The organism is Mesorhizobium sp. AR02, from assembly GCF_024746835.1.
GTDB lineage: Bacteria > Pseudomonadota > Alphaproteobacteria > Rhizobiales > Rhizobiaceae > Mesorhizobium.
In genome coordinates, this window is the sequence record NZ_CP080531.1 from 2342236 (window position 1) to 2566734 (window position 224499).

Consider the following 224499-nt stretch of genomic DNA (forward strand, 5'->3'; position numbering starts at 1 on the left):
TAACCATGCCTCAAGCCGCCTTGGTTTCAAGCATGGCGGCGCGCAAAATCTGCTCCTCCGCGATATGATCCCCCTCCAGCGTCGCGGCGATACGGCCGTTGCGCATGACCAGCACACGGTCGGCGACATGGACGAGTTCCGGCATGTCGCTGGAATGGAACAAGATCGCGTAGCCCTTGGCCGCGAGATCCCGCATCAGCTGGAAGATCTCGCCCTTGGTGCCGACATCGACGCCGCGCGTCGGATCGTAGAGCAACAGCACGCGCGCCTCGGTAAGCAGCATCTTGCCGAAGATCACCTTCTGCTGATTGCCGCCGGACAGAGTGCCGGCAAGCTGTTCCGGCGTGCCGGCCTTGATGCGCAGGAAGTCGACCATCTCCTTGACCAGGGCGGCCTCCTTTTGCCGGCTGAGCAAGCCGTTTTCAGTAAAGCGCTTGATGACCGACAGCGTCAAATTCTCGCGCACGCTCTTGGTCAGCAGCAAGCCCTGCCCGCGCCTGTCTTCCGGCACCAGCGCAATGCCGTCCTTGCCGGTCAACGCCTGGCGCGGATTGCCGATCGAGGTGGGCTTGCCCCAGAGTTCGATGGTGCCGCTCGCTTTAGTGGCGCCAAACAGCGACTGGAACAATTCGCGCTGACCGTGGCCTTGCAGGCCGCCGACGCCGAGAACTTCGCCCTCGCGCAGTGCGAAGTCGACGCCGGAAAGGCGACTGCCGCTCGAAAACCCTTTTACCCTTAGCGCGATGCGATCGGTCGCTGTCGACACGCGCTCGGGATAGAGCCGATCGAGATGGCGGCCGATCATCTGGGTGACGATCTCGTTGTCGGAGACGGCATTGGCCTCATGCGCCGCGATGGTGCTGCCATTGCGGAATATGGTCAGCCGGTCGGCGATGGCGCGCACTTCGGCCATGCGGTGCGAGATGAAGATGACCAGCCTGCCTTCGGCGGCCAGTTGCCGGGTGAGCTTGAGCAGCCATTCGGCCTCCCGCGCCGGCAGCGCCGAGGTCGCCTCGTCGAGGATCAGGATGCGCGGGTCCTTGGCCAGGCCCTTGGCGATCTCGACGATCTGCCGTTCGGCCAGCGTCAGCCGTCGGAGTTCCTGGTCGGGGCGCAGTGCCGGGAAATTGTACTTTTCGAGCAGCGCCAGCGTCTTGCGGCGCATTTCGCCACGATTGACGGTGCGCAGCAGGGTTCGCGGCTCGTGGCGGAACCAGATGTTTTGTTCGACGCTGAGATCGGGGATCAGCGACAGTTCCTGGAAGACGGCGGCGATGCCGCGTGCCTGGGCGGCATCCGGATTGGCCGGGCGATAGTCCTGGCCATCGACCGTGATCGAGCCGCCATCATGCCGAACCGCGCCCGACAGGATCTGGATGAAGGTGCTTTTGCCCGCGCCGTTCTCGCCGAGCAGGGCGTGCACTTCGCCGGCGCGGGCGCTGAATGTCGCCTCGCTCAGCGCGACAATGCCGCCATAGCGTTTGGACAGGCCGTTGACGGTGACGAGGTCCATGAATGCGCCTTCGAAAAGCTCTCCCGACATCTTGCGATGCCGGGAGACAGGGTCGTGGTTTAAGATGTTACTTGCTGCCGGCCGCTTCCGCAGCGGTGATCTCGACCCAGTCGGGCGTGATCGGTAGCGTCAGGCCGGGGGCCTGGTCGGGGAAGGCATTTTCGCCAATCGCGATCTTGATCATCTTGGTGCCGGGATAAAGCTTGGACTCGAAGGGATCGGTGGTGACGAAATCACCCTTGACGGAGACCGAACGCTCGGCCGGCTTCTTGCCGGTGTCGAGGATGTCGACCGCCAGCTTGATCGCTTCCGAGGAGAGATAGGCCGGATTGGAGCCAAGGATGCACTTGGCGCCTTGCGTCTGCGCGCAGGTGACGGCGGCGACATTGTAGGAGAAGCCGACGACCGGAACGATCGGCCGGCCGGCATCCTTCAGCGCCTGGATGGCGCCGGAGCCGTAGCCTTGCGTCATGATGCCGTCGATCTTCGGATTGGCGGCAAGCAGTGCCGCGACACCCGACTGTTCCGGACCGAGTGCGTAGTTGCCGTTGTAGTAGCCGACGACCTTTATGTCGGGATATTTGGCCAGCACCTTCTCATAGCCCCCCTGCAGCTGCGACGAGATCGGCGCGCCGGCAAGGCCGCGGTCGAGGATGATGTTGCCCTTGCCGCCGAGCTGCGTTGCCATCCATTCGGCCATGACGGAGGGGATGCGGTCCCAGTCGGAAGCGACGGCGTAGGCGCAAGGTTCGGTCACCACCTGGTCGAAGCTGATGACGACGATGCCGGCGTCACAGGCCTTCTTGATGGTCGGGTTGAGTGCTGAATCCGAACCGGCATCGACGAGGATGGCGTCCGGCTTCTGGCGGATGATGTTGTTCAGCGAGTTGATCTGCGCCTGAACGGTGTTCTCGACATTCTCGATCTTGAGGTCGACGCGGCCTTTCAGCGGCCCTTTGTTCACCGACACGGTGGCGACACGCTCCATCTGCTGACGCCAGTCATTGCCGACGAAATTGTTCGAGAGATAGATGGTGTAGGGCTTCTTGTCCTCGGTTTGGCCGGCCTGCATGCCGATTGCCATCATGGTGGCGGCAAGTGCGGCAAGGCCGATGTTACGGCTCAACGTTTTCATGATTTTCTCCTCCCATTTTTCGTTTCGAAATAGCGGCGCCCAAACGGCGCCTTGCATCTATCAAATCAGGTTCCCGAAGCCTCCTTGGGCGTGATCTCGACCCAGCTCGGCGATACCGGTAAGGAAAGGCCTGGCGCCAGGTCGGGGAATACGGTCTTGCCCAATTCGATCTTCACCGCCGAGGAATTCGGGGCGTATTTGGCATCGACCATATCCGTGGTCAGGCCCGGTGAATTGAACAGCACGGTGGTGTCGGCCGGCTTCTTGCCGGTGTCCAATATGTCGACGGCGAGCTTGATCGCCTCGGCCGACAGCGAGGGCGGATTGGCGCCCAGCCAGCATTTGGCGCCCTTGGTCTCAGCGCAGGTAACGCCGGTGCCGTTGAAGGCAGCGGCGACGACCGGCACCATCGGCCGGTCGGCATTCTGCAGCGCCTTGATGGCGCCGGTGCCATAGCCCTGCGAGAAGATGCCGTCGACCTCAGGATGGGCGGCAAGCAGGCTGGCGACGCCTTCCTGTTCCGGGCCGGCAGCGTAATTGCCGTTGAAGTAGCCGACGACCTCGATGCCGGGATATTTCTTCAGTACGGCGCCGAAATTCTTCTCGAACTGCTCGGAAATGGGAGCGCCGGCGAGGCCGCGATCCATGAAGACCTTGCCCTTGCCGCCGAGGATGGAGGCCATCCATTCCGCCTGGTTGTTGGCCATGATGTCGAAATCGGAATGCATCTTGTAAGCGCATTCGGCTGAGACGGTCTGGTCGAAACTGACGACGATGATGCCGGCATCGCAGGCCTTCTTGATGGTCGGATTGAGCGCTTCCGCCGACGAGGCATCGATGAGGATCGCGGCCGGCTTCTGGCGGATGATGTTGTTCAGCGAATTGATCTGCGCCTGGACGGTGTTCTCGGCATTTTCGATCTTGAGGTCGACACGGCCCTTCAGCGGCCCCTTGTTGACCGCGACATTGGCGACGCGCTCCATCTGCTGGCGCCAGTCATTGCCGACGAAATTGTTCGAGAGATAGATGACGTAGGGTTTTTGGGTCGCGGTATGGCCAGGCATCGCAGCCATCGAGACTGCGAACCCGGCCAGCGCCACGAAGCCGGCGCACACGCTCCTCAATTTCATGGTCTTCCTCCCTAGTGTTTCCTGCCCAGCCGGTGATGGACTGCGCCATCTTGATCGGATGAAGACGACAAATTGATACCGGTACCAATTGCAAATGTCAATTTGACGTGACCCTCCCAAGGCTGCGTCCGCGAGCAGGATTCGCCGGATTTCCTCCCTTGCGACGTCTCTCGTGGCCGGCACTTCAGCCTAACTATCATGCTATTATAATTTTATGAGCCTGTCTATGCGACCGCGGCAGAAAATGCCGACTCCGGCGCGCTTCAGGACAGGTCGTTGGGCGCGTCGTAGGTGATGCTGAAAATATCGGCGGGGTGGCGGGCAACGGAGAATTCGATGCTGCGCTGGTCCGCCGACTGATAGAGCATTTCAACTGTCAGCACCGGACTGCCGAGTGTGATGCCGAGGTCGGCGGCAACAGCCTCGTCGGCGATCTCGGCGCGCACTGTGACATGCGCCACGTCGAGCCGCAGGCCGAGATGTTTCTGCACCGAGCGAAAGATCAGCACGTCGGAAAAGTCTTCCCGCTTCAGGCGCGCGCCGATGTCGGGCGGGAAATAGGTGGTGATCTGCGCCTTCCTCTGCTCGCCGATCGACAGCACGCTGCGCAGGCAATAGCCGGCCTCGTCCTTGCCCATGCCGAAATGGCGCTGGAGCACGGGCGAAACCTCCTTGCGATAGGATTTCACCGTCAGTTCAGCGTCCTTGGTGAAGGCCGCCATGTCGGCGAAATTCTTGAACTTCCAGCTCAGATTGACCGACGGGCTGCGCGCCGCGACCACGGCCGGCTTGGCCGAGCGCTTCCGGATCAGGCCATCGGCCTCGAGGTCGCGCAGCGCCTGGCGAACCGTGATCAGGCTGACGCCGAAATGCTCGGCAATGGTCGCTTCCTTCGGCAGCTCGCCGCCGACGGGGAAGGTGCCGTTGCCGATCGGCTCGCGCAATATATCGGCGAGCTGGCGATAGAGCGGGCCGTTGGCGCGGCCAAGTGTACGCCTGGGAAGACTGTCGATGGTGGGATGGTCCATGTGCCTCTTCGCGCCTGTGTCGAAGCTTTTATAATAGCTTCCTGCGCCCGAGGCTAGGCAAGGCCGTTGACGATCAACCGTCTCAGATAAAGAGCCGAAGCGGGTGCTCGATCGCCGATTTCAGGGCGGCGAGCCACGCGGCAGCGGTGGCCTCATCAACGCTTGCCGCATCCACCGTCAGCAGGCATTCGGCATGGTCGCCCGGCATATTGAGCGAGACGGTGAGGCGCATGGCGCGGCCGGCAAGGAGCGGCATCATCACCGGCCGGACGTCGCTCGCCGACAGCAGCCGCAGGGACAGGTCCGCCGGGGTTTCCGTCTCATCACGGCTGTCGACCAATGCCGCAAGCCGCATTGCGCGCAGCGATGTCAGGGACATTTCCGGGATCATGGCGAACACGGTTTGCCGGCTCGCCAGCTCCAGCGCCACGGAAGCGCCACCAACCTTGGCGGCGTCCGGTATCTCGGCAAATGCTCGACCGGCAGCGCGCAGCAGCACGTCGTCGATGGCGAACACATTTCCCGAACTCTGAAGCGCCGCCAGCAGGTCTTGCAGCGCGCCGAGAGCAACGGACGTCGTAAAGGCGGCGATCCGGAACGCAACGATGGAAGGCGCCGCCGCATGGGCGACGACATCAGACGCAAGGACCAGCGCGACGACTGGAATGAAGGCATGCACATCGGCGGCCAGGATGCGCCCACCAGGGCCGCTGCCGCGAAGCGCCTCGAGCGGCAGCGAACGCTCGCGCGCCAGGCGGCGGGCATAAGGGGAAACCGCAAGACGCCTTGTCTGTGCAATGGCTGCATTCATTTCAGGAACTCTGAATTCACGCAGTTGGTGAGCCTGCCCTCGGCGAGGTAGGCGTGCACGACCTCGATCGATTTCAACCGGAGGTCGCGCATCGATGCCGGGCTGTAGAAGGCGGCGTGCGGGGTAACGATCAGGCGATTGGCGATCCACGGCTCCCGAGCGCGCCATGCCGCCAGCAGCGGATGGTCGAGATCGTTGGGCTCGTTCGGCAGCACATCCAGTCCGGCGCCGGCGACCGTGCCCCTGCGCATAGCCGCCTCCAGTGCGTCGAGATCGACGATCGGACCACGCGCGGTGTTGACCAGCACAATACCAGGTTTGGCGGCGGCGAAGGCGGCCGCGCCGAGCAAGTTGCGGGTTTCTTCGCTCAGCGGCGTGTGGACGCTGACCACGTCAGCCCGCCCCATCAACTCGGCCAGCGAATGGACACGCTCGTAGCCGGTCGACAAATCGACGCCGGTCAGAAGATGTGGGTCGTAAAACACCACCTTCATGTCGAAGGCAGCGGCACGACGCGCGGTGGCCAGCCCAATGCGGCCGAGGCCGACAATGCCGAAGGTGGCGCCCTTGTGCCTGCGCACCAACGGCGCTTTCGAAAAATGCCAGCCTTCGGCGCCGTGGCCGGAAAGTTCCGCGCCATAGGCCGAGGTGCCGCGCGTCAGCGCCAGCATCAGGCCGATGGCGTGGTCGGCGACCTCGGTGGTGCCGTAGTCCGGCACATTGCAGGCCGGAATTTTCCGCGCGCCCCAGCCTGCCGTGTCGATATTGTCGAAGCCGACGCCGGAGCGCACGGCGATCCTGGCCTTTGGAAAGGCCGATGGAGCCGCCGCGACATTGTGGGTCGGCGAATAATTGATGACGGCATCGACCGTCTCACAGATGGTCGGATCGAGTGCTGCGGCCTTATCATTGGTCGAGCGGGCGAGGATGAACTCGATGTCAGGATAATGCTGCCGCTCGAGTTCGGCCTCGTCGGCGGCTTGCCAGTTGGCGCACAGGATCTTCATGCTGGCCCTTCGAATTTCATGGGTACGGATGGTTACTTCCTGATGCCGCCGATGCGGCCGCCCATCGGCACCACTGCACCGACCGGCTGATCGATGGCGCTGAGTGTGCCGCTGATGGGCGCCTCGATCTCGACCACGGCCTTGTCGGTCTCGATCTCGGCAATCAGTTCACCTTCCTTCACCACATCGCCAACCGCCTTCAGCCATTTGATGACGGTGCCTTCGCTCACGGTGAGATCGCCAAACGGCATCGTTATCGGCTCGTCGTCGCCGGCAGTAGCCGGTGCGGCAACTGCTGGCACGGCGGGCTGCGGCTTCACCGGAGCAGGTACAGACTTAGCCGGCGCAGCACTTTTCAGACCGACCGTGTACCAGTGATCCGGCACCGGCGGCTTGCCGGCAATGACATCGCGAGCGCCTTGGACAATGCGGGCGGTGTCGACCAGCATGGCGCGCTCCAGCACTGGTGCGAAGGGATGCGAGGTCGGCGCGGTATGCAGCCTTCCGGGTGGGGCATCGAGCTCGTCAAAGGCGAGTTCGTTGATGGCTTGCGCGATCTCACCGCCAAGGCCGCACATCGCCCAGGCCTCGTCGACGATGAGCAGGCGATGGGTCTTCCGTACGCTGGCGACGATGGTGTCGATGTCGAGCGGCATGATCGTGCGTGGGTCGATCACCTCGGCTTCGACACCTTCGGCCGCCAGCGTCTCTGCAGCTTCCAGCACGCGTTGCACCATCTGGCCGGCGGCAACGACGGTGATGTCGGTGCCGGCCCGCGCAATACGGGCGACGCCGAACGGCACATAGTGCTCACCCACCGGCACCTCGCCCTTGGAGGCGAACAGCGCTTTGGGTTCCAGCATGATGACCGGATCGCCGGCCCTCAGCGCCGTCTTCATCAAGCCCTTGGCATCGGCCGGGGTCGAAGGCACGCAGACGATGAGGCCCGGCATGTGGGCAAAGACCGGGTGATAGATGCCGCTATGATGCGGGCCGGAGCTGCGCAGCGCGCCGGCGCCGACGCGCACCACCATCGGCGCGCTCATCAGGCCGCTGGTCATGTAGCGCAGCTTGGCCGCCTGTAAAAAGATCTGCCCGGCGGTTTCGAAAGCGAAGTCGGCGAACATCAAGTCCGAAACGGTGCGGGCGCCGGTGGCCGAGGCGCCAACGGCGGCAGCGGTAAAGCCTTGTTCGGAGATCGGCGTATCGACCATGCGTTCGGCACCGAATTCCTGCCAGAGATTTCTGGTGTGAGCAAAACTGCCGCCGCGTTCGCCGGTGCCCTCGCCGAAATAAAGGATCGCCGGATTGGCGCGCATCTCCTCGGCGATGCCATCGCGCACCGCTTCGAGCCAGCCTTGCGTGCGCGTCTCGCCGACGGCGCGCGGCTGCAAAGCGGCAGGCGGATTGATCGGATCGGCAAAGACATGCAGGCGCACCGTGGCCGGATCGGGCTCGGGCGAGTTGCGGGCGAAGGCCAGCGCGTCCTCGACCACCTTCTCGATGCGCGCCTCTATTGCCGCGAGCGCTTCGGCATCGGCGATGCCGTAGTCCTCGATCAGCTTCTTGCGGAACATGTCGATTGGATCGCGCTTGACCCAGGCGTCGAGTTCCTCTTGCGTCCGATACGTGCCGATGACCGGATCGCCTTCGTGGTGGCCGACCGTGCGATAGGTCTTGGCCTCGATCAGCGTCGGTCCCTTGCCGGAACGAGCGCGCTCGGTCGCTTCCTTCATGGCCAGCCACACGGCGAAGACGTCGTTGCCGTCGACCGCGACCCCAGGCATGCCGTAGGACGCGGCCTTGGTGGCGATCTCGGGGTTGAGCGTGATCGATTTGAGCGGTGTCGCGGTAGCGTAGAGGTTGTTCTCGCAGATGAACACCGCAGGCGCCCGCTGCACGGCGGCGAAGTTGAGCGCCTCGTGGAAGCCGCCATGGTTGGCAGCGCCATCGCCGAAGAAGGCGACGCCGATATCGTCGCGGCCCTGCTGGCGGGCGCTCATGCCGATGCCGACGGCATGGCCGATACCGGCGGCGACAATACCGTTGGTGCCGAACAGGCCGACCGAGCGGTCGTAGAGATGCATGGTGCCGCCGCGGCCGCCGCAAATGCCGTCAACTTTGCCGAACAGTTCAGCCATCACCCGGCCCGGATTGGCCCCCTTGGCCAGCGCATGGCCGTGGCCGCGATGGGTTGATGTCACCCAGTCGGTTGGCCTCAGATGCGCGCAGACGCCGACGCCGGTCGCCTCCTCGCCGATATAGAGATGCAGGAAGCCGGGCGTTTCGCCCTTGCGGCAGGCGATCTGGGCGATGCTTTCAAAGCGGCGCAACAGCACCATGCGCTCGAACAGATCGAGCAGGATCTTCCGGTCGGGGAGGTTTGGCGCACCCCTGGACTCCTCGCGTGTGCGCGCCGCAGACATTGCCACCAAAGCCTCCCTGAATGCGTCTGACGCCGGGCGGCAGAGCGCCGGCGGCGAGCTTGTTGGTCACTCGCTTCGGCGCATCATAGATTATAATAGCATAATGTCTACTGGCTCTGAACGGAGCCGTGCGAGAGGCTAGATTTTGGTGATCCGCACGGTCGCGTCGGGCCGCTGGAACAGCTCCGGCCGCAGGCTGAGACCGAGCCCCGGCCCGTCGAGCGGTGCGACTCGGCCGTCCTTGACTGGCGGAATGTCGGCGACGATCTCGGTGTACCAGCCGGTGAAATAGGCGCGCACCGCTTCCTGGTAATTGACGTTCGGCAAGGTGGCCGACAGCGCGCAGCTGGCGGCATAGACGATCGGCCCGGTGCAATCGTGCAAGGTGACCGGCAGTTCGCTGGCCTCGGCCATGTTGGCGATCTTGCGTGCTTCGGAGAGCCCGCCGCACCAGGCGAGATCGATCATGATCACCGAAGCGGCCCGCTTGTCGATCAGCTGCTTGAACATCTGCCGCGAGGCCAGCCGCTCGCTGGCGGCGATCGGGATGGAGGAGTGGCGGGCAAGCTCGGCCATGGCGTCGAGTTCGTTGTAGCGGATCGGCTCCTCCAGCCAGGCAACGTCGTAGGCTTTCAACGCTTCGGCGATGCGCAGCACCGGCGGCAAGGTCCACAGCCCATGCAGCTCGACCATGATTTCCATGTCGCGGCCGACGGCATCGCGGATTTTCTGAAACGGCTCCAGCGCCTTGTCGAGATCGGCCAGCGAAATGCGTGTGCCGTTCGATGCTTCGGCGGCGATGTCGAACGGCCAGATCTTCATGGCGCCGATGCCTTCCGATTTCAGGCTTCTGGCGAGGTCGCCAGCGTTGTAGCGCCAGGCGAGCAGGTCTTCGTAAGGGCCTTCGTTGGAATCGCCTGCTTTCAGCGACCAGTCCTCGCCGCGCTCGAACAGCGCGTTCTTCTTGGTGGCGCGGACATGTTTGTAGCCGGCGCAGGTGTTGTAGATCGGCACGGTCTTGTGGGTGCGGCCACCGAGCAGCCGCCAGACCGGCTCGCCAACCGCCTGGCCATAGATATCCCACAGAGCGATGTTGACGGCGGAGTTGCCGCGCACCTCTGCGCCGGAATCACGGGCGCCGACATAGACGCTGCCCAGCGTGCGGTCGTGCAGCTCGATGTCGCGCGGATCCTTGCCCAGGAGGTAGGACGCGACATTGTCGTGGATGTAGGCGGCGACAGGCCCCGGCGCCCAAAAGGTCTCGCCGGTGCCGATGAAGCCCGCATCGGTGTGAACGCGCAGCCAGAACAGGAACGGGAATTCCGCCAGCTGCAACGTTTCGAGCGCAACGACTTTCATCTTTTTTCTCCCATCCCAACCGACCGCACGGTCGATGGGACAATAGCACATCGCCGTTGACAGCCATTTATGGTACCGGTATCAATCCCGTCAAGATGGTCACCGGGAGGGTGCTCGCTTGCCTGCTGACAATCAAAACACGACGCCAAGGAGAGCCCTGGTCACCGGCGCCGCGGGCGGCCTCGGCCGCGAGGTGGCGATCCAGCTGGCCCGGCGTGGCTGTGTTGTCGCGGTGACCGACATCAATGGCGAGGGACTGGCCGGGACCATCCGGCAGATCGGCGAAACCGGTGCCGAAAGCGAAGGCATCGTCAGCGACTTCACCGGGGAAGGCGCCCCGGAAGCGGCGGTGGAAAAAGTGGTCGTGCGCTGGGGCGGTATCGACATCCTCGTCAACAATGCCGGCTACGGCGTGATCGAGCCGTTCCTCGACGCGACTTACAAAGCCTGGATGCGGACACTGGCGCTCAACGTCACCGCGCTTGCCATGGCCTGCAAGGCGGCTGGCCGGGTGATGCGCGAGCAGCGTTCGGGGCGCATCATCAACATCACCTCGCCCGGCTCGCGCATGGCGCTGCCCGACTACACCGCCTACACGGCGAGCAAGGCCGGCGTCGATTCCATCACCCGCGCCGCCGCCGTTGCGCTGGCGCCTTATGGCGTGCTGGTCAACAGCCTGGCGCCAGGCATGATGGACACCGAAATGCAGCGCTCGACCGAGGTCGACCTCGCCCGCGCCAATGGCCGCAACGATTTGCAAGCCTTCCTCGACGAACGCACGCGACGGATCCCGCTCGGCCGCCGCGCCGAGGTCTCCGAAGTCGCCGAGGCGGTCGTCTGGCTCTGCCTCGATGCGCCTGATTACATGACCGCCGAGCGGCTCAACATGTCGGGCGGTCTCGACAAGGACTGATCCCATGCTGCGAAATTCCCCTCCCGGTACCGCCGATATCGGTGTGCTCGAACACAAGGCGACACAGCTGCGCCGTCACATGCTGACCATGGCGCGCGGCCAGGGCCAGGGCTATATCGGCCAGGGTCTCGGCATCGCCGACACGCTGGCAGCATTGTACTTCCACGAACTGCGCTACGACCCGCACAATCTGGATTGGCCCGACCGCGACCGTTTCCTGCTGTCGACCGGGCATTATTCCATCGCGCTGTGGGCAGCACTTGCCGAGGCCGGCATCATCCCGGTCGAGGAACTCACCTCCTATGGCGCCGACAACAGCCGGCTGGAGATGTCGACGCTCGACACCACGCCCGGCGTTGAAATGATCGGCGGTTCGCTCGGCCATGGTCTCGGGCAAGGCGTTGGCCAGGCGCTCGGCCTGCGCCTCGACAAATCCGACGCGCGCGTCTTTGTCGAGCAGTCGGATGGCGAGATGCAGGAAGGATCGACCTGGGAAGCGGCGATGTCGGCCAGTCACTTCAAGCTCGACGGACTGGTGGCATTGATCGACTGCAACGGCATCCAGGCCGACGGACCCGTGGTGCTCGACATGGAACCTGTAGCCGACAAATGGCGCGCCTTCGGCTGGCAGACATCGGAGATCGACGGCAACGACATGAAGGCGATCGTCGGCGCGCTGGCCGATGCCCGCGAACGCAACGGCAAGCCGAAGGCGATCGTGCTGCGAACGCTGCCCGGCAAGGGTGTGCCGCGCATCGAAACCTCTGAGAAATCGCACTTTTTCCGCATCGACGTGGCGCAATGGGACGGCATCATCGCCGAGTTCGAAAAAACCGTGGGAGCAGCCCGATGAGCGGCGCGGCGACGGAGGCCGGACGCACGCTGGCCATGGGCCAAGACGAAGCGGTGGGGGGCGGCCGGCAAAGTGTGGAGGCGCCCTTCGGCAAGGCGCTGGCGCGGCTCGGCCAGAGCCGGCCCGACATTGTCGGGCTGACCGCCGACCTCGGCAAATACACCGACATCTTGCCGTTCTGCGATGCTTTCCCGGAGCGTTTCTTCAATGTCGGCATGGCCGAGCAGAACCTGATCGCCGTCGCCGCCGGGCTGGCGCGCACCGGCAAGGTGCCGTTCGCCACCACGTACGGCGTGTTCGCGACAAGGCGCGCCTATGATTTCGTCGCCATCGCGCTCGCCCACTCCAACCTCGACGTCAAGATAGTCGCCGGTCTGCCGGGATTGACGACCGGCTATGGCGGCACGCACCAGGCGATCGAGGATCTGGCGCTGATGCGCATGATCCCCGGCCTGACCATCATCGACCCCTGCGATGCGACCGAGATTGAAGCCGCGACCGCAGCGATCGCCGAACATCGGGGACCGGTCTACATGCGGCTGCTGCGCGGCAGCGTGCCTGTCGTGTTCGAACCCGGCTACATCTTCGAGATCGGCAAGGCGCGTCACCTTCGCGACGGTTCGGATGTCGGCATCATCTCGACCGGCTTCATGACCGAGCGGGCGCTGGACGCGGCGGACGCCTTACGCAAACAGGGGATCTCCGTCGGCGTGTTGCATGTTCCGACCATAAAGCCGTTCGATGCCGGAGCGGTGGCCGAGTTTGCCGGCTCAGTTGGCCGTATTGTCACGGCAGAAAACCATGTCGTGGTTGGTGGATTGGCGAGCCTTGTCGTCGAGACCTTGTTCGATGCCGGCATTGCGAAGACAGTGACGCGCATCGGCCTGCCGGACCGCTATATCGAATGCGGTGCGGTGCCGACCTTGCAGGCGAAATACGGCCTGACGACCGAGGCCGTCATCGCGACGATTGCTGCGCTGAGTTAGGGTTCCACATGAAGATCACCGAGATCGAGACCTTTGCCGTCGGCGCCGGCTGGAAGAACTGGCTGTTCGTCAAAGTCCATACCGACAAGGGCATCCATGGGATCGGCGAAGGCACGCTGAACGGCTTCATCAAGACCACGGAAGCCGGCGTGCATGAGCTCAAGCATCTCGCCATCGGCCAGGACCCGCGCCGCATCAATTCGCTGGCCAAGCGCATGCTAGACAGTGTTTCGCTCGACGGCGGCCATATCCACCGCACGGTGATCGCGGCGATCGAGGTCGCCTGCTGGGACATTCTCGGCAAAAGCCTGGGCGTGCCGATCCACCAACTGCTCGGCGGCCAGGTGCGCGACAGCGTGCTTGGCTACGCCAATGGCTGGTACCGCACCGAGCGTACGCCCGAAGCCTTTCTCGAAGCCGCCAGGGCGGTGCTGGCCAAAGGCTTCAAGGCATTCAAGCTCGACCCGTTCGGCACCGCGCAAGGCTTTATCTCACGTGAGGAACTGGAGCTTTCCTACGCCATCTGCCGGACACTGCGTGACGAACTGCCTGGGGATACTCTGATCCTGATCGACGTGCATGCGCGCTTCACTGAGATCGCCGCCCTGCAGGCGGCGCAAAAATTCGCCGACCTCGACATCTACTGGTGGGAGGAGCCGACCTCGCGCGATCGCCAGGAGACCGTGCACGAAGTGGCGCATCGTTCGCCGATCCCGGTGGCGACCGGCGAGATGTATGACACGGTCGGGCAGTTCTACACGCTGGCCGTCGGCGGCGGTGTCAACATCTTCCAGCCTGAGCCGATGTCGCTCGGCGGCATTGCGCCGTCGATGCAGGTGGCCAATCTGGCGCTCGCGCATGGCAGCCACATCGCGCCACACCAGAGCGGCGGACCGGTGGCGACGGCGGTGTGCCTGCAACTGGCGGCGGCGGTGCCGAACTTCCTCATCCAGGAGCATTTCGATGCCTTCAACTACCCGTGGACACGCGAGCTGGTGAGCTGGCATCCAACCGTCAATCCCGACAATGGCCATCTGTCGCTGCCGGACGCGCCGGGGCTCGGCATCGATCTCAACATCGATGCGATCAAGGACCACCCTTACGATCCCAACGCCTATCTCAACGTCCATGCGGAGGGTTGGGAGAAGCGCCTCGGCCGGCGGGAAGAAACCGGGAAGCCGAAGCGAAAAAGCTGATCACGCACTTTCGCGGTCGACGATCTCGAAGCCGAGGCTGGTGATGGTCGGCACCTTGGTGTCGCCGCCGAGCCTTGCCAGCAGCTGCCGCACCGCACGGCGACCCATCTCGTAGCGATTGACCTTGACCGTGGTCAGCGGCGGATAGAGCTGGGCTGCCAGATCCATGTCGCCATAGCCGGCAATCGCAATCTTGCCCGGCACCGCCCAGCGGCGCCGATGGCACTCCTGCACGGCGCCAACGGCCAGCGTGTCGCTGGAAAAGAAGATGGCGTCGATGTCCCTGTGGCGGGAGGTCAGCGTCACCAGCGCCTCGGCGCCGCCTTGGGCGGTGATCGGCACCTCGACCTCCATGTCGGCATGGTTCTTGATGCCGAGTTCGGTAAGCGCCGCATGGTAGCCGGTGCGGCGCTGCTGCAAGCGGTCATTGCCGTGGATTGGCGTCGAGACGAAGCCGATGCGCTTGTAGCCTTTGGCCGCCAGATGCATGGTCATGGCATAGGCGGTCTCGAAATTGGAGACGCCGACCACCATGTCGATCGGCTTGCGGCCCTTGATTTCGGAGATTTCGACCACCGGTGCGCCGCTGCTCTTCAGCAGCGCCCGCGCCGTTTCGCTTTGCACGAAGCTCTGCAGGATCATGCCGACCGGGCGCCAGCCGAGCAGGTTGCGAATCGATTTCTCCTCGGCTTCCTGCGTGAATTCGCCTTGCACCAGAAGCATCGAATAGCCGCTCTCATGGCATTCGTCGGACATGCCTTGCACCTGTTCGGCGATGCCCGAATTGATCAGCGGCGGCACCACCGTACCGATCATGCGGCCATTGCCACGCATGCTGGAAGCCAGCCGATTGGGCACGAAGCCGGCTTGCTCGATGGCGTCGAGCACCTTGGCGCGCGTTTCCGGCGAGACCATGTCGGGATTGGACAGCGCGCGCGACACCGTCATCGGCGCCACGCCGACACGCTTGGCGATCTCGCGGACGCCAAGGCGTTGCGGCTTCTTCTCGCCCGCCGGCGGCTTGTCGACCATCACCCTGCTCCAAGAGAGCGCGATCCAGCAAAGCAATATCCTGCCGATCGCGTCGCCACTTCATAGCGGTTGTGGCGGACAGTTTCCAGCAACCGGCCCAGCCATTGCCGGGTCGGGAAATTTCGCCGTTGACAAGTTATAATATTATAATCTTAATGGCCGAGAGGAGCGCGCCGGGATCGGCGCGGGTGAATGGAGCCGGTCGCAAGAGCCGGCAACAGGCGCCGCAAGGGAGGTCAGGATGAACAGCGTGGCTGAGGTGAGCTCGCCGCTGCGGGACGCACACTCGTTCCGGCGGCGACTGATCGGCTTCATTGCCGTCGGCGAAGTCGGCGTGCTGGCAGCGATGGCCCTGCTGATCGCCTTCTTCTGGCTGCTCGAACCGGCGTTCCTGTCAGAGCGCAACATCCGCGCCATTCTCAACGTCGTCTCCTTTGTCGGCATCATCGCCATCGGCCAGACCATCCTGCTGGTCGCCGGCGAGTTCGACCTGTCGGTCGGCTCGGTGGCTGGTCTCTCGGCCGTGGTCGCGGCCAAGCTGATGACCGCCGCCGCCTTGCCGGTGACGGTCGGCATTCTCGGCGGCATCGGCGTCGGAGCCCTGATCGGGCTGTTGAACGGCCTGATCGTCGTCAGGCTCGGCATTCCCGCCTTCATCCAGACGCTCGGCATGCTGTTCATCGGCCAGGGCCTGATCCAGGTGGTGACGGGCGGCTATCCGGTCTATCCGCTGCCGGAGGCGATCAATACCATCGGCGGCACCGATCTCGCCTTCGGGCTGGGCTGGAGCTTTGCCTTCTTCATCATCGCGGCCGTCGTCGCCGACTTCGTCCTGCGCCGCACCGTGCTCGGGCGCAACATGTATGCCACCGGCGGCAACCAGGAAGTGGCGCACCTCGTCGGCATCAACACCAATGCCTACAAGATCGGCGCCTTCGTCACCGTCGGCGCGCTGTCGGCGATCGCCGGCATGTTCGTCATGGCCGATCTCGGCAGCGGCGGCACCTCGATCGGCAGCGGCTGGGAGTTGACCGTCATCGCCGGTGTCGTGGTCGGCGGCGTCAGCCTCTTCGGCGGCGCCGGCACAGTGGCCGGCGGCGTTGTCGGCATTCTTTTGCTGAAAATTGTGCAGAGCGGCCTCGTCGTCATCGGCGTCAACTCCAACTGGCAGCAGATCGCGGTCGGCGTGATCATGGTCATGGCCGTCGGCCTCGACATCGTGCGCCGCCGCTACTTCATCGCCGGAGCCTGAGCAAACCGCGGGGAATGTGGATATTGCGCCGGCAAAATGCCGGCGAACCAAGGGAGGTACGACATGAAAATCCATTTGAAAAGAAGGCTGATCCGCGCCGCATTGGTGGCGGCGGCAGTCGCCACCTCGCTGGGCTCGGTGAACCTTGCGCGCGCAGCGGACATCCATCTGCTCTGGGTGCAGGCGATGAAGGATCACCCAGTGCACCGGCTGATGCAGGCGGGCTTCCTCAACAAATGCAAGGAGCTCGGCTACACCTGCGAGGTCGTCGGCGACCCGAGCGCCACCAACTGGGACATCCCCGCAACGCTGCCGCTCGCCGAGGCCGCCCTTGCCCGCACCAAATACGACGCCATCGGCGTCTATGGAGTCGATCCGGCGATCTATTCCTACATCACCAAGCTTGCCAAGGAAGGCTTCCCGATCGTCACCTGGCATGTCCTGCCGCCGGAAGGCACCGTCAATGGCCTCAAGGCGGCGACCGGCGAAGACATAGCCGAGGTCGGCGCCAATGCCGCGATCGCGATTGGCGACAAGCTCGGCGGCAAGGGCACGGTGGCGCTGACGCAAGGCGCCTCCAACGACACCGAAAACGCCATGTCGGATGCCTTCCGCAAGACCATCGCGGCGAAATATCCCGGCATCAAGGTGCTCGACACGCAGATGGAAGGCTTTGAGCCGTCGGCGGCCGAGGCAAAAGCGGTGGCGATCCTGCAGGGCAATCCTGATGTGACCGCCGCCTTCGGCACCACCGGCAACAGCATCCAGACCTGGTCGGGCGCCGCTCGCAAGGCCGGACGCGACGTCGTCATTGTCGGCATGGACTATATCAGGCAGAACCTCGACCTGGTGAAATCGGGGGCCGCCTACGGCATCGTCGCGCAGCCGCTCTATGAAGAGAGCGCCAAGGTTGCCGAGCTGCTCGGCGACCTCGCCCAGGGCAAGACCGTGCCCTACAGCAATCCGTTGCCGGCCAAGGTGATCACCGCTGCCGACCTCGATCCCTATTACAAGATGCTGGACAGCGCCGGCCAGTAACACCTTGCTGCCGGGTCCGCATCTGGCGGGCCCGGCAACATCCTGAGAGGATCGCCGTGTCGACCACCCAAGAGCCGCTGTTTTCGGCCACCGCCATCACCAAGAATTTTGGCGGCGTGCAGGCACTGCGCGGCGTCGATTTCGATGTCGTTGCCGGCGAGATCCACGCCCTTCTCGGCCAGAACGGCGCCGGCAAGTCGACGCTGGTCAAGATCCTCAACGGCGTGCATCCGGCGGGTTCCTACACCGGCACGATCCAGCTCGACGGCCGGTCCGTCAGTTTCGCCTCGCCGGCCGATGCGCGATCGAATGGTGTTGGCTACGTGCCGCAGGAAATCGAGGTGCTCGAACAGCTTTCGGTCGCCGAGAACGTCTTTGCCGGCCGCACCGGCCTTGGTGACGGCTTGCTGGTCCACCAGCGCAAGCTGGAGCAGCGTGCCGGCGAGATCTTTGCCGACCTCGGCATCGACATCAACCCCAGGGCCTATGTCGCTTCGCTGACCTCGGCGCAGCGCCATCTGGTGATGATTGCCCGCGCCATCGTCATGAAACCGCGCGTGCTGATGCTGGACGAGCCGACGGCCTCGCTCTCGGGCACGGAGGTCGATGCGCTGTTCAGCGTGTTGCGCCGCCTGAAGGCGCAAGGCGTGGCGATGATCTACATCACCCACCGCCTGCCCGAAGTGCTCGCCATTTGCGACCGCGCCACTGTCTTGCGCGACGGGCAGGTGGCGGTGCGGATCGCAAGAGAGGACTTTGACGCCGAGACCTTCATCTTCTCGATGTCAGGTCAAAGGCTGCAGCGGCTGTTTCCCGAACACGCAGCCCCCATCGGCGCACCAACCGCGCTGGAGGTTCGCCGGCTGACTGTCGCCGGCCATAGCGGCGCGGTCCATGGCGCCAGGGATATCAACCTCTCCGTAGCATCAGGCGAGATCGTTGGGCTGGCCGGACTGCTGGGCTCCGGCCGTAGCGAAATCCTGCACGGGATCTATGGCCGCGTTCCTGCCGATGGCGAAATCCGGGTCACAGGCCGGACCGTATCGATCAAATCGCCCAGGGATGCTCGCGCGGCCGGCATTGCGCTGCTGACCGAGGACCGCAAGCGTGATGGCCTGCTGTTCAACCTGCCGGTTGGCGCCAACATCACCATCGGCAATCTCGCGCCCTTGTCGCGTCACGGCATGGTGCGCGGCGGGCTGGAGCGCAGTTCCATCCTCGCCGCCATGAGCGCGCTCAACGTCAAGGCGTCGTCGCCGCAGGCTTCGGTAACCCATCTGTCGGGCGGCAACCAGCAGAAGCTGCTGTTTGCCCGCGTGCTGATGCGGGCGCCGAAAGTGCTGCTGCTCGACGAGCCGACCAAGGGCGTCGACGCGGCAACCCGGCACGAAATCTACCGGCTTGTGGTCGAACTCGCCGAGAAAGGCGTGGGCTTGCTCATCGTGGCTTCCGAGATCGAGGAACTGATCGGCCTTTGCGACCGCTGCCTCGTCGTCGCCGACGGCCGCATCGTCGACGAATTCGGCCGTGGCCAGGGTGGCGAGGATCGTGTCTTGCGGTCGGTGACGGCGGCGCAGGCCGAGCGCCATGCCATGGCTGCGCAGGTTTCGTCATGATGTTCGCCGGCAAACGTATTTTTGTCACGGGAGCTGCTACCGGCATCGGACAGGCGACAGCCGAGTACCTCGCCGCCGAGGGCGCCAGGGTCTTCGGCGCCGGGCTGGATGGCGAGGAAGGAAAAGCGCTCGCCAGCCGCTACGCCGAAAGCCAATTGATCTTCCGTGAGAGCGACCTCACCCGTGAGGCCGACGTCCAGGCCGCCGTTGCGTCGGCGACGGCGGCCCTCGGCGGGCTCGACGCGGTCGTCAACTGCGCCGGCATCTATCCCACCGGCAAGCGGCTTGAGGACGTTTCCGACACGGAGTGGGACAGGACCATCGCCGTCAATTTGACGGCCATCTTCCGCGTCTGCCGCGCGACCTTGCCGTTGCTGCGCGCGGCCGGCGGCGGCTCGGTCGTCAACATCGCCTCCGTGCATGCCGACGCAACGGTACCCGGCGTGCCCGCCTATGCCGCGACCAAGGCGGCGATTGTCGGCCTGTCGCGCCAGATGGCGCTCGACTATGCCGTCGACTGTATCCGCGTCAACGCCGTGCTGGTCGGCTCGGTCGCCACGAGAATGACGCTGGATGGGCTGGAGGCTGCCGGCGGCGCGGAAGCACTGGGCCTGTCCTTCGAGCCCAACCGGATCGCGCGCATCGCCAACCCGTCGGAGATCGCTAGCGCCATCGGCTTCCTGATCTCCGACGCCTCGTCCTTCGTCACCGGCAGCGCCATGCAAGTGGACGGCGGCCTGCTGTCGCGGCTGCTTTAAAGTCCAAGCGCGAAGGGCATAAAGGAGACTGTGCCGGCGGCACTTTCGCCTGGAGTCAGTACGATCACGCCCTCTTGTGGATCGTCCCATCCGCCCCGGTTGAACGCGCCAGACGCGTTGGTCTGCGGCTCGACACAGAAAAATGGTTTGGTGGGATCGGCATAGAGCATCAGGTGCTTGAAGATTGGATCGGCCTTGATGCGCAGTCCCGCGCCGCGTGTCGGAAAGCGGAGCGTCGCTTCACCGCCCCAGCCGCCATAGTCATTGTTGCGCCAGCCGCCCGGCAGGGGCCGCTGCTCGGCGAAATCCAGTTCGGGCGGCAAGGTGATCGGATCGCCGGCAATGCCATCGGGCTCTTCGAGATAGAAACACCTGGCACCGAACTGCAATGTCACATCGGGGTCGCGATCGAACCAGGGATGCAGGCCGAAGCCGAACGGCATGGCGACCGGCCCGGTGTTGGTCAGTGTCATGGTAACGCTGAGACCGTCGTCCGAGGCCCCGAAAGCCTGGATCGCGCGATAGGAATAGGGCTCGGCTCCGGCCGCGATGTCCAGCGACAGCGTGGCGTTGGCGGTTCCGGCCTCGGTGACGGTCCAGGCGTGTTGCCAGCCGCTGCCGTGGACGTTGAATTTTTCGGGCGGATTGTTGGGTTCCACCAGCCAGCATTTTCCTCCGAAGTCGAAGGCGTTTCCGGCGATGCGGTTGGCATAGGGAGTCATCGGGAACATGGCGACGCCAAGCACATTGCCGGCCTCGCGATCACCATCCGAGAGCCGGCGCATGAGATCGATGCCGCGCCAGCGCAGCGAACTCAGGGAGCCACCGATTTGCGGCACCAGCTCGACTTCGAGTGCTCCCGATCGGATGTTCACCAATTCAGAAATTGCGCCCATAGCCTGCCATCCATCCACCGTCGACGCCCAGCATCTGGCCCGTCGTATAGGTGTTGAGTGGATCGCAGAAGAACAGCACGGCCGCAACCGCTTCCTCGATGCTGCCGGCGCGGCCGACTGGTGTGTGGCTGAGCATCGCCTTGTCGCCGGAAACCATCGTTTCATCCTCGACCGCACCGACGCCAACGGCATTGACCAGCACCTTGGGTCCGAATTCCATGGCCAGCGTCCGCATGCCGGCCAAAATCGAGGCGTTTTCCATGGAAAAGCGGGGATGGCGGCGCATCGGCATGCCGGCGGTGGCCGACAGCAGGAAGACGATGCGGCCGCTGCCGCGCTCGGTCATGGCAACGGCAGCCTTGCGTGCATCGGCATACAGAGTGGGGGGATCTTCGGCCGTCATTCCCGGCCGCAACGGACAGGACATCAGCAGGACGTCGGCTTCCCGCGCGTGGGAGCCATCGACGAGCTTGCCGCCATTGGCAAGCAATGCAGCAATCGCGGCCTCGGCGACCGGGTTGCTGTCGCCATCCAGCGCCACGGCGGCGTCATTGAGATCGATTTCCATCGCGTCACTCACATCATGTATCCCGCCGTCCAGCCGCCATCGACGGCCAGGACCTGGCCGTTGATGTAGCTGGCGGCCGGCGAGGCAAGGAACAGCACCGCCTCGGCGATCTCTTGCGGCTCAGCCGGGCGGCCGAGCGGCACATGGGCCAAAAATTCCTGCGTGCGGCCGGCGAACTTGCCGTCCTCGCCGTAGAACAGCTTGGCGGTCAGCGCCGTCATCACCGAGCCCGGCGCGATGGCATTGGTCAGAACGCCCTTGGCGCCAAGTTCGATCGCCATCGACCGCGTCAGATGGATGATGCCGGCCTTGGCGGCGACGAACGGGCTTTGCAGGCGCATGGCGGCGAGGCCGACCACCGAGGCGATGTTGACGATGCGCCCGCCTCTGCCGGCGGCGAGCATAGGCCCGAGCGCGGCCCGGCTCATGATGTAGAGGCCGTCGAGATCGATGCCGGTAATGCGGTCCCATTCCTCGGGCGGGAATTCATCTAACGTCACGCGGTGCGCCAGTGTGTTGACGCCGGCATTGTTGATGAGGATGTCGAGGCGGCCGTGCCGTTCCATGATCGCGGCGATCGCGCTATCGACCGATGCGGGATCACGGATGTCGGTGGCGCAGGCCATGGCATCGGTCAGGCCGGCCGCGACCTGGCTTGCGCCCTCGCCGTTGATATCGGCGACGACGACCGCGGCACCATTGTCGGACAGGCGCTTGGCGATGGAACTGCCGATGGCGCCCGCGGCCCCCGTGACCAGCGCTACCTTGCCTCGCAAATCGCAGCGCATGTCCCGTCCGCCCTCGAACCAATTCGGGTTATGCTATTATAATATTCTCAAGGCGCGGACAAGCTATTGCGCCGCAGCAAGGCGTTATTCCGCCGGCGCACCAGCCACGTTTTTGCGGGCCGCATCGATCATCAGACGCCGTGCGCGGAACACGCCCCATTGCTGGTCGACGAGCACGCCGATGAGGATGACGCCGCCCATCACCGCGAAGTTGAGGGAGGACGGGATGCCGAGCAGATTGACGAGGTTCTGCAGCTCCTGCAGCAGCACCGTGCCCAGCACGACGCCTATCAGCGACCCCTCGCCGCCGCGCAACGAGAAGCCGCCAAGCACGGCGGCGGCGATGGCATAGAGTTCGTAGAACTGGCCGTGGCTGGCCGGTGAGATCGAGCGCGTGTACATGGCGAAATAGATCGCCGACAGCGCCGTCAGCACGCCGCAGATGACATAGGCGGCCATGACGATGCGGCCGGTGCGAATGCCGGAATATTTCGCCGCCTCCTCGTTCTTGCCGATGGCATAGAGATAGCGGCCGAACACCGAGCGGTGCAGCACCACCCACATGATGATGGCGATGACGATCAGCGCGATGAAGCTGTTCGGCACACCGTAAGACCGGCCGGCGGTGAGGAATTCCAGGTCCGGAAAATTCTGACCGAAGGCAAAGCCGGCGGTGCCGTCACCGGTGTAGAAGCGCGCCACGCCGCGATAGATCAAAAGGCCGCACAACGTCACCACGAAAGGCTGCAGCTTGAGCCGCGTGATCAGCCAGCCGTGCACCAGGCCGATGATGGCACCGAGCGCGATGATCAGCACGAAGGCCAGCGGCCAGTCCAGGCCGCGCACGGCGATGAAGTCGATGAACAGCGTTCCGAGCAGCGCGACGACCGAGCCGACCGACAGTTCGATGCCGCCGGTGATGATGACGAAGGCCTGGCCGATCGACAGGATGCCGAACAGGCCGATCAGGTTCGAGGTGTTGGCGAGGTTGATCGGCAACAGGAAGCGGTGATTGATGGCCGTCACGACGGCGCCGACCACCAGGATCAGGATCAGCAGGCCGAGATCTTTCTTGCTCATCGTCTTCTCCCCAATGTCTGCCTGAGCGGGTTGCGCCGTCTTGCGAAACCCGCGGCAAAACTATTTCGGCTGCTTGCCCACCGCCAGCAGCAGCACGTTTTCCTGGCTGAACTGGTCCTTGTCGAGAATGCCCGAAATCTGGCCCTCATGCATGACGGCGATGCGGTCGGACACGCCGATCACCTCTTCCATGTCGCTGGAGATCATCAGCACGGCGACGCCGGCATCGGCCAGCGCCCGCATCAGCCCGTAGATTTCCGCCTTGGCGCCGATATCGATGCCGCGCGTCGGCTCGTCGAGGATCATCACCTTGGGGTTCATGGCCAGCCACTTGCCGAGCACGACCTTCTGCTGGTTGCCGCCCGACAGCGTGCCGGTGCGCGTCTGCACCGAAGGCGCCTTGATGCCGAGATCCTTCTTCTGCTTTTCGGCGGTTACCGTTTCGGCGCTCGCGGAGACCAATGAGCGCTTCGCATGCGCCGGCAAATTGGGCAGCGAAATGTTCTGCGCGATCGACAGGTCGAGCAGGATGCCGGTCAGCTTGCGGTCTTCCGGCACCAGGAAGATGCCATGCGCGACGGCATCGGCGGCTGAGCCCAGCACGAGCGGCTTGCCGTCGAGCTCGAGCGTGCCGCCCAGGCTGCCGTCAATGCCGAAGAAGACGCGTGCCAGTTCGGTGCGGCCGGAGCCGACAAGGCCGGCAAGGCCGAGAATCTCGCCGCGCCGGACGTCGAGATCGACCGGGCGGCTGGGATAGGCGGGGGTGCGGATGGCCTTGGCCGCAAGCGCCGTGGCGCCCGGCGCCCGCGCGGCCTCGGAGGCCTTCTCGCGCTCCTTCAGCATGCGGCCGATCATCAGCTTGACCATCTGGTCGTGGTTGATGTCGCGCTTTTGCAGCGTGCCGGCCAGCATGCCGTCGCGCAGCACGACGACGCGGTCGGCGACACGCTCGACCTCGTGCAGCCGGTGCGAGATGAAGATGACGCTGATGCCGTCGGCCTTCAACGCCTTGATGACATCGAGCAACTTGTCGGTTTCGGCGATCGGCAGGCTCGATGTCGGCTCGTCGAGGATGACCAGCCTTGCCTTGATCGACAGCGCCTTGGCGATCTCGACCATCTGCTGCTGGGCAAGCGATAGGGCGGCGACCTGCGTGTCGGCGGAGAAATTGGCACCGACGCGCTTCAAGAGCGGCGCCACCATTTCCCGCAGCTTGGTGCGGTCGACAAGCTTGAGCGGCCCGGCGCGCAGCGGCTCGCGGCCAAAGAAGATGTTGGCGGCGACGTCGAGATTTTCGAACAGATTGAGTTCCTGGTGGACGAAGGCTATGCCTGAGCCCAGGCTGCCCTCGACGCTCAGGCCCTTATGGGCGGTGCCGTCGACCGTGATGGTGCCGGTATCCGGCGTGGTGACGCCGCCGAGGATCTTCATCAAGGTCGACTTGCCGGCGCCGTTCTCGCCGACGAGGCCGATGACCTCGCCCGGCCTCACCTCCATCGAAAAACCATCCAGCGCGACAACACCCGGATAGGTCTTGCGCACGTTCTGGAGGCTGAGGAACGGTGTCGTCGCCGCGATGGATGTATCGGAATAGTTCATCATGCCTGACAGCAGTTAGCGGGCCGGCCTTCCGGCAGACTGACGCCCCTCGCGGTGTTCGTCAATGCGAGCAGCCGGCTCAAGCGGAGTTGAGCCGGCTGAACTGCCTGTGGTCTTACTTTCCAGCCATCGCCTTCAGATTGGCGGCATAGGCGTCGACATCATCCTTGCCGATGATCTTGGTCGGGATGATGATGAGGTTGCCGGCCGGGATGCCCGACTTGTCGCCCTTGAGATAGGCGGCCATCAGCTTCATGCCCTGATAGGCCCATTCGAAGGGCTGCTGCACGACGGTGGCGGCAATGGTGCCTTCCTTGACACCGCCCAGCGTGATCGGATCGTCATCGAAACCAACGACGGTGATCGAGCCAAGCTTGCCGGCGTCGCGCAGCGCTTCATAGATGCGCGGCGTGTTGTAGGAATAGAAGCCGACCATGCAGGTGACGTCGGGGCTGGCGACCAGCGCGTCCTCGACATTCTTCTTGGCGCGCGCCTGGTCGATGTCGTCGCCGCGCACGTCGACGAGTTCGATCTTGGTGCCGGCCAGCCCATCCTTCATGCCCTGAATGCGCTCCTTGGCGTTGTCGGCGCCGAGCAGGCCGACGAAGCCGAGGCACTTGCCGCCATTGGGCATCGCCTTCTTGGCGATTTCGGCCGCCTGCTTGCCGGCGTCGACATTGGACGAACCGATATAGGCGACGCGCTTGGTCTGCGGGGCGTCGCTGTCGGTGGTGAATAGCGCCGTTTCCGAGGCGATCTTGTTCAGGCCGTCTGTCGAGGTCTTGGGGTCAACGGCCGAGACCATGATGCCCTTGACGCCGGCCGTCACCAGATCGTCCATCAGACGCTGCTGAATGGCGACCGAGGACTGCTCGGGATATTTGAGCTCCAGCGTGTAGCCGGGCAGTTCGCCCTGCGCCTTCTTGACGCCGGCTTCGGCCGCTTTCCAGAAATCGGAAGCGCCATTGACGACGAAGGCCAGCGTCGGCTTGTCGTCGGCGCGCGCGATTGCCGTGGCCGACAGGCCAAGCAGCAGCGCCGTGGCGGCTACGGATGCACTACGTATCAAGGATTTCATGTTCAACCTCCCGTTTTGGTCCAGCCATCAGGCTGACCCGTCTTGCTCACTAGAATTGTCTTGCTCACTTGAATTTGTGGTTTGCAGCTTGGACGCCCTCCTCCTCAGGGGTTCCCGGCACTCAAAAGAATGGCGTCGTTCCAGCCACGGTCACGGACTTTAGAGACTCATCCCTCGTTCGTAAATAGTCCGATTTGTCTGACATATCACATATCTGCTATAAGGTTCGCGGAGGCAATATCCGCTCACCATCGGACGATTCACGAGCACTCCCGCCGCCCCGGAACCCCAATGGGCCGGACACGACGGATTGACGTTACAGCGCATCTTTGTATTAGTAAACAGTATTAGTTTTAAGCTGACATTCAGGCACATCTCGGCGACACCGCTGACGCTGTGCCGACGAGCCTATGCCTTGGCTGCACGGCAGCGAAAGCCTTGGCATGCCTGCTTTCCCTGGACATCCGGAGCTTGATGATCGATGGACCATGCGGCGACTAATAGATATAAACAAAGCGACGGTTTCTATAAATCGATGCCACCGCGCCATCTTGTCGAGCCGGCAGGCTGCCGCTAGACAGGTTGGGGTTTGGGGATACGACTGCAATGAGTGAGACGACGGATCCGGCCATCGAAACGGCGAGGCGCCGCAAGGCGCCGGCAAAGCCCAAGGGGCGGGTCACCATGACCGACATCGCCAGGGCCGCCGGCTGTTCGCAGGCGACGGTTTCCTTCGTGCTCAACAATTCGCCGGGGATCAAGCTGTCGCAGCAGACCCGCGAGCGGGTGATCGAGGCCGCAAGGGCGCTGGGCTACAGCGCGCCCGCCTTCTCGGCGCTGCGCAAGCCGGTTGCCGCCTTCGATGGGCTGGACGGGGTGATCGGCTTTGCCGTCGACCAGCTGGCGACCAGCCCGGAGGCGGTGGTGGCGATCGAAGGGGCGCGCCAGGCCTCGTGGAATGCCGGCAACGTGCTTCTGGTGGCGCAGACCATGGGCGACGCCGTGATGGAGCCACGCGCCATACAGGCGCTGACAAGGCGGGGCATTTCGGCGCTGATCTACATGACCATCTTCACCCGCGAGATCACGGCGCCCGACTTCCTCTACAGCCTCGACATTCCGGTGATCCTGCTCAATTGCTATACGGCCGACTACGCCTTTCCCGCCGTGGTGCCGTCCGAGATCGCCGGCGGCCAGAGCTCGACAAGGCATCTGATCAGCCACGGCCACCGCCGCATCGCCACCATCACCGGCGAGCCGTGGATGCAGGCGGCACAGGACCGGCTGAAGGGCTATCGCCGCGCGCTCGCCACCGCCGACATCCCGTTCGACGCAGAGCTGGTGGTCGAGGGCGACTGGTCGGCGAGCGCCGGCTATGCCGCGACCGTGAAGCTGTTGGCCCTAAAAGACAGGCCGACCGCCATCTTCTGCCAGAACGACCGCACCGCGATCGGCTGCTACGAGGCGCTGAAGGAAGCCGGCCTGCACATTCCGCAGGACATTTCCGTGGTCGGCTACGACGACGAGGAAATCGCCCGCCACCTCTTCCCGCCGCTTACGACCTCGATCCTGCCGCATATGGCGATGGGCCAATGGGCGATCGAACAGCTCGAAGCGCCGACGGCGCCCGGACAGGGGCGCTATCCCATCACCAAGCTGGAGTGCCCATTGGTCGAACGGGAGAGCGTGCAGGCCGTGGCCGGAGGCTGAGGCTAAGCCGGCTGGACCATCCCGTCGCGCGGGAGCAGCGGCATTCTTTCGCTGGCCGCCAAAGTCATCGTCATTCCACTATGTCGCCGACCAGTATGCGGCCGGGCAATTGTCGTCCATAATCGGGCCATGACGCGTCCGGGCTTGCGCTGTGTGCAGCTATTCGCGGCTTTGCTGGCCGCGAGCTGCCCGCGCGCCGAAGCTGGCGGGATCTTCGAAGCCGGCGCCTACTCCTTCTCCGACGAACGCGGCGGCTTCAGGATCCTTTCGGCCACGGGCGCCGGGACCCGCGCCGACCCGATCGTGGTCACCGAGGAACTGGACACCGCCGACCCGGTGACGCTGACCATACGGGCGGCGCGGCCGATCCAGCCCTTCGGATCGTCGGGCAACTACGCGACCGGCTTTCTGCCGCTGAAGATCGTCGCCCGCAACAACAGCGGCGACGCCTGGATCGAATTCGGCTTCGAGCTACAGTCGATCCTGAACGTGCCGAGCGACTATGGCGACGGGCTGTCCTTCGACCAGGCACAGCGTGTGGACAACATGATCAAGTCCGACAGCTTCGCCGAATTCAAACGCGACTTCGAACCCTATGACCGGCTGCTGTTCAGCAAAGGCAAGGTCGACCCGCTGGAGAGTGCGTCGTTTTCCTTCCTGGTGACGGATTTTTCGCCGAAGGACCGGTTTTATCTGGTGGAGGAGCCGAGGGTGCCTTCGTCTTGATGGGGGGATGGCTGCGGGCCAATAGGTGATTGAACAACTGAAAGCGCCGGCCGCCTGGAAGGCGCGGTAGCCCTTGGCGCTGGTCTGCTGAAGGCTATTGTTGAAATCATTGCCACCAGCAGAAAGTACTCCTGAGGACTAAAAACAGAAAGTGCTAGCCGCCAGACCTCGATACCTCGGTGATCTCAAGGGAAAGTAAATCGTTGTCTGACCGCAGGAAGCAAACCAGTGTATCCAACACCGACTCTGCAGGCTGCCGGTTCGGCCCTCGGAGAGCGCATTCCCAGACGGTTGCCACTCGCCAACCAAACGAGACCAAGGTGTCTGTTGCCTGTCGATCGCGCTGCTGATTGTGCCCAATCTTAGCCTGCCAGAATGCGGCATTGGTACGGGGCCGGACGCCAAGGCCGCAATCGTGGCCATGCCAGAAGCAGCCATGTACAAAAATTACAACTTGGCCCGCAGAGAAAACCAAATCCGGCGTACCAGGCAAGCTACGGTCATGCAAGCGATAGCGCAGTCCCCTAGCATGTAGGCCACGTCGAATTGTCATCTCAGGCTTGGTGTCACGTCCGCGGATCCTGGACATGTTCAACCGTCGCTGGTCCGGTGTGAGTGGGTCGTCGCGGATAGCTTGGCGCCGGATCATACAACCTCACGCGGCGCGGCAGCCGGCGCTTGGTCTATCATGACCTAAAGCCTCGGCGAACACCCTACCTATCTCTTCAGCCAATGCTCGTGATAGCAGCGGCGGTACAGCATTTCCGATTTGACGGAAGGCTGCATTCATGGCCCCACGAAAAATGAAACCATCCGGAAAGGACTGTAGCCGCGCAGCCTCGCGTACGGAGATCGTGCGTGACTGGTCGCTGTCGTAGTGGATATGGCTATAACTATCTTTGCCTAGATGTGCCATCAGGGTCCGGGCGGGCAAATCCGGCTCCATTTTGCGCCACTTGTTGGGAAATTTGCCCGTGTCATAAGGAGGCACTATAGAGGCACGGAGTTCGTGCCACGCTTGGCTGCCGGCCGGTGGTGCTGCTCCCGTGCGCGCCTTTTCCTGCGCCAGCGCTTCGCCGAACATGCGCTCGGCAACTGCATGGGCCTCAGGATACTGGTCGCCATGACTGAGGCGGCCAAACAACTTCCAGTCCCGCGGCAAATAGCGGATAACGTGATCGTAGATGCCTTCGTCATTTTCGAAGCCCGGCCACCTCCGCATAAGCTTGGCGTAGTCCGTATCCGGCTCGCCGGGATAAGGTTCCAAACGGTCGAACCGGCGCACACTTCGGCCGATCTCGCCACGCAGATGACCGGTGATCGAAGGCAGATCTCTGAGAGCCTGGACCGCTGTCACGGCCGGCGTCAATTCCTTGTGAGATGGCTTGGCCGGGACATAACCAAGTGCCCCATCGATAAGCGCGCCCCTCAGCAATTTGAGTGCCACTTGACGGCTTCCCGCATACCCCGGCGGGAGCATCATGTAGTGAGTAGGTTCAGGGAAACAGATCTTAGCGTTCAGTTCCCGCCGGACGGCAATAAGGACCATCCGCTCACGCATTTGAGGCACGCCGTAAAACGCAGCGTTCAGAAGAGTGTATCTTACCTCGTAGCCGATCTCCTCAAGGAAGTCCCGTGTTTCCTCAGCAACGTTTTGGCCGCCGTGGTTCAGTACATCCGGTACGTTCTCCATCATCAACGCCAGCGGGAGGAAGGCCTGGACGTAGCGAAGATACTCCAAATAGAGCCGTGCGCGAGGGTCCAGCCGGAACGCCTCAGGATGTTCGGCCACTTCGCGAAGCTTAGGCCGCCCAACTCGCGCGAAAGCTTGGCACGGTGGCCCCCCAACCAGCACATCGATTGCTTGGCCAATTGGGCCGAGCTCTAGCTCGTTTGCTAGCGCCTGGGGAGTAAGTTTTGTGATATCACGAGGGCATGCATGGCGCGGATCGCCGGGATGAAAGTTGGCGCCATGGGATGCAGCAGCATCCTTGTCGAACTCAACTGCAGCAACGATCTCGAAGCCGCTGGTATGAAAGCCGAGCGACAGCCCGCCGCACCCTGAGAAAAGATCTAGCACGCGGGGACGACCACCTTGGTGAAGACGCGCTAGTCGAGCCAGGACGGTCGGATCAGGACTGATCATCGGCGCCTTCAACTGGAATTCCCATCCGTATAGTCTGGTTCATTGATTCGAACTCCAACTGAGAGTTGAGGGGTGGCGGCTTAAACGTCAACAGACTTGTCCACCTTGGCCGCCATCGGATCTAACCCATCATCTGGGCAAAGATGGCTGGGCACAAGACAGAGTCTTCGCGTATTCATCCCGATGTCCTAGTTGCATAGCTATCGGCGCGAGCCATCAAGGATTGTGGCCCTCGGCCAATTTCGCCTATGGTCCAAGCGAAACAAAGCTGGACAAGGCACTGAGGGGGCCGATGAAATTCCTAATCCTGAGGCAGCTGCAGCACAGTGAATTGGGTATGTTCCATGCCTATCGCCGCAGTGGCCGTGAGGGATCGCGTCAGCGCGCCATCAACTTCGACGGCGAGGTCGTCGATCGAGTGTTCCCTGTTGCGGAGGATACTGACCGGATCGCCTTAAATCTGCGGTACGACACCGATGAAGGTCCGCTGGCCCTGAACTATTTCCTGAAACGACAGGGAAAAAACTGGCGGCTTGAGGGCAACTGCCCTGAGGACCAGCTTTACCACTTCGTCGAGCCGGACTGCTTGTTCGCCATGGAGGTGGACGCCGGCGTCCAACCAGCTGTGGGAGCGTGGGTGGTCTTTCCCCGAGACGATCCTACGGCTTTAGCCATTCTTGCGGATGGCGCTACGTCCGGCTTGGCACGCGCCAGCATGATCGCCCTCGAAGTGTACGAGGCGCCGCGCATCCACAAGTTTTTGACCCAGGCCCGGCCGGACTTATTTAACGCCCCAAGTTTGCAGGATCTCGATATGACCAACACTACTTTCCCACCTGAACCCGTCGAAAGCCCCAAGCCTGCAGGGCGTCGCCTGCCGCCTGGTCCAACACGACTGCCGACTATGCTCAGTGCCTCTGGCCACAACTTTGTCAGCGCCGTCGCAGACATCATCGACAACGCCATCTCAGCCGACGCGACCGAGATCCAGATCACCTTCGATCCGCCCAACAGTGGCAACGGCCGCTGGATGACTATCCGCGATAACGGCCGTGGCATGTCGTCGGAGCAACTGGAAGAGGCGATACGGATTGGCGGAGAAGCTGACTATGACGGCCGGAGCCTCGGCAAATACGGCTTCGGTCTGAAGGGCGCCTCCTGGTCTCAGGCCCGCAATTTCAAGGTAGTGACGCGCCAGAAGGGTGGGGAAGTCCATCACCTCGGCTGGGATCAGGATACCATGGTGGACTGGCAGGTCGACGAGAGACCCCTGGAAGACTGGGAAGTCAGAGCTACTGATCCGGGTGAACATGGCACGGTGGTACTTTGGAAGAATATGAAGGCGCCGACAACGGCGCCGTCGATCAAGGGGGTGTCGCCTCATGTCGCTGAGATCCAGGAACTTAACCGGCATCTGGGCTTAGTCTTCCACCGCTTCCTGGATGGCGACGCCAAGGGGCGGGCGCCGCTCAAGATATGGATCAACAACATCCCAGTCGAAAGCAACGGGCCGGCCGGCCATCCGCTCAGTGAGCGTCATGACCTCAAAACGCTGAAAGTTGAGCATGAAGGCGGCTCGGCGGAGGTGAAGGTTCAGCCAATCGTGCTGCCGTCAGAGGACGAACTCCGTAAGCACCATGGGGGTGGATGGCAGGCGGCCACCGACCGCATTGGCTATTGGGGTAGACGCAACGACACTCAGGGATTGTTCCTGTATCGCAATGACCGCCTGATCCGCTGGGGCGGTTGGCATGACCTTTGGGCCACTAATGACGAGAAGACCAAGCTAGCGCGGGTTCTCGTCGATTTTGATCCGGCATTGGACGAAGCCTTTCAGATCAACATTTCCAAGCAGACCGTCCGCCTGCCGGGCTACCTTCAGAGCCGGATCAAGCCGCTGGCGGATACGGTACGCAAGGCCAGCCAGGCCAAGTACCGCAAGTCTCGACCGACGCCGCCGCCGCGCGCCTTGCCGCTCCAGGTCGGACCGGCGTCCGAACCTGGAGCATTTAGCGAACCAAGCGGACCAGCGGTACCAGGTGCCTCAACGCCGCCGCCCCAACCTCCAGCGCCCACGCCGCCCATCACGGTGCGCAAAGTAACGACCGGCAAGTTCGCCTGGAGGATCGCGACAGATCTGAGGGGCAGCCGCAGTCTCCAGATTGGCGACGTAAGTCCGGCCCTCGTCGAATTGGCCAGCGCGCTCGGCACCAGCGATGTGGGCACAGAGGCGCTAGCAGCGTTCCTGGAGGAGCTTGATCGTCTCGACTTGCAGCAGATGCTAATCGACGACGCAGCTGACGCATGAGCTCGCCGCGCACGCAGGAATTGCGCGCAGCGCGCGTCAACTGGACAGATAGTCTTTCCGAGGTTGAGGAAGGGAACTGGACGCGGCTTGAGCACCGGCTCCTCGCCAGCGCACGGTGGAGGGCGCCGCAGGTAGCGAGCTTGGCATCGGAGTCGGCACGAGTCCTGAGACATCTGCCAGATCCGCGGCAGGAAGCGCCGTTCCAAGGGCGTGGGCTGGTGGTAGGATATGTCCAGAGCGGCAAGACCGCGAACTATACAGCTTTGGCGGCGCGCGCCGTCGACGCTGGCTATAGACTGGTAATCGTGCTGTCAGGCATCCACGACGCCCTACGCAGCCAGACGCAGCTCCGGCTCGAGGACGAGCTCGTCGGGCGCGGCGACCCCGGTGGCCCGGCCTGGACCGTGCTCACGGGAGAGACGCAGGATTTTAAGGATCCGGGCGCGGAAGTCCTCGACCGAGCCGGCGCGTTCCTGATCGTGGCTAAGAAGAACGTCTCCATACTCCGCCGGATAGACGCTTGGCTTGAGGCGGCGGCCGAGAGGCTTGACCGTATGCCGGTCCTGGTTATCGACGATGAGGCCGATCAGGCCTCTATCAATACTCGTGGCAACCGCGCGCCCGACCCGTCGCTGGATTCCGATGCTGTTGCCGCCGCCACGGGCTTAGGCCCGACAGCCACTAATTCAATGATTCGCTCAATCCTCGGGCGTGCATCCCAGGCAGCTTATGTAGCTTATACTGCAACCCCATTCGCCAATATCTTCATTGACCCCGATGCGGTCGACCGGGAGGTCGGCGAGGACCTCTTTCCCCGGGACTTCGCTCTCCAGCTGCCCAGACCCGAGGGCTACACAGGAACCGAAGAGCTGTTCGGCGTCTCCGCCCAGAGACGCGATGTCTTTCGGCAAGTCCGCGACGAGGACGTGGGCGAACTTCGCCAGGCGATGACGCGGCGAACGTCCGCGCCAGTGATCGTCGGTCCACAGAACCAACTACTGCCCGATTCCCTGGCCGAGGCCCTCGTCGCCTTCTGTATCGCCGCAGCCATCCGCGAGGGTCGGCCAAGCCTTCAGGGCAAGCCCCACACCATGCTCGTTCATGTCAGCGTGCGGGTCGAAGACCAAGCGCGAGTCCGAGCAGCGATTGAGTATCAGTTGAGTTACTGGCTGGAAGCACGCCGCCAGGGCCATAACTTGGCAGACCTGTTCGGAGAGGTGCTAAAGCAGCACTTCAGTGGCGTCGAGCTACCAGCCGGGCCTTTGGTGACTGTGGAGGCCGCGATAGCGGTAATTGAACGACTGGCAGTCGTCGAACTGAACAGCGTCACGGGCGAGAATCTCGAATACACCGAAAGGCCTGGTCGTCACATCGTCGCGGTTGGAGGTAACCGCCTGTCGCGCGGCCTGACGCTGGAGGGTCTGACCATCTCCTACTTCCTGCGAACGGCTTCCATGGCCGACACCCTACTGCAGATGGCGCGCTGGTATGGCTTCCGCTCTGGATATGAGGATCTTATCCGAATCTGGACTACAGACGGGATCGCCCAATGGTTCACCGAGTTGGCGCTGGTTGAGGAGTCCTTGCGTGACAGCCTCCATGCCCTCTACAGGGCCGGTCGCCGGCCATCCGAGATGGCGATTCGCCTGCGCGCTCACAGCGCGCTGCTGCTCACCGCACGCAACAAGTCGGGCATGGCGGACGCGCTGCGTCAGTCATGGTCGGGTGAACATCCGCAGACGGTGATCTTGCCGCTACACGACCAAGCGCGGCTGAAGGCGAATCGAATCCTGGCGGATCGGCTAATAGCGCTGTGTGGTCCGGCCCAAGAAATGGCTGGCAGCCGGCTGTTCCGTGACCTGCCTCCAGAGATCGTCTGCGACTTCTTGCGCGCCTATCAGCCGCATCCGGACGCTTTCGCGATGCGCGGCGACGAAATCGCCGACTGGATCATGCAGCGGGTGGCCGAAGGAGAACTGGTTGACTGGTCCGTACTCCTGGCCGGCGCCCGCAGCGCGACTATCAAGGTGGGGGGCGTCGAGACCGGTTTGGTGACCCGACGGCGCACGAGTAGCGAGAGCATTGGCATTCTGATCGATCCAAGACACGAGGGGGCGGATCTGCCAGGTGGCGCCGATGCCTATCGCCGAGCATCGGGCAACTACGACGCCGATGCCATGCGTTCCGCCAGGCCTTCCACCCAAGGGCTGCTTATGATTTACCCGCTGGACCCGTCGATCCTCGACGTCGAAGGCGTGGACGCAGTGATCGCAACCGCGCTGAGTCTTCCCTACACCTCGGATGGGCGCTCTAGCACCCTCGTTAACCGGGGCGTCGGTGAATGACGGCGACATTCGTCGAAACCTGGCGGGCTCTCAGGACTACGCGTCCCGTCGGGGAAGATCAGATCCAGTCCGCCGCTATCGTTCACGACAATGCGGAGACACCACTGCGGCTCGCCATAGACGCCTCCGGCGACCTGCACCTGCTAGCTCCCACCTTGGGACCGCCGCGACGCCCGGTTCCACCAGACTACAACGGCCTTCGCCTGCGTGAGAGCCGCTTGGACGAGCAAGCCTGCCTCGATCTCTGCTCGCCCGCCGCTAATGAGAAAATGTTCGCCGCTCTCTGCGACGAACTAGTGGAAGCCATTGTGATTGAGAGGCGTGACCCCTGGGCTGCGGCCATAGCCATAGTGCGCGCCTGGCAGTCCGCATGGCGACCGCTGCGTCAGCCGATGTCGCGTCCAGTCCAGATAGGTCTGGCTGGTGAACTGCTAGTGCTGCAATCACTCTGGCTGCCCGCTTTGGGATCGGAAGCTGTCCACTTGTGGAGCGGACCCGATCGCGAGCGACATGATTTCGTGAGCTTTCGCCTGCACATGGAGGTCAAGGCCACAACGAGGAGTCGGCATGAGCACGACATTTCCCGAGTTGACCAGCTAAGGGCGCCCGAAAATCGCCGTCTGCTGTTTGCCTCGATCCAATTGGAGGAGTCGGTGATGGGTGCTCAATCTGTTTGTTCCTTGATTGATGGGGTAATGGACGCAATCCGGCATGATCCAGCGGCCGTCGACGGTTTTCTGACTAAGCTCGACAGCCTGGACTGGTCCGATGAGATGAGACGCTCGCCAGATTTGGTTCGCTTTCATATCAGGGATGCGCAGATCTTCGAGGTAGACGAGGAATTTCCGCAACTGCCGCCTGATTTCACCATGCCAAATGGCGTGCTGGCGATCCGTTACACGATCAGCTTGGCCAACCTGCCTTACCTAGACGTGGGAACGGTCCGAGAGGATATAGCCCAAGCGGTCGCACCCTAACGTTGGAACCGCACCTGATCGCGGAAGATCGCCATCCAAACGGGACCTGCCACTTGATTCAAAGTGGGCAATCCCCTGATGCTGAAGGGCGAAAGTTGAGGGCTAAAGCGCTAAACAGATCGGTTTCGAACCAAAGCAGAATGCCAATTGCCAGTGGGGCCACCGCGCTAAGAGTCGCTTGGCATCAGTGATGATCAGCCCAGGTAGTTTTGTTGGAACTCAATTTGGCGCACCCGACAGGATTCGAACCTGTGACCTCTGCCTTCGGAGGGCAGCGCTCTATCCAGCTGAGCTACGGGTGCTTTCCGACAATCCGGAAAACGAACCAGCCGGTGAACCGGCAAGTCACGGCTTCTTAGCGGAAGCTGGGGCGGGCTTCAACGGGCAATTGGCGATTGTGCAGCGTCCAGTGGGACGGTTGGTCCTCTGACGGGTGCGCTTGTTGGATATGGCGCTCCCCCTCTCCGTCTCGGCTTCGCCGAGCCACCTCTCCCCCACTCCGTGGGGGCGAGGAACCCAAGCTCGCCGGCCCCTCATTCCCCCGCCTCCCCCTTCACCGTCCGCCTTCTCGCGCCGCGCACGGCCCGCTTCACCTTCTTCGTACCCGCAAGCTCGTTCATCGCATCCAGCTGCATCTGCTGCATCTCGGCCAGGCGCGTCCATTGGCGGGAGATGAGGTAGTCGAGTTTTTCGTGCAGGTGGCGCACTTCGAGCTCGGCCTTGAGGTTGACGCGGTATTCGTTGAAGGAGCGCAGGCGGTCTTTCACCTCCTGGCGCTTCTGGCTCATCATGATGACCGGCGCCTGGATGGCGGCGATGCAGGAGAGCAGGAGGTTGAGCAGGATGAAGGGATAGGGGTCGAAGGCGCCGCCCATGCCCTCGAACAGATTGATGCCGATCCAGACCAGCAGCACGCTGGCAAACGAGATCAGGAACCACCAGCTGCCGCCGAAGGCGGCCATGTTGTCGGAGACGCGGTCGGGGAACGTCCGGTGCTCCTCGAATTCCTCTTCCGAGTTTTCGGAAATCGTGTCCTGCCTGGCGATCGATTCCACCACCTGGCGGTCGAGCTCGGAGAATTCGCCGTGCTCCTGCTGCAGCAGCTCCTCCATATAGCGCATGCGGTAGCGGCCGAGCTCCTCGCGGCTGATGCGGGCACCCCTGGGCAGGTCCGGGTGGTCTGCGTGAATGCGGTCGGCCAGGCTCGGGCGCAGCGTGTCGATGCGCACGAGATCGCGCTTGCGGAATTTGCGGCCCGAGATCGCCGACGGTTTTTTCCTGGGCTTTATCCGCGATGCGCCGGGGCCTGATGGTTCGGAGTCCGGCACTTCGGGCATGTCGAAATGCTCGTCGGAAACCTCGTGCAGGTCTTCTTGCGTGATCGGCGCCTCGAAATATTCGCCGCCGCTGTCGTTCTCATTGGCCGCCGCCTTCTGCTCGGACGTTTTGGGGACAGTGCTCATGGTGCGGGCTCCTGCTGTGGCGCTGTATATGAGGATACGCCGAGGTGGCGGGGCATATCCACCGTCGGTTTTCGCAGCCTATGCCATGGCTTCCGGACGATTGCGTGACAGTCTGACAACAATAGCCGGCTGCGGAGCTTTCGTGGGTTGGCCGAGGCCTCCCTGCTTCGTCATCCTCGGGTCTGCGCTGCGTGGCTGCGCTCCTTGCTCCGCCCGTGGATGACGAAGAGAAGGATGGCTCCGCTCCTCGCTGTTCACTCCTCACTGCTGTTCGGCGAACATCAGCCTGGTCTTGGTGGCATCCATGGTTGGCGACAGGCTGCGCTGGATCAGCGCCTCGACGTGGTCGTTGCGCTGGCGGGCTGAGTCGGCGCCCATCACCACCACGATCAGCTGGCGGCCGTCAGCATTGTAGGAGGTGACGATGTTGAAGCCGGAGGCCCTGATGTAGCCGGTCTTGATGCCGTCGACGCCGCGCACGCGGCCGAGCATGTCGTTGTGGCCGCGCACCAGCCTGCCGCGGAACATGAAATCGCTTTCGGAGAAATAGTGGAAGTGCTGGGGAAAGCGCTGGCGCAGCGCCATGCCGAGCACCGCCATGTCGCGCGCCGTGGTCATCTGGCTGTCGTCGGGCAAGCCGGATGCGTTGCGGAAGGTGGTGCTGGACATGCCGAGCGAGCGCGCCTTGGAGGTCATCATGGCGGCGAACTGGTCCTCCGAGCCGCCGAGATATTCGCCGACCGCCACCGCAACGTCATTGGCGGATTTGACGACGATGGCGCGGATGGCGGAATCGACATCGATCGTTTCGCCGCGCCGGAAGCGCATCTTGGTCGGCGGCTGCGAGGCGGCATGGTCGGAGACCGGGATCTGCGTTTCCTTGGTCACGCGGCCGGACTCCATTGCCTCGAACAGGAGGTAGAGCGTCATCATCTTGGTCAGCGAGGCCGGATAGCGCTGCGCCGTCGAATTGACTTCGAACATCTGCTTGCCGGTCCTGACGTCGACGACGATGGCCGCGTATTTCTGCGGCGGCGCGGGCACGGCGAGCACGGAGTCCGGCGGAGTCGTGGTCGAGCAGCCGGCGACTAGCAGCAACAAGCCGAGGGCGACGAAAACTCTCTGGAGGAGCGGAAAGGGACGCAGGTTGGACAAGGGCAGGACTGTTCTGGCGATGCTGTTGCTGAGATGAGGCGAAGCTAACGTAACGCGGTTGATGCGTCCATTTGGTTAATGGCGGTCATACAAAGGATTGTCGAGCCTTCGCAAGCTTGGGTTCCTCGCCCCACGAAAGTGGGGAGGGTCGATCCGCATAGCGGATCGGGGTGGGGGACGCCGGCGCCAGACCCCCACCCCGTCGAACGATCTCCGCTTCGCTTCGACCGCTCGCCGACCCTCCCCACAAGGGGGAGGTTGAGGCAAGCTGATGCGAAATGCGCGACATCACGCTTGCGCAAGCCGCGCCGAAAGGCTTCTGTTTGCGCCGTCAGATTCGGTGAGCACGCAATGACCACCAGCACGATCAAGGCCAGAGGTATTTCGGTTTCGCTCGACCTCATCGTCGGCCATATCGCCGACATGGTCGTCGAGAGTGGCGGGCGCCAGCTGAAGCCGTTGCACCGCGCGCCCTGGGTCGACGCAAGCGAGACGCTGCCGCAGGACCTGCCGCAAGGCACGGTCCGGCTCTCCGGCGATTTCCTTTGCGCGCCGTTTTCGCGCAGCGATGTCGAGGAGGCGCCGCTGCATGGCTGGACCGCCAACAGCGCCTGGGATGTCACCGAGAGCGGCGCGACGGAGAGCGGATGGCGCGCGGTCTTCCGGCTGCGGCACGAAGTCATGGGCGCCAGCGTCGACAAGATCTTCACGCTGATCGACGACCATCCCTTCCTCTACCAGGAACATGTGTTTTCCGGTGGGTCCGGCGCGATTTCCGTTGCCCACCACCCGATGACGGTGATGAAAGGCGGCGGCAGACTGGCTTTTTCGCCGAAGCGGTTCGCTGCCACACTGTCCGATCCGCTGGAGCCGGACCCCGCGCGCGGGCGCTTCATGCTGGCCTATCCGGCGCGCTCGGCGGACCTCAGGGATTTTCCCGCCGCCGGCGGTGGTACGCTCGACCTGATGCAATACCGCATGAACGACCGGCGCGAGGATTTCATCACCCTGGTCGAGGCCGACCATGGCGGACCGGGCTGGACGGCGCTGGCGCGCCAGGCCGAGGACGATCTCGTGCTGGTGCTGAAAAACCCGGCCGAGCTGCCGATCACCATGCTGTGGTTCAGCAACAGCGGGCGCGACTACGCGCCGTGGAGCGGCCGGCACCTCGGCGTGCTCGGCATCGAGGACGGCCGCGCCGCTGTCGGCCATGCCGCCTCGATCGGCGACAACTGGCTGAAGCGCGAAGGGGTGGCGACCGCCTTTGCGCTCGGCGAAGGCCACAGCTTTTCGTTCCGACACATCATCGGCGCCCTGCCTCTGTCAGGCGGCCAACCACCACGGGAGATCACCACGGCCAACGGCCAGATGCGGCTCTCGGCCGGCGGCTCCACCAGGGAAGTGCCGTTCGACAGCGCGTTCCTGCGCATTGGTCAGCCTGTTGCCGCCTGAGCGGGGATTGCGCGACCGCGGGGTTTGAAATTTCCGCCAACTGCCGCCAAGATATGGCGGAAACATCACGCCGACCATCAGGGCAAGTGAGGTTCCCATGTCCGAAATCGCCCACCTAGCCGCCACCATCTTCAAGCGCGCCGGCAAGGCAAAACGCTTCATCGTCGCCATCGCCGGGCCGCCGGGGGCGGGAAAGTCGACATTGTCGGCCGGCCTGCACGACCTTTTGCCGGAAGGAGCGGTGGAAGTCGTGCCGATGGACGGCTTCCACTATGACGACATCGTGCTCAACGCGCGTGGCCTGCGGGCGCGGAAGGGCGCACCGGAAACCTTCGACTTCGCCGGTTTCGAAACCCTGATCAAGCGCATCCGGGCCGGCGAACCCGACATCGCGATTCCCGTCTTCGACCGCAGCATGGAACTGTCGCGCGCCGCCGCGGCAATCGTCGGCACCGAGACCAAATTCATTCTGGTCGAAGGCAATTACCTGCTGCTCGACGAGGAGCCGTGGTCGCGGCTGGCGCCGCTGTTCGATTTCTCGATCTTCGTCGATGTGCCGCGCAATGAACTCGAGCGCCGCCTGATGGAGCGCTGGCACGGCCATGGCCGTTCCGATGCGGAGGCGCGCGCCTGGATCGCGTCCAACGACATGCCCAACATCGAACGTGTGCTGGCACGGCGCCGGGCCGCCGACCTGGTCATTGGTTAACACGCTTAATTTTCGGTATTTTTTGACGGGAACCTTAAGAGTTTCACGCCGTTATGCCTGAGAAACCGTTTGTCCGGCGTAAGGGATTTTCCAATGGCAACCAAGGCAAGAAAACCCGCGAAGACGAGGCCTGCGAAGGCAACTCAAGCGAAGGCCGGTGCTGGCCCAGCGATTGCCGAACGCTCGAAAGACGCCAAGGGCGCTTTCGGCAAGGCCGCACCCAGGAAGGTCGTGCCGGCCGCGAAGACCGCCAGCCCGCGCAAACCGGCGCCCGCCAAGCCCGGTGCCGTTCGGACGGCGGCGAACATTGCCGCCGGCGCTGTGGTCGCAACCGCGCGTGGTGCCGTCTCGCTGGCCGCCTCCGTGATCGGCAGGGGCGGCTCGAAAGCCAAGGCGAAGTAGCAGGCCCGCATCGTCCGGCCTGACATCTTCTACCAAGGCAATGGCCCTAATGCGATAGGCCCGTTTCAGCCCCTTGCAGGAATGGTCAGGCCCTTCTGCACCGCCGGCCGGGCCAGGCCGCGCTCCAGCCATGCAGCGACATTGGCGAAATCATCGAAACCGACGAGGTCGCGCGCTTCATAGAAGCCTATCAGGTTGCGCACCCAGCCGAGCAGCGAGATGTCGGCGATGGTGTAGTCATTGTCCATAATCCATTTGCGGCCCTTGAGCCTGCGGTCAAGCACGCCGAGCAGCCGCCGCGATTCGTCGCGATAGCGCTCCAGCGGCCGTTTATCGGCGATCTCGCGGCCGGCGAATTTGTGAAAGAAGCCGACCTGGCCGAACATCGGCCCGACCGACGCCATCTGGAAGAACACCCACTGGATCGTCTCGTAGCGCCGCGCCGCGTCCGCCGGGATGAGCAGGCCGGTCTTTTCGGCGAGGTAGAGCAGGATGGCGCCGGATTCGAACAGGCCGATCGGCTTGCCGTCCGGGCCGTTGGGATCGATGATCGCCGGGATCTTGCCATTGGGATTGAGCGACAGGAACTCCGGCGTCCAGCTCTCGTCCTTGCCGATGTTGATCAGATGCGGCTCATAGGGCAGGCCGATCTCCTCCAGGGCGATCGATACCTTCACACCATTCGGCGTCGTTGCCGAGTAGAGCTGGATCTGGTCGGGATGTTTGGCCGGCCAACGGGTGGTGATCGGAAAGGCGGACAGGTCGGCCATTGAAAACTCCTGAGCGGGGGATTTTGCGCCGAGCGGCGCGGTGTTGGCGGGTCGGCCAAGAATTAGGCGCTCGGCCAAGCAGGATCAATATGGCGGCGCCAGTTTGACCGCCCGGGATCAGATGGCCTTGAATGCCAGCACCGCGTTGGTGCCGCCGAAAGCGAAACCGTTGCTGATCGCGGCGCGCACCTTGCGCTCACGCGCGACATTGGGTGTCACATCGAGATCGCAATCGGGATCGGGCTCGCGGTAATTCGCGGTCGGCGGCACGACGCCTTCGCGGATGGCCATGACGCAGGCGATCATCTCCAGTCCGCCCGACGCGCCCAGGCAATGGGCATGCATCGATTTGGTCGAGGAGACCGACAGCGAGCGCGCATGCTCGCCAAAGACGCGCTTGATCGCGATGGTCTCGATCTGGTCGTTGGCCTTGGTGCCGGTGCCGTGGGCGTTGAGATAATCGATGTCCTCGGGATTGAGCCCGGCATCGGCGAGACAGAAACGCATCGCCGCTTCCGGCCCCTCGACGGTCGGAGCGACGATGTCGGAGGCATCGGCCGAAAGGCCGGCGCCAGCGATTTCGGCGAGGATGGTGGCGCCACGCGCCATGGCGTGATCATAGCTTTCCAGAACCGCCATGCCGGCGCCTTCGCCGAGCACCAGGCCCTGGCGGTCGGCCGAGAACGGCCGGCAGGTGTCGGGCGACAGCACGCGCAATGCCTCCCAGCCCTTGAGCACGCCCCAGACCAGCGGCGCATCGGTGCCGCCGGCCACCATGACATCGGCGCGGCCGAGCCTGATCTGGTCGACCGCCGAGGCGATGGCATGGTTGGCCGACGAGCAGGCCGAAGTGACGCCGAACACCGGCCCACGCAGGCCAAGGTGCATGCTGACCTGGCCGGCGGCGGCGCCCGGCATGACCCTGGGCACGGTGAAGATGCCGGCGCGATTCTTGCCCTCTACCAGGATGGCGCGATAATTCTCTTCGACCGTCTCAAAGCCGCAGACGCCGACGCCGACAATGGTCCCCATGCGATAGGTGTTGTCGGCATGCGCAGCCAATCCGGACTGTTGCATGGCTTCGCGGGCGGCAATCGTGGCCAGCAGGCTGAAGCGGTCCATCGACACCAACTGCTTGCGCTCGATGCCGTGATCGGGCAGCGCCTTGATCTCGCAGCCGGTCCTGACCTTCAGATCGTGCAGGGAATGATTCTCGATCGGGCCTATCGCCGAACGGCCGGCGCGCATCTCGCCCCAGATGGCCGGCACATCGGTGCCGAGCCCGCATATCCCGCCAAGGCCGGTGATGACGACGCGTTTCAGCATTCGGTCAGGCTTTTTTCGCGATCAGCGCGCGAACGGCCTCGACCATGTCGCCAACATTCTTCAGATTGCTCCAGGCATCGACCGTGTTCATCTCGATCTCGATGCCATACTGCTCCTCGAGATCGAAGATGATCTCCGTCAACTCGAGCGAATGGATGCCGAGCGACGTCAATTCGGTGCTGGTGGTGATTTCCTCACCGCCCGGCTCGGCATGGGCCTTGATCTTCTCGATGATATCCGTTGCCAGTTGGTCAGCCATTCGGTCTCTTCCCCACTTTGTCGTTTCCCGACGCCAACTGAACAGCGCCTTCTTATCCTCGATATCAGGCCGCGATCGTCGCCTTCTACCCCCGCCAAGCATCGCCTGACCGTATCGAGGTGGCTCCCTCTATAGAAACGGAAACGCCATCAAGCAACAAGCTATATATCGACAAAACCGCCGCAGTGCTTAACCTGACGGCGTGGATACGATCGAATATACCAAGTTTTCGGCTCCCTTGGCCCAGCGCGCCGCGGGTCTGGCGCAGCTGGGCTGCGCCAGCGCGAACGGCCGCACGCGGCTGCGGCGCCTCTATCAGGACGGCTCCGCCAAGATAAGGCTGCCGGCCGTTTCGGCCGATCCGCTGGAGGCGGTGCTGATCAACACCGCCGGTGGATTGACCGGCGGCGACCGCATCGGCTGGGATGTGGATGTCGGCACAGAAGCCTCGGCGTCGATAACGACGCAGGCCTGCGAGAAGGTCTATCGCGCCGCATCCGACCAGGCCGAAGTGCGGGTCAAGCTGAGCGTCGGCGAAAACGGCCGTATCGCCTGGCTGCCGCAGGAAACCATCGTCTTCGACCGGGCGGCCTTTGCCCGCACATTGGATGTCGAGCTTGCCGCAGGGGCCGAGGCGCTGGTGCTGGAGGCCACCGTCTTCGGTCGCCTGGCCATGGGCGAACGCGCCGCGCAAGGTATCTTTCGTGACCGCTGGCGTGTTCGCCAGGATGGCTTCCTCATCCATGCCGAGGATTTCCGCATCGGGCCTGATATCGCCGCTGCACTCGCCCGTCCGGGGGCCGCCGGCGGCGCGATCGCGGTGGCCACGCTGCTGCTGGTGTCGGCGCAGGCCGAGGCTCTGCTCGACCCGGTCCGGGAGATCATCGGCGACCAGGGCGGCGCCAGCGCCTGGAGCGTGAGGGCATCTGGCAAGCTTCTTGCGAGGCTTTACGCCGAGGACGGCTACCAACTGCGCCAGCGGCTGGTTCCGCTCGTCGGATTGCTCAACGGAAAGGCGGGGCTGCCCAAATTATGGTCACTGTGATTCTGTCTGCCTCATCTTTGGAAACCGCATGAACCTGACGCCGAGGGAAAAAGACAAGCTGCTGATCGCCATGGCGGCGATCGTGGCACGCAAGCGGCTGGAGCGCGGCGTCAAGCTCAACCATCCGGAAGCGATCGCGCTGATCACCGATTTCGTCGTCGAAGGTGCCCGCGACGGCCGCCCGGTGGCCGAACTGATGGAAGCCGGCGCCCATGTCGTCACCCGCGCGCAGGTGATGGAGGGCATCGCCGAAATGATCCATGACGTGCAGGTGGAAGCGACCTTCCCCGACGGCACCAAGCTGGTGACCGTGCACGAACCCATCCGGTGAGGAGGCCGAGGATGCTCGAGCTGCGCCCAAACTGCGAATGCTGCGACAAGGACCTGCCGCCCGAGGCGGCGGATGCGCTGATCTGCACCTTCGAGTGCACTTTTTGCGCCGATTGTGTGGAACATGTGCTGGACGGCGTCTGCCCCAATTGCGGCGGCAATTTTTCCGCCCGGCCGATCCGTCCCGCCGCGATGCTGAAGAAATATCCGGCTTCGACCAAGCGCGTCCTCAAGGCCGAGGGCTGCGGCCCGCGCAAAGCCGCGTGAATACCGTGACACTGGAAATGGAAGGCAAATGGAAATGATCCCTGCCAAACGACTGTCCCTCTCGGCGATCCTGTTTCTGGCCGCGGCCATGCCCGCCTACGCCCATGTCGGCATCGGTATGACGTCGTCCTTCACGGCCGGCTTCATGCATCCTCTGTCCGGCCTTGATCATATGACCGTGATGGTCACCGTCGGGTTGTGGGCTGCGCTCAAGGGCGGCAGGGCGATCTGGGCGTGGCCGGCCGCCTTTGTCGGTGTCATGCTGGGTGGCGCGGCCCTTGGCATGGCGCATGTGCCGGTGCCCTTCGTCGAGCCTGGCATACTGGCCTCCGTCGTGGCGCTTGGCCTGCTGGTGGCGCTGGCCATCGATCTGCCCGTCGCGGCCGGTGTCGCCATTATCGGCCTGTTCGCGCTGTTCCACGGTCACGCCCATGGCACCGAAGTGCCGGAAAATGCCGGCGGCCTTGAATACATGGCCGGCTTTACCGTCGCCACCGCGCTGCTTCATGCCACCGGCATCGCCGCCGGGCTTGGCCTTGGCATGAGGTTCCGTGGTCTGGCCCGCGCCGCGGGTGCGGCCTGCGCGGCGATCGGTGTCGGCCTCGCCTTCGGCGTTGTGTGATCTCAGATGATCCCAGGCGAAATCATTCCCGTCCAAGGCGACATCGAGCTCAACAAGGGCTTACCGACCATCACCCTGAAAGTCGCCAACAGCGGCGACCGGCCGATCCAGGTCGGCAGCCACTACCATTTCTTCGAAACCAATGAGGGGCTGAAATTCGACCGGGAACGGGCGCGCGGCATGCGCCTCGACATCGCCGCCGGCACCGCCATGCGCTTCGAGCCGGGCCAGGAACGCGACGTCACGCTGGTGCCGCTCGGCGGCAAGCGCGAGGTCTATGGGTTCCAGCAGAAGGTGATGGGCAAGCTGTGATACCGGTGGCGTCGAGCGCTCGCGGACGCACGATGCGGCGGACGGACCGGATACCGGCCCGCCGCGCTGGCTTATCAGCTGGCCTTTTTGGTGATCAGGGTCAGCGCGCCATTGGGCTGCATGCTGGCAGCGACCACCTGCGCCGAGGTCATTCCCTTGGCCTCGAGCGCGGACTTCACCTTGGGGGTGGCGTCGATCGAGCTGCGCAGTTTCTGCAGGCCGGCGTTGCCACGCTGGGCGATCACCTGATTGACCTGCGTCTGGGTATCCTTCGGCAGTTCGGTGATGTCGACGATGTTGACACTCTGGATCGCCGGCGCGGCCTGCTGACCGCCGGGGGCGGGCGTCGTCGCCTTGGGGGCAGGCGTGGCCGGAGCGGGCTGTTGGGCGGGTTGCTGCTGGGCACTGGCGGCACCGGCCAGCATCAGGCTGGCAGCGGCTGCAAGAATTATCGTTTTGCGCATGGATTTTCCTTCCGTCGATTTGGCAAATGGTCGTTTTGGGGTGACCCCGTAACCTCAACCGCCAAATCGGATCAGAAGGTGTCGCCCAGCGGGTCATTGCGTGACCATTGGATGGCGGCAATGTGCAGCCCAACCACATCGCATTTCGGGAGCAATCGCTGATGGCCAGAATCACCCGCGCCACCTACGCCCAGATGTACGGCCCGACCGTCGGCGACAAGGTCAGGCTGGCAGACACCGAACTCTTCATCGAGGTTGAAAAGGACCTCACCATTCACGGTGAAGAAGTGAAATTCGGCGGCGGCAAGGTCATCCGCGACGGCATGGGCCAGAGCCAGGTGTCCCGTGCCCAGGGCGCGGTCGACACCGTCATCACCAACGCCCTGGTGATCGACGCATCCGCAGGCATCTTCAAGGCCGATATCGGCCTCAAGGACGGCCGCATCGCGGCAATCGGCAAGGCCGGCAATCCAGACACGCAAGACGGTGTCACCATCATCATCGGTCCCGGTACCGAAATCATCGCCGGCGAGGGCAAGATCCTGACATCAGGCGGTTTCGACGCGCATATCCACTTCATCTGCCCGCAGCAGATCGAGGAAGCGCTGATGAGCGGCATCACCACCATGCTCGGCGGCGGCACTGGCCCGGCGCATGGCACGCTGGCCACAACCTGCACGCCGGGGCCCTGGCATATGGCCCGGATGATCCAGTCCTTCGATGCCTTTCCGATGAACATCGGCCTGTCGGGCAAGGGCAATGCGTCGCTGCCGGCGGCACTCGAGGAAATGGTGCTGGGCGGCGCCTGCTCGCTGAAGCTGCATGAGGATTGGGGCACGACGCCGGCTGCCATCGACTGCTGCCTGTCGGTCGCCGACGACTACGACGTGCAGGTGATGATCCACACCGACACGCTGAATGAATCCGGCTTCGTCGAAAACACGGTGGCGGCGATCAAGGGCCGTACCATCCACGCCTTCCACACCGAGGGTGCGGGCGGCGGCCATGCGCCCGACATTATCAAGATCTGCGGCCTGCCCAACGTCATCCCGTCGTCGACCAATCCGACAAGGCCCTACACCGTCAACACGCTGGCCGAGCATCTCGACATGCTGATGGTCTGCCACCATCTGTCGCCGTCGATCCCCGAGGACATCGCCTTTGCCGAGAGCCGCATCCGCAAGGAGACGATCGCGGCGGAGGATATCTTGCACGACATCGGCGCCTTCTCGATCATCTCGTCGGACAGCCAGGCCATGGGCCGTGTCGGTGAAGTGGCGATCCGCACCTGGCAGACCGCCGACAAGATGAAGCGCCAGCGCGGCTCGCTGCCGCAGGAAACCGGCAACAACGACAATTTCCGCGTCCGCCGCTACATCGCCAAATACACCATCAACCCGGCCATCGCGCATGGGCTATCGAAAGACATCGGCTCGATCGCCGTCGGCAAACGCGCTGACCTGGTGCTGTGGAACCCGGCCTTCTTCGGTGTGAAACCGGACATGGTGCTGGTCGGCGGCATGATTGCCGCCGCTCCGATGGGCGACCCCAACGCCTCGATCCCGACCCCGCAGCCAATGCATTACCGGCCGATGTTCGGCGCCTACGGCAAGGCCAGGACCAACTCGTCGGTGACCTTTGTTTCAAAGGCAGCACTCGAGTCCGGCCTGCATGGCCGGCTCGGCGTCGACAAGCAATTCGTCGCCGTCGAAAACACCCGTGGCGGCATCGGCAAGCATTCGATGGTGCTCAACGACGCCACGCCGCATGTCGAGGTCGATCCCGAGACCTATGAGGTGCGCGCCGATGGCGAGTTGCTGACCTGCGAGCCGGCGACGGTGCTGCCGATGGCGCAGCGGTATTTTCTGTTTTAAGGCCGCTTCCCAGGTTAAGATTCATGAATTCGGTCAAATGCCTCCGACCGAAAAATGCGTGCATTTCGTCAACTGTTGGCGCAAAACCGTACGCGGCTTGTCAACTTCGGCACCGACACTGTTCCGCTGGATCGCCTGATCGACCACGTCGTTTGCATCCAACTTGGAAATCCGGGGCCTTTGGAGCAATATAAGCTGCATGAACAAGATTTTTCGAAAACAGCAATTGACGCCCTTCGAGGTCGATTATGCTCAGTGGTGCGCCGAGCAGGGCGCGCTGTTGCGCGAAGGTCGTCTGTCCGACCTCGACCGCGAGAATCTTGCCGAGGAGATCGAGAGCTTGGGGCGGAGCGACAAGAGAGAAATCGCGAACAGGCTTGGCACGCTGCTTTTGCATTTGCTGAAGTGGCAGTTCCAGGAAGAGCAGCGCAAGGCGGGCTGGCTGCTTACAATCCGAGAGCAGCGGCATCGAATCAGGAAGCTGGTCGACGAAAGCCCTAGTTTGAAGACCTATCCGCAAACTCAGATTGCCGACGAATTCGCGTTCGCACGGCTCAAGGCGATTGACGAAACAGGCTTGCTTGAAAAGCATTTTCCGATCGATTGTCCATATCCAATCGCCGACATTCTCAATCAGGATTTTCTCCCAGGCGAGCCATCGATGCCGAACCAAACTGTTCGAGATTAGCGGGAAGCTGACCCGCCAGAGTACCGAAGCACCGCAATATGCGGGCATGAAAAGCGCATTGTGATCAGGCATGGCCAGCGAAATAGCCTCCCCCCACGACATCTTCCCACATATCCGCATCGTCATGGGCATGGTGATCGGGCTTGGCGTCGCCCGCCTGCTGTCGGGGGTGGCGCGCATCGTCCAGCATCCCGGCCAGTACCGCCTCTATCCCGTCCACCTGGCCTGGGTCGCCTCGGTGCTGCTGATGCTGGTGCATTTCTGGTGGTGGGAGTTCGGGCTTTACGCCATCGAGACATGGACCTTCGGCAAATACCTGTTCATCATCTTCTACGCGATCACGCTGTTCCTGCTCTGTGCGCTGCTGTTTCCCGATTCGATGCTGGACTACACCAGCTATGAGGATTTCTTCTATTCACGCCGCGCCTGGTTCTTCGGCCTGCTGGCCGCCACCTATCTGCTCGATGTGGTCGATACGCTGCTGAAAGGGCCGGAGCATTTCGCCCGCTTCGGCAACGAATATCTGTTCCGCACGCCGGTCTTCGTCGCGCTCTGCATTGCCGCGATCGCGGTGCGCGACCGCCGCTTCCACATTGCCTTCGTCGCGGCGGCGCTGATCTACCAGATATCGTTCATCCTGCGGCTCTTCGACACGATCGTATGACGGCTGCGGATCGGCTAGGCTTCCCGGGAAAGTAGGTTTCGCATGTACAAAGCCATCGGATCGCGGGGATCCCGGGTCAGCCGCGTTCTCTGGATGCTCGAGGAACTCGGGCAGCCCTATGAATTCGTCGAGGTTCATCTGCGCTCGCCGGAGGCCTATGCGCTCAACCCGTCGGGCAAGGTGCCAATCCTCATCGACGGCGAGCTGACGGTGACGGATTCGGCGGCGATCTGCGTCTACCTGGCCGATAAGCACGCCGACAAGGGGATGGGCGCCGATCCGGGTGTCGCCGGCCGTGCCGAGATGGATTCCTGGATGCATTTTGCCCAGAGCGAGTTCGAGGCACCGCTGTGGAACAAGCTGCGCCACCGCTTCCTGCTGCCGAAGGGAGTGCGGGTCGATGTCGGCCCCGCGGCGGCCTACGATTTCGCCTCGGAGACCAAGGCGCTGGACCGCCGGCTTGGCGACAAAACGTTTGCGCTCGGCGAGCGGTTTTCCGCCGTCGACGTGCTGCTGGGCGACATGGGCGGCTGGGCCCGTGCCGGAAAATTTCCGATCGAGTCCGACCGCGTCAACGCCTATCTCGACCGCGTGCTTTCGCGGCCCGCCCGCGCACGGGCGCAGGCCAACGGAGGTTCCATGAAATGAAGCTCAACCTGAACACCGACTTCACCAAATTCCCCCGCGCCGTCTCCGTATTGCTCGCCGGCGATGCCGGGACCGAGGCACCATCCGGTCGTGCGATCCTGCCTCATGACGAGCGGCATCTGCGCCGCCGCGCCATCGAACTTGCCGACGGGAGCAAGGTGCTGGTCGACCTGCCCGAACCGGTTGCCTTGAACGATGGCGACCGGCTGGTGCTGGAGGATGGCCGCCATATCGAGATCCTTGCCGCGCCGGAAGAGGTCTATGACATCCGCGCCCGCGACGGCGTGCATCTGACCGAACTTGCCTGGCATATCGGCAACCGTCATCTCGCCGCGGGCATCGAAGCGGATCGCATCGTCATCCTGCGCGACCATGTCATCAAGGCGATGCTTGAAGGGCTCGGCGCCACGGTGCGCGAGGTTTTCGAACCGTTCAAGCCGGTGCGCGGCGCCTATTCCGGCCATGGCGGCGGACATGGTCATGATCACAGCCATGCCGAGGCGCATGCGCATAGCCATGGTGAGGCACACTCCCACTCGCACAGCGAATCGCATTCCCATTCGCACGGTCATGCTGGCCACCACCACGATCATGACTGACCAGCCCTCGAACATCGCTGTGCTGCGGCTGATGGCGTGGCTGTCGCCGGCCTTTCCGGTCGGCGGTTTTGCCTATAGCCATGGTCTTGAGCGCGCGGTGCATGACGGGCTGGTGGCCGATGCCGGGAGCCTGGCCAACTGGCTGGAAACGCTGATCGAAATGGGCTCGGGCTGGAACGATGCCGTGCTGTTTGCCGAGAGCTGGCGCCGCGCCCGCAACGCTGGCGATCTCGACGAAGTGGCCGCCCTGGCCGAGGCGCTCGCCGGCTCACGCGAGCGCCACACCGAGACCATGCTGCAAGGTGCGGCCTTCCTGAAGGCCGCCGCCGCCTGGCCCAATCCTGTGCTGGAGCGCTTGCCGTCGGATTGCGCCTATTGCGTCGTCGTCGGCGCTGTCGCCGGCGGCAATAGCATTGCGCTGCAGGACGCGCTGTCCGCCTTCCTGCAAGCCTTCTTCTCCAATCTCGTCCAGGCGGCGATCAGGCTCAGTGTCGTCGGGCAAAGCGAGGCCACCACACTTCTGGCCGGCTTCGAGCCGTTGGCGCTCTCGACTGCCGCCCGCGCGGCCCGTTCGACATTGGACGATCTCGGCGGCTGCGCCTTCGTCTCCGACGTCATGGCGATGAAGCACGAAACCCAGTATTCGCGGCTGTTCCGCTCATGAGCGTCCTCGCCTTTGTTCTCTCCTTGGTCCTGCTGCTGATCACCGCGCTGCATGTCTATTGGGGCATTGGCGGCATCTGGCCGGGCCGAGATGCAGCCTCTTGCGCCCGCGCCGTCGTCGGCTTTCGCGGCGTTGACGAAATGCCGACGCCGTTCGCCAGTTTCGCCGTTGCCGCCTGTCTCGGCCTGGCGACGCTCTGGCCGCTGGCGCTCATCGGCTTCTTTGCCTCGCCCTTCCCCAGGGAAGGCCTTGCCGCCACCGCGCTGCTCATCGGGCTGGTGTTCCTGGGGCGCGGCATTGCCGGCTTCACGCCGTGGTGGCGGCGGCTGGCGCCCGAGCAGCCTTTCGCCCGGCTCGATACCAGCTATTATTCGCCGCTCTGCCTGCTGATCGGGCTCGGCTTCGCCATCCTTGCCATCATGGAGTTCCCGACATGACCCAAGCTAACGGTCCTCTTCGCATCGGCATTGGCGGTCCCGTCGGCTCCGGCAAGACGACGCTCACCGAGAAGCTCTGCAAGGCGCTGCGCGACGAGTTCTCCATCGCCGTCGTCACCAACGACATCTACACCAGGGAAGACGCCATGATGCTGGCCCGGCTGCAGGCGCTGCCCGAGGAGCGCATCGTCGGCGTCGAGACCGGCGGCTGCCCGCATACCGCCATTCGCGAGGACGCTTCGATCAATTTGCAGGCGATCGCCGAACTCAACCGGAAATTTCCCGATCTCGACATCATCTTCATCGAATCCGGCGGCGACAATCTTGCCGCCACCTTCTCGCCGGACCTTGCGGATCTGACGCTCTATGTCATCTCGGTCTGCCAGGGCGAAGAAATCCCGAGGAAGGGCGGGCCGGCGATCACCCGCTCCGATTTCCTGATCATCAACAAGAGCGATCTGGCGCCCTATGTGAACGTCAACCTCGACGTCATGGAGAGCGATGCCGCCCGCATGCGCGGCAAGCGGCCGTTCGGCTTCACCGATCTGTCGCGCGGCAAGGGGCTGCAGGAGGTCATCGACTTCATCGTCGAGCATGGTGGGCTGCGGGCCGGCACGGCCACCAGCACGGCGGCCTGAATATGAAGACGCCCGGGTGCTTTGTTCGCACGGATCGTTGCCTGTCTTGGAGGTTGATACCGCGATCGCGTGTTAGGCTAATGGTCGAGCCTTCACGCGCACTTCTTGCGTTCGGCTACCTCGACGCCAAGCCGGAATGCCTGGCCATCCGCATAGGAACGGGCGTAACTTTCAGCCTCGAACGGGAAGGTCAGCGTGTAAAAGCAGGCGGCGACGACGCATCTCTTATTTACAGTCGATAAATTATTCAGCGTCTGAACAACGGAATATTCGCGTTTCTGACGTATCTCCTATCGGTAATGCGTGGACGAGAATGGATGGCGAACTGGTTCAGATCCGACCCCTTTATGAAGGGTGCGCTGGTGATGATAGCACTGGCGCTTTGCTGTATTTGGATGGCCATCGCCTCGCTTGATCCTGACTGGAACGTTCATTCTTGGCCAGCGCATCTTGTGGCGCTAATGCCGCCGATGGCCCGATTTGCTTTTCACGCAGCTTTGGCCCTTTTCTGCGGGCTTGTTGGAATTGGGCTTGCCCGGATCAGGCTTAATGTCGATCAAGTCCAAATCAGAATGGACGGGATACGCGCAAAGAGCGTGCTAGGTTGGCAAGATGCACGTTGGGCTGACATTGATCACATTCTCTATCGCGCCACGACCGCGTTTCCGGCAATCGCGGTAGTTCGGAAGAACCCCACGGTCATGGACCACCTATTGCTGAGGAGCAGGTTCGGGGTGTTACTTAGCCCAGATGCCTACGACCGCACCCTCCGGCAAGTCCCTCCCCAATATACGAAGCTCCTGCGCGCCTATCAGTGACGTGGAAAGCCGATAGGTCATTGAAGCCGTCAAATTCGGATGTGGAGACGGACAGCCTGCACCAATCGAAACCGGTTGCGGGCAGGAGTTGGTCGCGGCATTCTTGCCAAAATTGGAGATTTCGAGATGAGCATTGCCCGCCTGCAGAAAGAGCCGCTGACCAATCTGCCCTTCTACGAGGAGCGCGTCGATCTCGCCTGTGCTTTTCGCTGGACGGCGCGGCTCAACATGCATGAGGCGGTGGCCAACCATTTCTCGCTGGCGGTCAACGAGGACGGCACGCAGTTCCTGATGAACCCCAACCAGGTGCATTTCTCGCGCATCAGGGCGAGCGACCTTTTGCTCATCGACGCCAACGATCCGAACACGCTATCCGGCCCCAATGCGCCGGACCCGACGGCCTGGGGCCTGCACGGCGCCATCCATCGCAATGTGCCGCATGCGCGCTGTGTCATGCATGTCCATTCGATCCATGCCACCGTGCTGGCCTCGCTCGCCGACTCGACATTGCCGCCGATCGACCAGAATTCGGCGATGTTCTTCAACCGCCATGTCGTCGACGCCCATTATGGCGGGCTGGCCTTCGAGGAAGAGGGCGAGCGCTGCTCGCAGCTTCTCGTCGATCCCAAGGTCAAGGTGATGGTGATGGGCAATCACGGCGTGCTGGTGATCGGTGACACTGTCGCCGATGCCTTCAACCGCATGTTCTATTTCGAGCGCGCAGCCGAGACCTACATCAAGGCGCTGTGGACCGGCCGCCCGCTGCGCACGCTGTCCGACGCGATCGCCGAGAAAGCGGCAAGCGAGATGGATGATTATCCCGGCCAGGCCGAGCGTCATCTCGCCGAGTTGAAGGCGATCCTCGACGAGCAGGAACCGGTTTACCGGAACTGAAGGGTTGGAACTTATTAGTTCGTCGCAATTCCGGACGGAAAACCGTTTCACACCTTTCCTGGAATTGCTTAAAGCCCGACTTCTCGGCGCAGTTCCTCGGCGCTGTTGATGACGATGGCGCCGGGCGGTCCTTCCATCGGCTTTTCCGGCCAGAAGATCGTCTTCATGCCCGCCGCCAGCCCCGCCATGGCGCCCGGCCAGCTGTCGTCGACCGCCACGGCGTGTGCGGGATCGACACCGGCCAGATAGGCGGCGCGCAGGAAGGGTTCGGCGTGCGGCTTGCCTTCGCGCACGTCGTTGCGGCTGATCGTCTTCATGCCGGGATAAATGAGGCCGACCATGCGCAGATTGGCGTCGACGATCATCCGGTCCGAATTGGAGACCACCGCCTGCTGCACGCCAAGCGCTCGTAATTCATTGAAGACCTCGATTGCGCCCAGGCGCGGCTTCAAGCCCTCGACCAGCGGCAGATAGTGCTCGTATTTGCGCATGATCCAATCGTCGAAGGGAAGGTCCAGGCCGAACTCGTCGCGCATCATTTCATAGACCGGCCAGGCGGCGACGCCGAGCACGCGCTCATGCAGGTCGGCAGGCGGCTTGAGACCGACATTGCGCATCGCCGCCACCAGGGCCGCCTCGTGCAGCGGCTCGCTGTCGACCAGCGTGCCGTCCATGTCCCAGAAAACCGCCTTCGGTGTCATGCAGCGCTCCTTTTGCGATCCCCTTAAAGGGTTTGCGCCGGGAGATAAACCGTCGGGATCGCAGAAGGTGGCTGCGACCGGAACCAAAGCCGCCCTGTTCTGTGCGATCAGAGATTGCCCGCAGGAAAATCCCAGTCGCGCAGATGCAAACAATTGCCCTCGAGATTGACAATTGCGCAGACCGCCGTTCCCTGCGAAACTAGGAGCGGACCGCCTTGATGACCGGCGGCCCTGGGAGGCAGGACGTGAATACCCGGCAGGATGGCGGCAGCAACAGGCTGGACGACGCGGCGCGCGCCGGCTGGCTCTATTATGTTGCCGGCAACACACAGGACCAGATCGCCACCACGCTCGGCATCTCGCGGCAGACGGCGCAGCGGCTGGTGTCGCTGGCGGTATCGGAAGGCCTGATCAAGGTCCGTGTCGACCATCCGATCGCCAACTGCCTTGACCTCGCGGCCCGGCTGAGATCGCGCTTCGCGCTCGATCTGGTCGAGGTGGTGCCGAGCGATCCGAATTCATCCTCCACCACCATCGGTATCGCCGAGGCGGCGGCAGCCGAGATCGAGCGGCGGCTGCGCTCGCCGACGCCGATCGTCATGGGCATTGGCACCGGGCGCACGCTGAAAGCGGCGATCGAACAATTGCCGCCGATGGAATGCCCGCAGCACAAGGTAGTGTCCTTGACCGGCAACATTTCGCCTGATGGTTCGGCCGCCTTCTACAACGTCATCTTCACCATGGCCGACCGGGTCAAGGCGCGCTCCTTCCCGATGCCACTGCCGGTCATCGCCTCCTCGCCGCAGGAGCGCGAGATGCTGCTCAACCAGCCGATGATCCAGCCGACGCTGGCGCTTGCGGCGGAAGCCGACGTCACCTTCATCGGCATCGGCGATCTCGGTCCGAAGGCGCCGCTCTATGAGGATGGTTTCATTTCCGAAAGCGAGTTGAAGGCGCTGCAGAAGGCAGGCGGCATCGCCGAGATCGTCGGCTGGGTGTTCGACAGGGAAGGCCGCATGATCGAAGGCATCACCAATGACCGGGTGTCGTCGGCATCGCTGCCGTCGCGAGAGAAGTCACTGGTCATTGCGCTGGCCATGGGCGAGCGCAAGCTGCCGGGAATCCTGGCGGCCGTGAATCGCCGGCTGGTCAATGGGCTCATCACCGATGAGCGGACGGCGACCGCCCTGCTGGCCAGCATCTGATCCGAAATCGCGGCCGCTCGCCGCTGCGGCCGCTGCTTTGCGATAAAGCCCACAATTCTATCTGTGCCTGCCAAAGGGGTCGTTGCCATCAAGGAAACCGACGTCACGCTGCAGATGCGGCGACAGGTCCCTGATGTCGAGATGCGCCCTTTTTCTGATCGCGAACCAGCCGAATCCATCCGTAAGCCACGAAATCCAGCGGTGATCCGGAGCGGGAGTGCATTTTTGCTGCGCCATGGTCATGATCGTGAACCTTCGCTATCCTGAACCCGAGAGACGGGTTGACACTGAATGTCGGTCTTGCCGGCCAGCTTTGCCAATCGAACGTCGATAAGGACCCATAAGGAGGCCTTATGCCGGATCTGAGCTCACCACAGCTTTCGCAACTCCCGCCGCTGCAGGCGATCCGGGTGTTCGAAGCGGTGGCGCGGCATCTTTCCTTCACCAAGGCCGCCGTGGAACTCGGCATGACACAGGCTGCCGTCAGCTATCAGATCAAGGTGCTGGAAGAGCGCGTCGGTTCACCCCTGTTCCTGCGCCGGCCGCGGCAGATCGAGCTGACCGAAGCCGGCCAACGGCTGGCGCCGGCTGTCAGCGAGGCCTTTGCCATTCTTGGCCAGGCCTATGCCGCGGCGCGCGGCGGCGCGGACGGGCTGTTGTGCGTCACCACGGTGCTGACCTTTGCCTCGAACTGGCTGGCGCATCATCTGGGCTCGTTCCAAATGGCTCATCCCGCGCTTGCCGTTCGGCTCGAAACGTCGAGCCGGCTGACGGATTTCGCCCGCGAGGATATCGATCTCGCCATCCGCTCTGGCGGCGGCAAATGGCCGGGGCTGGAAGCCCACAAGCTGCTCGATGCCGATTTCACGCCGATGCTGAGCCCGAAGCTCGCGGCGAGCATCGGCGGCGTCAAGGAGCCGGCCGACCTGTTGCGGCTGCCGATCCTCGATCCGGGCGACGTCTGGTGGACGCAATGGTTCGAGACGGCAGGCGTGCATGCGCACGACCTCGCCACGCGGCCCGGCAGCAGCATGGGCGCGCAGGCCTACGAGGCCAATGCGGCTATATCAGGCCACGGCGTGGCGATCCTGACCAGGGCGCTGTTCAAGGCCGAACTCGCCGAAGGTCGCCTGATCCAACCCTTCGACCTTGTCGGCGACGATGGCCATGCCTATTGGTTGGTCTATCCCGAGGCGCGCCGCAACGTGCCGAAGATCCGCGCTTTCCGCGACTGGCTGCTGGCCGAGATCGCCTGCTGACAGGCGCAGCGCACCCGCTTCAGGCCTCCACGCCTTCCTGTCCCGTCGTCTGATATCCGGCACGGGCGCGGCTTGCCGCCCCAGATTTCCATGCGTCTGTCGTGCGCCGCGAAGGCCGAGTGCTGCGCTGCAGCATCGAATCCGGCTTGACATAATTCACATCAAGTGAGTAATTGCTCAAAGCCAAGGCAAATGCTCATCTTGGTTCATGGGAGGAATTTGATGAAACTGCGCACGCTCACCCTGGGCTTGTTGTCGGCCAGCGCTCTCGCTTTTGCCGCACATGCCGAATCCATCACAATCGCCACCGTCAACAATGCAGATATGGTCCGCATGCAGACGCTGACGGACGACTTCACCAAGGCGAACCCCGACATCACGCTCAACTGGGTCACGCTCGAAGAGAACGTGCTGCGCGAGCGTGTCACCACCGACATCGCCACCAAGGGCGGCCAGTATGACGTGATGACCATCGGCACCTATGAAGTTCCGATCTGGGCCAAGCAGAGCTGGCTGCTGCCGCTCGACAAGCTCGGCGACGACTACGACGCCAAGGACATTCTGCCGGCCATTGCCGGCGGTCTTTCGGTCGACGGCAAGCTCTATGCCGCGCCCTTCTACGGCGAGAGCTCGTTCGTCATGTACCGCAAGGATTTGATGGACAAGGCCGGGCTGAAGATGCCCGACGCGCCGACCTGGGACTTCATCAAGCAGGCTGCCGACAAGATGACCGACCGCGCCAATGGCGTGAACGGCGTGTGCCTGCGCGGCAAGGCCGGCTGGGGCGAGAACATGGCCTTCCTCACCGCCATGTCGAACTCCTTCGGCGCACGCTGGTTCGATGAGAACTGGAAGCCGCAGTTCGATCAGCCTGAATGGAAGAAGACGCTGCAATTCTATGTCGACCTGATGAAGGCCGACGGCCCCGAGGGCGCGTCCTCCAACGGCTTCAACGAAAACCTGGCGCTGTTCCAGCAGGGCAAGTGCGGCATGTGGATCGATGCCACGGTCGCCGCATCCATGGTCTCCGACCCGAAGAGCTCGAAGGTCGCCGACAAGGTTGCCTATGCGCTGGCGCCTGACAACGGTCTCGGCAAGCGCGGCAACTGGCTGTGGGCATGGTCGCTGGCCGTTCCGGCCGGTACGCAGAAGACCGACGCGGCCGAGAAGTTTGTCTCCTGGGCAACCAGCAAGCATTACTCCGAGCTCGTCGCATCCAAGCTAGGCTGGGCCAGCGCCCCTCCCGGCACGCGCACCTCGCTCTACGCCAATGCCGAGTACCAGAAGGCGGCTCCGTTCGCCAAGATGACGCTGGACTCCATCAACGCCGCCGACCCGACACATCCGACCGTCAAGCCGGTGCCCTATGTCGGCGTGCAGTTCGTCGCCATCCCTGAGTTCCAGGGCCTTGGTACCACCGTCGGCCAGCTCTTCTCGGCGGCTCTTGCCGGCCAGTCGAGCGTCGACGATGCACTGAAGCAGGCCCAGGACGCTGCCACCGCGGCAATGACCGAAGGCGGGTATATCAAGTAAGGCTCCTCCCGGTGCCGAATGCCGGTCGCCTCCTTGACCGGCAACGGCCGCCCGATCTCCCAGTTCGGGCGGCCGCCTTTACTGCCTCTGAAAATTCAGTCTGACCATTGAAGGGTGACCGTCATGGCTACTCAGCAGACCCGTTCGCTTGCCCGTTTCATGATGGCGCCATCCGTTGTGCTGTTGTTCGTCTGGATGATCGTGCCGCTGGTCATCACCATCTGGTTCTCGTTCCAGCAGTACAATCCGCTCAACCCGATCCGCGACGGGTTTGTCGGCTTCTCCAACTACGCGCTGTTCTATTCCAACCCGGCCTTCCTGCAATCGATCCTCAACACCCTGATCCTGGTGATCAGCGTGCTGTTGATCACGGTGATCGGTGGCATCCTGCTGGCGCTTTTGATCGACCAGCCGATGTGGGGACAAGGGATCGTGCGCATCCTCGTCATCTCGCCGTTCTTCGTCATGCCGCCGGTGGCCGCATTGGTCTGGAAGAACATGATCATGCATCCGCAATACGGGGTGTTCGCCGACATAGCGCGCTTCTTCGGGGCGCAACCGATCGACTGGTTCGGGCAGCATCCGATGACGGCGATCATCATCATCGTCGCCTGGCAGTGGCTGCCTTTCGCGACACTGATCCTTTTGACCGCGCTGCAATCGCTCGACGGCGAACAGAAGGAAGCCGCCGAAATGGACGGCGCCGGCTTCATCAGCCGCTTCATCTATCTGACGCTGCCGCACATGTCGCGCGCCATCACCGTCGTCATCCTGATCCAGACGATCTTCCTGCTCTCGGTCTATGCCGAGATCCTGGTCACCACCAATGGCGGCCCCGGCTACGCCTCCACCAACCTGCCCTTCCTCGTCTACCAGAAGGCGTTGCTGGAGTTCAAAATCGGCCAGGCATCCGCGGGCGGCGTGATCGCCGTCATTCTCGCCAACATCGTCGCCTTCTTCGCCATGCGCGCGGTCGGCAAGAACCTCGACAAGTAAGGGAGGACAAGATGGCCCGTGCAGTCACCACCCAGCACAAGACGATCGCGACGGCTGCGGCCTGGATCGTCGCGCTGCTGATCTTCTTCCCGATCCTCTACACGATCATCACCTCGTTCAAGTCGGAACAGGAGGCGATCCAGGGCTTTGCCCTGATCCCGTCGGGAACATTCGAGAGTTATACCGAGGTTCAGGCGCAGAGCGGCTATTTCAAGTTCTTCTTCAATTCGGTGCTGCTCTCGGTCGGTTCGACCATCCTGGCCCTGCTTGTCGCCATACCGGCGGCATGGTCGATGGCATTCTCGCCGACCAAGCGGACCAAGGACATTCTGATGTGGATGCTGTCCACCAAGATGATGCCGGCGGTCGCGGTGCTGTTCCCGATCTACCTGATCTTCCGCGACACCGGCCTGCTCGACAGCCGCATCGGCCTGATGGTCATGCTGATGCTGATCAACCTGCCGATCGTGGTGTGGATGCTCTACACTTACTTCCGCGAGATCCCCGGCGAGATCCTGGAAGCGGCGCGCATGGACGGCGCCTCGCTATCGAACGAGATCATCTATGTGCTGACGCCGATGGCGGTGCCCGGCATTGCCTCGACCATGCTCTTGAACATCATCCTGGCCTGGAACGAAGCGTTCTGGACGATCCGCCTGACCACCACGGAAGCAGCGCCGCTGACCGCCTTCATCAGTTCGTTCTCCAGCCCGCAAGGCCTGTTCTGGGCCAAGCTTTCGGCAGCCTCGACGCTGGCGATCGCGCCGATCCTAATCATGGGCTGGTTCAGCCAGAAGCAGCTGGTGCGCGGCCTGACATTTGGCGCCGTGAAATAATACCGCCGCACACAACGGACGACGGACAATAACCCCTCGGGGAGGAAACCATGGGAAACATCACGCTCAAGAACGTCTCCAAGTCCTTCGGGGCGACGTCTATCATCCCCGGCCTCGACCTGGTGATCGAGAATGGCGAGTTCGTCGTCTTCGTCGGCCCGTCGGGTTGCGGCAAGTCCACCCTGCTGCGGTTGATCGCCGGGCTGGAGGACACCAGCGGCGGCACCATCAACATCGACGGCCGTGACGTCACCGGCGAGGCGCCGGCCAAGCGCAAGCTCGCCATGGTGTTCCAGTCCTACGCGCTCTATCCGCATATGACGGTGGCCAAGAACATCGCCTTCCCGCTGAAGATGGCGGGCGAGGATCAGGCGACCATCGACAAGAAGGTGAAGGATGCCGCGCGCGTCCTCAACCTCACCAACTATCTCGAACGCCGGCCCGGCCAGCTCTCCGGCGGCCAGCGCCAGCGCGTCGCCATCGGCCGCGCCATCGTGCGCCAACCCTCGGCCTTCCTGTTCGACGAGCCGCTGTCCAACCTCGACGCCGCACTGCGCGGCACCATGCGGCTGGAGATCAGCGAGCTGCACCACCAGCTCAAGACCACCATGATCTACGTCACCCACGACCAGGTCGAAGCCATGACCATGGCCGACAAGATCGTGGTGCTGAATGCCGGCAATATCGAGCAGGTCGGCTCGCCGATGGAGCTCTACAAGACGCCCCGCAACCTGTTCGTCGCCGGCTTCATCGGCTCGCCGAAGATGAACCTGATCGAGGGCGCGCCGGCCGCCAAATATGGCGCCAAGACCGTCGGCATCCGCCCCGAGCATATGGAAATCTCGACCACGGCGGGCGAATGGAAGGCCATCGTCGGCGTTGCCGAACATCTGGGCTCCGACACGTTCTTGCACGTTCAAGCTGACGGCGTTGGGCCGCTGACGGTACGCGCCGACGGCGAGCTCGCCGTCCATCACGGCGACACCATCTACCTCACACCCGACAAGGCCAAGCTGCATCGCTTCGGTGCCGACGGAAAGGCAATGTGAGCATGCGCCTGGCCGGCAAATCGGCGCTGATCACGGGTTCGGCCCGTGGCATCGGCAGGGCTTTCGCCGAAGCCTATGTCGTCGAAGGCGCGACGGTTGCGATTGCCGACATCAATCTTGAGGCCGCGCAAAAGACGGCCGCCGAGATCGGCGCCAACGCCTATGCCGTCAAACTCGATGTCACCGACCAGGCATCCATCGATGCCGCGGTGAAGGCGGTGGAGAGCAAGGCCGGCGGCCTCGACGTACTGATCAACAACGCCGCCTTGTTCGACCTGGCGCCGATAGTCGAGATATCTCGTGCGAGCTACGAAAAACTGTTCTCCGTCAATGTCGCCGGCACGCTGTTCATGCTGCAGGCGGCCGCCGGCTCGATGATCGCGCGGGGCAAGGGCGGCAGGATCATCAACATGGCAAGCCAGGCAGGGCGGCGCGGCGAAGCGCTGGTCGGCGTGTACTGTGCCACCAAGGCCGCCGTCATCTCGCTGACCCAGTCGGCGGGGCTCGACCTGATCAAGCACCGCATCAACGTCAACGCCATCGCGCCCGGCGTCGTCGACGGCGAGCATTGGGATCACGTCGATTCGCTGTTCGCCAAATACGAGAACCGGCCAAAGGGCGAGAAGAAGAAACTGGTCGGCGAGGCGGTGCCTTACGGTCGGATGGGCACGGCCCAGGACCTTGCCGGCATGGCGGTTTTCCTCGCCAGCAGCGACGCCGAATACATCGTCGCCCAGACCTACAATGTCGATGGCGGCCAGTGGATGAGTTGAGGGGGGCGGCCTCTGCTTCTCGTCCCTCCGCGAGGAGCAGAGGCCAACATCAGAGGCCGCATCGGCCTCATAAGGCATGTGCCGTCCCTTACCCTCTCCCACCAGGACGGGGAGAGGCGGAGTAACGAGGCCGAAGCCCGGCCAAAGGGTAAACAGATGACCGTGAAACTCTCTTCCGCCAATCTCGCGAACCTCCCCGCCAAGGTCGCGGGTCCGAAATATGACCGTGCCAAGCTGAAGGCCGGCATCGTGCATTTCGGCGTCGGCAATTTCCATCGGTCGCATCAGGCCGTCTATCTCGACGATCTGTTCAATTCAGGTGTCGGCCATGACTGGGCGCTGGTCGGTGCCGGCGTATTCGCCGGCGAGAAGATCGGGCGCGGCAAGCTGGAAGAGCAGGACTGGCTGACTACGGTGGTCGAGCAGGATGACGGCCATATGAGCGCCCGTGTCACCGGCGCGATGATCGACTTCCTGATGCCGGGCGATGCGGCCGGCATCATCGAACGGCTTGCCGATCCGGCGATCAAGATCGTCTCGCTGACCATCACAGAGGGTGGCTATTTCATCGACCCGGCGTCAGGCGTCTTCAACCCCGCCCATCCCGACATTGTCGCCGACGCCCGACCGGGCGCCACGCCGAAAACGGTCTTCGGCCTCATCCTGGCCGGGCTGGTGCGCCGGCGCGACGAGGGCATCGTGCCGTTCACCGTGATGTCCTGCGACAACATCCCTCACAATGGCCATGTCACATCGGATGGTGTCATCGGCCTCGCCCGGTTGATCGACGAGGATCTGGCGAACTGGGTCAGCGACCACGTCGCCTTCCCCAACGGCATGGTGGATCGCATTACGCCTGCCACCACGGATCGCGAACGCGGCATCCTGGCCAAGGACTTTGGCGTCGAGGACAATTGGCCGGTGTTCTGCGAGCCGTTCCGGCAATGGGTGCTGGAAGACCATTTCACCGATGGCCGTCCGCCGCTGGAGAATGTCGGCGTGCAGTTCGTCAAGGACGTCGCGCCCTACGAGTTGATGAAGATCCGCATCCTCAATGGCGGCCACGCCACCATTGCCTATCCGGCCGGGCTGATGGACATCCATTTCGTCCATGAAGCGATGCAGGAGCCGCTGGTGCGCGGCTTTCTCGACAAGCTCGAGCATGACGAGATCATTCCGACCGTGCCGCCGGTGCCGGACACGGTGCTGGAGGATTATTATCAGCTCATCGAGAAGCGCTTCTCCAATCCCAAGATCGGTGACACCATCCGTCGGCTCTGCCTCGATGGCTCCAACCGCCAGCCGAAATTCATCATCCCGACCATCGCCGACCGTCTGAAGGCCGGCAAAGGCGTTGCCGGCCTGGCGCTGGAATCGGCGCTTTGGTGCCGATACTGCTTCGGTACCACGGACAGCGGCGCCGTCATCGAACCCAACGACCCGAGCTGGGACCGGCTGCAGGCAACGGCAAAGGCAGCAAAGGACGCGCCTGCCGCGTGGCTGGCGATGGAGGACATCTATGGCGATGTCGGCCGTGCCAAGGCCTTTGTCGAAGCCTTCGGCCATGCGCTCAACGTGTTGTGGGCCAATGGCGCGCGCGCCACGCTGACACGCTACATCGCCGGCAAGCTCTGAGAGCTATCAGCCATCATGACGCCTGAACTGGTCATCTTCGACTGCGATGGCGTGCTGGTCGACAGCGAGGCGCTCTCCGTCTCGGCGCTGCTTGGCATGATCGAACTTGCCGGCGGCAGCGTCAGTGAGGACGCCGCCTACGAGCATTTCCTCGGCAAGAGCATGAAGAGCGTGCGCGAGATCCTTGGCCGCGACTTCGGCCTGGAAATCACCGATCAGCATCTGACCGCCATGCGTGTCGACCTGATGCGCAAGTTCCGTGAGGAGTTGAAGCCCATTCCCGGCATCAAGGAGATGTTGCCGAAACTCGGCCTGCCGTTCTGCGTCGCCTCCTCCGGCACGCTGGAACGCATCCGTTATGCGCTCGACGTCACCGGCCTGCTCGGGCTGATGGAGCCGCATCTGTTCAGCGCCGCCATGGTCGCCAAGGGAAAGCCGGCGCCGGATCTTTTCCTCCACGCCGCCGCCAGCATGCGGGCGCATCCGCGCAAATGCCTCGTCATCGAGGACAGTCCGGCCGGCGTCGCGGCGGCGCGCGCGGCAGGCATGTGCGTCTTTGCCTTCACCGGCGGCGCGCATGCCGGCAACCCCGCACTGAAAGCGCGGCTTGCGTCGACCGAACCGGACTTTATATTCGCTGACATGCTGCAATTGCCCGATCTGATTGCAGGCCTGGGAGCGAGAGTTAGAGCATCTTGACGAAACAGTTTGTTTGCGCGGTCGATGTCGGCACCGGGAGCGCTCGCGCGGGCATTCTCGACGCCAGTGGTAGCTTGCTCGGCCGTGCCGATCGGCCGATCGCCATGAACCAGCCAAAGCCCGATCATGCGGAGCATGATTCGCGCGATATCTGGTCGGCGGTCTGCATCGCAGTACGTGCCGCCCGCGAAAAAGCCGGCGTTGCGGCGCAAGATATTGTCGGCATCTCCTTCGATGCCACCTGTTCGCTGGTGGTGCGCGACCGGCGAGGCGAACAGCTCAGCGTTTCGACCACCGGCGACAAGCGCTGGGACACCATCGTCTGGCTCGACCATCGCGCCATTGCCGAAGCCGACGAATGCACGGCGAGCAGCCACGAGGTGCTCAACTATATTGGCGGCGTCATGTCGCCGGAGATGGCGACGCCGAAGTTGATGTGGCTGAAGCGCAACCTGCCGCAGACATGGAATGAAGCCGGCTACCTATTCGACCTGACCGACTTCCTGACCTGGCAGGCGACCGGTTCGCTGGCCCGTTCGCAATGCACGCTGACGGCGAAGTGGACCTATCTGGCGCATGAAGACAACGCCTGGCAGCGCGATTTCTTTGAAATTGTCGGCCTTGATGACCTTTTTGAGCACGGCAATTTGCCGGAGCGCGCCAGTCCAGTCGGCGCCGACATTGGTCCGCTGACGGCGCAAGCGGCGGCCGAGCTCGGCTTGACGGAAAACTGCCGCGTCGGCGCCGGGGTCATCGATGCCTATGCCGGCGCGCTGGGCGTGCTCGGCGGCTTTGCCGGCGACGAGCAGGATATCGGCCGCCATCTGGCGCTGATTGCCGGCACGTCGAGCTGCGTCATGGCGATGTCGCCCGACCCGCAGCCTTTTGCCGGGGTCTGGGGACCTTACTACGGCGCGGCGCTGCCGAAGCTGTGGCTGTCGGAAGGCGGCCAGTCGGCCACCGGCGCCCTGCTCGACCACATCATCCGCTGGCACGGCGCCGGCGGCGAGCCGGACGCCGCGATGCATGCCAAGATCGCCAGGCGTGTCGCCGAACTGCGCGCCACCGAAGGCGAGAACCTCGCCGCGCGCCTGCATGTGCTGCCTGACTTTCACGGCAACCGCTCGCCGCTTGCCGACCCGCATGCTGTCGGCGTCGTCAGCGGGCTGACGCTGGATTCCTCCTTCGACAGCCTGTGCAAGCTCTACTGGCGCACCGCCGTCGGCATCGCGCTCGGCGTGCGCCATGTGCTGGAAGCGCTGAACGAGAACGGCTATTTGATCGACACGCTGCATGTCACCGGCGGCCACACCAAGAATCCCCTGCTGATGGAGCTCTATGCCGACGCCACCGGCTGCACGGTGGTCGAGCCGTTGGCCGACGAGGCGGTGCTGCTCGGCACCGGCATGGTGGCGGCCACCGCTGCCGGGCTCTTCCCCGACCTCAACGCCGCCTGTCTTGCCATGCAGCAGGGCGGCAAGAGGCGCGCCGCCAACCCGGCCGCCGGCGCCCGCTTCGACCGCGACTACCGGATTTTCCTGGAAATGCACCGCCAGCGCCAAGCACTCGACGCGATCCGGTAAGGTTGCGCTATTGCTTGCGCAGCGACGCGCCCGACGTCGCGTCGAACAAATGGATGCTTTCCTCCTCGAATGTGTAGCGGACGGGGGCATGCAGCACCGGGCATTCGCGTGCTGGAACCAGCGCGCTGACCTCCTTCCCGCCGCAGCCGAATGTCACCAGCGCATCATTGCCGTGGAATTCGATGAGATCTGCCGTGCCTTGCAATATGCCGGCGGTCCCGGCATTGGCCGTCTTCAGGTCCGGTGGCCGGATGCCCAGCACGGCGCGGTCGCCGTGCTGGAGATGGAAGGCCGAGCCGCCCATCGAAAGCACCGTTCCGGCGCCAGTTAGTGTCCAGCCATTGCCGGCCCGGCTGATCGTGACCTCGACAAAGTTCATGTTCGGCGTGCCGATGAAGCCGGCGACGAACATATTGCCGGGCCGCCGATAGATTTCCGCCGGCGAGCCTATCTGCTCGATGACGCCGTCCTTGAGCAGCACGATGCGGTCGGCGAGCGTCATCGCCTCCAGCTGATCATGGGTGACGTAGACGGTGGTGGTCTTCAGCGACTGGTGCAATCGCGCGATCTCGACGCGCATATGGTTGCGCAGCTTGGCGTCGAGATTGGAAAGCGGCTCGTCGAACAGGAACACTTTTGGCGTCTTGATCATCGCCCGCGCGATCGCCACGCGCTGCTGCTGGCCACCGGAAAGCTCCGCCGGCTTGCGGCCAAGATAGGGATCCAGCCCGAGCGTCCTCGACACCGCGTCGACCCGTTTCTGGATCTCGGCCGCCGGCACCTTCTGGCGCCGCAGCCCGAAGGCGATGTTGTCGAAGATCGTCATGTGCGGATAGAGCGCGTAGTTCTGAAACACCATGGCGATGCCGCGGTCGCCAGGTTCGAGATCGTTGACCACCTTGCCGCCGATCGAAACCTCGCCCCCGCTGATATCCTCCAGCCCCGCCAGCATGCGCAGCAAGGTCGACTTGCCGCAGCCGGACGGGCCGAGGAACACGACGAATTCGTGCTCCTCTATCGAGAGGTTGAGGTCACGGATGACAGAGGTGGCGCCATAGGCCTTGTCGACATGGGAACAAACGATCGCGGACATGATCAGCCTTTCTCGCCGCTGAGCAGGATCTGCAGCTTGACGTCTTCCGGATTGCCTGCGGCAGCCCGCTCGAATGCCTTGATGCTGTCGGCGAAGGCATAGGTGCCGGTGATCAGCGGCTTGAGGTCGACCTTGCCGGAGGCGATGAGCTGCAAGGCGCGGTCGAAGATGTTGGCGTAGCGGAACACGGTCTCGATGCGCACCTCCTTCGAGATCGCCGCCGGCACGTTGAGGGCCACCGGCTCCACCGGCAGGCCGACAAGGACCACCGCACCGCCCGGCCGCACGACATCGAACAGGTTGGCGAAGGCCTTCGGGCTGCCGCTGGCCTCGAAGACGATATCGGCACCCCAATTGTCGGTCGCTGCCGCAACCGCATCGACCAGCGACTGCTCGCCGATATTGACCGGCACGATGCCGGCATATTGTGCGGCGATCGCCAGCTTGGGCGCGGAAAAATCGGAGATCAGCACTTTCGAACAGCCGCCGGCAAGGGCGGCGAGCGCGATCATGATGCCGATCGGGCCGCAGCCGACGACGACGGCGACATCACCCGGAACGATGCGGGCGCGGCTTGCCGCCTGCATGCCGATGGCGAAGGGCTCGACCATGGCGCCCTCGGCGAAGGAGACATTGTCCGGCAGTTTGTAGGTGAAGGCGGCGGGATGCACGGCGTAGGGCGCGAGCACGCCATGCACCGGCGGCGTCGCCCAGAAACTGACGTCAGGGTCAACATTGTAGATGCCGAGCTTTGTCGCGCGCGACGACAGGTTCGGCACGCCCGGCTCCATGCAGACGCGGTCGCCGACCTTGAACGTCTCGACATTGGCGCCGGTCTCGACGACTGTTCCCGCAGCTTCGTGGCCGAGCACCATGGGTGCCCGCACGACATAGCTGCCGATGGCGCCATGGGTGTAATAGTGCACATCGCTGCCGCAGACGCCGACCGTGTGGATGGCGATTTTGACATCGTCCGGCCCGACATCGAGCGGCAACGCGATCTCGCGCAGCGACAGTTCGCCTTTTTTCTCAAGCACCAGTGCCCGCATCGGGAAATCCTCGCATCAAGTCTTTTTTTGCCGGAAAACGGAATTCAGGAAGCCGCTGAGCACGCCAAGGAACAGCAGCGGCGGCAGCGACAGGAGCACGACCGAGGCGTTGAGGATGCCCCAGGGCACATTCATGCCTTGCTGGGAGAGTTCCGAGGCGACGATCGGCAAGGTCTTGGCGTTGGAGCTCGACAGCATCAGCGCGATCAGGAACTCGTTCCAGACAAGCACGAAGCTGAAGGCGACCGCCCCTGCCAGGGAGCGGGCAGCCACGGGCAGCGCGATGCGCCAGAACACCGAATAGGCGCCGTAGCCATCGACGAAGGCTGCTTCCTCGATTTCCTTCGGCACGCTTTGGAAGGCGGGGATGGCAAGCCACATGATCACCGAGATGGTGAGCAGCGAATAGGTGATGATCAGCGCCGGCAAAGTGTCGTAGAGGCCGACCTGCAGCCAGATCACCATCAGCGGGATGGCCACCGCTACCGGCGGCAGGAAGCGCAGCGACAGGACGAAAAACTGGATGTCGCCGGCCCAGCGGTTGGGATAGCGCGCCACGGCATAGGCTGCGGGCAGGCCGAGCACGACGCCAATCAGCACCGCCGAGCCGCAGGCGACGACCGAATTGTAGAGCCCCGTCAGCACGCTGTCGCGGCCGATAATATAGCTGATGTTGGCCAATGTCGGCGTGAACACCAGGCGCGGCACGCGGGTGATGATGTCGACGTTGTTCTTCAGCGCATTGAGCGCCGTCCACAGCAGCGGAAACACGGCCATGAAGCCGGCAAATGCCAGCACGATCCTGCCGATCAGGCGGCCCGGCTTCATGCCTGCACCCGCTTCCACAGCATGGTGAAGGTGATGACGGTGGCGATCATCATCAGCACGGCCATGGCCGAGGCGTAGGAGACCTTGCCGGATTCGATGAAGCCTTGCGAGAAGGCGTACATGTCGAGCGTTTCGGTCGCCACGCCCGGTCCGCCGCGGGTCATGACATAGATCAGGTCGAAGGAGCGCAGCGATTCGATCATCTTGACGAACATCAGGCTGATCAGCGGCGCCTTCAGCATCGGCAAGGTCACATAGGCGTGGATCTGCCAGCGTTTGGCATGATCGAGCCGCGCCGCCTCGATCGGCTGCGGCGGCAGGGTTTCGAGCAGCTTCAGCACGATGACGGCGAAGAACAGCCCCCATTGCCAGACATCGACCGACGCGACCGCGAACAAGGCCGTCGCCGGCTTCGACAGCGGGTCGAAGATCAGCCCGCCGGTCAGTAGCCGGTACGGGTAGGTGGCGATGCCGTAGAGCGGATGGTAGGCGAACTTCCAGACGAAGGCCGCCGATACGCGCGGCAACAGCACCGGGATGATGAAGAGCAGGCAGTAGACATTGCGCGGGCGTGGGCTGGCGACCTCGAACATCAGCACACCGAGCCCGATCGCCACCACCATGGTCGCCACCACGGTGACAATTTCCCATTTCACCGACACCCAGACCGCGTTGAGGAAGCGGCGGTCGAGGAACAGGTCGACGAAGTTCGAAAGCCAGACCCAGGAATAATCAGGCGTGCTCAACTCGCGATTCTGCAAGGCGATGACAATGGCGTAGAGCGTCGGCACCATCGACAGCACCAGAAGGATGGCGATGGTTGGAACGACGAAGGTGACCGGCAAGGATGAGCGTCGAGGCATCTGTCTGATCTCGCTTGCGTCTCAGAAGAGACCTGCGGCGCACAAGTCGCGACATCTCATCGAATGCCGTGGACCGCGCGCCGCAGGGGGAGGATGGCTTATTTCTTCACCAGCTGATTGGCATAGGCATCAAGCTCGTTGAGACTGCCCTTGATGTCGGTGCGTGTGCCGGCAACCAGTTCTTCAAGGATGATGCCCCAGCGGTCGCCGAGATCGGGCCAGCGCGGATCCTGCCAGAAGTTCACTGCCGTGACCTTCCCGGTTTCGGCCAGCGCCTGGCCGAGATCGGCGCCATAGATATCGGCGAATTCCTTGCTGGACAGGATGCTGGTGCGGTTCAGCTCGCCGAACTGGTGGGCGTCGAGCCGGCGCTTTTCGTTTTCCTTCGACGTCGCCCAGGCGATGAACAGGCCGGCGCATTTCTTCGAAGCATCGTCGGCATTGGCTTTCGCGGCAATGGCGAGGCCATGGCCGTAGCCGCCGCCGGGCAGCGGCGAGGGCGGTGGCAGGAAGCCGATCTTGCCGACCACCTGCGAGGTCTTCGGGTCGACCGCCATGCCCGACAGCGGCGTCGATTCGACGAGGATCGCGACCTGGCCCGACAGGAAGGCGCCGGTCGATTCATCCCAGCTGCCGGTCTGCGTGCCGGGAGCCGAATCCTTGAACAGCTTCAGATAGGTCTCGGTCGCCTTGACCGCGGCATCCGAATTGAAGACCGGCTTGTCGCCGTCGAACCACTGGCCGCCATAGGCCTTGAAGAAGGGCATCCAGCGCCAGACATTGGCGCCCGAACCGCGTGCGCCACGCAGTGCGATGCCATACATGCCCTTGTCGGCATTGGTCAGCTTCGGCACGTCGGCGATCAGCTCGTCAAGCGTCTTGGGAGGCTGGATGCCGGCGGCCTCGAGCACGTCCTTGCGGTAGACCATCAGGTCGCCGCCGCCGGTCAGCGGCGCGAACCAGACCTTGCCGTCATAGGTGGCGACCTTCTGGCGGCCGGGATCGAAGTCGGCATAGTCATAGTCAGCCGGATAATAATCGGTCAGCGGCACGATCCATTTCGACGACGCAAACAGAGCGACATTGGCCTCGTCGACATAATAGACGTTGTAATTGCCGACGGTGGACGCATCGGCGCGCGATTTTGCCCGGCGGTCGTTCTCGTTGAGATAGTCGATCTGGAAGCCGGCGCCGGCGAGCTTCTCGAACTCGGCCTTGGAGTCCTCCAGAAGCGTCAGGCCGTCGCGCGGCTGCGCCAGCACCTTGACCGGCGCCGAGCAGACCGGGGCCTGTGCCAAAGCGATGGTGGATACGGTAGCGGAAAGCATGAAAGCTGCGCCCAAGCCCGCAGCGAGCCGAATTGGTTTCATTGATTTTCTCCTCCAGGAACACTCGCAGGAAGCGGAAGCCCTCGGGGTCTGCGATCCTCACCATCGCCCCAACGACTTGCCACCCATCGCCAAAATGCGGAGTTCAATCAGGGCAAGCTAGAAGCCTCGTTGCAGCAAACCTGTACTTTTATGCATTGTGCAGCGCAAAATACGGCACCTCGTGGCAAAGTCTTTCACACGAGTATCGATCTTGCCTAAGCCGTTGATTTTAGGGCGCGCTTAAGCGCGCATCGTCAGTCGCTGCCGCGACAGTTTGCGATAGGAGGACGGCGTCATCTTGTGCTTGCGCAGGAAGGCGCGGTTGAAGTTGGAGATGTTCATGTAGCCGACCTGGAAACAGATGTCGGTGATCGCAACATCGGTGTCGGCCAGCAACTTGCAGGCCTGCCAGAGCCTGAGCTTGGCGAGGTGGTCGCTGAAGGCGTTGCCGGTGTTCTTCTGGAAGAAGCGCGAGAATGTGCTCTCGGTCATTCCGGCGCGTTCGGCCACATCGGGCAGTTTCAGATCTTCGGCGAAATGCTGGAACAGATAGGTCAGCGTGCGCTGGATGATGTCGAGCGAAGCGGCGTCGAGGACCGGTGAGAAATCCGGCGACGACAAGAGCTCGTATTCGTCGGTTCTGGCCAGGAGGTCGACCAGTTCGAGGAACAGACAGAGGCGGGCGAGGCCATGCACCGTTCCCATCCGCTCCATCAGTTCGGCGCCTTCCAGCGCCGTGCGGCCGTGAAAAACCATGCCGCGCAGCGACCGCTCGAGGAACGGCTCCAGTTCGCGCAGTTCCGGCAACAGGCCCGCCGAGCCGCGCAGCCTCTGCGCATCGAATTGCAGGACGATGTCGCGGCCTTCGATCAGTTCGCCCGGCTGCACCGCCGTTACCCAATCATGCGGCAGCCCGCCGCCGACGATGGTCAGGTAGCCCGGCCCGAACTCGCCGATGTGGTCGCCGACCAGCACCACGCCGGAGGATTTTCGCAGCAAATGGATTTCGTATTCCGGATGGAAGTTCCAGACATTGCGTTCCCAGGGATAGTCGTCGAGCCGCCACAGAAAACTGTCGCTGGCCTCGGTGACGATATGCTCGAAAGCCGGCGCCGTGCGTGGGATCGCGGCCGGGTTTTTTCGCTGTCTGAACGCCATCCACTCCTCCCGGCGGGTTCGCTGGCTGCCGATCTCCAAGGCAATCCGTAACAGCCCACGGCCGGCAAGGGAACGAGGCAACGGCATCCCTGGAAGGGCGCTGGCTCAATCGGTGCCCGCTCCTCCTCCCTTGCCTTCATGTCGCATTTCGTCCAAAAGCTGACGCAAACGCAGCGAAACCGAAGGTTTTGCCGTTTGACATGCGGCTTCCGGCGCTTTGCCGACGTGCCGTATCTGGAAAGAGCGGAACAATGTCTGCGATCGAAGCCGGCGCTCGCGCGCCGGAAAATCTTTGGCGTCAGGAAATCAGGGCGACGCTGGCGCTCGCCTGGCCGATGGTGCTGACCAATCTCGGCCAGACCGCGATGACGGCCACCGACGTCATGATGATGGGACGTCTCGGAGCGGATACGCTGGCCAGCGGCGCGCTGGGCGCCAACCTCTATTTCATGCCGCTGATCTTCGGCCTTGGGTTGATGCTGGCGACCTCGCCGATGATCGCCACAGAGCTTGGCCGTCGCCGCTATTCCGTGCGCGACCTGCGCCGCACCGTGCGCCAGGGTCTGTGGCTGGCGATCCTGATCTCAATCCCGATCTGGATCGTGCTTTGGCACGGTGAGGCTATTCTGCTGGCGATGGGCCAGGAGCCGGCACTGGCGCGTCAGGCCGGCATCTATCTGCGCTGGCTCGAGTGGGCGGTGCTGCCGTTCTACGGCTACATCGTGCTGCGCTCGTTCATCTCGGCGCTGGAGCGCCCGGGCTGGGCGCTGATCATCGTCTTCGTCGCCGTCGCCTGCAACGCGCTGTTCAACTGGGTGTTCATGTTCGGCAATCTCGGTGTGCCGGCAATGGGCATCGCAGGCTCCGGTCTGGCGACCTCGCTGTCCAGCACGCTGATGTTCGTCGGCATGGCCGTCGTGGTGATGCTGGAGAAGAAGTTCCGGCGCTACCGCCTGTTCGGCCGCTTCTGGCGGTCCGACTGGCCACGCTTCAAGGGGTTGCTGCGACTTGGCCTGCCGATTGCCGGCATCCTCGCTTTCGAGGTGACGATCTTCAACGCGGCCGCACTGCTGATGGGCCTGATCGACGCGGATTCGCTGGCCGCGCATGCGATCGCCATCCAGATCGCCTCGATCTCCTTCATGGTGCCACTCGGCCTCAACCAGGCGGTGACGGTGCGCGTCGGTCTTGCACATGGCGCCGGCAATCCGGAAGGCGTGTCGCGCGCCGGCTGGACCGCCTTTGTTATCGGCGTCTCGTTCATGGCGCTGATGGGACTGGTGATGGTCCTGTGGCCGCATCTCCTGATCAGCGCCTTCATCGATCTCGCCAACCCGGCCAATGCGCGGGTGATCGCGCTTGCCGTGTCGTTCCTGGTGTTTGCAGCCCTTTTCCAGGTCTTCGACGGCGCGCAAGCGGTTGCCGCCGGCATGCTGCGCGGCCTGCACGACACCAAGGTGCCGATGATCTACGCAGCGATCGGTTATTGGGGCGTCGGCCTGCCGCTCGGCGTGCTGCTCGCCTTCCATTTCGGCTTCCACGGCGTCGGCATCTGGATGGGCCTGTCGACAGGGTTGGCCGTGGTGGCGGCGCTGCTGCTGGCGCGCTGGCTGCGACGCGACCGGATCGCGCCGCCGCTGGCATTTGGGCATTGAACCAGACGGCCGCCGGTTCGGCGGCCGTCATGTCCCAACATTGTGGCTCATTAAACGGAGCCTTTTCGGAGACTGATCAATAGCTAGCCGGGTGCGCCCGGAGCCGCAATCTTGACGTCAGGTCCATGCAGCCGGTCGGCCATACCGCATGGACCGGGGCGTGGACCGCATTGATGATTGGGGAACCCGGTTCATGCGAAGCCGTTGTGGGCTATAGATTGAGGTCTTGCGCTTGAACGAGCCAGTCCCAGATACCGGGCGCCTAGGGAGTTACCGGCCTCGCCCGCCGTGTCGAATTAGCGGTGCGTCCGCGCAAGGCAAAAACAGGCTTGTTGCAGGGATGCTCGTAGCATGCCTCGTTGTCGGCTTCGGGGTGCTCGCCGAAGAAGTCCTGGAGGGCGACACGACCAAATTTGACCTTGCCATTATGTCGGCTCTTCGCGCAGCCGATCCGGCCTATCCGATCGGTCCGCCATGGCTTCAGGAAGCGGCCAGGGATGTGACTTCAGTCGGCAGCGTGGTGTTTCTTGGCTTCGTGTTGCTGGCAGGAGCTGTCTATCTTCTTCTGATCCACAAGCGGGCTCTCGCCATCTGGATGGCGGTGGCGGTGATTGGCGGCGAACTGCTCGGCACAATCCTCAAGCTGAGCTTCAACCGGCCCAGGCCGGAGATCCCTCATGTCACGCGAGTATTCACGGCAAGCTTCCCGAGTGGACATGCAATGCTTTCAGCGATCGCGTTCCTGACCGTGGGCGCACTCCTTTCACACGCAAATCAGGAGTTGCGTCTCAAAGCGTATTTCATGTCGATCGCCGTGTTTCTGACGGTGGCCGTTGGCATAAGCCGGGTCTATCTCGCGGTCCACTATCCAACGGATGTCTTGGCCGGATGGTGCATTGGTTCTGGCTGGGCGATCCTGTGTTGGACAGTCGCGTTATGGTTCCAGGAAAGGCCGAAACGGGGGCTGGAAACTTGAAGGTTCTGGCTCTCATCAACAAAAATGCCGGCGCTGCGGCGCGCAAGGGCGACATAGAGAGAGCCGTACGGGATGGGTTCGCCGAACGTGGCATTGAGGCGGATGTGCGATTGGTGGACGGACGAGAGGTTGGAGAGCTCGCTCGGCGCTTCGTTGGCGAAAACAAGTCTAGGTCCGGCCGTGGATCAATATTGGTCGTGGGCGGTGGCGACGGCACGCTCGGCAGCGCGGCCTCGGCGCTGGTGGGGACTGATCTGTTGCTCGGTGTCCTTCCGCTCGGCACATTAAACCACTTTGCCAAGGATTTGGCTGTGCCGCTCGACCTCACAGCGGCGATCGATACAATCGCGACAGGTAAGCCTCTGGCAGTCGATGTCGCCGAGGTCAACGGCCGCGTCTTTCTTAACAACTCATCGATTGGGATCTATCCCTTCTTTGTTGCAAAGCGTTCAGCCGAGCAGCGGCGCCGCGGGTTCGGCAAGCTTGCCGCCATCGGACCCGCTCTCATGAGAACGTTGAGATCCGCCTCGTGGCAGGCTGTCCACGTCGCTGCTCAGGGCACCCGCGAAAGACTGCGGACGCCCTGTGTGTTTGTTGGCAACAATTTCTATGACATCGCCGATCTTGGCCACCGCCGCAGCCTCTCGTCAAAAGAACTGTGCGTTTATGTCGTCAAACAGCAATCCTGGTTTGGACTGGCATTGCTTCCGTTCAAAATCGCGTTCGGCATGATCGACGCCACCCGAGATCTGGAAATCTATCGCGCTAAGTCGCTGCAAATCACATCGCATCGACGCGCCATGCTGGTTTCTCTGGACGGCGAAGCCGTCAGCATGGAAACGCCCCTGAATTTTCAGATTCGGCCAGCGGCCCTGAAGGTCCTCGCACCTGCCAAAAAGAGCAAGACCGGTGGCCGTGGCTGAAAGCGGAGAAATTCAGTGAAGACCCTAGTCCACCTGTCGGATTTGCACTTCGGAAGAACAGAGAGCAAGCTTGTGGAAGCGATCGCGAGCGAGGTTCGTGCCGTCGACTCTGATTTGCTCGTCGTGTCGGGGGATCTGACGCAGCGCGCCCGGAAAGACGAATTCATGCAGGCGCGGGCCTTCCTTGATTCCCTTCCCGGCCCCCGCATCGTAGTTCCCGGCAATCACGACGTGCCGCTCTGGAATGTCTTCGCGCGTGCCATGACGCCTCTGTCGCGTTACAGGCGCTACATTGAGGCGGACACGGACCCGTTCTACGCCGATAGCGAAATAGCTGTGGTCGGGATCAACACGGCACGATCCCTGACAATCAAGGACGGCCGGATCAACGTCCGCCAGCTCGAGTCGGCGACGGAAAAATTCGCGCATATGTCCGATGACATTACCCGGATAGTGGTCACGCATCATCCTTTCGAAGGGCTGAATCTGGAAAGCGATGACGGCGTCGTGGGCCGCGCGGATCTGGCAATGGATGCCTTCTCGCGCAGCGGCGTAGACATCATATTGTCTGGCCACCAGCATCTTCACCGCACCGGCTCGAGCGCAAGGCGTTACCTTATCGACGGCTATGCGGCGCTGCTCATTCAAGCGGGAACGGCGGTTTCATCGCGGCTTCGCCACGCTGCAAATTCGTTTAACATCATTCGCATCGAGCACCCAAGGATCTCCGTCGAATGTCGAGCCTGGCAGCCTTCGCGGGCCGGGTTCGAAATCTCAGCCAGTTATTCCTTTCGGCACGGTCCAGGCGGGTGGGAAGCTGCTTGAATGGCGATCAGGAACAGCGTCTTACTCATCAGCAAGGGAGACACCGCGTTATGTCGCTGCCCCAGCGCCGTCCTTGTGACGCTCAATACGACTTCGACTGCGGCTGAACGTGCATGGCGTCCGCGATGCGAGATGGCTAGTCGGTTCAGTTTTCGCGCTCGCAATTATTGCGGCGGGGATGAAGGACTTGCAGCAGTCGGTTAGACCCTCTCGGACTACGTGTCGCGAGTTCAAGTCGCGACAGAACGGCCGCTGACCGAGGAGAGGCTCATAGAGTCAATCCGGGGGGCGCGGAAGGAACTCCGCGATGTCGTGACTGGTCGCCATGTCTCCGCCACTTGTCTGGCGCAAATCATACGCCGGTAATTCGCCGCAGTGACGCGATCCCCGACAAGATTCGCGCCATAATTCTTTCCGCTCCAACGGCAGCTATCGGGATTGCCGTAAGCCACTCTGGACGGCTGACCTGAGGCGCGAAGCTGCTGTTGGGTGAGGGCCTCAGGAAGTTCGCCTATGGATCAGGACCTGCCATTCGCCAATGCCGCGGAAACAGCTACCTGATTAGTTGTCGCCGTCGATGCCCGGTCAACACAACATGCCTTCGGCTCAGTGGGCCGCCGCGCGCTTCTCGAGCGAACGGGCATATTGCGTCAGGGGAAAGCACATGGCGAAGAAGATCAACGCCACCAGCCCGTAGACCTTGAACGGTTCGAAGGTGGCGTTGTTGATGGCGTTGGAGGTCCGCACCAGCTCCTCGAAGCCGATGATCGAGGTCAGCGCCGTCGACTTGATCAGCTGCACCAGGAAGCCGACCGTCGGCGCGCGGGTGATCGAGAACGCCTGCGGCAGGATGATCAGCCTGAGCTCCTGCAGGTAATGCAGGCCGAGACTGGCGCCGGCATCCCACTGGCCACGCGGCAGCGCGTCGACGCCGGAGCGCCAGATCTCGGCGAGATAGGCACTGGCGAAGAAGGTGAGGCCGAGCACCGCCGCGGTCCACGGCTCGATGCGCAGGCCGAGCATCGGCAAGCCGAAGAACATCAGGAACAGCTGCATCAGCAGCGGCGTTCCCTGGAACAGGGCGATATAGCCGGAGGCGATGCGCCGGCTCCATGTGTTCTTGGAGATGCGGAAGAACAGAACGACCATGCCAACGATGCCACCGCCAATGAAGGCTGCCAGGGACAAAAGCACGGTCCAGCGGGCGGCGAGCAGAAGGTTGCGAACGATGTCCCAGAAGGTGAATTCGATCATGACACGCCAGCTCCGAGCGCGCGGCGCCCGCCGGTGACCAGGAGCCGGCGCAAGGCCATCGACAGAGCGAGATAGACCAGCGTCACGACGAAGTACGTTTCGAAGGAGCGGAAGGTGCGCGCCTGCAGCATGTCGGCCTCATAGGTCAGCTCGCGCACCGCGATCTGCGAGACCACGGCCGACTCCAGCATCATGATGACGATCTGGCTGGTCAGTGCCGGATAGATGATCTTGAGCGCCTGCGGCAGCACGATCTTGACGAACACCTGGCGGGGCCTCAAGCCCAGCGCCAGGGCGGCTTCCGTCTGCCCGCCCGGCACGGCGTCAAGGCCGGCGCCGACGATCTCGATCGTATAGGCCGCCATGTTGAGCGTCATCGCCAGCATGGCGGCCAGGATCGGGTCGAGCCTGATGCCGAGGCTGGGCAGGCCGAAGAAGATGAAGAACAACTGCACCAGGAACGGCGTGTTGCGCATCACCTCGACATACCAGGCGATGGCCCGCTTGAGCAGCACGGGGCCGTTTCGCCGTCCGGCGGCGCCCAGGATGCTGAGCAGCGTGCCGGCCAGCGTGGTCACGGCGATCAGCAGGATCGTCGTGGCCGCGCCGTGCGCGATGTCGCCTAAAGCACCCGGGAGCCAGGCAAAGGCCACGGAAACTCAATCCTTGAGGTTGTCGGGGTTGAGCGGCGTCTTCAGCCAGGCTTTCGAGCTTTCGTCCAGCTTGCCGTCGGCCAGCATCTTGGCGACTGCATCGTTGACCGCTTTCTTGAGAGCGTCCTCATTCTTGTTGAGGCCGATATGCGAGGGCGAGGTCAGCAGCTGGAATTTCTGCTCCGGCTTCAGCACATCCTGCTTGGCCAGCACCTGGGCGCCGACATCGTTGCCGACGACCATCAGCTGGGTCTGACCAGAGATGAAGGCCTGGATGACCGAATTGTAGTTGTCGAAGCGCTTGATGTCGGCCGAGGCGGGTGCAGCCGCGGTGAGCGAGGTGTCCTCGAGCGTGCCGCGATTGACGGCGATCGACTTGTCGGCAAGGTCTTCCTTGCTTTTGACCGACATCGCGGCGGGACCGATCACCGCGATGTAGTAAGGCGCGTAGGCGGCGGCGAAGTCGATGACCTGCTCACGCTCCTTCGAGTAGCCGACGCTCATCAGGATGTCGACGCGATGGTCGTTCAGATAGGGGATGCGGTTCTGGCCGGTGACGGCGACCGGATTGAGCTTCACCTTGAGCGTGTCGGCGATGTATTGCGCGACGTCCATGTCATAGCCCTTGAGGCTCATATCGGCGCTGGCCGAGGAGAAGGGCGGGAAGTCGGCAAAGACGCCGACATTGATGGTGCCGGCCTTGGTGATGTCAGCCAGCGCGTCGGCATTGGCCGCCTGCGTGGCGATGCCGAGACCGGCGGCGCCCAGCACCAGGATGGCGGCGATGGATGATTTGAGTGTCGAGTGGATTGTCATTGTTATTCCCCTTCTGGAAGCTTTTGATTGTCTGGGTCGGCCGCCGGCTCCAGCGCGACGGCCGCCTTTGCTTTTCTGAACGTCAAGCGCCCTTGCTGGTGATTGCCGGGCTGAACACCATCAGGCTCAGGATATCGAACAGCACCTGGGCGCCGGCATGCGCGGTGTTGGTGGTGGCGTCATATTGCGGCGCCACCTCGACGACGTCGCCGCCGACGATGTTGAGGCCCTTGAGGCCGCGCAGCAGTTCGAGCACTTCGCGCGTCGTCAGGCCACCGACTTCCGGCGTGCCGGTGCCCGGGGCGAAGGCTGGATCGACGCTGTCGATGTCGAAGGAAACATAGGTCGGGCCGTCGCCGACGATCTTGCGCGCCTTTTCGATGATGGCGGGGATACCCAGCCCGGTCACCTCTTCGGCATGAACCACGGTCATCCCGGACTCGTAGGTGAACTCCCACAGATATTCGGCCGAGCCGCGAATGCCGATCTGGATGGTGCGCGTCGGATCGAGCACGCCATCGAGCACCGCGTTGCGGAACGGGCCGCCATGGTGGAACTTGGTCATGTCGAACAGGCCGCTGGTGTCGCAATGGGCGTCGATATGGATCAGGCCGACCGGGGCTTTCTTGCCGACCGCCTTCAGGATCGGATGGCTGATCGAGTGGTCGCCGCCGACCGACAATGGAATGACGCCGGCATCGACGATCTGGTTGGTGCGGCGCTCGATATCCTCATGGCTGATCTCCAGCCGGTAGCGGCTGCGGAACGGCGTGTCGCCGATGTCGGCCACCCTGAGTTCATGCGTCGGCGCGCATTCCAGCACGTGATTGTAGGGGCCGATGCGCTCGATGGCGCGCAGCGCCCTCGGCCCGAAGCGCGAACCCGGCCGGTTGGTGACGCCGAGATCCATCGGCACGCCGATGATGGCCACCTGCAGATCACCGAAATCCGGATTCTCCGCGGCGATTTCGCGATAGGGCGCGGCGAGGAAGGTCGGGATGCCGGAATAGGGCGCGAGCCTGGTGCCACTCTTGGAAAAGATCTTGTCGGCGACCTTGCGGAACTTCGGGTCGAACATCTCGCCGCCATGGCTCTCGCCATACTTGCGGCGCAAGGCGTCGAGCTTGCCGCGATCGTAACCCATATCCGTTCCTCCTGGCTGATGCAGTGCGGCCGTCGGCGACCTCGAACGAACTGACCGTCATCCGGCCGGGTCGCTTGTCCCGCTGGCTGCCCGCAGATTTCACGTCTTGATGCTGTTCTGAACTGAAGTGTCCGGCAGCCGCATTGAAAAATCAATTGATATTGTTAAGGCGTCTTCTGTGAGAAAATCTCACAAAGAAGTCGAGCTTCAATGGCCAACCGCCTGCCACCTCTCAACCCGCTGCGCGCCTTCGAGGCAACGGCACGCCATGGCTCGCTGACCAAGGCGGCGGGTGAACTGAATGTCACACATGGCGCCGTCAGCCACCAGATCAAGGCGCTGGAGCAGTCGCTCGGCGTCAAGCTGTTCGAGCGCGTCGGCCAGCGGGTCAAACTGACACCGCATGGTGCGGAGCTGTTGCCGGCGGTATCGACAGCCTTCGACGGTATCGCCGCCGCCACCCAGCGGCTGACGCGGCCGGCAAGCAGCGGCGCGCTGTCGGTGTCCTGTGTGCCGGCGCTGCTGTTGCTTTGGATGACGCCGAGGCTGGGCAGCTTCACCGCGCAATATCCCGACATCCAGCTGACGCTCATCCCCTCCAACGATCCCAGGGATATCCGCGCGCCGCATATCGATGTCTGCGTCCACTACGGCAATGGCAGCTGGGCCGATTGCTGGATGCGAAAATGGTCGGGGCTGGAACTGTTTCCCGTCGTCAGCCCGACCTTGATCAACAACCGGCCGATCCGCAGCGTTCGCGATCTCGCCGATCATGTCTTCCTGCATGGCGATGACGGCCGCGAATGGCACACATGGCTGGCCGCCGCCGATGCACTGGATCTCGAGCGCGGCCGCCGCCATCATCTGGGTGACGCGCGCATGGCGACCGAGGCCGCGGTGCACGGCCATGGCGTGGCGCTGGGCGATTCGGTGACGGCAAGCGCGCTGCTGGCCAGGGGCATGCTGGTCGCGCCGTTCAGCCTCTCCGTGCCGGCGGTCGATGAGTTCTATATCGTCTGCCGCAACGAAATGCGGACGACGCCGATCGTGCAGGTGTTCATCGACTGGCTGTTCGCCGAGAAGGCCGGGGATGACGGCCGCGCCGACGCTCCCGTCGCGGGCCGTATCATCAGCCGTCGCAAGCGTCCGCAACTGAAGGTCATTGGCGCGAAGACCGCGGGCTGAGACCGGCATGCTCATGGTCTTATGCAGGCCGTTCTTTTTGTCGGGCCAGCCTGAAAGCGGGCAGCGTTTTGGCCAATTCGATGCTATGAGGCCTGTCGCGATTGTGGGTGGCAGGCAGCGAAGGCGGTAACCAGACATGGCAAGAACCGATATTGCGCGGCGCGTCTACAACCATACCTGGAAGCTCGATCCGATCGTGCGCAGCCTGCTCGACACCGACTTCTACAAGCTTTTGATGCTGCAGATGATCTGGGGCATGTACCCCAAGGTCGAGGCCACCTTCTCGCTGATCAACCGCACCACTTCGGTGCGCCTGGCCGACGAGATCGACGAGGGCGAACTGCGCGAACAGCTCGACCATGCCCGCACCTTGCGCTTCTCCAAGAAGGAAATGATCTGGCTCGGCGGCAACAATTTCTATGGCCGCAAGCAGATCTTCGAGCCGGAATTCCTCGCCTGGCTGGAAGGTTTTAGGCTGCCGGACTACGAGCTGGCGAAGCGCGACGGCCAGTATGAACTGACCTTCAGCGGGCCGTGGATGTACACCACGCTGTGGGAGATCCCGGCGCTCGCCATCATCAACGAACTCAGATCCCGCGCGGCCATGCGGGCCTTCGGCCCCTTCGCGCTCGATGTGCTCTATGCCCGCGCCAAGGCCAAGATGTGGGCCAAGACCGAGCGGCTGAAGGCATTGCCCGGCATCCGCATATCGGATTTCGGCACGCGCCGACGCCATTCCTTCCTGTGGCAGCGCTGGTGCGTCGAGGCGCTGAAGGAAGGCATCGGCGAGGCCTTCACCGGCACCTCCAACGTGCTGCTTGCGATGGACAACGACCTCGAAGCGCTCGGCACCAACGCGCATGAGCTGCCGATGGTGTTCGCGGCACTGGCCAATTCCGAAAAGGAGCTGAAACAGTCGCCCTACAAGGTGCTGCAGGATTGGCAGCGCTACTATGGCGGCAATCTCTTGATCGTGCTGCCCGATGCTTTCGGCACCGCTTCCTTCCTGCGCGACGCGCCGGACTGGGTGGCCGACTGGACCGGCTTCCGCCCCGACAGCGCGCCGCCGATCGAGGGCGGCGAAAAAATCCTGTCCTGGTGGCGCGAGAAGGGCAAGGACCCCAAGCAGAAGCTGCTGATCTTCTCCGACGGGCTCGAGGTGGAAACCATCGAGGAGACCTACCGCCACTTCAAGGGTAAGGTTCGCATGTCCTTCGGCTGGGGCACCAACCTCACCAACGACTTCGAAGGCTGCGCGCCGACGGAAACCAACAGCCTCGATGCCATATCCCTGGTCTGCAAGGTCACCGAAGCCAATGGCAGGCCGGCGGTGAAGCTCTCCGACAATCCCGCCAAGGCGACGGGGGATGAGAAAGAGATCGAGCGGTATCTCAGGATTTTTGGCCAGAAGGACCGCGTGGAGCAATTGGTCAAGGTGTGAGAAGCGGCGGGCTCTCGGATAGGTCGAGTTCCTTCGTGCCCCCCTGTCCTGCCGGACACGTCCCACGCAAGGGGGCTACGGGTACGCAAACATTTTCAAAAACCGTTGTATCAACCGCTTGACGAGATTGTTCGATGACCCGGCTCCTTTCCTCTCCCTCCGGAGGGGGGAGAGGTGGCGCCGCGAAGCGGCGACGGAGTGGGGGAACCACTTGGCAACCACCGCAACAGGCATAGGAAAGAGGACCGCGCGCAAGCATCGTCTCGACCCGCGCCAGGGTCGACCCCCACTCCGTCGAGCTGCGCTCGACACCTCTCCCCCGATCGACGGGGGAGAGGAAGAGTGCCAAGCTATCCGAGCAGGCGCCTGTCTTCAAAAGCAAAGGCTCCCTTCCGAAGACAACAGCCTGATCTCCCCCCTCGTGGGGGAGATGTCCGGCAGGACAGAGGGGGGCACCGTAGAGCACCGCCGTCTATCGTTGGCCTTATTGCTCACCGCCGTATCGCTCATATCCCCCACCCCCGCCTTCGCCCACGCCTCCGACCGTGGTCACGTCCTGCTCCTGCCGACCGGCTACTATCTCGTCGGCGGCGCTTTCGCCGTAGCGATCAGCTTCTTGGTGCTGGCGCTGCTGCCGCCGGCGGCGCTCGACAACTTCTGGCGCCGGCGCCTGCCGCTTTTCACCTTCAGCGACAGCCCCCGCACCGCCATCAGCCTGATATCCTTTGCCGGCTTTGTAATCCTCATTGCCGCCGGGTTTTTCGGCAGCCGCGACCCGCTCTCCAACCCGCTGCCTCTGGTGATCTGGACGCTGCTGTGGGCCGGCCTCACGCTGCTGCAAGGCGTCTTCGGTGACCTCTGGTCGTGGCTCAACCCCTGGTATGGGCCGTGGCGCCTCGTCTCACGCCCGTTTGGCGCAAGCGATGAGGGATCATGGCGCCTCCCCCGATGGCTCGGCTGCTGGCCTTCCGTGATCCTGTTTTTCGCCTTTGCCTGGTTCGAACTCATCGATCCGGCGCCCGACGATCCGGCACGGCTAGCCTTTACCGCCGGCCTCTACTGGCTGTTCTCTTTCCTCGCCATGCTGGTGTTCGGCTATCGCGGCTGGAGCAGGAGCGGCGAGTTCCTGACCATCTTCTTCGCGATGGTGGCGCGTTTCGCACCGGTCGAGCGCGACGAGAAAGGCCGGCTCGCGCTGTGCTGGCCAGGCGCCAAGCTGCTGGCAGCGGAGCCTTTGCCGCCCAGCGGCGTCGCCTTCCTGCTGCTGGCCCTGTCGTCGGTCTCCTTCGACGGCCTGTCGAAAACCTTCTTCTGGCTCGGCCTGTTCGGCGTCAACCCGCTCGAATTCCCGGGCCGCACCGCCGTGATCGGCAGCGGCACTTTCGGGCTCGTCCTGACGTTGGTGCTGCTGACGGCGGTGTTCCTTCTCGCGGTCTGGCTCGGCCAGCGTCTGGCCCGCAGCGATCAGTCATTCGCCCAGGCAGCCGGACTGCTGGTGTGGTCGATCGTGCCGATAGCGCTCGCCTATCATGTCGCGCACTACCTGACGGCGCTGCTGGTCGACGGCCAATATGCGCTTGCCTCCCTGTCCGACCCGTTCGCGCTGGGCTGGAACCTGTTCGGCACCGCCGACATCCAGGTCGAGGCTGGCATCGTCGCCGGCGCGGAGTCGGCCTGGTGGCTGTGGAACATCCAGGCCGGCGCCATCATCCTGGGGCATGTGCTCGCCGTCCTCGTCGCCCACGGCTTTGCCTGGCGCCTGCATCCGCAGCCTGCCCGCGCCGCACTCAGCCAGTTTCCGCTCACGCTGCTGATGATCGCCTATACGGCCTTCGGCCTCTGGTTGCTTGCCACGCCGACCGCCGGATGAGAAAAGGGCGGCCCCGATGTCGTTGGGGAAAGCTCGCTTGCCACATCAAGGCTTTGGTGATTTAGTTTGTACACATGCAATTTTTTGCACCCTCTGAGCGAGGATGCCGAAGCCGCCTTATCGTTGGTCAAGACTGAAAAACAGGGGAACGAACATGGCTGACAAGAACGGATTTTTCGACCTCTCCAAGACTAGTCTCACCTCCAAGACTGCCCTTACCCGCCGCACCGCGCTGAAAGGTCTGGCCGCCGGCGCCGGCCTTGCCGTCGCGCCAGGTTTCGTCCGCTATTCCCAGGCGCAGAGCTCGGCGCCGATCAAGATTGGCTTCCAGTCACACCGCACCGGCATCGGTGCTGCCTATGGCCGCTGGTACGAGAAGACCACCGCAGCGGCGGTCAAGGCGATCAACGCCGCCGGCGGCATCAATGGCCGTCAGGTCGAGGTCATCATCGAGGATGACGGCACCGATCCCGGCCGCGGCGCCGAGGTGGTCGGCAAGTTCGCCACCCAGCACAAAACCGACATCGTCTTCGGCACGCTGTTCTCGCATGTCGTCATCGGCTCGGCGCCCGCCGCCGGCGAAAACAAGATGCCCTATTTCGTCGTCAGCGAAGGCCACCACGTCGCCTCGACCAAGCTCAACCGCTATGTCTTCCAGCCCGGCATCACCGATGTGAAAAGCCAGATCCAGTCGATGGCACCGTGGATTGCGGCTAATGCCGGCAAGAAGGTGACGCAGATCTTCCCCGATTTTGCCTTCGGCTACGACCATCGCGACTACCTGCCGCCGGCGCTGAAGGCGCAAGGGGCCGAGGTCATCGCCCAGATCGCGATCCCGCCGACGGAATCGTCCTTCACCAAATATTTCCCGCAGATCCCGCCCGAGACCGAGGTGATCTACCACGTCATGGTCGGCCCGGCGGTGCTCACCTTCGTCAAGGAGCTCGGCGAGTTCTACGGCTCCAACCGGCCGCAGCTGTTCGGCTTCATCGATTCGCTCGAAGCCACCGACATCAACAGCCCCGGGCTGGAATTCCTCGACGGCAGCCATTTCTGGGAAGGCTCGCCGCGCTATGCGCAGGCCGATGACAGCGAGGCGCAAAAGGCCTATCGCGCCGCTGTCGGCATCGACGACAATGGCGCCGCCGTCGGCGACCCCAAGGACGTCTCCACCGCCGCGCACATGTTCGGCTGCTGGGAGACACTCTATGTCGTCAAGAAGGCGATGGAAGACGCCGGCTACAAGGGCCCGGAAGACCGCGCCAAGCTGGTCGAGGCGACCGAGGCACTGACCGCCTTCGCCGAAGGCCCGGAGCATCCGCAGGGCGCAAAAACCTTCAACGGCAAGATCCACCAGTGCTTTGGCATCCAGAACATCTCGAAGGTCGAAGGCGGCAAGCTGAAGGTCGTGCACAAGACCAAGATCGAGGACGGGCTTTACGAGGCTGAGGGGGATTATACGACGCAGGCGCTTTAGACCCGGCTTGCCTGTAAGCGTGAGCGCCAAGGCACCCCCCTCTGTCCTGCCGGACATCTCCCCCGCAAGGGGGGAGATCGGCAGTTCATGCGGCAGTGCCCATCTGCCGGCGTTGATGATTGGCGAAACCAGAGACAGCATCCAATCTCCCCCCTTGCGGGGGAGATGCCCGGCAGGGCAGAGGGGGGTGCCTGGCGCATCCGCTGGTGCCTAGCCGATGCACTTCGGACCCCACCTCCTCCTCGCCGCCCTCGAAGGCCTCGTCACCTCAGCGGTGCTGGCGCTGACGGCGCTTGGGCTTTCGCTGGTGTTCGGCGTCATGCGGGTCGTCAACGTCGCGCATGGCGAGTTCTTCATGTTGGGCGCCGTGCTCGCCTGGGCGATCACCACGGCGATCGGCGGCCATCCGGCGCTCGGCTTCCTGGCGGCGCTGGTGATCGCGCCGCTGATTGTCGGCGCCATTGCGCTGGTCGCCGAACGGTTGGTGCTGCGCCGGCTCAATTACAATCCGGAGGCCACCATCGTTGCCACCATCGGCATGCTCTACATCATCCAGCAACTGGCGCTGACCTTCTATGGTCCCGAGGCGCGGCCCGTCGAGCCGCCGTTCAGCTACCGCATCCTTTTGCCGTGGTTCGGCTATTCCGGCTATAAGCTATCGATCATAGCCGCATCCGCGCTTCTCTTGATCGCAACATGGCTGGTGCTGACGGGCACGAAGATCGGCCTCGTCATGCGCGCCACGCAGTATGACAGCGAGACGGCGCAGGCCTTCGGCATTCCGGTCGGCCGCGTCTATGGCGGCGTCTTCGCGCTCGGTGCCATGCTGGCGGCGATCGCCGCGGTGCTGATCGTGCCGATCAGCCAGGCGCATTATCTGATGGGGCAGGACCCGCTGCTGCTCTCCTTCATCGTCGTCATCATTGGCGGCCTCGGCTCGCTGCGCGGCACCGTTGTCGCCGCCGTGCTGATCGGCATGTCGGACGGTATCATCTCGATGTTCTTCTCGCCGACGCTGGCCAAGATCATCGCCACGCTGCTGGTCGCCATGGTGCTGGTGTTCCGGCCGCAAGGCCTGTTCGGGACACAAGCTCGATGAGCGAAGCTTCGCCGGCAAAGGCCTATGCGCTGCATCTCGGCGTCATCGCGCTGCTCTTCGTGCTGAGCTTCCTGCTGCCGGAGTATTATCACGGCCTGCTCGCCCGCATCATGGTGCTGGCGGTGTTTGCCATGGGCTACAACATGCTGTTTGGCTATATCGGCCTGCTCAGCCTCGGCCATGCCATGTTCTTCGGCGCCGGGCTTTACGGCGCCGGCCTTTCCATCATCCAGCTCGGCTGGAGCGTGCCACTGGCCTTCCTCAGCGGCGTTGCCTGCGGCGCAGTGCTGGCACTGGCGATCGGCCTCCTGGCGCTGCGCACCACGGGCGTGGCCTTCATGATCGTCACCATGATGTTTGCCCAGGTGTTTTATCTCCTCATCCTCTACTTCGCGTCGTGGACCGGCGGCGATCAGGGTCAGGTCGTGCCACAGCCGGCGCGCGTCCTCACTTTCGGGGCGACCTCGCTCGATCTCACCAATCCGACCGTGCGCTACATGAGCGCGCTGGCGCTGTTCTCGCTCGTGCTGCTGATCACGCTGGCGATCGTCCGCTCAAGGTATGGCCGCGTGCTCATCGCCATCCGCGAGAATGAGGAGCGAACGAAGATGCTGGGCTACGACACCTTCTCCAACAAGCTGATAGCTGTCGTCGTCTCCGGCACAATCTGCGCCGCCTCGGGTGCGGCCTATGCGCTGCTGTTCGGCTATGTCGGCTCGAGCTTCGCCTCGGTGCAATATTCGATCCTGCCGCTGCTGTGGGTTTTGCTCGGCGGTGCCGCCACAACGCTCGGGCCACTGATCGGCACGGTCTTCATGTACTATGTCATCGACGTCACCAGCGGCTACACTTCGGCCTACCTGCTGATCGTCGGCGTGGCGCTCATCCTTTTGGTGCTGTTTTTCCAGAAAGGCATTTTGGGCACCATTCGCCAGCGCTGGCTTGGGTGGCTGCCATGACGCCGCTTTTGACGACGAAAGGCCTGTCACGCAATTTCGGCGGCTTGCGCGCCGTCGACAGTGTCGACTTCACCTTGATGCCGGGCGAAATCCGCGCCGTCATCGGCCCCAACGGGGCGGGGAAGACCACCTTCGTCAGCCTGGTCAGCGGCCGCATCCAGCCGTCTTCGGGCGCCATCGTCTTCGACGGCGCCGACATCACCAGCCTGCCGGCCTATGTCAGGGTGCGCCAGGGCATCGCCTACACCTTCCAGATCACCAGCGTCTTCGCCAATCTCAGCGCCTACGACAATGTCGCCCTGCCGGTGCAGCGCACGCTAAGCGATGGCCGCTCGAAGGGTGCGGTGCGTGCCGGCGTCATGATGGCGCTCGAACGCACCGGCCTTGCCGACCGCGCCCATATGCCAGCCGGGCAATTGTCCTATGGTCACCAGCGCCTGCTCGAGGTGGCGATGGGCCTGGCGCTGAAGCCACGCCTGCTGATCCTCGACGAGCCGACGCAAGGGCTGGCCGACAGCGAGATCGACAATTTCATCACGCTGGTGCGCGACATCGCCAAGGGCGCGACCGTGCTTTTGATCGAACACAACATGCCCGTCGTCATGCAATTGGCCGACCGCATCACAGTCTTCAATGCCGGCAGGATCCTGGCTGAAGGTACGCCCGAGGCGATCCGCGACAACGCGGCGGTGCAGGAAGCCTATCTGGGGACCGCCCCATGATTGAAACGAACAAGGCGGAGACGAGCAGGACGGAAGCGTTGCGGATCGCGGGGCTGGACTGCTTCTATGGCGAGGTCCAGGTGCTCTACGGCCTCGACCTCGTGCTGAACAAGGGCGAGGTGCTGTGCCTGTTCGGCCGCAACGGCGCCGGCAAGACGACGACGCTGAAGGCGATCATGGGACTGGTTCCTTCAAGTGCCGGCTCGATCAAGCTCGCCGGCCAGGAATTGACCGGCCTGCCGGCGCATGAGGTGCCGAAGGCCGGCGTCGCCTACGTACCGCAAGGAAGGCGGCTGTTCGCCGAGATGACGGTGGCGGAGAACATCGAGATCGGGCTGATGGCACGCGGCAAGGGTAAGGCCGTGCGGGAAAACGTCCTCGACCTTTTTCCATTGCTGCGCCAGCGGCTCAGGCAACGCTCGGGCACACTGTCCGGCGGCGAGCAGCAGATGCTGGCCATGGCGCGTGCGCTCTGCCTCGAACCGCAGGTGCTTTTGCTCGACGAGCCGACCGAAGGGCTGATGCCGTCGATGATCGCAAAAATCCGCGAGACGGTGGCGAAGCTGCGCGATATGGGCGTCTCGACCATTTTGGTGGAACAGCGCGTCGACGCGGTGCTGTCGGTCGCCGACCGCGTCTCGTTCATCGAGAACGGCCGTAACCGCGAGACGGTGGATGTCGAGGAATTGCGCGCCGATCCGTCGGCGGTCAGGCGCTATGTCGGCGTCGGCTGATCAGCCGAAGAACAGAAAGCCCGCGATCAAGAAGGTCGGGATCAGCACCAGCCCGGACCACAGCGTGTAGCCGAAGAAGCCGGGCATCTCGACGCCGCGCTGCCGGGCGATGGCATAGACCATGAAATTGGGCGCATTGCCGATATAGGTGTTGGCGCCCATGAACACGGCGCCCGCCGAAATCGCGGCAAGCGTCGAGGCAAACTCCGTCATCAGGTGGTGTGGATCGCCGCCGGCCAGTTCGAAGAACACCAGATAGGTCGGCGCGTTGTCGAGGAAGGACGACAGCGCACCGGTCAGCCAGAAATAGGCGAGGTCATTGGGTGTGCCTTGCGCCGAGGTGACGAGCGCGACCAGCGGCGCCAGCGCGCCCTCATGACCGGCCCTCAGGATGGCGATGACCGGCACGATGCAGATGAAGATGCCGGCAAACAATTTTGCCACTTCCGCGATCGGTCCCCAGTTGAAGCCGTTCGCCTCGCGGTATTCCTTGCGCGAAACCGCCAGTGAAACGAAGGCCAGCCCCAGGATGATGGCGTCGCGCACCAGGTTCTGCAGTTCCAGCGTCACGCCTTGAATGGAGATGCTGACCTCAGGCTCCCATGTCGCCGACAGCAGGATGGCGCCGATGACGCCCGCCAGCAGCGGAATGTTGGGCAGGCCGCGGATGCGTATCTTCGAATCCGGTGTCGGATCCTTGACCTTCGGCGCCCCGCCCTCGCGCCGGTGCAGGATGATGTCGATCGCCAGGAACACCGCCAGAACCAAGCCGCCAACGAACAGCGTCTCGCGATAGAGGTTCGCGGTTGTCCAAAAGAAGTCGACGCCGCGCAGGAAGCCGACGAACAGCGGCGGGTCGCCGAGCGGCGTCAGCGAGCCGCCGATGTTGGACACCAGGAAGATGAAGAAGACGACGACATGGGCGTTGAACGGCCTGTTATCATTGGCGCGGATGACCGGCCGGATCAGGATCATCGAGGCGCCGGTCGTGCCGATGACCGAGGCGAGCAGCGCCCCGACCAGCAGCAGCCCGGCATTGACCGGCGGCGTGCCGTGGATGTTGCCGGCGACCAGAATGCCGCCCGAAATGGTGAACAGCGCAAACAGCAGGATGATGAACGACATGTATTCAGTGAGAAGCGCATGCAGCACCGCCTCGGTCGCCGTGAGGACACCGAAGGCGAGCGCCAACGGCACCACCACGAGTGCGGCCCAAAGGGCCGCGATCTTGCCGTAGTGATGCTCCCAGACATGGTGGAACAGCAGCGGTCCGGTGGCGATCGACAGCAGCAGGCCGGCAAAAGGCAGCACCCACCATAGCGACATCGAGGCGCCGGGCAGCGCGTGCTCCTCGGCCGCGAAGGCTGCTCCCGGGACCAGCATCGCGACGGCCACGACGCATGCCGTGCGCAGGGGGAGCGAATATGAAAAAGGCCCCCTCATCCGGCCGCTACGCGGCCACCTTCTCCCCGAGGGGAGAAGAGACTGGCGTCAACGCTGGCGACCTCCTCTCCCCTCGGGGAGAGGTCGGATTGCCCCGAATTGCCCTTCGCAATTCGGTTGGCAATCCGGGTGAGGGGGACTTTGCCGGAGGGCGATAATCCCACCCCAAAACCGGGGAGCTCTGCCTGATGCTCCACCGTCGGTTCAGTCCGACAACTGGTCTTCAAGCGTCACGCCGGCATCGCGCATACGCTGCAGCATGGCATCGAGCGAGCCGTTGAGATCGATGCCACGGCAGGCATCGAGCCGGACGGTGGTTTTAAAACCCTGGCTGACGGCGTCCAGCGCGGAAAAGCCGACACAGAAATCGGTCGCCAGGCCGACCAGGGTGATGGTGTCGATGCCGCGCTCCCTGAGGTAGCCACCGAGGCCGGTCGGCGTCGTGTGGTCGTTCTCGAAAAAGGCCGAATAGCTGTCGATGGCGGGGCGAAATCCCTTGCGGATGACGAGTTCCGCCTTGGTCCAGGCAAGGCCGGAATGAAAATCCGAACCGAGGCTGCCCTGGATGCAATGGTCCGGCCACAAAGTCTGTTGGCCATAGGGCATTTCGATCATCGTGAAGGGCTGCGCGCCCGGATGGCTGGAGGCAAAGCTCGAATGGCCGGCGGGGTGCCAGTCCTGCGTCAGCACGACATGGTCGGTTCGCCGGATCATATCGTTGACCAGCGGCACGATCTCGTCGCCGCCGGTCACGGCCAACGCACCGCCCGGGCAAAAGTCATTCTGCAGGTCGATGACAACAAGCGCTTGGTCGGCCATTGGGCCTCCTTCTTCTCTGCGTTGGGCTCAGGCTCCAGTAGAAAGATGCCGCGAACGCGACCGGAGGCAGAAACTTGACCAGATGGCCGGCCGCGTCAACCTCCGAAGGCGTAACAATCTCGTTGCATGCGCCCCGGCCAGGACGACAGCCCAAACTCTGGCTTTGACAATTTCCACGGGCTTGATATCATTTGCATACGAATGAATTTCCGGTCAGAAACCGGCAAGACGATCCCGGGGTAAACGCCTTGGGAGGGCCAATTTCGGGGAAGGCCCCATCTCTGGGAAGGCAAAGCGTGATCCGTTACGCGAAACCCACCACGGTCGACGAGGCGCTCGCGCTGCTTGGCGAGGGCGCCTGGCGCGTTCTTGCCGGCGGCACGGATTTCTATCCGGCGCAGGGCGCGAAACCGTTCCGCGACAATGTCCTCGACATCAACGGCCTCGCGGCGCTGCGTGGCATCGCCGAGACGGATGACCATTTTGTCATCGGCGCGCGCACGACATGGACTGACATCATCCACTATCCCTTGCCGCCAGCCTTCGACGCGCTGAAACAGGCCGCGCGCGAGGTCGGCTCGCCGCAGATCCAGAACGTCGCTTCCGTCGCCGGCAATCTCTGCAATGCCTCGCCTGCCGCCGATGGTGTACCGGGCCTGCTCGTGCTCGATGCCGAGGTCGAGCTGCGTTCGGCAACGACGACGCGCCATCTACCCTTGCCGGATTTCATTCTCGGCAACCGCCGCACGGCCATGCAGCCTGGCGAAATGGTGACGGCCATCCGCGTGCCGAAACCTGCCGCGAGCGGCACGTCCGCCTTCGTCAAGCTCGGTGCTCGGCGCTACCTCGTCATTTCCATTGCCATGGTGGCGGCGCGTCTGGTCGTTGAGAACGACACTGTCGTTGAAGCGGCGATTGCCGTGGGATCATGTTCGGCTGTCGCCAAGCGCCTTGCCGGCGTCGAAGCCGCGATACGCGGGTTGCCTGCGGATGGCGGGCTTGCTGCCGCGATCCAGTCCACACCGATGACGGAACTGTCGCCGATCGCCGATGTGCGCGGCAGCGCCGAATACCGGCTGGATGCGGTGCGCGAGATCGTTGGCCGGACCGTGCTGATGGCCGCCGGGCCAACAAACGACCACATGGTGGCAGCATGAGCCAGGTTCTGCCTGAGGTGGATGAAGCTCTGCTCGATCTGGGCGGCATTCCACCTGGCCTCGGCCCTGAACGCGCCGACATTGCCTTCGCGGTCAATGGCGCGGCCGTTTCGGTCAATGTGCCACCGCTGCGCCGGCTGTCCCAGGTGCTGCGCGATGAATTGCAGTTGACCGGCACCAAGGTTGGCTGCGACGCCGGCGATTGCGGCGCCTGTACGGTGCTGGTCGATGGCGATCCCGTCTGCGCCTGCCTGATGTCGGCGGCCTCAGCCGCTGGCGCATCGGTGACGACAGTCGAAGGGCTCGCCAATGGCCGGCTGTCGGCATTGCAGGCCTCTTTCCTGGCGCATGGCGCGGCGCAGTGCGGCATCTGCACGCCGGCGCTGCTGGTCGCGGCGACAGCACTGCTGGATACGAAGCCCAAGCCGACCGAGACCGAGGTGCAGGATGCGCTGGGCGGTATTTTGTGCCGCTGCACCGGCTACCGGAAGATCATCGCGGCGGTGATGGAGGCTTCTCAGCAGGCAGCAAGCCTCGATTTCTGCCTGCCCCAGTCCGGCCACGCCGTTGGCGCGTCACCAGTCAGGCTCGACGGCCTGCCGAAGGTCACAGGCGGCGAAAAATTCGGCGGCGATTCCTTCCCGGCCAATGCGCTGGCGGTGCTGGTGGTCCGCTCGCCGCATTATCACGCCGGCTTCGCCTTCGGCGATCTCGACGGCTGGACCAAGGCGCATCCCGGCATCGCCGGTGTCTTCACCGCGGCCGACATTCCGGGCAAAAACTGTTTTGGCGTGATCGGCCCTTTCGCCGACCAGCCGGCGCTGGCCGAAGGGTTTGCGCGCCTGCGCGGCGAGGCGGTGGCACTCGTCGCCGGCGAGCGCGAGGCGATGCTCGATCTCGACCTGTCGGATTTCCCGGTGCGCTGGACCGAGTTGCCGCATTTGCTGCAGCCTTGCGAAGCACAGGCCGAAGGGGCGGCACTGATCCATGACAACCGACCAGCCAACCTGTTGACCTCCGGCTTTGTCGAACGCGGCGATCCCGAGGCGGCCCTTGCCGCCGCCGCCGTCACGGTTTCCGGCGCGATCGACACCTCCTATGTCGAGCATGCCTATATCGAGCCCGAGGCCGGCCATGCCTATATGGATGGCGACACGCTGGTCGTCGTTGCCTGTACCCAGGCGCCCTATATGGACCGCGACGATACGGCGAAGGTGCTCGGCCTTGCCGTCGACAAGGTGCGCATCGTGCCGACCGCGACCGGTGGCGGCTTCGGCTCCAAGCTCGATGTCTCGCTGCAGCCGCTGATCGGCCTCGTGGCGCTGAAGACCGGTAGACCGGCGGCGCTCGCCTACACGCGCAACGAATCGATGATGTCGACGACCAAGCGACACCCGGCCGAGATGAAGGCGACCATCGGCGCCGATGCCGACGGCCATGTCACCGGCATGATCTTTGCCGGCGATTTCAACACCGGCGCCTATGCCAGTTGGGGACCGACCGTGGCCAACCGCGTGCCGGTGCATGCATCCGGCCCCTATGCGACGCCAAACTACCGCGCCGAGGGCCGCGCCATCCACACCCACGGTCCGATCTCCGGCGCCTTCCGTGGCTTTGGCGTGCCGCAGGCGACGATCATGCAGGAGACGCTGTATGATGAGCTGGCTGGCAAGCTCGGCATCGATCGGCTCGATTTTCGCTTAAAAAACTGCCTTCGGAACGGCTCCGAAACGGTTACCGGACAGCGACTGGACTCCGGCGTCGGCATTGCCGAGTGTCTTGAATCCCTGCGGCCGCATTGGGCGCGCGCGACGGCCGATGCGGATGCTTTCAACGTTGCCAACAAAGACAGAAAGCGTGGCGTCGGCGTGGCGTCCTGCTGGTATGGCTGCGGCAACACCTCACTGCCCAACCCGTCGACCATCCGCGTCGGCATCGTGGCTTCGGGTGACGTCATCCTGCACCAGGGTGCCGTCGATATCGGCCAAGGCTCGAACACCGTCATCACCCAGATCTGCGCCGATGCACTTGGCCTGCCGCTGGAAAGATTCCGGCTGAAGAGCGCCGATACGGCGATCAGCCCGGACGCCGGCAAGACCTCGGCCTCGCGCCAGACTTTTGTCACCGGCAAGGCGGCCGAAAAGGCTGGCCGCGCCTTGCGCGAAAAAATCCTGCGGTTCGCCAATGTCTCGGATAAGGCCTCCCTGCAGCTGGATGGCTCCGCGATCGTCATCCGCGAGGGTGACGCCGCGCGCCGCATCGATCTCGCCTCGCTCGACTTGGATGCCGATGGCTTCGTCTTCCGCGCCGAGGAAACCTATGATCCGCCGACGCTGCCGCTCGATGCCAAGGGCCAGGGCAAACCCTATGCCCTCTATGGCTACGGCGCGCAGATCGCCGAGCTCGAGGTCGACCTCAAGCTCGGCACGGTGAAGCTGCTGAAAATCACGGCCGCGCACGATGTCGGCAAGGCGATCAACCCGCTGCTGGTCGAGGGCCAGATCGAGGGCGGCATCGCGCAAGGCATCGGCATGGCGCTGATGGAAGAATACATTCCCGGCCGCACCGAAAACCTGCACGATTATCTCATCCCGACCATCGGCGACGTGCCGCCGATCGAGACCATACTGGTCGAGGTTCCCGACCCCGAGGGCCCGTTCGGCGCCAAGGGGCTGGGCGAGCATGTGCTGATCCCAACGGCGCCAGCGATCCTCAACGCCATCCGCCACGCCACCGGCGTGCTCATCACCAAGGTTCCGGCGACGCCGACGCGTATCCGCGCCGCCATCCGCGAAAAGGAGGCGCGCGCATGAGCGAGCTTGCCGAGCGTTTTGAGACCCATGATCCCGGCGAGAAGCAGGTGGCGGAGAAGATCCGCTGCGATGCCTGCCCCGTCATGTGCTACATCGCCGATGGCCGCACCGGCGCCTGCGACCGCTATGGCAATGCCGGCGGCCGCATCGTGCGCATGGACCCGCTGACCATTCTCGACCATGCGGCCGAGACCGGCGCGGTAATCGTGCCCTTCGTCGCCGAGGGCGAGGCATGGGACGGCGAACTGGTCAACACCGGCCGCCGCTTCGTCACGGCCATCGGCGCCGGCACCACCTATCCCGACTACAAGCCGGCGCCGTTCATCGTCAGCCAGGAGGTCGAGGGCGTCGATCTCGTCACTGTCGTCACCGAAGGCATTTTCTCGTACTGCGGCGTCAAGGTGAAGATCGATACCGACCGTCATCTCGGACCCGAAACGGCAATCGTGCGGTCGCAGGGCGAGGCGATCGGCCATGTCACAACAGGCGAATATGGCTCGCAGATGCTGTCGCTGGGCGGCGTCCATCATCTGACCGGCGGCTCCAAGTCGGAAGGCCGGGCGACCTGCGACGCGCTGCTCAATCTGTGCAACCGCAAGCCGGTGGAACTGACCATCGACGGCGGCGCCACCATCATCGTCGAAGCCGGCAAACCACCTGTCATCGACGGCAAGCAGGAACACCGCATGCGCGTCGGCTGCGGCTCAGCGACCATCGGCATGTTCGCCACGCAATGGCGCGGGCTGGTCGACGAGGTGGTGGTGGTCGACGACCACATCACCGGCGTGGTTTCCGAACACCAGGCCGGCAAGGTGCTGGGCTGGCAGGACACCGGGATCAAAATCATCGGCCGCCGTTCGACGCCGGGCCGCTATTTCAAAGTTTCCGAGCCCGGCCTCGGCTGGGGCGGCACCAGCATCTCCGACCCGTTGTCGATCCTCGGTGAGTGGAACGCCAAGAAGGGTGCGCGGCCGGGCCTGTCGCTGCTGATGGTTTCGACCACCGGCGAACAGTTTGCCTATTACGAGCTCGATGACGAATTGAAGCCGGTGGAAAAACCGTTTCCGGAGCGGCTGCAGAAATCCGTGAACCTGATCGAGGACAATTGCGAGCCGGCTTTGTGCACCGTCCTGTTCATCGGCGGCGCCGGCGGCTCGCTGCGCGCCGGCGTCACCGAAAACCCGGTCAATCTCACCCGCTCGGTGCAGGGCTTGAAGACCTATGTGACGGTCGGCGGCGCGCCGGTCTATGTCTGGCCGGGCGGCGGCATCACGCTGATGGTCGATGTCACGCGGGTGCCGGAAGGCGCCTTCGGCTATGTGCCGACGCCGGCGCTGGTGGCACCTATCGAATTCACCTTGCGCCGCGACGACTATATCAGGCTCGGCGGCTACGAAGCCGAGATCCGCAGTGTCGAGGATATCGTCGCCAAGGGCGGCGAATACCTCAATGCACGCAGCGGCACCGGTGCCGCGCCCAGCAATCCCTGGCCGCCGCTGGCGCAGTTGCGCCGGGCCGCTTCGAACGGGACTGGATGATGGACGGCCCGCAAGCGCATTGGCTGCAGGACGGCAAGCGGCTGCATCTCAACCATGGGCCGATCGATCTGATCGTCGAGGCCTTTGGCGAGGCGGATGAGTGTCGTGCCGCCTACGCCCAGGCCGTCACGCGCTTCCAGACGATCCTGATCGAGTTGGTCGAGGAGCTTCCCGAATTGCGGCTCCCAGCGTTTTTCCTGGCGCCACGCACCTTTGCCGGACCGACGGCGCGCCGCATGGAAGCCGCCGTCATGCCTTTGGCGGAATGTTTCATAACACCAATGGCCGCCGTTGCCGGATCGGTAGCCGACGAAATGCTTGCCGCGCTGCTTGCCGGCCGCAAGCTCGATCGGGCCTATGTCAACAATGGTGGCGACAGCGCCCTTCACATCGGCATGGGCCGATCGATCGGTCTGGCGGTCGCCGGCACCGGCAACGGCATGGCCGACCGGATCACCATTCGCGCGGAAGATGGCGTTGGTGGCGTCGCCACCAGCGGTTGGCGCGGCCGCTCGTTTTCACTCGGCATTGCCGACGCCGTCACTGTGCTGGCGCGGACCGGCGCTGAGGCCGATGCGGCGGCGACGCTTATTGCCAACGCGGTAGACCTGCCCGGCAATCCCGCCATCAAGCGCATTCCCGCACGCGAACTGTCGCCCGACAGCGATCTCGGCGCGCGGTTGGTGACGCAAGGCGTCGGTACGCTTGCACTTGGCGAAGTGGCGCGGGCGCTGGACAATGGCCTTGCCGTCGCCGAAGATTTTCGCCGGCGCGGTCTGATTGCCGCATCGGCGCTGTTTCTTGGCGGTGAGGCCCGCATCAGTGGTTCCGTGGCGCTTTCCGCGCCCAACAAAAATTCGAGGGAGGAAGTTGCCCATGCCTGAGTTCCCGATCCGCAAGGTCGCGGTGCTGAGCGAAGAGATCTTTCACGAGGGCGGTCCGGTGGCCGAGGTGCCGCGCCGGCGTGCGGCGGCCATGGCCGTGGTCAGGAACCCGTTCGCCGGGCGCTATGTCGAGGATTTGCAGAGCGCCATGGACGATCTGAAGCCACTCGGCCTGCTGCTTTCCGACAAGCTCATCGCCGCGTTGGGCGGTGACGTCAAACAGATCGACGGCTATGGCAAGGGCGCCATTGTCGGCATTGCGGGTGAACTGGAGCACGGCGCGCTCTGGCATGTGCCTGGCGGCTACGCCATGCGCGAGCGGCTCGGCGATGCCAAGGCGATCGTGCCCTCGGCCAAGAAGGTCGGCGCCTTCGGCTCGAAGCTCGACGTGCCGCTCGGCCACATCAACGCAGCCTATGTGCGCAGCCATTTCGACGCCATGGAAGTCGGCATCAGCGACGGTCCGCGCCCCGACGAGATTCTTTTTTGTCTGGCCATGACCTGCGGGCCGCGGGTTCACAACCGCATGGGCGGGTTGGCGGCAGCCGACATCAAGGCCTGGGACGGGCTGCGGTGAGCGGCGAGGAGCTCAAGCTGGTCGAAGTCGAGGCGCCGGACGATCAGGATTACCTCCTGCAGGAGCAGGTCGGCTTCATCCTGCGCAAGGCGCATCAGCGCCATGTCTCGATCTTCGCCGCCCATATCGGCGACCTGACGCCACCGCAATTCGCCGCGCTGGCCAAGCTGCGCGATGTCGGCGAGACCTCGCAGAACCAGCTCGGCACGTTGATCGCGATGGATGCGGCGACGGTGAAAGGTGTGATCGACCGGCTGAAGGCGCGCGGCCTGGTCGAGCTTTCCAAGCATGAGGTCGACAAAAGGCGGCTGCTGGTCAATTTGACCCCCGAGGGTCGCGACGCGATCGAACGCCTGATCCCGCTGGCGCGCGAGATCACCAGGGAAACGCTGGCGCCGCTCTCGGCCAAGGAGATCGCCACCTTCACGAAGCTGCTGGCGAAGCTGGCGTAGGTGCGGCGGCGAGGTCCTTTCCTCTCCCTCCAGAAAGGGGAGAGGTGGCGCTGCGAAGCAGCGACGGAGTGGGGAACCACCTGGCAACCGCCGCCAACGGATATTGAAAGCGCACCAGGGCGCAAGAATCTTCCTGCACCGCGCCAAGGGTCGACCCCCACTCCGTCGAGCTGCGCTCGACACCTCTCCCCCGATCGACGGGGGAGAGGAAGGGTGCCAAGCTGTCCCTGGGACGAAGAACCTGGACCTTGGGTCGGCACTTATCTCCGGCGAAAACTCAGAGGCCGTTGTCCTTCAGCACCTGGGCGGCGTTTTCCTTGGTGATCTTCTCGGTCGGCAAGGTGATGGTCTTTTCGACCTTCTCGCCGTTGAGGAACTTGATCGCCTGACGCAGGCCTTCGGCGCCGGGGGTGACATAGGTGAAGGTCGCCGTCAGCTCGCCCTTGTTCACCATTTGCACGCCTTCGTTGGGCAGGCCGTCAATGCCGATGAACTTGATGTCCTTCTCGCGGCCGACATCCTTGGCGGCGAGATAGGCGCCGTAGGCCATCGGGTCGTTGTGGCCGTAAACGAGATCGATCTTCTCGTTGGTTTTCAGCGCGTTGGCCATCAAATTGTAGGCCTGGTCCTGCTTCCAGTCGCCCGACTGCTGGTCGAGCAGATATTTGATGCCCGGTTCCTTGTCGGTGAATTCGTGGAAGCCGTCATGGCGGTCATGCGCCGGCTGGGTGCCCATGCCGCCCCAGATCTCGACGACATTGCCTGATGCCTTGCCCTTGCCGCCGAGCAGTTCGACGGCATATTCGCCAGCCGCGCGGCCGATCAGCTTGTTGTCACCGCCGACGAACTGCGTGAAGTCCTTGGTGTCGACATTGCGGTCGAGCACGAAGACCGGGATCTTGGCGTCGATCGCCTGCTGCACGACGCCGGTCAGGCCGGCGGATTCCTTCGGCGACACCAAAAGCGCGTCGACCTCCTGACGGATCAGGTTCTCGACGTCGGCGACCTGCTTCTCGGTCTTGTCCTCGCCGTCGGTGATGATCAACTCGACCTCAGGATGCTTGGCGGCTTCGGCAATGATGTCCTTGTTGAACTGGGCGCGCCAGGGCTCGATGGTGGTCACCTGCGAGAAGCCGATCTTCCACTTCTTGTCCTGGGCGAAGGCGTTGCCGGTCGTCAGAAGCGCGGTGGTGGTCAGCAGTGCCGCGCCAATTGCGGCAAGCTTCAGCATGTCACGTCGTTTCATTTCTTGTTTCCTCCGAGATTGAGAGACGGGGTCTCTTGCGACGGCCGCTTTGCCGCGGCCGTTTCCTTGCGCGCCGCTAGCCCGCCGGGCAGGCGCAGATAGGCCAGGAGATCACCGGCATTGCGCTCCTGCACGAGCACGGTGCCGATGATGATCATCCCCTTCAGCACCAGCTGAAGGTTCGAATTGATGTTGTGGAGCTGCAATATGTTGGAGAGCAGCCCGAAGATCAGCACGCCGCAGAACGTGCCGGTCAGGCTGCCGCGTCCGCCCATCAGGCTGGTGCCGCCGATGACCACGGCAGCGATGGCGTCGAGCTCCAGCCCGGCGCCGGCATCGGGCTTGCCTTGCCGGTACTGGGCCACATAGAGCACCGCGGCGATGCCGGCGAGCAGGCCGGAGATGGCATAGGTGGCGATCTTGACGCGGCCGGCGGCGATGCCGGAAAGCCGGGCCGCCTCCTCATTGCCGCCGATGGCATAGACGTAGCGGCCGAACGGCGTGAAGCGCAGCACCGCGCCGTAGATCAGGATAGCACCGAGGAAGAACAGGCCGGGCATCGGGATGACGCCGAACACCAGTGAGCGCAGCATCTCGAAATCGGCGGTGGCGTTCGAGCCGGTGTAGACCGGCAGCACGGCATTGTTCTGCCCGGCGGTGAGCCTGGCGATGCCGAGTGCCGTCACCATCATCGCCAGGGTGACGATGAAGGGCTGCAGCCGCCCGGCAACGATGATGAAGCCATTGATGGCGCCGAACAGCAGGCCGACGCAGGGCGCCACCAGCAGCACGCCGAGCACGCCGAATTTGGGTTCGATCTGCGGCAGCAGATACCACAGGGAAAGACAGCACAGGACCACGCCGACGATGGCCGGCGTGACCAGGCCACGAACATTGTCCACCCGGGCATCGCGCGCGGCTGCGTCGGGGCCGGCCCGGGATTTTTCGAGATTGAGGAAGATGAAGCGGGTGACGACGAAGCCGAGGCAAAGCGCCACCAGCGCGACGGTCGGCACGCCCAGTACGACACCTGGCGTCACGCCCGGAACCGTCAGCAGCATGGCGCAGACCACCGAGCAGATAGCCATCAGCGAGCCGACGGAGAGGTCGATGCCGCCAGTGATGATCACCGCCGTCATGCCGGTGGCGATCAGCCCGGTGGTCGACACCTGGCGCAGCACGTCGAGCAGATTGCCATAGGACAGGAAGATGTTGTTGCCCTTCGAGCTCACCGGCGAGCCCAGCACGCCGATCAGGAAGATGGCGATCAGGCCCCAATAGAGTTTTGTGCGGGACAGGAGTTTCAGGGCAGTCATGCGGCTGGTCTCGATAGGGTCCGGCGCGGGGCGGCGAGGCGCATGATGGCCTCTTCGCTCGCGGCGTCGCGGGAAAGAATGCCGGTCTGGCGGCCATCAGCCATCACCAGGATGCGATCCGAAAGATGCAGCAATTCCGGCAATTCGGAACTGATGACGGCGATGGCGAGCCCATCGCGCGCCAGCTGGAAGATGAGGTCGTAGATCTCGCGCTTGGCACCGACATCGATGCCGCGCGTCGGCTCGTCGAGCAACAGCACCCGTGGCCTCGTCGCCAGCCACTTGCCGATGACGACCTTCTGCTGGTTGCCGCCCGACAGCGTGCCGGCGGGCTGGTCGATGTCCCGGCAACGGATGCCGAGTGCCTTGACCGCCTGTCGCGCCAGCCCCTGTTCGCCGGCCAGCGAGCGGATGCCGAAGCGTGCCAGAGACCCGACCAGCGGCAGTGCCACATTGTCCGTGATCGAGGCCTGCAGATGCAGGCCTTGCGTCTTGCGGTCCTCGGTGACCAGCGCGATGCCCAGCCGCCTGGCGTCGCGGGGCGAGCGGATATTCACGGGCAGGCCGTCGAGCCGGATCTCGCCACCGGTCCGGCCGTCGCTGGAGCCGAAGATCGCTTCCATGATCTCGGTGCGGCCTGAGCCCAAAAGGCCGCCTATGCCGAGGATTTCACCGGCGGCAAGATCGAAGCTGACCCCTTCGATCACCTGCCGCCAACCATGGCGGTCGGGCTTCGACAGCGACAGATTGCTGACCGAAAGCACGGTTTGGCCGTCGGGCTCCCGCTCGTCTTGGGAGGATGCGAGCAGGTCCCGTCCGACCATCGCCGAAATGATGGCATTCTCGTCGAGCTCGGCCATCGGCCGCGTCAACACGTGGCGCCCGTCACGGAACACCGTGACGCGGCCGGCCAGATGCATGACCTCGTCGATGCGATGCGAGATGTAGACGATGGCGACGCCGCTGTCGGCAAGCTGGCGGATGATGCGGAACAGCCGCTGGCATTCGGCCGGCGACAGTGCCGAGGTCGGCTCATCCATGATCAGGATGCGCGCCGACATCGACAGCGCCTTGGCGATTTCGACCAGCTGCTGTTCGCCGACGCGCAAGGCGCCGACGCGGGCTTCAGGATCGAGTTCGATGCCGAGCCGCTGCAGCAAGGCGCCCGCGGCACGGCTGCTCGCCTTGCGGTCGACGATCAGCCCGGCGATCAGTTTCTCGCGTCCAAGGAAGATGTTGTCGGCGACGCTGAGTTCCGGCACCAGGTTGAGCTCCTGGTGGATGATGGCGATGCCGGCATCCTCGGCCTCGCGTACGCCGGCGAAGCTGACCGGCCTTCCATCGACGCTGACCGTGCCTTCGTAGCCGGTGTAGACGCCGGACAGGATCTTCATCAGCGTCGACTTGCCGGCGCCGTTCTCGCCCATCAGGGCATGGACCTCGCCACGCCGCAATTCGAAGCCGACATCGACCAGAGCGGCAATGCCGCCGAAGCTCTTGGAAATGCGCTCGGCGCTCAGGACGACATCGGAACGGTCCGCCGCCGCGGCATGCCCATGGGCGATGGGACCTCTGTGCTCCATGACAATGGCGGCCTCCCTTCCGTCGTCGTCAATTTCATCCAAACGCTAATCTAAACGTTTCGATGCTGTCAAGCCACCATCTGATAGTGCAGGATTGACCCTTTTCAATTCTTGCGAAAAACCTTGATATTCCGTAGGTATAGCGAACAAACACCGGCGAAACGTTTCGAAAATGGCAGCATCCAAGCGGACGAGACAGCGGAAATCGACGGCGCCGACCATGCTGCATGTGGCCGAAGCCGCGCGTGTCTCGGTCGCCACCGTGTCGGCGCTGATCAACGGCACGGCGACCGTCAGCCCAGAACTCAGCCAGCGCATCGAACAGGCGATCCGCGATATCGGCTACAAGCGCAATGCGATCGCCCGCAGCCTGAAGATGGGCACGACGCGCACCATCGGGCTGACCGTGCCGCACATCACCAATCCGTTCTTCACCGATGTCGTCTCGGTCATTCAGCAGGCCTTCGACCGCGCTGGCTATGCCGTCATGCTGTGCTGCACGGATGAGGATCTGAACACCCAAGACGACCAGATCCGGCTGCTGCTCGACCGCATGGTCGACGGGCTGATCGTGGCGCGTGTCGGCGATGGCGCCATCCTCAAGCGGATCGTCGACGACGCCAATGTGCCGGTGGTGCTTCTCGATCGCGTCTGCGACGGCGTCGACACCGATACGGTGGTGCTCGACAACCAGCGCGCGGTGTTCGACGCCATCACCTATCTGATCAATCTCGGCCATCGACGCATAGGCTACATCACCGGCACGTCTGATATTTCGCCGATGCATGACCGCATGACCGGGTATCGCGAGGCGCTTCACGCCGCCGGCCTGCCGGTGGCCGAGGAGTTGGTCCGCTCCGGCAATTTCCATGAGATCGACGGCTACAACGCGACCATGCAGCTGCTTTCGTCGCATGACCGGCCAAGCGCGATCTTCTCGGCCAACAACCCGATGGTGATCGGCACCATGAAGGCGATCCGCGACATCGGCCTGTCCTGCCCCGAAGATATTTCGGTTGCCTGCTTCGATGATTTTCCCTGGTCCGACGTGTTCCAGCCGCAGCTGACCACCGTGGCACAGCCGGTACAGGCGATCGGCGAACAGGCGGCCAATCTGCTGCTCGACCGCCTCGCCGGCAACCGGGATGCGCCACCGCGCAAACTCGTGCTCAAGGGCCGGTTGATGATCCGCAACTCGTGTCGGCCGCTGGGGGCAATTGCGCAGAGCGCGAGTGCCTAGAGCAGTTCACCGTTTCACGGAAACGGCGAACCGCTCTAACTCTTTGTTTTGACGCAATTCCCAAGGGAAAGCGCTATGCGCTTTTTCCCGGGAAAACCGTTACATACTTTTCCTGGAATTGCTCTAAACCGGGAACACCTTGGAACAAAGCGCCTGCAGCTTCGAAAAGACACCCTTGCCGCCCGTGATGACCTGTGTTCCGCTCTGCAGCACCGTCTTTGGGTCTGCCTTCAGAACGGTGCCGCCGGCCTCCTCGATCAACAGCATGCCGGCCAGGCAGTCCCAGGCGTTCATATGTTCTTCGACATAGCCAAGCAGCCGGCCCGAGGCCACATAGGCCAACATCAGGGCGCCGGACGCGTTGCGGAAGAAGACGCCGCCTTCGGCCAGGATACTGCTGATCAGCACGGCGATATTCTCGGCCTCGGCCCGGTTCGAGAATCCGGTCCCCACCGAGCCCTCTTCCAGGCTGGTCGCCGCGCTTGCCTTGATCGGCCTGCCGTTGACGAAGGCGCCGCCGCCGAGCCTGCCGTGGAAGGTTTCGCCGGTCGATGGCTCGTGAATGACGCCGACGACCGTCTCCCCGTCCCGGGCGCAAGCGATCACCACGCACCAGGCCGGAATGCCGCGCACGAAATTGGCGGTGCCGTCGATGGGATCGATGACCCAGACATAGCCGGTCGCGCCAGCGACCGAGGCATGTTCCTCGCCGACGATGCCGTCTTCCGGATAGTCGGCTGCGATGGCCGCGCGGATGAACAGCTCGACCTCGCGGTCGGCTTGCGAGACCAGGTCCTGATGGCCCTTGCTCTCGATGGTCAGGCTTTCCAGATCGCGGAAATATTTGAGCCCGAGTTCGCCCGCCCGCCGCGCCAGATCGATGGCAAACTGCGTGCGGGCGTCAAGATCATGTGTCACGGGAAAGCTCGCTCTTGCCTCTGGAGGCTCCGCACTTAGCAGAGCATCGCTACCGGCAAAAGGACCCGGCGAGACACAAACGTCAGGCCGCCTGCGACAGCGATTTGTGCGCATCCGCCAGGATCTCGAAGGAGCGCACACGAGCGGCGTGATCGAAGATCTGCGCGGTGACCATCAGCTCATCGGCGCCGGTGCGGCGCACGAAGGCATCGATGCCCTGACGGACCGTTTCGGGAGAGCCGACGACGGCGCAGGACAGCGCCTGGCCGAGCATGGTTTTGGCCATCGGGTCGAGATCCCTGTCATAGTTCTCGACCGGCGGCGGCAATCGTCCCGGCCGGCCGGTACGCAGATTGACGAAGGCCTGCTGCAGGGAGGTGAACAGCAGACGCGCCTCGGCGTCGGTGGGTGCGGCAAAGACATTGAGGCCGAGCATGACATGCGGCTTGTCGAGCTGTTCCGACGGCTGGAAGCGCGAGCGGTAGATGTCCAGTGCGTGGTCGAGCTCGGCCGGCGCGAAATGCGAGGCGAAGGCATAGGGCAGGCCGAGCATGGCGGCGAGCTGCGCGCCATAAAGGCTGGAGCCAAGGATCCAGATCGGCACGCTCTGGCCTTCGCCGGGCACGGCCCTGAGGCGCTGGCCTTCCTCGGCCGGCAGGAAATAGCCCATCAGCTCGACGACATCCTGCGGAAAATTGTCGACGCCGGCCTCGAGGTTGCGGCGCAAGGCGCGCGCGGTGTTCATGTCGGTGCCGGGTGCCCGGCCAAGGCCGAGATCGATGCGGCCGGGAAACAGGGCGGCCAGCGTGCCAAACTGCTCGGCGATGACCAGCGGCGCATGGTTGGGCAGCATGATGCCGCCGGCGCCGACGCGAATGGTCCTGGTGCCGCCGGCGACATGGGCGATGACCACGGATGTGGCGGCGCTCGCAATGCCCGGCATGTTGTGATGCTCGGCCAGCCAGTAGCGCTTGTAGCCCAGCCGCTCGGCATGGCGGGCAAGATCGAGCGAATTGGCTAGCGACTGCGAGGCATTGCTGCCTTCGACGATCGGCGACAGGTCAAGAACGGACAGTTCGGTCATGCGTTGGTCTCCACGATCTTCTTCTCACGCACTTTGGCCTCGAAGGCCGTGCGGTCGGGAATGATGATGCCGAGCTGGCCTTCCAGCGTGTCGGCGAGTTGGGCGGCGGTGACTATCTCTGTCTGCTCGGTGCGGCCGCCAAGGTGATGGATCGACAGGCGGTTGCCGCGCAACGCGTAACGCCGGTCGGGCGTAGCGCGTGCCGCTATGACGGAGGAGAGGAAATGCGATGTCGGATTGGTCGACAGGAAGTAGTTGGTGACGGAATAGTCGACCTCATATTGTGGCTGCAGGTCGAAGCGATAGAGCGAACGCCAATCGCCGCCGATTGAGGCCTGAAGCCGGAAATGATCGTCCACCTCGACGAGACGGAATGTCTCGTGTGGGGTTTTCTGTTCCGCGCCGGGCTCCAGCAGCAGTGGCGCCGTCAGGGTCAGGCCGCCGAAGCCGACGTCGGCGACATAGGTCCGACCATCAAGCTCGACGCGCAGCAGCATGTGGCTGCGCGCGGTGATGGCGTCTTCGGGTTGGCCCCAAAGCACACGCGCGGCCAGACCGCCGACTTGAAAGCCAAGCGCCTTCAGCGCGTGCATGAGGAGGAGGTTGTGTTCGAAGCAATAACCGCCACGCCCGCCAAGGACGATCTTGTCCTGCAGAGCGGCAAGGTCGAGCCGGACCGGCCGGCCAAGAAAAGGATCGATGTTCTCGAACGGGATCGTCTGCGGGTGGAGGAAATGCAGCGCCTTCAGTGTATCCAGCGATGTGTCCCGCGGACCGGCGTAACCGATGCGAGCGAGATAGGCGTCGAGATCGAAGGAAACGTCGTTCATCAGGAAGCGGCACCGGCCATTGTCCGGCCGGATATAGGCATTCGATCCGGGTGCCGCAAACACGGCCCGCCGGTTACGCCGCGGCCTTGCCGTTCTCCTCGACGGGTTCGTCCTCCACCACGGCGGTTTGCTGCGCGGCGAGGAAATTGCCGACATGGTCGAGCCCCTCGAAATGGTCGCAGAACACCTTGATGACGACCAGCAGCGGCACCGCCATCAGCGCGCCGACGAAACCCCACAGCCACGACCAGAACGCAATGGCGATGAAGATCGCCACGGCGTTGATCTCCAGGCGCCTGCCGACCACCATCGGTGTCACGAACTGGCCTTCGACAATGTCACACAACAGCACGAAGGCCGGCGCCAGCAGCGCGTAGGAAATGGTGTCGAAGCTGATCAGTGCCATCACCGCGACCAGCACGATGGTCAACAGCGCGCCGACATAGGGCAGGAAGTTTAACAATGCCGCGGCGACGCCCCAGACCAGCGGGTTGGGCATGCCGAGCGCCCACAGGCCAATGCCGATGACCGTGCCGAGGCCGGCATTGATGATGGTGACGGTGAGCAGATAGTGCGAGATTTCGCGCTCGACGTCATAGACGACGCGCAGCGCCCGCTTCTTCTCGCTGAGGCTGGCGAAGGACTGGATGATCTTCTCGTAGAACATCGTGCCCGAGGCGAGCAGGAACAGCGACAGCACGAAGATGATGGTGAGGCTCGTTCCCGCCGACAGGATGTTGCTGGCGGCCGCCGACAGGATGCCGGACTGGGCGACCGCCACCTTCTGGATGCCCGGCTCCTGCGAGGTCTCGGTCATTTGCTCGATCTGATGCGAGACCTGCATGATTCTTTCCAGCGGACGCCGCAATTGCGCCAGCCGCTCGGTGAGCTGCTGGCCGATCGACGAGGTGTTGTTGAGGAGGTCGATAACCGGGCCCGAGAGCAAATAGCCGGCGCTGGCGAAGACGCAGATGGACAAGAGCACCAGCAAGGTTGCCGACACCACTTCGGGAATGCCGCGTTTGCGCAGCAGCCGCACGATCGGCGTCAATGTCAGCGCCAGCAGGAAGGCCAGGATGACCGGCATGAAGAAGGCGCGGGCGAAGTAGAGGGCGTAGATGGTCATGAAAATGAAGATGCCGACCAGAAGCGAGCGCATCAGATGCGTGTCGGCGCGTGCCACCTCGCGCGACTCTTCGGCCTCGGCAACGCCTGCGCCCAAAACGGCGGGTTCGGTTTTCATGGTCGCCCTCAAGCCCGCGCCCCTCAGCGCGGCAATTACCTGGATGAAAACGCAGACTCCGGGCGCGGGTTCCATGAGCCGGCTTCGAAGCCGGGCCGGATGGCAGCAGGAAATCAGCGGTTGGGCAGCGCTTCGATCGAAATATTACACCGCATGTAATTGAGACCATGCCTTCGAGGGGCTTAGTGGATGGGGACTTTCGCGATGCAACACTGTCGTAGGGCATCCGCGAAGGTGTGCGTGCAATCAGAAACTGATCTTGCAAGAGGATGTTACAATGCAGAGATTCACCCTTCAGACGATCGAGTCTGCGCCGGAACAATCCAGGCCGACGCTGAAAGCCTTGGCAGAGCGATTTGGTTTTCTTCCGAATGTGATGGCGACGATGGCGAACAATCCGGTTCTTCTCAATGGATTCGCCGGCAGCTTCGGCAGCTTTCACGGTGGCAGCTTCGACGAGATCGAAAAGCAGGTGCTGCTGCTGACCAACGCCGTCACGATCAAATGCCCCTGGACCGTTGCCGCCCATTCGACGTTCGCCATCGAAGACGGGATCGCCGAGAGCGAAGTCTTGGCGATCCGGGCGGGCAGGCTGCCGAGCGATCCCAGATATGCGGCGCTGTCGGCACTGACAAAGGCGCTGATCGAGACCAGGGGAAACGTGAGCGACGCCGATATCGACGCGTTTACATCGGCGGGCTATTCGAAGGCCCAGATCCTGGAAGTCGTGACCGGTATCGGCATTTCCACCATGGCGGCAACCACCACCAATATGGCTGGCACGCCGATCGAGGACCGTTTTCAGCCGCAGCTGTGGTCCGCGGCGGCCTGAACCAATCGACATCGCATGGATTGGCTGACGCGATCCATGCGATGTCGGCTTCATGCGCTGTCCGATCGCCATGTATGGTGCAGGTGGATTGCGAGGACCCCATGAAATCGGCCGATCTCAAGACGAACATGACGCCGAACCTCGGCGTGCTTCTGCGCCACTGGCGTGATCTGCGTGGCCGAAGCCAGCTCGACCTGTCGCTCGATACCGGGATTTCGCAAAAGCAGATCAGCTTCGTCGAAAGCGGCCGCAGCGTTCCCGGCCGCCAGACCTTGATGGCCATCGCCCAGGCGCTCGACATCCCCTTGCGCGACCGCAACAATTTGCTGCTGGCGGCAGGCTACGCGCCGATGTTTTCCGAAGGTGCGTGGGACTCAGCCGAGATGACGGGTGTGACCAAAGCCCTGAAGCGCATGTTGCAACAGCACGAGCCCTTCCCGGCCTTGGTCATGGATCGCTACTGGAACGTGCTGATGACCAACGATGCGGCGCCGCGCTTTTTCGGCTGCTTCATCGACATGGCCGCCCGCCAGGGACCGCGCAACATGCTGCACCTGATGTTCGATCCCCAGGGCATGCGCCCGTTCGTCGCCAATTGGCCCGACGTGGCACGCAGTCTGTTCGAGCGTGTCTATCGTGAATCCATTGGCCGCGTCGTCGACGACAAGACAAAGGCATTGCTGGCGGAGCTGCTGGCCTATCCGGACGCGAAAAGTGAGTGGAAGAACCCCGTGGTGATCGGCTTCATGCCGACCATTCCGCTTAGTTTCATCAAGGAGGACCGGGTTCTCAACTACTTCTCGATGGTCACCACAGTAGGCACGCCGCAAACCGTCGCCGCCCAGGAACTGCGCATCGAATGCATGTTCCCGGCGGACGAAGCGACCGAAATCCATCATGCGGAGTTTATGAAGGCCGCCGGCAGCCCATAAATGTGTAGCGGCGGGACGAGCCCGCCGCTCTACCTCTTGTTTTGCGCAATGCGGACGGAAAACCGTTTCACACTTTTCCTGCAATTGCTTCAGGCGACGGGCGCAGCCACCGCCGGAGCGGATTTCGCGGTTTCCTTGCGCACGATCGGCGCCACTCTCGTGCCGTAGAGCTCGATCGCCTTCATGATCTTGGCGTGCGGCATGGTGCCGATCGCCATCTGCAGCAGAAAGCGGTCATTGTTGAAGATCCTGTGCTGGGCAACGATCTTCTCGGCCACCTGCTCCGGACTGCCGACGAACAGCGCGCCGTTGGGACCACGCGACTGGTCGAAATGCGCCCGCGATGTCGGGCCCCAGCCACGCTCACGGCCGATGCGGTTCATCACCTCGGCCTGCGGACCGTAGAAATCGTCGGCCGCCTGCTCGGTCGTCTCGGCAATGAAGCCGTGCACGTTGATGCTGGTGGCGAGACCGGCCGGATCACTGCCGGCGCGTTTGGCGGCTTCGCGGTAAAGGTCGAACAGCGGCGCGAAGCGTGCCGGCTCGCCGCCGATGATGGCAAGCGCCAACGGCAGGCCGAGCGCGCCCGCGCGGGCGGCGGACTGTGGCGTCCCACCAATGGCGATCCAGACCGGCAGCCTGTCCTGGAAGGGTCGGGGATAGACGCCGCGATCGTTGATCGGTGCACGCAGATTGCCGGACCAGGTGACCTTCACCTGATCGCGGATGGCGAGCAGCAGGTCGAGCTTTTCGGCGAAGAGCTCGTCATAGTCCTCGAGATTGTAGCCGAACAGCGGGAAGGATTCGATGAACGAACCGCGCCCGGCCATGATCTCGGCACGGCCGCCCGACAGAAGATCCAGCGTGGCGAACTGCTGGAACACGCGCACCGGATCGTCCGAGGAGAGTACGGTGACCGCGCTGGTCAGCTTGATGCGTTTCGAGCGCTCGGCAGCCGCCGCCAGGGCCACGACCGGCGCTGAGGCGGCATAATCGGGCCGGTGATGTTCGCCGAGACCGAAGACGTCGAGGCCGACCTGGTCGGCCAGTTCGACCTCCTCGATCAGGTTGCGCAGCCGCTCGTGCGGGCCGATGGCGCCGGGGCCGGGCTGTGGGCTGACGTCGGCAAAAGTGTAGAGACCGAGTTCCATGTGATGTCATCCTGGTGTTGGTTTTTAGCGCTAGAGGTAGCGAGCGACCCGTCTTGCCGCCAGAGGGGCTAGCGGTGAACAGTGCATGTCGATTTCCAAGGGAAAGGCGTCTCCCGGCTGCAACATCGCGGAATTTCATGGCTGGCATACCGTTTTGGCGCTTGAACTCTCGGCATTCGCGCGTATGTAAGCCTCGCGAATTGACTTCAGGGAAGTGGACTTGGCTATCTACAGGGAAAAAGACATTTTCGAGCGGCGCAATGCCGCGAACGAGGCAAAGAAGGCGCTTCTGGAGCGCTTCAAGTCGAAGCCGGCGGCAGACGATCCTGCAGTCGTGGCACGACAGGCCGAACGCAAGGCAATCCTCGAGGCCCGCGAGATTCGCGAAGCTGAAAAGGCAAGGCTGAAGCAGGAAAAGCTGGCACGCGAGGCGGTCGAGAAGGCCGAACGCGAGGCAGCGGCCGAAGCGGCACGCATTGCGGCCGAAGAGGCGGCACAGGCCGAAGCGAAGATCAAGGAAGCCGAAGAGAACGAGCGCATCGCCCGTTTGCTGGCCGACGAAGCCGAACGCAAAGCAAAACGCGACGCACGCTATGCGGCGCGCAAGCAGCGCACCGGCAGAACGCCTCCAGGCTTCTCAGCCCGCTAACGCCTTAGCGGCCAAGCTTCGAAATTTGGAATCAGGGTCGCCTTGCAGCGGCCCTGAGGGCGTTTGCGTGAAAGCAAGGCTTTGAGCCTCTCCGAGGCAGGTCGCGCCAGCGGCCGCGCCCTCGGGCCAAGTCCGAGGGGCCGACTCTTGGACGCATTCAAGCCGCGAACTTCAGCCCCATAATGCCGCAGACAATCAGCGCGATGCAGGCAAGTCGGATCGCGGTTGCGGGCTCGCCGAGCAGCCAGATGCCGAGCAGCGCCGTGCCGACGGTGCCGATGCCGGTCCACACCGCATAGGCGGTGCCGACGGGAAGCGCCTTCAGCGCCAGGCCAAGCAAAGTAAGGCTGACGATCATCGAGGCGACGGTGAGGACCGTCGGCACCAGTTTCGAGAAGCCATCAGTGTATTTGAGGCCGATCGCCCAGCCGATTTCGAACAGACCGGCGAAAAACAGAAGAATCCATGACATCGGGAACGCTCCATCCAGCATGGGGCCGGAGACGGAATCCGATCCTCAGATGCTGATCATAGTGGCGGGTCGTCCCGACCGAATTTTCGGGGAAGCGCGGGGGCGTCCCCGCGCCACAAATATAGGATTGTCCAAACGCCCGATCAACCCGGCGACATTGTCTGACGCCGCCGGTGGGATTTCGCCGCGCCTGACTTGCCGAGGCCTACTTTTCCTTGATGCGCATCGCCTTGACCGGCGGCGCCTTCAGGGCGGGAGCGGGTGCCGGCTTCTTGGCATCCTTCTTCGGCTTGCGGGCTTCCTTGCCTGCCTTCATCGCACCTTTAGCCATGATTCGTTCCTCCAGTTGCGGGATGCAGAGTGAAACAAGAGAAACGCTTTGCTGCAAGGGGGCAGCGCGCCTGTCGCGACTGCCGGTAGACGGCTTTCAACCGGTTTCTAATTTGCTCGTAAACCATCCCGGTCCGTGCCATTCTTCATCTTCGCACTGCAGCATCGACCCGCGCCTTCGCCGGGTGATCGTCAGGCAGGCCGGTCAGGACAACAATGCGGATCCACATCGGCTGCGAGATGAGTTTCGACTTCCCGCAGGAAACGCCGCTTATCGCGATGCTCAATGTCCACTATTCCCGCGCCTCCGATCTCGAGCGCCCGGATTTTTTGACCTCGAATCCGCCGGTGCCGATCGAGAGTTACCGCGACAGTTTCGGCAATTGGTGCAACCGCTTCGTTGCTCCGCCCGGCCGATTCACATTCGGCACCGATGCGGTAATCCGCGCGCCCGGCACTTTCGAAATGGGCGACCTGATGGCCTGGCAGCACGAGGTGCGCGACCTGCCGGCGGACACGCTGCTGTTTTTGCTGCCCAGCCGGTTTTGCGAAAGCGACCTTCTGGCCAGTGAGGCGTGGCGGCTGTTCGGCCATACGCCGCTCGGCATCCCGCGCGTGCAGGCGGTGTGCGATTTCGTCCACAACCATATCGTCTTCAATTACGGCAACGCGCGGCCGACGCGCACCGCCGCGGAAGCCTATCGCGAGCAGAGCGGCGTGTGCCGTGACTTCGCGCATCTCGCCGTCACCTTCTGCCGGGCACTCAACATCCCGACGCGTTACTGCACCGGCTACATCAGCGATATCGGCATGCCGAGGCCGTGGTCGAGCATGGATTTCGCTGCCTGGATGGAAGTCTATCTCGGCGGCCGCTGGCATGTCTTCGACCCGCGCAACAATGCACCGCGGATCGGGCGCATCCTGATCGCCTCCGGCCGTGACGCGGCGGATGTGCCGCTGACCCATATTTTCGGACCAGGGACACTTACCGGCTTCAAGGTGTGGACCGACGAGATCGTCGAATAGAAGGCGTTCCTGTCCATAAGTCTTCAACCGTCTGAACGGCTGGACGGTTCGCGCGTTGTGCTGCCTGTGGAGCTTCGGCGGCAGGGCCGTTACAATGGGCATCCTGAAGGGGACAAGACTGCATGGCCGGGCATGGCGGCTCGAAAACGGTTATCTACGCGGCGCTGGCCGGCAATATGGCCATCGCGCTGACCAAATTCGCCGCCGCCTTCTTCACCGGCAGCTCGGCAATGTTGTCGGAAGGCGTGCACTCGCTGGTCGATACCGGCAATGGCGGCCTGCTGCTCTACGGCATGCACCGTGCCGCGCGCCCGGCCGACCGTACGCATCCGCTCGGCCACGGCCGCGAACTCTATTTCTGGAGCTTCATCGTTGCCCTGCTGGTCTTCGCGCTGGGTGCCGGCGTGTCGTTCTACGAGGGCATCGTCCACATCATGGCGCCGGAGCCGGTCGCCAACGTCAAGGTGAACTATATCGTTCTCGGCCTGTCCTTCCTGTTCGAAGGCACCTCCTGGATGGTGGCGCTGAAGGAATTCCGCCGAGAGAAGGGCAAGCAGGGTTGGCTGCAAGCGTTGCAATCAAGCAAGGACCCGAGCGTCTATACCGTGCTGTTCGAGGACAGTGCGGCGCTCCTCGGCCTGATCGTCGCCTTTGCCGGCATATTGGCGGCGGAGCTGCTGGAGATGCCGGAGCTCGACGGCGCCGCCTCGATCGGCATCGCGCTGATCCTCGGCGCAACGGCGATCTTCCTCGCCCGCGAAAGCAAGGGGCTGCTCATCGGCGAGCCGGCCTCACCCGAGGTGCAGAAAAAGGTGCTGGCGATCGCCCAGCAAGACCCGGCGGTGCAGCGGGCGAACGGCGTGCTGACCGTCCACATGGGGCCGCAGGAGATCGTCGCCGGCTTGAGCATCGAGTTCGAGGACCATCTAACGGCGCCGGAGATCGAGGCCTGTGTCGAGCGCATCGAGGCCCGGCTGAAAAAGGAGATGCCGGAGATCACGCGGCTGTTCGTCAAGCCGCAGACGACGGGCACCTGGGAGCAGCGGCGCAAGCTGATCGAAGCCGCGTCCGAGTAGTCCTGGACCAGCACTGCACTGTTGGCCCCACCACCTGGTCCCGCTAAGATCGGTCGGTGGATTTCGGAGGAGCAAGCATGAAGATCGATGGCGGGTGCCATTGCGGCGCCATCACCTATGAAGCGGAGGTCGATCCGGAAAAGACCTCGATCTGCCACTGCACGGACTGTCAGCAACTGACCGGCACGGCCTTTCGCGTCACCGTTCCCGCGCCTGAGGATCACTACCGGATCACCAGGGGCATGCCAAAGATCTATATCAAGACCGGATCGAGCGGCGCCAAGCGCGCCCAGGCCTTTTGCGGCGACTGCGGTTCGCATCTTTACGCGACGTCGGTTGGCGACGGCCCGAAAGTCTATGGGATCAGGGCGGGGACCGCGCGGCAACGCGAGGATTTGGTCCCGACACAACAGAAGTGGCACCGATCGGCTCTGCACTGGCTTCCGGAATTCGAGGGCATAAGCATCGTGGAGGAGCAGTAGCCCCCTCTCTTGGGTCGAAAGCCGCCCAGGACACACAATTATGTGCTAGCCTCGCTCGCATCAAACGGGCGGGTGATCGCGATGTTGGAAACGGACAAATTGTTTGCCGGTTCGATCCCGGAAAATTACGACCGCTATATGGTGCCGTTGATTTTCGAGCCGTTCGCCACGGACCTTGCACGCAGAGCCGCGTCCTTCTCGCCCAGCGCCGTCCTGGAAGTCGCCGCGGGCACCGGGGTCGTCACCCGCGCCTTGGCGCCAAAACTATCCCCTGACGCAAGCTATGTCGTGACCGACCTCAACCAGCCGATGCTCGACTACGCCGCTTCGTGTCAAGCGCCCGACAGTCGCATCCAATGGCGCCAGGCTGATGCCATGGCGCTGCCCTTTGAAGATGCGGCCTTCGATCTCGTTTGCTGCCAGTTCGGCGCGATGTTCTTTCCCAGCCGCCCCTCCGCCTACCGCGAAGCAAAGCGGGTGCTGAAGCCCGGCGGACATTTTCTGTTCAATGTTTGGGATCGCATCGAAGAGAATGTGTTTGCCGATGATGTGACCAATGCCCTGGCCAGGATTTTTCCGAACGATCCGCCACGCTTTCTCGCCCGCACGCCGCACGGCTACCACGATACGGCATTGATCCGCAGAGACCTTGAGGAGGCAGGTTTCTCGGGTGTGGCGATCGAGACGAGAGCCAAACAAAGCCGTGCGCCCTCGCCGCGCATTCCGGCCGTTGCCTATTGCCAGGGAACCGTTCTTCGCACCGAAATCGAGGGCCGGGATCCGGGCAAACTCGACGCTGCAACGGACTATGCCGCAGCCGCGATTGCGGCCAGACATGGCAGCGGTGCGGTTGCCGCTAAAATTCAGGCGCACGTCATCGTGGCCGTGGCCTAGGTGGAATTGCCCGCTAGTCGTCGCCTTCGACGACCCGCAGCCTGAGCTGGCCGGTCTTTGAATCGGCAACACGCGGGCCGGGCTCGAGTTTCGCGGCCGGTGCCCGTGACGGTGTCTCCGGGGCGGCATCGCCTTCTGGCTGCACGCCGAACTCCAGCGCCTCGATCTTCTGGCCGCGCTTGGTCACCTTCGATGTCGAGACGAGGATATCGTCGATGTCCTTGGCCGACTGGCCGAAATGGACCTGCAGCTTGCGCACCCGTTCGTCGACGCGCTCGACATCCTCCATCAGCCGGATCACCTCGCCCTGGATCAGATGCGCCTGTTCGCGCATGCGGGCATCCTTGAGGATCGCCTGGATGACCTGGATCGACAGCATCAATAGCGACGGCGAGACGATGACGACGCGGGCGCGGTGCGCCTTGTGGACGATCGCCTCGAAATTCTCGTGGATTTCGGCGAAGACCGATTCCGACGGCACGAACATGAAGGCGGTGTCCTGCGTCTCGCCCTGGATCAGGTATTTTTCCGAGATATCGCGGACATGGATCTCGATGTCACGGCGGAACGCCTGCGAGGCGACCTTCTGCAGGTCGGCGCCATCGGCGGCGCGGATGGCATTCCAGGCTTCCAGCGGAAATTTGGCGTCGATGGCAAGCGACGGCGCGCAGTTCGGCATCTTGACCAGGCAGTCCGGCCGGCTGCCATTCGACAGTGTCGCCTGGAATTCATAGGCGCCATGCGGCAGGCCGTCGGCGACGATCGCCTCCATACGCGATTGACCGAAGGCGCCGCGCGTCTGTTTGTTGGAGAGGATCGCCTGCAGCTGCACGACCTGGCCGGCGAGCGACTGGATGTTGCCTTGCGCGACATCGATGATCGCCAGCCGCTCCTGCAGTTTGGCCAGGCTCTCATGCGTGGATTTGGTCTGCTCGGTCATGGTCTGGCCGAGGCGGCCGGTCATGGCGTCGAGCCGCTGGCCGATCGACTGCGTCAGTTCCGCCTGGCGCGCTCCGAACACTTCGGCGATGGCGCCCATGCGGCCCTGCATTTCGGCCTGGCTTTGCAATATGCCGGCCATCCGTGCCTCGGCGTCGCGGGCATGGTCGGCGGCTTCCGCGGCAGCGACCTCGCGCGCCTTGGCCGACCGCCATAGCGCGATGACCAGCATCACGAACAGGCCGAGAAACAGCACGGCGCCCAAGGCCAGCGCGTGGCCAAGCGTGATTGTCGAGGCGCCAAGCCTTGCGACGGGCTCGGAAAGGATGGTGCTCAGATCATTCATGTGGACAGCATAGCCGATTCGGCAGCCTGGCACAGATCAAAACGTGAACGGGGCTCAGGCGCACCGGTTGACGCTTTTCGCTGGACGTCTTAGGTGGAACGCCATGCCGATCAAGCCGCTCATCATTCTTCCCGATCCCATCCTGCGCCAGCTTTCCAAGCCGGTGGAGCGCGTCGACACGCCTTTGCGCAAACTCGCCGACGACATGCTGGCGACCATGTATGACGCGCCCGGCATCGGCCTGGCGGCGATCCAGATCGGCGAGCCGCTGCGCATGCTGGTGATCGACCTGGCCAAGGAAGACGAAACGCCGGCGCCGCATGTCTTCATCAACCCGGAGATCCTGGAGAGCGCCGAGGCGCGCTCCGTCTACGAGGAAGGCTGCCTGTCGATCCCCGACTATTACGCCGAGGTCGAACGCCCGGCTTCCGTTCGCGTGAAATATCTCGATCGCGACGGCAAGCTGCAGGAGATGGAGGCCGAGGGCCTGATGGCGACCTGCCTGCAGCATGAGATCGACCATCTCAACGGCGTGCTGTTCATCGACCACATCTCGAAGCTGAAGCGCGACATGGTGGTGAAGAAGTTCAAGAAGCTCGCCAAGGACAAGGCTCCGGGCAAGCTGGTGGGATAGGCTAGAGTCCTTTCCAAGCTGATGTCGGCGGGACAGTGCCAATGGAGACGCCGATGGCCGACATGCTGATCAAGGACATTCCCGAGCCTTTGAAACGCGAAATCGAACACGCGGCACGCAAGGACGGCGAGAGCCTGTCAGGCAAGGCGATCGATCTTCTGCGCAAAGGCATGGCTGCAGAACGAGAAGGCCGGTCAGGGCCGGGACTCTCGGCATGGGATGCGATTCGCTCGGCTTTTGCGGCTGAGAACGCAATTGGCGATGAATACGCGGAGATCATGGATAGAATCGAAGCGGAAAGGAAAAGCGACCACGGTCGTCCGCGACTTTGACGGGCTTGACCTGAAGCGCGTAAACCCGTTTGAAGCGGGTGCCTAAGCCGGCTCACGGCGCGAGCAGTAGACAGGATATCGTAAGAAAAATGCCCCTTCGCGTCATCTTCATGGGCACGCCGGAGTTTTCGGTGTCGACGCTGCGCGCCATTGCCGAAGCCGGACATGAGGTATCAGCCGTCTACACACAGCCGCCGCGTGCCGCCGGCCGGCGCGGGCTGGAACTGACGCCATCTCCGGTGCAGCGCGAGGCCGAGCGGCTGGGCATCGAGGTGCGCACGCCGACATCCCTCAAGAGCGAAGCCGAGCAGGCCACGTTCCATGCGCTGCAGGCCGATGTCGCCGTGGTCGTCGCCTATGGTTTGCTGCTGCCGAAGGCGATACTCGACGCACCCCGGCTTGGCTGCATCAACGGCCATGCATCGCTTCTGCCGCGCTGGCGCGGTGCCGCCCCCATCCAGCGCGCCATCATGGCGGGTGACCTGGAAAGCGGCATGATGGTAATGCGCATGGAAGAGGGTTTGGACACCGGACCGGTGGGATTGCTTGAAAAATGCCCGATCGGCCCCGATATGACAGCCGGCGATCTGCATGATCGGTTGATGAGCGTTGGTGCGACCCTGATGGTGGAAGCGCTGGCGCGGCTGGAAGAAAACGCCCTGAGATTTACCGCGCAAGCGGCGGAAGGGGTGACTTACGCCAGAAAAATCGATAAATCCGAGACGCGCGTGGACTGGACGCGGCCTGCGGCCGAGGTCCACAACCACCTTCGTGGCCTGTCGCCCTTTCCCGGCGCCTGGTCCGAAATTGACATTGGCGGCCGCATGGAACGGCTGAAACTGCTTCGCTCGACGCTGTCCGAAGGCCTGTCGCTTTCGGACGATTTGGGCGAGTCGGGAGGAATTCTCGATGACCGGCTGACGGTCGCCTGCGGGGCAGGCGCGGTCAGTCTGGTCGAAGTTCAACGTGCGGGCGGAAAGCCCGCCGCCGCGTCGGAATTCCTGCGCGGAGCCAAGATCGTAAAAGGAATGAAGTTCTCATGAGCATGATGTCGATACGCGCGGCAACGCCGCGGGATCGCGAGGCCATTCGCCTCGTCGAGGAACACGCTTTCGGCCAGCAGGCGGAGGCCGGGCTGGTCGATGCGCTGGTCACTGGCGGCGACGCCGTCGTCGAACTGGTGGCGGAAGAAGACGGGCAAGTGGTCGGCCACATCCTGTTTTCGCGGCTGTTCGTCCAGAATGGCGGCAAGAGCTTTGCGGCCCTGGCACTGGCGCCGCTGGCGGTGGAGCCTTCGTTTCATGGCAGCGGAATTGGCGGGGCGCTGATCCGCGAGGCGCATATCCGGCTCAGGGATGCCGGCGAGACGCTGGCCGTGGTGCTGGGCGACCCGGCCTATTATGGCCGTTTCGGCTACAGCCATGCGCGTGCCGAGAAGTTCGAAAGCGAGTACCAGGGCGAGGCGCTGCAGGCGCTGACCTGGGGCGACGCTCCGGAGGCCGGCAAGCTGGTCTACGCTTCCGCCTTCACTGCTCTCGCCGCCTAGGCGAGAGCGTATAGCCGCCCGGCATGCCGCGTTTTCGCCTCGACATCGAATATGACGGCAGCCTGTTTGCCGGCTGGCAGCACCAGGCCGATCAGCCTTCGGTGCAGCAGGCGATCGAGCAGGCAATCGAAAAATTCAGCGGCGAGGCGGTGCGGCTGCGTGCCGCCGGCCGTACCGATGCCGGCGTGCATGCGACCGCCCAGGTGGCGCATGTCGATCTCGCCAAGGCATGGCCTGAAGACAAGGTGCGCGATGCCATCAACGCCCATCTGCAGGCGGCCGGCGCGCATGTCGCCATCCTGAAGGCGGCGATCGCCCCCGACGATTTCGACGCGCGCTTCTCGGCCACAGGCCGCCACTATCTCTACCGCATCCTCAACCGGCGCGCGCCCGCGGCGCTGGAAAAGGGCAAGGTGTGGTGGGTGCCGAAGCGGCTCGACGCCAGCGCCATGCATGAGGCCGCGAAAATCCTGCTTGGCCGGCATGACTTCACCACCTTCCGTTCGACCCAGTGCCAGGCCAACAGCCCGGTCCGGACGCTGGAGCGGCTCGATGTGAGCCGACACGGTGACCTGATCGAAGTGAGGGCTTCGGCGCGCTCCTTCCTGCACAACCAGGTCCGCTCCATGGTCGGCTCGCTCAAACGCGTCGGCGATGGCGGCTGGACCGAGGCCGACCTCGAGGCAGCGCTCGAGGCGCGCGACCGCGCCGCCTGCGGCCAGGTGGCGCCGCCCGACGGGCTTTTTCTCGTTGGTGTCGACTATCCCTAGAAGATCACGCGCCATCGTCCAGAAAGCAGGATCGGCTTTCGGAAAGGGGGGCGCTAGGCTCCATACTCGGGCATGGTGATGCCGAGCAGCAGCTGAAGCGCGTATTGCACGGTTTGCGAGGCAATGAGCATGCCGAAGAAAACCGCGGTTGCGATCGCCGCGCCCTTGCCGATGGCGGCATTGGTCACCCGCCACAGCAGAACTTCCGACAGCAAAAACAGGATCAGTATCATCGCCGTGACAATCTGATCGGTGACGGGCACAAACAGGCTGAGCAGCGATGCAGGCAGCATGATCCACGCCGTGATTGCCGTCGCCCAATTGTATGCGACGACATAGTGGACAAAGCGGCCGCCGATCCCGACGCGGGGCGCGATGAACGCAAGCCCCACGATCGGCAGCACCCAGCTGCCGAGATCGGTCCCGCAGAGGCGAATAAGCATGCTGAACCGGCCGGCAAAAGCGTTGGGATCGCCGAACTGGTTGGCGATCCCAACCCAGCTGACGATCAGCGCCGGCGCGGCAACGACAATGGCAAAAAAGGAATTCCAGAAACCGTCGGCCGACAGGTCGAGCAGGCGCAGGCCGTCGACCTTGCCGAGCATCAGCCGCCCGGCACCGATCAGCGAAGCTTGGGTCTCATCCGCCGAAAGCATGCTGCTCAGCCCTGCCCGAACCAGTCTTCGATGAAGCGCTGGTAGATCCGCGTCAGTGTTTCGAGATCGGTAAGCGCGACGCGCTCGTCGACCATGTGCATGGTCTTGCCGACCAGGCCGAACTCGACCACCGGGCAGTAATCCTTGATGAAGCGCGCATCCGATGTGCCGCCCGAGGTCGACAGCGTTGGTTCCTTGCCGACCGCCGCCTTGATCGAGCCGGCAAGTGTCTCGACCAGTCTGTCGTCGCGGGTCAGGAAGACATGGCTCGGCCGGTCGCGCCAGACAAGGTCGTAATCGACCGGCATCTTCTTGCCCGGCCGGTACTTCTTGCGCTTGGCAGCCTGGTCGAGGCGGTTGTGGATTTCGGCCTGCACGGTCTCGGCCGTCCACGTATCGTTGAAGCGGATGTTGAAGGTCGCGGTCGCCCGGGCCGGAATGACATTGGTGGCCGGGTTGCCGACATCGATGGAGGTGACCTCCAGATTGGTCGGCTGGAAATCCCTGGTTCCCTTGTCGAAGACGGGATGCAGCAGGGCGTCGACCAGGCTGATCAGCCCGCGCACCGGATTGTCGGCAAGCTGCGGATAGGCGGCATGGCCCTGGCGGCCATTGACTGATATCGAACCGGACAGCGAGCCGCGCCGGCCGATCTTGATCATGTCGCCGAGCGCATCGGGATTGGTCGGCTCGCCGACGATCGAGGCATCCCATTTTTCGCCCCTGAACGCCGCCCATTCGAGCAGCTTGACCGTGCCGTTGATGGCAGGGCCTTCCTCATCGCCGGTGATCAGCAGCGAGACCGAGCCCTTGGGGCCGCCATGCGTCTCGACATGGCGCGCCACGGCGGCGATGAAGCAGGCAATGCCGCCCTTCATGTCGACCGCGCCACGGCCATACATCTCGCCATTGGCGATCTCGGCGGCGAAAGGCGGATGCGTCCAAGCGGCTTCGTCGCCGACCGGCACGACATCGGTATGGCCGGCGAACATCAGATGCGGGCCGTTGCCGGACCGCCTTGCGTAGAGGTTCTCGATGTCGGGTGTGCCGTCTTCCGAAAAGACCGGCCGGTCGACCAGGAAGCCGAGTGGTTTCAGCATCGTTTCCAGCGCGCTCAGCGCACCGCCTTCGGCTGGTGTCACCGAGGCGCAACGGATGAGGGCGGCAAGGTTTTCGGCGGGATCGGTCGGCAGCGTCATGGCAAAAGCGATAGTCGAAAGCGGAAGGCCTGTCACGGCCAGACATAGGGGCCAGCCCAATGGCCCGATATACCGCCGACATTATGGTTTTCATGTCGTATAGTCCGGCCGGTGCGGAGCAAGAGATGGCAGACGGGGAAAAAAGGATCGCCATCGCCGGCGCCGGCAGCATTGGCTGTTATGTCGGCGGCTGCCTGGCGCTCGCCGGGCGGCAGGTGATTCTGCTGGCCCGGCCGCGCATCGAGGCGGCGCTGCGGCAGGGCGGATTGCGCATCAGCGACCTTGAAGGCCGCGACCGCCTGGTCAAGCCGGACGGGCTCGGGATCACCGCCGATCCGTCCACTGCCTTGCCGAAGGCGGACGTGATCCTGGTGACCGTCAAGAGCGGCGCGACGCAGGAGATGGCCGCGCTGATCAAGGCCCATGCCCGCCCCGATGCCGTGGTGGTCAGCCTGCAGAACGGCGTCGACAATGCCGACAGGCTGCGCGCCGGGCTTGGCCCGCGAACCGTGCTGGCCGGCATGGTGCCGTTCAATGTGGTGCAATCGCCGGACGGCGAGCTGCCGCTGCACGTCCACCGCGCCAGCGACGGCAAGGTGATGATCGAGGACGGCGGCGCCGGCCTCGCCGGTCTTCTCGATGTCGCCAGTCTTGATGTCGTAGGGCTGGCGGTCGAGACGCATGGCGACATGAAGGCCGTGCTGTGGGGCAAGCTTCTGATGAACCTCAACAACGCGCTGGTGGCGCTGTCGGGTCTGCCGCTGGCGAGCGAACTCGCCGATCGGCGCTGGCGGCTGATCCTGGCCGGCCAGATCGACGAGGCCTTGCTGGCGATGAAGGCCTCCGGCATCGAACCGGCGCGGATCGCCGGGCTGCGGCCGGCGCTGCTGCCGACGGTGCTCCGGCTGCCGGACTGGCTGTTCAAACTGCTGGCGCGGCGCATGCTGGCGATCGATCCTCAGGCGCGCTCGTCGATGTGGGACGATCTGCAGCGCGGCAGGCCGACGGAGATCGGTGAGCTGCAAGGGGCGGTGATCGGCCTCGCCGAAAGAACGGGTACGCCGGCGCCGCTCTTGAAAAGCGTTACCGCTTTGGTGCGCGCGGCGGAAGCGGCGCGGCTTGGCTCGCCGGGCCTGGCGCCGGAACAGGTTGCGCCGCCGGGTGGCGCTCGATCAGCGTGATCTTCTGCCAGATCTTGCGCGACAGGTTCGAGCTCAAATTCTCGATATCATTGACGCCGTCGATGACGACATCATCATTGACCGACTGCGCGAAGAGTGCGGCTATCTTGCCGGTGATCGACAGCATTTCCGAGCAATAATCCAGATAGCGGGCAAGGTCGGCGGCATTGGTAATGCGGGCCGGCGAGTGCGAGGTCGGCTTGAAACTGGCCGAAAGTGCGGCCGGATCCTTGGTCAGCTGGTGCATGTCGATGACATGGATCAGCGAGCGCAGGCCGTGCAGCTGGCGAAACACCCGCTTGCGCTTGATGCGCTCCTCGGTGCGGATCAGTGCGAGCAAGCCGAGCACGGCGAGAATGCAGGTGTTGATCGATGCCTCGATGCCTTGCACCGATTGCAGGGCATCGTCGTTTCCGGAGATGCGGTCCAGGGGTAGGATCGTGCCGACGAACAGGAACACCAGCACACCGGCGACGAAGGCTGCCATGATCAGGCCGCGCAGCCACCAGATCGGCTCCTCGAGCGCCTTTGCCGCCTTGGCCAGGTCGCGCGACAGCGACACCAGTTCGGCGGCGACGCCGCGCAATCCGGCCTTGGGAAACCGTTCTGCAACGCGGCTCTCCAGCCGCTCGGCGGTGTCGATGATCAGTTTCGGATCAAGCGTGCGGTAGCGCATGTCCGATCGGTCCTCAGGGTTGTGCCGGCTCGTTGGTGCGCCGGCCATAGCGGTTGGGCCCAGGCTGCCCTGGAAACAGGCACAACACAAGAAAGGCGACGATCGAGACGACCGGCACGAACAGGATCAACGCGGCAATGCCCGGCTTGTCGAGGTCGTGCAGGCGTTTCACCGCCAGCGCGATGTTCGACCATAGCGAGGCAATGAAGGCGATGAAGAAGATGAACGACCACATGTTGCTCTCGGCCGAGCCTTCCGGCACCAGCGTGAAGCGATAGAGCGGGAACGCCTGGATGATGGCGACCAGCAAGCCACCAAGAAAATAGGCCGCGCGGCTGACGCGGCCCGATGTCTTGAAGAAAAGCCAGGTGAGATTTGAACTGTCAGGCAAGCGGGTCCGGTCCGTATTGATTGGCACCGCTCGTGCCTTGCAGGATGCCAAGTTCGACCAGCAGCCAGATGCCGCCGATGACAGGTACCAGGCCGATCAGCGTCCACCAGCCCGACTTGTTGCGGTCGTGCCAGCGTTTGGCATACAGGGCAAGAGCGAAATAGATCGATGCCAGCGCGAAGAGGATGCCGATGATCCCGACCTGGGCGCCGCTGCCTGTGGTGAAACGCGTGCCAAGAATCGAGTCGAGAATGAAGGCAACGATACCGATAACGATGAATATGCCGATGCCAGCCCAGAATTTGGCACGGTTGATGCGCCCGTCGAAACTCGTCAGCAGATATTTCCAGTCCATGTCACCCCTCCATGTTGAACCAGCGCGACGGATTGTCGCGCCGGCGGAAGGTGCGCCCGCTTTGCGGAAAGATCAATCGCGCAGCAATTCGTTGATCGAGGTCTTGGACCGGGTCTTGGCGTCGACGCGCTTGACGATGACGGCGCAGTAGAGGCTGGGGCCGGGCTCGTTGTTTGGAAACGGCTTGCCGGGCATCGAGCCGGCGACGACGACGGAATTTGGCGGCACTTCGCCATAGAAGACCTCGCCGGTGGCGCGGTCGACGATCTTGGTCGACTGGCCGATGAAGACGCCCATGCCGAGCACCGAGCCTTCGCGCACGATACAGCCCTCGACCACTTCCGAACGCGCGCCGATGAAGCAATTGTCCTCGATGATGGTCGGGCCGGCCTGCATCGGCTCGAGCACGCCGCCGATGCCGACGCCGCCCGACAGATGGACGTTCTTGCCGATCTGGGCGCAGGAGCCGACCGAAGCCCAGGTGTCGACCATGGTGCCGGTATCGACATAGGCGCCGACATTGACGAAGGACGGCATCAGCACGGCGCCCGGGGCGACATAGGCCGAGCGGCGCACGATCGACGACGGCACGGCGCGGAAGCCAGCCTTCTCGAAGTCGACGGCGCTCCAGCCATCGAACTTCGACGGCACCTTGTCCCACCACACGGCCTGGCCCGGACCACCCTTGATGATCTCCATCGGGTTGAGCCGGAAGGAGAGCAGCACCGCCTTCTTCAGCCACTGGTTGACGTGCCACTTGCCGTCGGCCTGCCGCTCGGCGACGCGGGCGGTGCCGCGGTCGAGCAGGTCGAGCGCCGACTGGATGGCGTCGCGCGTCTCGCCGCGGGTCGCGGTCGAAATCGTGTCGCGTTCCTCGAAGGCCTTCTCGATGGTCTTTTCGAGGCTCGCCAGATCGGGCTTCGACATGAATTCGCTCCATTACCAAGCTGTTAAGGGGCTGCGCCTTAACCTGCTTTAAGTCGCGCGGACCCCAGGCATGCTTCGGCTGCCTGGGTCTTTGCATGTAGCAGGTTCTTGTCGCAAAACCGCCGGACACGTTTGCGGAACCTGCTTATGTTAAGGCTCAAGGGGGGTCAATCGCACCTGCGCCATGGGACGGCGCAGTCAAGGAAATTTGGACGGGTAATTTGATGACTCCTATGGAAAAGGCGGGGTGGACGCCGCTGCCGCATTCGGACGAGGATCTGGAGCGGTCGAAAAGCGTGCCGGACACGCCGCAGACGCGGGCCGAGACATACCGGCTTGCCTGGAACGATCCTGACTTCATGACGCGGCGCGAATTGCGCGCGGTCCGCCTGCAGCTCGAACTCTTGAAACCGGAAATGATCCTGGCCGAGCGCGGCATCCGTTCGACGGTGATCCTGTTTGGCGGCGCGCGCCTGCCGGAGCCCGGTGGTGAAGCCTGGGCGGCAAAGAACGAGACGCAAAAGAAGAACCTCGAGGAAAACAGCAAATATTACGAGGAGGCGCGCAAATTCGCCCGGCTGTGTTCGCGGCAGTCGGCCACGTCATACTACCGCGAATATGTCGTGGTGACGGGCGGTGGCCCCGGCGTGATGGAAGCGGGAAATCGCGGCGCCGACGATGTCGGCGCGCCGTCGATCGGGCTCAACATCGTGCTGCCGCATGAACAGGCGCCGAACCCCTATGTGACGCCGGAGCTGTGTTTCAACTTCCACTATTTCGCCATCCGCAAGATGCATTTCGTCATGCGCGCCAAGGCGGTGGCGGTGTTTCCCGGCGGCTTCGGCACGATGGACGAGTTCTTCGAGACGCTGACGCTGATCCAGACCGGACGCATGGAGCGCGTGCCGGTGATCCTGTTCGGCAAATCCTTCTGGAAACGGGCGATCGACCTCGACTTCCTCGCCGAGCAAGGCACGATCAGCCCCGGCGACCAGGACATCATCGATTTCGTCGACACCGCCGACGAGGCCTGGGGCATTATCAGCCGGTTCTACAAATTAGGGGAATAAGGGAGTAGGGCAGTAAGGCAGTAGGGGAAATAGACTTGGAAATCAGGAGCTGAGAGCGCCTTATCCTCCCTACTGCCCTACTGCCCTACTGCCCTACTGCCCTACTGCCCTACTGCCCTACTGCCCTACTGCCCTACTGCCCTACTGCCCTACTGCCCTACTCCCTACTGTCCTACTCCCCTGCGACTATCCCCGTCAGAAACCCCGCCAGATCGTCGGTGACGAAATCGACATCGTCTTCCTGCGCGGGATCGCGCTCCCAGATTTCGGCAAAGGTCGGCTCGAAATTGCGCGGCACCACCAGAACGGTGGTCATGCCCAGCGACTTCGGCACCTCCAGGTTGCGGGCGAGATCCTCGAACATCACCGCATTGTGGCCGGTGACGGCATGCAGTTCGGCGAACTTCTCGTAGGTCTGGCGCGCGGGCTTGGGATTGAGGCCGGCGGCGACGATATCGAAAATGTCGTCGAAATGATCGAGGATGCCGAGTTGACGCGCGGTGCGCTCGGCGTGCCTGCGGTCGCCATTGGTGAAGATGAACTTGCGGCCGGGAAGCTGGCGGATGGCAGTGCCGAGGACGGGGTCGGGCACCAGCCATGAATAGTCGATGTCGTGCACCTTCTCGAGGAAATCGTCGGGATCGATGCCGTGGCGCGTCATCAGCCCGTTCAGCGTCGTGCCATATTCGAGATAGAGCTCCTTCTGCAGCTTGCGCGCCTCCTCGCGCGGCAGCGCCAGCAGTTCCCCGACATAGGCGGTCATCTTGACGTCGATCTGCGAGAACAGATTCGAATGATGCGGATAGAGCGTGTTGTCGAGGTCGAACACCCAGTCGGTGACATGGGCGAAGCGGGCGGGATCAGGGAGCGTGGTCATGCGCTCCTTATGGCATGAAACGGGGATTCTGAAAGAGACTTTATCCACAACTTCCACGCGCTTTCAGTGGCAGAAATGGCCGCACGATTCAAATTTTAAGCAACCGGGAAAGGTGGCCTTCAGGGCTTGCTGGCACAGAGACAGTCCTGTGGGGAGCCCGCGATGAACAGCATCATTCTGAAATCCGCCGCTATCGCTTTCGCCTCCGTCGCCGCCTCTCTTCTCCTGACGCTGATCATCGTTCCGGCCCTGGGATTCCCGATCAACCGGACGATCTGGCTGACCTCGACGCTCTGTCCGCTGGTGCTTGCATGGGTCGCCTGCGCCAGCACCTTCTGGCAGAGCGACAGGTTGAAAAACGCGCACCGCGAACTGGCCCGGGCACACGCTCAACTCGCTGCGGCGCACCGCCGCCTGTCGGAGAAAGCGAGCCGCGACGACATGACCGGCATGCTCAACCGGGAAAGTTTCTTTGCCGCACTGGACGGCTCCCGGCGCAAGTCCGACCGCGGCGCGCTGCTGATCATCGACGCCGATCATTTCAAGAAGATCAATGACAGTTTCGGCCACCTGACCGGCGACGACGCGCTGCTGTTGATCGCCAGCGCCATCGAACGCGGCGTGCGCAGCGGCGATGTGCTCGGCCGCATCGGCGGCGAGGAGTTCGGCGCGTTTCTGGTCGGCGCCACCGAGCAGGAGGCCAAGCGTGTTGCCGAGCGCATTCGCCGCGAGGTCGAGCTGATCCGCTTCCGGCCGGTCGACGAACGGACCATTCCGCTGACCGTCAGCATCGGCGGCACCGTCTGCGGCGAGGACGTCAACGTATCGGAACTGATGCGCGCCGCGGACCGGCGCCTGTACCAGGCCAAGCATCGCGGCCGCAACCTGACGATCCTCGATACCGACATTTCCGCGGCCGCGTGAGCCGGCCGGTCCGGCACACCCTGCCCGTTAAGGAATTTCTAACTCTGTTTGCATTCGGTTGTGCCGCTTGCCCGCCTTTTCACTCCTTGAGACCAGGCTTGGCACGATACTGGCTTCTGTGACGATGCGTGTGCCGTTAGGGGAATGTCATGCGCGCATCGAAGCCCCTGTACGAGAGACCTGTCATGAGTTTCTTCAAAAAAATGTCACGCCGCACGCTCGTGCGGGCGATGATCGCACTGCCTGCCCTGTCCCTGTTCCGCAAGCTGCCTGAAGCCAATGCTGCCCATACCGGCCCATCGCGGGCCGACCCGAATGAGATCGTCGAGGTCAATGGCTGGATCCTGAAGCGGAGCGACCTGGCATGATCTTCGACAGCTATGAGGCGTATCGCGCCACCAACTTCAAACCCAAGGTCTGCATCCTCGGTTCCGGCCCGGCCGGCACCACCATTGCCCGCAAACTGGGTGCTGCCGGCATCCCGGTCGTGGTGCTCGAGGCCGGCTCGCGGGACTTCAGCGACGAGTCGCAGGATTTCTACCGTGGCACGACGGTCGGCGATTTCTATTTCGACCTCGACATCACCCGACTGCGGTATATGGGCGGCAGCTCCAACCACTGGGCCGGCTGGTGCCGCGTGCTCGACAAACAGGATTTCGAGCCGAAGGCCTGGGCACCCGACACAGGGTGGCCGATCCGCCGCGCCGACATCGAGCCCTATCTGCCGGAGGTGCATGATATCCTCGAACTTCCGGATTTCCGGCCTGATGTGCCGATCTCGGACGACATACGCTGGGTGCAGCTGATCAAGAGCCCGGCGGTGCGCTTCGGCGAGAAATTCGTCGATGAACTCGACAAGAGCCGGAACATAGCTGTCGTGCTCAACACCTATGCCACCGAGCTTGCCGGCGACGGCAAACGGGTGACCGGCGCCAAACTATGGTCCAACGGCCAGGACGCCGGCTCGTTCAGCGCCGACTACTTCATCGTCTGCACCGGTGGGCTGGAGAATTCGCGGCTGCTGCTGTGGTCGAACCAGCGCTCCAACGGCGGCGTCGTTCCGAACGCCACGGCACTTGGCCGCTACTGGATGGAGCACCCGACCTTCGAGGGCGGTAATGCCATCCTGGCCGACTATGGCGAGTTCGAGGTCGATGCCGTCAACGAGGCCTTCTTCTCGCCGACGCTTGCGGCGATGGAGCGCCTGCAGATCATGAATTTCGGCATCAGGCTGATCGAGACGCCCTATGCCGGCGTCAAGCATGTAATTGCCGACCTCGCCTGCACGGCGCCCGACATGGCCGAATGGGTTGCCTATCAGCTCAGCCAGAACCTGCGCTGCGCGGCCCAGCTCTACGTCGCCTGGGAACAGGCGCCGCTGGCGTCCAACCAGATCGAACTGTCGAAGACCGATGTCGACCATGCCGGCGTGCCGCGCATCGAGCTGCACTGGAAGAAATCGGCGCTGGAACGGCGCACGCTCGTCGAAGGCCTGAAGCTGTTCGGCACGACACTGATCGAGAAGGATCTCGGCCGTGTTCGTCTCATGGACTGGATCGCCAATGGCGAGGATTATCCGACCAACGAGGAGACTGCTGGCCACCATCACATGGGTGGCACGCGCATGGGCACCGACGTCACCAGGAGCGTGGTGGACGCCAACTGCAAGGTGCACGGCATGGACAATCTCTATGTCGGCGGCTCCTCGGTGTTCTGTACATCCGGTCAAGCCAATCCGACGACGACGATCACCGCGCTGGCCTGCCGGCTGGGCGACCATCTGAGCAAGGTGGTCTCCGTCTGAGCGGTCAGCGATTTCCGCGCCCGCGACGGGCGCGGTTTGCCGGTCAGATCAGCGGTTTTTCGAGCGGCGCCAGGTCGGCACGGTAACGCGTCATGGCGCGGGTCGTGCCGGAGCCGAAGCGGATGAAGAAAGGCAGCATCAGGTCGCGCAGGAACAGAGCGACGCGGCCTTTCACCTGCTTTTGCGAGCCGATACGACGGCTGACCTTGACGATGTGTTCGACGCGGTCCTGGCGCAGCGCCTGAAAGGCGGCGAAGGCCTGCGTCGGCAATGGTGTTGCATCCAGGCACGCGGCCAGCACCACGGCATCCTCGATGGCCATCGACGCGCCCTGCCCGGAATGCGGCGAGACGGCGTGCGCGGCATCGCCCAGCAGAACCACCCGTCCACTGTGCCATTGCGGCAGATACAGCATGTCGAACACCGGATAGGCGCGCGGGATTTGCGTGATGGTGTCGACGATCTGGCGGATCGTCCTGGGGTCGCCGGCATGCAACTGGCGAACGGTTGCCGCCAGACGGAGGGGATCGGGTCTCGCCAGGGCAGCATCCTCGTCCAGCGGGAAGGACGAGAACCATAACACCGGCCCGTCACCTGGTTTCATGTAGCCAAAAAAGGCTTTCTTGCCGAACACCATATGCATCAGGCCGTTGGTCTGCGCGACAAAGGGCAGTTCCGCCACACCGCCGACGCCGGTCAGCCCGGTGTAGACAGGATCCGGGGAGGCCGGAAAACAGAGGCGACGGACGCGCGACCAGACACCATCGCAACCGGCCAGCCAGGCGGCATCGACCGCGGCACCGCTGCCGAAGGCAAGGCGCACACCGTCTGGCCGTTCCTCGATGTCGGCAAGCGCCTGGCCAAAACGGATGTCGGCACCAAGCGCCTGTGCTTCATCCAGCAGCGCGCCAAGCAGGTCCGAACGCCGCAGCGTGATGCTTTCGGCGCCGGCGACGTGCATCGACTGCCGTTCGTCGAGATGGATGAGACGGCGCCCGGCGGCGTTCATGATCTCGAAGCCAAGTGTCGGAATGCCCAGCGCGCTTACGCGCTCGGCAAGCCCAAGCGCGCGCAACGCGTTGATGCCGTTGGGCGCCAGGGTGAGGAACGCGCCTTCGATCAACGCCTCGCGCGACCGTGCCTCGAACAGGCAGACGCCAAACCCTTGCCGGCGCAGCATGACGGCAAGGACCAGCCCGGCAACGCCGGCGCCAATGATGGCGACCGGCAATGCCTCGGTGGTGGTGACGGCCATCGTTAAAAGCCGTAGATGGCGATATGCACCAGCACGGCCGCGGCGGCAAGCGCCACGAGCAGGATGCCGAGGCCAATGGGAGAGCCCCAGCCATACCATTCCATCGCCAGCTTGGCGTATTTGAATTCATCCTCATGCGAGAGAGGGGTACGTTGTTGAATCAAGCTCATTTTTCACTCCTTGTCGGCGGCCGGCCCTTGCCTTGTCCAGGCCGCGGCCGCATATTGCTGCAATGGTCTAAATGTTAGACGGATTGATAGTTAGATGATCGAAATAAATTCGTTAAGCGAGAATCGTGACTACCTGACAAGGGCCATCGGCCTTGCCATCATGCAGTGACAGGACGCGACGCAGGCCTATGACGAAGCGGTGGGGACGAGGCTTGGGCTCAACATGGCCGAGCGCCATTGCATCGGGCTGCTCTATGGCGGCCCGCAATCGGCCGGCGCGGTAGCGACCGCGACCGGGCTGACGCCGGCGGCGGTGACGGCGCTGATCGACCGGCTGGAAGCGCGCGGCCTGCTGACCCGCACGCGCAGTCTCGAGGATAGGCGCAAGGTGGTGATCGAGGCGACCGAGGCGACGCGGGAGCTGTCTGCGCGCTATTACGGCGCCATCGCGCGGGAGGGTGAAAAGGTGATCGCCACCTTCAGCGACGCCGAGCTCGCGACCATATCGCGCTTTGTCAATGCCGCGCTCGACCTGCAGCGCGCTCAGCTTGCGCGGCTGAAGGCCGAGGGGGCGGACACCCCTGGGCGATAGGGATGCGATGTGTTCGCGGCCTTACTGCAAATGTCGGCAGGGAACGGGACTATTTCGGCTGGACCCCATAGGCGACAAGAAACGCCTCCACCGAGGCATCCGCGTGCCGTTCAAGTTCGGCCTTGGAGCGCCGGTTGCTTCCCGTGAACATGACTTCATTCATGGGGATCCAAAGAAGCATTCCAAAAAAATGGCTGGCTGCTAGATGGGGGTCAGTGGTTTGTATCAGTCCTCGATCGGTGAGCTTTCGAAAGCAGGACGCCATCGAGCCAAGCATGCGCTCAAAACCTTTTTCGTACCAGCTGCGGCCAAGCTGCGGCATTCGATCCGCGTTGGCGATAATCAAGCGCCGCAGCTTCAACAACTCTTCATCCATGAGAACCGCTATCAGAAGTCGGGCAAGTTGCTGCAGGCCACCTTCCATGAATTTCGCCTCGGAAAGCAGCGTCGTCACGGACTCGATGATGTCGTTGGCCTGGGTAGCGGTTGCCAGAACGACTTCGCCGAACAGCGTCTCCTTGTCGGTGAAATGCTTGTAGACGGTCTGCTTGGAAGCTCCCGCCCTGGTGGCGATTTCCTCCATGCTGGTTCCATCATAGCCCTTGCCGATGAACGCCGCCGTGGCCGCCTGGATGATCTCACGATCCTTGCGTGCAGATCTGGTTTCACCGTCGATTTTCATGGCGCCTCCTAAACGAGTACTAGACGGTACCGTTCCCGCATGGTAGTCATAAAACGGTACTGGACTGACTAGTACCTGTCAACGAAGGCAAGGCTTAGACCGATGACCAAGATGATCTTTATAAATTTGCCGGTGCGCGATCTGCAGGCAGCGACCAAGTTTTATCTCGCGATCGGCGGCACGCTGAATCCGCAGTTCTCGAACGATCAGGCCAGTTCGATCATGTTCTCGGACTCCATTGGGGTCATGTTGCTTACGCACCAGCATTACAGCCAGTTCACAGCGCGGCAGATCGGCGACCCCAAGCGTGACAGCCAGATGCTGATCGCGCTCACCACCGACAGCAAGGACGAGGTCAATACCGTAATCGAGAAGGGCGTGGCGGCAGGCGGCCGCGCTGATCCCAATCCAGCGCAGGATCTCGGTTTCATGTTCAACCGCCACATTGAAGACCCCGACGGCAACGTCTGGGAGTTCCTGTGGATGAACCCCGCCGCCATGCAATAGCCCAGCGGGATCAAAGCGTCTAAAGCGCGTCGCGTTGAAATGGATTCATGCGACGCGCCTTAAACACTGGTGCCGGATTTGCTAGACCGTCGCCGGGTCGAGCGCCGGCTGGCCCTTGCGGCGCGCGACGATCGCCTCGAAATCGGCGGTCTGGAAGGCATCGCGCAAGGCGTCGAACGACGGCAGCACGAAATAGGCGCGCTGGAACTTGTCGATCTCGTAGCCGGTGCGCATCACCGTTTCGAGATCGAAGGGCACATGGTGGGCGTCCTTGCTGTCGACGGCGAACTGCAGTTCGGTAAAGGACGACATCAGGCCGGCGCCAAACGCCTTCAGCGGCTGGCCGGCCTCCTGCATCAGGCCATATTCGGCCGTGTACCAATAGAGCCGGGTGATCATCTCGTCACCGCCGAGCGCGATGATGTCGCCGGCCTTCTTGCCATACATCTGCATGAAGTCGGCGAACACCGGCTGCGACAGCACCGGCACGTGTCCGAAGAAATCGTGGAACATGTCCGGCTCGACGATGTAGTCGAGCTCCTGCCTGGTGCGCAGCCAGTTGGTGACCGGGAAGCGGCGGTTGGCGAGATGATCGAAGAAGGGAGCGGCGGGGATGAGACCCGGCACGGCGACGATCTCCCAGCCGGTCAGCTTGCGCAGCTTGGCGCTGACCTCGTCGAAATCGGGGATGCGGTCGAGCAGGCCGAGTTTTTCGACCCCGTCGAGATAGGAATGGTGAGCAAGCTTGCGCGTCAGTTTGGTCTGGCGGTCGCATAGCGTGCGCCACACCGCCTGTTCCTCGGCGCTGTAGTCATAACCCTGGGCCACGGTGAAATCGGCACGGCAGACCGAATAGTCGCCGCGCAACCCTTGCGCCGCACAGTCGCGGGCATATTCGGCAACGCTCATCGTCGTCATGGTTTTTCTCCTCGCAAATCATCAATGGCTACGTGCCCGGAGCGTAACCGGATTTGCGGAGGCGATTTGGTTTTGATGATAGCTCGGCTGCGATATTCGAGATAACATTCACTCACAATCTGCATCAAAGGAGTGAAAATGCCTCAATTCGATGATTTCGAGATCAAGATGCTCGATGTCCTGCAGCGCGACGGCCGCAAGCCCGTCTCCGAGCTGGCGCAAGAGATCGGCCTGTCGACGACGCCATGCGCGCGACGCTTCGAGGCGCTGCAGGACGCTGGCATCATCAAGGGATTTGCCGCGGTGATCAGCCGCCGCGCCGTCGGCCTGATGGTCGAGGTGTTCATCCAGGTGCGCCTGGTCAGCCACAGCGACGGTTCGCCCGAAAGCTTCATTGCCGCGGTGCAGCGCATGGACGAGGTGTCGTCGTGCTGGACGATGACCGGCGACCACGACTTCCTGCTGCACGTCATGGTGCCATCGGTCGACGAGCTCAACGCCTTCGTCATGCACCGGCTGATGCGGCTCGACGGCGTGCGCGACGTCCACACGCAGCTGGTGCTGCAGAACATCAAGGGGCCGGGCCACGTACCGCTCGCGCATCTCCGGAAGTAACGCGGATCCCCGGCGTTGCTTGAGGAAAAGCTGCACGCAAACTGCTGAAACGGGCCAAGCGCCTGTCCACATCGCCGACCAGCATGCGCGGACCAACTGCTCAGAGGTCCGCCATGAAAATCGTCCTGATCAATCCGCCACACACCGCCATCGGCAGCCGCGTGCCGGACGATCATCTGCCACCGCTTGGCCTGCTGGCGATCGGCGGCCCGCTGATCGATGCCGGCTACGACGTGCGGCTGGTCGACGCCGAGTTCGGGCCGATGCCGCTCGATAGCGTCGTGCACGACGCCCTGGACGACTTCCCCGACTTCGTCCTGATCGGCCATTCCGGCTCGACCTCGGCGCACCCGACCGCCTTGCTGATCGCCGGGATGATCAAGGAACGCGAACCAGCGACCATCATCATCTATGGCGGCGTCTTCCCGACCTATCACTGGCGCGACATACTGGCGGCAACCGACGTCTTCGACTTCATCGTGCGCGGCGAGGGCGAAGCGACTGTGGTGGCGCTGGTCGAGGCGCTGGAAATGCACCAGTCGCCGGCGAGCGTGGCCGGCATCGCCTTTCGCGACGATCTGCGCCGTCCCGTCGCCACGCAGCCAGCAATGACCATTTCGGAGCTCGACGCCTACCGCGTTGGTTGGGAGCTGATTGACCACCGGTGCTACAGCTATTGGGGTGGCAAGCGCGCGGTGGTCATGCAGTTTTCGCGCGGCTGTCCGCATCTGTGCAATTACTGCGGCCAGCGCGGCTTCTGGACCCGCTGGCGGCATCGCGATCCCAAGAAATTCGCGCAGGAGATCGCCTGGCTGCACCGCGAGCACGGCGTCGAGCTGATCAATCTTGCCGACGAGAACCCGACGGTTTCGAAGAAGGCGTGGCGCGCCTTTCTCGATGCGCTGATCGCCCAGGATGTGCCGGTGCTGATCGTCGGCTCGACCCGGGCCGACGACATTGTGCGCGATGCCGACATCCTGCATCTCTACCGCAAGGCCGGTGTCATCCGCTGGCTGCTCGGCATGGAAAACACCGACGAACAGACGCTTCAACTGATCCGCAAGCAGCACCTCATCCGACCGCGAGGCGATAAGGCTGCTGCGAAAGCACGGCATATTGTCGATGGCGACCTGGGTGGCGGGCTTCGAGGATGAAGGCTTTCGCGACCTGTGGCGCGGCTTTCGCCAGCTGATCGCCTATGACCCGGACCAGATCCAGGCGCTTTACGTGACGCCGCATCGCTGGACGCCGTTCTTCCGCATCGCCCGCGAGCGCAAGGTGATCCAGAGAGATGCCCGGCTGTGGGACTACAAGCACCAGGTGCTGCAGATGACCCGGCTGAAACCGTGGATGCTGTTCTTCAGCGTCAAGCTGATCGAGCTCGCGGTGCAATCGCGACCGAAGGCGCTGGCACGCATCCTGTTCCACCCCGATTCCGAACAGCGCCATTCGATGCGCTGGTACACGCAAATGGGCCGCCGCGTCTGGTTCCGTGAGGTCTGGGGATTTCTGGTCCGCGATATCAGGGTGAAAGACGGCCCGACGCTTGCCGAATTCTGGGGTGCGCCGCAGGACGCCGAGGAGGAATCAATGGTCTTCGCGCGCCCGGCGCGCAAATCGGCCGCGCCTGCCGTCGAACAGTCGCGCAGCGTCTGAGCAACGCGGCTTCTGCGCATCGTCGCTTCGAGCCTGACCTTTCGCACTGGTCGCCGACGGTCAGCGCGCTAAATTTTTGCAATGGACCGCTGGTTACCGGCAGGAGGACGCGATGAACCTTGTCACACATAAGAAGATGAAGGGTGACCGACTGATGCCTTGGGGGAAAGGTACTGTCGTCACCGGCGCCAAGGGATATGTCTTTCTTGCCGGCAATACGGGCACTGCCGAAAACTACGATCCGTCGAGTGGCAAGGGTGGTGCCGTCGGTGACGCAGCGACGCAATGGCGCTCCATCCTGACGAACATCAAATCAGATCTGGAGGAGCTTGGCAGTTCGCTCGAAAATCTCGTCAAGATCACCCAATACGTCAAGGGACCGTTTCCGGACGGTGGGGCCCTCAGCTCCCCAAATTTTCGGCTGGACGTCATGGACGAATTCTTTGCCGAGCACTGTCCAAAGCATTGCAGCTACAACAATCCGCCGCCATCGGAGGTGATCGGAGTTGCCGCACTTGCCCACCCCGACCTCGTCGTCGAAATCGTGGCCGTTGCGGCCCTGCCGGATTAGTGGATGCTCAACGGCAGGCAGCGTCCGGTGCTGTAGCCGCAGACTATCACGGCACGATCAGCGTGCCGGCACCGTGTTCGGTGAAGAGTTCGAGCAGCACCGCATGCGGCGTCTTGCCGTTGAGGATGACGACGCCTTCGACGCCGCGCTCGATCGCCTCGATGCAGGTCTCGACCTTGGGGATCATGCCGCCAGAGACCGTGCCATCCTTGATCAGCGCCCTGGCCTCGGCCACGGTCAATTCATCGATCAGCTTCTTGTTCTTGTCGAGCACGCCGGGCACGTCGGTCAGGAACAAAAGGCGCGAGGCCTTGCAGGCGCCGGCGATGGCACCGGCGAAGGTGTCTGCGTTGATATTGTAGGTGTGGCCGTCGCGGCCGGGCGCCACCGGCGCCAGCACCGGGATCATCTCGGAGCGCGCCAGAAGGTCGAGCAGCGTGCGGTCGACCTCGACCGGCTCGCCGACGAAGCCGAGATCGAGCACCCGCTCGATGTTGGAGTCGGGGTCGATCATGGTCTTGCGGGCCTTTTCGGCGAACACCATGTTGCCGTCCTTGCCGCACAGGCCGATCGCCCATTCGCCTTCGGCGTTGATCAGCGCCACGATCTCCTTGTTGATCGAGCCGGCCAGCACCATTTCGACGATCTCGACCGTCTTCTGGTCGGTGACGCGCAGGCCGCCCTCGAATTTGGATTCGATGCCCATCTTGGCCAGCATGGCACCGATCTGCGGCCCGCCGCCATGCACGACGATCGGGTTGACGCCGGATTGCTTAAGCAGCGCGATGTCGCGGGCGAAGGCCTTGCCGAGCTCGATATCACCCATGGCGTGGCCACCATATTTCACCACGACCGTCTTGTGTTCGTAGCGCTGCATGTAAGGCAGCGCCCGCGACAGCAGGGCGGCCTGCATTTCGGCGGTGGCGGTTATCTCCGTCATCGGCATGGTTCCCGGCTTTTGATTTGTGCATGTCGTTGTCCCAAAATCGCTGGGCACTTTTGGGCGACATGCACTTGGAAAGGACGGCGGCGTCTTAGCGGGAATTGGCGCAGGGGGCAAATGGCATTGCTGTCATATTCGAGCTGCTCACGGCCTCGTCATCGCGAAGGAACCATCAATGGCGCCCTGCGGCCGAGCCAACCCGAAAGCTTCTCCATCTGCGCGGCGAAGGACAAAAGCGTCTCCTCGTCGCCCGGGCGGCCGGCGGCCTGGATGCCGAGCGGCAAGCCGGCGTCGGTGACATGGACGGGCAGCGCGATCGACGGCTGGCCGCTGACATTGTGGATCGCCGGCCAATGGGTGAAGAAAAGGCTCTTGTCCATCAACTGGCCGAACAGCGGCTTCAGCTTCAACAGGGGCGTGAGGTGAAGCTTGTCGAGCAGGTCTTCGATCAGCTCATCGGCGCCTTTGGGATCCATGGCACCGCAGGCGAGCGGCGGATGGGCGATGATCGGCATCAGCACGGCATCGTACTGCGCGGTTTCCTCGATCATCCGCCGCGAGGCGGCATGCAGCCGCTGCAGGCCGGCATAGATCTCGCCGGCCGACACCATTTCGCCCAACCGGCCGAGCACCCGCGTGGCGCGCTCGATGTCGCCGGTAACGGAACGGCCGACGCGCAGCGCTTCCGCCCGCAGCGTGCCGGCAACGGCTGATGCAACCGTCCTGCAGAAGTCGGCAAAGAAATCGCGGCCGATGAAGGGCAGGTCGATGTCCTCGACGATGTGGCCGCCCTCTCTCGCAAGCGCCACCGCCGTGTCCAGCGCTTTCATTGTCTCGACCGAGATCGGCAGGCCAAGCGGCGACTTGCGGTACACGGCCAGCCGGAGCTTGCCGGGATCGCGCGCGGCAGCGGCGGCGAATGTGGCCTTCGGCGGATGTGCCGCATAGGGCGACAAGGCGTCGGGACCGTGGGTAAGGTCGAGCAGCAGCGCGCAATCGCGCACCGAGCGGGTGACGGCATGGTCGACCACCATGCCGTACCAGCTTTCGCTGACCAGCGGCGTCAGCGGGATGCGGCCGCGCGAGGTCTTGAGGCCGACCAACCCGGTGCAGGCGGAAGGCACGCGGATCGAGCCGCCACCATCGGAGGCATGCGCCACCGGCACCACGCCGGCGGCGACCAGGGCCGCCGAACCACCCGACGAGCCGCCGCTGGTGTGGCCGGTGTTCCAGGGATTGCGGGTGATGCCGAAGGCTTTGGATTCGGTCATCAGCCGCAGCCCGTGTTCCGGCGATGTCGAGGTAACGATCGGGATCAGCCCGGCGGCGAGGTAGCGCTCGGTCATCACCGAATTGACGTCGGGCACCGAGGCGGGAATGCGGCTGCCGCCATGCGACGGGACGCCCTTGATGGCGATGCCGAGGTCCTTGATGGCAAAGGGCACGCCGGCTAGCGGCAGCGAGCGGTCGATGGTTTTCGCCCGCGCCCGTGCGGCGTCATAGAGCGGCTCGGCCGTGGCATTGATTTCAGGCCGCGTGGCCTCGGCGCGCGCGATCGCCGCTTCGGTCAGCTCGATCGCCGACAGCTCGCCCTTGCGCACAAGACCGGCGAGGCCGGTCGCGTCTTCTTCCCACAGGATCCGTTCGACCGACATGTGCGCTCCCCCACTCCCGCCAAGCTAGCCAGCGGCGATTCCCTTGGCAATCGAAGCCTGTGCCCGGACCCCGGAACTTTAGGTGCATGGAATATTTCCGGCGTTGCAAATACAACGCAATTGCCTAATTTGGCAGGCATGACGCCGCAGGACATCACCAAGCTGATCGTCCGGACTTCGATGAAGGATCGGGCTGCGTTCGATCTGCTCTACCGGCAGACCAGCGCGAAACTTTTCGGCGTCTGCCTTCGTGTATTGAACGACCGGGGAGATGCTGAAGAAGCGCTGCAGGAAGTCTTCGTCAAGATATGGACGAAGGCGGATCGTTTTGCTGTCTCCGATCTGAGCCCGATCTCCTGGCTGGTGGCAATCGCCCGCAACCACGCGATCGATCGCGTCAGGGCGCGGCGCAAGCCTGCCGCCGATATCGATGCCGCGCTCGACGTGGCCGATCCGGCACCGGGACCTGAAGCGATGGTGGTGGCGGGCGACGAATCCGAGCGCATCCATCATTGTCTCGAAGAGCTGGAGAAGGACCGGGCGGCGGCCGTCCGAGGCGCTTATCTCAAGGGCGAAAGTTATGCCGAACTGGCGGAGCGCTACGGCGTGCCGCTGAACACGATGCGTACCTGGCTGCGCCGCAGCCTGATGAAACTCAGAGAATGTCTGGAAAGATGACACTGGCAGAGGACAATGGACCGGAACGTGGAGGCGACGACCTGCTCGCCGCCGAATACGTTCTCGGCGTTCTGCCGGTGGAAGAGCGGCAGATCGCGACCAGGCGCATCGACACCGAGACGGATTTCGCGCGGCTCGTCGATGGCTGGGAGGTCCACCTCTCGCCGCTGGCCGCCGCCTATGCGGAGGTCGAGCCGCCGCCGTCGGTGAAGGTGGCTGTCGATCGCCGGCTGTTTGCATCGACCGCGGCCACATCAGCCGAGGCACGCGCCGGCCTGTGGTCCAGCCTCGCCTTCTGGCGCGGCCTTGCCGTAGCGGCAGTCGCGGCGCTGGCTCTCTATGTCGCCGTGCCCTACGTCAATCGGCCCGCAGAACAGCCGCAGGCGCGGCTTGTCGCCTCGCTGGCCGCCGACGGCAGCGACGTAAAATATCTCGCCGTCTATGATTCCGAGCGGCATGAGGTCAGCCTTTCGCATGTTTCCGGCACGCTGGCTTCCGGCAAGGACTTCGAACTTTGGATGATCCAGGGCAAGAACGCCCCGGTCTCGATGGGCGTCATCCCGGCCGGTGCGACCGCGCATATCGGGGTATCGCCCGCCACCCAGCAGAAGCTCGCCCAGGGCGCGGTGCTGGCCGTCAGTCTGGAGCCTGCCGGCGGTTCGCCGACGGGGCAGCCCACCGGACCGGTGGTTGCCGCAGGCGACCTGAAGGGCATCTGAGCCGCTTCTTCTTGCCGCGGACGTCGCCAGGATAATTTCAATCTATCTTATGCCACGCATGTCTAAATAAGCATGTGAGCCGGCAAACTGTCGCACACAACAAATCTCTTCGCCCCCGCGATAAAATTAAAAATCCAAAAATATTCTGAAACTCCCGCGGTTGTGTTCCGTATCTCCTCGCGTCCCCAAAAATGGGAAGAGAAAACCCGAGGAGTTTTGACATCATGCGTAGATACGCCACCCTTTTGCTCGCCGGTACAATTGCCGTTTCCGCACTCGCCACCGCTGCCTATGCCGAAAACCCGATGGTCGGCGGCGCCGCCATGTATGCTCAGAAGAACATCATCGAGAACGCCGTCAATTCGAAGGATCACACGGCGCTGGTCGCCGCCGTCAAGGCCGCCGGCCTGGTCGAGACCCTGCAGGGCGCCGGTCCGTTCACCGTCTTCGCGCCGACCAACGAGGCCTTCGCCGCACTGCCGGCCGGCACGGTCGACACGCTGCTCAAGCCCGAGAACAAGGACAAGCTCGTCAAGATCCTGACCTGCCATGTCATAGGCGCCAAGGCGATGGCGGCTGATGTCGCCTCGATGGCCAAGGCCGACGGCGGCACGCACAAGGTCAAGACCGTCGGCGGCTGCGAGCTGTCGCTGAAGGCCGAGGGCGGCAAGGTCACCGTCACCGATGAGAACGGCAACGTCGCCAATGTGACGATCGCCGATGTCGAGCAGTCCAACGGCGTCATCCACGTCATCGACAAGGTTTTGCTCCCGAAGATGTGATCGGCTCTAAAATGTAACAAAGGGCTTGCAGCGACGAACTTGCAGCAAGAGCCCTCCGTCGATTGCATAGTCTCGCTCCCGTGACCTGCAACGACACGCGTGCTCCGCGCCGCCCACGGTCAACCGTGGACCGGCGCGGAGTTTCGTTCGAGGGCAACCGTCACCGGCTTTTGATTTTTGCGTGGCGGTATAGTTTGGCAAATGGACAACAGGAGGAACTGGTCATGAACCGTCGCGATCTTCTTTTGAGCGGTGCCGCTGCAATTGGCGTCGTCGGAGCCGCGGCAACCATGCTGCGCATGGGCAGCCCGCAGCCCGCGCAGGCCGCCGAGAAATTCGAGATCACCAAGACCGACGACGAGTGGAAAGCCATCCTGTCGCCGGCTGCCTTCGACGTGCTGCGCAAGCAAGGCACCGAATATCCAGGCACCAGCCCGCTGCTCAACGAACACCGCAAAGGTATCTTCGCCTGTGCCGGCTGCGACCTGCCGGTCTATCCCTCCGAGACGAAGTTCGATTCCGGCACCGGCTGGCCGAGCTTCTGGCAAGAGATCGCCAATGGCATCGGCAGGACCGAGGACAGGTCGCTCGGCATGACCCGCACCGAAGTGCATTGCCGCCGCTGCGGCGGCCATCTCGGCCACCTCTTCGACGACGGCCCGGCGCCGACCGGCCTGCGCCATTGCATCAACGGCGTGGCGCTGACCTTCAAACCTGCCACGGCCTGACGAAATTCGACCTCAAACGAAAAACTCCGGGTCTTGCGGCCCGGAGTTTTTTTGCGCGGTCAGAGCTTTTCGGGCGTGGACTGGAGGAGCTTCCCGAAACCGCTGCCCACGTGTGTGTTGGTTTTAATGCCCGCCGCCACCACCGCCACCGGGCGCGGCCGGCTTGTTGATGAGCATGGTGAACAGGCCAAGTGTCGCGAACAGCACCGTCAGCATGTAGAACACATCCATGAAGGACAGCAGCGCCGCCTGCTGCTGGACCATGCCCGACAGCTTGGAGATCGCCGCACTGGTGGCATCGAGACCCGTGACCTGCTCGAAATTGAGCGTCATGTTCTGCAGCTTGGTCTGCGCGGCAACACTGCCCCACTGCACATGCTCGGCGAGCCTTGCATAGTGGAAGGCATTGCGGTCGATCAGCACGGTGTTGATGAGGGCAAGGCCGACGGCACCGCCGAGGTTGCGGGTGAGGTTGAACAGGCCGGACGCGTTCTTCAACCGGTCGGGCGGCAAGGTGCCGAGCGCGATGTTGTTGATCGGCACCATGCACAGCATCATCGAACAGCCGCGCAGGATCTGCGGGATCAGCAGCTCATAGAAATCCCAGTCGGCGGTCAGATGCGTCATCCACCACGTACCGGTGGCGAAGCCGAAGAAGCCGATCATCATCATCAGCCGCAAATCCATCTTGCTCGACAGGATGCCGGAGATCGGCGCGGTGACGAACATCGCCAGGCCGCTGACGAACAGCGCCTCGCCGATCATCATCGAATCGTAGCCGCGGATACGGCCGAGGAAGACCGGATAGAGATAGGTCAGGCCGTAGAGGCCGATGCCGATGACGAAGGAAAACAGCGAGCCGAAGGCGAAGTTGATGTTGCTGAAGGCCCGGAGGTCGACGATCGGCTCCTCGGCGGTGAAGACACGCCAGAAGAAGATCACCGCGCCGACGGTCATGACGATGGCGCAAATGAACACCCCCTGGTCCTGCAGCCAATCATTGTTCGGGCCTTCCTCGAGCACATATTCCATGCAGCCGAGGAAGGCCGCCATGCCGGCGAGGCCCCACCAGTCGAACTTGTTGAACAGCTTGAGATTGGGCTTGTCGAAATCGATCAGCGACCAGGCCGCTGTCGCCACCAGGATGCCGGGCACGACATTGACCAGGAACAGCCAGTGCCATGAAAAGGCGTGACTGATATAGCCGCCGACGGTCGGGCCGATGGTCGGCGCCAGCGTCGCCACCAGGCCGATCATCGGCGAGACGATGGCGCGCTTCGAGGGTGGGAAGATGGTGAAGGCCGCGGCAAAGACGCTCGGGATCATGCCGCCGCCGATAAACCCTTGCACGGCGCGGTAGACGATCATCTGGTCGATGTTGGTGGCGGTCGCGGCCAGGGCGCTGGCCGCGGTGAAGCCGGCAGCGGCGATGGTGAACAGCACGCGCGTCGACAGCATGCGGCTGAGGAAGCCCGACAGCGGGATCATAACCACTTCGGCGATCAGATAGGCCGTCTGCACCCACGGAATTTCATCGGAGCTGGCGCTCAGGCCCGCCTGGATCTCGGACAGCGAAGCCGAGACGATCTGGATGTCCAGGATCGCCATGAACATGCCGAACACCATCGCCAGGAAGGCAATGACGCGGCGTGTGGAAATGGTGTCAGGAACCGCCGGCCGTGCCGGCGGCGCTCCTGCGGTGATGGTTGCGGTTGCCATTACATGGGCCTCCTTGAGGCCGGCCGGGCGGCTCAGTGCTCAATCAGCCACCGAGCCGCCCTCCGAAAAGCGCTTAGTTGGTCGTGGCGGCAGGTGCGGTGCGACTGTCAACGTTGACGACAACGCTGAGGCCAGCGCGCAACTTGCCGGTCTTCAGGGCATCGGCCGGGACGTCGATACGGACCGGGACGCGCTGCACCACCTTGGTGAAGTTGCCGGTGGCATTTTCCGGCGGCAGCAGCGAGAAGACCGCTCCTGAAGCCGGAGCGAGTGACGAGACAGCTCCCTGGATGGGCTGGCCGTCGATGGCGTCGACCGAGATGTTGACCTTTTCGCCGGGAACCAGCCTGGCGAGCTGCGTCTCCTTGAAGTTGGCGACGATATAGAGCTTGTCCATCGGCACGACGACGGCGAGCTTCTGACCGGGGCTGACGAGATCGCCCTGCTCGACCGAACGGTTGCCGACGACGCCGTCATAAGGCGCCTTGAGCACGGTGAAGGACAGGTCGCGCGCGGCCTTGTCGCGGCTGAGCTGCAGGGAGGCGAGCGTGCTCGCCGACTCGGCGCGCTGCGCCTCAAACACGCCGATATTGGCCTGCGCGGCGGCGATCTGGGCATCGGCGCCGACCAGCGCGGCATTGGCCTGGTCGAGCGCGGTCTGGGCGTCGTCCAGCTGCGCCTGCGTGCCGACATGCGTCTTGACCAGTTGCGCGGCGCGCTGCTGGGCGCGGGCGGCATTGTCGGCCGCGGCCTGGTCGGCAACCTTTTGTGCCTGTGCCTGCTGCAGGGAGGCCTGCGCGGCCTTGGTCTGCGCGTCGATGCGGTCGAGCGTCTTCGACAATGTGGCGATCTGCGCCTCGGCCTGGGCAACGGCGATCTTGTAGTCGCCGTCATCGATCGTCAGCAGCGGGTCGCCAGCCTTGACCAGCTGGTTCTCGCTGACCTTGACCTGGTCGACATAGCCGGAAATCTTGGGCGAGACGAACGCCATGTCGGCCTGGACATAGGCGTCGTCGGTCGAGATCATGAAGCGGCCCGTGGTCCAGTAGTCATAGCCGTACCAGGCGCCGCCGCTCAGCAGGGCAAGGCCGATGATCGGCAGCAGGAACGAACGCACCGAGCGCTTCTTCTTGGCCGGAGCTTCAGCCGCCGGCACCGGTGCGATCGGCTGGACGGGAATTTCCGGTGCTTCCGTCGCCGGAGCGACCTTGGCGTTGGGGAAAGGGCGGACTTCGGCAGTGCTGGGCGCGTTCGAGGACATGACATCTCTCTAAAGTTATAATACTGAACCGTTCGGTTCGATCTGGCCGTTGACATAGCGTGAAAAGAGGACCATATCAAGAGGCAATCGAACCGGTTGGTTCGAATTATTTTCGAGGTGTCACCCTATGGCCGAAACCTTACCCAATGCCGAAACAGCAGCCAGTATCGACAAAGAACAGTGCGACCTGCTGGACAGCCTGCGGCGCGGACGCCCGGCGGCCGGACAGGATCCGGTCAAGCGCAGCCAGATCATCGATGGCGCCCGTCGTGTCTTCATAGAGAAGGGTTTTGAAGCCGCCTCGATGAACGACATCACGCGCGAAGCCGGCGTCTCCAAGGGCACGATCTATGTCTATTTCGCCAACAAGGAAGAGCTGTTCGAAGCGCTGATCGAGGAAGAGCGCGGCACCATCTTCAAGAACATGTACGACATGCTCGACCGCGCCGACGATCTGCGCCAGACGCTGGTGAAGTTCGGCAAGGTGCTGTCGATGAAGATCACCTCGGCAAGGGTCATCCAGGCGCAGCGCACGGTGATCGGCGCTTCCGACAGGATTCCCGACATGGGCGCGCGGTTTTACGAACGCGGCCCCAAACGCGGCCATGACAAGGTCATGGAATTCCTCAATGCCGCCATCGAACGCGGCATGCTCAAGATCGACGATGTCGATCTTGCCGCCTATCAGTTCACCGAGCTGTGCCTGGCCGGCTTGTTTCGCCAGTGCATCTTCGCCTACCGCACCAAGGCTCCGAGCCAGGAAGAAATCGACCACATCGTCAGATCGGGCGTCGACATCTTCCTGAAGGCCTACGGCACCGAAAGGCTCGCCGAGGAGGAACGCCATCAGATGATTGCAATCGAGGCGAAGGGCTAACTTTTGTTTTGCGCGATTCCCGACGGAAGTTTTAACGGGTGCTTGCGTTGACCGCGTCCTTTGGCGATTAGCGGAAAACATCAATCGCTTCGTCATCTTGGGGCGAAGCAAGGAGCGAAGCGACGCTGCGCAGACCCCAGGATCCATGCCGGGACTCGGAAGCGCTGCTACGGTGCAGAATTCTGTCCCCGCTGCACTCCACGGCTAAGGTCGCGGCATGGATCCTCGGGTCTCCGCGACGGAGCTTCGCTCCTGCTCCGCCCGTGGATGACGAAGTCGGGGAGGCTCCGGCCAATCCCGAATGCCAGTGATGGTCCGCCGAAAACGACAAGACCCTGGCCACCAACGGACCCCAATCCGTCAAATCCCTATCCCGCGCTATTAGCCGCCATTGGCCGCAAGCACGATCGCGGCTTGCAACTCCTCAAGGCCTTCGCCCTTTTCCGATGACGTCGCCAGGACGAACGGAAACGCCGCCGGGCGCTTCTTGATCTTGACCAACGTTTCCTCGATCAGCCTCGGCACGCCGGCGACCTTGATCTTGTCGGTCTTGGTCAGCACGATCTGGTAGGACACCGCCGCCTTGTCGAGCAGCGACAGCACTTCGTCGTCCTTGGCCTTGATGCCGTGGCGGGCGTCGATCAGCACATAGACGCGTTTCAGCGTGACCCGGCCCTTGAGATAGTCGAAGACCAGCTTGGTCCACTCGTCGACCTTCTCCTTGGGTGCGGTGGCGTAGCCGTAGCCCGGCATGTCGACCAGCGCCATTGGCGGCAGGTCGGCGCCCTCGCCCGAAAATCCGTCCGGCACGAAGTAGTTGAGTTCCTGCGTGCGCCCCGGCGTGTTGGAAGTGCGTGCCAGCCCCTTCTGGTTGACCAGCGCGTTGATCAGCGACGATTTGCCGACATTGGAGCGGCCAGCAAAGGCGATTTCCGGCGGCCCTTCCGGCGGCAGGAACTTCATGGCCGGCACGCCACGGATGAAAATCCACCCGCGCGTGAAGAGATCGGTGCTGATCACGGTGCTATTCAGAGCGTTCAAGCTGCTGCCTCCAGAAGAGAGATATTGGCGCCCCTGATGGCGTCGAGGTTGCGGCCGATCTTGTCCACCGGCCAGTGCCACCATGCCAAAGCCAGCAGCCGCCTGATCGTCCTGTCGTCGAAACGCATCTTCACGATTTTGGCCGCATTGCCGGCGACGATCGCATAGGGCGGGACATCGTGCGTCACCACGGATTTGGCGGCGATGATGGCGCCATGGCCGATTTCCACACCGGGCAGGATCACCGCCTCCACGCGATGAAACGCGCGCCTTCGGCGATGGCGCAGAACTTGCCGATGATGAGCTTGTCGCCGATGAAGGGATAGTGATGCAGCACGCATTTCTGCGCGAATTTGTCCGGCCCGTCCGGGTCGTCATAATAGGTGAAGTCGCCGATCTCGATGTTCGGCTCCGTCACCAGTGGCTTCAGGAAGCCGACGCGCGTGTGCATCGGGATCGGGTGCTTGATGCCGGGGTTGGGTCCGTCCATGTCGGTTCGTCCGGAAATTGGCAGGCAGGCGCAACCGCAACCGCAGGCGCCTGGTCAAAATAACGTGATCCGCCCTATAGCACCAATCGGCTGAGGAGCGAGTCTTCCGTGACGAACGAGCTCATTTGTTGCCGCGGCAGATCACGATCGGATTGGACAGCGCACTGTCGAAACCGCTGCCCTGGTAGATGGTGACGTTCGACGCTCCGGGCGGCAGCAGGAAGGTGCCTTCGACGACTTTCTGATCGCCCGCCATGGTGTGGAGAGCCCAGCTAAAGGTGCAGAATTGCGGCGGTGCCGTGGGTTCGACGTGGCTGCAGTTCAATTGCGCGCCACCCAGCATGGCGGCACCACCGCAGCTGACCGCTTCCTTTGCAACCGCGATACCGGGGCACCCCAGGAGAGCCGCGACAGCCGCGATCTTGATCCAATTCATTCGTCAAATCCTTGCCGGTAAAATCCCACCGCCAAGCGCCTCTTCGCTGTCGTGGCCCATGCAATTTTTTCTTTTTCGCGGCTTAGCCCGTCTTGCGCGCGCCGTCCAGCAGGATTATGTGCATGATGATAATAAGCATGCTCACGAAAAGTTGTCCCTAGCCCCTGATCTCCTTCCATGTCCTCCTCGCCCAATATCAGCTTCGTGCTGCACGACGTCGCGCGCCTGCTTCGAAAGCGGTTTGAGCAGCGTTCGCGGACGTCGGGGCTAACCCGCGCCCAATGGCAGGTGCTGGCTTATCTCTGCCTGCATGAGGGCATCCACCAGAACAGACTGGCCGACCTCATCGAGATCATGCCGATCACGCTTGCGCGGCTGCTGGACAAGATGGAGGCGCGCGGCTTCATCGAGCGCCGGCCCAACCCCACCGATCGCAGGGCCTGGCTGCTTTACCTGACCCCGCAGGCCCACCCGCTGCTCGAGATCATGCGCAGCAACGGCCAGAAAACACGAGACGAGGCCTTCACCGGCCTTTCGTCCGATGCTCAGCAGCATCTGCTGCAAACCCTAAGCTTGATCAAATCCAATCTGCTCGCGGCTTGCACCCAGCCAGCCGTCGACCGGGAGAAAGTACATGGCTGAATCAACATCCCCCAAGAAACCTGCCGAAGACGACCCTTCCACGGGTCGCACCGGCGACCAGATCATCCGGCTGGACAGCGAACGCGAACAGCGGCGCGCCAATGTCGTCATCGACAATGACGAACTGGAAGCGCCAGTTGCCCGGGAGCCGGCGGCACTTGAGGCTCCTACCAAGGAGCCGCAGCCACAGCAGGCGCCTGCCGCCGTTGCCCCTCGGGCGTCGGCTCCTGTCAAGCCGAAGCGCAGCCTGACGCGGCCGGTCCTATTTGCCCTGCTTCCCGTCGCGCTGGTCGTCGGCGGCTATTACTATGTGACCGGCGGCCAGGTGATGACGACCGACAATGCCTACATCCAGGCACAGTCGCTCGGCGTGTCCACCGACGTCTCCGGCACCGTGCAGGAGATCGACGTCCACGAGAACCAGGCGGTGAAGAAGGGCGACGTGCTCTTCCGCCTGCGGCCGGCCTCCTTCGAAACCGCTCTTGCCGCCGCCCAGGCCCAGCTCGGGACCGTGCGCAACCAGGTGCTGACCTTGCAGGCGAGCTACCAGCAATCGCTGGCGCAGATCGAACAGGCGCAGGCCGACATTCCCTATTATGAGGCCGCCTTTCAGCGGCAGCAGGACCTGCTCAAGACCTCCACCGCCTCCAAGGCGTCTTTCGACAGCGCCCAGCACGACCTCGTCGCCGCGCGCCAGAAAGTGGCGGTCGCCAAGGCGCAGGCGCAGGCCACGCTTGCCCAGCTGGGCGGCGACGCCGACCAGCCCGTGGAGAAGAACCCGTTCTACCTGCAGGCCCAGTCGGGCGTCGACGATGCGCAACGCAACCTCGGCGATTCCGTGGTCAAGGCGCCGTTCGACGGCGTCGTCACCAATGTCGACGCGCTTCAGGTCGGCAAGTACCTGCCGGCTTCGCAGCCGGCCTTCAGCCTGGTTTCGTCGACCGATCTGTGGATCGAGGCGGAGCCGAAGGAAACCGAGCTGACCTATGTGCGGCCAGGACAGACGGCGACGATCAGCGTCGACACCTATCCGGGCGCCGTCTGGCACGGCACGGTGGCCAGTATCAGCCCCGCCTCGTCGTCGAGCTTTTCGCTGCTGCCGGCGCAGAACACGACCGGCAACTGGGTCAAGGTCGTGCAGCGCATCCCGATGCGCGTGACGGTCGACGATCCCCAGGGCAAGCCGCCACTGCGCGGCGGAATGAGCGTCGTGGTCGGCATCGACACCGGCCATGCGCGCGGTCTGCCGGACTTCATCACCAACCTCATCAATCTGTTCGGACAAAAGTCATGACCAGCGCGACCGCGGCAGGTGCCACGCCGGTGGTCGCCAATCGCGGCGCCATCACCGCTTGCGTGATCCTGGCCGTCATCATGCAGGCGCTGGACACGACCATCGCCAATGTGGCGCTGCCCTACATCCAGGGCAGCGTGTCGGCCAGTGCCGATCAGATCAACTGGGTGCTGACCTCCTACATCGTCGCTGCGGCGGTGATGACACCGCCTTCGGGTTATCTCGCCAACAGGTTCGGCCGCAAGCGCATCCTGTTGACCTCGATCACCGGCTTCGTGGTCGCCTCGGTGCTCTGCGGCTTTGCGCAGTCGCTGCCGCAGATCGTCGGCTTCCGCCTGCTGCAGGGCCTGTTCGGCGCGGCGCTGGTGCCGCTGTCGCAGAGTATCCTGCTCGACATCTACAGCGTCGAAGAGCGCGGCTCGGCGATGGCGCTGTTCGGCGTTTCGGTGATGGTCGGGCCGGTGCTGGGACCGGTGATCGGCGGCTGGCTGACCGAAAACGTCAGCTGGCGCTGGGTGTTCTACATCAACGTGCCGATCGGCGCACTGGCTTTCGCTGGCGTGTCCCTGTTCGTCCTGGAAACCAAGCTGGACATCAAGGCAAGGCTGGACTGGCTGGGTTTCGGCATGCTCAGCGTCACCATCGCGGCCCTGCAGATGTTTCTCGACCGCGGCGAGCAGCTCAACTGGTTCTCCTCCTCCGAGATCATCGTCGAGGCGCTGATCTGCGCGTCGGCGTTCTACATCTTCCTCGTCCACACCTTCACCGCCAAAAACACCTTCGTGAATCCGCGGCTGTTCCTCGACCGGAATTTCGCCGTCGGCATGATCTTCATCTTCATCATCGGCATCACCTATCTCGCCTCGCTGGCGCTGATGACGCCCTATCTGCAGACGCTGATGGGCTATCCGGTGGTAACGGCCGGTATCGTCATGGGCCCACGCGGCCTTGGCACGATGGCGTGCATGTTCCTGGTCGGCAAGCTGATCGGCAAGGTGGATACACGATGGCTGCTGCTGATCGGCCTGCTGATCACCGCTTGGGCGATGTATGACATGACCGGCTGGACCCCTGACGTCTCGCAATGGACGATCATCAGCACCGGCTTCGTGCAGGGCGCGGGGCTCGGCTTCCTGTTCGTGCCGCTGACCACCATCACCTTCGCCACGCTGGCGCCGGAGCGGCGTGCGGAAGGCACTGGCCTCTACAACCTGTCGCGAAACATCGGCTCCAGCGTCGGCATATCGGTCGTCACCGCGCTGCTGACGCAGAACGTGCAGATCAACCATGCCAACATCGCCACCTATGTGACGCCCTTCAACCAGGCGTTCGGCAATCCGGCGATCGCGCAAGCGATGAACCCTTATACCGCCGCCGGTCGCGCCGCACTTGATGGCGTGGTGACGCTGCAGGCGACGATCATCAGCTATATGAACGACTTCAAGCTGATGATGATCCTGTCGCTGGCCGCCATCCCGCTGGTGCTTTTGCTGCGCAAGCCAGGCACGCCGGCCAAGGTCGACCACAGCGCCGTCATGGAGTGATGTCTGTGCGGGCCGACTGATGCCGTCCGGACCCATCGCGCATATACCCTCAAAAGAAACCGGGGTCCTGTGAGGGACTACAGGACCCCGGCCTCGCCGATACGGCTTCCAAGAAACATGGCACCTCGTCATGAGGCGGGGATGGCAGGCCGAGAAAGCCCCAACGGCCTGCCAATGCCCCTTTCGCCGGAAGCCGTTACTTCGGCAACAGCACCTTGTTGACGACATGGATGACGCCGTTCGACTGGTTGACGTCGGCGATCGTCACCTTCGCCTCGCCGCCGGACTCGTCCATGATGTAGAGCTTGCCCTTCTTGACCTCGGCGGTGAGCGTGTCGCCGGAGACGGTCTTCATCTCGTATTTGCCGCCCATCGCCTTGGCCTTCTTCATCATCTCGGCGCCGGAAATCTTACCGGCCACGACATGCGCGGTCAGCACCTTGGTGAGCTTGTCCTTGTTCTCGGGCTTGAGCAGCGTGTCGACCGTGCCGGCCGGAAGTGCCGCAAAGGCCTCGTTGGTCGGGGCGAAGACGGTGAACGGTCCGGCGCCCTGCAAAGTATCGACCAGGCCGGCGGCCTTGACCGCGGCGACCAGCGTCGTGTGGTCCTTCGAATTGACGGCGTTCTCGACGATGTTCTTGGTGGTGTACATCGGCGCGCCGCCGACATTCGGGTTCTTGGCATAGGCCGGGGCGGCAATCGCCACGCCGGCGACGAGTGCGGAAATGGCGATGATCCTGAATGACGGCAAGCGCATGTGGTCTTCCTCCGGGTGAGGGCTGATCGGAATTGATAGCCTTTGGAAATGCACACGCAGTCACGCCTCGCGACCGCTTGCAGTTTCGCCGATCACGGGAACGTGAACGAATATCCGCCCAAAGAAAAAGCCCGGACGAACCGGGCTTTTCGCGAAGAGAGAGAGAGTTTCTATTCCGCTTCTTTGCAGAAGAAGGGCGGCTACTCCGCCGGCGACGGTTTCTTTCGAAACAGCGCGACCAGATTGTCCCACAGCTCGATCTTGGCGCCCTGGCGCTTCATGATCACGCCCTGCTGGAGGATCGACAGCGTGTTGTTCCAGGCCCAGTAGATGACGAGGCCAGCCGGGAAACCCGCCATCATGAAGGTGAAGATGATCGGCATCCAGGTGAAGATCGCGGCCTGGGTCGGATCCGGCGGCGTCGGGTTCATGCGCATCTGCAGGAACATGGTGACACCCATGATCAGCGGCCACACACCGATCATCAGCATGTGCGGCAGCGTCACCGGAACCAGGCCGAACAGGTTGAAGATCGAGGTCGGGTCGGGCGCTGCCAGATCCTGGATCCAGCCGAAGAACGGCGCATGGCGCATCTCGATGGTGATGTAGAGCACCTTGTAGAGCGAGAAGAAGACCGGGATCTGCAGCGCCACCGGCCAGCAGCCGGCAAGCGGATTGATCTTCTCGGTCTTGTAGAGCTCCATCATCGCCTGCTGCTGCTTCATCTTGTCGTCCGCGTATTTCTCGCGGATCTCGAGCATCTTGGGCTGCACCTTCTTCATGTTCGCCATCGACGCGTAGGACTTGTTGGCGAGCGGGAAGAAAATGGCCTTGACGATGACGGTGGTGGCGAGGATCGCCAGGCCGAAATTGCCGAAGAATTTGTAGAGCGTGTCGATCAGCCAGAACATCGGCTTGGTGATGAAATAGAACCAGCCCCAGTCGATCACCAGATTGAACTGGCGAATATGACGGTCCGCCTCGTAGGCGTTGATCTTGGCGACTTCCTTGGCGCCGGCGAAGATCTCTGTCTCGACCGTCGCGGACTGGCCGGCCTCGACATTGATCGCATCGGTGAGGAAGTCGGACTGGTAGCGGTGCCGGCCATCCTCGAAAAAGGCATAGCGCGGCTGGAAAGGCTGCTTCTCGGTCGGCACCAGCGTGACCGCCCAGTATTTGTCAGTGATGCCGAGCCAACCATCGGTCGACTTGCCCGGCGTGACCTGCTTTTCAGATTCGATCTTGGCGTATTTGTATTCGGCCAGACCCTCGGTGCCGGTAACGCCGATCAGGCCCTCATGCAGCACATAGGTGCTGGCGACGGCCGGCTTGTCGTAGCGGGTGACGCGGCCGTAGTTGAACAGCGAAACCGCGCTCGAGCCGGAATTCTGCACCGTGTCCGACACCGTGAACATGTAGTTGGCGTCGACGGAGAAGATGCGCTTGAAGGTCAGGCCCTTGTCGTTGGTGTAGGTGAGCGTCACCGGCGTCGACGGGGTCAGCGTCGGATTGCCATCCACGCTCCACGCCGTGTCCGACCCCGGCACCGAGCCGGTCTTGTCGTTGCCGACGAAGCCGATCTCGGCGAAATAGCCGGTGGGCAGCGCCTGCGGGTTGAGCAGTTCGATCTCTGGTGAATTCTTGTCGACGGTCTCGGTGTAGTGCTTGAGCTTGAGGTCGTCGAGGCGCGCGCCGGTCAGGTTGATCGAGCCCTCGAGGCTCGGCGTGTCGATCTTGACGCGCTTCGAAGCTGCAAGCGCCTGATCGCGGCCGGCCGCGGTGACGGTTTCGCCGCCGGGCGCGCTGGGAATGGTGCCCGGCGCCGGAGCCGGTGTTCCAGCACCCGGATTGGCCGCCTCGGCCGCCTTCTTCTGCTCTTCCACACGCTGCTGCTCGATCTTGGCGGCCTCGCGCTGCGACGCGACGCGCGGGTTCATGTAGAAAACCTGCCACAGAGTCAGGATCAGCACCGACAGCGCGATGGTGATGAAGAAGTTCCGGTTGTTTTCCATCGAGAGCCCTTGGCCTATCGTGTTCCGCGAAGTCGGCGGGAGAGTTCGGCCTTCAATTGGCCGAACGGGGCGCGCAGCGCGTCATCGCGCCCGACGATGACATAATCATTGCCGGGCACCATGTCATCTGCGGCATGGACGCGGACAGCTTCTTTCAGCCGCCGCCTGACGCGGTTGCGCACAACAGCGTTGCCGACCTTCTTGGTGACGGTGTAGCCGACGCGCGGCACGCCGCCATCGCCGCGGTCGAGGACCTCGACGAGGAAAAACCGTCCGCGTCGCTTTTCACCACGACGGACGGCCAGGAATTCCGCGCGTTTCAGAAGCCGTTTGGGATTTTGCCCCACTGGCTTGCCGGTTGCGGGCAACGATCTCGTCTCGCTTAGGCGCTGAGCCGCTTGCGGCCGCGGTTGCGGCGAGCTGCGACGACGCCACGACCACCCTTGGTGGCCATGCGGGCACGGAAGCCGTGCCGACGTTTGCGGACGAGTTTGGACGGTTGGTAGGTACGCTTCATTTGTTTTAATACCGCGGGGTGCGGCCCTTCTTGATTCTGTCACTTTGTAACAGGAGCTTTGCCGGGCCGGCTTTGGCGCGATCGAAACCGCGCCGGGACGAATGGCCCGAGCGTGAGCGGGCTTATAGAAAGAAGGGTTTTGGAAGTCAATCCGGGGTCGTCACGCCGCGGACACAGGCTTTATGACAGTAATTTAATGTTCCGACCAACGGATAAAATTGGCAAAAAAGCCGTAATCGCCTAATCTTGGCTGATCAAGTGATTGTGAAGATAGAGTCGCATGAGCGAAGCCAGCCAAGCGGGGGAAGGGATCGGCACGGCGCCTGCCACCGTCCGCAGCGTGCCGCTGTCGCGCGGCCTGTCGACAAAACTGCTGCTGCTCACCATCGTCTTCGTGCTTTTGGCCGAAGTGCTCATCTTCCTGCCCTGGATCGCCAGCTACCGGCTGAGTTGGCTCAAGGAACGGCTGAGCACGGCCGCTGCCGTGTCGATCGTGCTGGTGCAGGGCGAGTCGACCTCGCTGTCGCGCACGGCGCAGAATGACGTGCTGATGGCGATCGGCGCCAAGGCGATCGCGGTGCGCGATGGCGGCGTCTCCCGGCTTCTGGTGGTGGCGGATATGCCGCCGCAGGTCGACGAGCATATCGACCTCGCCAGCGTCGGCATGATCAAGGGCATGACCGGCGCGCTCGACACGCTGTTCTTCGGCGGCGACCGGATGCTGCGCGTCTTCGGACCGGTCGGCGACAGCGACAAGGAATTCGAGCTGATCATGCCGGACTATTCGCTGCGCAAGGCCATGCTCATCTATTCGCGCAATGTTGCCTTCGTCTCGCTGCTGATCTCGCTGTTCACGGCCATGCTGGTCTATGCCGCGATCGACCTGATCATGATCGGGCCGATCCGCACCATGACGCGCTCGATGCTGTCCTTCTCCGAAGCCCCCGACGACCCCGGGCGCATCATCCATCCCGCCGCCCGCGCCGACGAGATCGGCGTTGCCGAACGCGAGCTGTCGCAGATGCAGGAGCGGCTGCAAAAGATGCTCTCCGAGCAGAAGCATCTTGCCGATCTCGGCCTGGCGGTCTCGAAGATCAACCACGACATGCGCAACATCCTGGCTTCGGCGCAGCTGATGTCGGACCGCCTGCGCCAGGTCAGGGATCCGACCGTGCAGGCCTTCGCGCCGAAGCTTTTGCGCGCGCTGGACCGTGCGGTGTCTTATTCGGAAGGCGTGCTTCACTATGGCCGCACGCAGGAGCCGCCGCCTTCGCGCCGCAGGGTGCGGCTGCGCCAGCTGGTCGAGGACGTGCACGGGCTGCTCGATATAGAAGAGGGCATCGAGTTCATCAACGCCGTCGAGGCGGCTTTCGAGGTGGATGCCGATTCCGACCAGCTGTTCCGGGTGCTCACCAATCTGTGCCGTAACTCGGTGCAGGCGATGGCGGCCGACACCGAGAGCGCCGTGGTGCGGCGGCTTGCGGTATCGGCCGTGCGCCTGGGCAGCGTCAGCCGCATCGCCGTCACCGACACCGGTCCCGGCCTGCCGCCGAAAGCGCGCGAAAACCTGTTCGCGGCGTTTCGCGGCTCGGCGCGCAGCGGCGGCACCGGCCTTGGCCTGGCCATCGCGCATGAACTGATCCGGGCGCATGGCGGCACGGTGGAGCTGGTCGAGTCGATTGGCGGACGCACCACTTTCGCCGTCACCATCCCCGACCAGCCGGTGCGGCTCGACCAGGCCCGCGGCAGCCTGCGCCGCCCAGCATGACGGCCTCGGCGCTGTTTTCCTGAGGGCTCTTGCCCTTGAATCCTGACACTTTCGATGACTTTCGCCGCGACTTTCCCCCTCTCGGCCTGAAATCAGGCCGGCTCCCGGCAGCTTCAAAGTCTTGGGATCGGGGCCGTTACCCCCAGATGACGCACTCGCGACAAAACTTTTGCCGGATCGGCTTGCTTTTCCCAAATTCAGTCGCTAGGGAACTGCACACATTCGCGGCCGACCCCTCAAGGATCGGATCGTGGGGCCGTTGAAAACATGGCCTGATGCGCGCCCGTAGCTCAGCTGGATAGAGCACCAGACTACGAATCTGGGGGTCAGGAGTTCGAATCTCTTCGGGCGCGCCATTTCTTGAAACCGCTCATTTTGTTCGATCGTCGAACCGTTCGTAGACGCGGCGTCTGGGACGTTTCCGTCGGCAACGCGGCCCAGCGATCCCCATTGCCGCGAGCTCGATCGGGCAGCTTGATTATGGGACGTTCCTGCGCACTCCAAAAACCAATTGCGAGATAGAGTCAGTCGATCTAAACTGATTGCATAGTGCAATCAGAAGCGCGCGGATATGCCGTGTGAGGAAAGGCGGAAGGCGTGGCCAAGCTCGTGTTCGGAATGAACCAATCCCTGGACGGCTACGTCGACCATATGGCATTTGCGCCAACCCCCACGCTCTTCCGCCACTTCATCGAGGAAGCTCAGAGGCAGGCGGGCAGCGTGTACGGTCGCCAAATGTATGAGGTCATGCGTTACTGGGACGACGATCATCCTGAATGGGGTGCGGACGAACAGGCCTTCGCGGCGGCGTGGCGGAACCAGTCGAAATGGGTCGTTTCGCGCTCGCTGAAGTCGGTTGGCCCCAAGGCCAGGCTGATTGAGGATGATCTCGAGGGCGCGATCCGGGATCTGAAGGCAGGGAGCGACGGGGAGATCGAGGTTGCTGGTCCGACCTTGGCGCAAAGCCTTACAGAGCTTGGCCTGATCGATGAATATCGAATCTACTTGCACCCCGTTGTGCTTGGTCACGGCAAGCCATATTTCGCCGGACCCCGGCCGCCGCTCCGCCTCCTGACTCACGATCGGATTGGCGAGGACGTGATCCGGCTGACCTACGTTCCTGCTTGATCGCGCGATGTGCGCCCGTGCCGTTCCACCGCGTTGACAAGGAGGAATAAGCCTCGCAGCCGGGCGAGGGCCTGCACAAAGCGGCACGTGCAAGCGGTAGCGTTCATCGCGCGGTACGGCGCCAACCTCCTGATGGATTGTATGGTTTTGCTGATACAGCCGATATTGTCCGTTCGCGTACGGCAGGCGCAGCCTTTGGAGTAGATCCGACCATGCCCCCTCCCAGCATCAAGCGCGCGCTGATCACCGGCGCCGGAGCCGCCGACGGCATCGGCTTCGCCATTGCCCGCCAGCTTGGCAACACCGGCCATGCCGTGTTCCTGACCGGCGCCAGCGCGCGCGTGCTTGACCGCGCCGCCGGGCTTTGTGCCGAAGGCATCGATGCCAGGGCCGTGGTTGCCGATCTCACCAAGGCCGCCGATGTCGCGCGGCTGCGGGCTGAGGTCGGCGCCGTTGATATACTGGTCAACAATGCCGGCATGGGCTCGCTGGCGTCGCCATCGGCCGACAAGGCGTTCCTCGCCATGACCGAGGCCGATTGGGATCAGGGCATCGAGGTCAGCCTGAAGACGGCGTTTCTGGTCACCCATGCGTTCCTGCCGGCGATGGTCGAAGCGGGCTATGGGCGCATCATCAATGTGGCGTCGGTCACCGGGCCGCTCGTGTCTTTCGTGGGCACATCAGCCTATTCCGCCGCCAAGGCCGGCATGGTCGGCCTGACGCGCACGCTGGCGCTCGAAGTGGCCAGGAGCGGCGTCACGGTCAACGCCGTGGCGCCCGGCTGGATCGCAACGGGCTCGTCGAGCGAGATGGAGCTGACAGCGGCCCTGCATACGCCGCTGGCGCGAGCCGGCCGGCCGGATGAAGTGGCGGCGGCGGTGGTGTTCCTGGCCTCGGAAGGCGCCAGCTATGTCAATGGCGCCCTTTTGGTGGTCGACGGCGGCAACAGCCTGCAGGAGCTCAAGGGCTGAAGGACCGGCCGCCAGGCGGGCAAGGGATCAGCCTTTGCCTGGGCCCTTCCTTGATCGCGGTACTTCCGGCCTGAGATAGACCGCCAGGCAGCAGCAACAGATGACCAGTCCGGCAATCGGGTATTTCAGGGCCACCACTGCCGCCAGCGCGAAAAGGCAGAGCGTCGCCAGCGCGCGGACGCGCATGCGCTTTCGCACATCAAGCGGAACCTCGTGCGCCGGCATCGGCTCGATGAGTTCCCGGATCAGCAAGATGTAGGTCAGGTTCACCAGGAAGAAGACGGCGGCGTAGAAGGCGACTGGCTGCGGCGCCAGTTCACTGACCGCCATCCAGGCGGTCGCCAGCGGCAGCAGCGACACCGAGAACAGATGCGCGAAATTGTACCACATCAGGCTGGTCGTCGCCGCCGTCGCGTGGCGCAGGAGATGATGGTGGTTCGCCCAGACGATGGCGATGAAGAGATAGCTGACGCCATAGCTCAGCCATGTCGGCCACAGTGCCAGAAGCGCCGCGAAGGTCGGGAGTTCCGGCGGGTGCAGATCGAGCACCAGAACCGTGATGAGGACGGCGAAAACGCCATCAGAAAATGCGCTCAACCGATCGAGCCCTGTGGAAGGAAGCACGAGGAACCGTCCCTGTCGCCGTTCGTCGCGCCTATAGTAGCGTTCTCGCCTGCAATATCCATGTCCGCGCCGGCCGTTTTGACACCGTCAGCGCCGCCGCTTCGGGCCAGGAAGCCGTGCCTCCGAAATCCACCAGCAAATTTTCTGCATTATCGGCGGCAGTTTCGTCGGCCCGTCGGCATGGATGATGTTGGTGGGTGGCGGGAAGCGGCCAACCTGCCAGATCACATCTTGCTGCGCGATAGCAATTTCACTATGTTGATAGCATTGCCATCAACTATCCAGGAAGGCTATCGGATGCCCGCCGTTACTATTCGCAACCTGTCCGAAGAGGCACACCGCGCCCTCAAGGTGCGCGCGGCCCATCATGGCCGTAGCACCGAGGCCGAAATGCGCGAGCTTCTGGAGGCGGCGGTTCGTCCCGCCAACCGCATTCGTATCGGCTCCGCCCTGTCGGCGTTGAGCCGTAACGCCGGGCTGACCAATGCCGATTTCGAACCGCTGGAGCAGGATCGCGACAGAACGCCGGCTACGCCCATGAGCTTCGAATGATCGTTCTGGACACGAATATCGTCTCCGAGGCGATGAAGCCGGAGCCGGCCCCTGCCGTCCGCGACTGGCTGGACGAGCAGGCTGCCGAAACCCTCTATCTCTCGAGCGTGACCGTCGCAGAGCTGCTGTTCGGCATCGGTGTGCTGCCTGACGGGCGGCGCAAACAGAATCTGGCCACGACGCTCGACGGGCTTCTCGACCTGTTCGACGGCAGAATCCTTCCCTTCGATAGAGATGCCGCCCGCCGTTACGCGGATCTGGCCGTCGCAGCCCGCAACGCGGGCAGGGGCTTTCCCACGCCGGACGGATATATTGCGGCGATCGCGGTCGCCCACGGCTTCGTGGTCGCGACTCGTGACGCCAGCGCCTTCAAGGCTGCAGGCGTTCCCGTGATCGCCCCCTGGAAGGCCGGACAATGAGGGCCGCGTTCTTGCGATGGAAACGACAATCTTGTTGCTACTGATCGGCTTTGGCGCCGGTTTCTATTTTCGGGGTTTGCGCGCGAGGACCGAAGCGGCGAATTCTAAACGCCGCGCCGATGCGCTCGATCAGCAGATCAGCATACTTCGGCGCGATATCGTCGCGATGTCGGCCTGGTGCCATTGCGCCAATCAGTGGGAACCAAACCGCTCAGCGGCGGTTTTCCCCTTGAAGGGACGCAGACCTCAAAGGTGCGGAACAATGTACGACCATCTGGAACTGGACCTGGCGAGAGCCAGGCAGCGCGTCAAGCGTGCGGAACTCTTTCTCACGCGAGCGAATGAAATGCTGGACGAGGAGGGTGGCGTCGGCATCAGCCTCGCCTTGTGCTGCCGGATCAGATCCGAGCAAAAACGTGTGGCTGAAGCGCGCTCTCGCCTCCGCCACATCGATCCCACCACACACTGATCGTCCCATGGCTATGATGCCCTTCGAATCTCCCGAAAAGAGTGCGGTATATCGCGCCGCCAAGCTCGCCGTGCTGCGAAAGCTGATGGTGAAGCATATCGAGCGCACCGATGCTCAGGCGCAGAATGTCGAACAGGCGCTGGCGGTGTTGGCTGAGGCAACGGCTCGGACCCGTGGCGCGCATCAGTAGCGTCCAGGTCGTCCTCAGGACGCCTTGGCGAGAAAGCTCTGGTAATCCGACTTCGCCTGCAGCAGGCGCAGCACGTTTTCGCGTGATCCCCGCACATGGGCGCGGGCCAGGGCGCCGGCCCGGGCAGCGTCGCCGGCGCAGATCGCCTCGACGATCTCGGCATGCTCGTCGCGGGCGATCTTCCATTCGTCGAGCCACAACAATTCGGTCCAGACATAGTGCTGGCATTTGTCGAGGATGCCGCACAGCATGTCGTGCAGCATCACATTGCCGCTGATTTGCGCGATGACGCGGTGCAGGTCGATGCCGACCTCGAGCTCCTGGAATTTTTCCTTTGTGGTGCGGTCCGGAATGCCGGCCAGCCGCTCGCATTCGGCCAGCATGGCGCGTAGCCGCGCTTTGTCCTTGTCGGTCGCGGCGGCCGCGGCCAGTTCGGTCGCATGGCCGTCGAGCAGTTCGCGGATGTCGAAGGCCTCGCGGAACATGTTGATGTCGAACTCGGTGACGACATAGCCCTGGCGCGGCCGGCCGGTGACCAGGCCGTCGCGCTCGAGGCGATTGAAGGCCTCGCGCACCGGCGTGCGGCTGACATTGAGTTTTGCGGCTATGTCGTTCTCGGTGACGCGCGAGCCCGGCGGAATCTGGCCGGTCACTATCATCGCCTTGAGCGAAGTGTAGACCGAGTCGCGCAGCGTGTTTTTGGTTTGCTTGCTCAAAGATCCGTTCCCACCGGCAATCGACATTTGCCTATCTCTATTCGTAGTCGGCGCAATTTGCCACGCCCTGGCGGCGCTGCTCACACCGGCCTGCATCGTGCTTCTCAGCCAGCATCGGACGGTGTTGACATCGCCGATCCCTAAGCTACACTCAAAATTGTATACAAAATCGCATGCCAAATCAAAACAAATGGGAACACCGGCTGGAGAACCGATATGAAAACCATCAATAGCCTTGGGATTGCCGCGGTCGCGGGCCTCATGGCATCGGCAGCGGCGCCCGCCTTTGCCGCCGATACGATCACCGTCGCCTCGTGGGGCGGCACCTATCAGGAGGCGCAGACCAAGGCGTTCTTCGATCCGACCGCCAAAGCGCTCGGCATCACCATCAAGCAGGACACCACCAACGGCCTCGACGATGTGCGCCTGCAGGTGACCGGCAATGCGGTGAAGTGGGACATTACCGAGCTCGGCGCCGACGAATGCGCGCGCGGCTCGAAGGAAGGGCTGTTCGAGAAGCTGGATTACGGCATCATCGACAAGAGCGGCATCAACCCGAAGCTGGTCCATGACGACTGGGTCGGCATTTCCTACACTTCGGTCGTGTTGATCTACCGGACCGATGTGTTCGGCGACAAAGGCCCGAAGACCTGGGCCGATTTCTGGAACGTGGAAAAATTCCCGGGGCGGCGCGCGCTCTCCAGCAGCCAGGCGACCGAGACGCTGAGCGTCGCCGCACTCGCCTCGGGCCTACCGATCGACAAGGTCTATCCGGTCGATATCGACGGCGCGCTGAAATCCGTCGACAAGATCCGTGGCCATGTCGATGCCTGGTGGACCTCCGGCGCGCAGGCCATGCAGCTGGTCAAGGATGGCGAAGTCGACATGGCGAGCATCTGGAACGGGCGCGCCGGCACCTTGAAGAAGGGAGGCGCGCCGGTCAGCTTCTCCTTCGACCAGGGTGTGCTGACCGCTGATTGCATGGTCATCCCGAAGGGCGCCAAGAACAAGGCAGCGGCGATGAAGGCGCTGGCGATGTTCGTCAGCCCGCAACTGCAGGCCAATTTGCCGCTCTATGTCGACAATGGGCCGGTGAATGAGAAAGCCTTCGAGACCGGCAAGATCCCGCCGGAACGGATCAAGGACATCAACTCGGCGCCCGAAAACGTCAAGAAGCAGGTGTTGCAGGATGCCGAGTTCTGGCGCGACAATCTGGTCGAGGCGACGGAGAAGTTCAACAATCTGATCCAGCAATAGCTGCCTGGCAGACACTTCACGGCGGGGCTGCGTAAGCCGTTCGCCCCGCCTCCTCTTCGCCGGCTAAGGAGAAAAGAATCTTGTCCATTGCGCCATCCGCGCTGCCGATCAGCATGCGCCGGATCGAGAAACGATTTGGCAGCGTGCCGGTGCTGCGCGACCTCAACCTCGATGTCGAGGCCGGCGAGTTCCTGACGCTGCTCGGCCCCTCCGGCTCCGGAAAGACGACGCTGCTGATGATCCTGGCCGGGTTCGTGCGGGCCAATGGCGGGTCCATCAGGGTCGGCGACGACGAAATCATCACCACGCCGCCGCACAGGCGCAACATCGGCATGGTGTTCCAGAACTACGCGCTGTTTCCGCATATGAACGTTTTTCACAACATCGCCTTTCCGCTGAAGCAGCGCGGCGTGGCGGCCGCCGAGACCGCCGAGCGCGTCGAAAAGGCGCTGGAGCTGGTGAAGCTCAAGGGCCTGGGCGAGCGGCGGGTCGACCAGCTTTCCGGCGGTCAGCGCCAGCGCGTGGCCCTGGCCCGCGCCATCGTCTTTGAGCCGCGCATCGTGCTGATGGATGAACCCTTGTCGGCGCTCGACAAGGGCCTGCGCGAGCATATGCAGATCGAGTTGCGCGCCCTGCACCGGCGGCTTGGCATGACGACGGTCTATGTCACGCATGACCAGCGCGAAGCCATCACCATGTCGGACCGCATTGCTGTCATGAATGCCGGCCGCATCGAGCAGCTCGATAAGCCCGAAACGCTCTACGCCGCACCGAAGACGCAATTCGTCGCCGGCTTCATCGGCGAATCGAATTTCATTCCTGTCGAGTGCCGCAACGGTTCGGTCTGGTACGAGGACAGACGGATCCAAACCGCGGGGGCTGCACCGGCGCCCGGCCAACATCTGATGGTGGTGCGGCCGGAAAAGCTGCGGCTGGTCACGGCGGCCGAACCGTCGAGCGGCATCAATGTGCTCGACGCCACGGTCGGCGATATCATCTACCAGGGCGACAGTTTCGTCTGCTACGCGGTGCTGCGCGATGGCCGCCAGCTGACGCTGCGCGATTATTGCCGCAGCGATGTGCTGGCCAGGCTGCCGGCGCCCGGCCAGCCGATCAGCCTCGGCCTCGATGCGCAGGACACCATACTGGTGGCGGCCGAAGGATGAGCGCGCCATCCGCCCTGCTGAACGAAACGGCCGGCGGCGCGGGCCGGGATCTCAACGCGCAGGCGCTGCACGCCGACGCGCGGCGCGAGTCGCTGCGGCTGCTGGCGCTGCTGGCGCCAAGCCTGTTCCTCGTCTTCGCCATCATCATCGTGCCGATCGGCTGGCTGTTCTGGTTGTCGCTGTACGACGAGAACGGCGCCTTCAGCGCCTCCAACTACGCGCGCTTCTTCGAACAGGCCTCCTACATCAAGACCTTCGTCACCACCTTCAAGGTGGCCTTCATCGTCACCGGCGCCTGTGTGCTGCTGGGTTATCCCTTGGCCTATATGCTGTCGCAGCTGCCGCGCCGGGTGGCATCGATCTGCCTGATCTTCGTCATCCTGCCGTTCTGGACATCGGTGCTGGTGCGCACCTATGCCTGGCTGGTGATCCTGCAGCGCAAGGGCCTGATCAACAGCTGGCTGATCGACCTCGGCGTGATCAGCCAGCCGCTGGCGCTCGCCAACAATCTGTCCGGCGTCGTCATCGGCATGACCCACATATTGCTGCCGTTCCTGGTGCTGCCGCTCTATGCCTCGATGAAGACCATCGACACCGACTGCCTGCGCGCCGGCATGAACCTCGGCGCCGGTCCGGTCGCCACCTTCCGGCAGATCTTCTTTCCGCTGTCGCTGCCCGGCCTCGCCTCGGGCGTGGTCATCGTCTTCGTGCTTTGCCTCGGCTTCTTCGTCACGCCGGCACTGATGGGCGGCGGCAAGGTGATCATGTGGGCGATGCGCATGGAACAGACCACCAGCCTCTATTCGAACTGGGGCGCGGGTGCGGCCCTTGGCGTCGTGCTGCTGGTGGTCACGCTGGCGCTTCTCGGCCTGTTCCAGTGGCTGCTTGGCGCGCGCACCACCGGCGTGTGGAGTTCGCGATGAGCGGGGATGTCGGCCTGCCGATCTCGCACCGGCAACGCCTGTGGCTTTACGCCCTTGGCGGCCTGGTGCTGTTGTTCCTGATCGCGCCGTCGATCATCATCGTCATCATGTCGTTTTCGGATTCGACGCTGCTGCAGTTCCCGCCACAGCAGTGGTCGCTGCGCTGGTACCAGAGCTACTTCCAATCGCTGGAATGGCGCGACGCGACCATCGTCTCGGTCAAGGTGGCTGTCATGACCGTGCTGGTGGCGACGCCGCTCGGTACCGCCGCCGCCTATTCGATCAACAGGGGCACGCTGCGCTTCAACGGCACCATCAATGCGCTGCTGACCGCATCACTGATCATCCCGGTGATCCTGATCGGCATCGGCACCTTCTTCCTCTATGCCCGCATCGGCCTCAACAACACGCTGACCGGCCTGGTCATCGCGCATACGGTGCAGGCGCTGCCGCTGGTGGTGCTGACCGTGCTGTCGGGCTTGCGCTCCTACGACATGAACCAGGAGCGCGTGGCGCGCAGCCTCGGCGCCGGGCGCATAGCTGCCTTCTGGCAGGTGACCATGCCGCAGATCCGCTTCTCGATCGTTTCGGGCGCGCTGTTCGCCTTCATCACCTCCTTCGACGAGGTGGTGGTTTCGCTCTTCATATCGGGCGGCGAGACCACGACGCTGACGCGCCGCATGTTCAACGCGCTGCGCGACCAGATCGACCCGACCATCGCCGCCATCTCGACCTGCCTGATCGTGCTGTCGGTCCTGCTCCTATCGGTTGCGCAGATCTTCGGCCGCCGGCATTGATTTCACCAGACCAATTCGCAGACGTGACCAAGGGATATCCAGACGACAATGCGTGATTTCCAGTTTCCCGGCCGCTCGCCGGTTCGTGCCACGCAAGCGATTGCCGCGACCTCGCATCCGCTTGCGACCCTTGCCGCGATCGACATGCTGCGCGCCGGCGGCAATGCCATGGACGCCGCCATCTGCGCCGCCGCCGTGCAAGGCGTGGTCGAGCCGCAATCGACCGGCATTGGCGGCGATTGCTTTGTCCTCTACTGCCCAAAGGGGCAAGGCGAGGTGCTGGCCTTCAACGGTTCGGGCCGAGCGCCCGCGGGCGCCACCGTCGACTGGTATCTGGACAAGGGTTTTAGCGAGCTTCCGAAACAGGGGCCGCATGCGGTGACCGTGCCGGGCGCCGTCGACGCCTGGAGCCGCCTGTTGGAAGACCATGGCCGCAAGAGCCTTGCCGAGGTGCTGGCGCCTGCCATCCACTATGCCGAGACCGGCTATGTCGTGCATGACCGCGTCGCCTTCGACTGGGCCGAACCGGAAACCGACCTGTCGGCCGACGAACATGCCGCGCGCATCTTCCTGCCGGGCGGCAAGGCGCCGAAGGCAGGCGATGTCCATCGCCAGCCGGAACTCGCCGCCACTCTGCGGGTGATCGCCAAGCAGGGCCGCGCCGGATTCTATGAAGGCGCGGTCGCCGACGATATGGTGCGCCGGCTCAGAGAATTGGGCGGGCTGCATTCGCACGAGGATTTCGCCGCGACCAGAGGCGACTATGTGGCGCCGGTCAGCACCGACTATGGCGGCTACGACATCCACCAGATGCCGCCGAACAATCAGGGGCTGACGGCGCTTTTGATGCTGAACGTGCTGTCCGGCTTCAAGCTTGGCGGGCTCGACCCCAATGGCGCCGAGCGCCTGCATCTGGAGATCGAGGCCGGACGCCTCGCCTACCAGGACCGCGACCGCTTCCTCGGCGACCCGGACCAGGTCCCAGTGCCGGTAAAACAGCTTCTGTCCGGCGCCTATGCCGACCGGCTGCGCGCCGAGATCGACCGCGACCGCGCCATGACGCATCTGGCGCGCCTGGAGCTGCCGGGCAGCGACACGGTCTACATCTCGATCGTCGACCGCGACCGCAACGCGGTGTCTTTCATCAACTCGACCTATTATTCCTTCGGCAGCGGTGTCGTCGGCCCGAAGACCGGCGTGGTGCTGCAGAACCGTGGCTCGAGCTTCCGCCTCGACCCGGCGCATCCAAATGCGATCGCGCCCGGCAAACGGCCGATGCACACGATCATGCCCGGCATGGCGACGAAAAACGGACGCGTGGTGATGCCATTCGGCGTCATGGGCGGCGGCTACCAGCCTTTCGGCCATGTCCATCTTTTGACCAACATGATCGATTTCGGCATGGACCCGCAGCAAGCGCTGGATGCGCCGCGTGTGTTCTACAATGACGATACGGTGGAGGCCGAGCGCAACGTTCCCGCCGAGGCGATCGAAGGCTTGCGCAAGCGCGGCCATCGCATCGCGGAGCCGCAGCATCCGCTTGGCGGCGGGCAGGCGGTGCTGATCGACTGGGAGAAGGGGACGCTGACCGGCGCCTCCGATCCGCGCAAGGATGGGATGGCGCTGGGGTACTGAGGTGGTCGGGGGAACCGGTTGCGGATCACCCCTTAACCTCCCACAAACAAGCAGGCCAATCGCATATGGCTGCGCCGGCCCCCTCTCCGTCCGCTTCGCGGCCACCTCTCCCCCATTTCATGGGGGCGAGGAAACGCTAACCGCCGAGGTCGTGGCCTTGAAAAGCTTGGGTTCCTCGCCCCCACAATGTGGCTACGGAATGCACACATCTCTGAGTTCCCAGCCTTTTGCGATGGCACGGAAGTATTCGAGGCCGTGTCGGAAGGTGATGGGACCAGGTGGTTTGGAGGAGGGATAGCCATTCCAGCCGCCAAGGCGGGCAATGATCCAGGCGGCCCATGCGAGACTGTGCCTTGGGTGCGGGTTGTTTTGCAAGGCAGTGCGACCTTGATAGCTGGCATCGAGGCTGTCGAGCACGGCGATGTCGGAAGTGCTGAAGGCATTGGCGGCGTGTTCGCCACCAATGCCTTCGCGGGCCTGGACGAGTTGCAGGATAACCGCCGCAGCCTTGGTGGCGATGGCGGCGAGCTTGACCAACACCTCGGCGCTGGCGAGTTGGCTGTCCTCGAGGCGCAGGCCATGCGTCTTCATCAGACGGAACAACTGCTCGATGGTCCAGCGCCGCCTGTACCAGTCGACGATCTGCCGGGCGGCGGCGACGTCGCTGATCTCATGGGTGGTGAGCAGACGCCAGTGCACTGGCTCGGCCGCGGCTGGAGGACCAAGTTCGACGACTTCGACAAGGTTCAGCGTCACGGTCTTCGGCAAATCCCTGGCGCCGGGATTGTCGGGACGGCACACCTCGACCTTGCTGAAGCGCAGGCTCACCTGGGTGCTGCGTGCCGCCCGCTTGTGCGTGGCCAACAACTCAAGCCTGCGCGCGGCCACGAACGGCAGCGCTGCCGTCACGCTCGACAAAGTACCGCCGCCCGCTACGGCACGATCGTGCATCACACGCGTCAAAAGGTGGACATTGCCGCCGGGCAGTGTCGCCCATTCGGCATAGATGTCGCTCTCGCGGTCGGCCACGATCGTAACAGTGGCGGCTTTGGCCAGCACGCTTCTGGCCTGAAGGGCCGTGTCGATCCAGCGGCGCGATTCCTTGTCCTTGAGCGAGCGCTTGGCGTGCGGTGTCTCGACCCGGCCCTTGCGCGTGTAGACGCTGCCGGCCACCAGCCCCAGACAACCGCCGCTCACCGCATCGATGGCCACCATCGCATGCACCAGCACGCCGCGCCCACCACCTTTGCCGATCTCACCCAGGCCGCGTCGCCGCTCGGGCGTGGTGGCAAAGGTGATCTCGCTGGTGTCCTGGATCGCCAACACATGCCGCTCGGCGGCCGCAGACACCGTCTGTTCGCTCCAGCCTTGGATCAACCGCTCGATCGTCACCTTGTCATTGGCCAGCAGGCGATGGAACCCGACCTCCTGCGCCCGCCGGCCCTCGCCAAGCCGGCGCAGGCAGATATCTTGGCGCGCAACCATGCGGTCGAGCAGCATCGCCCCCTTTTGTCGAGGCGCAAATCCCCGAAACGGCCCAGCGACGGTTGCTCAACAAGCATGCGACACCTCGAATCAAGCAAAGTGCCTGATACAGAATCACGCCGAAAGCCGAGACCGCCAGCCCTCCTCAAGCCGAGAGTCAATCCGCCGCACCCCACTCCTAGATGTGTGCATTCCGTAGCACAATGTGGGGGGAGAGGTGGCTCGGCGAAGCCGAGACGGAGAGGGGGCGGCGCCAGCGTCGACAATTGTCCGGGGCCGGATCGTCCGCTGGACTTCTGAAAGCAGTCGTTTGAACATAGCCGGTGACCATGACCCAAGCTGAAACGCACCCCGACCTCTCCCGCCGTCTCGCCGCCGGCCTCGATGACGCTCCGGCCATCCTGGCGCCCGACAGGGCGACGCTGACCCATGGCGGGCTTCGCCGTCTGATCGCGGCCACGGCCGAACGGCTGCATCCGCTCGGCATCGGCCGGGGCGACCGGGTGGCGATAGTGCTGCCGAACGGGCCGGAGATGGCCACCGCCTTCGTCGCTGTGGCCGCCGCCGCCTCGACGGCGCCGCTCAATCCGGCCTATCGGGCGGACGAACTCGATTTCTACCTCACTGACATCGGTGCCAAGGCGATCCTTGTCGCAGAGACCGAAGCCGGCCCGGCGGTGGCGGTGGCCGAGCGGCTCGGCATCGGCGTGCTGCGGCTTGTCGTTTTACCCGACACACCTGCCGGCAGCTTCACCATCGAGGCCGCGGCGATCGGTCCACAGGCGGCGCCCGATATGGCGGGGGATGGCGACATCGCGCTTTTGCTGCACACATCGGGCACGACATCGCGGCCAAAACTGGTGCCGCTCAGCCATGCCAACATCGCGGCTTCGGCCACCCATATTGGCACAACTCTCGGCTTGACCGCCGACGACCGCTGCCTCAACATCATGCCGCTGTTCCACATCCATGGCCTGATCGCGGCGGTGCTGTCGTCGCTGGCAGCGGGCGGCAGCATCTACTGCACGCCGGGCTTCAACGCGCTGCGCTTCTTCCAGTGGCTGGGTGACGCGAAGCCGAGCTGGTACACGGCGGTGCCGACCATGCACCAGGCGATCCTGCCGCGCGCGGCGCGCAATGAAGAGGTGCTGGCGGCGGCGCGCCTGCGCTTCATCCGCTCGTCCTCGGCATCGCTGCCGGCGCAAGTGATGGGCGAGTTGGAGAAAATCTTCGGCTGCCCGGTGATCGAATCCTACGGCATGACCGAGGCCGCGCACCAGATGGCGTCCAACCGGCTGCCGCCGGGCCTGCGCAAGCCGGGCAGCGTCGGCGCTTCCGCCGGACCGGAAGTGGCTGTCATGGCGGCGGACGGGCGACTGCTGACAGCCGGCGAGACCGGCGAGATCGTCATCCGCGGACCCAATGTCACGGCGGGCTACGAGAAGAACCCGGAGGCCAATGCCACGGCCTTCGCGCATGGCTGGTTCCACACCGGCGATCAGGGCGTGCTGGATGAGGATGGCTATCTCCGGGTCACCGGGCGGCTCAAGGAGATCATCAACCGTGGCGGCGAGAAGATCTCGCCGCTCGAGGTCGATGACGTGCTGATGGACCATCCGGCGGTGGCGCAAGTCGTCACCTTCGCCATGCCGCATGACAAGCTCGGCGAGGAGGTGGCGGCGGCCGTGGTGCTGCGCGAAGGCATGAGCGCCAGCGAAAGCGACATCCGCGCTCACGCCGCGACCCGGCTCGCCGACTTCAAGGTGCCGCGCAAGGTGCTGATCCTGGACGAGATCCCCAAGGGCGCGACAGGCAAGCTGCAGCGCATCGGGCTTGCCGCCAAACTCGGGCTTTGACGATGAAGATCACCATTTTCGGCGCCGGCGCGATCGGCGGCTATCTCGCCGCCAAGCTGGCGATCGCCGGCCGCACCGACCTATCGATCGTCGCGCGCGGCGCCCATCTGGAAGCGATCCAGGCCAACGGCCTGCGCCTGATCGAGGACGGCCAGGAATCGGTCGCCCCGGTGAGGGCCGCAGCCAAGGCCGAGGAACTCGGCGTACAGGACATCGTCGTGCTGGCGCTGAAGGCCCATTCGCTGACCCCGGCGCTGGACCAGATCGCGCCGCTGCTCGGGGACCACACAAGCGTCGTCACCATGCAGAACGGCGTGCCGTGGTGGTATTTCCATGGTGTGGGCGGGCCGCTCGAAGGCACCAGGCTGAACGCGGTCGACCCCGGCGGCGCGATCTGGCAGCGGATCGGGCCGCGGCGCGTCATCGGCTCGGTCGTCTATCCTGCCGTCGAAGTCGACGCGCCCGGCCTCATCCGCCATGTCGAGGGCAAGCGCTTCTCGCTCGGCGAACCCTCTGGCGCGCGCAGCGAAAGGGTGATGCGCCTGGCCGAGGAAATGGTCAAGGCCGGCCTGCAGGCGCCGGTGCGCGACGATATCCGCAGCGAGATCTGGGTGAAACTGTGGGGCAACCTCTCCTTCAACCCGATCTCGGCGCTGACCGGCTCCACACTGGCCGCGATGGTCGCCGACGAGGGCACCCGCACGCTCGCCCGCACCATGATGCTGGAAGCGCAAGCGATCGGCGAAAGCCTCGGCGTGCGCTTTCCCATTGGGGTCGACCGCCGCATCAAGGGCGCCGGCGATGTCGGCGAGCACAAGACCTCGATGCTGCAGGACCTGGAGCGCGGCCGGCCGATGGAGATCGACGCGCTGGTGAGCGCCGTGCAGGAACTTGGCCGGCTGACGGACAAGCCGACGCCGACCATCGACGCCGTGCTGGCGCTGGTGCGGCGGCTGGCGGTGGAGCGCGGGTGTTATGGGTGAGGCGTGGTGGGCTGAGCCTTGAGGCGCCGGCAATGCGTCCGCCACTACGGCATCTTACGAATATGTATTCCAGCGGAAATGCGCGGGAAACATAAATGGCTCATTGCTTCGGGGGAATGGAGTCATCTCAATGAACAGGATCGCTGAAACCTTCTGGGTCGCGTCCGCGCTGGTTCTAGGCGCGGCCCTTGCAGCCGTCGCGGTACCGATCGTTGCCATCGTTTGCTTTTTGGCGCTCGCGCTTCCTGTGGCGATGCGAAGGGTTCATCGGCACCGCTATTGCGGCAATGTCGTTTCTCCCCCCACTCGAAAAGGCCCGGCTGATCGGTCACATGTTAGTCCGACCATAGAGACGACCTACACCGTCGTTGGGCGATCGTAGCCCTGTGAGTGTGTCTGCGGCTGCAACGATGGCCGCTGCCGCCATGGCGCCGGGTACGTTTCGGACACTGCCGCCTCGAACTGGCATCCTGGGTATCGCCCGCAATAAAAAGCAGCAATGAATGTTGGATGAAAAAGCCCAGGAGCCGCCCGCAATACCATTGGTTCCACAGATTGACAGATGCGGCGGAAGCGATGGCCTCGCGTTCCAAGGCGCGCCTTGGCATCTGGCACCACCACGCGCATCCGTCGTCGAGACACTCGATGGCATAGGCACCATTGGCCTGCACAATTTTATTGCGCAACAGTTTTCCATGCCGGAGGGCATGTGCGGGCGTGCGGCCGGAGCAGTCATGGGCCTGATAAATCACCTGCCCAACAGGCGGGCCATCGAACGATTGGACATCGGCGAGCAGGATGACGTGCTTGAAATAGGGTTTGGGCCGGGTTGGGCGCTCAAGAAAATGGCCAGACTAGCGCACAGCGGTACGATTACAGGGGTGGATCGGTCGCCGACGATGTTTCGTCAGGCCCAAATTCGAAATCGAGCCGCAATTCAAGACGGAAAGCTGAAACTGATCCAGGGCACCTTCGAGCGGCTGCCAGTGGAAAGCGCCTCAGTGGACAAGGTTCTGGCCGTCAACGTGATTTACTTCTGCTCGCCGACCGGTACCGCCCTGGCGGAAGCCCACAGGGTTCTGCGTCCAGGCGGAACAATGTCGATCTATGCGACAGATTGCTCTTCAATGAAGCGGTTGCAATTCGTTGGCCCCGAAACCCGACAAACATTTGATCTAAAAGGACTTGAGGATTTCCTCGGCAAGAGCGCATTTGCGTTGGATCAAATCGATATTCAAATGATTTGGTTGCCATTCGGCTTTCGCGGCCTGGTGGCGCGACTGTGCAAGCGGTGACGTGGTGTACAGGGTGTACCGCGCGCCAACTGACCATCTTCGAAGCACCTGCGTGGCCGATGCCAACCACAACGACGGCACCGATTGCCGCCACGACTGGGCCCAAGAACGCGCGAACCCCATCTGCAACACCGATCGGTGCCAACCAGTCCTCGACCGAGGGTCAAGCGGCAGCCGGAGGATTGATCAGCAGGGATTCACCCTGACCAAGCCCGGTAGCCTGAAAGGCTGTGCTGTTCTGCGGAGGGCAAATGCCCAATAACGCGCGATTGCGACTGCTGGTAGCCGGCGCTTTCGCAGCCATTGTCGTCGGGGTTGGGTATTATGTCCTCGGCCAACATCGATCACACCAGCAAGGAAAAGAAGCGACGTTGCAGCAACTGGTGGACAAAGCGCTGCGGCAGGGGTGCCTCGATGACTTGAACGCCACGTTTTCCATCCCGCCGAACCACACATATGAAGTCGCGAACTGCCTCCGAATGGGGTATTTGAGCGAAGCCGAGGTGAAAAGTCGGGAGGATTACCTTGGCGTCCCACTGCGCTAGACGCAGGAAATTTTTGGTCCGGCAGTCCGATGCCGCCATGCCGGGTCTATAACAGGTGGAAACGAGCTTGCATCGAGAGCGACTCTAGTGACACCAGTCGACTTGATCCAATGCTAACGTGAGGCGGGCGAAACGATGCCAAACAAACTTGTAATGATCATTCGTCATGCCGAAAAGCCGATCCCAGGCGGTCCGGACCTCGGGGTCACCGAACAGGGCGAAAGTGATCCCGCATCACTGACGGTGCGCGGCTGGCAACGCGCGGGAGGCCTTTGCCGATTTTTTTACCAGCCGCCTCTACCTCTGGGCAGACCTGCATCAATTGTTGCGTCGGGCGTGATCAAAAGAGACGATTCCGGCACTCGGAGCAAGCGGCCTAGCCAGACAATTACTCCACTGGCAAGGCGCCTTGGCCTTGAACCGGATGTCACTCATTCAAAGGGCCAAGAGCAGTCAGCGGCGGATGCCATCCGCACAGCCCAATCACCGGTGTTGGTTAGCTGGCAACACGAGTCTATTCCTGCTCTGACGGCTGCGCTTGTCGGTGGCACAGGGACCGCTCCGCAATCATGGCCCGATGACGATTTCGACAGCATCTGGGTACTGGAAGCAGACGAGGCAAATGTCTGGTCTTTCTCGCGGGAACGCCAAGCACTCCTGGATGGTGATGACACCGGTCAATTGAGTTGAGGGTCTGCCTTGGGTCAACAGCGGAACGGCAGCTTCTAAACACGTCAACCTGCAAGCTGACGGCCTTCGGCCCATCTCAAGACCTCTGCACATCGGCGCCTGGCGTCCTTCGCGCGAGACGGTCGCTGCCGAATGCCTCAACGCCGACTTTCGCCGGCACTCACCCCACCCCGCTCAAAGCCTCGGCATCAGCCTCAGCAATTCACGCGTATAAGCGTGGCTCGGCCGCTCGAAGAGCTCGTCGGTTGGCGCCAATTCGCAAATTTCGCCTGCCTCATCACGGCGATGCGGTCGCGGCGCGGCAGGTCGTGGTTGATGAACAGCATGGTCAGGCGCAATGCTTCCTGCAGGTCCTTCAACAGGTTGAGGATCTGCGCCTGGATGGAGACGTCGAGCACCGATGCCGGCTCGTCGCCGCCGGCCGGCGTGCGGCCGTTGCTTAAGCGGCGTTGCCGGTTTGCGACTTGCGCAGCAGGCCCGCCGCGGGATCAAAAAGGGCTTTGGCGGCGGCGGAGCTGTCGACGCGGCCTGCATCGAAGGCCAGCGCGTCATGCATGGGAAGGGCTGCCGAGAAGAGAAACCCCTGCGCGATCATGCAATCGAGCGATCGCAGGATCATACGATCCGCGTCGGTTTCCACCCCCTCGGCGACCACCTCCATTCCCAGCGTTCGCCCGAGATCGATGACTGCCTTGACGAGGGCCTGATCTTCCACGGACTTGGCGAGATCGCGAACGAAGTCCTTGTCGATCTTGATCTTGCGGATTCGGCTGTCCTTCAGCGAAACCAGCGTCGAAAAACCGGTGCCGAAATCATCCAGCACAATGGACAGGCCTGCATCCGCCAGGCGTTCCAGCTTTTCGTCAATTCGGTCGCGATCCACGGGCGCTTCTTCCGTGATCTCTATCTCGAGCATCGCCACAGGGACATTCTTCGTCTTGAGGCTGTCCAGTATCATTTCATCGACATTGCCTGCCTCGAGCTCGCGTGGCGACAGATTCATGGCGACGCGAACATGCTGACGCCCGTTTCTCACGAGCTCTTCAATCATGGCGCAGCAGTTGAGAAACACCGTTTCCGTCAATAAGGAAAGCAGCCCGGTTTCACGCGCCGCGGTGACGATCTCAGGCGGGGAAATGGCCCCATGAACCGGGTGTCGCCACCGCAGCAGCGCCTCGAAGCCGACCACGGCATTCGTGTCCAGTCGCACCATGGGCTGAAACCATGAGCAAAGAGTGCCTGTTTCGATGGCCCCGCGCAGATCGCGCTCGATGCAGTGCTTGCGTTCGAGCCCGCGATCCAGTCCGGCATCGAAGAGACGGTATTCATTCCTGCCACCGCGCTTGGCCGCGTAAAGCGCGAAGTCTGCCCGCAGCAGCATCTCCGTCAATTGTGGTCTCTCCGATACATAGATGCCGATCGAAGCGCCGACGCGCACCGAATTCAACGCCGGATCCGGGCTTGCGATGGCCGCGATGATCGAGGATGCAAGTTCGCCGGTTGAGTGCACGGATTTGCCGGCGGGAAAGAGCAGCACGAACTCGTCGCCGCCGATGCGCGAAATGGTTGCCGCTGGCGGCGCATGGTTCTCTATTCTGCGCGCAACCCTGACCAGCAGGTCGTCACCGATATTGTGACCATAGGTGTCGTTGACGGACTTGAAGCCGTCCAGGTCGACCAGCATGGCCACGAACGGACCGTCGGCAAGTCCGAGCTGGCGGATAGCCTGCTCGAGCCCGTACCTGTTGAGCAAATTCGTCAGCGGATCCCGCCTGGAGTTTCGTTCCATCTCGGTGGCAAACGCCTTCGCCTCGTATTTGAGGCGGCTCGCCTCGCGGAAGCGGGCTTGTCCGAGAAGCGCGCTTCTGATCATTCCAGCCAGAAACAGCAGGACTGTGAAAGCCAGAATATAGTTTTCGATACCGCCTTTCGCCAAAAGGCAGCCGATGGTGATCAAAAGCGGCAGCGTCATGAAGTTGATCGAGGACGGAGCGTATGATGTTCCGTAGGTGACCGAACCGGCCGACGCGCCGGCGAGAACGATCAGATAGATCGGCGCCTGGGGCGTGGTGTATCCATCGGTCAGCACTGCCAGAAAAGACCAGGCGATGCCCGACGCCAGAGCCAGCAATCCATAGGAGGAAAGCCGTGCACCGATCGGTTTCAGCCTGTTGTCGACTGTGTCCGATTGGGAGAGAGCAAGTGCTATGCGTGCGCCATTTATCGTGCTGACCGCCGCAAACCACAGCACCGCAGCAAGGCCGCCGCCCGAAAGCATCTGCACGGCCAGGATCAGGGCCGAGAGGACCGTGCCGATAGGCATCGAAACGAAGATCCCCGTCCGCAGATCAGCCAACTGATCTCGGAAAATCCCAGCGTCCACGGATTCACCCTGCCCTTGATGGACGGACCCTTGAACAGGCTGCTTGGAGTGCCTCATAGTGGCAAGTAGCTAGGCTAGCGGGGTGAAAATCGCGTTAAGGATTTCAGCAGCTTACGGTGCAATCGCTCGATTGCTGGCCAGTGACGCCCCGTGCTTGTATTCGTTCGCCAGAAGCGGACAGACGACATTCGACCACCTCAAGACGTCTGCCTATCAGCGCCTGGCGTATCTTTCGCGCAAAGCGGTCGCTGTGGAATGTCTCGACAATCCGACCTCGATACGTGCCGGCCGTGCTGCATATGGGCCGTGGCCCGTTAGCTGGGCTGGCATCGGCTGACGAACCGATAGACGTCGTTATCGCCCAGTCATTGTGGTCCGTCCATCCGGGGCAAGGATGCTGAGATGGCAGCGTGATTATCCTTACCTGCCTTGAGATCACGTGGCTGCTTGGTTGACCTAAAACGATCCCGGCTACACATTTCGACAATCTCTCTTTCAACGCGAAATATGGCCTCCTGGAGGCTGCGTTCATCAGACATGTCGATGCTTAATGTTGATCTCTCTTTGCCGAGAAGGAGGCTTTTCACCCGGCTGATGATTGGTATCGATTGCAAGTTCGTTTTGGAATTTGCCTCGAACAGGCGCTCCATATAGCTCTGATGAAAGAGCCGATCCTTCAGGCGTTTCGACAACAAAGGTTCAGCGGCGTCCACACTTATCGCAAGATCCGAAGTGGGTATCAGATCCAGGGCCGTTACCAGTGACGCCGTGTCCGCAGTTCCGCTGAACAGGCTGAGAGAGCAGACAGCCTGAATGAAACCCTGATCGAAGATCACAATTTCCCGGTCGCCGAGCGAGCGCCGCCAGGCCACGGATAAAGCCAGGATGTACCGGCTGAACCTGACCGCCCAAATCGGACTTCTCGGCGTTAAAGTTTGGACTAACCTGACTGTCAGCCTGAGTTCATCCGCGTTGTTCAAGGGACGGAAAACAAAGGCGGCCGTTCGCATCATCGCCCTGACAACACGCTGGAGAGCGTACCAAAACCCGCCAGGGTCAAATGGTGTGGTATGGACGCCGGGTTGATAAGAAAGCACGACTTTCGCGACGTAGCCCTGAGCCTGCAGCCGGCGCTGAAGTTCATGTGCAAAAGTTGTTTTGCCCGACCCGGCAGGGCCAAATAACTCAACAATCACGCGATTCGGCTCCGGTGATACGTTCCAAGCCAAGTCACCCTTTACCGGCCACGGGAACAACGACCAGGGCGAAAATTCGAACACGTTCCCGGAGCAACCAGTAAGCTGTTGCCGTACGTGAACTCGCATTAGTTTTGATGGCCAAGCCTCATCCGTTTACATGAAACGAACTTTACGAATTTGTAAGGAATCAATCCTTGATGCGGTCAGGATGGCTTCATCGATGAGTCCGACGGCGAGCGCTGCGAGCGTTTTGCGCTCAACGCAGACATCGGATCGTCAGCAAAGCGATGCCAGACTGCGAGGCTTTGAGCCATCCGCCAACAGAGATTGTGTGCTGTTCAGGTCCGCAACGACGTCGCCAGCGGAACGTCCGCTTGCTGATGACTTCAGGCTAGAAGCCGACCGCCAGCTCGCGGCCCACTTCGATACGCGCCGACCATTCGGCCACCTGAGCCGCGCCGGCGCTCAACCCACCCCGCTCAAAGCCTCGGCATCAGCCGCAGCAGCTCTCGCGTATAAGCATGGCGTGGCTGCTCGAACAGCTCCTCCGTCGACGCCAGTTCGCAGATCTCGCCCTGTCTCATCACCGCGATCCGGTCGCACATCTGGCGCACCACCGGCAAATCGTGGCTGATGAACAGCATGGTCAGGCGCAGCGCTTCCTGCAGGTCCTTCAACAGGTTGAGGATCTGCGCCTGGATGGAGACGTCGAGCGCCGATGTCGGCTCGTCGCAGATGAGAAAGCGTGGCCTTGTCGCCAGCGCCCTGGCGATGGAGATGCGCTGGCGCTGGCCACCGGAGAATTCGTGCGGGAATTTGCGGCCGGCGGCCTTGCCGAGGCCGACCAGTTCAAGGAGATCGCCGACGATGGCCGCCGTCTCCTGCCCGCTGGAGGCCAGGCGATGGTGGCGGATCGGCTCGGCGACGATGGCATCGACGCGCATGCGCGGATTGAGCGAGGAATAGGGATCCTGAAAAATCATCTGGATCTGCCGGCGAATGGCCTGCCGCCGCGACCGGTCTCTGAGGGAAAACACCTCCGTGCCCTCGAAGGCAACAGTGCCGGACGACGGCTCGTTGAGGCCGGCCAGGATCTTGGCCACCGTCGATTTGCCGCTGCCGGATTCGCCGACAAGACCGAGCACTTCACCTTGCCGAATATCGAGGCTGAAATTCTTGACCGCTTCGAACCAGACGCGATTGCGCGCCAGCAACGAGCGGCGGGTGATGAACTTCATGCCGATATTGGCGACGCCGATCAATGGCGCCTGCACGGCGTCGGGCCTTGCCTGGCTGTCCGGCTTATCGGTCCGGACTTGGCCCAGCCAGTGGGTCGCGACATCGAAATTGGGCCGCGGTTCCGGCTTCTCGATATAGTCGATCACCGGAAAGCGGTTGAGCTTCACGTCCGCCCGCGGCACGGCGCCGATCAGGCTTCTTGTGTAGTCGTGCCGCGGCTGATGGATGATCTGCGCGGTGTCGCCGATCTCGACGATCCGGCCACGATACATCACCGCAACGCGGTCGGTGGTCTCAGCAATCACGCCCATGTCATGGGTGATCAGCACGATGCCGACATTGCGTTCTTTGGCCAGCGTCTTGATGAGGTCGAGGATCTGCGCCTGGACGGAGACGTCGAGCGCGGTGGTCGGCTCGTCGGCGATGATCAGGTCCGGATCGGTGCAAAGCACCAAGGCGATGACGACGCGCTGCCGCATGCCGCCGGAAAACTGATGCGGATACTGGCCGATGCGCTGCTCGGGCTGCGGGATGCCGATGCTGCGCAAAAGGGCTACCGCTTGCCGGCGCGCCTCGGCCGGGCCGATCTTCTTATGCGTCCTGATCGTTTCGACGAGCTGCTGTTCGACCGTGTAGAGCGGATTGAGGCTGGTCAGCGGGTCCTGGAAGATCATCGAGACGCGCTTGCCCCTGATGCCGCGCAGGGCTTTCGCGTCGAGCGTGTCGATGCGCGTCCCGTCAAGCTCGATGCGGCCTTGCGTGATGTGGCCGGGCCTGTCCAGCAGCCCCATGATAGCGCTGCCGATGGTGGATTTGCCGGCGCCGGACTCGCCGACCAGGCCGACGATCTCGCCGCGCTCGACCGTCAGCTCGATGTCCTCGACCGCGACGAAGGTGCCCTTGCGCGAGGGATATTCGACCTTCAGGCCGCTGATCGACAAAAGTGGCTTCATGGCGCTGGTTTCCGGGCGCTAGTTTTCTGGGGCATCAGCGCAGCTTCGGATCGAGGACGTCGCGCAGCCAGTCGCCCAAAAGGTTGACCGCCAGCACCAGCAAAGCGAGCGTCAGGCCGGGGAACAACACGATCCAGCGCTCGCCCGAGAACAGGAAGTTGTTTCCGATGCGGATGAGCGTGCCGAGCGAGGGTTCGGTGGCGGGAATGCCGACGCCAAGGAAACTCAGCGTCGCCTCGCCGAGAATGGCGACGCCGAGATTGATGGTGGCGATGACCAGCACCGGGCCGAGCACGTTGGGCATGACATGGCGCGCCATGATGACGACAGGCGAGCGGCCGATGATGCGGGCGACCTGCACGTATTCGCGGTTCTTCTCCACCATGGTCGAGGCCCGCACCGTGCGCGCCACTTGCGGCCAGATCGACAGGCCGAGCGACAGGATGATGACGAAGATTGCCAGGCTGTCGTGCTGATCCTTCGGCAGCAGGCTGCGGCTGATGCCGTCGACCAGCAGCGCCACCATGATGGCGGGAAAGGTCATCTGGATATCGACGATGCGCATGATGACGGCATCGATGAAGCCGCCGAAATAGCCGGACAGCAGCCCGAGCGCGAGACCAATGGCGACGGCAAGACCGACCGAGACGAAGCCGACCAGGATCGAGATCCTGGCGCCGTAAAGGATGCCCGACAGGAGATCGCGCCCCTGGTCGTCGGTGCCGAGAAGGAAATTCCAGTCGCCCTGCGGCGACCAGACCGGCGGGATCAGCGAATTCATCAGGTCGATCGAGGCCGGATCGAAGGGGTCGTGCGGGGCGATCCACGGCGCCAGCACGGCGCAGCCGATCATCAGCGCGGCGACGATTGCCGCCAGCACCGTCAGCGGCGAGGTGGTGAATTTGTACCAGATGTCGCTGTCGCGAAGCGCGGCGAGGAAGCGAAAGGACCGCCCAGTGTTCATCGTCAGGCCCCGCGCGCCAGGCTGTCGGTGCGCAGGCGCGGGTCGACCACGTAATAGAGCATGTCGACGACGAGGTTGATGACGACGAAGATCAGCGCCACCAGCAGCAGATAGGTCGACATGATCGGAATGTCGGCGGTGGAGATCGCCTGCAGGAACAGCATGCCGATGCCCGGCCATTGAAACACGCTTTCGGTGATGATGCCGAAGGCGATGATCGAGCCGAGCTGCAGCCCGGCGATGGTCATCACCGGCACCAGCGTGTTCTTCAGCGCGTGGCCGAAATTGATCGAGCGTTCGCTAAGGCCCCTGGCGCGGGCGAATTTGATGAAGTCGGCCCGCATCACCTCCAGCATTTCCGAGCGGATCAGCCGCATGATGAAGGTGAGCTGGAACAGGCCGAGCGTGAAGGCCGGCATCAGGATCGACTTCCAGCCGGACACACTCAGCAGCCCCGTGGTCCACCAGCCGAGCCGCACAGTCTCGCCGCGGCCGAAGGTCGGCAGCCAGCCGAGCTCGACACCGAAGACGAGGATGAACATGATGCCGATGAAGAAGGTCGGCATCGAAATGCCGACCAGCGAGACCACCTGGAACAGCCGGCTCAGCCATCGGTCCGGGTAAAGGCCGGTATAGACGCCCATCGGCACGCCGATGAGCGCGGCCAAAAGCAGCGCCATGAGGCTGAGTTCGATGGTCGCCGGCAGCCGTTCGGCCAGCAACTGGCCGACCGGCTGTCCCATCTGGTAGGACAGGCCGAAATTGCCCCGCACCACCTGGCCGACGAAATGCGCGAACTGGACGGGGACGGGATCGTTCAGCCCGAGTTTTTCACGCAGCTCGGCGCGCTCGGCCAGCGAGGTGTTCTGGCCGACCATCTGCGCGACGGGATCGCCGATGAAGCGGAACATCAGGAAGGCGAGCAAGGCCACCGCCAGCATGACGACGCAGGATTGCAGGACGCGGCGGGCGAGGAAGCTGATCATCCGATAACGCTACTTCCTTCCCATCTGGCTGGCACCACGCGCGGCCACCTCGATGCCGCTATTTGCCGATCTTCACGTAGCGCCAGTCGAAGACGTCGTCGGCGCGCTGCTTCAAGGTGACGCCGTTGCGCACACCCCAGGCGATCCACTGCTGGTGCAGCGGCAGATAGGCGATGTCGTCGGTGGTGATCTTCCACGCCGCCTTGATCAGCGCGTTGCGCTTGTCCGGGTCGGTTTCCGCCAACACCTGGTCGGCAAGCTTGTCGACCTCGGGATTGCAATAGCCGCCATAGTTCGACTTGCCGGCGTTGATCTTGTCGCGGTCGCTCTCGGCCCAGATGGCGGATTGCGGGGTGAGGCGCGGGCACTGGTGCAGCGAATTCAGCGGCGCCCAGCTGTCGAAGCTCGGCGGGGTCGATCCGATCAGGCCGAGGCTGAAGTCCAGTTTCGGTGACAGCACCTTGTCGAAGAATTTCGACTTGGTCTGGGCGTTGAGTTTGACCTTCACGCCGACCTTGGCGAACATGTTGGTGACGGCGAGGCAGATCGCCTCGTCATTGACGTAGCGGTCGTTGGGGCAATCGAGACCGATCTCGAAACCGTCGGGATAGCCGGCTTTGGCCAGCAGCGCCTTCGACTTTTGCGGATCATAGGCGATACGGGTGAAATCGGGGCTGGAACCGTTGATGCCGGGCGCCACCATCAGCGCCGAGGGCGTCGACATGCCGCGCATGACCTTGGACTTGATGGCCTCGATGTCGATTGCCCGGTAGAGCGCCTCGCGCACACGATGGTCCTTGAGCGGGTTCTTGCCCTTGATGTTGGAGTAGAGCAACTCGTCGCGGAATTGGTCCATGAAGATGTAGACCGTACGCAGTTCCGGCCCGACGATCATGCTGGTGCCGGGGTTGGCCTTGATGCGGTCGACATCCTGCACCGGCACCGGGAAGATGACGTCCATCTCGCCCGACAACAGGGCGGCGACGCGGGTGGCGGAATTGGGGATCGGCGTGAAGACGACATCGGTGACATTGTCTTCGCGGGTTGCGTTGCCCCACCAGTCGGGGTTGGCGGCAAGCGTGGTCTTGATGCCGAGCTCGCGGCTTTTCAGCACGAAGGGGCCGGTGCCGTTCTCGTTGAGGTTGGCGTAGCTTTCCTGCCCGCTGCCGGACTTTTGCGGACCGGCATCGCCATGCTTTTCCGCCCAGGCCTTCGACATCATGTACCAGTTGCCCCACTGGTAGTGGATGATCGGGTTGGGCTTGGCGGTGATGAAATCCACTGTGTAGTCGTCGACCTTGACCACCTTGGTGTCGGGCGAGAGGCGGTTCTTCAGATCCGAGCCGCCGCCGCGCACGCGTTCGGCCGAGAACAGCACATCATCGGCGGTGAACGGACTGCCGTCGTGGAATTTTACCCCCTTGCGCAAATGGAAGCGCCAGCGGGTCGGCTCCACCATCTCCCAGCTCTCGGCCAGCGCGGGCTGGATCGACAGATCCGCGGCGCGGCGCACGAGGCCCTCATAGATGTTGCCGAGGAAGCCGGAGGTGAAGGTCTCGTCGATGACATAGGGGTCGAGCGAGGTGATGTCGCCTTGCGCGGCGAAGCGCAGCGTTTCCGCCCCGGCGGCATTTGCCGACGCACCCAGCAGCATTGCGGCCAGCGTCGCGCGCCAGAATGAGATCTTCATGTCGCAGTTCCCCTTGCTTTCTCCGCGGCGTCTCTTTGCCGCGCATTGCCGCCCGGCACGCCGTACTGCGAATGGTTTTTCCCTGCAATTTCCTGACATAGTATGAGAAGTTGATCTGAGGTCAACGGATTTATGTAGTAAAAAATATCAAACTTCATTGACGATGCAAAAATCTATCATATCGTAACAAACGAAAGAGGGAACGTCGTGACCATCAAGGACATGCTGAGCAGCAACGGGCTGAAGCTGACGGCAGCTGAAAAGAAGGTCGTGCGCACGCTTCTGACCAATTATCCCGCCGCCGGGCTGGGGACCGTTGCCGGTTTCGCCGAGCGCTCCGGGGTCAGCGTGCCGACCATCCTGCGCCTGGTCACCAGGCTTGGCTTTGCCGGCTACACAGCCTTCCAGAAGGATCTTATCGAGGAGGTCTCGGAGCAGCTGAACTCGCCGCTGTCGATGATCGATGCGAGAAGCGCCGACGCCTCGGGCGAAGGCACCTATGCCGGCATCATGCGCAATCTCGCCGACGCGCTGCTGCAGACGGCGGCCAATTACCGGGAGCAGGAATTCGAGGCGATCCTCGACCTTCTGGCGGACGAGCGCTCCGATATCTACTGCCTCGGCGGCCGCTTCAGCACCGTGCTGGCGCTGCGGCTGTCGATGCATCTCGGCCAGTTGCGGCCCGGCGTCTTCTTCATCGAGAACCAGTCGTCGCGCTTCTTCGACCGGCTCGTCGACTTCAACAGCCAGACCACGCTGGTCGTCTTCGACTACCGGCGCTATCAGGCCGAGATCGTCGAATTCGCCCGGCTGGCGCATGAGTCGCGCGCCCGGGTGATCGTCTTCACCGACCGCTGGATGTCGCCGATCAGCCATTTCGCCGACCAGATCCTCGTCTCCTCGGTCGAGACCCTTTCGCCCTATGATTCGAAAGTCGTCGCCTTCGCGCAATGCGAAGCCATCATCGCCTCGCTGGTCAAGCGCGGCCCCGACAAGGTGCGCGAGCGCCTGGCCACAATCGAGGCCCTTCGCCAAAAAGGCGAATCCCAGGCCCACAAGACAGAATCCCGGAATGCCGATCAGCCCTGAACGCCAAGCCGAGCTGGACGGGCTTGGCGAAGACAATGTCGAGATCCTGAACCCGGATGGCGGCTTCCCCTGCCTGATCCTGTGCGACCACGCCAGCAGCGCCCTACCTTCACGCTACGGGGCGCTCGGGCTCGCCCCGGATGATTTGCGCAAGCATATCGGCGTCGACATCGGCATTGACGGTGTGGCGCGCGGTCTTGCCGCCCGGCTGGATGCGCCGCTGCTGTCGACCCGCTGGTCGCGACTTCTCCTCGATTGCAACCGCTGGATCGCCGATCCGCGCCTGATCTTGAGCGAAAGCGACGGCATTGATGTGCCGGCAAACCACGGCATCACGGATGAGGAATGGCAGCTTCGCTGCGACCGCTATTTCTGGCCCTACCATCGCGCCGTCGGCCGGGCCGTCGAGGCCTTACGGATGAGAGAGCGCTTTCCCTTCCTGCTGTCGCTGCACAGCTGCACAAGGCAGCTTGGTTCCGACTACCGCAAATGGGACGCGGGCACGATCTGGCACGAGAGCGACAGCCTGTCGAACGCGCTGATCGAGGCGCTCGGGCAACGGGGAGACCTGCTGCTTGGCGACAACGCGCCCTATTCCGGCATCGGCGGCACCTTCACCATCGACTATCACAGCTGGGGCACCGGCCTTCCGGCCTGCGGCCTGGAAATCGTCAATGACGGGTTGCGGACAGACCAGGCGATCGCCGGCTGGACCGACCGGCTGACCGCAGCGCTGGCTGGAATAGCGGCGCGCCGCGAACAGGTCTGGACCCTGCACAATGGCCGCGGGCATCCGCCCTTGCAGGCGTAAGGAGAGCCGAGCGTGACGAAAGGGCAAGCCATGTCGACCGTCGGCAGCCTCTATGAGAACACTGCGCCCACCGCGCCAGCGACGGATGTGCTGAGCGGAAACCATGACGCCGACTTCGTCATCTTCGGCGCCGGCTATACCGGCCTGTCGGCCGCCATCTACGTGGCCCGGCGCGGCGTCAAGACCATCGTTCTGGAAGCACATGGCATCGGCCATGGCGGCTCGGGGCGGAACCATGGCCACTGCGTGCCGGTGCTGGGCTTCATCAACCCGAAGGCGGCGGCCGAAAAGCTCGGCGCCGAACGCGGCGAACGCAACACCAGGATCCTGGCGGATTCCGGCGCCAAGGTGTTTTCCTACATCCGCGACTACGGCATCGATTGCGAAGCGGCACCGACGGGCGCGCTGCAGCTGGCGCACAGCCCCAAGGCGATGCCGGCCATGGAGCGGCAGCACGCCTTCTATGCCAGCCTCGGCAAGAAGCCGCTGCTGCTCGACCGCGATCAGGCGGTGCGGATGACGGGATCGCAGGATTTCCACGGCGGCTGGCTGCATCCCGATGGCGGGCATCTGAACCCGCTCGCCTATGTGCGCGGGCTGGCCCGTGCGGCAATGTTGGAAGGGGCCGCACTCCATACCGGATCGCCGGCGATCTCCATCGAGAGGCAGCGTGGCGTGTGGGTGATCACCTGTCCGCAAGGAACGGTGCGGGCCAAGCGGGTGGGCGTCGCCACCAACGCCTATACCGGCAATCTGCTGCCGCCGCTCGGCAGATCCTTCTTCACCATGATCTCCTATGCCATCGCCAGCGAGCCGCTCGACCCCAGGCTGCGGCAGAGCATCGTGCCCGGCAACCAGAGCGTCGGCGATTCGAGGCCTGACGTGCGCTACTTCCGTTTCGACCGGGACAACCGGCTGATCGTCGGCGGGCTGCTGGAAATGGTCCGCGGCGCCAATTTCGCCAGGACGGCCGCCTTCATGACCCGGCGCATGCAAGGGCTGTTTCCGCAGATCGGCGCGATCAAATGGCGCTGGCACTGGTCGGGACAGCTGGCGATCAACATGGACCGCGCGCCGCATCTCTACAATCCGGCCGAGGGCCTGTTCGAACTCGTCGGCTATTCCGGCCGTGGCGTGCCGACCGCGACGGCGCTTGGCGAGGTGCTGGGTGAAGCCGGCTGCGGTGTGCCTGCGGGTGAATTGCCGATGGAGATATCCGAGCTGAAACCGCTCGCCGCCGGCCCTCTCTTGTCGGCGCTGGTGCCGCGGCTGCGCGGACCGATCAACCGCGTCCGGTCGATCTGGAGCTGATCTGTCCGAGGCGTAGCCGTCAGTCCTTCGCGGCCGGGTTGAGAAGTCGTGCATAAAGTTCGCCGACAATGCCGCGCCGGAAGATCAGCACGCACACCATGAAGATCAGCCCGGTGGCGATGGTCACCGGGAAGCCGGAAGTGGCAAGCGTATTTTCCAACCCGACGACCAGGCTCGCACCGATGATCGGTCCTACCATCGTGCCGATGCCGCCGAGCAGCGTCATCAGGATCACCTCGCCCGACATCTGCCAGGTAACGTCGGTCAGCGTGGCGAACTGGAAAACGATCGCCTTGAGGGAGCCTGCCAGCCCGGCCAGCGCCGCCGACATGACGAAGGCGCCGAGCTTGTAGTTGGCGACGGAATAGCCCAGCGAAATGGCGCGATTCTCGTTTTCGCGGATCGAGCGCAGGATCATGCCGAAGGGCGAATTGACAATGCGCCAGATGGCGAAGACGCCGATCAGGAACACCGCCAGCACGAAATAATACATGTTCAGCGAGACGTTCAGGTCGAGGACGCCGAACAGCATGCCGCGCGGCACGCCCTGAATGCCGTCCTCGCCTTCGGTGAAGGGCGCCTGCACGCAGAAGAAGAAGAACATCTGCGACAGCGCCAGCGTGATCATGGCGAAATAGATGCCTTGCCGGCGGATGGCGAAGAAGCCCATGACGAGGCCGAGCAGGGCCGCACCCGCCATGCCAAGCAGGATGCCGGCTTCCGGCGGCCAACCCCACACCTTGACGGCATGCGCGGCGAAGTAGGCGGCGCCGCCAAAGAAGGTGGCGTGGCCGAAAGACAGCAGGCCGGTATAGCCGAGCAGGAGATTGAACGCGCAGGCGAACAGCGCAAAACACAGCATCTTCATCAGGAAGATCGGATAGACCAGGAATGGCGCCGCCAGCAGCGCCGCTATGCCGAGCCCGACCAGCGTCCATTCAAGCCATGCCGGGGTTCCGGCTGATGTCTCGGGCAGCGTCAGCTCTGCCATGTCAGATGTCCCTTCCGACATGTCAGACGTCCCTTCCGAACAGGCCTGCCGGCCGCACCAGAAGCACGATCGCCATGATGACGAAGACCACGAGGTTAGAAGCTTCGGGATAGAAGACCTTGGTCAGGCCTTCGGCGAGGCCAAGCATGTAGCCGGTGATGATCGCGCCAAGGATCGATCCCATGCCGCCGATCACGACGACCGCGAAGACGACGATGATGAGATCCGATCCCATCAACGGGCTCACCTGATAGACGGGGGCTGCCAGAATTCCGGCAAGCCCGGCAAGGGCGGAGCCGAGGCCGTAGGTCAGCGTCAGCAGCAACGGCACGTTGACGCCGAAGGCCTGGACGAGACGGGGATTTTCGGTTGCCGCGCGCAGATAGGAACCGAGCCTGGTCTTCTCGATCAGCGCCCAGGTCCCGAAACAGACGATCAGCGAGGCAACCACGACCCAGCCGCGATAGTTGGGCAGGAACATAAAGCCGAGATTGGTGCCTCCCGAAAGCAGCGGTGGCACGGCGTAGGGATTTCCCGACACACCGTAATAGTAGCGGAATATGCCTTCGAGCACGAGCTCGAGACCGAAGGTGAAGAGCAGGCCGTAGAGCGGATCGGTGTCGTATAGCCGCGACAGCGCCAGGCGCTCGACCACGATGCCGAAGAGGCCGACGATCAGCGGCGCGAGGATCAGAGCGGGCCAATAGCCGATGCCGAGATAGGTGAGCAAGAGATACCCGACGAAGGCGCCGAGCATATACTGGGCGCCATGGGCGAAATTGATGACGCGCAGCAGGCCGAAAATCACGGCCAGGCCCAGGCTCAGCATGGCGTAGAAGGAGCCATTGATCAGGCCGACCAGCAACTGGCCGAGGAGTGCCTGGACGGGGATTCCGAAGACCATCGTCATGGCGCCCTCATACACCCAGAACGTCGTGGAGCTGCGTCATGCGGTCGGCCAGTTCGCCGACCGGGAACCCGGCGACGACCTTGCCGTGCTCCATCAGATAGAAACGATCGGCGACACGGCTGGCGAAGCGGAAATTCTGCTCGACCAGCAGGATCGTCATGCCGCGCTTCTTCAACGTCACCAGCAGCTCGCCGATGCGCTGCACGATGACGGGAGCGAGGCCCTCGGTGGGCTCGTCGAGAAGCAGCATCTTCACGCCGGTCCGCAGCATGCGCGCGATCGCCAGCATCTGCTGTTCGCCGCCCGACAGCCTCGTGCCGGGACTGTTGCGCCGTTCCTTCAGATTGGGGAAGAGATCGAATATTTCGGCGACGCTCATGCCGCCCTCGGCGACGACCGGCGGCAGGACCAGATTCTCATCGACCGTCAGTGTCGCGAAGATGCCGCGCTCCTCGGGCACGAAGCCGATGCCTTGATGCGCGGTGCAGTGCAGCGGCAGCCGCATCAGGTCCGCGCCATCGAAGACGACCTCGCCGGTGCGCTTGCGGATCAGCCCCATGATGGCGCGCAGCGTCGTCGTCTTGCCGACGCCGTTGCGGCCGAGCAGCGTCACCGTCTCGCCGCGAAACACTTCCAGATCGACGCCGTGCAGCGCATGGCCCTCGCCATACCAGGCGTTGAGGCCGCGGACCGCAAGCAGGGGTGCGGCGCTAGTCATCGGCAGTGCCCATATAGGCGACCTTCACGCGTTCATCGCGGCTGACGGTGGCGTAGTCGCCGGCCGCAAGCACCTCGCCGCGCTGCATGACGGTTATCCAGTCGCAAAGATCGGCCACGACCGTCAGATTGTGCTCAACCATCAAAACCGCACGGTCGCTGGCGACCGAACGGATGAGGGCGGAAACCGTGGCGACGTCCTCATGCCCCATGCCGGCCATCGGCTCGTCCAAAAGCAGCACTTTCGGATCCAGCGCCAGGGTGGTGGCGATCTCGAGCACGCGTTTCCGGCCATAGGAAAGATCGCCGGCTAATTTGTTACGGGCATCGTCGAGGCCGACGGAGCGCAGCAGCTCCATCGCGCGCGGCGTCAACCGATCGAGCGCGGCGAGCGAGCGCCAGAACTGGACGCCGAGCCCGGCTGGCCGCTGCAGTGCGACGCGCACATTGTCGAGCACGCTGAGGTGCGGAAAGATCGCCGATATCTGGAACGAGCGCACCAGCCCCATGCGCGCTACCTTTGCCGGCGGCGTGCGGGTGATATCGGTGCCGAGCAGTTCGATCCGGCCGCTGGTCGGCGCCAGGAACTTGGTGAGCAGGTTGAAGACGGTCGTCTTGCCGGCGCCATTGGGACCGATCAGGGCATGGATGTTGCGGTGGCGGACATCGAGATCGACATTCTTGACGGCAACGAAGCCGGCAAAATCGCGCCGCAGCCCGCGGGCGGACAGCACCACAAGCGGCTCGTTCGCGCTGAGGTCAGGCGGCGCCATGGGCCGCGCCGATCACTGGGCCGCCGTTGGACAGCCGCTGTCCTTCTCGCTCAGGAAGGCCTCGTTGCCGGGGATGGTGGCGAGATATTTGTAGTAGTCCCAGTCCTTGGTGCTCTCGCTGGGCGCCTTGACCTGGTAGAGATACATGTCGTGGACCATGTTGCCGTCGGACTGCACCTTGCCGTTGGTCATAACGGCGTCGTCCACCGGCATTGAATGCAATTGCTTGGCGACGGCCTCGGTCTCATCGGTGCCGGCCTTGTCGATCGCCTTCAGATACTGCGTCACCGCCGAATAGGTCGCGGCCTGGATCATGTTCGGCATGCGGTTGGTGCGCTTGAAAAAGCGCTGCCCGAATTCGCGGCTCTTGTCGTCGCGATCCCAGTAATAGCCCTCGGTCAGCACGACGCCCTGCGCGGCCTGAAGGCCCAGCCCATGCACCTCGGCCAGTGTGAACAGAAGTGCCGCAAGGCGTTGGCCGCCCTGGACGATGCCGAATTCGGCCGCCTGCTTGATGGAGTTGGACGTGTCCAGGCCGGCATTCGCCAGCCCGATGACCTTGGCGCCCGACGATTGCGCCTGCAGCAGGAAGGATGAATAATCGGTCGACCCCAGGGGATAGCGCACCTCGCCCAGCACCTTGCCGCCGTGGCTCTCGACGAACTTGGCCGTCTGCTCCTTGAGCGAATAGCCGAAGGCGTAATCGACGGTGACGAAGAACCAGCTGTCGCCGCCCTGCTGCACCAGGGAGCCACCTGTTCCCACCGCCTGAGAATGGGTGTCATAGGCCCAGTGGAAGCCGTAGGGCGAGCATTGCTTGCCGGTCAGCTCGGTGGTCGCCGCGCCGGTAACGATATCGATTTTCTTCTTTTCCTTGGAAATCCCCTGGACGGCGAGCGCGACCGATGAGGTCGTCAGTTCCATGATGGCATCGACCTGTTCGGTGTCATACCACTGCCGCGCAATGTTGGAGGCGATATCGGGCTTGTTCTGGTGGTCGGCGCTGATGATCTCGATCGGCGCGCCCTGTACCTTGCCGCCGAAATCCTCGACCGCCATCTTGGCCGCCTCGACCGACCATTTGCCGCCGAAATCGGCATAGACGCCGGATTGGTCATTGAGGATGCCGATCTTGACCTTGCCATCGGAAATTTCGGCGGCCGAGGCGGGGATCGCGGCCGCGGCAAGAAGTGCGGCGGAAACGAAATAGCATACCTTCATTGTCTACTTCCTCCCATGAGAATCCGACCGCCCCCCAAACGATCACCAGCAAGCGGTATTGAACATGAGCAAGATGGGGATGAACGGCAAGGGGCCGTTGCCGATTTCGTGTTCGAGGCCCTGTTGGAGATCGCCGCTCCAGCGGATCGCGACGAAAGTCGGAGGCGGCGCGTCCATTATCCCCTATCTTAGTCAGGAGTATTGACTCGACCACCGGAGTCGCAACGCTTAGATTGCGTATGGATCACTAGCCTTCCACCGGGGAAGCCAACTGAGATATCAGGATGGCTTTGGTAATGAATAGGTCGATAACTGCTATTACCGTGACGCATAACAGCGCGCATACCGTGCGTGGCGCGCTCGCTCGCCTGCCTCCAGGGCTGGAGATCATATGCGTCGACAATGCAAGTACCGACGATCTTTCCGCCGCGCTGTCGGACTTTTCCGTTCATCGTATTGATAATGCTGTAAACCTCGGCTTTGGGCACGCCTGCAACATCGGGGCGGCGGCGGCATCGGGGGAGTATCTGCTGTTCATCAATCCCGACGTGCGTCTTGGGACGGACGCCGTCGATGCGCTCATGCAGGCGGCTGAACGATACCCAAATTGCGGCGTCTTCGTGCCGCGCACCAACACGGTGGATGGGCGGCTGTGGTTTCGCGAGCAGAGCGAGATCGATCGCCTGTCCGGTGTGTCGCTGCCCACACGCATCCGGCAGGTCTGGGGGGATTGTTGCGTCCGCTTCGTCAATGGCGGCGTGTTCATGATCAAACGAACGCTCTTCCTCGATACGGGCGGATTTGATGAGGATATCTTTCTGTATTTCGAAGATGACGACCTCTCTCATCGCCTGCTGCAGCGTGACGAACCCATGATCCTTGTCAGTGGCGCGCATGCTGTCCACGACGTCGGCACTTCAGTTGCGCAATCAACCCGGTCACGGATCTTCCGGTATCGGTCGAAGATGCGGTCGGAGATCCACTTGCGCAAAAAATACGGTATCGCCTATAGCCCATTCGTGGACATACTCCGCTATTCGACGAAAATAGGCTTCTATTGCCTGACGCTTAATCGAAATAGACTGATCAATTCCCTTGGCCGATTGATAGGCATATTCGACAGCATCCTTGACCGATCGCGCGCGAATCGGAACAACGGCTATGTCGCCTGACGCTCCCGACACGAGAGTTGCCTTGCCTGATTTCCTGCCCCGCGAGCCGCGAAAAGGAGAGGCATGGGGTGTCGACCGAAGCAGTGCCCTGAGCGAAATCTCCGTCCACACGCCGGGACGCTACATCGTCGAGCTTTCGCCGACAGACAGGCGGATGCCGTTTCTTCGGGTCAATGTTCGCCGCCCAGGACATGCCGACAGGATCGTCTATGTGCCGGTTACCAGGCGGACGTCCTATCTGCTCAGAAGCAGCGAAGGCGGCCTAGTGTTGCAATTCGATGGAAGCGACATCGCTGCCGCAAGCATCCGCCCCCTGAGGATCGGGGATGTTGGCACAGTGTTGCGCCGCCGCCGGCGCCAGAAAGGATTTGAACTGCCACTGGGCCAAGGCATTGTCCTGCGCCCTCTCCTGCATATTGCGGGACCGGAAGGGCGCGATTTGACCCATTCGCTTAAAAGCCTCGCAGCCTGGGGCTTTGGGGTGGCAAGTACCAATCTGCAGAAGACCCTGTCGCGGCACTTTGAAGGCCCCTCGATCCGACCTCCGGAACACCTGCCCATCGCCGAGCCGAAGATCGTTGTTGCGTTGCATCTGCATTATCCCGACCTCTGGCCCGAATTCGAGGCGCTGCTGGAGGCGATCGGTCGTCCGTTCCATCTCATCCTCACACTGACCCGACCCGATGCGGCACTCGCGCAACGCGTCCATGCCCGATTTCGGAACGCCGAGGTCATTGTCTATGACAATCGCGGTCGCGACGTCGGTCCCTTCATCCAATTGCTCCGCGAAGGACGGCTCGATCCCTTCGATCTTATCTGCAAACTGCACGGCAAGAAGTCGGATCTGAGTGGACCGCGGATGATCCTTGGTGAGGTTTGGCGCCAGGCGAGTGTCTTCGACCTGGTCGGATCGCGCGCCGTGGTCGACCGCATCATCGCCGAGTTCGGGCGTTCGCGGGACACTGAGATGATCGGGTCCCGTCGCTTTCGATTGCCCAATGAATGGAAGAGCGAGGACGCCGCGTGGGGCAAGAACAAGGCGATGATCCTCAACCTGCTGGAGACGATGGGGGTGGCGACTGACTGCCCCCTCGACTTCTTTGCCGGAACGATGTTCTGGGTTCGGCGCGACGCGCTGGAACCTCTCAAGCAGCTTGATCTGTCCCTGGCGTCATTTCCCAGCGAGACAGGTCAGCAAGACGGCACGTTGCAGCATGCGCTCGAGCGGATACTCGGAATGATCTGCACGAAGATCTCCGGAACTGCCTGGGACGATGAGAATGCAGCCTGATTTCCGCGAGGCAGACCCGATTGAATAGATCCGACCTCATGATCTTTATAAAATCGATCACCAGCAGGAGGCGGTGGAAGAGATTTCGGATCTGGCAACGAATTAGCGCCAGCGGACAGTTCGATGGACCATGGTATCTGGCTCAAAATCGGGATGTCGCCGCGAGCGGGATCGACCCGATCCTCCACTACATCGATCATGGTGCCGCCGAGTTCCGAAACCCGAATCCGGACTTCGACACCGAGTACTATCTGACCAGCTATCCCGACGTCGCTTTGGCGGCGATGAATCCGCTGGATCACTATGTCCGCTTCGGCAAGAGTGAAGAGTGCGAGACCCGGCGTGCTCCGGCCACGAATTCGACTATGGCCGCAGGCGGCTCCATTCAAAGGCCCGGCACCTATGTGCCGCGATCCAGCGAGAGGCGACCCGCCGCTTTGCGCGCGCGCGTCATTGCCTTCTACCTACCGCAGTTCCACCCGATTCCTGAAAATGATGCCTTTTGGGGGAAGGGCTTCACGGAATGGACGAATGTGACACGGGCGGTGCCACAGTTCGACGGTCACTATCAGCCCCGACTGCCGGCGGATCTCGGCTTCTATGACCTGCGGGTGAAAGACATCCAGAAGGAACAGATCGAGATCGCCATGCAGTATGGCATTTCGGGATTCTGTTTTCACTTCTACTGGTTCAACGGCAAGCGCGTCCTCGAGATGCCGATCACCCAATTTGTCGAAAATGATGCTCACGAACTGGGCTTCTGCATCAATTGGGCAAACGAGCCCTGGAGCCGCCGTTGGGATGGGCGCGACCAGGAGGTGCTGATCCCGCAATCGCACTCGCCCGAGGACGACCTGGCTTTCATCGAATACGTATCCGGCTATTTCCGCGACCGGCGATACATCCGTATCGGCGGCAAGCCACTGCTTATGGTCTACCGGCCCGGATTGTTTCCGTCAGCAACTGAAACGGCACAGCGCTGGAGAGCTTATTGCCGGGATGCCGGCATCGGCGAGATTTTTCTTGCCTATCCGCAGTCGTTCGACACGGTCGATCCTGCGGAATTTGGATTCGACGCAGCCATCGAGTTTCCCCCAAATCTCGGAACGTTTCCCGAGATCAGCGCCAGTATCCCAACGCTCAAGAGCGGCTTCACGGGGAGGATCTATGACTGGACGGAGCTTGCTGATCGCAGCGGCGCCTACCCGCAGGCCCCCTACACGCTGTTTCGCGGACTTTGCCCTTCCTGGGACAACACGGCGCGGAGAATGGCGGCTGCCTATATTCTGGTGAACGCGTCGCCGTCGCGCTACGGAGAATGGCTCAGCAACGCGGTCGTCGATACATGCGATCGTTTTGCCGATTTCGACAGCCGCCTGATCTTCGTCAATGCCTGGAACGAATGGGCGGAGGGAGCCTATCTCGAGCCCGACGCGCGCTACGGCTACGCCTATCTGCAGGAGACACGGGACGTTCTGGCGGCTCCGCCAGCGGCCGGCAAATTGCCCAGGGGTCCATCCTGGCGCGTTTTGTTCGTGTCGCACGATGCGGCTCTCGGCGGAGCGCAGGCATCGCTGATCAATATCATCCAGTGGCTCCAATCGCACACGGATCTGGAGATCAAGGTGCTGTGCCTGGCAGGTGGTCAACAGCTCGAACAGCTCCGAGGCGTCGTCGATACCGTCCTTCTGAACGATCTGGTTTCGGAGACCGACACGACCGCTACCAAGCTGGCCCGCATCAGGGCTTGGTACGGCGGCGAGCCGGACCTCATCTATTGCAACAGCTTGGCGACCGGCCGTCTGCACGCGCTGCTTTGCTGAACTGGGCAGGCCAATCCTGACGCATGCCAGGGAGTTGGCAACGAGTGTCGCTCGACACGCAAAGGACGACATGGACGATGTCGTTTCCCGCACGCAGAGATTCGTAGCGTGCTCCCGAAGTGTCCGTGACTATCTGGTGTCCGAGCACAAAATTGCGACGGACGCCATAGACGTAGTCCCAAGTGCGGTTCCGCAAGCCGGCGCCGATCACAGTCGTACGGAAATCCAGCGCCTTGAAAGCCGCCGCCTTGCCGGCTGGCCGATGGACAAGGCCATCGTCGTCGGATCGGGCATCGGAGTTCCCTTCCGCAAAGGGGCCGACCTCTTTATCGAGGTCGCCCGAATTCTTCGGGCACGCGGGGTTGAAGACTATCATTTCTACTGGCTCGGCTCGTTTCCGGAGCGGGAAAGGGACACAGCTCTCGGCACGTGGTCGCAGCACCTCGACAGGTTGCGGGCGGACGGGTTGGACGAAAAGGTCACATTCCTGGGTGATGTCGACGATGTGCGCGCCTATTTGCGGGGTGCCGATCTGTTTCTCCTGACATCCCGCGAAGAGCCGTTCGCCCGCGTTGTGCTGGAAGCGGCATCCGCCGAGTTGCCGGTGATCTGCTTCGCAGGGAGCGGCGGGGCACCGGAGTTCGTCGAAGAGGATGCCGGCATCATCGTCGGATGGACTAATACTGTCGCGATGGCCGATGCCACGCTGAAACTGATCCGGGACCAGCCATTGCGGGCAAAGCTCGGCAGGCAGGCGAGCGCGAAGGCGCGCCGGCATTTTTCCACCGACCGGGTCTTTCCGCGCCTGCTGTCGACCATGCGTAAGGTGGCAAGCAAGCCCCCCGCTGTCTCGATCATCGTGCCGAACTTCAACTGCGCCCGCTATCTGCACGAACGGATGGACAGTATTTTGGGGCAGTCCTTTCAGGATTTCGAACTCATCATCCTGGATGATGCCTCGACAGACGATAGCCAATCGATTCTGGATTATTATGCGGGCGTCTATGGCACCCGTGTCATCGTCAATGAACGCAATTCCGGCGCACCTTATCCTCAATGGTTCAAGGGCGTGGCGCTTGCAAGCGCCGATTTGATCTGGATCGCCGAAGGCGACGACGTATCGGACCCGAGTTTCCTCGAAACACTCGTGCCGCTGTTTCGCGATCCAAGCGTGAAGTTTGCCTTTTGCGCATCGAAGATCATCAACGACAGAAGCGAGATCGTCGGCGACTATCCGTCCAGCCCGTACCTCACCGATCTCTCCGATTTCAAATGGAAACGCAGCTATCAGGTTTCGGCCGAACAGGAAGTCAACGAAGGGCTGGGCGTCAAGAACACGGTCATCAACATCAGTGCGGCGGTCTTTCGGAAGTTCGACATCACGCCGGATTTCGTCGGGCAGGTCTTGTCCCTGCCGGTGGGCGGCGATTGGTACTTTATCCTCGAGGCAATCCGTAATGGCTCGGTCGCCTATGAGTCTGCAATGCTCAACCAGCACCGGCGGCATGGGGACAGCCTGACCAGCGTCATCACGGCTCCCCCTTCAGAGGCACTGCTCCGCACGCGGCAGCTGATTCATCAGCATGTGCTGCACACATACGAAACAGATCTGGCCATCAAGCTGAAGATGGCCGAACATGTCGTGCAGCTCTGGAACCAGCTCTTCCCCGGGCGCCCGGCCGAAGGGATGGAGAGCTTGTATTCGCTCAGCAAATTGGGCGAGTTCCCCCCGAAACCACCAGAGAGCAGTGAGATTGCTCTAACTTAATTACCGGCAGCGACGAGGTGCCCTTTGCCGACATCCTGCAATGCCAGTTTCAGCGGTGCCTCGCCGATCCTGCGGGTGGCGCTCGGGATTTCCTGGTCGAGGCGGGCGAAGCGGCTTCTGCGCTGCGCCGGGTCCGGCACCGGCACGGCTTCGATCAGCCGCCTCGTGTAGGGGTGGCGCGGGTTGGAAAAGACCTGGTCGCGCGTGCCCATCTCGACGATCTGGCCGAGATACATGACGGCGACGCGGTCGGAGATGTTCTCTACCACCGCCATGTCATGCGAGATGAAGAGATAGGCGACGCCGAATTCGCGCTGTAATTCCTTCAAAAGGTCGAGCACGCGCGCCTGCACCGAGACGTCGAGCGCCGACACGCTTTCATCGGCGATGATCAGCTTTGGCCGCAAGGCGAGAGCGCGGGCGATACAGACGCGCTGGCGCTGGCCACCCGAGAATTCGTGCGGATAGAGCTCCATCTGATCGGCCGACAGGCCGACGCGCTCGAACAGCGCCGCGACGCGCTCCCTGCGCTCGTCCTTCGAGGCGATGCCGTGGATGACCAGCGGCTCGGCGACGAGGTCGCCGACGCGCATGCGTGGGTCGAGCGAGGCGAAAGGGTCCTGGAAAATCATCTGCACGTCGCGGCGTACGGCCTTGCGCTCGTCACGGCCGAGGCCGGACAAATTGCGCCCGCCTATGACGATGTCGCCGCTGTAAGGCACCAGCCCGGCCAGCGCCTTGGCAGTGGTCGACTTGCCGCAGCCGGATTCGCCGACCAGCGCCAGCGTCTCGTTGGGTGCGATCGAAAAGCTGACGCCCTCGACCGCATGGACCCGGCGGGTGACCCGGCCGAAGACGCCGCCGCGCAGATCGAAGCGGACATGCAGGTCTTTGACATCGGCGACGTTGGCCGACTTCGAAACTTCGGTAGCATCCTTGGATTTTTGCCGCCCCACGCCGCTGCCGATGCGCGGCACGGCGGCGAGCAGCTCACGCGTATAATCGGCTTGCGGCCGGGCGAAGATGTCGGCTGTGTTCCCTTGCTCGACCATGCGGCCGTGCCGCATGATGATGACGCGGTCGGCCATCTCGGCGACCACGCCCATATCGTGGGTGATGAGGATGACGCTGGTGCCATGCTGGCGCTGCAGGTCGCGCAAGAGCTCCAGCACCTCGCCTTGCACGGTGACGTCGAGCGCCGTCGTCGGCTCGTCGGCGATCAGCACATCCGGCTCGAGCGCCAGCGCCATGGCGATCATCACCCGCTGGCGCATGCCACCGGAGAGTTCGTGCGGAAACTGCTTTAGCCGGCTTTCGGCTTCCGAAATGCGCACCGCCTTCAGCGCCTCGATGGCGCGTTGACGCGCCTCAGCCTGCGACAGGCTGGTATGCACCTCGATCGATTCGGTCAGCTGCCGGCCGATCGACAGCACAGGGTTGAGCGAGGTCATCGGCTCCTGGAAGATCATGGCGATGCGGTCGCCGCGAATGCGACGCATCTGCCGCTCATCGAGATCAGCCAGATTGGTGTCGCCAAGTCGGATTTTTCCAGACGAAATGCGCGCGGCAGGTTGCGGCAGGAGCTGCATGATTGCTAGCGCCGTCATCGACTTGCCGGAGCCGGATTCGCCGGCAATGCATAGCGTTTCGCCACGCGCCAGCGTCAGGGAGAGGTTGGAGACGACTTCGCGCTCGCCCTCCTCGCCGCGCACGCTGACGGAGAGGTTGGCGATGTCGAGCACCGCTCCGGCCGTCACCGGGGCGGTTGCCCCGGGCCAGCTTTTGCCCGCGCCTGTGTTCATTCAAACACGCAGCGCGGGAAGTAGAACGACACCACCCAGTTCGGCATGTCGACGATTTCCGATATGCGAAGATCGCCGCACACCGAGGCCAGCATGTAGGCTTCGACCGGGTCTATTTTGTAGCGCCCGGCGAGCAGGTCGACCATCTGCGCCACCGCTTCCTTGGCCCCAGTCATCAAATCGGGGCCGATGCCGGTCGTCACCTCATAGCCCTTGGCGTCGAGATGGCGTGTCACCGGACCCGGCGTGGTGAAGCGCGGCGTCTTCAGCCTGGCGTCCTTGACCAGGTCGAGCTTGAGCACGACATCCATCGGGCTTTCGATTGCCGTGCCGCAGACCTCGCCGTCGCCTTGCGCGGCATGGGTGTCGCCGACCGAGAACAGCGCACCGGCCACCTCCACCGGCAGGTACAGCGTCGTGCCGGCGGCGAGATCGCGGATGTCGAGATTGCCGCCGACGCGCCGGGGCGGCACGACCGAGTGAAGGCCCATCTCCGCCGGCGCATTGCCGATGGTGCCGGCGAAAGGTTTCAGTGGCACACGCGCATTTTTGCCGAACAGCGCCGGTTCCAGCGAAGCGGCGTCGTATTTCCAGATGTTGAGCGCCGGCTCCTTGAAGTCGTCGGCGAGCAGGCCGAAACCCGGAATGTTCCCCGTCCAGCCGAAGCCGGACGGTTTGAACATCTCGATCGTCACCTTCAGCGCGTCACCGGGCTCGGCGCCCTCGACGAAGATCGGCCCGGTCACCGGATTGATCCCGGCGAAGTCGAGCTTGGCGATATCGGCGACCGTGCTATCGGCCTTCAACTGGCCGCCGGAGGAATCGAGGCACTGGAACTCGATGGTCGAGCCGGGCGCAACCCGCTCGGCCGGGACAAAGGAATTGTCCCAGCCGAAATGGTGATGGCGCCCGTGGATGGTGTAGTCGCAGTTATTGCACATCTTTTACGTACACATTGTCATAGTTGATCGGGATATGGACCGGGTCGACATAGAGGTTGTCGGCACCGCCCATGCGCGCCGACTTCATGGTGAAGCGCTGTTCGTTGAAGACCGGTGCCCACGGCGCGTCCTCCATCACCTTGTCGTAGATGGCGCTCCACATCTTGTCGCGCTCTACGGCCTTCGCCGGGTCAACCACCGAGTCGGCCTCGGCCGCCTTGGCGTCGAGGTCCTTGTTGCAGTACCACGACCAGTTCCAGCCGCCGGGCACCGCGCCCGCGCAGCCAAGGATCGGGCCGTAGAAGTTGGACGGATCCGGGAAATCGGCGATCCAGGCCATGCCGCCGGACCAGATCATCGGCGCGCCGGCCTTGTCGCCGCCAGCGGCGATGACGTTGGCCTGGGCGAGCGACTGGATGCTGGCCTTGATGCCGATCGCCGCCAGATCCTGCTGGATCGCCTGGGCGATGCGCGGGTTGGGATCGGTGTTCATGGCGAACAATTGCGTGTCGAAACCGTCGGGATGGCCGGCCTCGGCAAGCAGCGCCTTGGCCTTGGCGACGTCATAAGGATAGCCCTTGTATTCCTTGTCGTAGCCCGGCATCGACGGTGGCAGCGGCTGGTTGGCCGGCACGGCGCGGCCGTTGATGATCTGGATGATGCGCGCCTTGTTGATCGCCATGTTGACGGCCTGGCGCACCTTCACATTGTCGAACGGCGCCATGGTGGTGTTCATGGTGACGTAGCCGGTGTGCAGCTGGCCGCCTTCGACGACGCGCGCCTTCTGTTCGGGATCGGCCATCACCTCCTGGAATTTTGCCGGCGGAATGCCGTCGCCGGGCACGTCGATCTCGCCCTTCTGCAGGCGCAGCAGCGCCACGATCGGCTCCTGGCCGATCTCGAAGGTGATCTTGTCGAGATGCGGCAGGCCCTTGTGCCAGTAATCCGGATTGCGCTCGAAGACGATGCGTTGGCCGAGCGTCCATTCGGCGAGCTTGAAGGCGCCGGTGCCGACCGGATGCTTGCCGAAATCGGCGCCGTATTTCTCGACCTCTTCCTTCGGCACGACATGCGAGAAGTTGATGGCCATGACATGCAGGAAGGTGGCGTCGGGGCGGGTCAGCTCGAACTTGACCGTATAGGGGTCGACGACGGTGACACCGGAGAGGCTTGTCGCCTTGCCGGCGGCGACATCGTCATAGCCCTTGATCGAGCCGAAGAAGCCCGCACCCGGGCTCTGCGTCTTCGGATTGGTGACGCGGTCGAGCGAATATTTCACGTCGTCGGCCGTCATCTCGCGGCCATTGTGGAATTTCACACCGTGGCGCAGCTTGAAGGTGAAGGTCTTGCCGTCGGGCGAAATCTCGTAGCTTTCGGCAAGGTCGGGCTTAAGGTTGGTGGTGCCCGGCTCGTAGTCCATCAGACCGTCGAACAGGCTCTTGATCATCGACCAGTTCTGCCAGTCGTAGCCGATCGCCGGATCGAGCGTCGCGACATCGTCCTTGTAGGTGATGGTGATGGCGCCGCCCTGCTTGGCGTTGGGATCAATGGTGTCCTCAGCACGCGCGCTTGCCATGCCAAGCATCAGCGCCAGCGCCAGCGCCGATGCCGCTACAGTGGAGGCCAGAAATTTTTTCATTTCGTGTTCCCTTTCTCTGTTTGTTTTCTTGGTTTCATCTGAGCTTGATGCTCATCTGAGTTTGATACGGGGGTCGATGAAGGGCGCGATGATGTCGGCGAGCAGATTGCCGAGCACGATGGCGAAGGCCGAGACCAGCGTGACGCCCATGATGATCGGGATGTCGACACGCTGGATGGCTTGCCAGGCGAGCTGGCCAATGCCGGGCCAGCCGAAGACGCTTTCGACGACGACGATGCCGCCCATGAAGATGCCGATGTCGATGCCGATCATGGCGATCACCGGCAGGATGGCGTTGGGCAAAGCATGGCGGAAGATGATGGCGCTGCGTGCCAGGCCCTTGGCGCGGGCGGTGCGCACGTAATCCTGGCGCAGCACGTCGATCATCGACGAGCGCATCATGCGCGCGTACCAACCGGCGCCGAGAATGCCCATGGTGAGCGAGGGCAGCACCAGATGACGCCAGGTGCCGTAGCCGCCGATCGGAAACCAGCTCAGCCGCACGGCAAAGACGTAGAGTAGCAAAAGCCCGACGACGAATTGCGGCGCCGAGACACCTACGAAGGAGGCGACCATCAGCGTCTGGTCGGTGGCGGTGCCGCGCTTGACGGCGGCGATCAGGCCCATCGAGAGCCCGATCAGCAGTTCGCACAGGATAGCGCCGACCATCAGGAGCAGGCTTGCCGGCAGCCGCGAGACGATCAGTTCGGTGACCTCGGAGCGCTGGATGTAGGAGCGGCCGAGATCGCCGCTGACGAGCTTGGTCAGATAGCGCCAGTACTGGACGACGAAGGGCTGGTCGAGGCCAAGCTGCTGGCGGATGTTCTCGACCGTCTGCGGCGTGGCGCTGCGGCCGGCGATCTGGCGCACCGGGTCGGCCGGCAGGAGATAGAGCAGTGCAAAGGTGATCAGCGAGACGCCGAGCAGGATGAGCAGCGACTGGATGAGGCGGCGGCCGAGATAGGCGATCATGCCCGACCCCTTTGTGTCGGGTCGAGTATGTCGCGCAGCGCGTCGCCGATCAGGTTGAAGGCCAGCGCCAGCGCCAGGATCGCGGCGCCGGGGAAGAACACCAGCCAGGGTGCGGCCTGGAAATAGGTCTGGTTCTCGAAGATGATGTTGCCCCAGGAGGCCGTCGGCGGCTGCACGCCGATGCCGAGGAAGGAGAGCGTCGCCTCCAGCAGCACCGTCGTCGAAATGCCGAGCGTGCCCCAGACGATGATGGTCGGCAGGAGATGCGGCAGGATGTGGCGAAACAGGATGCGCGGCGCGCCGGCGCCGATGGTGCGCTCGGCATCGATGAACTCACGCTCGGCGAGCGAGGACGTCTCGGTGTAGATGACGCGCGCGGTCTGCACCCAGTTGACCAGCGCGATGACCATGGCGACGATCCACAGGCTCGGCTGGAAAACCGCCGCCAGGCAAATGGCGAGCAGCAGCGCCGGGAAGGCCATCATCAAATCGGTGAAACGCATCAGCGCGCTGCCGATCCAGCCGCGGAAATAGCCCGCGGTGACGCCGACCAAAGTGCCGATGAACAGCGCCACGCCATTGGCAACGATGCCGATGATCAGCGACGTGCGGGCGCCATAGAGGATGCGGGTCAGCAGGTCGCGGCCAAGCAGGTCGGTGCCGAGCCAGAATTTGGCATCCGGCGGCAGAGGCGAACCCTCGATGGTCAGGCCGTCGAACATCTGCTCATTGGGATCGTAGCCGGTCAGCCAAGGCGCGAGCACGGCGCCGACGACGACCAAGGCGACGATCACCAGGCCGAGCAGTGCCAGACGGCGTTTGACCAGCCGGCGCCAGACGCCAGGGCGCGGCTTGACCGGCATGCGCGCAGGCGCCGTGAGATCAGGCGCGATGGGACTGGTCATCGCCGCCTTCCTCGTCGGTCATTGCCACGATCCGGCGCGCGGCGTCCTCGACGCTGATCTGCCAGCTCATCGCCAGCGAGCGCAGCTGCGCATAGGCGCGCTCGTCGTCCGTGCCTTTCGACAGCGCCGCCACCGCGCGCACGATGGTCTGGCGCTCGGCGACGCGCTGGCGCAGCGACGCAATTTCACCGGCTAAGTGTTTTCGCGCTTCGAAACTCTGCCGCGCGATCAGCAGTGCGCTGTAGACGCCGGCATTGCCGACTGGCTTCAGGAGCTGCGCGTCGGCCTTGTGCGACAGCGCCCATTCGATGCGGCCGGGCGCCTCGGAGCCGATCAGCGCCACCAGCGGCATCGGCGCTTCGCCCGGCTTCCACGGGAATTGCTCGTCAAAGCCGAGATCGACATCGAAGAAGACGAAATCGGCCGCCAGCGCCTCGGGCGGCAGCTCTGGCCAGCAATCCAGCGTGATCAGGCCAATCGCCGACAATTGCCTTGTGATCGCCTGCACCGTCGGATGCGGGCGATGCAGGATGAAGGCCCTGGCGCCGCCGAGATTGGGGATGCGCGGCGTTCTGGTCACGACACCACCCGCAGGCGCGGACGGCCAAATGTCTTGGCGGGATCGTAGCGCGACAGATAGGGGTCCGGCGCGACCTCATCCTCGCGGCTGACCACCTCGAAGAAGCCGTCCGCGATCCGGCCGATGATCACCGGCAGCGTCGCGTGCTGGGAGTGGGCGTCGATGGCGATCGGCCCGAGCCGGGTGGAGAAGCGTGTCTCAGCAAACGCTTTTGAGAATTCCGCCGGGCCGGCATCGGGATCCCGCGAGAGCACATCGGCCATCACCTGCACGGAGGCATAGGCGGAGGCCTCGAAGGACGAGGCGAAGGCGGCCGGCCGCGGCGCGAAATAGGGCCCGACCGACAGATGCCCCTTGCCCGTTTCGCCGATCGCCGGCAGTTCGCCCTCGGTGAGGTTGCAGGAGATGACCGGGCAGTTTTCCGGACGGAAGGCAGGATCCTCGTCGCCCAGGTCGCGATAGGCGGCGAGGAAGGCGTAGGATGAGGTGCCGATCAGATTGTTGAGGATGAAGTTCGGCCGCGTCGCCCGGATTTCCGCCATCAGGCGCGACACGTCGGTCTCGCCAATACGCAGATAGCGTTCGCCCAGCACCTTGCCGCCGGCGTCTGCGATCAGGTCGCGCGCGACGCGGTTCATCTCCCAGCCCCAGATATAGTTCGAGCCGAGCAGGAAGCCGTTGGCGCCGAAGCGCGGCACGACATGGGCCATCAGCGGCACCAGATGCTGGTTTGGGCAAGCGTGCATGTAGACGACATGCTCATTGGCCTCGAACCCCTCATAGGGGCAAGCGTACCAGAGCATGCCGCCGGCCTTTTCCAGAACGGGGATCGTCTCCTTGCGGCTCCAGGAGGTGACGCAGCCGACGACATGGCGCGCGCTGCTGGCCTTGAAGATGTCTTCGCACAGCGTCGCGTAGCGGTCGGCATTGCTCTGCGGATCGCGCTCGACCGGCACCAGCTCGATGCCTGAGCTGCGGTCGGCATTGATGTCGGCGATGGCGCGCATGGCACCCATGCGGCACGCATCGGAGACGAGCTGATAGCTCCCCGAACGGGAATAGAGGATGCCGATCTCGATGCGCCGCTTCAAACAGGACCCCAGAAATGAAAAAGCCCCGCAGCCAGCGCCACAAGGGCGAGGCATACGAGGCATTCTTGCCGCCCGGCGATCAGAGCCGGTATTTTGCCTTAGCGTATTCGGTCCCGCCGGTCAGTCAAGCGGGAAAGTGCGTTCCTACGTCAACTCTGTTGCAACTGCCTCCGCCGCCAGGCGGCGGGCGCTTCACCGACCCGCTCACGAAAAAACCTGGAAAAATAGGCCGGATCGTCGAAGCCGATCTCGTAGGCGATGTCCTCGACCGTGCGCACGGTGAACAGCAGCAGCCGTTTGGCCTCCAGCAGCCGGCGTTCGCTGACGACCCGCTTGACGCCGCTGCCCAGCACCGCTCGGCTGGCCTTGTCGAGAAGATGCGGTGTGGTGGCAAGGCTCTCGACATAGCGCTCGACCGGCCAGTTGTCGCGGAAATGCGCATCGACGAGGCGGCGCAAGCCTATCGCCAGCGACGCATCGGAAGACGGTGCGGCGGCAATTGTCGCCGGTGCGAGACGCGCGATGTGGGAGAGCGCGACGGCGATCAGCGCCGGCAGGACCTTGTCGTTGCCGGCCTGCGCCTCCGTGTATTCGGCGGCGATCATCTCCAGCACCGCCGCCAGTCTCTGCCATGCGGCGCTTTGCAGCAGGCCGTCGGCGAAGACCGGCCTGTCCAGTGGCAGCAGGCTGTGGCCGGCAAGGGCGGCAAGCGCATCGTCGGCGACCGAGACGACGATGGCGTCGGTGCCGGGGCCGATCGAGAAGCCATGCACGATCGTGCTCGGCACGAAGCTGACGGCGGGCGCCGAAAAGTCCCAGGACTGATCCTCGATACGGTAGGTGCCGGAGCCGCTGGTCCAGTAGGTGATCTGGCCCATCTGCGGATGTTTGTGCGCGGCAACCTGGCCATGATGGATATTGCTCCGCGCGAGCACTGTCTCGACATGCAGGAAACCGACGTCGAGCGGCCGCACCGGCTCGCCATAGACGAAGAAGTCGGGAATGGAATTTTGGCTCATGGCGCCGGAAAAAGTCCAATCGGTTTTGCCGTTCCGTCCATAACCGATCCATGCCGGCGGCGCTAGGGTTGCACGATAAGTGGAGGAACATCATGCGGTCAGAAGATTTTCGTGCGGACAAAGCGCGCCCATTCACCGGGGCTGAATATCTGGAAAGCCTGCGCGACGGCCGCGAGGTCTATATCAATGGCGAACGCGTCGCCGACGTCACCACGCACCCGGCGATGCGCAATTCGGCGCGGTCGCTGGCACGGCTCTACGATGCCCTGCATGACCCCAAGCGGCGCGACACGCTGACCTCGGCCACCGACACGGGTTCGGGCGGCTACACCCACAAATACTTTCGCGTCGCCAAATCCTCCGGCGAACTTGTGGCGCAGCAGACGGCGATCGCCGAGTGGTCGCGCATGTCCTATGGCTGGATGGGGCGCACGCCCGACTACAAGGCGGCGCTGATGAACACGCTCGGCGCCAATGCCGACTGGTACGGGCCGTTCAAGGACAATGCGCTCGCCTGGCACAAACGTGCCCAGGAAGCCGTGCTGTTCATGAACCACGCCATCGTCAACCCGCCGATCGACCGCCACAAGCCGGCCGAACAGGTGAAGGATGTCTTCGTCCACATCACCAGGGAGACGGATGCCGGCATCTATGTCTCCGGCGCCAAGGTGGTGGCGACGTCATCGGCGCTGACGCACTATAATTTCCTGGCGCAGGGCTCGGCGACGGTCACCGAGGATCCGTCGCTGTCGGTGATGTTCATCGTGCCGATGAACGCGCCGGGGATAAAGATGTTCTGCCGCGTCTCCTACGAGCAGACGGCCAACACGGTGGCGGCGCCCTTCGACTATCCACTGTCGTCGCGCTTTGACGAGAACGACGCCATCCTGGTGCTCGACAATGTCTTCATCCCCTGGGCGGACGTGCTGGTGTTGCGTGATGCGCAGAAAATCCTGTCGTTCCATCCGGCGTCGGGATTCATGCATGGCTATTGCTTCCAGGGCTGCACGCGGTTTGCCGTCAAGCTCGACTTCCTTGCCGGCCTGCTGGCCAAGGCACTGCGCGCCACCGGCGGCGACGCCTTCCGCGGCAACCAGGCGGCACTGGGCGAGGTCATTGCGCTCAGGCACATGTTCTGGAGTTTTTCCAATGCCATGGCCTACAATCCGATCCCGTGGGCGAATGGCGCGGTGCTGCCCAATCTCGACGCGGCGCTCGCCTACCGGACCTTCATGTCGGAAGCCTATCCGCGCGTCATCGACACGGTGCGCCGGGTGATTGCGTCGGGGCTGATCTACCTGCCATCGTCGGTGCGCGACTTCAACAATCCCGAGATCGACAAATATCTGGCGCAATATGTGCGCGGCTCGAACGATATGGGCCATATCGAGCGCATCAAGATCATGAAGCTGTTGTGGGATGCGACCGGCACCGAGTTTGGCGGCCGCCACGCGCTTTACGAGCTCAATTATGCCGGCGCGCCGGAAGAGGTGCGGCTGCAAGTGCTGAAGGGTGCCGAACGCGGTGGCCGGCTGAAGGCGATGGAGGAACTCGTCGATACCTGCATGGCCGACTATGACGAGAATGGCTGGACGGGCGACACCTGGCTGCCACCGCTGGCTTCTGCGGCCGGGTGAACGCCGATGGCCACGCAGATTTCGAAGACCGATTTCCGCGACGCCATGGCAAGGGTCTGCGCACCGGTCAACATCGTCACCACCGATGGCCCGGCGGGGCGCGGCGGCTTCACCGCCACCGCCATGTGCAGCGTTTCCGACGAGCCGCCGACCCTGCTGGTGTGCATGAACGGGCGTTCGACGCAGGCCGCCATGTTCCTCGCCAACCGGCGCTTCTGCGTCAACGTGCTGACGCATGACCACATGCATCTGGCGGGAAAGTTCGCCGGCGCGACACGGGATATGGAAGCGCGCTATTCGGCGGCTCGCTGGCAGACACTGACGTCAGGCACGCCGGCACTGTCGGACGCGATCGTCAATTTCGATTGCGAGATCGAGGACGTGCATGTCGTCGGCACGCACAATGTCATGATCGGCCGCGTCATCGACGTGCGCCACGGCAGCGGCGGCTCGGCGCTGCTCTATGTCGATCGTAATTATACGCAGCCGACACGGCTGGGGAGCTTTGGCGGGTGAGGAGGGGCTGGTGCCTCCGCTTGACAGGTTGGAGCCGAAGCCTCCCCAACTTTGTCATCCACGGGCGGAGCAGGAGCGAAGCTCCGTCGTGGGACCCTGGGATCCATGCTGCGACCCCAATCGAAGGGCGCAGCGGAGCAGAAATTCTGAACCGTGGCGGCGCTTAGGAGTCCCGGCATGGATCCTCGGGTCTGCGCCGCGTCGCTTCGCTCCTTGCTCCGCCCGTGGATGACGAAGTGATGGACGCTGCGGCTAATTTCCAAGGTTGCGACCCCAACAAACCGTTAAAACTTCTGCGGCGACCCGCCGAAAAGCCTCAGCTCTCGCCGTCGATCAGCGTCTCCAGCAAATCGAGCAACTGCTCCAGCCGCTCATGGCCGAACCGCCGCTCGATGTCGTCGTAGATGACGCGGCGCTCGGGCGACAGGGCGTCGATCAAGGCGGAGCCGGCCGGTGCGATGGTCAGGACGACGCGACGGCCGTCGCCTTCCGCCTTGTTGCGGGTGATGAATTTTCGGCCCTCGAGCGCCTTGATGATGCGGGTCAGGCTGGGTGGCAGCACCGAGGCGCGATCGGCAAGCTCGGTCGCCTCGACCGAGCCGGCCTCGCTCAGCACGCGCAGCACGCGCCATTGCTGTTCGGTCACGTCGTGCGCGGCAAGCATGGGGCGAAACCGCGCCATCACCGCTTCGCGGGCATGAAGCAGCGCCATTGGCAGGGAACGACGAGTGTTTTCAGGCAGCAAGAAGCAGCGTCCCCAATCAAGCGGCGGCCAGTGGGATTTTACCCCATTTGGACCGCGCGCCAAAACCCGACTTTTCCATCCCGTATCGTCGCCTCAGGCCGGATGCAAGGCTTGACTTCGGCGATATCGCATGTAATTAACGCGTTAACTACAACAAGGCAATGATCCAGGGAACGAAACGCGGTGCCTCACTTCTCCATCGAGTATTCGGCCAATCTCGATGCCAAGGTCGACATGGGCGAATTGTGCGCGCTGGTGTTGCGCACGGTGCTCGACACCGGGCTGTTCGAGACCGGCGCGGTGCGGGTGCGGGCCTTTCGCGCCGAGGCCTACGCCATTGCCGACAGATTGCCGGAAAACGCCTTTCTCGACATGTCGTTTCGCATCGGGATCGGCCGCAGCGCCGAGGACAAGAAGCGGACCGGCGAGGCCATCTTCGCCGCAGTGAGCGAATACCTGGCCACGCTGTTCGAGACCCCGCATTTCGCTCTGTCGCTGGAGATCAGGGAAATCGATCCGGTGCTGAGCTGGAAGAAGAATGCAATCCACCCGCGGCTGCGCGGCAAGTGACGGAAAGCTGACATGTCCGATCTCGAAGGCAATCTGAAAAAGGCCGAGGCCTATCTGGCCCGCTTCAAGACCGACGGCGTGTTGAACCAGATCGGCGGCGAAGCGCTGCCGGCCGCCGACGGCTCGACTTTCGAGACGCTGTCGCCGGTCGACCTCAAGCCGCTGGCCAAGGTCGCGCGCGGTGGCGCCGCTGACATCGACCGCGCCGCCAAGGCGGCGAAGGCGGCATTCCCGGCCTGGGCCGCCATGCCGGGCGAAGCACGCAAGAAGCTGCTGCACAAAATTGCCGACGCGATCGAGGCGCGTGCCGAGGAGATCGCCTTCGTCGAATGCATGGACACCGGCCAGGCATTGAAATTCATGGCCAAGGCGGCGTTGCGCGGTGCCGAGAATTTCCGCTTCTTCGCCGACCGCGCGCCGGAAGCGCGTGACGGCGAGACGCTGCGGACGACGGGTCAGGTCAACCTCACCACCCGGGTGCCGATCGGCCCGGTCGGCATCATCACGCCGTGGAACACGCCGTTCATGCTGTCGACCTGGAAGATCGCACCGGCGCTGGCGGCAGGCTGCACCGTCGTTCATAAGCCGGCTGAATTCTCGCCGCTGACCGCGCGGCTGCTGGTCGAGATCGCCGAGGAAGCTGGCCTGCCGAAAGGCGTGTGGAATCTGGTCAACGGCCTTGGTGAACATGCCGGCAAGGCGCTGACCGAACATCCCGACATCAAGGCGATCGGCTTTGTCGGCGAGAGCCGCACCGGTTCGATGATCATGAGACAGGGCGCCGACACGCTGAAGCGCGTGCATTTCGAACTCGGCGGCAAGAACCCGGTGATCGTCTTCGCCGATGCCGACCTCGAACGCGCGGCGGATGCGGCGGTGTTCATGATCTACTCGCTCAACGGTGAACGCTGCACCTCGTCGTCGCGGCTGCTGGTGGAAGCCTCGGTGTATGATCGGTTCACCGATCTGGTGGCGGAGAAGGCCAAGCGCATCAAGATCGGTCACCCGCTCGACCCCAAAACCGTGGTCGGGCCGCTGATCCATCCGGTGCATGAGGAAAAAGTGCTGTCCTATATCGAGATCGGCAAATCGGAGGGCGCGGTGGTCGCCGCCGGCGGCGGCAAGTTCGCCGGCCCGGGCGGCGGCTGCTATGTCAGCCCGACGCTGTTCACCGGCGCCACCAACAGGATGCGCATTGCCCAGGAAGAGATTTTCGGGCCGGTGCTAACGGCAATCGCCTTCAAGGACGAGGCGGAAGCGCTGGCGCTGGCCAACGACACGCAATATGGCCTGACCGGCTATCTCTGGACTTCCAACGTGACCCGCGCCTTCCGCTTCACCGATGCGCTGGAGGCCGGCATGATCTGGGTCAATTCGGAGAATGTGCGGCATTTGCCGACACCGTTCGGCGGCGTCAAGAATTCCGGCATCGGCCGCGACGGCGGCGACCATTCCTTCGACTTCTACATGGAGACGAAGAACGTCGCCTTTGCGACGGCGGCGCACGCGATCCAGAAACTCGGCGGCTGACGGAGGAAATCAGATGCCCTTGCCCAAGCCCAACCTCTATCCCGCCTTCAACATCGTGCGCCTCAGCCATGTCGAGCTGGCGGTGACCGACCTTGCCAAATCCCGCGCCTTCTATGTCGACACGCTCGGCCTGCAGGTCACCGACGAGACCTCAGGCGCCATCTATTTGCGCGCCATGGAGGAGCGTGGCCATCACTGCATCGTGCTGCGCAAGGCAACGACGCCGGAAGCGCGCGATCTCGGCTTCAAGGTTTTTTCGGACGAGGATCTCGACAAGGCCGAGCATTTCTTCAAGGGCAAGGGCCTGCCGGTGGAATGGGTCGAGCGGCCTTACCAGTCGCGCACCTTCCGCACGCGCGACCCGCACGGCATTCCGCTCGAATTCTATGCTGAGATGGCAAGGCTGCCGCCGATCCACCAGAAATACGCGCTCTATCGCGGCGTGAAGCCGCTGCGCGTCGACCACTTCAACTGCTTCTCGCCCAATGTCGACGAGTCCGTTGCCTTCTATAACGAGCTCGGGTTCCGCGTGACCGAGTACACCGAGGATGCCTCGAGCGGGAAGCTGTGGGCGGCGTGGACGCACCGCAAGGGCGGCGTCCACGACATCGCCTTCACCAATGGCGTCGGGCCGCGCCTGCACCACGTCGCCTTCTGGGTGCCGACGCCGCTCAACATCATTGACCTGCTCGATTTGATGGCAACGACCGGCTATTTGCCGAACATCGAACGCGGCCCCGGCCGGCACGGCATTTCCAACGCCTTCTTCCTCTATGTCCGGGACCCGGACAACCATCGCATCGAGATCTACTGTTCGGACTACCAGACGGTCGATCCGGACCTCGAGCCGATCAAATGGGACCTCAAGGACCCGCAGCGCCAGACGCTGTGGGGCGCGCCGGCGCCGAAAAGCTGGTTCGAGGAAGGCAGCAGCTTTGCCGGCGCCACCGCCCGCCAGCCTGATCTGACGGCGTCGCCGATCATCGCGCCGTGACAGCCCCTATGAGGAGACGCGGATGACTGGATATGGGCGGCTCGCCACCTTCACGGCCGGCGGCAAGGCGCGCTATGGCTCGGTTACCGACAGGGGCGTCGTCGACCTGTCTGCCCGCCACAGCCAGTGGCCGACATTGCGCGAGGTGATCGAAGCCGGCGCCTTGCGGCGGCTGACGGAAGAGGCCGAGGCCTTTGCCGCCGATTTCCCGCTCCACGCCATCGCCTATGACATCCCGATCCCGTCGCCGGAAAAGATCATCTGCGTCGGCGTCAACTATCCGGACCGCAACGAGGAGTACAAGGACGGCCAGGCAGCGCCTGCCAACCCGTCGCTGTTCATCCGCTTTCCCCGTTCCTTCGTCGGCCATGGTGCTGCACTGGTGCGGCCGCCGGAATCACCACAACTCGACTATGAGGGCGAAATCGTCATCGTCATCGGCAAAGGCGGGCGGCGCATCGCCGAGGCGGATGCGCTCGGCCACATCGCGGCGCTGTCGCTATGCAATGAAGGCACCATCCGCGACTGGGTGCGGCACGCCAAGTTCAACGTCACGCAAGGCAAGAATTTCGACCGCACCGGGTCGATCGGCCCATGGCTGGTGCCGTTCACGGATGAGGCGCAGATCGCCGACATTGCGCTCTCCACCCGCGTCAATGGCGAGATCCGCCAGCAGGAGCGCACCAGCCGGATGATCTTTACCTTCCGCAAGATCATCAACTACATCTCGACCTTCACCACGCTGGTGCCTGGCGATATCATCGTCACCGGCACGCCGACCGGTGCCGGCGCCCGCTTCGATCCGCCGATCTGGCTGAAGCCCGGCGATGTGATCGAGGTCGAGGCCGACGGCATCGGCGTGCTCCGAAACGGCGTGGTCGATGAGGCAACAGCATGACCCCGGAGCAAGTGGAAGACGCGGCCAACCGGCTGTTCGAAGCCGAGCGGTCACGCCGCCAGATCCGGCTGCTCAGCCTCGATTTTCCCGAGGCGACGATGGAGGACGCCTATCGCGTGCAGGCCGCGCTGGTGACGCGCAAGATCGATTCCGGGCTGAAGCCAAAGGGCTGGAAGATCGGGCTGACCTCCAAGGCGATGCAGTATGCGCTGGCCATCGATACGCCGGATTCGGGCGTGCTGTTCGACGACATGTTCTTCAACGACGGCGCGACGGTTCCGGCCGGCCGCTTCATCCAGCCGCGCGTCGAGGCCGAGATCGCCTTCGTCATGAAGGCACCGTTGAAGGGTCCCGGCGTGACCATCTTCGACGTGCTCAACGCCACCGACTACATCACGCCGGCGCTGGAAATCCTCGATACGCGCATCGAGCGCGTCAATGCCGAGACGAAGAAGGCGCGCACCTTATTCGACACCATCTCCGACAATGCCGCCAATGCCGGCATCGTCATCGGCGGCCGGCCGCAGCGGCCTGATGAAGCCGACATGCGCTGGATCGGCGCCATCGTCTCGCGCAATGCCGAGGTCGAGGAGACCGGGCTTGGCGCCGGCGTGCTCAACCATCCGGCCATGGGCATCGCCTGGCTGGCGGACCGGCTCGCGCGCTATGGCATGTCGATCGCGGCCGGCGAAGTGGTGCTGTCGGGATCGTTCGTGCGTCCGGTCGAGGCACGACCGGGCGACACGATCGTCGCCGATTTCGGCAGCTCGGGTAAGGTCAGCATCCATTTCGCCAAGAGCTGACGGTTCGGCAACTCACGCGCCGCGCAGGTAATCCGCCACCACGCTGGCGGCGATGGTCGAAATGCGCATGCCGGCATCCCTGGTAATGTCGCCCTCGACGCGGCTCTGCACCCAGCCGAGGAAGGCAAAGGCGCGCAGCGCTGAAAACAGCGGCAAGGCCGCGACGTCCTGCTGCGTCAACTCGCGCTCCTGCCGGTAGCCGTCAAGCAGCGACGCCTCGATCAGCGGATAGATCGCCTCCTCGCGGTTCTGGTAGAGTGCTACGGCAAGATCGTAGACATGCCAGCCATGGCCGCAATCGTCGAAGTCGATAATCTGGATGCTGTCGCCGTCGAGCAGCACATTCTCGCGCACCAGATCGGCATGGATCAGGCCGAAATTGCGCGCGCTGCGCTCATGCCGCGACAGTGCCTCGACCGCCTTCCTGTGGGCACGGTGGACCAGGTCGCGATTGGCATCGTCGAGAAATGGGCAGGTCTCGAAGCGGCCCCATGTCGGGTTCGGGCCGAAAAAACCGTCGAAATCCCAGGCATGGCGGGCAAAGCCCGGCGGCGGCGCCCAGCCGGCGGCAGCATTGTGCATGCGCGCGATGGTTTGCCCGACTGCCGCGAAGACCTCCCTTGCCCGTTGCGGCGAATAGCCGAGCGGCACGCCGCGCGCACCGACGGCGCGGCCTTCCAGCCAGCTCAGACAATCGACCTGACGCGGCGTGGAAGTGCCTATGCCGACCGGCACGAACAGATCGCCGGCCTGCGTCGGCACCGGAGACGGCGTGGCGACACCGGCGGATTGCAGAAAGCCCATCCATTGCAGTTCCGAGCGGAGCGCGGCATCGGAGTGATAGCCAAGCCGATGGATGCGCAGGGCTGCCGGCCGGCCATCGGCCAAGCGGATGCGGAAGACGGCATTTTCGCGGTATTTCAGCAGTTCCGGTTCACAATCGCGGACACCCCAATGGGCGAGCGCATGCCGGGCAAGCGCGGTGACATCAGCCGCTGTCTCAGGCTCGGATCGCGCGGACACTGCGTTCACGCCGCCACTCCGGCGACTTCACCAAGCACTTCGTCGAGCGTGCCGATCAACAGGTCGGCATTGGCGCGGGAAAACGGCATTGGCGGGCGGATCTTCAGCACATTGCCATGGATGCCGGTCTTGCCCATCAGCACGCCACGGTCGCGCATAGCGTTGATGACGCGCCCGGCGATGTCGGGCGCCGGCTCGCGCGTCTCGCGGTCGCGGACCAGCTCGGCGCCGAAGAACAGGCCGGCGCCTCGGACTTCCCCGATGCAGTCATGCCGGTCGGCCAGCGGCCGCAGCAAATCCAGTGCATAGGCGCCGACATCGCGCGCATTGGCGACAAGGTTTTCATCTTCCAGGACATCAAGAACCGCACTAGCCACGGCGCAGGAAACCGGATTGCCGCCAAAGGTGTTGAAATAGCGGAAGGCGTTACGGAAAGTCGCCAAGATTTCTGTGGTGGTGACGACGGCGGCGACCGGATGGCCATTGCCCATCGGCTTGCCCATGGTGACGATGTCGGGAACGAAGCCGGCGCGCTGATGGCCCCAGAAATAGCTGCCGGTACGGCCGAAGCCCGGCTGCACTTCGTCGGCGATGACCAGCCCTCCAGCGTCGCGCACGGCCGCCACGGCGTCGTCGAAGAAGCCGGCGGGCAGCGTCGGAAACCCTTCATTGGCGAGCAGCGGACACAGGATCATGCCGGACAGGCCGATGCCGTCCTTTGCCAGCGAGGCGATGGCTTCGCGCACGGCGCCGCCGAACGCCTTGCCGTTGGCCATCGCGTCGGGATGGCGATAGCTGTCGGGCGCTGGCACCAGCCTGACATAGGGAGCGCGGCCGCCGACTGGCGGCATGCGGGTTGAGAGCTGCGAAACCGCCGTGGTGTTGCCGTGATAGGTGGCGTCGGTGGCGATGATGCCCATCTGGCCTGAAGTCGCCTGCGCCATCCGCAGTGCGATGTCGTTGGCCTCGCTGCCGGTGCAGGTCAGGATGGCAGTCGACAGGCTGGCATCGAAAGTCGCGGTCAGCCGCTCGACATAATCGAGGATGGCGGTGTGGAGATAGCGCGTGTGGGTGTTGAGCAGGCTTGCCTGCCGGCACAGCGCGTCGACCACATGCGGATGGCAATGGCCGACATGGGCGACATTGTTGTAGGCGTCGAGATATTTGCGGCCGTCGGCATCGTAGAGCCAGACGCCTTCGCCGCGCACCAGATGCACGGGCTCGTCATAGAACAATTGCGATTTCGCGCCGAGCAGGCGGCCACGCCGGCTAATCAGCGCCGCCTCGGCCTGCGTTCCATGCGTCGGACTTTTCTGCGGGTGTGCCATCAGTATATCGAAACTCCGTTGTGTCCGTCGACGTGTCAGACCTTCGACAGTCCTGCGCCGATCGCCTCACCGATCTTGGCGACATCGGCGGCGCTGATGATCAGCGGGGGTGACAGGATGATGTTGTTGCCGGAGACGCGCAGCATGACGCCGGCTTCGTAGGCAGCCTCCGAAACCACGGCCATAGTCTTCTTGTCGGCGGGTTTTTTCGTCGCGCGATCCGAGACCAGCTCGATCGCCGCCATCAGGCCCTTGTAACGGACATCGCCAACGATGGCGTGCTTGGCCTTCAGGCCCTCCAGCACGGCCGCCAGTTCGACACCGCGTGCCGCGGCGTTCTCGTTCAGGCGAAGCCGTTTGGTCTCGGCGAGCGCCGCCAGTCCCGCCGCGCAGCCGACCGGGTGACCGGAGTAGGTATAGCCATGGCCGATGGCGCCAAAACTGGTCTTGTCGGCCTCGAACACGTCGGCGACCTTGCCACCGATCAGCGTCGCGCCGAGCGGGAAATAGCCTGAGGTGATCGCCTTGGCGATGGTCATGAAATCCGGCTTCACACCCGTCAGCCTGGAACCGGACCAAGCTCCGGTGCGGCCAAAGCCGGTGACGACCTCGTCGGCGATCAGCAGGATTTCGTGGCGGTCGCAGATCTCGCGTATCAGCGGCATGAAGCTTTCATGCGGAACGATGACGCCGCCGGCGCCGAGCACCGGCTCCATGATGAAGGCGGCGATGGTGTCGCCGCCCTGGAAGGCGATTTCATCCTCCAGCGCCTTGGCGCACAGTTTCGCCAGCCGCGCCGGATCGGTCTCTTCGAAGGGATTGCGGAAGGTCCAGGGTGCCGGAATGTGGAAGACGCCGGGCAGCAGCGGCTCATAGTTGCGGCGGAAATTGGCGTTGCCGTTGACCGAGGCACCGCCGAAATGGGTGCCGTGATAGCCTTTCTTGAGCGCCAGGAATTTTGTCCGGTCGCCCTGGCCGCGGATCTTCCAGTATTGCCTGGCCAGCCGAAGTGCTGTCTCGACCGAATCCGAGCCCCCCGAGGTGAAGAAGGTTCGCACCATGCCTTCCGGCGCGAACCATTCAGCGAGTTCGTAGGCGAGCTCGATCGACGGTCCGGTCGAGGTGCCGCGGAAGCCGGAATAGTATGGGAGAGCGCCGAGCTGGTCGGCGATCGCTTTCTTGATCGGGTCGCAGCTGTAGCCGAGATTGACGTTCCACAACCCGCCAACGGCGTCGAGCACGGTGTTGCCGCCAATGTCGGTGACCATGACGCCCTCGCCCTTCATGATCACCTTGGGCGGGTTGGCCCGCATCTCGGCCGGATGCGCCATCGGATGCCAGATCGGCTTGGCGTTGGTCTCGGTGAGGAAATTGATGTCGCGCATAACAAGGCTCCGCAAATGGTCTCAGGCAGCTGGGACGAGGTCGAAATGGGCAAGGGCTTCGGCATAGGAAAGCGCTGGCCGGGCAACGTCGAAATGCACCGTGCGCATGCCGGCGGCACGGCCGCCATCGACATTGCGCTTCTGGTCGTCGACGAACACGCAGGCATCGGCAGGCAAGCCGAGTGCTTCGGTGACGAAGGCATAGGCGCGCGGGTCGGGCTTGAGGATGCCGGTGTAGGTGGCGTCGACGATCACGTCGAACAGGCCGAGCAGCGGTAGCCGCCGGCGAAAATCGGCGCCGTAGAACAGGTCGAGTTCGTTGGACAGGATCGCCAGGCGAAACCCCGCGGCATGGACGGCGCGGATGGCGCGGTCGGCTTCGTGCCGCACCACCTTCTCCGGCTCGGCGCCGCGGGCGCGCTGGACAAAAGTCTCCATCGCCTGCCAGTCCTCGCCGACAAGGCGGCCGACCTCACTTGTGCGGGTGCGCCAATAGTCGCGTTCACTGATCTCGTCGGCCTGCATCGAACGCCACAGCGGGTCGCTGTCTGGATCGAACGGCCCACGCCATTGCAGCGTGCCGGACTTCAAGCCGAGCGCCTGTTCGGTCAAGGCATGGGTCTCGAACAGCGTCCTTGTGACGACGCCGCCGAAATCGAGAACCAGCGCCTGGGCCACGGGAGCGCTCACGCGGCCACTCCCTTGGCCGGCATGCCACGCGGGATGATGCCTTCCTCAACCCAGCGATCGAAGATTTCCAGCGCCTTGCCGACAAAATCGTCGCTGTTGATGTGGGCGTCAATCTCGTGGAACTCGACGCTGGGGGAAATCGCCTTGCGCATTTCATCCACGAAGGCGGCAAGGGCTTCGGGTTCATAGAGCGGCTCACCCTCTATGTCCCATTCCTGGATGCCCCGGGACGGCAGGATGAAGGCGGACCGCCCTTTCGATGCGCCGAGCTTGGCGGCGATGGTCCTGGCGACCTCGCGGCGGTCAGCGGCATCGACGGTGATCGAGGCGATCAGCCTGTTATGGGCGTGAAACGGGCGCTCGGAAAATTTAGCCGGCAAATCCTGCCAGGTTGGCAGGTCGACCATGTCGACCGCGCCGGGGGCGGCGATCTGCGGAATGCCGCGGGCGCCGGCATTTTCCAGCCGGTCGTTGCCGGAGCTGACGACAGAGCCGGCCAGATGGTTGGTGATCTCCTGCAGGCTGAAATCGAAGACGGCGCAGAAATGGTCCTGGCCGGCGATCGATTCGAAGGCGCGGCCGCCCATGCCGGTGGTGTGGAAGACGGCGACGTCATAGCCGCGCCGCTCCAGCGCCGGTTTCAGCGTCTTCATGTAGCGCAGGCAGGAGCTGCCGAGCGAAGTCATGCCGATGGTCGGGCCAATCGCCGGTGTCGAGGCGCGGGCTTCCAGCACGATCCTCGCCGCGCCGACGACCGCGCCGCAGGCCTGCGACAGAACCAGCTTGCAGATCGAGTTGAGGCCGTAGAGCCCGCCGGCCCACAGGATCATCATCAGGTCCGGCGCGACGCGTTCCGGCGGGATGAGGTGCGAATAGGCGATGGTGGAGACGACGAATTTCGGCACCCCCAGCGGCAGGGAAAGCGCGACGTCGAGCGCCAGATCGGTGCCCATCGAACCGCCGATGGCGATGAAGGCGTCGATCTCGCCGTTCCGGTGCAGCTTCCGCACCAATTGCACGGCGCCACCGGCCATCAATGTCATGGCCGTGTTCTCGTCGCCGCTGGCGACGATCTCCTCGATCGTCACGTCGACGGCCCGCGCCACGGCATGCTTGTCGTGATCGGGGCTGTAGGGCGGATTGCCGAGAACGCTGACATCCATCATCACGGCGCTGCCGCCCGATGCCTCGATGCACGCTTTCATGAACAGCAGTTCGTCGGCCTTGGTGTCGCCGGTGCCGATAACCAGGATGCGGGGCGCGGTCTGTGCAGACATCAGGCCTGCCTCCTCAGTGTTTGCAAATTGTCGCCATTGAGGCGCATCGAAATCTCCCGTGCCGTGGCCATGACCGCAAGCCCTCGTTGAGCGATGTCGGCCGGCGTCGTCCTGGCCTTCGGCGCCGCCACAGCGATGGTGCCGAATGCAAAGCCGTCCGCCGCCAGGATTGCCGCCGCGACTGATATGACGCCTTCTTCCAGGCCCTGATCGCAGATCGAATAGCCGCGCTCGCGCGCCTCGGCCATGGAGCGCGAGATGGCGGTGGGATCGATCAGCGTATGCGCCGTAAAGGCCTCGAGAGGTCCCGCCAGGCATGCCTTGATGGCCTCATCCCGGGCGAAGGACAGATAGGCAATGCCCGACGCGGTCGAATGCAGGGGCAGAAGCTGGCCGATGTCGATGTTGACGCGGTTCGCCCAGGTGGGATGCTCGACATGGACGGTGACCAGCCTGTCGGTGCCGAATTCCGACAGATGCACGGTCTCGGCCGTGGCGCTTGCCAGATCCCGCACCAGCGGCACGGAGGTCTGCAGGAAGGGAAAGCGGGCCTCGCGGATACGCGCCAGCCGCGACAGGCCGGCGCCGAGCCGGTAGTGCCGCGTGCCGGCGTCCTGCTCGACGAAGCCATGGCTGGTCAGGGCCACCAGCAGCCGCCGCGTCGTCGCCTTGTCGAAGCTAGAGCGGCGCGCCAGTTCGGTCAGCCCGAGTTCGGGCTCGGCCACGGTGAACAGCTCCAGAAGTGAAATCGCCTTGCCGACCGTACCCACATTTGCCTCCCAGCACTGGCCAATCATTTAACGTGTGAATTAACTTGACAGGAAGCCGCTTTGTTTGCAAGTCTATATTCAAAATAAGGGTTCAAATAATGAACCGACATCCAGAGCGTATGGGACAGGCCAGTCGGCCAGCGAACCCGGTATTCGCAAACAGGAGGGACCAATGACAGCAGTTTCGGAACAGGCGCCGGCCAACAGGCTGCGCAAGAACAGTCTTGGCGTCGGCGCCATCGCCTTCATGGTGATTTCGGCGGCAGCCCCGCTCACGGCGGTCGCCGGCGGCACGCCGCTCGGCATGCTGATGGGCAATGGCGCCGGCTTTGCCGGCACCTATCTGATCGTGACGGTGCTGCTGCTGCTGTTCGCGGTCGGCTATGTCGCTATGTCGCGGCATGTCGGCAATGCCGGCGCCTTCTATGCCTATGCCGCGCGCGGGCTCGGCGGTCTCGCCGGCGGCGCTACGGCGCTGATCGCCATCCTGTCCTACAATGCCATGCAGATCGGCGTCATGGGTCTGCTCGGTGCCGCCACCTCCGGGCTGTTTGCCGGCTGGGGCATCAACCTGCCCTGGTGGGTGTGGAGCTTCATCGCCATCGCCATCGTCGCCGTGCTCGGTTACCGCCAGGTCGACCTGTCAGCCAAAATCCTGACGGTGCTGGTGCTCTGCGAATACGCCGTGGTGCTGATCCTCGATTTGACGATCCTCAAGACCGGCGGCGACAGCGGCCTGTCGGCGGCACCGTTCAGCTGGAGCCAGATTACGTCGGGCGCGCCGGCGATCGCCATCCTGTTCTGTTTCGCCG

At 63.3% G+C, this 224499-nt stretch carries 220 protein-coding genes, 2 tRNA genes and 3 pseudogenes (1 of these 225 only partly in view); 123 read left to right on the top strand and 102 right to left on the bottom strand.

The features are described 5' to 3' along the window. Window positions 1–10: 10 nt before the first annotated feature. The 8 genes from DBIPINDM_RS15320 to DBIPINDM_RS15355 form a co-directional block, all read right to left on the bottom strand. Complete coding sequence (locus tag DBIPINDM_RS15320) at window positions 11–1513, bottom strand: sugar ABC transporter ATP-binding protein (RefSeq protein ID WP_258588036.1); 1503 nt, start codon at window positions 1511–1513, stop codon at window positions 11–13. Between the two features lie 67 nt (window positions 1514–1580). Next, entirely contained in the window at window positions 1581–2648 is a 1068-nt protein-coding gene (locus tag DBIPINDM_RS15325; RefSeq protein WP_258588037.1) for a substrate-binding domain-containing protein, read from the bottom strand. Window positions 2649–2713: 65 nt separating this feature from the next. After that, window positions 2714–3778: a substrate-binding domain-containing protein gene (locus tag DBIPINDM_RS15330; protein WP_258588038.1), complete on the bottom strand. Its 1065-nt coding sequence runs from the start codon at window positions 3776–3778 to the stop codon at window positions 2714–2716. 263 nt (window positions 3779–4041) lie between these two features. Continuing rightward, window positions 4042–4806, bottom strand: coding sequence for a GntR family transcriptional regulator (locus tag DBIPINDM_RS15335; protein WP_095773141.1), 765 nt, complete (start codon window positions 4804–4806; stop codon window positions 4042–4044). Window positions 4807–4888: 82 nt separating this feature from the next. Then, the gene (locus DBIPINDM_RS15340) at window positions 4889–5617 is read right to left on the bottom strand and encodes an E3 binding domain-containing protein (protein WP_258588039.1); all 729 of its coding nucleotides are present in this window, start codon (window positions 5615–5617) and stop codon (window positions 4889–4891) included. Further along, entirely contained in the window at window positions 5614–6624 is a 1011-nt protein-coding gene (locus DBIPINDM_RS15345; RefSeq protein ID WP_258588040.1) for a C-terminal binding protein, read from the bottom strand. The genes DBIPINDM_RS15340 and DBIPINDM_RS15345 overlap by 4 nt, the downstream gene beginning before the upstream one ends. A gap of 32 nt (window positions 6625–6656) precedes the next feature. After that, on the bottom strand, window positions 6657–9050 hold the full coding sequence (locus DBIPINDM_RS15350; protein ID WP_258589277.1) for a thiamine pyrophosphate-dependent enzyme: 2394 nt from the start codon (window positions 9048–9050) through the stop codon (window positions 6657–6659). Window positions 9051–9188: 138 nt separating this feature from the next. Further along, window positions 9189–10409, bottom strand: a complete 1221-nt coding sequence (locus tag DBIPINDM_RS15355) for a mandelate racemase/muconate lactonizing enzyme family protein (protein ID WP_258588041.1) — start codon at window positions 10407–10409, stop codon at window positions 9189–9191. 118 nt (window positions 10410–10527) lie between these two features. Between DBIPINDM_RS15355 and DBIPINDM_RS15360 the strand changes: the two genes are divergently transcribed. The 4 genes from DBIPINDM_RS15360 to DBIPINDM_RS15375 are packed head-to-tail and all read left to right on the top strand — an operon-like array spanning window position 10528 to window position 14357. Beyond that, a complete protein-coding gene (locus tag DBIPINDM_RS15360; protein ID WP_258588042.1) occupies window positions 10528–11322 on the top strand; it encodes an SDR family NAD(P)-dependent oxidoreductase in 795 nt (264 codons plus the stop codon). Window positions 11323–11326: 4 nt separating this feature from the next. Then, complete coding sequence (locus DBIPINDM_RS15365) at window positions 11327–12175, top strand: transketolase (protein ID WP_258588043.1); 849 nt, start codon at window positions 11327–11329, stop codon at window positions 12173–12175. Next, complete coding sequence (locus tag DBIPINDM_RS15370) at window positions 12172–13161, top strand: transketolase family protein (RefSeq protein WP_258588044.1); 990 nt, start codon at window positions 12172–12174, stop codon at window positions 13159–13161. The genes DBIPINDM_RS15365 and DBIPINDM_RS15370 overlap by 4 nt, the downstream gene beginning before the upstream one ends. An 8-nt stretch (window positions 13162–13169) precedes the next feature. Beyond that, window positions 13170–14357 carry a mandelate racemase/muconate lactonizing enzyme family protein gene (locus DBIPINDM_RS15375; RefSeq protein ID WP_258588045.1) on the top strand — a complete coding sequence of 396 codons (1188 nt, stop codon included), beginning with the start codon at window positions 13170–13172 and terminating at the stop codon, window positions 14355–14357. Here DBIPINDM_RS15375 and DBIPINDM_RS15380 read toward each other — a convergent pair whose 3' ends face one another. Continuing rightward, window positions 14358–15389 (bottom strand): substrate-binding domain-containing protein, encoded by a 1032-nt coding sequence (locus tag DBIPINDM_RS15380; RefSeq protein WP_258588046.1) that lies wholly within the window; start codon window positions 15387–15389, stop codon window positions 14358–14360. Between the two features lie 241 nt (window positions 15390–15630). Between DBIPINDM_RS15380 and DBIPINDM_RS15385 the strand changes: the two genes are divergently transcribed. The 4 genes from DBIPINDM_RS15385 (at window position 15631) to DBIPINDM_RS15400 (ending at window position 20053) form a co-directional block, all read left to right on the top strand. Further along, window positions 15631–16641 (top strand): ABC transporter permease, encoded by a 1011-nt coding sequence (locus DBIPINDM_RS15385; RefSeq protein WP_258588047.1) that lies wholly within the window; start codon window positions 15631–15633, stop codon window positions 16639–16641. Window positions 16642–16704: 63 nt separating this feature from the next. Next, window positions 16705–17679 carry a sugar ABC transporter substrate-binding protein gene (locus DBIPINDM_RS15390; protein WP_258588048.1) on the top strand — a complete coding sequence of 325 codons (975 nt, stop codon included), beginning with the start codon at window positions 16705–16707 and terminating at the stop codon, window positions 17677–17679. A gap of 56 nt (window positions 17680–17735) precedes the next feature. Next, a complete protein-coding gene (locus DBIPINDM_RS15395) occupies window positions 17736–19295 on the top strand; it encodes a sugar ABC transporter ATP-binding protein (RefSeq protein WP_258588049.1) in 1560 nt (519 codons plus the stop codon). Then, window positions 19292–20053, top strand: a complete 762-nt coding sequence (locus DBIPINDM_RS15400; RefSeq protein WP_258588050.1) for an SDR family NAD(P)-dependent oxidoreductase — start codon at window positions 19292–19294, stop codon at window positions 20051–20053. The genes DBIPINDM_RS15395 and DBIPINDM_RS15400 overlap by 4 nt, the downstream gene beginning before the upstream one ends. Here DBIPINDM_RS15400 and DBIPINDM_RS15405 read toward each other — a convergent pair. From DBIPINDM_RS15405 to DBIPINDM_RS15430, 6 genes are all read right to left on the bottom strand, one after another. Beyond that, entirely contained in the window at window positions 20050–20949 is a 900-nt protein-coding gene (locus tag DBIPINDM_RS15405) for an aldose 1-epimerase (protein WP_258588051.1), read from the bottom strand. The two genes, DBIPINDM_RS15400 and DBIPINDM_RS15405, sit on opposite strands and share 4 nt — an antisense overlap. Further along, window positions 20933–21529: an SDR family oxidoreductase gene (locus DBIPINDM_RS15410; RefSeq protein WP_258588052.1), complete on the bottom strand. Its 597-nt coding sequence runs from the start codon at window positions 21527–21529 to the stop codon at window positions 20933–20935. Before DBIPINDM_RS15410 ends, DBIPINDM_RS15405 begins: the two co-directional genes overlap by 17 nt. Continuing rightward, window positions 21526–22305 (bottom strand): SDR family NAD(P)-dependent oxidoreductase, encoded by a 780-nt coding sequence (locus DBIPINDM_RS15415; protein ID WP_258588053.1) that lies wholly within the window; start codon window positions 22303–22305, stop codon window positions 21526–21528. The genes DBIPINDM_RS15410 and DBIPINDM_RS15415 overlap by 4 nt, the downstream gene beginning before the upstream one ends. A gap of 84 nt (window positions 22306–22389) precedes the next feature. Then, window positions 22390–23385 (bottom strand): ABC transporter permease, encoded by a 996-nt coding sequence (locus DBIPINDM_RS15420; protein WP_258588054.1) that lies wholly within the window; start codon window positions 23383–23385, stop codon window positions 22390–22392. 60 nt (window positions 23386–23445) lie between these two features. Beyond that, window positions 23446–24984 carry a sugar ABC transporter ATP-binding protein gene (locus tag DBIPINDM_RS15425; protein WP_258589278.1) on the bottom strand — a complete coding sequence of 513 codons (1539 nt, stop codon included), beginning with the start codon at window positions 24982–24984 and terminating at the stop codon, window positions 23446–23448. A gap of 115 nt (window positions 24985–25099) precedes the next feature. Then, entirely contained in the window at window positions 25100–26062 is a 963-nt protein-coding gene (locus tag DBIPINDM_RS15430; protein WP_258588055.1) for a sugar-binding protein, read from the bottom strand. Window positions 26063–26668: 606 nt separating this feature from the next. On the opposite strand from DBIPINDM_RS15430, the gene DBIPINDM_RS15435 reads away from it, so the two are divergent. Both DBIPINDM_RS15435 and DBIPINDM_RS15440 read left to right on the top strand, forming a co-directional pair. Next, window positions 26669–27772: a LacI family DNA-binding transcriptional regulator gene (locus DBIPINDM_RS15435; protein ID WP_258588056.1), complete on the top strand. Its 1104-nt coding sequence runs from the start codon at window positions 26669–26671 to the stop codon at window positions 27770–27772. 129 nt (window positions 27773–27901) lie between these two features. Continuing rightward, window positions 27902–28498, top strand: a complete 597-nt coding sequence (locus tag DBIPINDM_RS15440; RefSeq protein ID WP_258588057.1) for a hypothetical protein — start codon at window positions 27902–27904, stop codon at window positions 28496–28498. Between the two features lie 154 nt (window positions 28499–28652). Here the strand turns inward: DBIPINDM_RS15440 and DBIPINDM_RS15445 are convergent, their stop codons facing one another. Next, window positions 28653–29147: a very short patch repair endonuclease gene (locus DBIPINDM_RS15445; protein ID WP_318036941.1), complete on the bottom strand. Its 495-nt coding sequence runs from the start codon at window positions 29145–29147 to the stop codon at window positions 28653–28655. Window positions 29148–29153: 6 nt separating this feature from the next. Then, a complete protein-coding gene (locus tag DBIPINDM_RS15450) occupies window positions 29154–30656 on the bottom strand; it encodes a DNA cytosine methyltransferase (RefSeq protein WP_318036942.1) in 1503 nt (500 codons plus the stop codon). A 280-nt stretch (window positions 30657–30936) separates the two neighbouring features. Here DBIPINDM_RS15450 and DBIPINDM_RS15455 point away from each other — a divergent pair, with 280 nt between their 5' ends. The 3 genes from DBIPINDM_RS15455 to DBIPINDM_RS15465 are packed head-to-tail and all read left to right on the top strand — an operon-like array spanning window position 30937 to window position 36274. After that, entirely contained in the window at window positions 30937–32952 is a 2016-nt protein-coding gene (locus DBIPINDM_RS15455; RefSeq protein ID WP_258588059.1) for an ATP-binding protein, read from the top strand. Next, on the top strand, window positions 32949–35297 hold the full coding sequence (locus tag DBIPINDM_RS15460) for a Z1 domain-containing protein (RefSeq protein WP_258588060.1): 2349 nt from the start codon (window positions 32949–32951) through the stop codon (window positions 35295–35297). The genes DBIPINDM_RS15455 and DBIPINDM_RS15460 overlap by 4 nt, the downstream gene beginning before the upstream one ends. Further along, on the top strand, window positions 35294–36274 hold the full coding sequence (locus DBIPINDM_RS15465; protein WP_258588061.1) for a PD-(D/E)XK motif protein: 981 nt from the start codon (window positions 35294–35296) through the stop codon (window positions 36272–36274). The genes DBIPINDM_RS15460 and DBIPINDM_RS15465 overlap by 4 nt, the downstream gene beginning before the upstream one ends. A 225-nt stretch (window positions 36275–36499) precedes the next feature. Here the strand turns inward: DBIPINDM_RS15465 and DBIPINDM_RS15470 are convergent. The 3 genes from DBIPINDM_RS15470 to DBIPINDM_RS15480 all read right to left on the bottom strand — a co-directional run bounded on the left by DBIPINDM_RS15470 (window position 36500) and on the right by DBIPINDM_RS15480 (window position 38892). Beyond that, window positions 36500–36576 (bottom strand) — tRNA-Arg (locus DBIPINDM_RS15470). 231 nt (window positions 36577–36807) lie between these two features. Next, window positions 36808–37737, bottom strand: a complete 930-nt coding sequence (locus DBIPINDM_RS15475; RefSeq protein WP_258588062.1) for a DUF1003 domain-containing protein — start codon at window positions 37735–37737, stop codon at window positions 36808–36810. 261 nt (window positions 37738–37998) lie between these two features. Beyond that, entirely contained in the window at window positions 37999–38892 is an 894-nt protein-coding gene (locus tag DBIPINDM_RS15480; protein WP_258588063.1) for a D-alanyl-D-alanine carboxypeptidase family protein, read from the bottom strand. Window positions 38893–39243: 351 nt separating this feature from the next. On the opposite strand from DBIPINDM_RS15480, the gene DBIPINDM_RS15485 reads away from it, so the two are divergent. The 3 genes from DBIPINDM_RS15485 to DBIPINDM_RS15495 all read left to right on the top strand — a co-directional run bounded on the left by DBIPINDM_RS15485 (window position 39244) and on the right by DBIPINDM_RS15495 (window position 41455). Further along, window positions 39244–40344 carry a hypothetical protein gene (locus DBIPINDM_RS15485; RefSeq protein ID WP_258588064.1) on the top strand — a complete coding sequence of 367 codons (1101 nt, stop codon included), beginning with the start codon at window positions 39244–39246 and terminating at the stop codon, window positions 40342–40344. 97 nt (window positions 40345–40441) lie between these two features. Next, window positions 40442–41053 (top strand): nucleoside triphosphate hydrolase, encoded by a 612-nt coding sequence (locus DBIPINDM_RS15490; protein WP_258588065.1) that lies wholly within the window; start codon window positions 40442–40444, stop codon window positions 41051–41053. Window positions 41054–41146: 93 nt separating this feature from the next. After that, window positions 41147–41455: a hypothetical protein gene (locus DBIPINDM_RS15495; protein ID WP_258588066.1), complete on the top strand. Its 309-nt coding sequence runs from the start codon at window positions 41147–41149 to the stop codon at window positions 41453–41455. A gap of 65 nt (window positions 41456–41520) precedes the next feature. Here the strand turns inward: DBIPINDM_RS15495 and DBIPINDM_RS15500 are convergent, their stop codons facing one another. From DBIPINDM_RS15500 to DBIPINDM_RS15510, 3 genes are all read right to left on the bottom strand, one after another. Further along, on the bottom strand, window positions 41521–42225 hold the full coding sequence (locus tag DBIPINDM_RS15500) for a glutathione S-transferase family protein (protein WP_258588067.1): 705 nt from the start codon (window positions 42223–42225) through the stop codon (window positions 41521–41523). Window positions 42226–42342: 117 nt separating this feature from the next. Next, the gene (locus DBIPINDM_RS15505) at window positions 42343–43551 is read right to left on the bottom strand and encodes a beta-ketoacyl-[acyl-carrier-protein] synthase family protein (protein WP_258588068.1); all 1209 of its coding nucleotides are present in this window, start codon (window positions 43549–43551) and stop codon (window positions 42343–42345) included. Window positions 43552–43555: 4 nt separating this feature from the next. After that, window positions 43556–43810 carry an acyl carrier protein gene (locus tag DBIPINDM_RS15510; RefSeq protein ID WP_010912831.1) on the bottom strand — a complete coding sequence of 85 codons (255 nt, stop codon included), beginning with the start codon at window positions 43808–43810 and terminating at the stop codon, window positions 43556–43558. 202 nt (window positions 43811–44012) lie between these two features. Between DBIPINDM_RS15510 and DBIPINDM_RS15515 the strand changes: the two genes are divergently transcribed. From DBIPINDM_RS15515 to DBIPINDM_RS15535, 5 genes are read left to right on the top strand one after another with little or no spacing between them, the layout of a single operon-like run. After that, window positions 44013–44855, top strand: coding sequence for an urease accessory protein UreD (locus DBIPINDM_RS15515; protein ID WP_258588069.1), 843 nt, complete (start codon window positions 44013–44015; stop codon window positions 44853–44855). 28 nt (window positions 44856–44883) lie between these two features. After that, entirely contained in the window at window positions 44884–45186 is a 303-nt protein-coding gene (locus DBIPINDM_RS15520; protein ID WP_023693076.1) for an urease subunit gamma, read from the top strand. Window positions 45187–45197: 11 nt separating this feature from the next. Further along, window positions 45198–45452 (top strand): DUF1272 domain-containing protein, encoded by a 255-nt coding sequence (locus DBIPINDM_RS15525; RefSeq protein WP_140744074.1) that lies wholly within the window; start codon window positions 45198–45200, stop codon window positions 45450–45452. 34 nt (window positions 45453–45486) lie between these two features. Continuing rightward, window positions 45487–46074, top strand: coding sequence for a HupE/UreJ family protein (locus DBIPINDM_RS15530; RefSeq protein ID WP_258589280.1), 588 nt, complete (start codon window positions 45487–45489; stop codon window positions 46072–46074). 6 nt (window positions 46075–46080) lie between these two features. Further along, window positions 46081–46386, top strand: coding sequence for an urease subunit beta (locus DBIPINDM_RS15535; protein ID WP_258588070.1), 306 nt, complete (start codon window positions 46081–46083; stop codon window positions 46384–46386). Window positions 46387–46460: 74 nt separating this feature from the next. Here DBIPINDM_RS15535 and DBIPINDM_RS15540 read toward each other — a convergent pair whose 3' ends face one another. Beyond that, window positions 46461–46850 (bottom strand): hypothetical protein, encoded by a 390-nt coding sequence (locus DBIPINDM_RS15540; RefSeq protein ID WP_258588071.1) that lies wholly within the window; start codon window positions 46848–46850, stop codon window positions 46461–46463. 161 nt (window positions 46851–47011) lie between these two features. Here DBIPINDM_RS15540 and ureC point away from each other — a divergent pair, with 161 nt between their 5' ends. From ureC to DBIPINDM_RS15590, 10 genes are all read left to right on the top strand, one after another. Next, on the top strand, window positions 47012–48724 hold the full coding sequence (gene ureC, locus DBIPINDM_RS15545; RefSeq protein ID WP_416361759.1) for an urease subunit alpha: 1713 nt from the start codon (window positions 47012–47014) through the stop codon (window positions 48722–48724). Window positions 48725–48923: 199 nt separating this feature from the next. Then, window positions 48924–49412: a DUF29 domain-containing protein gene (locus DBIPINDM_RS15550; protein ID WP_258588072.1), complete on the top strand. Its 489-nt coding sequence runs from the start codon at window positions 48924–48926 to the stop codon at window positions 49410–49412. A 70-nt stretch (window positions 49413–49482) separates the two neighbouring features. Further along, window positions 49483–50076: a hypothetical protein gene (locus tag DBIPINDM_RS15555; protein WP_258588073.1), complete on the top strand. Its 594-nt coding sequence runs from the start codon at window positions 49483–49485 to the stop codon at window positions 50074–50076. A 42-nt stretch (window positions 50077–50118) separates the two neighbouring features. Next, window positions 50119–50724: a glutathione S-transferase family protein gene (locus DBIPINDM_RS15560; protein ID WP_258588074.1), complete on the top strand. Its 606-nt coding sequence runs from the start codon at window positions 50119–50121 to the stop codon at window positions 50722–50724. Continuing rightward, entirely contained in the window at window positions 50721–51323 is a 603-nt protein-coding gene (locus DBIPINDM_RS15565; protein WP_258588075.1) for an urease accessory protein UreE, read from the top strand. The genes DBIPINDM_RS15560 and DBIPINDM_RS15565 overlap by 4 nt, the downstream gene beginning before the upstream one ends. Beyond that, window positions 51316–51987 (top strand): urease accessory protein UreF, encoded by a 672-nt coding sequence (locus DBIPINDM_RS15570; RefSeq protein ID WP_258588076.1) that lies wholly within the window; start codon window positions 51316–51318, stop codon window positions 51985–51987. The genes DBIPINDM_RS15565 and DBIPINDM_RS15570 overlap by 8 nt, the downstream gene beginning before the upstream one ends. Further along, window positions 51984–52424, top strand: coding sequence for a DUF3995 domain-containing protein (locus DBIPINDM_RS15575; protein WP_258588077.1), 441 nt, complete (start codon window positions 51984–51986; stop codon window positions 52422–52424). Before DBIPINDM_RS15570 ends, DBIPINDM_RS15575 begins: the two co-directional genes overlap by 4 nt. Next, window positions 52421–53062 carry an urease accessory protein UreG gene (gene ureG / locus DBIPINDM_RS15580; RefSeq protein WP_258588078.1) on the top strand — a complete coding sequence of 214 codons (642 nt, stop codon included), beginning with the start codon at window positions 52421–52423 and terminating at the stop codon, window positions 53060–53062. Before DBIPINDM_RS15575 ends, ureG begins: the two co-directional genes overlap by 4 nt. A gap of 317 nt (window positions 53063–53379) precedes the next feature. Further along, on the top strand, window positions 53380–53880 hold the full coding sequence (locus DBIPINDM_RS15585; RefSeq protein WP_258588079.1) for a hypothetical protein: 501 nt from the start codon (window positions 53380–53382) through the stop codon (window positions 53878–53880). A 126-nt stretch (window positions 53881–54006) separates the two neighbouring features. Next, a complete protein-coding gene (locus tag DBIPINDM_RS15590; protein WP_258588080.1) occupies window positions 54007–54774 on the top strand; it encodes a class II aldolase and adducin N-terminal domain-containing protein in 768 nt (255 codons plus the stop codon). Window positions 54775–54842: 68 nt separating this feature from the next. Here the strand turns inward: DBIPINDM_RS15590 and DBIPINDM_RS15595 are convergent, their stop codons facing one another. Next, window positions 54843–55475 carry an HAD family hydrolase gene (locus DBIPINDM_RS15595; RefSeq protein WP_258588081.1) on the bottom strand — a complete coding sequence of 211 codons (633 nt, stop codon included), beginning with the start codon at window positions 55473–55475 and terminating at the stop codon, window positions 54843–54845. A 245-nt stretch (window positions 55476–55720) separates the two neighbouring features. Between DBIPINDM_RS15595 and DBIPINDM_RS15600 the strand changes: the two genes are divergently transcribed. Next, complete coding sequence (locus tag DBIPINDM_RS15600; protein WP_258588082.1) at window positions 55721–56680, top strand: sugar-binding transcriptional regulator; 960 nt, start codon at window positions 55721–55723, stop codon at window positions 56678–56680. 57 nt (window positions 56681–56737) lie between these two features. On the opposite strand, the gene DBIPINDM_RS15605 is transcribed toward DBIPINDM_RS15600, so the two are convergent. Next, the gene (locus DBIPINDM_RS15605; protein ID WP_095203037.1) at window positions 56738–56923 is read right to left on the bottom strand and encodes a hypothetical protein; all 186 of its coding nucleotides are present in this window, start codon (window positions 56921–56923) and stop codon (window positions 56738–56740) included. 110 nt (window positions 56924–57033) lie between these two features. On the opposite strand from DBIPINDM_RS15605, the gene gcvA (DBIPINDM_RS15610) reads away from it, so the two are divergent. The 9 genes from gcvA (DBIPINDM_RS15610) (at window position 57034) to DBIPINDM_RS15650 (ending at window position 67043) form a co-directional block, all read left to right on the top strand. Then, the gene (gene gcvA / locus DBIPINDM_RS15610; protein ID WP_258588083.1) at window positions 57034–57939 is read left to right on the top strand and encodes a transcriptional regulator GcvA; all 906 of its coding nucleotides are present in this window, start codon (window positions 57034–57036) and stop codon (window positions 57937–57939) included. 222 nt (window positions 57940–58161) lie between these two features. Next, entirely contained in the window at window positions 58162–59472 is a 1311-nt protein-coding gene (locus DBIPINDM_RS15615) for an ABC transporter substrate-binding protein (RefSeq protein ID WP_258588084.1), read from the top strand. 123 nt (window positions 59473–59595) lie between these two features. After that, the gene (locus tag DBIPINDM_RS15620) at window positions 59596–60468 is read left to right on the top strand and encodes a carbohydrate ABC transporter permease (RefSeq protein ID WP_027047618.1); all 873 of its coding nucleotides are present in this window, start codon (window positions 59596–59598) and stop codon (window positions 60466–60468) included. Between the two features lie 11 nt (window positions 60469–60479). Beyond that, complete coding sequence (locus DBIPINDM_RS15625; RefSeq protein WP_258588085.1) at window positions 60480–61304, top strand: carbohydrate ABC transporter permease; 825 nt, start codon at window positions 60480–60482, stop codon at window positions 61302–61304. Between the two features lie 50 nt (window positions 61305–61354). Then, on the top strand, window positions 61355–62353 hold the full coding sequence (locus DBIPINDM_RS15630) for an ABC transporter ATP-binding protein (protein WP_258588086.1): 999 nt from the start codon (window positions 61355–61357) through the stop codon (window positions 62351–62353). A gap of 2 nt (window positions 62354–62355) precedes the next feature. Next, window positions 62356–63126 carry an L-iditol 2-dehydrogenase gene (locus DBIPINDM_RS15635; protein ID WP_258589282.1) on the top strand — a complete coding sequence of 257 codons (771 nt, stop codon included), beginning with the start codon at window positions 62356–62358 and terminating at the stop codon, window positions 63124–63126. 156 nt (window positions 63127–63282) lie between these two features. Further along, window positions 63283–64761 (top strand): mannitol dehydrogenase family protein, encoded by a 1479-nt coding sequence (locus tag DBIPINDM_RS15640; protein WP_258588087.1) that lies wholly within the window; start codon window positions 63283–63285, stop codon window positions 64759–64761. A gap of 15 nt (window positions 64762–64776) precedes the next feature. Beyond that, complete coding sequence (locus tag DBIPINDM_RS15645) at window positions 64777–65460, top strand: HAD family hydrolase (protein WP_258588088.1); 684 nt, start codon at window positions 64777–64779, stop codon at window positions 65458–65460. Continuing rightward, the gene (locus tag DBIPINDM_RS15650) at window positions 65457–67043 is read left to right on the top strand and encodes an FGGY-family carbohydrate kinase (protein ID WP_258588089.1); all 1587 of its coding nucleotides are present in this window, start codon (window positions 65457–65459) and stop codon (window positions 67041–67043) included. The genes DBIPINDM_RS15645 and DBIPINDM_RS15650 overlap by 4 nt, the downstream gene beginning before the upstream one ends. 7 nt (window positions 67044–67050) lie before the next feature. Here DBIPINDM_RS15650 and DBIPINDM_RS15655 read toward each other — a convergent pair whose 3' ends face one another. The 6 genes from DBIPINDM_RS15655 to DBIPINDM_RS15680 form a co-directional block, all read right to left on the bottom strand. Then, on the bottom strand, window positions 67051–68136 hold the full coding sequence (locus DBIPINDM_RS15655) for an ABC transporter ATP-binding protein (RefSeq protein ID WP_258588090.1): 1086 nt from the start codon (window positions 68134–68136) through the stop codon (window positions 67051–67053). Window positions 68137–68138: 2 nt separating this feature from the next. Further along, the gene (locus DBIPINDM_RS15660) at window positions 68139–69185 is read right to left on the bottom strand and encodes an NAD(P)-dependent alcohol dehydrogenase (RefSeq protein WP_258588091.1); all 1047 of its coding nucleotides are present in this window, start codon (window positions 69183–69185) and stop codon (window positions 68139–68141) included. A 15-nt stretch (window positions 69186–69200) separates the two neighbouring features. Beyond that, on the bottom strand, window positions 69201–70013 hold the full coding sequence (locus DBIPINDM_RS15665; RefSeq protein ID WP_258588092.1) for a carbohydrate ABC transporter permease: 813 nt from the start codon (window positions 70011–70013) through the stop codon (window positions 69201–69203). Next, a complete protein-coding gene (locus DBIPINDM_RS15670) occupies window positions 70010–70876 on the bottom strand; it encodes a carbohydrate ABC transporter permease (RefSeq protein ID WP_258588093.1) in 867 nt (288 codons plus the stop codon). Before DBIPINDM_RS15670 ends, DBIPINDM_RS15665 begins: the two co-directional genes overlap by 4 nt. A gap of 98 nt (window positions 70877–70974) precedes the next feature. After that, a complete protein-coding gene (locus DBIPINDM_RS15675; protein WP_258588094.1) occupies window positions 70975–72246 on the bottom strand; it encodes an ABC transporter substrate-binding protein in 1272 nt (423 codons plus the stop codon). Between the two features lie 240 nt (window positions 72247–72486). After that, a complete protein-coding gene (locus tag DBIPINDM_RS15680) occupies window positions 72487–73404 on the bottom strand; it encodes an AraC family transcriptional regulator (RefSeq protein ID WP_258588095.1) in 918 nt (305 codons plus the stop codon). 251 nt (window positions 73405–73655) lie between these two features. On the opposite strand from DBIPINDM_RS15680, the gene DBIPINDM_RS15685 reads away from it, so the two are divergent. The 4 genes from DBIPINDM_RS15685 (at window position 73656) to DBIPINDM_RS15700 (ending at window position 77783) form a co-directional block, all read left to right on the top strand. After that, window positions 73656–75059 carry an MATE family efflux transporter gene (locus DBIPINDM_RS15685; RefSeq protein ID WP_258588096.1) on the top strand — a complete coding sequence of 468 codons (1404 nt, stop codon included), beginning with the start codon at window positions 73656–73658 and terminating at the stop codon, window positions 75057–75059. 373 nt (window positions 75060–75432) lie between these two features. After that, the gene (locus DBIPINDM_RS15690; RefSeq protein WP_258588097.1) at window positions 75433–76035 is read left to right on the top strand and encodes a phosphatase PAP2 family protein; all 603 of its coding nucleotides are present in this window, start codon (window positions 75433–75435) and stop codon (window positions 76033–76035) included. Continuing rightward, window positions 76032–76958 (top strand): diacylglycerol/lipid kinase family protein, encoded by a 927-nt coding sequence (locus DBIPINDM_RS15695; RefSeq protein ID WP_258588098.1) that lies wholly within the window; start codon window positions 76032–76034, stop codon window positions 76956–76958. Before DBIPINDM_RS15690 ends, DBIPINDM_RS15695 begins: the two co-directional genes overlap by 4 nt. Window positions 76959–76973: 15 nt before the next feature. After that, complete coding sequence (locus DBIPINDM_RS15700) at window positions 76974–77783, top strand: metallophosphoesterase family protein (protein ID WP_258588099.1); 810 nt, start codon at window positions 76974–76976, stop codon at window positions 77781–77783. Between the two features lie 606 nt (window positions 77784–78389). Here the strand turns inward: DBIPINDM_RS15700 and DBIPINDM_RS15705 are convergent. From DBIPINDM_RS15705 to speB, 4 genes are all read right to left on the bottom strand, one after another. Beyond that, the gene (locus tag DBIPINDM_RS15705; protein WP_258588100.1) at window positions 78390–79037 is read right to left on the bottom strand and encodes an amino acid ABC transporter permease; all 648 of its coding nucleotides are present in this window, start codon (window positions 79035–79037) and stop codon (window positions 78390–78392) included. After that, window positions 79034–79690 carry an amino acid ABC transporter permease gene (locus DBIPINDM_RS15710; protein ID WP_258588101.1) on the bottom strand — a complete coding sequence of 219 codons (657 nt, stop codon included), beginning with the start codon at window positions 79688–79690 and terminating at the stop codon, window positions 79034–79036. Before DBIPINDM_RS15710 ends, DBIPINDM_RS15705 begins: the two co-directional genes overlap by 4 nt. Window positions 79691–79696: 6 nt before the next feature. Then, the gene (locus tag DBIPINDM_RS15715; RefSeq protein ID WP_258588102.1) at window positions 79697–80506 is read right to left on the bottom strand and encodes a transporter substrate-binding domain-containing protein; all 810 of its coding nucleotides are present in this window, start codon (window positions 80504–80506) and stop codon (window positions 79697–79699) included. A gap of 82 nt (window positions 80507–80588) precedes the next feature. Next, on the bottom strand, window positions 80589–81650 hold the full coding sequence (speB, locus tag DBIPINDM_RS15720; RefSeq protein WP_258588103.1) for an agmatinase: 1062 nt from the start codon (window positions 81648–81650) through the stop codon (window positions 80589–80591). Between the two features lie 210 nt (window positions 81651–81860). Between speB and gcvA (DBIPINDM_RS15725) the strand changes: the two genes are divergently transcribed. The 8 genes from gcvA (DBIPINDM_RS15725) (at window position 81861) to DBIPINDM_RS15760 (ending at window position 91137) form a co-directional block, all read left to right on the top strand. After that, the gene (gcvA, locus tag DBIPINDM_RS15725) at window positions 81861–82835 is read left to right on the top strand and encodes a transcriptional regulator GcvA (protein ID WP_258588104.1); all 975 of its coding nucleotides are present in this window, start codon (window positions 81861–81863) and stop codon (window positions 82833–82835) included. Window positions 82836–82971: 136 nt separating this feature from the next. After that, a complete protein-coding gene (gene pncB / locus DBIPINDM_RS15730; RefSeq protein ID WP_258588105.1) occupies window positions 82972–84276 on the top strand; it encodes a nicotinate phosphoribosyltransferase in 1305 nt (434 codons plus the stop codon). 430 nt (window positions 84277–84706) lie between these two features. Then, window positions 84707–86146, top strand: coding sequence for a hypothetical protein (locus tag DBIPINDM_RS15735; RefSeq protein ID WP_258588106.1), 1440 nt, complete (start codon window positions 84707–84709; stop codon window positions 86144–86146). Between the two features lie 154 nt (window positions 86147–86300). After that, window positions 86301–87623 (top strand): ABC transporter substrate-binding protein, encoded by a 1323-nt coding sequence (locus DBIPINDM_RS15740; protein ID WP_258588107.1) that lies wholly within the window; start codon window positions 86301–86303, stop codon window positions 87621–87623. A 217-nt stretch (window positions 87624–87840) separates the two neighbouring features. After that, window positions 87841–88722: a branched-chain amino acid ABC transporter permease gene (locus tag DBIPINDM_RS15745; RefSeq protein ID WP_258588108.1), complete on the top strand. Its 882-nt coding sequence runs from the start codon at window positions 87841–87843 to the stop codon at window positions 88720–88722. Further along, on the top strand, window positions 88719–89681 hold the full coding sequence (locus DBIPINDM_RS15750) for a branched-chain amino acid ABC transporter permease (RefSeq protein ID WP_258588109.1): 963 nt from the start codon (window positions 88719–88721) through the stop codon (window positions 89679–89681). Before DBIPINDM_RS15745 ends, DBIPINDM_RS15750 begins: the two co-directional genes overlap by 4 nt. Then, window positions 89678–90403, top strand: a complete 726-nt coding sequence (locus DBIPINDM_RS15755; RefSeq protein ID WP_258588110.1) for an ABC transporter ATP-binding protein — start codon at window positions 89678–89680, stop codon at window positions 90401–90403. Before DBIPINDM_RS15750 ends, DBIPINDM_RS15755 begins: the two co-directional genes overlap by 4 nt. Next, window positions 90400–91137 (top strand): ABC transporter ATP-binding protein, encoded by a 738-nt coding sequence (locus tag DBIPINDM_RS15760; protein ID WP_258588111.1) that lies wholly within the window; start codon window positions 90400–90402, stop codon window positions 91135–91137. Before DBIPINDM_RS15755 ends, DBIPINDM_RS15760 begins: the two co-directional genes overlap by 4 nt. On the opposite strand, the gene DBIPINDM_RS15765 is transcribed toward DBIPINDM_RS15760, so the two are convergent. Both DBIPINDM_RS15765 and pncA read right to left on the bottom strand, forming a co-directional pair. Continuing rightward, window positions 91138–92580: a sodium:proton antiporter gene (locus DBIPINDM_RS15765; protein ID WP_416361760.1), complete on the bottom strand. Its 1443-nt coding sequence runs from the start codon at window positions 92578–92580 to the stop codon at window positions 91138–91140. Between the two features lie 204 nt (window positions 92581–92784). Further along, complete coding sequence (gene pncA, locus DBIPINDM_RS15770) at window positions 92785–93399, bottom strand: bifunctional nicotinamidase/pyrazinamidase (RefSeq protein WP_258588112.1); 615 nt, start codon at window positions 93397–93399, stop codon at window positions 92785–92787. A 296-nt stretch (window positions 93400–93695) separates the two neighbouring features. Here pncA and DBIPINDM_RS15775 point away from each other — a divergent pair, with 296 nt between their 5' ends. Genes DBIPINDM_RS15775 through DBIPINDM_RS15800 form a run of 6 tightly spaced genes read left to right on the top strand, consistent with a single transcriptional unit; the run spans window position 93696 to window position 100820 of the window. Then, the gene (locus DBIPINDM_RS15775) at window positions 93696–94556 is read left to right on the top strand and encodes an FAD binding domain-containing protein (protein ID WP_258588113.1); all 861 of its coding nucleotides are present in this window, start codon (window positions 93696–93698) and stop codon (window positions 94554–94556) included. Beyond that, window positions 94553–97369: a molybdopterin-dependent oxidoreductase gene (locus DBIPINDM_RS15780; RefSeq protein ID WP_258588114.1), complete on the top strand. Its 2817-nt coding sequence runs from the start codon at window positions 94553–94555 to the stop codon at window positions 97367–97369. The genes DBIPINDM_RS15775 and DBIPINDM_RS15780 overlap by 4 nt, the downstream gene beginning before the upstream one ends. Then, window positions 97366–98907: a 6-hydroxynicotinate reductase gene (locus DBIPINDM_RS15785; RefSeq protein WP_258588115.1), complete on the top strand. Its 1542-nt coding sequence runs from the start codon at window positions 97366–97368 to the stop codon at window positions 98905–98907. The genes DBIPINDM_RS15780 and DBIPINDM_RS15785 overlap by 4 nt, the downstream gene beginning before the upstream one ends. After that, window positions 98907–99791 (top strand): UPF0280 family protein, encoded by an 885-nt coding sequence (locus tag DBIPINDM_RS15790; protein ID WP_258588116.1) that lies wholly within the window; start codon window positions 98907–98909, stop codon window positions 99789–99791. The genes DBIPINDM_RS15785 and DBIPINDM_RS15790 overlap by 1 nt, the downstream gene beginning before the upstream one ends. After that, the gene (locus tag DBIPINDM_RS15795) at window positions 99784–100368 is read left to right on the top strand and encodes an amino acid synthesis family protein (protein WP_258588117.1); all 585 of its coding nucleotides are present in this window, start codon (window positions 99784–99786) and stop codon (window positions 100366–100368) included. The genes DBIPINDM_RS15790 and DBIPINDM_RS15795 overlap by 8 nt, the downstream gene beginning before the upstream one ends. After that, a complete protein-coding gene (locus tag DBIPINDM_RS15800; RefSeq protein ID WP_258588118.1) occupies window positions 100365–100820 on the top strand; it encodes a MarR family winged helix-turn-helix transcriptional regulator in 456 nt (151 codons plus the stop codon). The genes DBIPINDM_RS15795 and DBIPINDM_RS15800 overlap by 4 nt, the downstream gene beginning before the upstream one ends. A 277-nt stretch (window positions 100821–101097) precedes the next feature. Here the strand turns inward: DBIPINDM_RS15800 and DBIPINDM_RS15805 are convergent, their stop codons facing one another. Genes DBIPINDM_RS15805 through DBIPINDM_RS15815 form a run of 3 tightly spaced genes read right to left on the bottom strand, consistent with a single transcriptional unit; the run spans window position 101098 to window position 104965 of the window. Continuing rightward, entirely contained in the window at window positions 101098–102066 is a 969-nt protein-coding gene (locus tag DBIPINDM_RS15805) for a substrate-binding domain-containing protein (protein ID WP_258588119.1), read from the bottom strand. Next, complete coding sequence (locus DBIPINDM_RS15810) at window positions 102063–103382, bottom strand: ABC transporter permease (protein ID WP_258588120.1); 1320 nt, start codon at window positions 103380–103382, stop codon at window positions 102063–102065. The genes DBIPINDM_RS15805 and DBIPINDM_RS15810 overlap by 4 nt, the downstream gene beginning before the upstream one ends. Beyond that, entirely contained in the window at window positions 103379–104965 is a 1587-nt protein-coding gene (locus tag DBIPINDM_RS15815; RefSeq protein ID WP_258588121.1) for a sugar ABC transporter ATP-binding protein, read from the bottom strand. The genes DBIPINDM_RS15810 and DBIPINDM_RS15815 overlap by 4 nt, the downstream gene beginning before the upstream one ends. A gap of 220 nt (window positions 104966–105185) precedes the next feature. On the opposite strand from DBIPINDM_RS15815, the gene DBIPINDM_RS15820 reads away from it, so the two are divergent. Next, a complete protein-coding gene (locus DBIPINDM_RS15820) occupies window positions 105186–106205 on the top strand; it encodes a LacI family DNA-binding transcriptional regulator (protein WP_258589284.1) in 1020 nt (339 codons plus the stop codon). Between the two features lie 123 nt (window positions 106206–106328). On the opposite strand, the gene DBIPINDM_RS15825 is transcribed toward DBIPINDM_RS15820, so the two are convergent. The 4 genes from DBIPINDM_RS15825 to DBIPINDM_RS15840 form a co-directional block, all read right to left on the bottom strand. Next, window positions 106329–107123: an inositol monophosphatase family protein gene (locus DBIPINDM_RS15825; RefSeq protein ID WP_258588122.1), complete on the bottom strand. Its 795-nt coding sequence runs from the start codon at window positions 107121–107123 to the stop codon at window positions 106329–106331. 82 nt (window positions 107124–107205) lie between these two features. Next, window positions 107206–108207, bottom strand: coding sequence for an LLM class flavin-dependent oxidoreductase (locus DBIPINDM_RS15830; RefSeq protein WP_258588123.1), 1002 nt, complete (start codon window positions 108205–108207; stop codon window positions 107206–107208). Further along, window positions 108204–109037, bottom strand: a complete 834-nt coding sequence (locus DBIPINDM_RS15835) for an arylamine N-acetyltransferase family protein (protein WP_258588124.1) — start codon at window positions 109035–109037, stop codon at window positions 108204–108206. The genes DBIPINDM_RS15830 and DBIPINDM_RS15835 overlap by 4 nt, the downstream gene beginning before the upstream one ends. A 73-nt stretch (window positions 109038–109110) precedes the next feature. Continuing rightward, window positions 109111–110280, bottom strand: coding sequence for an AI-2E family transporter (locus tag DBIPINDM_RS15840; protein WP_258588125.1), 1170 nt, complete (start codon window positions 110278–110280; stop codon window positions 109111–109113). 277 nt (window positions 110281–110557) lie between these two features. On the opposite strand from DBIPINDM_RS15840, the gene DBIPINDM_RS15845 reads away from it, so the two are divergent. Further along, the gene (locus DBIPINDM_RS15845) at window positions 110558–111112 is read left to right on the top strand and encodes a carboxymuconolactone decarboxylase family protein (RefSeq protein ID WP_258588126.1); all 555 of its coding nucleotides are present in this window, start codon (window positions 110558–110560) and stop codon (window positions 111110–111112) included. A gap of 101 nt (window positions 111113–111213) precedes the next feature. After that, window positions 111214–112044, top strand: a complete 831-nt coding sequence (locus DBIPINDM_RS15850) for a helix-turn-helix domain-containing protein (RefSeq protein WP_258588127.1) — start codon at window positions 111214–111216, stop codon at window positions 112042–112044. 89 nt (window positions 112045–112133) lie between these two features. On the opposite strand, the gene DBIPINDM_RS15855 is transcribed toward DBIPINDM_RS15850, so the two are convergent. Further along, on the bottom strand, window positions 112134–113195 hold the full coding sequence (locus DBIPINDM_RS15855) for an LLM class flavin-dependent oxidoreductase (RefSeq protein ID WP_258588128.1): 1062 nt from the start codon (window positions 113193–113195) through the stop codon (window positions 112134–112136). A 220-nt stretch (window positions 113196–113415) separates the two neighbouring features. Here DBIPINDM_RS15855 and DBIPINDM_RS15860 point away from each other — a divergent pair, with 220 nt between their 5' ends. Then, window positions 113416–113844, top strand: coding sequence for a DUF6481 family protein (locus tag DBIPINDM_RS15860; RefSeq protein WP_258588129.1), 429 nt, complete (start codon window positions 113416–113418; stop codon window positions 113842–113844). Window positions 113845–114001: 157 nt separating this feature from the next. Here DBIPINDM_RS15860 and sugE read toward each other — a convergent pair whose 3' ends face one another. Continuing rightward, entirely contained in the window at window positions 114002–114316 is a 315-nt protein-coding gene (sugE, locus tag DBIPINDM_RS15865) for a quaternary ammonium compound efflux SMR transporter SugE (protein ID WP_064990686.1), read from the bottom strand. Between the two features lie 205 nt (window positions 114317–114521). Next, window positions 114522–114647, bottom strand: a complete 126-nt coding sequence (locus tag DBIPINDM_RS15870; protein WP_013891842.1) for a hypothetical protein — start codon at window positions 114645–114647, stop codon at window positions 114522–114524. Between the two features lie 215 nt (window positions 114648–114862). Between DBIPINDM_RS15870 and DBIPINDM_RS15875 the strand changes: the two genes are divergently transcribed. The 4 genes from DBIPINDM_RS15875 to DBIPINDM_RS15890 all read left to right on the top strand — a co-directional run bounded on the left by DBIPINDM_RS15875 (window position 114863) and on the right by DBIPINDM_RS15890 (window position 118124). Continuing rightward, window positions 114863–115672 (top strand): transglutaminase-like domain-containing protein, encoded by an 810-nt coding sequence (locus DBIPINDM_RS15875; protein WP_258588130.1) that lies wholly within the window; start codon window positions 114863–114865, stop codon window positions 115670–115672. A gap of 122 nt (window positions 115673–115794) precedes the next feature. Continuing rightward, window positions 115795–116748 carry a cation diffusion facilitator family transporter gene (locus tag DBIPINDM_RS15880; protein WP_258588131.1) on the top strand — a complete coding sequence of 318 codons (954 nt, stop codon included), beginning with the start codon at window positions 115795–115797 and terminating at the stop codon, window positions 116746–116748. Between the two features lie 77 nt (window positions 116749–116825). Further along, entirely contained in the window at window positions 116826–117230 is a 405-nt protein-coding gene (locus DBIPINDM_RS15885) for a GFA family protein (protein ID WP_258588132.1), read from the top strand. 81 nt (window positions 117231–117311) lie between these two features. Then, on the top strand, window positions 117312–118124 hold the full coding sequence (locus DBIPINDM_RS15890) for a class I SAM-dependent methyltransferase (protein ID WP_258588133.1): 813 nt from the start codon (window positions 117312–117314) through the stop codon (window positions 118122–118124). 13 nt (window positions 118125–118137) lie between these two features. On the opposite strand, the gene DBIPINDM_RS15895 is transcribed toward DBIPINDM_RS15890, so the two are convergent. Beyond that, window positions 118138–119409 (bottom strand): DNA recombination protein RmuC, encoded by a 1272-nt coding sequence (locus DBIPINDM_RS15895; RefSeq protein ID WP_258588134.1) that lies wholly within the window; start codon window positions 119407–119409, stop codon window positions 118138–118140. Window positions 119410–119512: 103 nt separating this feature from the next. Between DBIPINDM_RS15895 and def the strand changes: the two genes are divergently transcribed. The 5 genes from def (at window position 119513) to truA (ending at window position 122691) form a co-directional block, all read left to right on the top strand. Continuing rightward, entirely contained in the window at window positions 119513–120043 is a 531-nt protein-coding gene (def, locus tag DBIPINDM_RS15900) for a peptide deformylase (protein WP_258588135.1), read from the top strand. 53 nt (window positions 120044–120096) lie between these two features. Beyond that, window positions 120097–120375: a plasmid stabilization protein gene (locus DBIPINDM_RS15905; protein WP_258588136.1), complete on the top strand. Its 279-nt coding sequence runs from the start codon at window positions 120097–120099 to the stop codon at window positions 120373–120375. Between the two features lie 89 nt (window positions 120376–120464). Beyond that, window positions 120465–121418 carry a methionyl-tRNA formyltransferase gene (gene fmt, locus DBIPINDM_RS15910; protein ID WP_258589285.1) on the top strand — a complete coding sequence of 318 codons (954 nt, stop codon included), beginning with the start codon at window positions 120465–120467 and terminating at the stop codon, window positions 121416–121418. Further along, window positions 121415–121921: a GNAT family N-acetyltransferase gene (locus DBIPINDM_RS15915; protein ID WP_258588137.1), complete on the top strand. Its 507-nt coding sequence runs from the start codon at window positions 121415–121417 to the stop codon at window positions 121919–121921. The genes fmt and DBIPINDM_RS15915 overlap by 4 nt, the downstream gene beginning before the upstream one ends. Window positions 121922–121944: 23 nt before the next feature. Further along, a complete protein-coding gene (gene truA, locus DBIPINDM_RS15920; RefSeq protein WP_258588138.1) occupies window positions 121945–122691 on the top strand; it encodes a tRNA pseudouridine(38-40) synthase TruA in 747 nt (248 codons plus the stop codon). A gap of 53 nt (window positions 122692–122744) precedes the next feature. On the opposite strand, the gene DBIPINDM_RS15925 is transcribed toward truA, so the two are convergent. Both DBIPINDM_RS15925 and dapE read right to left on the bottom strand, forming a co-directional pair. Then, window positions 122745–123347: a transporter gene (locus tag DBIPINDM_RS15925; RefSeq protein WP_258588139.1), complete on the bottom strand. Its 603-nt coding sequence runs from the start codon at window positions 123345–123347 to the stop codon at window positions 122745–122747. Between the two features lie 5 nt (window positions 123348–123352). Next, on the bottom strand, window positions 123353–124546 hold the full coding sequence (dapE, locus tag DBIPINDM_RS15930) for a succinyl-diaminopimelate desuccinylase (protein WP_258588140.1): 1194 nt from the start codon (window positions 124544–124546) through the stop codon (window positions 123353–123355). Window positions 124547–124671: 125 nt separating this feature from the next. On the opposite strand from dapE, the gene DBIPINDM_RS15935 reads away from it, so the two are divergent. Further along, window positions 124672–125727 carry a 2-dehydropantoate 2-reductase gene (locus tag DBIPINDM_RS15935; protein ID WP_258588141.1) on the top strand — a complete coding sequence of 352 codons (1056 nt, stop codon included), beginning with the start codon at window positions 124672–124674 and terminating at the stop codon, window positions 125725–125727. Here DBIPINDM_RS15935 and DBIPINDM_RS15940 read toward each other — a convergent pair. The 4 genes from DBIPINDM_RS15940 to dapD form a co-directional block, all read right to left on the bottom strand. Further along, window positions 125630–126403: a hypothetical protein gene (locus tag DBIPINDM_RS15940; RefSeq protein WP_258588142.1), complete on the bottom strand. Its 774-nt coding sequence runs from the start codon at window positions 126401–126403 to the stop codon at window positions 125630–125632. The two genes, DBIPINDM_RS15935 and DBIPINDM_RS15940, sit on opposite strands and share 98 nt — an antisense overlap. Before the next feature lie 13 nt (window positions 126404–126416). Then, the gene (locus DBIPINDM_RS15945; protein WP_010912753.1) at window positions 126417–126794 is read right to left on the bottom strand and encodes a DUF805 domain-containing protein; all 378 of its coding nucleotides are present in this window, start codon (window positions 126792–126794) and stop codon (window positions 126417–126419) included. Next, the gene (locus tag DBIPINDM_RS15950) at window positions 126787–127149 is read right to left on the bottom strand and encodes a DUF805 domain-containing protein (RefSeq protein WP_258588143.1); all 363 of its coding nucleotides are present in this window, start codon (window positions 127147–127149) and stop codon (window positions 126787–126789) included. The genes DBIPINDM_RS15945 and DBIPINDM_RS15950 overlap by 8 nt, the downstream gene beginning before the upstream one ends. A gap of 72 nt (window positions 127150–127221) precedes the next feature. Further along, the gene (dapD, locus tag DBIPINDM_RS15955) at window positions 127222–128076 is read right to left on the bottom strand and encodes a 2,3,4,5-tetrahydropyridine-2,6-dicarboxylate N-succinyltransferase (protein WP_258588144.1); all 855 of its coding nucleotides are present in this window, start codon (window positions 128074–128076) and stop codon (window positions 127222–127224) included. A 224-nt stretch (window positions 128077–128300) separates the two neighbouring features. Between dapD and DBIPINDM_RS15960 the strand changes: the two genes are divergently transcribed. Beyond that, on the top strand, window positions 128301–129146 hold the full coding sequence (locus DBIPINDM_RS15960; protein ID WP_135862990.1) for an LOG family protein: 846 nt from the start codon (window positions 128301–128303) through the stop codon (window positions 129144–129146). Between the two features lie 172 nt (window positions 129147–129318). Here the strand turns inward: DBIPINDM_RS15960 and DBIPINDM_RS15965 are convergent, their stop codons facing one another. After that, window positions 129319–130023, bottom strand: coding sequence for a pyrimidine 5'-nucleotidase (locus tag DBIPINDM_RS15965; protein ID WP_258588145.1), 705 nt, complete (start codon window positions 130021–130023; stop codon window positions 129319–129321). 162 nt (window positions 130024–130185) lie between these two features. On the opposite strand from DBIPINDM_RS15965, the gene DBIPINDM_RS15970 reads away from it, so the two are divergent. The 3 genes from DBIPINDM_RS15970 to DBIPINDM_RS15980 all read left to right on the top strand — a co-directional run bounded on the left by DBIPINDM_RS15970 (window position 130186) and on the right by DBIPINDM_RS15980 (window position 132751). Then, window positions 130186–130947 (top strand): GGDEF domain-containing protein, encoded by a 762-nt coding sequence (locus tag DBIPINDM_RS15970; RefSeq protein WP_095203769.1) that lies wholly within the window; start codon window positions 130186–130188, stop codon window positions 130945–130947. A 185-nt stretch (window positions 130948–131132) separates the two neighbouring features. After that, window positions 131133–131315: a hypothetical protein gene (locus tag DBIPINDM_RS15975; RefSeq protein ID WP_258589286.1), complete on the top strand. Its 183-nt coding sequence runs from the start codon at window positions 131133–131135 to the stop codon at window positions 131313–131315. Then, entirely contained in the window at window positions 131312–132751 is a 1440-nt protein-coding gene (locus DBIPINDM_RS15980) for a GMC oxidoreductase (protein ID WP_258588146.1), read from the top strand. Before DBIPINDM_RS15975 ends, DBIPINDM_RS15980 begins: the two co-directional genes overlap by 4 nt. 43 nt (window positions 132752–132794) lie before the next feature. On the opposite strand, the gene DBIPINDM_RS15985 is transcribed toward DBIPINDM_RS15980, so the two are convergent. Both DBIPINDM_RS15985 and DBIPINDM_RS15990 read right to left on the bottom strand, forming a co-directional pair. Beyond that, the gene (locus DBIPINDM_RS15985) at window positions 132795–134006 is read right to left on the bottom strand and encodes an FAD-dependent monooxygenase (protein WP_258588147.1); all 1212 of its coding nucleotides are present in this window, start codon (window positions 134004–134006) and stop codon (window positions 132795–132797) included. 2 nt (window positions 134007–134008) lie between these two features. Then, window positions 134009–134176 (bottom strand): hypothetical protein, encoded by a 168-nt coding sequence (locus DBIPINDM_RS15990; protein ID WP_258588148.1) that lies wholly within the window; start codon window positions 134174–134176, stop codon window positions 134009–134011. Window positions 134177–134375: 199 nt separating this feature from the next. Between DBIPINDM_RS15990 and DBIPINDM_RS15995 the strand changes: the two genes are divergently transcribed. Beyond that, a complete protein-coding gene (locus DBIPINDM_RS15995; RefSeq protein WP_258588149.1) occupies window positions 134376–134768 on the top strand; it encodes a MarR family winged helix-turn-helix transcriptional regulator in 393 nt (130 codons plus the stop codon). A 49-nt stretch (window positions 134769–134817) separates the two neighbouring features. On the opposite strand, the gene DBIPINDM_RS16000 is transcribed toward DBIPINDM_RS15995, so the two are convergent. Next, entirely contained in the window at window positions 134818–135450 is a 633-nt protein-coding gene (locus DBIPINDM_RS16000; RefSeq protein WP_258588150.1) for a TetR/AcrR family transcriptional regulator, read from the bottom strand. A gap of 102 nt (window positions 135451–135552) precedes the next feature. Here DBIPINDM_RS16000 and DBIPINDM_RS16005 point away from each other — a divergent pair, with 102 nt between their 5' ends. Continuing rightward, on the top strand, window positions 135553–135957 hold the full coding sequence (locus DBIPINDM_RS16005) for a VOC family protein (protein WP_258588151.1): 405 nt from the start codon (window positions 135553–135555) through the stop codon (window positions 135955–135957). An 81-nt stretch (window positions 135958–136038) separates the two neighbouring features. Here the strand turns inward: DBIPINDM_RS16005 and phhA are convergent, their stop codons facing one another. After that, complete coding sequence (gene phhA / locus DBIPINDM_RS16010; protein ID WP_258588152.1) at window positions 136039–136875, bottom strand: phenylalanine 4-monooxygenase; 837 nt, start codon at window positions 136873–136875, stop codon at window positions 136039–136041. Between the two features lie 138 nt (window positions 136876–137013). On the opposite strand from phhA, the gene DBIPINDM_RS16015 reads away from it, so the two are divergent. The 3 genes and pseudogenes from DBIPINDM_RS16015 to DBIPINDM_RS16025 all read left to right on the top strand — a co-directional run bounded on the left by DBIPINDM_RS16015 (window position 137014) and on the right by DBIPINDM_RS16025 (window position 139717). Further along, window positions 137014–137490 (top strand): Lrp/AsnC family transcriptional regulator, encoded by a 477-nt coding sequence (locus tag DBIPINDM_RS16015; protein ID WP_027040871.1) that lies wholly within the window; start codon window positions 137014–137016, stop codon window positions 137488–137490. 113 nt (window positions 137491–137603) lie between these two features. Continuing rightward, a pseudogene (gene bchE, locus DBIPINDM_RS16020) lies at window positions 137604–139146 on the top strand (magnesium-protoporphyrin IX monomethyl ester anaerobic oxidative cyclase). A 112-nt stretch (window positions 139147–139258) separates the two neighbouring features. After that, the gene (locus tag DBIPINDM_RS16025) at window positions 139259–139717 is read left to right on the top strand and encodes a RidA family protein (protein WP_258588153.1); all 459 of its coding nucleotides are present in this window, start codon (window positions 139259–139261) and stop codon (window positions 139715–139717) included. 46 nt (window positions 139718–139763) lie between these two features. On the opposite strand, the gene argB is transcribed toward DBIPINDM_RS16025, so the two are convergent. Together argB and DBIPINDM_RS16035 are read right to left on the bottom strand one after the other, a co-directional pair. After that, window positions 139764–140657, bottom strand: coding sequence for an acetylglutamate kinase (gene argB / locus DBIPINDM_RS16030; protein ID WP_258588154.1), 894 nt, complete (start codon window positions 140655–140657; stop codon window positions 139764–139766). A gap of 158 nt (window positions 140658–140815) precedes the next feature. Next, window positions 140816–142315, bottom strand: a complete 1500-nt coding sequence (locus DBIPINDM_RS16035; protein WP_258588155.1) for an amidase — start codon at window positions 142313–142315, stop codon at window positions 140816–140818. A 138-nt stretch (window positions 142316–142453) separates the two neighbouring features. Here DBIPINDM_RS16035 and DBIPINDM_RS16040 point away from each other — a divergent pair, with 138 nt between their 5' ends. The 4 genes from DBIPINDM_RS16040 (at window position 142454) to msrB (ending at window position 145222) form a co-directional block, all read left to right on the top strand. After that, window positions 142454–142993, top strand: coding sequence for a sigma-70 family RNA polymerase sigma factor (locus tag DBIPINDM_RS16040; protein WP_258588156.1), 540 nt, complete (start codon window positions 142454–142456; stop codon window positions 142991–142993). Next, entirely contained in the window at window positions 142990–143712 is a 723-nt protein-coding gene (locus tag DBIPINDM_RS16045; protein ID WP_258589287.1) for an anti-sigma factor domain-containing protein, read from the top strand. Before DBIPINDM_RS16040 ends, DBIPINDM_RS16045 begins: the two co-directional genes overlap by 4 nt. A 224-nt stretch (window positions 143713–143936) precedes the next feature. Then, window positions 143937–144494: a fasciclin domain-containing protein gene (locus DBIPINDM_RS16050; protein WP_258588157.1), complete on the top strand. Its 558-nt coding sequence runs from the start codon at window positions 143937–143939 to the stop codon at window positions 144492–144494. 224 nt (window positions 144495–144718) lie between these two features. Beyond that, complete coding sequence (msrB, locus tag DBIPINDM_RS16055; RefSeq protein ID WP_258588158.1) at window positions 144719–145222, top strand: peptide-methionine (R)-S-oxide reductase MsrB; 504 nt, start codon at window positions 144719–144721, stop codon at window positions 145220–145222. Between the two features lie 123 nt (window positions 145223–145345). Here msrB and DBIPINDM_RS16060 read toward each other — a convergent pair whose 3' ends face one another. Together DBIPINDM_RS16060 and DBIPINDM_RS16065 are read right to left on the bottom strand one after the other, a co-directional pair. After that, window positions 145346–146941 (bottom strand): DHA2 family efflux MFS transporter permease subunit, encoded by a 1596-nt coding sequence (locus DBIPINDM_RS16060; RefSeq protein ID WP_258588159.1) that lies wholly within the window; start codon window positions 146939–146941, stop codon window positions 145346–145348. 73 nt (window positions 146942–147014) lie between these two features. Next, window positions 147015–148202 (bottom strand): HlyD family secretion protein, encoded by a 1188-nt coding sequence (locus tag DBIPINDM_RS16065; protein ID WP_258588160.1) that lies wholly within the window; start codon window positions 148200–148202, stop codon window positions 147015–147017. A 127-nt stretch (window positions 148203–148329) separates the two neighbouring features. Between DBIPINDM_RS16065 and DBIPINDM_RS16070 the strand changes: the two genes are divergently transcribed. Then, on the top strand, window positions 148330–149079 hold the full coding sequence (locus DBIPINDM_RS16070; RefSeq protein WP_258588161.1) for a TetR/AcrR family transcriptional regulator: 750 nt from the start codon (window positions 148330–148332) through the stop codon (window positions 149077–149079). Between the two features lie 381 nt (window positions 149080–149460). On the opposite strand, the gene yihA is transcribed toward DBIPINDM_RS16070, so the two are convergent. The 3 genes and pseudogenes from yihA to DBIPINDM_RS16085 form a co-directional block, all read right to left on the bottom strand. Continuing rightward, a complete protein-coding gene (gene yihA, locus DBIPINDM_RS16075) occupies window positions 149461–150120 on the bottom strand; it encodes a ribosome biogenesis GTP-binding protein YihA/YsxC (protein ID WP_258588162.1) in 660 nt (219 codons plus the stop codon). After that, window positions 150117–150610, bottom strand: a pseudogene (locus tag DBIPINDM_RS16080) (CatB-related O-acetyltransferase). Before DBIPINDM_RS16080 ends, yihA begins: the two are co-directional and overlap by 4 nt. A 121-nt stretch (window positions 150611–150731) precedes the next feature. After that, window positions 150732–151046, bottom strand: coding sequence for a hypothetical protein (locus DBIPINDM_RS16085; protein ID WP_258588163.1), 315 nt, complete (start codon window positions 151044–151046; stop codon window positions 150732–150734). 177 nt (window positions 151047–151223) lie between these two features. On the opposite strand from DBIPINDM_RS16085, the gene DBIPINDM_RS16090 reads away from it, so the two are divergent. From DBIPINDM_RS16090 to DBIPINDM_RS16100, 3 genes are read left to right on the top strand one after another with little or no spacing between them, the layout of a single operon-like run. Beyond that, the gene (locus DBIPINDM_RS16090) at window positions 151224–151688 is read left to right on the top strand and encodes a MarR family winged helix-turn-helix transcriptional regulator (RefSeq protein ID WP_258588164.1); all 465 of its coding nucleotides are present in this window, start codon (window positions 151224–151226) and stop codon (window positions 151686–151688) included. Further along, window positions 151681–152982 (top strand): HlyD family secretion protein, encoded by a 1302-nt coding sequence (locus DBIPINDM_RS16095; protein ID WP_258588165.1) that lies wholly within the window; start codon window positions 151681–151683, stop codon window positions 152980–152982. Before DBIPINDM_RS16090 ends, DBIPINDM_RS16095 begins: the two co-directional genes overlap by 8 nt. Then, a complete protein-coding gene (locus tag DBIPINDM_RS16100; RefSeq protein ID WP_258588166.1) occupies window positions 152979–154526 on the top strand; it encodes a DHA2 family efflux MFS transporter permease subunit in 1548 nt (515 codons plus the stop codon). Before DBIPINDM_RS16095 ends, DBIPINDM_RS16100 begins: the two co-directional genes overlap by 4 nt. A 196-nt stretch (window positions 154527–154722) precedes the next feature. Here the strand turns inward: DBIPINDM_RS16100 and DBIPINDM_RS16105 are convergent, their stop codons facing one another. From DBIPINDM_RS16105 to rpmH, 4 genes are all read right to left on the bottom strand, one after another. Further along, window positions 154723–155283, bottom strand: coding sequence for a fasciclin domain-containing protein (locus tag DBIPINDM_RS16105; protein WP_258588167.1), 561 nt, complete (start codon window positions 155281–155283; stop codon window positions 154723–154725). 200 nt (window positions 155284–155483) lie between these two features. Then, entirely contained in the window at window positions 155484–157295 is a 1812-nt protein-coding gene (gene yidC, locus DBIPINDM_RS16110; RefSeq protein WP_258588168.1) for a membrane protein insertase YidC, read from the bottom strand. A 14-nt stretch (window positions 157296–157309) separates the two neighbouring features. After that, entirely contained in the window at window positions 157310–157663 is a 354-nt protein-coding gene (gene rnpA / locus DBIPINDM_RS16115) for a ribonuclease P protein component (RefSeq protein WP_027040889.1), read from the bottom strand. Window positions 157664–157677: 14 nt separating this feature from the next. Then, window positions 157678–157812, bottom strand: a complete 135-nt coding sequence (gene rpmH, locus DBIPINDM_RS16120) for a 50S ribosomal protein L34 (protein WP_008833937.1) — start codon at window positions 157810–157812, stop codon at window positions 157678–157680. A gap of 280 nt (window positions 157813–158092) precedes the next feature. Between rpmH and DBIPINDM_RS16125 the strand changes: the two genes are divergently transcribed. The 4 genes from DBIPINDM_RS16125 to DBIPINDM_RS16140 all read left to right on the top strand — a co-directional run bounded on the left by DBIPINDM_RS16125 (window position 158093) and on the right by DBIPINDM_RS16140 (window position 161679). Beyond that, on the top strand, window positions 158093–159580 hold the full coding sequence (locus DBIPINDM_RS16125; RefSeq protein WP_258588169.1) for an ATP-binding protein: 1488 nt from the start codon (window positions 158093–158095) through the stop codon (window positions 159578–159580). A gap of 279 nt (window positions 159581–159859) precedes the next feature. Beyond that, window positions 159860–159936: transfer RNA gene (locus DBIPINDM_RS16130), tRNA-Arg, on the top strand. A gap of 241 nt (window positions 159937–160177) precedes the next feature. Next, window positions 160178–160708 (top strand): dihydrofolate reductase family protein, encoded by a 531-nt coding sequence (locus DBIPINDM_RS16135; protein WP_258588170.1) that lies wholly within the window; start codon window positions 160178–160180, stop codon window positions 160706–160708. Window positions 160709–160920: 212 nt separating this feature from the next. Beyond that, the gene (locus DBIPINDM_RS16140; protein WP_258588171.1) at window positions 160921–161679 is read left to right on the top strand and encodes an SDR family oxidoreductase; all 759 of its coding nucleotides are present in this window, start codon (window positions 160921–160923) and stop codon (window positions 161677–161679) included. Between the two features lie 27 nt (window positions 161680–161706). On the opposite strand, the gene DBIPINDM_RS16145 is transcribed toward DBIPINDM_RS16140, so the two are convergent. Beyond that, a complete protein-coding gene (locus DBIPINDM_RS16145; RefSeq protein ID WP_258588172.1) occupies window positions 161707–162276 on the bottom strand; it encodes a TMEM175 family protein in 570 nt (189 codons plus the stop codon). A 324-nt stretch (window positions 162277–162600) separates the two neighbouring features. On the opposite strand from DBIPINDM_RS16145, the gene DBIPINDM_RS16150 reads away from it, so the two are divergent. The 4 genes from DBIPINDM_RS16150 to DBIPINDM_RS16165 are packed head-to-tail and all read left to right on the top strand — an operon-like array spanning window position 162601 to window position 163933. Beyond that, a complete protein-coding gene (locus DBIPINDM_RS16150) occupies window positions 162601–162855 on the top strand; it encodes a FitA-like ribbon-helix-helix domain-containing protein (RefSeq protein ID WP_258589288.1) in 255 nt (84 codons plus the stop codon). Further along, entirely contained in the window at window positions 162852–163274 is a 423-nt protein-coding gene (locus tag DBIPINDM_RS16155) for a type II toxin-antitoxin system VapC family toxin (RefSeq protein WP_258588173.1), read from the top strand. Before DBIPINDM_RS16150 ends, DBIPINDM_RS16155 begins: the two co-directional genes overlap by 4 nt. Window positions 163275–163305: 31 nt before the next feature. Next, a complete protein-coding gene (locus tag DBIPINDM_RS16160) occupies window positions 163306–163743 on the top strand; it encodes a hypothetical protein (RefSeq protein WP_258588174.1) in 438 nt (145 codons plus the stop codon). Between the two features lie 7 nt (window positions 163744–163750). Then, complete coding sequence (locus tag DBIPINDM_RS16165) at window positions 163751–163933, top strand: hypothetical protein (RefSeq protein WP_258588175.1); 183 nt, start codon at window positions 163751–163753, stop codon at window positions 163931–163933. A 14-nt stretch (window positions 163934–163947) separates the two neighbouring features. Here the strand turns inward: DBIPINDM_RS16165 and DBIPINDM_RS16170 are convergent, their stop codons facing one another. Further along, entirely contained in the window at window positions 163948–164649 is a 702-nt protein-coding gene (locus tag DBIPINDM_RS16170; RefSeq protein WP_258588176.1) for a GntR family transcriptional regulator, read from the bottom strand. Between the two features lie 216 nt (window positions 164650–164865). Here DBIPINDM_RS16170 and DBIPINDM_RS16175 point away from each other — a divergent pair, with 216 nt between their 5' ends. The 5 genes from DBIPINDM_RS16175 to ggt all read left to right on the top strand — a co-directional run bounded on the left by DBIPINDM_RS16175 (window position 164866) and on the right by ggt (window position 170427). Further along, window positions 164866–165906 carry an ABC transporter substrate-binding protein gene (locus DBIPINDM_RS16175; RefSeq protein ID WP_258588177.1) on the top strand — a complete coding sequence of 347 codons (1041 nt, stop codon included), beginning with the start codon at window positions 164866–164868 and terminating at the stop codon, window positions 165904–165906. 80 nt (window positions 165907–165986) lie between these two features. After that, window positions 165987–167072 carry an ABC transporter ATP-binding protein gene (locus DBIPINDM_RS16180; protein ID WP_258588178.1) on the top strand — a complete coding sequence of 362 codons (1086 nt, stop codon included), beginning with the start codon at window positions 165987–165989 and terminating at the stop codon, window positions 167070–167072. Beyond that, on the top strand, window positions 167069–167995 hold the full coding sequence (locus DBIPINDM_RS16185) for an ABC transporter permease (protein ID WP_258588179.1): 927 nt from the start codon (window positions 167069–167071) through the stop codon (window positions 167993–167995). Before DBIPINDM_RS16180 ends, DBIPINDM_RS16185 begins: the two co-directional genes overlap by 4 nt. Then, entirely contained in the window at window positions 167992–168792 is an 801-nt protein-coding gene (locus DBIPINDM_RS16190) for an ABC transporter permease (RefSeq protein WP_258588180.1), read from the top strand. Before DBIPINDM_RS16185 ends, DBIPINDM_RS16190 begins: the two co-directional genes overlap by 4 nt. A gap of 48 nt (window positions 168793–168840) precedes the next feature. After that, window positions 168841–170427: a gamma-glutamyltransferase gene (gene ggt / locus DBIPINDM_RS16195; RefSeq protein ID WP_258588181.1), complete on the top strand. Its 1587-nt coding sequence runs from the start codon at window positions 168841–168843 to the stop codon at window positions 170425–170427. 192 nt (window positions 170428–170619) lie between these two features. On the opposite strand, the gene DBIPINDM_RS16200 is transcribed toward ggt, so the two are convergent. Continuing rightward, entirely contained in the window at window positions 170620–171927 is a 1308-nt protein-coding gene (locus DBIPINDM_RS16200; protein WP_258582275.1) for an IS4 family transposase, read from the bottom strand. Window positions 171928–172241: 314 nt separating this feature from the next. Here DBIPINDM_RS16200 and DBIPINDM_RS16205 point away from each other — a divergent pair, with 314 nt between their 5' ends. From DBIPINDM_RS16205 to DBIPINDM_RS16225, 5 genes are all read left to right on the top strand, one after another. Beyond that, a complete protein-coding gene (locus tag DBIPINDM_RS16205; RefSeq protein WP_258588182.1) occupies window positions 172242–173768 on the top strand; it encodes an acyl--CoA ligase in 1527 nt (508 codons plus the stop codon). Window positions 173769–173770: 2 nt separating this feature from the next. Next, window positions 173771–174751 (top strand): 2-dehydropantoate 2-reductase, encoded by a 981-nt coding sequence (locus DBIPINDM_RS16210; RefSeq protein ID WP_258588183.1) that lies wholly within the window; start codon window positions 173771–173773, stop codon window positions 174749–174751. A 503-nt stretch (window positions 174752–175254) separates the two neighbouring features. Then, window positions 175255–176046, top strand: coding sequence for a class I SAM-dependent methyltransferase (locus DBIPINDM_RS16215; protein WP_258588184.1), 792 nt, complete (start codon window positions 175255–175257; stop codon window positions 176044–176046). Window positions 176047–176297: 251 nt separating this feature from the next. Next, window positions 176298–176591, top strand: coding sequence for a hypothetical protein (locus tag DBIPINDM_RS16220; protein WP_258588185.1), 294 nt, complete (start codon window positions 176298–176300; stop codon window positions 176589–176591). Between the two features lie 135 nt (window positions 176592–176726). After that, window positions 176727–177281 carry a histidine phosphatase family protein gene (locus tag DBIPINDM_RS16225; protein ID WP_258588186.1) on the top strand — a complete coding sequence of 185 codons (555 nt, stop codon included), beginning with the start codon at window positions 176727–176729 and terminating at the stop codon, window positions 177279–177281. Window positions 177282–177455: 174 nt separating this feature from the next. Here the strand turns inward: DBIPINDM_RS16225 and DBIPINDM_RS16230 are convergent. From DBIPINDM_RS16230 to DBIPINDM_RS16260, 7 genes and pseudogenes are all read right to left on the bottom strand, one after another. Next, window positions 177456–177694: pseudogene (locus DBIPINDM_RS16230) on the bottom strand (ABC transporter ATP-binding protein); the annotation flags it as partial. 26 nt (window positions 177695–177720) lie between these two features. After that, window positions 177721–179721, bottom strand: coding sequence for a putative bifunctional diguanylate cyclase/phosphodiesterase (locus DBIPINDM_RS16235; RefSeq protein WP_258588187.1), 2001 nt, complete (start codon window positions 179719–179721; stop codon window positions 177721–177723). Window positions 179722–180029: 308 nt separating this feature from the next. Continuing rightward, window positions 180030–180944, bottom strand: a complete 915-nt coding sequence (locus tag DBIPINDM_RS16240; protein WP_258588188.1) for a hypothetical protein — start codon at window positions 180942–180944, stop codon at window positions 180030–180032. A 398-nt stretch (window positions 180945–181342) separates the two neighbouring features. Next, window positions 181343–183055, bottom strand: a complete 1713-nt coding sequence (locus DBIPINDM_RS16245; RefSeq protein WP_258588189.1) for a dipeptide ABC transporter ATP-binding protein — start codon at window positions 183053–183055, stop codon at window positions 181343–181345. A 34-nt stretch (window positions 183056–183089) separates the two neighbouring features. Beyond that, the gene (locus DBIPINDM_RS16250) at window positions 183090–184019 is read right to left on the bottom strand and encodes an ABC transporter permease (protein ID WP_258588190.1); all 930 of its coding nucleotides are present in this window, start codon (window positions 184017–184019) and stop codon (window positions 183090–183092) included. A 2-nt stretch (window positions 184020–184021) separates the two neighbouring features. After that, window positions 184022–185005: an ABC transporter permease gene (locus tag DBIPINDM_RS16255; protein WP_258588191.1), complete on the bottom strand. Its 984-nt coding sequence runs from the start codon at window positions 185003–185005 to the stop codon at window positions 184022–184024. 58 nt (window positions 185006–185063) lie between these two features. Then, window positions 185064–186695 (bottom strand): ABC transporter substrate-binding protein, encoded by a 1632-nt coding sequence (locus DBIPINDM_RS16260; protein WP_258588192.1) that lies wholly within the window; start codon window positions 186693–186695, stop codon window positions 185064–185066. A 207-nt stretch (window positions 186696–186902) separates the two neighbouring features. Here DBIPINDM_RS16260 and DBIPINDM_RS16265 point away from each other — a divergent pair, with 207 nt between their 5' ends. Genes DBIPINDM_RS16265 through DBIPINDM_RS16275 form a run of 3 tightly spaced genes read left to right on the top strand, consistent with a single transcriptional unit; the run spans window position 186903 to window position 189906 of the window. Next, the gene (locus DBIPINDM_RS16265; protein WP_258588193.1) at window positions 186903–187784 is read left to right on the top strand and encodes a MurR/RpiR family transcriptional regulator; all 882 of its coding nucleotides are present in this window, start codon (window positions 186903–186905) and stop codon (window positions 187782–187784) included. Further along, window positions 187768–188595 carry an N-formylglutamate amidohydrolase gene (locus DBIPINDM_RS16270; protein ID WP_258588194.1) on the top strand — a complete coding sequence of 276 codons (828 nt, stop codon included), beginning with the start codon at window positions 187768–187770 and terminating at the stop codon, window positions 188593–188595. Before DBIPINDM_RS16265 ends, DBIPINDM_RS16270 begins: the two co-directional genes overlap by 17 nt. Window positions 188596–188607: 12 nt before the next feature. Further along, complete coding sequence (locus DBIPINDM_RS16275; RefSeq protein WP_258588195.1) at window positions 188608–189906, top strand: NAD(P)/FAD-dependent oxidoreductase; 1299 nt, start codon at window positions 188608–188610, stop codon at window positions 189904–189906. Window positions 189907–189925: 19 nt separating this feature from the next. Here DBIPINDM_RS16275 and DBIPINDM_RS16280 read toward each other — a convergent pair whose 3' ends face one another. The 6 genes from DBIPINDM_RS16280 to DBIPINDM_RS16305 are packed head-to-tail and all read right to left on the bottom strand — an operon-like array spanning window position 189926 to window position 194695. Beyond that, the gene (locus DBIPINDM_RS16280) at window positions 189926–190897 is read right to left on the bottom strand and encodes a branched-chain amino acid ABC transporter permease (protein WP_258588196.1); all 972 of its coding nucleotides are present in this window, start codon (window positions 190895–190897) and stop codon (window positions 189926–189928) included. 22 nt (window positions 190898–190919) lie between these two features. Further along, window positions 190920–191807, bottom strand: coding sequence for a branched-chain amino acid ABC transporter permease (locus DBIPINDM_RS16285; protein WP_258588197.1), 888 nt, complete (start codon window positions 191805–191807; stop codon window positions 190920–190922). Window positions 191808–191814: 7 nt separating this feature from the next. Next, a complete protein-coding gene (locus tag DBIPINDM_RS16290) occupies window positions 191815–192525 on the bottom strand; it encodes an ABC transporter ATP-binding protein (protein ID WP_258588198.1) in 711 nt (236 codons plus the stop codon). Then, window positions 192518–193297, bottom strand: a complete 780-nt coding sequence (locus tag DBIPINDM_RS16295; RefSeq protein ID WP_258588199.1) for an ABC transporter ATP-binding protein — start codon at window positions 193295–193297, stop codon at window positions 192518–192520. Before DBIPINDM_RS16295 ends, DBIPINDM_RS16290 begins: the two co-directional genes overlap by 8 nt. A gap of 12 nt (window positions 193298–193309) precedes the next feature. After that, window positions 193310–194518 (bottom strand): ABC transporter substrate-binding protein, encoded by a 1209-nt coding sequence (locus DBIPINDM_RS16300; RefSeq protein ID WP_258588200.1) that lies wholly within the window; start codon window positions 194516–194518, stop codon window positions 193310–193312. A 42-nt stretch (window positions 194519–194560) separates the two neighbouring features. Then, on the bottom strand, window positions 194561–194695 hold the full coding sequence (locus DBIPINDM_RS16305) for a hypothetical protein (protein ID WP_258588201.1): 135 nt from the start codon (window positions 194693–194695) through the stop codon (window positions 194561–194563). Between the two features lie 107 nt (window positions 194696–194802). Between DBIPINDM_RS16305 and DBIPINDM_RS16310 the strand changes: the two genes are divergently transcribed. From DBIPINDM_RS16310 to DBIPINDM_RS16325, 4 genes are all read left to right on the top strand, one after another. Continuing rightward, window positions 194803–195690 (top strand): glycosyltransferase family 2 protein, encoded by an 888-nt coding sequence (locus DBIPINDM_RS16310; RefSeq protein WP_258588202.1) that lies wholly within the window; start codon window positions 194803–194805, stop codon window positions 195688–195690. Between the two features lie 22 nt (window positions 195691–195712). Further along, a complete protein-coding gene (locus DBIPINDM_RS16315; RefSeq protein WP_258588203.1) occupies window positions 195713–196981 on the top strand; it encodes a rhamnan synthesis F family protein in 1269 nt (422 codons plus the stop codon). A gap of 38 nt (window positions 196982–197019) precedes the next feature. Continuing rightward, the gene (locus tag DBIPINDM_RS16320; protein ID WP_258588204.1) at window positions 197020–198804 is read left to right on the top strand and encodes a glycoside hydrolase family 99-like domain-containing protein; all 1785 of its coding nucleotides are present in this window, start codon (window positions 197020–197022) and stop codon (window positions 198802–198804) included. Between the two features lie 70 nt (window positions 198805–198874). Next, window positions 198875–200572, top strand: coding sequence for a glycosyltransferase (locus tag DBIPINDM_RS16325; protein WP_258588205.1), 1698 nt, complete (start codon window positions 198875–198877; stop codon window positions 200570–200572). On the opposite strand, the gene DBIPINDM_RS16330 is transcribed toward DBIPINDM_RS16325, so the two are convergent. The 8 genes from DBIPINDM_RS16330 to DBIPINDM_RS16365 form a co-directional block, all read right to left on the bottom strand. Next, window positions 200569–202374 carry an ABC transporter ATP-binding protein gene (locus DBIPINDM_RS16330; RefSeq protein WP_258588206.1) on the bottom strand — a complete coding sequence of 602 codons (1806 nt, stop codon included), beginning with the start codon at window positions 202372–202374 and terminating at the stop codon, window positions 200569–200571. The genes DBIPINDM_RS16325 and DBIPINDM_RS16330 overlap by 4 nt on opposite strands. Further along, complete coding sequence (locus DBIPINDM_RS16335; RefSeq protein WP_258588207.1) at window positions 202371–203315, bottom strand: acetamidase/formamidase family protein; 945 nt, start codon at window positions 203313–203315, stop codon at window positions 202371–202373. Before DBIPINDM_RS16335 ends, DBIPINDM_RS16330 begins: the two co-directional genes overlap by 4 nt. Then, complete coding sequence (locus DBIPINDM_RS16340; RefSeq protein ID WP_258588208.1) at window positions 203305–204954, bottom strand: ABC transporter substrate-binding protein; 1650 nt, start codon at window positions 204952–204954, stop codon at window positions 203305–203307. Before DBIPINDM_RS16340 ends, DBIPINDM_RS16335 begins: the two co-directional genes overlap by 11 nt. 51 nt (window positions 204955–205005) lie before the next feature. Then, window positions 205006–205926 carry an ABC transporter permease gene (locus tag DBIPINDM_RS16345; RefSeq protein ID WP_027032292.1) on the bottom strand — a complete coding sequence of 307 codons (921 nt, stop codon included), beginning with the start codon at window positions 205924–205926 and terminating at the stop codon, window positions 205006–205008. Beyond that, window positions 205923–206831 carry an ABC transporter permease gene (locus tag DBIPINDM_RS16350; RefSeq protein WP_258588209.1) on the bottom strand — a complete coding sequence of 303 codons (909 nt, stop codon included), beginning with the start codon at window positions 206829–206831 and terminating at the stop codon, window positions 205923–205925. The genes DBIPINDM_RS16345 and DBIPINDM_RS16350 overlap by 4 nt, the downstream gene beginning before the upstream one ends. Continuing rightward, the gene (locus DBIPINDM_RS16355) at window positions 206809–207411 is read right to left on the bottom strand and encodes an ANTAR domain-containing response regulator (protein ID WP_258588210.1); all 603 of its coding nucleotides are present in this window, start codon (window positions 207409–207411) and stop codon (window positions 206809–206811) included. The genes DBIPINDM_RS16350 and DBIPINDM_RS16355 overlap by 23 nt, the downstream gene beginning before the upstream one ends. After that, window positions 207408–208502 (bottom strand): transporter substrate-binding protein, encoded by a 1095-nt coding sequence (locus tag DBIPINDM_RS16360; protein ID WP_258588211.1) that lies wholly within the window; start codon window positions 208500–208502, stop codon window positions 207408–207410. Before DBIPINDM_RS16360 ends, DBIPINDM_RS16355 begins: the two co-directional genes overlap by 4 nt. A gap of 149 nt (window positions 208503–208651) precedes the next feature. After that, entirely contained in the window at window positions 208652–209521 is an 870-nt protein-coding gene (locus tag DBIPINDM_RS16365; protein WP_258588212.1) for a helix-turn-helix domain-containing protein, read from the bottom strand. Window positions 209522–209613: 92 nt separating this feature from the next. On the opposite strand from DBIPINDM_RS16365, the gene DBIPINDM_RS16370 reads away from it, so the two are divergent. Together DBIPINDM_RS16370 and DBIPINDM_RS16375 are read left to right on the top strand one after the other, a co-directional pair. Beyond that, a complete protein-coding gene (locus tag DBIPINDM_RS16370; RefSeq protein WP_258588213.1) occupies window positions 209614–211158 on the top strand; it encodes a 4-hydroxyphenylacetate 3-hydroxylase N-terminal domain-containing protein in 1545 nt (514 codons plus the stop codon). 6 nt (window positions 211159–211164) lie between these two features. Continuing rightward, window positions 211165–211674 carry a flavin reductase gene (locus DBIPINDM_RS16375; RefSeq protein ID WP_140767257.1) on the top strand — a complete coding sequence of 170 codons (510 nt, stop codon included), beginning with the start codon at window positions 211165–211167 and terminating at the stop codon, window positions 211672–211674. Window positions 211675–211990: 316 nt separating this feature from the next. On the opposite strand, the gene hpaR is transcribed toward DBIPINDM_RS16375, so the two are convergent. Continuing rightward, on the bottom strand, window positions 211991–212386 hold the full coding sequence (gene hpaR, locus DBIPINDM_RS16380) for a homoprotocatechuate degradation operon regulator HpaR (RefSeq protein WP_258588214.1): 396 nt from the start codon (window positions 212384–212386) through the stop codon (window positions 211991–211993). A gap of 216 nt (window positions 212387–212602) precedes the next feature. On the opposite strand from hpaR, the gene DBIPINDM_RS16385 reads away from it, so the two are divergent. Genes DBIPINDM_RS16385 through hpaH form a run of 5 tightly spaced genes read left to right on the top strand, consistent with a single transcriptional unit; the run spans window position 212603 to window position 217214 of the window. Then, a complete protein-coding gene (locus tag DBIPINDM_RS16385) occupies window positions 212603–212989 on the top strand; it encodes a 5-carboxymethyl-2-hydroxymuconate Delta-isomerase (RefSeq protein ID WP_258588215.1) in 387 nt (128 codons plus the stop codon). A 12-nt stretch (window positions 212990–213001) separates the two neighbouring features. Then, window positions 213002–214519 (top strand): 5-carboxymethyl-2-hydroxymuconate semialdehyde dehydrogenase, encoded by a 1518-nt coding sequence (gene hpaE / locus DBIPINDM_RS16390; RefSeq protein WP_258588216.1) that lies wholly within the window; start codon window positions 213002–213004, stop codon window positions 214517–214519. Between the two features lie 13 nt (window positions 214520–214532). Next, window positions 214533–215513, top strand: a complete 981-nt coding sequence (gene hpaD, locus DBIPINDM_RS16395) for a 3,4-dihydroxyphenylacetate 2,3-dioxygenase (protein ID WP_258588217.1) — start codon at window positions 214533–214535, stop codon at window positions 215511–215513. A gap of 22 nt (window positions 215514–215535) precedes the next feature. Next, the gene (locus DBIPINDM_RS16400; RefSeq protein ID WP_258588218.1) at window positions 215536–216411 is read left to right on the top strand and encodes a fumarylacetoacetate hydrolase family protein; all 876 of its coding nucleotides are present in this window, start codon (window positions 215536–215538) and stop codon (window positions 216409–216411) included. Continuing rightward, window positions 216408–217214, top strand: a complete 807-nt coding sequence (gene hpaH, locus DBIPINDM_RS16405) for a 2-oxo-hept-4-ene-1,7-dioate hydratase (RefSeq protein WP_258588219.1) — start codon at window positions 216408–216410, stop codon at window positions 217212–217214. The genes DBIPINDM_RS16400 and hpaH overlap by 4 nt, the downstream gene beginning before the upstream one ends. Window positions 217215–217226: 12 nt before the next feature. Here the strand turns inward: hpaH and DBIPINDM_RS16410 are convergent, their stop codons facing one another. The 6 genes from DBIPINDM_RS16410 to DBIPINDM_RS16435 are packed head-to-tail and all read right to left on the bottom strand — an operon-like array spanning window position 217227 to window position 223687. Further along, a complete protein-coding gene (locus DBIPINDM_RS16410; protein ID WP_258588220.1) occupies window positions 217227–218246 on the bottom strand; it encodes a phosphotransferase enzyme family protein in 1020 nt (339 codons plus the stop codon). After that, window positions 218243–219565 (bottom strand): aminotransferase class III-fold pyridoxal phosphate-dependent enzyme, encoded by a 1323-nt coding sequence (locus DBIPINDM_RS16415; RefSeq protein WP_258588221.1) that lies wholly within the window; start codon window positions 219563–219565, stop codon window positions 218243–218245. The genes DBIPINDM_RS16410 and DBIPINDM_RS16415 overlap by 4 nt, the downstream gene beginning before the upstream one ends. 35 nt (window positions 219566–219600) lie before the next feature. Continuing rightward, window positions 219601–220950 (bottom strand): aminotransferase class III-fold pyridoxal phosphate-dependent enzyme, encoded by a 1350-nt coding sequence (locus tag DBIPINDM_RS16420; protein WP_258588222.1) that lies wholly within the window; start codon window positions 220948–220950, stop codon window positions 219601–219603. Between the two features lie 21 nt (window positions 220951–220971). Further along, on the bottom strand, window positions 220972–221628 hold the full coding sequence (locus DBIPINDM_RS16425) for an HAD-IA family hydrolase (RefSeq protein ID WP_258589289.1): 657 nt from the start codon (window positions 221626–221628) through the stop codon (window positions 220972–220974). A gap of 8 nt (window positions 221629–221636) precedes the next feature. Next, complete coding sequence (locus DBIPINDM_RS16430; protein WP_258588223.1) at window positions 221637–222917, bottom strand: Tm-1-like ATP-binding domain-containing protein; 1281 nt, start codon at window positions 222915–222917, stop codon at window positions 221637–221639. Further along, window positions 222917–223687: an IclR family transcriptional regulator gene (locus DBIPINDM_RS16435; RefSeq protein ID WP_258588224.1), complete on the bottom strand. Its 771-nt coding sequence runs from the start codon at window positions 223685–223687 to the stop codon at window positions 222917–222919. The genes DBIPINDM_RS16430 and DBIPINDM_RS16435 overlap by 1 nt, the downstream gene beginning before the upstream one ends. Window positions 223688–223859: 172 nt before the next feature. On the opposite strand from DBIPINDM_RS16435, the gene DBIPINDM_RS16440 reads away from it, so the two are divergent. Continuing rightward, window positions 223860–224499: the 5' end (the start) of an APC family permease gene (locus tag DBIPINDM_RS16440; RefSeq protein ID WP_258588225.1), read on the top strand. 809 nt of this gene lie beyond the right edge of the window; 640 of the gene's 1449 nt are visible here — the first part of the coding sequence; it begins with the start codon at window positions 223860–223862; its stop codon lies beyond the right edge, outside the window.

Bases quoted from the DNA above. Each gene is read 5' to 3' on its own strand.
- DBIPINDM_RS15550 (WP_258588072.1), top strand. From the start codon at position 48,924: ATGAACAAGATTTTTCGAAAACAGCAATTGACGCCCTTCGAGGTCGAT.
- DBIPINDM_RS15830 (WP_258588123.1), bottom strand. From the start codon at position 108,207: ATGACCGAACTGTCCGTTCTTGACCTGTCGCCGATCGTCGAAGGCAGC.
- DBIPINDM_RS15890 (WP_258588133.1), top strand. From the start codon at position 117,312: ATGTTGGAAACGGACAAATTGTTTGCCGGTTCGATCCCGGAAAATTAC.
- DBIPINDM_RS16285 (WP_258588197.1), bottom strand. From the start codon at position 191,807: ATGACGATGGTCTTCGGAATCCCCGTCCAGGCACTCCTCGGCCAGTTG.
- DBIPINDM_RS16345 (WP_027032292.1), bottom strand. From the start codon at position 205,926: ATGATCGCCTATCTCGGCCGCCGCCTCATCCAGTCGCTGCTCATCCTG.
- DBIPINDM_RS15795 (WP_258588117.1), top strand. From the start codon at position 99,784: ATGCCTGAGTTCCCGATCCGCAAGGTCGCGGTGCTGAGCGAAGAGATC.
- DBIPINDM_RS15850 (WP_258588127.1), top strand. From the start codon at position 111,214: ATGAAATCGGCCGATCTCAAGACGAACATGACGCCGAACCTCGGCGTG.
- speB (WP_258588103.1), bottom strand. From the start codon at position 81,650: ATGGGTTACGATCGCGGCAAGCTCGACGCCTTGCGCCGCAAGTATGGC.
- DBIPINDM_RS16330 (WP_258588206.1), bottom strand. From the start codon at position 202,374: ATGAACACAGGCGCGGGCAAAAGCTGGCCCGGGGCAACCGCCCCGGTG.
- DBIPINDM_RS15460 (WP_258588060.1), top strand. From the start codon at position 32,949: ATGAGCTCGCCGCGCACGCAGGAATTGCGCGCAGCGCGCGTCAACTGG.
- DBIPINDM_RS16430 (WP_258588223.1), bottom strand. From the start codon at position 222,917: ATGTCTGCACAGACCGCGCCCCGCATCCTGGTTATCGGCACCGGCGAC.
- DBIPINDM_RS15660 (WP_258588091.1), bottom strand. From the start codon at position 69,185: ATGCGGGCACTGGTGCTTGAGAAAAAAGGCGAACTGTCGCTGCGCGAG.
- DBIPINDM_RS15840 (WP_258588125.1), bottom strand. From the start codon at position 110,280: ATGAAAACCGAACCCGCCGTTTTGGGCGCAGGCGTTGCCGAGGCCGAA.
- DBIPINDM_RS15965 (WP_258588145.1), bottom strand. From the start codon at position 130,023: ATGACCACGCTCCCTGATCCCGCCCGCTTCGCCCATGTCACCGACTGG.
- DBIPINDM_RS16015 (WP_027040871.1), top strand. From the start codon at position 137,014: ATGCCTCAATTCGATGATTTCGAGATCAAGATGCTCGATGTCCTGCAG.
- DBIPINDM_RS16105 (WP_258588167.1), bottom strand. From the start codon at position 155,283: ATGCGCTTGCCGTCATTCAGGATCATCGCCATTTCCGCACTCGTCGCC.
- DBIPINDM_RS16255 (WP_258588191.1), bottom strand. From the start codon at position 185,005: ATGATCAGCTTCCTCGCCCGCCGCGTCCTGCAATCCTGCGTCGTCATG.
- DBIPINDM_RS15445 (WP_318036941.1), bottom strand. From the start codon at position 29,147: ATGATCCGGCGCCAAGCTATCCGCGACGACCCACTCACACCGGACCAG.
- hpaD (WP_258588217.1), top strand. From the start codon at position 214,533: ATGCCCTTGCCCAAGCCCAACCTCTATCCCGCCTTCAACATCGTGCGC.
- DBIPINDM_RS15350 (WP_258589277.1), bottom strand. From the start codon at position 9,050: ATGTCTGCGGCGCGCACACGCGAGGAGTCCAGGGGTGCGCCAAACCTC.
- DBIPINDM_RS15635 (WP_258589282.1), top strand. From the start codon at position 62,356: ATGCGCCTGGCCGGCAAATCGGCGCTGATCACGGGTTCGGCCCGTGGC.
- DBIPINDM_RS15505 (WP_258588068.1), bottom strand. From the start codon at position 43,551: ATGCTGAAACGCGTCGTCATCACCGGCCTTGGCGGGATATGCGGGCTC.
- DBIPINDM_RS16420 (WP_258588222.1), bottom strand. From the start codon at position 220,950: ATGCGCGACATCAATTTCCTCACCGAGACCAACGCCAAGCCGATCTGG.
- DBIPINDM_RS15745 (WP_258588108.1), top strand. From the start codon at position 87,841: ATGCACTTCGGACCCCACCTCCTCCTCGCCGCCCTCGAAGGCCTCGTC.
- DBIPINDM_RS15880 (WP_258588131.1), top strand. From the start codon at position 115,795: ATGGCCGGGCATGGCGGCTCGAAAACGGTTATCTACGCGGCGCTGGCC.
- DBIPINDM_RS15510 (WP_010912831.1), bottom strand. From the start codon at position 43,810: ATGGCTGACCAACTGGCAACGGATATCATCGAGAAGATCAAGGCCCAT.
- DBIPINDM_RS15520 (WP_023693076.1), top strand. From the start codon at position 44,884: ATGAACCTGACGCCGAGGGAAAAAGACAAGCTGCTGATCGCCATGGCG.
- DBIPINDM_RS16045 (WP_258589287.1), top strand. From the start codon at position 142,990: ATGACACTGGCAGAGGACAATGGACCGGAACGTGGAGGCGACGACCTG.
- DBIPINDM_RS15640 (WP_258588087.1), top strand. From the start codon at position 63,283: ATGACCGTGAAACTCTCTTCCGCCAATCTCGCGAACCTCCCCGCCAAG.
- DBIPINDM_RS15585 (WP_258588079.1), top strand. From the start codon at position 53,380: ATGGCGAACTGGTTCAGATCCGACCCCTTTATGAAGGGTGCGCTGGTG.
- DBIPINDM_RS16035 (WP_258588155.1), bottom strand. From the start codon at position 142,315: ATGTCGGTCGAACGGATCCTGTGGGAAGAAGACGCGACCGGCCTCGCC.
- DBIPINDM_RS15815 (WP_258588121.1), bottom strand. From the start codon at position 104,965: ATGGAGCACAGAGGTCCCATCGCCCATGGGCATGCCGCGGCGGCGGAC.
- DBIPINDM_RS15990 (WP_258588148.1), bottom strand. From the start codon at position 134,176: ATGAGCTTGATTCAACAACGTACCCCTCTCTCGCATGAGGATGAATTC.
- DBIPINDM_RS16150 (WP_258589288.1), top strand. From the start codon at position 162,601: ATGCCCGCCGTTACTATTCGCAACCTGTCCGAAGAGGCACACCGCGCC.
- DBIPINDM_RS16340 (WP_258588208.1), bottom strand. From the start codon at position 204,954: ATGAAAAAATTTCTGGCCTCCACTGTAGCGGCATCGGCGCTGGCGCTG.
- DBIPINDM_RS15950 (WP_258588143.1), bottom strand. From the start codon at position 127,149: ATGGACTGGAAATATCTGCTGACGAGTTTCGACGGGCGCATCAACCGT.
- DBIPINDM_RS15885 (WP_258588132.1), top strand. From the start codon at position 116,826: ATGAAGATCGATGGCGGGTGCCATTGCGGCGCCATCACCTATGAAGCG.
- DBIPINDM_RS15415 (WP_258588053.1), bottom strand. From the start codon at position 22,305: ATGCGCTGCGATTTGCGAGGCAAGGTAGCGCTGGTCACGGGGGCCGCG.
- DBIPINDM_RS16100 (WP_258588166.1), top strand. From the start codon at position 152,979: ATGACCAGCGCGACCGCGGCAGGTGCCACGCCGGTGGTCGCCAATCGC.
- DBIPINDM_RS16235 (WP_258588187.1), bottom strand. From the start codon at position 179,721: ATGAGGCACTCCAAGCAGCCTGTTCAAGGGTCCGTCCATCAAGGGCAG.
- DBIPINDM_RS16270 (WP_258588194.1), top strand. From the start codon at position 187,768: ATGCCGATCAGCCCTGAACGCCAAGCCGAGCTGGACGGGCTTGGCGAA.
- DBIPINDM_RS15975 (WP_258589286.1), top strand. From the start codon at position 131,133: ATGAGTTTCTTCAAAAAAATGTCACGCCGCACGCTCGTGCGGGCGATG.
- DBIPINDM_RS15630 (WP_258588086.1), top strand. From the start codon at position 61,355: ATGGGAAACATCACGCTCAAGAACGTCTCCAAGTCCTTCGGGGCGACG.
- DBIPINDM_RS15615 (WP_258588084.1), top strand. From the start codon at position 58,162: ATGAAACTGCGCACGCTCACCCTGGGCTTGTTGTCGGCCAGCGCTCTC.
- DBIPINDM_RS16205 (WP_258588182.1), top strand. From the start codon at position 172,242: ATGACCCAAGCTGAAACGCACCCCGACCTCTCCCGCCGTCTCGCCGCC.
- DBIPINDM_RS16250 (WP_258588190.1), bottom strand. From the start codon at position 184,019: ATGAACACTGGGCGGTCCTTTCGCTTCCTCGCCGCGCTTCGCGACAGC.
- DBIPINDM_RS15345 (WP_258588040.1), bottom strand. From the start codon at position 6,624: ATGAAGATCCTGTGCGCCAACTGGCAAGCCGCCGACGAGGCCGAACTC.
- DBIPINDM_RS16220 (WP_258588185.1), top strand. From the start codon at position 176,298: ATGCCCAATAACGCGCGATTGCGACTGCTGGTAGCCGGCGCTTTCGCA.
- DBIPINDM_RS15400 (WP_258588050.1), top strand. From the start codon at position 19,292: ATGATGTTCGCCGGCAAACGTATTTTTGTCACGGGAGCTGCTACCGGC.
- DBIPINDM_RS15835 (WP_258588124.1), bottom strand. From the start codon at position 109,037: ATGAACGACGTTTCCTTCGATCTCGACGCCTATCTCGCTCGCATCGGT.
- DBIPINDM_RS15425 (WP_258589278.1), bottom strand. From the start codon at position 24,984: ATGAACTATTCCGATACATCCATCGCGGCGACGACACCGTTCCTCAGC.
- DBIPINDM_RS15560 (WP_258588074.1), top strand. From the start codon at position 50,119: ATGTACAAAGCCATCGGATCGCGGGGATCCCGGGTCAGCCGCGTTCTC.
- ggt (WP_258588181.1), top strand. From the start codon at position 168,841: ATGCGTGATTTCCAGTTTCCCGGCCGCTCGCCGGTTCGTGCCACGCAA.
- DBIPINDM_RS15390 (WP_258588048.1), top strand. From the start codon at position 16,705: ATGAAAATCCATTTGAAAAGAAGGCTGATCCGCGCCGCATTGGTGGCG.
- DBIPINDM_RS15705 (WP_258588100.1), bottom strand. From the start codon at position 79,037: ATGATCGAATTCACCTTCTGGGACATCGTTCGCAACCTTCTGCTCGCC.
- DBIPINDM_RS15540 (WP_258588071.1), bottom strand. From the start codon at position 46,850: ATGCGCAAAACGATAATTCTTGCAGCCGCTGCCAGCCTGATGCTGGCC.
- argB (WP_258588154.1), bottom strand. From the start codon at position 140,657: ATGACGGAGATAACCGCCACCGCCGAAATGCAGGCCGCCCTGCTGTCG.
- DBIPINDM_RS15940 (WP_258588142.1), bottom strand. From the start codon at position 126,403: ATGCGCTACCGCACGCTTGATCCGAAACTGATCATCGACACCGCCGAG.
- DBIPINDM_RS15935 (WP_258588141.1), top strand. From the start codon at position 124,672: ATGGCAGACGGGGAAAAAAGGATCGCCATCGCCGGCGCCGGCAGCATT.
- DBIPINDM_RS15500 (WP_258588067.1), bottom strand. From the start codon at position 42,225: ATGGCCGACCTGTCCGCCTTTCCGATCACCACCCGTTGGCCGGCCAAA.
- DBIPINDM_RS15365 (WP_258588043.1), top strand. From the start codon at position 11,327: ATGCTGCGAAATTCCCCTCCCGGTACCGCCGATATCGGTGTGCTCGAA.
- DBIPINDM_RS15845 (WP_258588126.1), top strand. From the start codon at position 110,558: ATGCAGAGATTCACCCTTCAGACGATCGAGTCTGCGCCGGAACAATCC.
- DBIPINDM_RS15320 (WP_258588036.1), bottom strand. From the start codon at position 1,513: ATGGACCTCGTCACCGTCAACGGCCTGTCCAAACGCTATGGCGGCATT.
- DBIPINDM_RS15870 (WP_013891842.1), bottom strand. From the start codon at position 114,647: ATGGCTAAAGGTGCGATGAAGGCAGGCAAGGAAGCCCGCAAGCCGAAG.
- DBIPINDM_RS15475 (WP_258588062.1), bottom strand. From the start codon at position 37,737: ATGAGCACTGTCCCCAAAACGTCCGAGCAGAAGGCGGCGGCCAATGAG.
- DBIPINDM_RS15620 (WP_027047618.1), top strand. From the start codon at position 59,596: ATGGCTACTCAGCAGACCCGTTCGCTTGCCCGTTTCATGATGGCGCCA.
- ureC (WP_416361759.1), top strand. From the start codon at position 47,012: ATGGCCAGAATCACCCGCGCCACCTACGCCCAGATGTACGGCCCGACC.
- DBIPINDM_RS15670 (WP_258588093.1), bottom strand. From the start codon at position 70,876: ATGCCTCGACGCTCATCCTTGCCGGTCACCTTCGTCGTTCCAACCATC.
- DBIPINDM_RS15605 (WP_095203037.1), bottom strand. From the start codon at position 56,923: ATGACCATGGCGCAGCAAAAATGCACTCCCGCTCCGGATCACCGCTGG.
- DBIPINDM_RS16065 (WP_258588160.1), bottom strand. From the start codon at position 148,202: ATGTCCTCGAACGCGCCCAGCACTGCCGAAGTCCGCCCTTTCCCCAAC.
- DBIPINDM_RS16155 (WP_258588173.1), top strand. From the start codon at position 162,852: ATGATCGTTCTGGACACGAATATCGTCTCCGAGGCGATGAAGCCGGAG.
- dapD (WP_258588144.1), bottom strand. From the start codon at position 128,076: ATGTCGAAGCCCGATCTGGCGAGCCTCGAAAAGACCATCGAGAAGGCC.
- hpaR (WP_258588214.1), bottom strand. From the start codon at position 212,386: ATGGCGCTGCTTCATGCCCGCGAAGCGGTGATGGCGCGGTTTCGCCCC.
- hpaH (WP_258588219.1), top strand. From the start codon at position 216,408: ATGACCCCGGAGCAAGTGGAAGACGCGGCCAACCGGCTGTTCGAAGCC.
- DBIPINDM_RS16245 (WP_258588189.1), bottom strand. From the start codon at position 183,055: ATGAAGCCACTTTTGTCGATCAGCGGCCTGAAGGTCGAATATCCCTCG.
- DBIPINDM_RS15355 (WP_258588041.1), bottom strand. From the start codon at position 10,409: ATGAAAGTCGTTGCGCTCGAAACGTTGCAGCTGGCGGAATTCCCGTTC.
- DBIPINDM_RS15455 (WP_258588059.1), top strand. From the start codon at position 30,937: ATGAAATTCCTAATCCTGAGGCAGCTGCAGCACAGTGAATTGGGTATG.
- DBIPINDM_RS15440 (WP_258588057.1), top strand. From the start codon at position 27,902: ATGACGCGTCCGGGCTTGCGCTGTGTGCAGCTATTCGCGGCTTTGCTG.
- DBIPINDM_RS16165 (WP_258588175.1), top strand. From the start codon at position 163,751: ATGGCTATGATGCCCTTCGAATCTCCCGAAAAGAGTGCGGTATATCGC.
- DBIPINDM_RS15985 (WP_258588147.1), bottom strand. From the start codon at position 134,006: ATGGCCGTCACCACCACCGAGGCATTGCCGGTCGCCATCATTGGCGCC.
- sugE (WP_064990686.1), bottom strand. From the start codon at position 114,316: ATGTCATGGATTCTTCTGTTTTTCGCCGGTCTGTTCGAAATCGGCTGG.
- DBIPINDM_RS15430 (WP_258588055.1), bottom strand. From the start codon at position 26,062: ATGAAATCCTTGATACGTAGTGCATCCGTAGCCGCCACGGCGCTGCTG.
- DBIPINDM_RS15675 (WP_258588094.1), bottom strand. From the start codon at position 72,246: ATGAAACCAATTCGGCTCGCTGCGGGCTTGGGCGCAGCTTTCATGCTT.
- DBIPINDM_RS15420 (WP_258588054.1), bottom strand. From the start codon at position 23,385: ATGAGCAAGAAAGATCTCGGCCTGCTGATCCTGATCCTGGTGGTCGGC.
- ureG (WP_258588078.1), top strand. From the start codon at position 52,421: ATGACCCAAGCTAACGGTCCTCTTCGCATCGGCATTGGCGGTCCCGTC.
- DBIPINDM_RS15525 (WP_140744074.1), top strand. From the start codon at position 45,198: ATGCTCGAGCTGCGCCCAAACTGCGAATGCTGCGACAAGGACCTGCCG.
- DBIPINDM_RS16310 (WP_258588202.1), top strand. From the start codon at position 194,803: ATGGCTTTGGTAATGAATAGGTCGATAACTGCTATTACCGTGACGCAT.
- DBIPINDM_RS15340 (WP_258588039.1), bottom strand. From the start codon at position 5,617: ATGAATGCAGCCATTGCACAGACAAGGCGTCTTGCGGTTTCCCCTTAT.
- DBIPINDM_RS15625 (WP_258588085.1), top strand. From the start codon at position 60,480: ATGGCCCGTGCAGTCACCACCCAGCACAAGACGATCGCGACGGCTGCG.
- DBIPINDM_RS16260 (WP_258588192.1), bottom strand. From the start codon at position 186,695: ATGAAGATCTCATTCTGGCGCGCGACGCTGGCCGCAATGCTGCTGGGT.
- DBIPINDM_RS16000 (WP_258588150.1), bottom strand. From the start codon at position 135,450: ATGAAAATCGACGGTGAAACCAGATCTGCACGCAAGGATCGTGAGATC.
- DBIPINDM_RS15685 (WP_258588096.1), top strand. From the start codon at position 73,656: ATGTCTGCGATCGAAGCCGGCGCTCGCGCGCCGGAAAATCTTTGGCGT.
- DBIPINDM_RS15735 (WP_258588106.1), top strand. From the start codon at position 84,707: ATGTCCGGCAGGACAGAGGGGGGCACCGTAGAGCACCGCCGTCTATCG.
- DBIPINDM_RS15780 (WP_258588114.1), top strand. From the start codon at position 94,553: ATGAGCCAGGTTCTGCCTGAGGTGGATGAAGCTCTGCTCGATCTGGGC.
- DBIPINDM_RS15590 (WP_258588080.1), top strand. From the start codon at position 54,007: ATGAGCATTGCCCGCCTGCAGAAAGAGCCGCTGACCAATCTGCCCTTC.
- DBIPINDM_RS15330 (WP_258588038.1), bottom strand. From the start codon at position 3,778: ATGAAATTGAGGAGCGTGTGCGCCGGCTTCGTGGCGCTGGCCGGGTTC.
- DBIPINDM_RS15760 (WP_258588111.1), top strand. From the start codon at position 90,400: ATGATTGAAACGAACAAGGCGGAGACGAGCAGGACGGAAGCGTTGCGG.
- DBIPINDM_RS16200 (WP_258582275.1), bottom strand. From the start codon at position 171,927: ATGCTGCTCGACCGCATGGTTGCGCGCCAAGATATCTGCCTGCGCCGG.
- DBIPINDM_RS15790 (WP_258588116.1), top strand. From the start codon at position 98,907: ATGGACGGCCCGCAAGCGCATTGGCTGCAGGACGGCAAGCGGCTGCAT.
- DBIPINDM_RS16050 (WP_258588157.1), top strand. From the start codon at position 143,937: ATGCGTAGATACGCCACCCTTTTGCTCGCCGGTACAATTGCCGTTTCC.
- DBIPINDM_RS16375 (WP_140767257.1), top strand. From the start codon at position 211,165: ATGGCCACGCAGATTTCGAAGACCGATTTCCGCGACGCCATGGCAAGG.
- DBIPINDM_RS15755 (WP_258588110.1), top strand. From the start codon at position 89,678: ATGACGCCGCTTTTGACGACGAAAGGCCTGTCACGCAATTTCGGCGGC.
- DBIPINDM_RS16370 (WP_258588213.1), top strand. From the start codon at position 209,614: ATGCGGTCAGAAGATTTTCGTGCGGACAAAGCGCGCCCATTCACCGGG.
- gcvA (WP_258588104.1), top strand. From the start codon at position 81,861: ATGGCCAACCGCCTGCCACCTCTCAACCCGCTGCGCGCCTTCGAGGCA.
- hpaE (WP_258588216.1), top strand. From the start codon at position 213,002: ATGTCCGATCTCGAAGGCAATCTGAAAAAGGCCGAGGCCTATCTGGCC.
- DBIPINDM_RS15665 (WP_258588092.1), bottom strand. From the start codon at position 70,013: ATGAAGCCGGGCCGCCTGATCGGCAGGATCGTGCTGGCATTTGCCGGC.
- DBIPINDM_RS16140 (WP_258588171.1), top strand. From the start codon at position 160,921: ATGCCCCCTCCCAGCATCAAGCGCGCGCTGATCACCGGCGCCGGAGCC.
- DBIPINDM_RS16400 (WP_258588218.1), top strand. From the start codon at position 215,536: ATGACTGGATATGGGCGGCTCGCCACCTTCACGGCCGGCGGCAAGGCG.
- DBIPINDM_RS15370 (WP_258588044.1), top strand. From the start codon at position 12,172: ATGAGCGGCGCGGCGACGGAGGCCGGACGCACGCTGGCCATGGGCCAA.
- DBIPINDM_RS15905 (WP_258588136.1), top strand. From the start codon at position 120,097: ATGGCCGACATGCTGATCAAGGACATTCCCGAGCCTTTGAAACGCGAA.
- pncA (WP_258588112.1), bottom strand. From the start codon at position 93,399: ATGGCCGACCAAGCGCTTGTTGTCATCGACCTGCAGAATGACTTTTGC.
- DBIPINDM_RS15970 (WP_095203769.1), top strand. From the start codon at position 130,186: ATGAACAGCATCATTCTGAAATCCGCCGCTATCGCTTTCGCCTCCGTC.
- DBIPINDM_RS15435 (WP_258588056.1), top strand. From the start codon at position 26,669: ATGAGTGAGACGACGGATCCGGCCATCGAAACGGCGAGGCGCCGCAAG.
- DBIPINDM_RS16185 (WP_258588179.1), top strand. From the start codon at position 167,069: ATGAGCGCGCCATCCGCCCTGCTGAACGAAACGGCCGGCGGCGCGGGC.
- DBIPINDM_RS16190 (WP_258588180.1), top strand. From the start codon at position 167,992: ATGAGCGGGGATGTCGGCCTGCCGATCTCGCACCGGCAACGCCTGTGG.
- DBIPINDM_RS15325 (WP_258588037.1), bottom strand. From the start codon at position 2,648: ATGAAAACGTTGAGCCGTAACATCGGCCTTGCCGCACTTGCCGCCACC.
- DBIPINDM_RS15765 (WP_416361760.1), bottom strand. From the start codon at position 92,580: ATGAGGGGGCCTTTTTCATATTCGCTCCCCCTGCGCACGGCATGCGTC.
- DBIPINDM_RS16085 (WP_258588163.1), bottom strand. From the start codon at position 151,046: ATGAATTGGATCAAGATCGCGGCTGTCGCGGCTCTCCTGGGGTGCCCC.
- DBIPINDM_RS16095 (WP_258588165.1), top strand. From the start codon at position 151,681: ATGGCTGAATCAACATCCCCCAAGAAACCTGCCGAAGACGACCCTTCC.
- DBIPINDM_RS16210 (WP_258588183.1), top strand. From the start codon at position 173,771: ATGAAGATCACCATTTTCGGCGCCGGCGCGATCGGCGGCTATCTCGCC.
- DBIPINDM_RS15750 (WP_258588109.1), top strand. From the start codon at position 88,719: ATGAGCGAAGCTTCGCCGGCAAAGGCCTATGCGCTGCATCTCGGCGTC.
- DBIPINDM_RS15680 (WP_258588095.1), bottom strand. From the start codon at position 73,404: ATGGCGTTCAGACAGCGAAAAAACCCGGCCGCGATCCCACGCACGGCG.
- DBIPINDM_RS15895 (WP_258588134.1), bottom strand. From the start codon at position 119,409: ATGAATGATCTGAGCACCATCCTTTCCGAGCCCGTCGCAAGGCTTGGC.
- DBIPINDM_RS16070 (WP_258588161.1), top strand. From the start codon at position 148,330: ATGGCCGAAACCTTACCCAATGCCGAAACAGCAGCCAGTATCGACAAA.
- DBIPINDM_RS16060 (WP_258588159.1), bottom strand. From the start codon at position 146,941: ATGGCAACCGCAACCATCACCGCAGGAGCGCCGCCGGCACGGCCGGCG.
- DBIPINDM_RS15810 (WP_258588120.1), bottom strand. From the start codon at position 103,382: ATGACTGCCCTGAAACTCCTGTCCCGCACAAAACTCTATTGGGGCCTG.
- DBIPINDM_RS15855 (WP_258588128.1), bottom strand. From the start codon at position 113,195: ATGGAACTCGGTCTCTACACTTTTGCCGACGTCAGCCCACAGCCCGGC.
- DBIPINDM_RS15875 (WP_258588130.1), top strand. From the start codon at position 114,863: ATGCGGATCCACATCGGCTGCGAGATGAGTTTCGACTTCCCGCAGGAA.
- rpmH (WP_008833937.1), bottom strand. From the start codon at position 157,812: ATGAAGCGTACCTACCAACCGTCCAAACTCGTCCGCAAACGTCGGCAC.
- DBIPINDM_RS15785 (WP_258588115.1), top strand. From the start codon at position 97,366: ATGAGCGAGCTTGCCGAGCGTTTTGAGACCCATGATCCCGGCGAGAAG.
- DBIPINDM_RS15655 (WP_258588090.1), bottom strand. From the start codon at position 68,136: ATGTCCGCGATCGTTTGTTCCCATGTCGACAAGGCCTATGGCGCCACC.
- DBIPINDM_RS16225 (WP_258588186.1), top strand. From the start codon at position 176,727: ATGCCAAACAAACTTGTAATGATCATTCGTCATGCCGAAAAGCCGATC.
- DBIPINDM_RS16350 (WP_258588209.1), bottom strand. From the start codon at position 206,831: ATGACCAGTCCCATCGCGCCTGATCTCACGGCGCCTGCGCGCATGCCG.
- DBIPINDM_RS15380 (WP_258588046.1), bottom strand. From the start codon at position 15,389: ATGGTCGACAAGCCGCCGGCGGGCGAGAAGAAGCCGCAACGCCTTGGC.
- DBIPINDM_RS15405 (WP_258588051.1), bottom strand. From the start codon at position 20,949: ATGGGCGCAATTTCTGAATTGGTGAACATCCGATCGGGAGCACTCGAA.
- DBIPINDM_RS16040 (WP_258588156.1), top strand. From the start codon at position 142,454: ATGACGCCGCAGGACATCACCAAGCTGATCGTCCGGACTTCGATGAAG.
- DBIPINDM_RS16365 (WP_258588212.1), bottom strand. From the start codon at position 209,521: ATGAGCCAAAATTCCATTCCCGACTTCTTCGTCTATGGCGAGCCGGTG.
- DBIPINDM_RS15980 (WP_258588146.1), top strand. From the start codon at position 131,312: ATGATCTTCGACAGCTATGAGGCGTATCGCGCCACCAACTTCAAACCC.
- DBIPINDM_RS15530 (WP_258589280.1), top strand. From the start codon at position 45,487: ATGATCCCTGCCAAACGACTGTCCCTCTCGGCGATCCTGTTTCTGGCC.
- DBIPINDM_RS16335 (WP_258588207.1), bottom strand. From the start codon at position 203,315: ATGTGCAATAACTGCGACTACACCATCCACGGGCGCCATCACCATTTC.
- pncB (WP_258588105.1), top strand. From the start codon at position 82,972: ATGGCAAGAACCGATATTGCGCGGCGCGTCTACAACCATACCTGGAAG.
- DBIPINDM_RS15485 (WP_258588064.1), top strand. From the start codon at position 39,244: ATGACCACCAGCACGATCAAGGCCAGAGGTATTTCGGTTTCGCTCGAC.
- DBIPINDM_RS15375 (WP_258588045.1), top strand. From the start codon at position 13,170: ATGAAGATCACCGAGATCGAGACCTTTGCCGTCGGCGCCGGCTGGAAG.
- DBIPINDM_RS16090 (WP_258588164.1), top strand. From the start codon at position 151,224: ATGTCCTCCTCGCCCAATATCAGCTTCGTGCTGCACGACGTCGCGCGC.
- def (WP_258588135.1), top strand. From the start codon at position 119,513: ATGCCGATCAAGCCGCTCATCATTCTTCCCGATCCCATCCTGCGCCAG.
- DBIPINDM_RS16290 (WP_258588198.1), bottom strand. From the start codon at position 192,525: ATGACTAGCGCCGCACCCCTGCTTGCGGTCCGCGGCCTCAACGCCTGG.
- DBIPINDM_RS15740 (WP_258588107.1), top strand. From the start codon at position 86,301: ATGGCTGACAAGAACGGATTTTTCGACCTCTCCAAGACTAGTCTCACC.
- DBIPINDM_RS16215 (WP_258588184.1), top strand. From the start codon at position 175,255: ATGTTGGATGAAAAAGCCCAGGAGCCGCCCGCAATACCATTGGTTCCA.
- DBIPINDM_RS15495 (WP_258588066.1), top strand. From the start codon at position 41,147: ATGGCAACCAAGGCAAGAAAACCCGCGAAGACGAGGCCTGCGAAGGCA.
- DBIPINDM_RS16320 (WP_258588204.1), top strand. From the start codon at position 197,020: ATGATCTTTATAAAATCGATCACCAGCAGGAGGCGGTGGAAGAGATTT.
- DBIPINDM_RS15645 (WP_258588088.1), top strand. From the start codon at position 64,777: ATGACGCCTGAACTGGTCATCTTCGACTGCGATGGCGTGCTGGTCGAC.
- DBIPINDM_RS15570 (WP_258588076.1), top strand. From the start codon at position 51,316: ATGACTGACCAGCCCTCGAACATCGCTGTGCTGCGGCTGATGGCGTGG.
- msrB (WP_258588158.1), top strand. From the start codon at position 144,719: ATGAACCGTCGCGATCTTCTTTTGAGCGGTGCCGCTGCAATTGGCGTC.
- DBIPINDM_RS16280 (WP_258588196.1), bottom strand. From the start codon at position 190,897: ATGGCAGAGCTGACGCTGCCCGAGACATCAGCCGGAACCCCGGCATGG.
- dapE (WP_258588140.1), bottom strand. From the start codon at position 124,546: ATGACGCTGCCGACCGATCCCGCCGAAAACCTTGCCGCCCTCATCCGT.
- DBIPINDM_RS15915 (WP_258588137.1), top strand. From the start codon at position 121,415: ATGAGCATGATGTCGATACGCGCGGCAACGCCGCGGGATCGCGAGGCC.
- DBIPINDM_RS15555 (WP_258588073.1), top strand. From the start codon at position 49,483: ATGGCCAGCGAAATAGCCTCCCCCCACGACATCTTCCCACATATCCGC.
- DBIPINDM_RS16305 (WP_258588201.1), bottom strand. From the start codon at position 194,695: ATGGACGCGCCGCCTCCGACTTTCGTCGCGATCCGCTGGAGCGGCGAT.
- DBIPINDM_RS16300 (WP_258588200.1), bottom strand. From the start codon at position 194,518: ATGAAGGTATGCTATTTCGTTTCCGCCGCACTTCTTGCCGCGGCCGCG.
- phhA (WP_258588152.1), bottom strand. From the start codon at position 136,875: ATGACGACGATGAGCGTTGCCGAATATGCCCGCGACTGTGCGGCGCAA.
- fmt (WP_258589285.1), top strand. From the start codon at position 120,465: ATGCCCCTTCGCGTCATCTTCATGGGCACGCCGGAGTTTTCGGTGTCG.
- gcvA (WP_258588083.1), top strand. From the start codon at position 57,034: ATGCCGGATCTGAGCTCACCACAGCTTTCGCAACTCCCGCCGCTGCAG.
- DBIPINDM_RS15960 (WP_135862990.1), top strand. From the start codon at position 128,301: ATGACTCCTATGGAAAAGGCGGGGTGGACGCCGCTGCCGCATTCGGAC.
- DBIPINDM_RS16175 (WP_258588177.1), top strand. From the start codon at position 164,866: ATGAAAACCATCAATAGCCTTGGGATTGCCGCGGTCGCGGGCCTCATG.
- truA (WP_258588138.1), top strand. From the start codon at position 121,945: ATGCCGCGTTTTCGCCTCGACATCGAATATGACGGCAGCCTGTTTGCC.
- DBIPINDM_RS15465 (WP_258588061.1), top strand. From the start codon at position 35,294: ATGACGGCGACATTCGTCGAAACCTGGCGGGCTCTCAGGACTACGCGT.
- DBIPINDM_RS15535 (WP_258588070.1), top strand. From the start codon at position 46,081: ATGATCCCAGGCGAAATCATTCCCGTCCAAGGCGACATCGAGCTCAAC.
- DBIPINDM_RS16325 (WP_258588205.1), top strand. From the start codon at position 198,875: ATGGACGATGTCGTTTCCCGCACGCAGAGATTCGTAGCGTGCTCCCGA.
- DBIPINDM_RS15575 (WP_258588077.1), top strand. From the start codon at position 51,984: ATGAGCGTCCTCGCCTTTGTTCTCTCCTTGGTCCTGCTGCTGATCACC.
- DBIPINDM_RS16005 (WP_258588151.1), top strand. From the start codon at position 135,553: ATGACCAAGATGATCTTTATAAATTTGCCGGTGCGCGATCTGCAGGCA.
- DBIPINDM_RS15925 (WP_258588139.1), bottom strand. From the start codon at position 123,347: ATGCTTTCGGCGGATGAGACCCAAGCTTCGCTGATCGGTGCCGGGCGG.
- DBIPINDM_RS15565 (WP_258588075.1), top strand. From the start codon at position 50,721: ATGAAGCTCAACCTGAACACCGACTTCACCAAATTCCCCCGCGCCGTC.
- DBIPINDM_RS15820 (WP_258589284.1), top strand. From the start codon at position 105,186: ATGCTGCATGTGGCCGAAGCCGCGCGTGTCTCGGTCGCCACCGTGTCG.
- DBIPINDM_RS16025 (WP_258588153.1), top strand. From the start codon at position 139,259: ATGAACCTTGTCACACATAAGAAGATGAAGGGTGACCGACTGATGCCT.
- DBIPINDM_RS16125 (WP_258588169.1), top strand. From the start codon at position 158,093: ATGAGCGAAGCCAGCCAAGCGGGGGAAGGGATCGGCACGGCGCCTGCC.
- DBIPINDM_RS16295 (WP_258588199.1), bottom strand. From the start codon at position 193,297: ATGGCGCCGCCTGACCTCAGCGCGAACGAGCCGCTTGTGGTGCTGTCC.
- yidC (WP_258588168.1), bottom strand. From the start codon at position 157,295: ATGGAAAACAACCGGAACTTCTTCATCACCATCGCGCTGTCGGTGCTG.
- DBIPINDM_RS15490 (WP_258588065.1), top strand. From the start codon at position 40,442: ATGTCCGAAATCGCCCACCTAGCCGCCACCATCTTCAAGCGCGCCGGC.
- DBIPINDM_RS15385 (WP_258588047.1), top strand. From the start codon at position 15,631: ATGAACAGCGTGGCTGAGGTGAGCTCGCCGCTGCGGGACGCACACTCG.
- DBIPINDM_RS16415 (WP_258588221.1), bottom strand. From the start codon at position 219,565: ATGGCACACCCGCAGAAAAGTCCGACGCATGGAACGCAGGCCGAGGCG.
- DBIPINDM_RS15595 (WP_258588081.1), bottom strand. From the start codon at position 55,475: ATGACACCGAAGGCGGTTTTCTGGGACATGGACGGCACGCTGGTCGAC.
- DBIPINDM_RS15805 (WP_258588119.1), bottom strand. From the start codon at position 102,066: ATGAAACGACGTGACATGCTGAAGCTTGCCGCAATTGGCGCGGCACTG.
- DBIPINDM_RS15715 (WP_258588102.1), bottom strand. From the start codon at position 80,506: ATGACAATCCACTCGACACTCAAATCATCCATCGCCGCCATCCTGGTG.
- DBIPINDM_RS15335 (WP_095773141.1), bottom strand. From the start codon at position 4,806: ATGGACCATCCCACCATCGACAGTCTTCCCAGGCGTACACTTGGCCGC.